This window comes from Arthrobacter sp. P1_C12_2, assembly GCF_056406415.1.
In genome coordinates, this window is the sequence record NZ_JBFUAF010000002.1 from 226,289 (window position 1) to 439,751 (window position 213,463).

The following is a 213,463-nucleotide window of genomic DNA, read 5'->3' on the forward strand; positions in this document are numbered from 1 at the left end:
TACAGTGCTGGCTGCCTGTGCGACTTCAAATAGAGCAAGGGCTGCCGTCTGCACGGGAACGGGGCCGCTAGTGGTGTGGCAGTAGCTGCGCCAGATCGACGTTCTTTCTGACGGCAATGCATCCGAGCGCGGAGGACGCGCCGACTGTAGCCCACAGACCCAGGGTCCCAACGGTCCAGCCGAATCACAGCAGGCCTCCAAGAACCCAGCACACCGGCGTCGGTGCAGCGAAGAACCGGCGACGCGGAAGCCGGCTACTGGCGACGCCGGCGTACCTCGATCTGGCCCTCGTTGACCCGGGCCTCGTAGGCAGGCTGTGGGTGCGATGCGGGTCCCCGGACAATGTTCCCGTCCTCGAGCCGGAAGGTGCTGCCGTGCCAGGGGCACGTGACGCAGCCATCGGCGATTTCTCCTTGGTCAAGGGGGCCGCCCATGTGGCTGCACACGCTGTCCACGGCGTAGAGCATCGCACCAGAGCGGTGCAGCAGCAGGGACACGTTCCCAACCTCAACCTTGCGGCGCTCGCCGTCGGGCAACTCGCCCTCGCCTAGCACCGGCTGCCATTCCGAAGGACCGTTCCGGTCCGCCGTTTTGTTGACGTTCACGGCGTTGGTATAGGTGAGGTGTCCGCCCAAAAAGCCCCCGAACATCAGGAAGCCAAGGCCCGTCTTCCCCAAGGCCTTCCCGAGGCCGCGATGTCCAGTAGCACGGGCCACGGCCGACGCGGTGTGGAGACAGAGGGCTGTGGCGTTGGCTGCGCCGTGAACGAGACCCGTTCTTCTTGACTTCCCCTGGGTGTCGGACCAGTCGTTCAGCCCGGCAGCGGCAGTGGGGACCGCCGTGGCGATACCAACGCACACCAGCATGTCGGCGGCCCGCTCTGACTCCGTGCCTCCGAAAGTGTCCAGAAGTGCAGCCATGCTCCAGGCCCCAATAGGCAGATCGGTGAGCACCGGGTGAAGCGGATGGCCGATGTAGGTGCCGCTCAGGAAATTTCGGATCGGGCGCGCCTGAACCGCTTGTCCTACGATCCTGGACAGAGACGAGGCCACTCCGTCCAGCCGGTCGAAGCGTTCTATGGCGTTGACTACGGAATTCTGCAAGTTCACAGCTCCTCCTAGAACTGGTCAAGGTGCTTATCCGGACGGTTCAGGAGTCAGCGACGTGGGTTGTCATGGAGAACCTCCGTGGTGCCGGGCCGCCCCGCACCGGGCCGCTTCCTCGGCTCACTGTAGGCCGACGACGCCCGATCAAAAAGGCCCAATTCTGTGACCTAATATCACCCGCAGCCGACAGCATTTATCCCCTGTTATCAACGGATAGCAGCGTGGCACTATCCGGCAGTGCCCGACTGTGCGGCGTAGGCGGTGGCCCGGTCGCGTACGTGGGCAACGTAGGTATCCGACTGGTTGTAGGAGTAGATCGCGTCGGCCCAGCCCGCGGCGGTGGTGAGGTCACCACCGTGGGCGCACAGGTACGAGGCGGCACTTAGCGCGGCGTCGTCGATGTTGAACGGGTCGGCTTTTCCGTCCCCGTTCCCGTCCCGGCCTGCGAGTTRCCAGGTGGAGGGAATGAACTGCATGGGTCCGACGGCGTGGTCCCACCGGGCGTCGCCGTCCAGGGCGCCGGCGTCCGAATCAGGGATCGCGGCGAAACCGTCGCCGTTGAGGCTTGGACCGACAATTGGCCCGCTCGCCTGGCCGGTGGTGGTCAGGCTTCCGCCGCCGTAGGTTCCATGGCCGGATTCGACGAAGCCGACCCCGGCCACCGTATTCCAGCCGATCCCGCACGCCGGAGCGGATTCGTTGGCCGCGCCGGCCGCAGCCACGTAGGCCTGGAGCGCACGGGCGGGGATGCCGGTCTGCGCGGCGGCATGGCTGAGCCACTCAGCATCCGTGCTCCGGGTGATGTTCACGGCGGAGGTGATGCCGGCGGACAGCGATTCGAGTTTCGCGTCCGCCCGGGGCGGCGCGGGTAGGGCTACGCGGGTCTCCGCGCCGGAAGCCCGGAGGGCCCAAAACAAGAACCCGGTGATGACGCAAAATACGAACAGGCCGAGCACGGCAAGGCGTTTCAGACGGAGCATGGACTATTCGGGCCGGCCGTGGACGGTGCTGGCCCGCCTATCCGGCGCGGCGCGGAAAACCGCGCCGACGCCGGACACGCGGGAGGCCATTGCCCTAGCCTTCACATTCGACGCAGTAAGCGTGGCCGTTCTTTTCGCGTGCAACCTGGGACCGGTGCCGGACCAGGAAACAGGAGTAGCAGGTGAATTCGTCCTGCGCCTGCGGGATGACCTGCACGACGAGTTCCTCGGCGACAATCTCCCCACCCGGGCTGATCGCATCGTCAAAAGCGTCAGCTTCATCCAGCTCGCGGACAACGCTGCGGGCATCCGGGGCGTTGGCGGATTGCAGCGCCTGCAGGGAATTATCCTGCGACTCCTTGACGTCGGATCGGACTTCGTCGTAATCGGTTGCCACGGGGGTGACTCTCATTCCTATGTTTAGTTCTGACGGGAAGCCAACGTACACCATTGCGCGCTTCCCTGCGTCATGTGAACTAAGTCCTTCACGCCTAGCGGAGTCGCGGGACCGCTTCGACGGGCGCCGGCGCCGGGTTCGAGTCCGCCGGGCCGGAGCGGGCAGCCGCGGCGAAGGTGTTGACCGGCCGGGGCAGCCCGTAGTGTTCGCGGAGGGTCCGTCCCGTGTATTCGCGCCGGAAGAGTCCGCGGTCCCGCAGGATCGGGATGACGTGGTCCACGAAGACGTCCAGGCCGGACGGGAGCACGGGCGGCATGATGTTGAAGCCGTCGGCTGCCCCGGCCACGAACCATTCCTGGATCGCGTCGGCCACCTGCTCGGGGGTGCCGGAGAAGGTGCGGTGTCCCCGGCCGCCGCCGAGCCTGCCGATGAGCTGGCGCACGGTCAGGCGTTCGCGCCGGGCGAGGTCCACGATCAACGTGTATCTGCTCTTGGCGCCCTCGATTTCGTCCTCGGAGGGCAGGTCTGCCGGCAGCTCGGCGTCCAGGGCCAGGGATTCCGGGAAGACCCGCAGCACCCCGGGGAGCTGCCTTCGGGCGTGCTCGGGGTGGATGAGCTCGTCGAGTTCCTTCTCCAGCCGCCGCGCCTCGGCCTCGGTGGAGCCGATGACAGGAACGATGCCCGGGAGCACCTTGATCGTGTCCGGGTCCCGGCCGGCGGCGGCGGTTCGCCGCTTCAAGTCGGCATAGAAGCGCTGTGCGTCGGGCAAGGTCTGCTGGGCGGTGAATACTGCTTCGGCGTAGCGGGCGGCGAAGTCCTTGCCATCCTCCGAGGAGCCGGCCTGGACAATCACTGGGTGGCCCTGGGCGGAGCGTGGCACATCCAGGGGGCCCTGGACGCTGAAGTACGTGCCGGCGTGGTTGACCGGGTGGACGCGGGTGTTGTCTCCCCAGGTTCCGGCTTCCTTGTCGCCGAGAGGAGCGTCGTCCTCCCAGCTGTCCCAGAGCCTGCGGGCCACGTCGAGGAATTCCGCGGCCCGCTCGTACCGCAGCGCGTGGGCCGGCTGGTCCCGCAGCGAGAAGTTCCGCGCGGCGGCGTCCCCGGCGGTGGTGACAACGTTCCATCCGGTCCTGCCCCCGCTGATGTGGTCCACGGAGGCGAACCGGCGGGCCAGGTTGTAGGGGTCGTTGTAGGTGGTGGACGCCGTCGCGATCAGCCCGATCCGTTCCGTAACCGCGGCGATGGCGGCGAGCAGGACGGTCGGCTCAAGCGTGCCGTAAGGACGCTGGCCGACGTCGCCGTGCAGCACCGGTGAGTCCGCGAAGAAGATCGAATCGAAGGTTCCGCGTTCCGCCGTCTGGGCCAGCCGCTGGAAATGGGTGACGTCCGTCCCGGCGAAGCTGTCGCTTTCCGGCAGCCGCCACGAGGCTTCGTGGTGTCCGGTGCTCATGAGGAACGCGTTCAGGTGCAGCTGCCGCGCCCCGCTCACAGCGGTGCTCCGGAGACATCTGCGCGAAGTTCCACCGTCTCGGAATAGACGGAGGAATCGCCCTGGATGGACGTGCTGCGGCGTCCGTCGATGCCACGGGGAACGTCGCCGGCGACCGTGACCCGGTTCAGCTGGCGGGGCTGGCCGTCGTAGTTGTCCGGGGCGTAGTGCTGGGTGATGCGGTTGTCGAAGAGCACCAGCTGGTCCGGTTCCCAGTTGACGCGGACCACGTTCTCCGGGCGGGTGACGTAGGCCTGCAGCAGCCGCAGGATGTCCTTGGATTCGGTGTTGGACAGTCCCACGATGCGCAGCCTTTGGGCGAAGCCGCCGATGAAGAGGCCGCGCTCCCCGGTCAGGGGGTGGACCCGGACCACGGGGTGGGCGGTCTCGAAATGGATCCGGGTGAATTCCTTCCGCCGCTCATCGGCGTTGGCGTGCTCGAGGTTTTTCGGCACGGAGTAGTCGTAGTCATTGGTGTGGACGGCCCACAGGGTGTCGGCGAAGTTCCGCAGTTCCTCGGGCAGGTCCTGGTAGGCACCTGCCGAGGAGGCGATCAGGGTCTCCCCGCCGTAGGCCGGCAGGGTGATGCTGCGCAGGGTGGAGGCCTGCGGCGGGTTCACGACGAAGGTGACGTCGGTGTGCCAGTTGTTCGCGCTGCCGTTTTCGCTGTCCACCGGCAGGACCGCCGGTTTGCCCTCGACGGAGGCCACGGTGGGGTGTGCCTGGGTGAGCGGGCCGAAGCGGGCGGCGAAGCGGACCTGGGCTTCGTCGTCGTGGACGTTGGCGTCCCGGAAGACCAGGGCCTTGTGGGTGTTCAGGGCCGCACGGATCTGGGCGATGGTGGCGTCGCTGAGGTCGCTGCTGAGGTCCAGGCCGCGGATCTCAGCGCCGATGCGGGCGCTGAGTTTCCGGAATTCGAGCCGGGTTTCGGTGGTTGTCGACATGGTGGTTTTGTCCTTTGGTCTGTGGGGTTAGTTCGACTGGGATCCGACGGCGGTCCGCCACCGGGAGAAGTGCCGTTCGACGGCGACCAGCAGGTAGTTGACCAGCAGGCCGAGCAGCGAGACGGTGAGGATCCCGGCGTACATGTCCGGGATCAGGAAACTGGACTGTGCGTTGACGATCAGGTACCCGAGTCCGGCCTTGGCGCCGACCATTTCCGCGGCGATGAGCACCAGGATCGAGGACGTTCCCGCCATCCGGATGCCGGTGAAAATGGTGGGCACCGCCGAGGGAAGGATGACCTTCTGGAACAGCCGGAAGTTCGAGAGCCCCAGGGAGCGGGCGGCACGGATGAGCAGCGGATCAACGGTCCTGACGCCGGCGATGGTGTTCAACAGCACAGGGAAGAACGCGGCATAGGCCACGATGCTGATCTTGGACGTCTCCCCGATCCCGAGCAGGAGGGTGAAGACCGGGAGCAGGGCCAGCGCCGCCGTGTTCCGGAAGACCTCCAGCAACGGGTTGAGGAACCGGTCCAGGGACCGGTACCAGGCGACCAGCAGGCCAAGGGCGACGGCGGCCACGACGGCGATGCCGAAGCCGCTGGCGGAGCGGGTCAGGCTTGCCGCCAAATGGTTCTGCAGTTGCCCCTTAGCGATGAGGGAGCCCAGTGCCCGCAGGACCTCGTGCAGCGGCGGGAGGAATACCCTGGTCGAGGCCGAGGCGAGATAGGTGGGCCCCAGTTCCCAGAGCAGGAGGAACAGCACGATGGCGCCCGAGGCCCAGATCCCGCGCCCCGCCCTGCGGGCTCCGGACCGGACCAGGGCGGGAAGGCGGCTGGGTCCTGCGGGCTGTGAGGGCCGCCCGGCGTCGGCCGTGCCGGGTGCGGGTGCGGCCGCGGCGGCAGGTGCAGCGGCGTCTTTGGTCAGTGTTGGTGCGGTCATCAGGCTGCCCTTCCCTTGCTGAGCTGGACCTTGCTGAGCTGGGGCGCCTCGTCGGGCGCGGACCCATCGGGCCGGATTTTGGCGTGCCCGGCTTCCTGGGCCTTCCGGACCTCGTCGTGCAACAGCGACCAGACCTTGTGGCGGTGTTCGACGAAGACGGCGTCGGACCTAACGTCCCCATCACCGCTCCGCTCCCCCAGGTCTATGTCGACAATTTGTTTGAGCCGGCCGGGGCGGGAACTGAGCACGGCCACGCGCTGGCCCAGGTACACGGCCTCGTCGATGCCGTGGGTGATGAAGATGATGGTCTTGCCCGTGGAGCGCCAGATGCGCAGGAGTTCCTCCTGGAGCTGTTCCCGGGTCTGGGCATCCAGCGCCGCGAACGGTTCATCCATGAGCAGGACGTCGGGTTCGTACGCAAGGCTCCGGGCGATGGCAACGCGCTGCTTCATGCCGCCGGAGAGCTCATGGGGATACCGGTCCTCGAAGCCGGACAGGCCAACGAGCTCCAAGTACTGGCGGGCCTTGTCGGCACGCTCCCTCCGGCTCAGGCGGCGCCCGTCGCTGCCGGTTCCTTCGAGGCCGAAGGCGACGTTGGCGGCCGCGGTGCGCCACGGGAAGAGTGCGTACTGCTGAAAGACGACGGCACGGTCGCGGCCAGGTCCCGTCACCTCCTTGCCATCCACCAGCACCTGGCCGGTGTCCGGCCGGGTGAGCCCGGCAAGGAGGTCCAGGAGGGTGGTCTTGCCGGATCCGCTCGGACCAACCAGAGTGATGAACTCGCCGGCGGCGACGTCCAGGGTGATGCCGTCCAGCGCCGTCAGGGTGGTGCCCTCCGGCTGGTCCTTGCTGGGCCGGACGGTGAACTGTTTCCCGACGTTCCGGAGGCTGATTTTCGGCGTCGGAGCGGTAGCCCGGGTCATGATGCCGCCCCCTTCAGCAGGTCGTTGAAGTCGTTGGTGTAGTACTTGGAGGGGGTGATGTCGCCACTGACGATGCCGGTGTCATTCAGCCACGCTGACCAGCGGGTGAAGTCCTGGTCGCTGATGGCGCCCTTGGACGGGACACCGACGCTCTTCCAGTACTTCAGGGCCGCGGTGCTTTCGGAGCGCTGGCGCTTGTCGATGATGCTCGTAAACCGTGCGATCACCTCGTCGCGGGGCGTACTGCGTTCCCATTCGATGGCCTTGGCCACACCGGTGGTGAAGATCCTCGAGGTTTCCGGGTTTTTCTCGATGAAGTCCTTGCGCAGGACGTACTGGCCGCCGGCGAAGGTGCCAAAGAGTTCGAAGTCGTTGAACAGGGACCGCAGGCCGCCGTTGGCGACAGCGTTATCCTGCAGCACTCCGCCGAGCGCCCCGACGTCGACCTGTCCGCGGCGGATGGCCTCCTCGGTGTCATTGGGCGGAACGACGACGAGCTGTACCTGCTTGATCTCCTCCTGCGACAGACCGTTCTTCTTCAGGTAGCTGTTGATCACCGCGTCCGCATGGGCGCCCAGGGTGTTGACGGCGACTTTCTTGCCAATCAGATCCCGCGGTGTCCGGATCGGGCTGCTCTGGGTGACGTAGAAGCCGTTGAACGTCTTCTCGTCCTCGCCGTAGTAGTTGATCACCGCAGTGACCGGGGCTCCGGCCTCGATGAGCTTGACCACGGCGCCGGAGAAGGCGCCGCCGAAGTCAGTGGCTCCTGTCGCGGCTGATTGGATGCTCGCCGGTCCACTGATGGTGTTGCCCACCCAGTTCAGCTTCACGTCGCCCAGGTAGCCGAGGTCCTCCGCCAATTCGGGCAAGCTCACGTTGTTGGCCGAGCCCTCGTAGCGGAGCTCGGTCACCTCGGGCGTCCCGGGGGTATTGCCGGCCGGGGACTGGGCGCTCGCAGGGCCTCCGCAACCGGAGACCACCAGCGAGACCGCCACGGCGGCTGCAACGCCCAAGGTGGGGAAAAGTCCTGCGGGTAAGAGTCGGTTTTTCATAGCGGATTCTTTCTGGATTCGAGGGCGGACCGGGGTTACCGGACCGTGTCCACCATCAGAACAGAGTTGAATCCGTCGTGGCAGGTGCCTCGACACCCGACGAAACCGTGCGTCATCCGGCGACGAAAACAGCCGTGGAGGCCACTCTCTACCCAGGCGGACGCATCGGGAAGCAGTCCGTAACAGGGCAGACTCACGCGGTCATCTGCGGCCATTCCGGGACATGTCCGCGCCTCACCGGACCGGCTCTGTGAAGTCACTGTGACGTCGTGGTGACGCCCGGCGACAGCGCGTGACGGGGCCAGCGGCGCGCCGCCGTCGGGCAACGTACGAAAGAATTCCTGCGGATGTGGCCGAATGTTGCGTTCCCGGCGCGGTGCTGGTGACCCATGCCCCGGGGCGGCCGGACGGAACAGCCAGGACGCAGAAGGCGTGTCCGCCGCTGCCGTGAAGCAGCGGCGAACACGCCWTGGGCATCGGGTCGAGCCGCTGCTACATTCCGGGGATCTCCTGGGCCTCGTGAACCTCGATTTCGCAGCCGCCGGGCATGTTCAGGTGCGGGTGCTGCTTGGCGAGTTCCACGGCAGCGTCAAGGCTTTCGGCCTCGATGATGCTGTACCCGGCGACTTCGCGCTGGCTCGGTGCCGTGGCTCCGCCAGCAGAAACGCGGACACCGTTGGCCAGGGGCGTTCCGAAGTCGATCAGGCCGTTGCCGACTTTAGCGGCCCACGCGTTCCACTGTTCCATGGCGCCTGCCATGTCCTCCGGTGCGGGCGGCGCGGCCTCGGCGGGGGTCATGGGGGCGTGGTAGATGAAGACGAACTTGGACATATTGTTCCTGCTTTCCTGGGGGTGAGTTTGACGCGTAGTGGCTAGGCAAATGTCAGACGGTGACGGTCCGGCCGGTGAACGCGATCAGGCGCTTCAGGCTGCCCGCGGTTTCCGCGACCGGCTGGGCCGCGGCGAAGCTGCCGCTGGCGCGGACCTGCTCCGAGATGGTCACCAGGGCCAGGGCCTCGACGTGATCCGTGACGACGTCGGAGACGACAAGTTCCTGGCCGGTGGCCTTCGCGAAGTCCCACGCGTGGACGAGCAGTTCGAGGTTGACGATCCCGGCGACGACGGTGGCGGGCAGTTCGGCGAAGCCCATGTCGATGGTGCCTTCGACGCCGCGGCGGCTGAATGCCTCCAGGGTGGCCTGCGCGAGTCCGGCGATGCGCACCTCCGGGCCTGCCCCGGCGTCGTCTGTCACGTCAGCGCCGAGGGCGCCGCCGACATGCTTCAGCGACCCGGCCAGGTGCTCCAGCAATTCGTGGGCCGTGAAGTCTTCGCACGGAGTGGCTTTCTCCCGGTCCTCCGGGGTGAGCTTGCGCAGCACGCCTAGGAGCACGGCGAGGGATGCCTCAGCAGAGCTGATGTGGTCGATCGAGTCCGGGGCCGCTGACCACTCGTCCGGACCGGCGCCGGCCGGGGAGGAGGTTTCGGCGATCAGGCGGTCGAGGTAGTGGTTCCAGCCCTCGGCATGTGCTGCGGCCTGTTCGGCGTTGAGGCCGGCATGGACCAGGCGGAGCGTGGTGCCCTCGGCGTCGGGCTCCAGCGTGATCGTCACCGTTGAAGCGCCCGGCGCCAGATCCATTCCGGACTCCCAGCCCCAGGTGAAGACGATGCGCTTGCCCGGCTCGATCTCCTGGAACGTGCCGGCGGCGTGGTGGCCGGGAGTGACGGTCCAGCGGTATTCGCCGCCAATCCGAAGGTCCACCCGGGCCGCCACCGTTTGCCAGCGGCGAAGCCGTTCCGGCTCGGTGATGAGCGCAAAGGCCTCGTCGGCGCCGACGGGCAGGTGAATGGTTTTATCGAACGTCATGAGAGTGGTCCTTTGTCTTGAGGCGAAGTATCTGAAGTGGTCGTGTGATGTAGCGGCGGGCCGTGACGCTGTGCGGCGAGTGCGGCCGCATCTGATGCCAGCAGATCCAGTTCGTAGGTCCAGAACTGTTCGACCAGTGCACGCAGCCGGCTCATGCCGCCTGGGTCGAGCCTGTAGTACCTGTTCCGGCCCTCTTTGCGGGCAGCCACCAGGCCGGCCTGCTCCAGTAACAGGAGATGCTGGGACACCGCGGAGCGGCTAACCGTGAAATGAGCGGCCAACTCCCCGACCGCCTGTTCGTGGCTGGCGAGAAGATGCAGCAGGCGTCGCCGGTTCGGCTCCGCAGCAATCTCCAAGGCATCCAACACATTTAATACGTTAGTGGTCACTAACGCATTGCGCAAGCGCTCAGCGACCGGAGGGGTTGGGTGATCGGAGTTCGGCACCTTTGCGGGCCGGCGCCTGGGCATGGCGCAGCGCTGTGCTGGGCGGCTTGTTAGGAAGGTGGGGCGTGTGCCGGGTCAGAGGAGCTGGCATCGAAGGCGGGGCAATCCCCCGGTGCAGCGGCTAGAGGCCCCGGTGGTGCTCGATGAGCCATCGCGCCATCTGCTGGGCGCGCTTGGAAGCCAGCGTGTCCCCTTCGGTGGCGGAGATGATGGAGCCTTTCATCAGGATGTGCCAGGACCGGGCAAATTCTTCGGGCCGGTCCAGCCCGGCTTCTTCGGCCAAAGCCTGGATATGCCCCCGGATGCGGCTGAGGTAATCGATGCTCGCCTTCCCCAGAGGGTGCCCGGCTCCCATCTCCAGTAGGACGTTGATGAACGCGCACGCCTCGAAATCCTCGCGCTGGAACCAGTCACCGAACACGTCAAATACGGCAAGCAGCCTTTCCTCGGGGGTGTTGCCCCGCCGGCTGGCCTCGGCCACGATCAGTTCCACGGTCCACACTTGGTCGCGGAGTTCCAGGAAAGCCAGCACCAGGGCGTCCTTGGACGGAAAGTGCCGGTAGAACGTTGCTTTGGAGACCCCTGAACTGCTGATCAGCTCGTTGACCCCAACGCCGCGGATGCCGCGGCGGGAGAACAACTCGTAGGCGGTGGCGAGGATTCGGTCCACCGGCTCATCGCGTCCGGCCATGGCTGTGGCGGGCAGCAGTGTAGGACCCTCGGCGTCGTTGACAGTCATGATGAAAAAATTTTACACCGGCCCGGGGCGTACAGACCGGTCTGCCTCGGAGTGTGCTATTGCGCTCCGATGGATTAACCCGGCGCTTTCGGCCGGTACGACGCCGGCGGGCCGGCCAAAGACCCGCCCGGCGCCCTAGGTACCCCTCGCCCTAGTTACCCCTAAGGATGAAGTACCCGGTCACCATCGCGGCGTTCCGGGAAACGCCCGTCCAGCGCTTGGACGAAGCCGCGGAGGGTGGCGGATTCGTGCGTGCTGTTGGCCAGCCGGACGATTGCCGACGCCGTGTGGGCCAGTTTGATGTTGTGATGCTGACTGTAGGCGGAAAGCCGTTCGAAGGCGGCCTCGGAACCGATGTGAAGAATGCCCATCAGGATGCCCTTGGCCTGTTCGATAAGGCCTCGGGTGCCGATGGCTCCGGCGACGGCCTCGCGGGCGGACCGGTCTGTTTCGAGTTGAACTGTCCTGGTGAGGTCCAGGATGAATCCGTCGACGAACCGCAGGTTCCCGTCGCTGTCCAGCACGCCCTCGCCCGCCGTCAGGACGCGCCGTTCACGCCGGCGTGCGTCGAATAGACGGTGATAGTTGGCAAAAAATCCTCCGCCACGGCACACATCCTCAAAGATTTCCCTGCACCGCTTCCGGTCATCGGGATGCGCGTGCTGCATCAGGACACCCACCGTGGGCACCACCTGGCCCCGGTGATAGCCGTAGATTTGGTAGATCTGCTCGGACCACCGCAGCTCCCCCGACACCAATTCGTAGCGAAAGGTGCCCGCGAGGCAGTCCTCGGCGAGCAGTGCACTGGAGTAGGTCTGCAACGCCTTCAGTTCGGTCATGGCCAGGCCCGCCTGCCCGGCCCGCCGGCAGGTGCCCCGCCGCCGAACAGGATCAGCACGAGCCGAGCCCGACCTGAGCAGTTCGCGCCTCCAGCGCCTGCCGCCAGCGTACGATCAGCTGCTGGTTCCGGGTGACGGCACGTCCGCCCAGGAAGCGGGCCCCGGACGGGATGCGGAGGCGCGGCGGCCTCTCATGGGACCTGGGCACTCCGTCCCGGGCCGGCCTCACCCGTGCACGCGGCCCCTTGGCGTGCGCCTCGCGGTCCCCGCGCGTCTCCACGCCGGGCGGCACGGGAGTGGTCTCCGCCATGGCCTGGAGCGGTGTGTCCTCTTGCGGCGTCGCTTGCGGTGCCGGAATTTCCGTCACCAGCCCCATGCCGGCGTACTCCCGTACTGCGGCAATCCCAGCCACCGCCGCTGGCAGGTCTGGAAAGGGCTTGGAGAGGGCCATGACGGTCCCGTCCGGGGCAGTGAGTCGAAATCGGTAGGAAGTATCGGAATCGGTGAACAGTTCGAACATGCCTGTCATAGAACCCTCCTGGAAGCCGGGACCCGGTTGTTCCCGGCGACGCCTTTGTCACCGGGAACGGCCTGAATCCACCGGAACGATCCCAGTCACTCGAAGCGGCCGGATCGACTTGATGAATTCATGAAAGTCTGAACTATGCCTTCCGTCTGCGCAAGAGGTGGCCCAACATCCGGATGCGGCGGCGACACGGCAGCGGCACGGCGCTACGATAAGTAAGCGGGCTGACCAATTGGGGGCACGGTAAGACAGACTTTTCTGTCTCGCACGTGCTAGTTTTCCTGTCGGCGGGTTCTGCACAGACGCGCGGCTCAGAATATATGAATGTGAAGGAGGGAGGTCCCGATGCCGGATGATCTTCCCGCAAATCTGGTCCTGACCGATGGGAAGGCCGAACTTTTCAAGTCCATGGGGCACCCTGCGCGAATCCAACTGCTGGAAATGCTCGCTGACGGGCCGGTTGCCGTCAGCAGACTCCGCGACAACACGGGCCTGGAACCGTCGAACCTCTCCCAGCACCTGAGCCTGCTTCGCCGCCAGCGCCTGATTGTCCCCTCACGACGCGACGGCAGGCTGTTCTATGAACTGGCCAGCCCCGAGGTGAACGCCCTGCTTGCGGCCGCCCGATCCCTGCTCGGCGCTCTCTTCCACACCACGAGCCTGGCCCTGAGCCCCATGGCTGAAGAGCCGGAAGAGGCAATCCGCTAGGTGCCGGCGCCCGCCGTACAGTGTGGACAACATCGATCGACCGGCCGGGAATCGTCCGGGACCAAGAAACCAGTAGGGGTATACATGGCTCACGCCGAGAACGAGACCACCATCAACCGTTCACCGGAGGATGTCTATGCGTTCCTCGCGGATGGGCTGAACAACCGCGCATGGCGCTCGGGGGTTCAGGACATCGCGCTGAAGAGTGGAACGCCGGGGGACCTCGGTGCCGTGTACAGCCAGACCCTCTCGGGACCCGGCGGCCGGCCGATCGTCGGGGACTACGAAATCACGGCTGCGGACCCCGGAAAGCACCTCGGCTTCCAGGTAGTGGCCGGCCCGGCCCGGCCGGCCGGTGCGTACCGGCTCAGTGAAGCGCCGGGCGGAACGACTGTCCGCTTCACTCTGGACTTGGACCCCAAGGGACTCATGAAGCTCGTGGGCCCGGTGATTGTCCGCACCATGAATGCAGAAGTGGCGCAGTTGACCAATCTCAAGAACGTTCTGGAATCCGCATAGGGAGGCGGCCGGTCCTGGTCCGGGTCGTAAGGCCGGTTCGACGTCGGGAGCTAACGACGACGGCGTCTGCCACCTTGCGAGGTGGCGGGCGCCGTCGTTCGTTGTCTGGTGTAGCTGCCGGGAACGGCAGGGTATTGACCGACCAGCACGCATCGGGGAATCTCGAAACAAGAGCCCTGTTAATTGGGAGCCGGTCGTCCCGTGCCAGCCTGTCCGCAGTTGCCCACACCAACCCGCGTAAGGAGACCCGATGGAATCCGCTAAGTTCACCGAACTGCTGACCCGCCAGGTAGGCAACGAATTCGCTGCCTCCCACCAATACATCGCCGTGGCCGCATGGTTTGACGGGCAGGACCTTCCGCAGCTGGCCAAACACTTCTACCGCCAGTCACTGGAAGAACGCAACCATGCCATGATGATGGTCCGCTACATCCTGGACCGCGGACTGAAAGTCGCCATCCCCGGCATCGATCCGGTCCGCAACGACTTCGGGAACGTTGAGGAACCCCTTGCCCTGGCCCTCGCGCAGGAACAGGAAGTGACCGAGAACATCAAGGCCATCTTCGCAGCGGCCAGGGCTGAGAATGACGCCCTGGGCGAGCAATTCATGCTCTGGTTCCTCAAGGAACAGGTCGAAGAGGTCGCCTCGATGACCACCCTGCTGAACATTGCCCGGCGCGCGGACAACCTCTTCGACATCGAAAACTTCCTGGCCCGCGAACGCGTCGGCGACCAGGGCGGTGGCGGCGGGCACCGGGGAACCGGCGTGCATCACACCGGCCAGGCCGGAGGGAGCCAAGACTCCGGAACGCCGGAAGCCGCGGGCGGATCACTCTGACCAACCCAGCACCGGCCCGTAATCCCCCCGCTGCCCCCGAAGGACGTCGTCGCCCCTCCTGATGTATTTCCCCTACTTTGCAAGCACGGAGGACGGCTTCTCAGCCCATCCCTATCGTGAGCTCCACCTGTCGGCTTAGGCTGGTCGCATTCTATGAACTCAGTTGAGCATCGAACGCTGCCGGCACCCTAGAAGGCCGGCGACGGTTCAGCGGGGCCGGAAGGAGACCGGGGATGGCGCAGGCGGACAGGACGTGGACACCCGAGGATCAGGGCTGGCTCCGGGAAAACCTGCGGGAGGCCATCGACCATCTGGTGGAGATGGGGTACACGGTGCGCGGGGGTCAAGGCGAGGATCCGGAACTGATCCACCCCGGCGGTTCGGCCGTGCAGACGTGGCGGGAGGACTACCCCTACGACGAGCGGATGTCCCGTGAGGAGTACGAGCTGGAGAAATACCAACTGCAGGTTGAACTGTTGAAGTTCCAGTACTGGGGCCAGGACCAGGATCTCAGGCACGTGATCGTTTTCGAGGGCCGGGATGCGGCCGGCAAGGGCGGAACGATCAAGCGCTTCACCGAGCACCTGAATCCCCGCTCGGCCCGTGCTGTGGCATTGAGTAAACCCTCCGACCGTGAACTGGGCCAGTGGTATTTCCAGCGCTACATCCAGCACCTGCCCACGGCCGGGGAGATCGTGATGTTCGACCGCTCCTGGTACAACCGGGCGAATGTGGAGCGGGTCATGGGATTCTGCACGCAGCAGGAGTTCGACACTTTTATGGTTCAGGCGCCGGTCTTCGAGAGAATGCTGGTGGACTCCGGGATCCACCTGACCAAGTTCTGGTTCTCGGTGACCCGCCACGAGCAGCGCACCCGCTTTGCGATCCGGCAGATAGACCCCGTGCGGCGCTGGAAGCTCTCCCCCATAGATCTCGCCTCTCTGGACCGGTGGGAGGAGTACACGGCAGCCAAGGAGGAGACGTTCCTGCGGACCGACACGGACCATGCGCCGTGGATCACCATCAAGTTCAACGACAAGAAGCGGGGGCGGATCAACGCTATGCGCTTCTTCCTCAACCAGTTCGACTACGAGGACAAGGACACATCAGTGGTCCATGGCCCCGACCGGCTGATCGTGCGGCGCGGCCGCGACGCCGCCGGCGACTAGCGGACCGCCACGCGGCACGGCCGCCCGGGGACGTCGTCTGGACGACGGCGACTGTCTGCAAGATCGGGCGACTTACAACGCTGGAGTCCAGCGGTCGCCGTGCGAGGCGCGGTGCCACGCCTGCCGCTGGCCATCCGATTCGCGCGCGACATCTGTGAGCCAGATCGTGCTGTCTGGGGCCCATCCGGCGATAACCGTTGCCGTTTCGGCGTCGACCGTTAGGGAGCGCGTCGCGCCGGTAAGGTAACCCAGGACGGAGAGGTGCACCGCGTCCCACTCACCTGCCACTTGTTCCCAATCCGGGATGACCCATCGCCCATGGCGTCCGGTCACGCGGAACCAGTCGTGCCGCCGGGATGCAGTGACCTCCAGTGGGAAGCTGCGGCACAGCGATATCCAGTCATCTGCTGTGCCGATCTCAAGACTCCGGCCCGCTCCCCGCACCGGAACCGTAGTCGCCTGCTCCCACCCCAAGGGGTCTTCCACGAGACTCAGCGCGGCCGGGACCTGCCCAACGGTGTGCAGCAGCCCGTGCGGGATCGACCACCAAGATCCGGAGACGTTAGCGCGAGGGTCCCGTGGGCGTTCGCGCGCAGCCCGTACTTCCCCCGCGCGTTCCTCTCGGCCCCACTCGGTCAGTGTTTGTCGCGGATTCTTCGGCAGCGGTGCCGGACCGTTTGACGATCGCCAGTCAATGGCCCACTGCTCAGCCCGGCGAGGCTGCCAGAACCACTGGATGTCGGGTAGCGCCAAGACCTGTTCCGCGACGGGCAACAAAGCCGTAGTCACGATCGGGAGATCCGCGAGCACGTCCTCTCCATCGGGCTCCTGCCAGTACCTTGCAGCGTCCACTGACCGAGCGAGGGCCGCCCGCACCAATTCACTGTCAAGGTCAATGAAGTCCAGGGAAGCGAGCCTGGCCGCCAGCTGCTCTGGTGACGCAGCAAAAGGCGGAGTCGCGGTCCCACCGGAGGCAACAGCGTTCAGCTGGACCGTCAAGGTCCCAGATCCACTATCAAGTTCGTAACCCAGCCAGAAGGCCGCGGTTTTGACCTCCTGATCCAGCTGCATCGCCAGCTCAAGACACAAACGACGCCCTCGGGGTCCCAACAGAAATACGTCCGCAGTCGGCATCATCCGATCATCCTTGCACCATCGAACACAGGACGGCCGGTGCCATGTCGTGTCCGAAGCCGCCGGCACCGATGTCAGAAATCTGCTGCACGGCCTTATGGGCGCGGTCCTGTGTGCCGTCGATGATCGCGGGACTTCTTGGTATCACCAGAGCAGTTCGAGGTGGTGTACGTCGATTCCGGGCCGGCTGCCCTGCCATCTGTCGGATCCGGCAAGTCCACGGCCTCAGTCGTCGACTACCTTTTGTGTTACTTCTCGGCGGAGCCGGGTCCGGGCGCAGTTTTCAACCAGCGTCGGGACTGATCCGACCGGCTGCCAGAGAGTGGTACTCCTCCCCGACAATGCGTTCTATATGGTGCCGCGGCGCTGACGGGAAGCGGTCCGCTAGCCGATCCGCGACCCTATCGATCGTCGGTTCCTTCTCCGCATCGCTCATCGCTTCATTGTGAGTGCGCCGGATTCCGGCGTCAATGAAATCGGAGTCACACAGAAGCCTGGGCCCGTCCGCTCGCCATCCTCGATGAGAACCCCCAGGACGGCACCGCCGGAGTATCAGGGCCGGGCCAAAGCCGCCGAGGCGTTGATGTGGCCTTGGTCGCGACGCGTTCTACCATATGGAGATGGAGTCCACCGTTAGCGGAGTGCCTGTGCATTACGCCGAAAACGGCAGCGGGACGCCGGTTCTGGCTCTTCACGGGGCCGGTGTGGATCATCGCGAGATCGCCGCCGCCCTGGAACCGATATTCGCCAACGTGCCTGGCTATCGGCGCCTGTATCCGGACCTGCCGGGGATGGGACGCACCCCGGCGCCCGAGACGATCACGAGCAACGATGACGTCCTGGACATACTGTTCGGACTTATCGACAGCACCATTGGAAACGAACCGTTTCTTGTCATGGGTCACTCTTACGGTGGGTACCTGGCCGGTGCGATTGCCAATGGCAGACCGGATCAGACCGTCGGGCTGGCACTAATCTGCCCGGTTGGCGCGCAGACGCGCGATGTGCCCAAGCACGAGGTCCTTGTTTCGTCGGCCGGTGTGACCGGCGAACTCGACTCGGATCTCGAGGCTACCTACCGGGACTACTTCGTTGTGCAGACGGCCGAAACGCTGCGCCGGTTCCAGGAGTATGTGGCTCCCGCAACGTCACTCGCTGACGAGTCGAGCCTGATGCGAATCTTTTCTCACTGGGAGCTGCGGGATCGCCCGGAAGCCGCGAAAGCCTATCCCCATCCAGTGTTGGTCCTTGCCGGGCGACAGGATGCCACCTCCGGGCACACAGGCCCGCGGGACTTGATCGGGCACTACCCCCGCGCGACCTTTGCCGTGCTCGATCGCGCCGGCCACGCGCTGCTACACGAGCAGCCCAGCCTCGTCCAAGCCCTTGTCGCCGAATGGCTCACGCGCGTGCGTGAGTCATTCGGCGGCAATACTTAGTGGGCCGCAGGGCACGAATACCGGCGGAAGGATCCCTGCGTCATGGCTCCATCGAACACAGACCAGGTGACCCCGGGCGGCACGTCCGCCGCAAATGAACCGGATGCTAACCCCGGGCGCTTCGCGCCGCTAGGGTCCATTGATCAGGCAGTGCCTCGACGCCTTCGGCTCGATTCAGCACAGCATCTGGTGGACACCGCAGGCCCCCGGCGTCCCGCTGACGTCATATACGAACACGGACAGCAGCAAACCATCGCCACGGATTGCAGTCGGGCAGCCAGCGCCCGGACAATGGTGCCCATGACCGCCGTAACCCTGCTGGCCTTTGCCGGGCTGTGCCTGCTGCTTTCCGTCACCCCCGGCCCGGATACCTTCCTGGTGCTGCGGATCTCGCTGCAGAATGCCGGGGCCGGCCTGGCCGCGGCGCTGGGCTCGGCACTGGCATCCCTGGTTTGGGCCGCGCTGGTGGGCGTGGGGCTTGCCGCGGTGCTGGAGGACTCCGCGGAAGTGTTCCGCTGGCTAAAGATCGCAGGCGGCTTGTACCTGCTGTATCTGGGAATCTCGTCGCTGATCCGGGCCCGCCGCACAACAACCTCCGCAACGGCCGGGCACGCTCCCCGCCGGAGCTACAGCCGAAGGACAGGGTTCGGCGCCGGCGCGCTCTCCACACTGCTCAACCCCAAGGTCGGCCTGTTCTACCTCGCCGTAGTGCCGCAATTCATTCCGCACGGCGGCAACACGCTGGACACCGCCATGGTGCTGGGTGCCATCGAAAGCGCCATCGGATTCCTCTATCTGGCGGCTGTAGCCGTCGCGGCAGCGAAGGCCATGGCCTGGCTGCAGCGCCCCCGGGTGAGCAGCTGGCTCGAACGCGGCAGCAGCGGCATCATCGCCGCACTCGGCCTGGGCGTCCTGGCATCTACCACCAGCTCCTAGCCCGCGCCGGACACGCGCGGTGCCTTTTCGCGCCGGAAGGCCGTTCCTGATGCGGAAGACCGATCAGGATCAGAGAAGCGAGAGGCGAGGCCCCAGCATAAACTCAACAGCACGACCTGCCCACCCCACCGAAGGACGTGCCATGACCTCCATCGAATCAGTCACTCTCGAAGTACCTGACCCCGCAGCAGCCACCGTCTTCTACACCGCAGCCTTCGGACTGGGCACACGGGTGCGCGTGCGAGCCGCCGATGCGCCGACGGACGGGTTCCGCGGGTTTACGCTGTCGCTCATCGTGTCTCAGCCCTCCACCGTCAGCAGCCTGATCGACACCGCCGTGGAGGCCGGCGCCACGACGCTGAAGCCGGTCCAGAAGTCCTTGTGGGGCTACGGCGGCGTCCTACAAGCTCCGGACGGAGCGATATGGAAGGTAGCGACGTCGGCGAGGAAGGACACCGGTCCGGCCAGCCGCCAGGTCGACCAGATCGTGCTCCTGGTGGCGGCCGCCGACGTCGCTGCGAGCAAACGCTTCTACGTCGACCGCGGCCTCACGGTCGGAAAGAGTTTCGGGAAATACACCGAGTTCGCCATGCCGTCGAGTCCAATCAAGCTCGGGCTCTACGGTCGCCGCGCCCTGGCCAAGGACGCCGGTGTCTCCCCCGACGGCGGCGGCTCGCACCGACTCGCGATCGCCAGCGACGCCGGCCCGTTCACCGACCCGGACGGGTTCACATGGGAAGCAGCATCAGCGTGAGCGGAGCGGCCGCAGCCATCTAGCCGGTCGTGGACCAGGAGGCGCGGCTGAGGAGCTTCGCCGACGACGACAAGGAGCAGGCATATGTCCTCATCAGTGCTGTACATGTCGATGTCCCTCGACGGGTACATCGCGGGCCCGAACGACGGACCCGCCAACCCCGGCGGCGACGGCTTCGCCCGGTTGCACGAGTGGATCGCAACCCCGGACGGAGACTTCGGCCGTCCGTCGGGGCCGCCTGGACAATTATGGGACGAATGGAACCTGACCGGTGCCGTGCTGGCGGGTCGGCGTACCGTGGAGCAGGTCGACCACTGGCAAGGTGATCATCACGGAGTGCCTATCGTGGTGCCCAGCCATCGGCCGCCCGATCCCTCGGTGGCGAACTATCCGCTGGTGACCTATGTGGCTGACGGGATCGAGAGCGCGATGGCGCAGGCGAAGGCCGCGGCCGGGGGCAAAAATGTGATGGTGCATGGTGCGTACACGGCGCAGCGTGTGCTCGAGGCGGAAGTGCTGGACGAGCTGCAGATCCATCAGGTCCCGGTGCTGTTCGGCCGGGGTCGGCGATTGTTCGACGTCTTGCCGTCGCAGATCGAGCTAGAGATCGTCCGGGTGATCGACACGCCCGAGGCCACCCACATCCGCTACCGCGTCCGTCACTGAGCCGTTCGATATCACTCGTCGTGCAGATCCTCGGGCACGAGTGGAGATGAGGTGAAGTGGCCCGCAGGCCGTCCAGTCAGGGTGCATGAAAGCGGCGGCCGGTCCTGAGTGGGACCGGCCGCCGCCGAATGGACATCAGGTTGAGCGTCAGGCCTTGGCCTTACGCTTCATCCAGCCCCAAACAGCCGTAGCCACCAGCAGCACCAGGCCGATGATGGCCAACCAGAGCAGGCCCTTCACGGCGAAGCCAAGGATCGAAAGAATAAGCCAAATGATAAGTAGTGTGATTATTAGTCCCATACCGAAAGCCTATGCCACCCAAGTGCCCGGGGTGACGCAACGACGCCCCGACTCGCGCCCCGCGCGAGGACCAGAGCTGAGAAACTCCTAGCACGTCCGGGCGGTCCGGTGGAAGCTGGACGACGCGGCACCAAGGGACCCCTACGTCTTTACGGCAGCCGCCGCGGAAATGGCTTTGCCGACGCTCCCCCGGCCGCAGCACGCCTGATCGCAGTGCTAGCGTGTCTGGGCTTCGGCAATCATTGCGAGTGAGACATCCCAGAGCCGCAAGGCCGCCACGGGGTCCAGCGCCCACTCGCGGACACCGGCGCCAACCGTCAGGGCGCCGGGTTCGGCGTCGTTGGCGATGACCCGCGCTTCGTTGGCATCTTCGAGGTAGCGCCCGCCGATCCCTTCGAATTCGGGGGCAACGGCCGCCACCAGCGTGGTGGAAGCGCCCTGTTGCGGGGTCTTCATCCCAGGCAGCGTCTTCCACTGCTCGATTTGCTCCGGCGAGGCGTGTCGCCCCAGGTTTGTCTCGATGCCGCCCGGCATGACCGAGTTGGCGAAGATGCCATCGCCGGACCAGCGCCGGGTTGCCTCCACGGCAAACAGCGCATTCGCGGTCTTCGACTGCCCGTAGGCTGCCCAGGGATCGTAGGCACGACGCTCGAAGTGGATGTCATCGAAGACGACCGGGGAGGCCAGGTGGCCGCTGGAGCTCAGCGCAACGATTCGAGCTTTCCCGGACGAAGCCAGCGCATCGTGCAGTCCGAGGGAGAGCGCGAAATGCCCAAGGTGATTGGTCGCGAACTGCTCCTCCCAGCCGTTGGACGTGCGCCGCAGCACGGGGATCGCCATGACTCCGGCGTTGTTGATCAGGAGGTCCAGCGGGACCTGCAAGGAATCGGTGAAGGCGTTCTCGCTGCCCAGATCGAGCAGGTCGAGCGCTGCCACATGGACGGCCGGGTTCCCGGTGGATTCCATGATCTCCTTGGCCACCGCCGTCCCCGCTTCGAGGTTCCTGACGGCGATGGTCACGTCCGCGCCGGCACGGGCGAGCGAACGGGCCGTCTCGACACCAATTCCGGAGGCCCCGCCGGTGACAATGGCGCGCTTCCCGGAGAGATCCACACCGGCGACGACTTCGTCGGCCGTGGTGGTGGCAGTGAACTTCGTGGTGATTCTGGTCATGAGGGAGCCCTCTTCAGTACGGTTCCCCGGGGCAAATATTTCCCTGGGAGAGGGACACAAACCTCCGGTGACCCCAGTTCAAGGCTACGCGCGGCAAGGACGAGAAGGGGGCCTCGCCCTTACCCGTACGGGCACTACGTGAACCTGCGAGAGCCATGGGATGGCCACGGGCGCCGCGCAGGCACCGCGTCCGCACAATTCCGCAGCTCTATCGGCCAGGTCTGAAAATACGGTAGCTCCGAGTACTTTGCGATGGGGCTTTCTGTCTTGCCCGGCCTGCCGGCCGCTTGCGCGGGTTCTGGATACCGACGGCGGAAACTATGCCCCCGAGGATGAGCAGCACCGCCGTCACGGTCACCACCCGATGAAATCCGTCGAGATCAAGTTGGCCGCCCATGACGAGGCCCACCAGCGCGATGCCGATCAGACCGGCAACCCTGCTGACGGCGTTATTTGCTGCCGAGCCGATTCCGGCCTGCTGTTCCGAGACCGAGCCGAGTATGGCGGCGGTGAGCGGTGCGACTGTCGCCGAGAGCCCGACTGCGAACAGGAGGATCCCGGGCATCAGCTGGGTCCAATAGTTGACCGGGATTTCAGCCGCGAGCATCAGGAGGTAGCCAACTCCGGCGAGGGCAGGTCCTAAGGCCATGAACCACCGCGGGCCAAACCGCCCGGCCAGTGAGCCAAACCATGACGCCAGGAGGATGTTGACGAGGCTGACGGGAAGCAGCGCCAGAGCGGCCGACGTCGCCGGAAAACCGGCAACCTGCTGCAGGAACAGCACGATGATGAATCCGCCGATCGACAGCGCGGCGTAGACGAAGGCCGTAGCCACGTTGCCGACGGCAAAGTTTCGGACGGAGAAGAGGCTGAGCGGCAGGAGCGGCTGCTTCGCGGTCTTTTCCCGCCAAATGAATCCGGCGAGGCAAAGGATGCCGAGGGCGAAGGGCATCAGAATGAGCGGGCTCCCCCAGCCGTAGTTGCCTTGTTCGATCAGCGCGTAGACCGGCCCCGCCAACCCGAGCACACAGAGCACGGCACCCGGGTAGTCGATGCGCACGCCCTCCTCGCGAACATCCTTGGCCCGCAGCCCGGTTAGCAGGTACAAGGTCAAAGCAATGGGCAGGACGTTGATTCCGAATACCCAACGCCAGCCCACCGAATCGACGAGGACTCCGCCGAGCAGGGGTCCCGCGATGAAAGCCACGGTTGTACCAGCTGTCCACTGGCCGATTGCCTTCGCCCGGGGGGCCTCGTCGAAGTTTGACGTGATCAGGGCCAGGGAACTGGGCACCAGCAAGGCGCCCGCGACGCCTTGAAGCGCCCTGGCCAAGACCAGCAACTCCGCTGTGGGTGCCAGCGCACACATGACTGATGTCGCGCCGAACCCGATCAGGCCTGCCCGGAGAACCACAACGCGGCCCAGCAAATCAGAGAGCGAACCGGCGACCAGGATCAGTGAACCCAAGGTGATCAGGTAGGCGTCGACAACCCATTGCTGCGTGGTAAGTCCGCCGCCCAGTTCACGGGAAATGGCCGGCAGCGCGACGTTGATGACGCTGCTGTCCAGAAACGACACGAAGGACGCGAGAATCGCGATCCAAAGTACGAGCCTCTGCGTACGCGCCGACGGTAGGGAACTCACCCCTCAAGTTAACACCCACACCCGAGGTTGCCGGACTCTCACACGATGGCCGTACCAAGCAACCGTCCCGTCATCAGTGCAGGTGTCGCTGCCAGTCCCTGGGGACGCGCGAGGCTGGGCCGGGGACGGTCTGATCAAGAGGGTGGTGGGCTGGCGGTTCAAGGTCCGGTCCGTCGATAAAGGAGGAGCTTGGATAGTGGAAGAACCAGTTTTCACCCGGTTCGAAGCTGCAGATGACCGGGTGGCCGGTGGCCTGCGCATGCGCTGTGGCGTGCTGGGCCGGCGAAGTGTCGCAGCACCCGATGTGGCCGCACTGGGCGCAACGGCGAAGATGCAGCCACCACCCTCCGCCGGCCAGGCACTCAACGCAACCGGTCCCGCTGGGTGGAATCGAAACCTCAATTCCAGGTATGGCGTTCATTTGGCTTCCCCTCGGATCCGAGTGCCCGTCCAGCGGTCCCGGTCCACCTCAAGGCCCGAGCGGTCCCAGTGTCCCGTCTCCGCGGCCGCTTCATAAGTTGACTGGAGGAACCTCGACACCAGGCCGTCGGGGTCCGGCGCGGAACGGACGTTTTCATACGGAAGAACGTACAGCCTGCCGCTTTGAAGATATGCGGCTCCGTCGGCTTCGCCCACATACCCGGCGTAGCCAGCCGGTTCGGGGTAGGCGTAGGCATAGAAGGCCCCCTCCTCCCCCACACCAGGCCAGAACCCGCAGCTGCTCAGCTCGTGGGAGTAGCCCTCCACCATCACCCAGTCGGCGCAGTTCGGGACCCCGCCAGGGTGGGTTGGCGCCACGCGTCCAGAGAAGCGTGCATACGCCAGGTCCATGCCTCCCCAGAAGAAGTGGACGGGGCTGGCCTTGCCTCTGAAGTGGGACCTGAACTCGTTCAGGACCCGGTCCGCCTGGATTAGCTGCCGCCAGAACAGCCACACGGCCCGCGGGTCGTAGGAGTCGTGCCCATGGTCTTCAGCGAAGGGTATGGCCGGTTCCACCTCGTTCGGGACCGCACGGATGGAAGCCTCAATGCCGAGCCTGCCGAGGGTGTCGAACACCTCCGCATGGAATTCGGCCACCGACTTGGGTTCGAGGACGATGCTCCCGGCCGTTCCGTCGCTGGAGCGGACGTGCAGCCGATGGTGACAGAAATCGAATTCGATGTCGAAGGCCCCCCGCCCATAGGGGATTTTCGACGTCGTCAGCCCGCGCGGCGTGACATACAGCGTCACGTGCCACCAGTGGTTCAGCATCGGAGTGTGCGCCATGCGGATCTTGCCGACAATCTGCGTCCACATGTGCACCGTGTCCCGGGTTTGAATCCAATCCTCGACCCGGAGTTGGGGCCATCCGCTACTGGCGCCGGGAACTTCAACTGCGTCCATCGCAGGTCCTTCCGTACTGCACACCGCCTCTTCGATCTCGGTCCGCCCGCGCCCGCTGGTGCCATCCCTGGGGAGGGCGCCCTTGGGGGTTTCAGTGGCCAGCGCCCGACTGGGACCGCCGCTTCTGCGGGCGAGCCTACGCCGACGCCGGAGGGCCAGCAAGGGTGCCCGGAGTGGACGGGAATTTGTCCTTGACTTTCGCCCCGGAGCGGACAAACGTGGGGTTCCGAGGGCAGCGTCCCCGGCCGCGGATCGGCCGGGGGGCGACCAGGAGAGCTTGTGGCGACCCCCTCAACGTGACCCCTCAGCGACGGAAATCCGCCGGTGTTAGGCCTCGGTCCCGGGTCCATTCCCCTGCCGCCGCCCTGCTCTGGCGCGCCCGACTCAGGGGAAAGCCGAGATGAACAGTGTCGATATGAACAGCACCAGCGCCATCGCGAGCCCGCCGGTAAAGCCCGGCGAATTCAGGCTCGAAGTCATCGTCATGCCAGTCTCTGATGTCGACCGGGCCAAGCGTTTCTACGAGTCGCTGGGCTGGCGGCTCGACGCCGAAGTCGCCGTCGAGGCCGGCTACCGGCTGATGCAGCTGACCCCGCCTGGTTCCGGCTGTTCGATAATCTTTGGCGAGGGCGTCACCTTGGCGCCGCCGGGTTCTGTTCAGGGCCTGCACCTCGCGGTGTATGACATCGACACGGCCCGAGCCGACCTCGTCTCGCGCGGGGTCGAGGTCAGCGAGATATTCCACGATGCCACGGGCGTCTTCCATCATGCCGGGACCCAGGGACGCCTTGACGGCCCGGCGCCCGCACACAGGGACTACGGCTCGTTCGCCTCCTTCAGCGACCCGGACGGCAACGGCTGGATCCTCCAGGAGATCAAGACCCGGCTTCCGGGCCGGTGAAGCGCTCAACGCTGAAAGGAGAAAATGATGGCCACAACGTACGAGTCCGTGGGCGACCTTGCGGAAGCCCTCAGACGGGCCGCGAAAGCACACGGCAGGCACGAGGAACTCACGGGCCAGGAGGATCCGGATTGGCCCGACTGGTACGCGCTCTACATGGTGCGCGAACATGCCGGGGAGGAGTTGCCGACATGAGCGACTACAACGTGATCGTGATCGGCGCCGGCTCGCCGGGCGAACACTGCGCGGGCGCGCTCGCCGAGGGCGGCCTGCGCGTGGCCGTCGTGGAACGTGAACTGGTCGGCGGCGAGTGCTCATACTGGGCGTGCATCCCGTCCAAGACGCTGTTGCGGCCCGGTGAGGCGGTCCATGCGGCACGAGGGGCGGCCGCCACTGCCGAAGTCGACGTCGAGGCGGCGCTGGCGTGGCGCGACTTCATGGTCTCGGACTACTCCGATGCCGGGCAGGAACGCTGGCTGGCCGATCACGGCATCGACCTGCTGCGCGGCACCGGCCGCCTGGCAGGTCCGGGCGTGGTCGAGGTCGACGGCGTGCGACACACCGCCGACCATGTGGTCCTCGCCAACGGCGCCGATCCGGTCGTCCCCCCGATCCCAGGGTTGCGCGGGCTGGAGGGTGTCTGGACGAGCCGCGAGGTGACCTCCATGAAGGCCATTCCACGCCGCCTGCTCATCCTCGGCGGCGGCCCGGTCGGCGTCGAGATGGCCCAGGCGGTGCGCCGGCTCGGCGGCGAGGTGGCATTGGCGGATATGTCCGCGCACGTCCTCGGCCGGGAGCCGGCGCCGTTGGGTGAGGCCCTCGTCGAGGTCTTGAGCCGGGAGGGCGTCGAGCTCGTCCTGTCCGCGCGCGCGTCCGCTGCGCGGCGCGAGGGTGAGGACTTCGTGGTGGAGTTCGACGACGGGCGCGAGCTGCGCGGTGATCGGCTGCTCGTCGCCACCGGGCGGCGCCCACGGGTCAGCGGGATCGGCCTGGAGACCGTTGGCGTCGAGCCGGACGCCCATGGAGTACCTGTCGATGCGCGCCTGCGCGCCGCGGATGGGCTGTGGGCGATCGGCGATGTCACCGGCATCTGGCCGCTGACCCACGTGGGGAAGTATCAGGGCGATGTCGTCGCCGCGAACATCCTCGGGGAGGCGCGGGAGGCAAACTATGAGGCCGTACCGCGGGTCACCTATACGGACCCGCAGGCTGCGGCGGTGGGCGCCGCCGACGGTCGCTTCAGCGCGACGGTGCCGGTCTCCCAGGTGTCAAAGACTGCAACCTACACTCGCGCCTACGCCGAGAGCAACGGCTTCCTGACCCTCCTCAGCGACGGCGACCGGCTGACGGGTGCATACGCTCTTGGCCCGGAGGCGGGTGAATGGCTGCAGCAGGCAACGCTGGCAATCCGGGCGCACATCCCCGTCGACGTCCTGAGCGACACCATCCAACCATTCCCGACGTTCTCGGAGATTTACATCGCCGCGTTCAAAGCCCTCCGGGGCGAGATAGCGGCCGGCCGCAAGCTCATAGGCGCGGGACCACAAACATTTGGCAGGAAAGAAGAAGGAAGCCCGAAATGGAGTTCCTGACCCACCTCGTTACCAATGTTCCCGACGGAACACCGGACGCGACCGTGGACGAGACCAGGTCGCGGGAAGCGATCAGGGCGGCAGAACTAGCAGCCGAAGGCCATCTTCTCCGGCTGTGGAAGCCCCCGGCAGCACCGGGTGAGTGGCGAAGTCTTGGCCTTTGGAGTGCGGAAAATGAGAGCGAGCTGATGGGCGTCCTCTCAAGCTTGCCTTTGCACGTATGGATGACGGTCGAAATCATCCCCCTGCAGCCGCACCCGAACGACCCCGCAAGCAAGAAGGCCTAAGGGGCGGTCTGGTCTCGGTCCCGCCGTTGCCATATCGTTGGGGCACCGATTACATTCGACCGGCGAAGCTCGGCATCGGAGGTACAAGATGGGAATCATCTCGTCTGGTTTTCATGGAAAACGGCGCACCGGCAGTCCAGCGTTACCACCCGGCCAATACGAGACAGCAAGTTTTCCCGTGCTGACGGCGGGCCCTGCGCCCTATATCGCCCCGGCTGACTGGGAATTCTTCATTACAACAGAGACGGGGCAGCGCCGCGCGTGGTCTTGGAATGAGTTCCAGGCGCTGCCGCAGGTTGATATCCGGACCGATATTCACTGCGTGACCAGCTGGTCCAAGCTGGGCACGTCGTGGCGCGGGGTGTCCCTGGACACCTTGTTCGAGGACGTGGAAACAACGTCCGAGTTCACTACGGCTCACTCCTACGGCGGCTATACGACCAATGTCCCTTTGCAGGACCTACTGGACGGCCAGGCCTGGGTGGCCTGGGAATTCGACGGGGAGCCACTGGAACGGGCCCACGGCGGCCCTGCCCGCCTGCTGGTACCCCACCTGTACTTTTGGAAGAGCGCGAAATGGATCAATGGCATCGAGCTGATGCCGCAGGATGTTCCGGGCTTCTGGGAATCTAACGGGTACCACATCTACGGCGACCCGTGGCGCGAGGAGCGCTACTCATGAGGCAGGACAGATGAGCGCCCTGTGGCGCGTCGCCGAGGTGGTCAGCGGCGTTCCCGAAACGGAATCGTCCAGAACCATCGGGTTGCGCGTGGACGGTCTCAACGGCAACCTTGCCGGCCAGCACATCGATATCCGGCTCACGGCGGACGACGGCTATACGGCAGTGAGGTCCTACTCCGTGGCCACAGCAGGCATGGACGAAATCCTGGAGATCACGGTCGACGAATTGGCCAACGGGGAGGTCTCCCCCTATTTGGTCAGAGACCTGATGGTCGGAGACCAGTTGGAAATCCGGGGCCCCGTCGGCGGCTGGTTCGTATGGCGTCCGACGGACCCGAATCCGGTTCAGCTGATCGCCGGAGGATCCGGCATCGTCCCGCTCATGTCCATGATCCGCGCCCATGAGGCATCCGAGAATCCTTCACAGTTCCGGTTGCTGTACTCGCTCAAATCGCCCGAGACAAGGTTCTACCGGGAGGAGCTGCTCACCTTGAGCCAGGATTCTCCCAAGCTCGCCGTCGACTACGTCTACACACGCCAAGTGCCCGACGGCTGGCCACGCGCCCCGAAACGGCTCACCGCAGAAACGCTGCTCGCAAACATCTTGCCAGCGGACGCTGCCCCCGACATTTTCATCTGCGGTCAGACGATGTTTGTCGAAACGGTCACAGAATGGCTGGTGCAGGCGGGCTATCCGGTCGCCTCGATCAAAACCGAACGCTTCGGCGGAACGGGAGGAATACGGTGACTGGCCACAACGGCTCCGCCTCGCCTGGCGCTGAGGACCCGCGCCTCGAGGACCAGGACATCGCCGGAACCGCAGGCAATCCAATACCTCATCTTGACGGTAACGCGGCGGCAGGACCGCTGTGGGAACTGTTCCGCATTGATATCATCGCAGCGATCGGTCGGTGCAAGAACTGTGGCGCCGTCAGGGTCGTCGGGGAAGCAGCGGTCTATGCCGATGCCCCGGGAATAGTTGTGCGCTGCAGTTCCTGCGGCGGCGTCCTGCTGCGTCTCGTAGAGACTCCAACCAAATTCTGGCTCGATATCAGTGGACTCAGCTACCTTCAGATCGACCGGGAGAGCTAAGGCACGGCGCTGGTACCCACACCCCGCCCGTGCTCAAGCCCGCGGGACGCGAGCTGTGAGGAAGATTGATGCAGTGGTACTCCTCACCCTCGATCCGGAGTCGCGCATGTCGCGGCTGCGGGCGAGGGAGAGAGTCAGGCTGCTCGAATTGGCCAGGACCGGCGGGACCGACGAGGCAGCCCATGAGGAGTTCCTGTCCTGGGCGCGAGGATATGACGACCCAGATTTCGCGGGCAGGAACCTTCGTCGACACGAACAGTGGCTGGCGATGCTCTCCTGCCCCGTCGTTCGACTGGACAGCTCCAGGGCGGTGGACGACCTCGTTCACGCAGTCACCTCACGAATCATTACCGGTCCGTCGCCAATAATTCCCGGGGGCCGCGGTTAGGCTTGCAGCCATGGCGATCATCCACGAAGCAGAACTGCAGCCGACAAAACTTGAACTTCTGGAAGCGTGGCTGCCCCACCAGCCATGGTTCACTGAGCCGGGCACGGCAGCGCTCCACAAAGTAGGCTCCTACCGGTTCGACGACCCTGCCGGCGAGGTCGGCATAGAAACGATCATCGTCGCTGCGGGCAGCTCCACATTTCAAATTCCGCTGACGTACAGAGCCCAGCCCCTGGCCGGTGCGGAAACTTGGCTGGTCGGAACGATGCAGCACTCGGTTTTGGGCCCGAGGCGGGTTTACGATGCCTGCGCCGATCCCATCTACGTGACCGCACTGGCGGCGAGCATCATGCTGGGCCGGCCGCAGGCAGAGCAATACCTCCAAAAAGGGGAAAATCTGGAACTCCTGGCCCAGTCGGTCCTCGTGCAAAGCACCGGACCGAAACGCGATGCAGTTCCTGACGTCCCTTCAGCCACACCACGCACCACCGGAGCCGGCACGGCCATCGAGACTGCCAACCTCCACTTGCTCGTTATCCGGCGACTGGACCTGAATGAACAATCAGTTGGCCCACTTGTTTTGACCGGCACCTGGGAGAACCAAAAGAACAACGTCAAACTCGCCGCCATCAGTGAAGCCTGACATTTCCGCGGGCTAGGGGCGCTCCACTGGATCCGTGTCCCGGGGCTGGTTGTTGGCTTCCTGCGGTTCAGGCTGGTTCCCGTGCTGTTCCCGCAGTTCACGCCCGCGGCGAATGTCATCTTCTTCGCGGGCCTGGAGCTTGTCGCTCTGTTTCGTGTCCCGTGGCGGCAATTGGATGGTCTCTTCGGCCTCAATGCCGGCCTGGAGCTGCCGACCACGCTCCATCTCGGCGTCGAACTCGGCACCGAAGAGCAGCGACATGTTCAGGATCCACAGCCACAGCAGCGAGACGATGACGCCGCCGATCGCACCATAAGTCTTCTCGTAGCTGTTGAAGTTGGCCACATAGAAGGCGAAGGCCAGGGACGCCAGCAGGAAGATCACCAAGGCGATAGCGGACCCCAGGCTCATCCAGCGGAACTTCGGCTGCTTCACGTTCGGAGTGGCGTAGTACAGGATGGCGATCGCAAGAATCACGAGCAACAGGATCACCGGCCACTTGAGAATGTTCCACGCCGTCAGGACGGCCGTGCCCAGGCCGATCGCCTTGCCGACGGACTCAGCCACCGGCCCGCTCAGGACGAGCATGGCCGAAAGCACGAGCACGATCAGCACGGTGGCAATAGTGACGGCAAGCATCGTGCCCCGAAGTTTGATAAACGGCCGGCCCTCGTCGATTTCGTAGATCCGGTTCATGGCCCGGCCAAAGGCACCGACATAGCCGGAGGCGGACCAGAGGGCGGTGAGGATGCCGATCACCAGGGTAAGTCCGGCGGCAGAGGAATTGCTGAGCTGTTCGACCGGCCGGCGGATGGCCTCCACGGTTTCACCAGGCGCGAAACCCTGGACAATCTCCAGGAGCGCCGACGTGGTCTTTTCGGCCTGCCCGAAAATCCCGAGCAAAGACACAATGGCCAACAGCGCCGGGAAAATGGAGAGGACCGAGTAGTAGGTCAGGGCCGCGGCGAGATCCGGGCACTGATCCTTCGTGAATTCACGCAGGGTCTTCTTCGCGATGTACTTCCACGAGGGCTTGGTGACGTCGGCGGGGCTGTCCGGTTTGCGGGAGTCGTCCGGGGCGGGCGCCGTGCGGGCTTTGGCGGTGCTGCTCTCGTCCGTTTCGGCGTCGGTCATGGGATCATATTCTGCCTTGGCAGGGTTCTTGGCCATCGGAAATCCTTCTTGGGGTTAAGCGAAGTGGCCGGCCGCCCAGCGCGTCAGCGAGGGCAGCCGGCCGTATTCAGATGCGGCCTTAGGCCTGCTGAACGTTGTCCTTGGCTTCGGCAGTCCGGTCCTTGACGTCCGCCACAGCGGTTTGGCCGTCCGCCTTGACACGATCGGTGGCGTCCGCGGCCGTGGCCTTGACGTTCTCCACGGCTTCCTGGGCGGGCTGCTTGAGTCCTTCGGCCACGTGCTTCGCTGCGTCCGTCAGTTCCGTGGTGAGCGGCTCGGCTGCAGACTTGAGGGCATCAGCGGCTTCACGCTCCTTCTGGCTGGCCGGGATCAGGGAGGACACCAGGAGGCCGGCGCCGAAGGCGATCAGCCCTGCAGCCAGCGGGTTTCCCTGGGTCTTTGTCTTCAGCTGTGCCGGAGCGCCGGCAACTGCGGAACCGGCGTCACTCATGTGCGCGCCGGCGCTTCCGGTGGCCGAGTGGACGTGGTCGGTGGTGTGGTCCGCGGCTCCCATGACTTTCTCCTTCACTCCGAAGACGGCGTCTTTGACCTTGTCCGTTTGCCGCTGGACGATGTGCGACGGCGTGACCTTGTCAGCGACGGCGTCCACGTTTGTCCCCAGGCGGGCGCGGGTTGCTTCAATATCTGCTCGGATGACTTCCGGGTTTTCACTCATCGTGTTTCCTCGCTGGATCTAAGAGTTGGGTTTAAGTGTGGGCGGGATTTCCTGCAGGGTCTCGGCGGTCTTCGGCATGCCCTTGATCGCGTTGAGTTCCTTGCGGCCCCTGGTTGCCAGGACGGCGGCGACGATTGCCCAGATGACGGCGACAACAACTCCGGACCAGCCCAGGCCCATCACGGTCCCCAGCGCCCACCAGAGCGCCAAAGACAGGAAAAGGAGCACGAAGTGGCCCGCGACGCCGGCGCCAGCCAGCATGCCGGTGCCTTTGCCGGCCCGTGTGGCTGACTGCTTGAGTTCGACCTTGGCCAGTTCCACTTCCTGCCGCATCAGGGTGGACATGTCCCGGGTGACCTCACCCAGAAGGTCACCCAGCGAAGTGGATTCCGCCTTTGCCTGGGCGGCGGTGGGAGGCATTTCGCTGCTCATCGACGGCCGCCGTTGAAGGGGTCATCGCCCAGCTGGTCGGCCGGCCGGAAGGGCTCACCGACCACGGACTCTGAGGCCCGGCGGCCCGGTCCGGCGTCGCGGAGCGGATCAACGGTGCCCAACTCGGAGTCCAGCGGATTCGGAGGGTACGTGTCCGCGAAGCCCGCCGTCGTGGTTTGCGGAGCGGGCATCTGCACCGGCGGCGGCGGAACCGCTACCCCGGTATCGGGGATCCGGCCGGCGGCGGACGTTCCGGTGGCGGTGGTGCCCGTCGTTTCGGGGGCCCCGGCGCTCAGGCTGCGGCTGAGACGTCCGGCCAGTACACCGGCTCCGGCAGCGAGCAGGAGGAACGTGCCCGGGCGCTGGCGGGCAAAGGTTTTGACCTCGGTCAGGAGCGAACCCGGGTCCCGGCCATCGAGCCAGGACGCAACAGCGGAGGACCGCTCGGCGGCTTGGCGGACGAGGTCGGTGGCCACGCCGGGCTGGTCGGATGCGGCGGCCATGGAATGCAGTTCGCCGGCAACGGATCTCAGGCCTTCGGCGACCTTCTGCTGCTGGGTTCCTGCCTGCTCGGTGAGATCAGACTTGGCCTGGTGCAGCAGGTCCCGGGCATTGGTCTTGACCTCGGCGGCGACGTTGACTGCCTCCGTCTTGGCCGTCTCGGCGACGTTCTGGGCAGCATCTGCCGCGTGCCGCGTTACGTCCGCCGCTTCATCCTTGGCTGCCTCCTGTTTGGAGCCAGCGCCTTCCGCACCTTGAGGGGGCACCACGCCCACGCCGGCGTACCGGTCCGTGGAAGCTTGGGGTGTTGCCTGGGCCCATGGGTTCTCTGTCATCGTTGCTCTCTTTCAGGAATGGTCCGCTTGGGATCGTGGCTGACGGTACCGGATGAAATTAGTAAGCACGGTTACTAACTAGATAGTAAGCACACTTGCTATCGACAACGCAAGCCCTTTGCGAAAAGTCGGATGGGGACTCATCGCGAACAGTATGCGGAGCGGGCTTGGTGACAGAAAATAATAAGCATGCTTGCCAAATGGATGCGCGGCATGCTTACTGTGGAGGTGGACGTCGGCCCATTTGGCGCCGTCCCTGACAACGTGATTTCGTTGCCACCCCAATCAGGAAGGCTCTCGTAGTGATCCTCGCCCCTGAGCCCCACGCCCGGGACGGATACCGGCTTCTGACTACAGCGGCCCGCCTGGTCCAACGCCTCCACGACGACGCCCTGGCGCCGCTGGGATTGACGCGTGCCGCCGTCATCGCCTTGGAAGCCGTAGCACCCCGTCCCCTGTACCAGGAACAGCTCGCCGCAAAGGTTCATGTTCAAAGCCAGACGCTCGGTCGCGTCCTCGCACGGCTCGAGGACGGAGGGCTGGTCACGAGGACACGAAACCCCGCCGACCGGCGCCAATTTCAGGTCCAAATTACCGACTCCGGAAACGCCGCACTGCAAGCGGCCTCTCAGGCTGAGCGTGCGGCCGTACCTGCCGACTTCGACGGGTGGGAGACCCTGTCAGAACAACTCGCCCGGTTTGTGGATTTCTTCCAGACTCCACAACCGGGACGACCTAACCTCAGCGCCCGTCCGGGGCCCAACCCTGGCCCCGCAGCTTCAATGAACTAGCCTCCCGCGGCTGGATCCCGCCCGACCTCCTTCCCCGACACGCGCGGCCAGCGGCAGGTTCCATTGCAGGCAAGACCGGCGAAGGGACAGCCCCAACAGCAGGCCGCGAAACCGGGTATTGCACGACACTACGCATGCTGATTAAATCGCCGTTACGGCCGCATTCCACGACCGGTCTACCGAAAGGAAGTACAGCAATGGGAATTCTCGCATTCCTCATTCTCGGCCTTATCGCAGGAGCTCTCGCCAAGGCGATCCTTCCCGGCCGTCAGGGAGGCGGCTGGTTGATCACACTCGTTGTTGGCGTCGTGGGCGCCATCCTCGGAGGCTGGATAGGTTCGCTGATCTTTGGCGGAGGCCTCGCTGACTTCTTTGACCTGCGAACCTGGCTCCTCTCCATCCTCGGGGCCGTTATTGTGCTCCTGATTTATGGCGCCCTTGCCGGTCGCCGAAGCAGGGCATAGCGCCTCGGTCCTTCGGATGCAGGGCTTCCCGGGCGGGCGTCCTGCGACTTCTGCTAGGCGGCTGCGGGCCGGTTCTGGAACACCCGGGAAGGTCCCGGAGTTTCTCGGCCCGCACCCGCCGAATCCAATCTCATGACCGGCCCTCTGCCCCGCAACCCTTCGTTGAGCACAGACTCTGGATGTCCATCCGACACCACGGGACCAGCGATGCAAAACAGCAAGGAGATAGACATGGACAACCTGTTCCGCCGCACGGGCATCGACATGCCCGAACCAGTCCGGCGCTTCCTGCAGGGCGAGACAGATGCCTGGCTCAGAGTCGAGGAATACCGGGACGGAAACACTCTGGTGGTCAGAACCGATATCCCCGGCATCGACCCCGACAGCGACATCGATATCACCGTCACCGACGGCAACTTGAACATTGTTGCCCGACGCGCGGAACCTTCGCACAAGGATCAGCCGGGTTACCGAAGCGAAGTGCGGTACGGCGAATATTCGCGCAGCGTCCCGCTCCCCCGCGGCGCGAACCCTGACACCGTCGAGGCCAGCTACATCGACGGCGTCCTCGAAATCCGCGCCCAGCTGCCGGAGCAGTCCGGAACGTCCCCCACGAAAGTCCACGTCTCCCGCGGTGGAAACCAGTCACCGGAAGCACCTGAGAACTTCGTGAACTGACCGGCACTTCCGGCGGGGCGGAGGTCACGTCTCATCCAGGCTCGGCGGCGCCACCACAGCCCGGCCGTAGCCCTCGGCCCGCGGCCTCAGCGAGGTCCCGGCAGGCCCCGTGCCGCTATAGCCTCCGGCCTGCCGCAGTGCCAGTATGTTGGGAGCCGGGCCCAACAAAGGGGCCCGGCTCCGGCGGAAAGGACTCGCGGTCATGACCTACATCAATAACCTCGGCGATGTGGGGCAAGGCGACGTCGCCCTGGCCGGCGGTAAGGGCGTCGGACTGGGCGGCCTCATCCGGGCCGGGCTGCCTGTCCCCCCGGGGTTCGTACTGAACACCGCCGCTTACGCGGATTTTGTGGCGGCCAACCACCTCGAGTCCAGCATCCGTGAGCTGGCGGCCGTGTCGCCGCAGGCGGCGCCCCAGGACTACGAGGATGCCTCGAAGCGGATCCGCGCCCTGTTCACCGGGGGCACCATGCCGGCCGCGATCGCAGCGGAACTCGGTACGGCCTACAGGCGTCTCGGCAACGGGGACACGGCCGTGGCAGTGCGCTCCTCCGCCACGGCGGAGGACCTCGCCTCGGCCAGCTTCGCCGGGCAACAGGAAACCTACCTTAATGTCCGCGGGACGGAGTCTGTGGCCGCGGCCGTGACCGATTGCTGGGCTTCTCTGTGGACGGCGCGTGCCATGGCCTACCGGGCCCGGGAAGGAATCGGTCCGGACGAGGTACGGCTCGCGGTGGTGGTCCAGCAGATGGTCGAGGCCGAGGCAGCCGGGGTCATGTTCACGGCCAATCCGACCAACGGCCGCCGCGACCAGACCGTGATCAGTGCCGCATGGGGCCTGGGCGAGTCTGTGGTCAGCGGGTCGGTGACCACGGATGATGTCGTCGTCGAAGCGGGGACGGGGCAGGTACTGTCCCGGCGCACAGCCGACAAAGACGTCATGACTGTCTATGCGGAGCGCGGCACGCAGGAGCAGCCGGTGCCGGCCGCGCGCCGTCGTCAGCCCGTACTGGATAACCAGGCGGCGGCCGCGCTGGCCAGCTACGGGACACGGATCGCCGATCATTTCGGGGCACCGCAGGACATCGAATGGGCACGGGCCGGCCGCGGGTTCTTCATCCTGCAATCCCGGCCCATCACCGCGCTGCCAGAACCGGCGGCCGACACCCCGGACGTCTGGACGGTGCCCTACCCGAAGGGGATGTACTTCCGGGCCAGCATCGTGGAACAGTTGCCCGACCCGCTCTCTCCGCTGTTCGCCGACCTCATTGACGGCTCGGTGGCCCGTTCGCTGCGGGCCCTGATGGCCGAGGCCGTCGGCAAGAACGTCATCCGCGAGGACGACGTGGGACTGCCGACCATTAACGGCTACGCCTACTACTACTACCGCACCTCAGGAATGTGGCGGGTGATGGGCAAGTCGCTGACCGCGGTCCGGGCGCTGGTCCGCGGCCAGGCGCACATGGGGGTGGCCGGCTGGCGGGAATTTTCGCATCCCCGCTACGAGCAGGCAATCAAGGACTGGTCGGCCAGGCCTCTCCGGGAGCTCTCCGGCGAGGAACTGTTCGAAGGGGTGCAGGCGTTGCTCGACGCCGGCACCGTGTACTACACGGCCGTGCAGTCAATCATTCCGATCGCCGCGACAAGCGAAATCTCCTTCGGGGCCTACTACGACAGGGTCGTTCGGCGCCACGGAGATCCGCCCGCCCAGACCTTCCTCCTCGGCTACGACAGCGAACCCATCAGGGCCGAGAAGTCGCTGTACGACCTCGCAGCCTGGGCCCGGGAAGTTCCAGGGCTGGCATCGGCAATCCTCGACGCACCCACGCCGGCACTGGTCGAGGCGCAGCGCACCGGGATACCCCCTGCCGGAGTGGACCAAACCCTCTGGCAGCAATGGCAGTCCCGCTTCCAGGACCACCTCGGCCGCTTCGGCCACGCGGTCTACAACCTGGACTTCGTCAGCCCGGTGCCGGCCGACGATCCCTCGACCCTGCTGGAGACGGTGAAGTTCTACCTGCGCGGACACGGCAATGACCCGCACGAGCGCCAGAGAGTGTCGGCCGCCCGCCGGGAAGACCAAACCAACCAAGCGATCAACCGGCTCGGGCCGAAGCGCAGGGCCGCGTTCCTCCGGCTACTCAGGTGGGCTCAGCGCGCCGCCCCGATCCGCGAGGACGCCCTGGCCGACGTCGGCCTGGCCTGGCCGCTGCTGCGGCGGATGCTGCTCGAACTCGGACAACGGCTGGTTGACTCCGCTGTCATCGCCGAGCCCGCCGACGTGTTCTGGCTGCGCCGCCAGGAGCTGCAAAGCGCCGTCGAGTTCGGCCTCGCCGCGCCGGACACACCGGCGGCAGCGGCAATCACCGGCGCGGACCGGCCCGTCCGTGCTGATGCCGTCGAGGCGCGCAAGATGCTGTGGCGAGGCCAGGCGAAGGCCGCTGCCCCGCAACTGCTCCCGGAAAGCCGGTGGATGGAACGGGCCTTCGGAAAAATGATGCCCGCCGGCTCACAGGACCAGCTCGGCGACATCATCAAAGGCGTCGGCGCCAGCGCGGGCCGGGTCACCGCTCCGGCCCGCGTCCTGAGGGGGCCTCAGGATTTCGCCCTGATGGAGCCGGGCGACGTCCTGGTGGCCCGCATCACCACCCCGGCCTGGACCTCGCTGTTCGCGATGGCCTCCGCCGTGGTCACCGACGTCGGCGGACCGTTGAGCCACAGTTCGATCGTCGCCCGCGAGTATGGCATCCCGGCCGTGCTCGGCACCGGGGTGGCCACCCAGCGGCTCGCCAGCGGCCAGCGGATCCGCGTGGACGGCGACGCCGGCACCGTCACAATCCAGGATCCGGCCGATACGCAGGGGCCATAGACCGGCGGCCCTCCGTGGATGTACAACCAGTGCGCGCGGAAGCCTTGGTGCTACTGGCGGTCGAATCACGGAATCAGGACAGCGGCCCGAGTTCCGCCCACCTCGGTGGATTCGCGCCCTTCCGGGAACAGGTGATGGCCGCCGCGCGGTTCGCGTACGAGGCGAGTGCGTGCAGCTGACCCAGGGTCAGGGCCTGCAGTTGTTGTCTTCCCTGCGCCCCGAGCGCTTCAAGCTGGGCGAGTCCGGATATAAGCCCCGCCATGAAGGAATCGCCGGCGCCCACGGTATCCGCCACCCTAATGGGTTCGGCTGCCATTTCCACCCGCCCCCTGCCGGAGAGGATGACGGGGCCGGAGGCTCCGCGCGTTAAGGCCACGACCGCCGGCCCCAGCTCCAGCCAGGCCTTCAGGGATTCTTCCGGGGTGCGGTCCGGGTAAAGCCAGCGCAGGTCTTCGTCGCTGGCTTTGACCACATCACTGGCCGCCACAAACACTTCCGCCTGCCGGCGTGCCGCAGCCGCATTGGGGCTGATTGCGGGCCGGCAGTTGGGGTCGTAGCTGATTGTCGCGTTCTCCCGGGCGGCCTGTACCAAGACAAGAGTGGCCCGCTCCCCTGGCACGAGCACCGTGGCGATTGACCCCGTGTGGACGTGGGTGGAACTTTTGGCGGCGGCGAGGGCTGGCAGGGACGTCCCATTGAGTGCCCACGTGATCGAGAAGGCGTATTCGGCGGCACCGTCGGAACCCAGAGTGGCGAGGGCCGATGATGTCGGTGTGGTTCCGCCGTTGATCACACGGACGCCGTTCGCCTGCAGATGCTCTTCGAGCATGAGTCCGTGGGGGTCAACGCCATAGTGGGTCACTAGGTTCGTCTGGAGGTCGAGGCGCGCAGCCCCTACCGCCACGTTGAGGGGGCTGCCGCCGGGATGGGTCCGGATGCCAGCGGCCCCGCGGGGGTCGCTGACGATGTCGACGAGTGATTCGCCGATGACCGTCAGGATGCTCTCCCCCGCGGCGGGGCCCGGTGCGGGCGTAGCGTCGGTGACGTGCATCAGCGGCCCGGGTAGACGACGGCTTTGAGCTGACCGGCCTGCTTGCCCGCTTTGAGTGCTTCTTCGGAGTCGGCCAGTGCAAACTTGCCGGTGACCAAAATGTCCAGGTCCACCTTCCCGTCCGCGATCAGCTGGATGGCCAGCGGCCAGGTGTTGGTGTAGCGGAAGACGCCGGAAAGCCAGATTTCGCGGTTCTGGATGAAGGAGACGGGGAGTTCGACGTCGTCGGCCCCGAGTCCCACCAGGATGACCCGGCCGGCCGGTCCAACGGCTTTGATCCCGGAGCGGACGGCCTGCGGGGCGCCGGAGGCGTCTATGAACGCATCGACGTTGAGCCCTTCTACACTGTCCGTTCGGGCGTTCAGGGCGTGGGTTGCGCCGTGTCCGAGGGCGAACGCCAACCGGTCTTCGGCGATGTCGCTGATGTAGATTTCGGTCGCGCCGTAGGCGCGGGCTGCCTGGGCGGCGATGATGCCGATGGGGCCGGCTCCGGCAATCAGGACCCGGCTGCCGGGCTTGATCTGGGCGCGTTCGCAGGCCCAGAGGCCGACGGAGAGCGGTTCGATGAGGGCTGCCGCCTCGTCGCTGACGCTGTCCGGGATGTCGTAGGCGAAGTCGCTCTGGATGGTGACGTATTCGGCAAAGGCCCCGTCGATCGGCGGGGTGGCGTAGAACTCGATGTCGGGGCAGAGGTTGTACCGGCCAGCCTTGCACTGCTTGCATTTGCGGCAGGGCCGCTGGGGTTCGACGGCGACCCGCTGGCCGATGCGGGCGGGGTCCACGGCGTTTCCGACGGCGGCGATCCGGCCGGAGAGCTCGTGGCCCAGGATCAGCGGGTGGTCCACGACGTAGTCGCCGATCCTTCCGTGTTCGTAGTAGTGGACGTCGCTGCCGCAGACGCCGACGGCGGCGACCTGGACCAGGACCTGGTCCGGGTCCAGCTGCGGGACCGGCAGGGTCTCCATGGCCATGTCGCCTTGGCGTTTGAGGACGGCGGCGCGCATGGTGGCGGGTACTTCGGGACGTCCGGAGGTGCGGGACTGTGCGGTTGATGTTGTCATCGAAGTTTTCCTTTGAGAATCGGGGGGCAGAGGGCCGCTACTTGACGGCGCCGAGAGAGAGGCCCTGGACCAGCTTGTCCTGGGCGGCGAAGCCGGCGAACAGCACCGGCAGGGACACCACCACGGCGGCCGCGCAGACCTTGGCGAGGAACAGTCCCTGGCTGGAGACGAGGCCGGTGAGGAAGACCGGGGCGGTGCCGGCGACCACCCCGGTGAGCACCCGGGCCAGGAGAAGTTCGTTCCAGCTGAAGATGAAGCAGATCAGCGCGGTGGCGGCGATGCCCGGCATCGCCACGGGGGCGACCACTTTCCGGAGCGTCAGCAGCAGGCCTGCGCCGTCGATCTGCGCGGCCTCCAGCATTTCGACCGGCACTTCGTCGAGGAAGGAGCGCATCATCCATACGGCGATGGGCAGGTTCATCGAGGTGTACATCAGGCCCAGGAACCAGATGTTATCCAGGGCCCCGGCGGTTTTGGCGAAGAGGTAGAGCGGCAGGACGGCGGCGACCACGGGCATCATCTTGGTGGAGAGGAAGAAGAACATGACGTCGGTCCACTTCTTCACCGGCCGGATTGACAGCGCGTAGGCTGCCGGAATGGCCAGCAGCAGGACCAGCACGGTGGAGAAGATCGAGGCGGTGGCGGAGTTGATCAGCGACGGCCACGGGCTGACACCGGACGTCGCTCCGAAGAACTCCTTGTAGGCGTCCAGGTTTAGGTCGGCGGCGATGGAGGGAGGGTTGGTCGCCGCGTCAACTTCCGAGTGGAACGAGGTCAGGATCATCCACAGGACCGGCACCGCGAATAGCAGGGCCAGCAGCCATGCGGCGATGCCGGCAGCCGTGTTGTTGCGCGTGGGGTCCATGCGCGACTTGCCGCGGCGTCGGGAACCCAGATTCGGTGCGAGCGGGACGGGGACTGATGACCTGGGCTCGGCCGGGGTGAGGGTGCTCATCGTGCTGCCTCCTTCTTGAATAGCGAGAATACGGTGCGGAGTGCGAAGGTCGCCACGATGATGGTGCCGATGACCACCACGACGCCGGCGGCGGAGGCCAGGCCATATTCGTTGGCATAGTAGAACGTCTCGTAGATGGCGTAGGGCAGGTTGGCCGTGCCCAAGCCGCCGGAAGTGATGACGAAGGTAGCGTCGAAATTCTGCACGATGTAGATGGCGCCGAGCAGTCCGCCCAGTTCCAGGTATTGGCGCAGGTGCGGCAGCGTGAGGTGGCGGAAAATATCCCAGGGACTTGCGCCGTCCATCTGGGCGGCTTCAACCGTGTCCATCGGACGGGACTGCAGACCGGCGAGCAGGATTAGCATCATGAACGGGGTCCACTGCCAGACCAGCGAGATGATGATGGCCATCAGGGGCGCCGAGGACAGCAGGTCCGGCTGGGGCGGGGTGTCGCTGCCGAAGAGCGCCCAAACCCAGGTAAGCGAGCCGTTGATCAGGCCGTAGACGGGGTTGAGAATGGCATGCTTCCAGATGAGCGCCGCGGCTACCGGAACGATGAGAAACGGTGCGATCAGCATGGTTCTGGCCAGTCCGCGGCCGATGAATTTCTTGTCCAGGAGCAGAGCCAGGCCAAGGCCGAGGACCAGACTGACCAGGACCACGGAGACCGTCTCGATGATGGTGGTGACGATCGCCTGTTGCATGTAGGGGTCGGTGAGGACCTGGACGTAGTTCTCAACGCCAGCGAATCCGGTCTTGTCCGGGCTCAGGCTGTTCCAGTTCAGGAACGAAATGATCAGGGTCACCACGAACGGAAGCTGGGTGACGACGATGAGGAAGATCAGGGCCGGCAGCAGCGGTGCGCGCCGTGCCCAGGCCACGGCCCGTTCGCGCGCCCTGGCGTTCTTGGAAGGTTTCGCTGTGCTGCTCCCGTGCCGGGAGACGCGCGCCGTTGCGGTAGTCATGATGTTCTCCTGCGGTTCGGTGGTGATTACTTGTACTTGTCGCCGACTTTTTGGGCGGCTTCCTGGCCCTTGGCCAGTGCGTCTGCGACAGTTCCCTGGCCGACTATGGCGGAGCTGACACCCTGGGAAACCCTGGTGCCGAGGGCCGCGAACTCGGGAATTCCGACAAACTGGATGCCGACAGCCGGCCGAGGCTGGACTCCGGGGTTCTTCGGATCGGCGTTCTCAATGGCAAAGCGTTCGGCCTTGAAGAATGGCGCGGCCTTCTGAAAGTCGGCGTTCTCGTAGGTGGAGATGCGCTTGCCGGACGGGACCTTGGACCAGCCGAGCTTGGATGCGACCAGTTCCTCATACTTCTTCGAACTGGCCCAGGCGATGAACTTACCGGCGGCGTCCCGCTTCTTGGAGGCCGCCTGCATAGCCCAGGACCAGGTCCACAGCCAGCCCGAAGACTTGGTCTCCTTCACCGGGGCCTGGGCATAGCCGATCTTTCCCTTCACCGGGGAGTCCTCGGCTTCCAAAGCACCGGCCGCGGAGGTGGCGTCATACCACATGGCGACCTTGCTCTGGCTCATGTTGGTCAGGCACTCGGTGAACCCGGCCTGGGCGGCCCCCGCTTCACCGTGGTCGCGCACCAGTTTGGTGTAGAAATCAACAGCCGCGGTGAATTCGGGTGCGTCGACCTTCGCGTTCCAGTCCTTGTCGAACCAGGTTCCGCCGAAGGTGTTCACCACCGTGGTCAGCGGCGCGAAGACCTGGCCCCAGCCGGGCTGGCCGCGCAGGCAGATACCCTTCATGCCGGGGACTGCGCCGTCAACCTTGGCGGCAAGATCGGCGACTTGATCCCAGGTGGGCTTCTCCGGCATCGTCAGGCCCTTGGCATCGAAAATGTCCTTCCGGTACATCAGGAAGGACGATTCCCCGTAAAACGGTTCGCCGTACAGCTTGCCGTCCTTGCCCGTCAGCGACGCCGTGTAGGCCGGCAGGATGTCCGCCTGGTTGAACTCGGCATCCTTGGCCACACTGTCCAGAGGCGCCAGCCACCCGTTGGCGGAATAGAACGGAATCTCATAATTGGACAGCGACGCAACGTCGTACAGGCCGGCCTGGCTCGAAAACTCCTGGCTGATCTTGGCGCGGACGTCGTTTTCCGGCAGGACGGTGTAGTTGACCCTGATACCGGTTTCCTTGGTGAAGTTATCAGCGGTGAGCCGCTGCAGGTCCTCCATCTGGGGGTTGTTAACCATCAGGACATTGATGGCGTTCGGGTCGCCAGCGGAATTGCCGCCACCGGCGCCTGCACAGGCCGAGGCGCTGAGTGCCACGCACAGGGCACCTGCCGCCAACGAGGCGACGCGTATTTTTGCGCGCATTAAGGACTCCTTTGTTCTTCAGGGGGTGCGATGCTGCCCAATCCGACTGCTGCGTCGGGTGCGGGGCGGTGAGCGGGACGAGGGGCTCGATGCCGGGTGCCTCGCTGATCTTCCTCAAGATTAGGCTTGTGGCATCGGGCACAACTAGCGTCGTGGTTGCTGGATTCTGATACTAATTTTCCGGGGCGGGCCCCGGCCGGGCGCTACTCTGGGAGGAGGCGACCACGGTGAGGTCCATATTTCATGATCAGAACGCATGGGAGAACCACGATGAGCACGGCGGACCCGACCGACGGCACAGTCCCCATTGATGGCGCAGCGGCCAGACTCGCCGAAAGACTGCTGGGGATGCGGGCCAACCGGGAGGTCATTCCGGAGGACCCCAACCACTCCGTCCGGTGGCACGAGCACGACTACCCCAGCCCGGTGGCCCGCTGGAACTACCATCCCGAATATGAGCTGCACCTGATCCGAAAAGGCACCGGAAAGTTCATCGTGGGAGACCACATCGGCACGTTTGAGGCCGGACACCTGGCGCTGGTGGGTTCAGGGCTGCCGCACGACTGGGTCAGCGACCTGAAGCCCGGAGAAGTCCTCCAAGGCAGGGACGCCCTCATCCAGTTCGACGGAAAATGGGTTGAGCAGGCTGCCTCTATTCTGCCGGAAATGGCCGAGGTCAAACCGCTGCTGGAGCAGTCCTCGCGCGGGATCGAGTTCCTGGGACGATCAGCCAGGGCCGGCGCCGTTTCACTCGAGGCTATGGGAACCTGCACTGGGCTTCAGCGGCTGCATCACCTTTTTGAGCTCCTTACGATTCTTGCGCGCGCACCGCAGGAGGAACGGCGCTACCTCGCCGACGAATGGTTCCGGCCACAGCTGGACGGCCAGGGCGCGGCGGTGGTGGACATAGTCCTCGAGTACGTGTTCAGCAATCACGCCGGCAGCGTCAGGATGTCCGAGGCCGCGGCGCTGGTGGGCATGTCGGAGCCGACATTTTCGAAGTATTTCAAGCGCGCAACCGGCCAGAATTTCAGCGATCTGGTGCGTAAACTTCGTCTGGCCCATGCCCGCCGACTGCTGGAGCGGAGCGACAAATCCATCTCCGACATCTGCTACGAAGTGGGTTTCACCAACCTGTCCAATTTCAACCGGCATTTCCGCAACGACGCCGGCGAGACTCCCCGGGACTATCGTCAGCGGGTTCAGAATTGACCCTGAGGCTGGACTCCATGGCCCGGCGATGGGCATCGGCGGTAGATTGTGGGCATGGGACAGACTTCCTCGGTCCGCCGGGATTTACTCACTGATCGGATCTTGGGCGTGGCGGAGTTCAGCCATGCGCACTGGTTCTTCGGCAATCTCTATGAGGCCCTCGTCAAAGTCCCTCACCGCGTCGCGGCCGCGGAAGCAAGCCGCGAACTCCCCCGCTCGCCCTTTGGAGCGGGCAGCCCCGGCCGCTACTACGCCCCGATCGCCCCGGTCAACGCGCCGGCGGCCATCGCTGCCCTCGTGGCAGGCTGGAATCATGCCGACAGCAGGCCATGGCTGATAGTCGCTGCCGCCGGCTCGACAACCGGTGCGGCCGCCACCGCGTATCTGCTCCGGTCCATCAACCCCGACCTGTTCTTCAGCCCAGAACCGCTCAGCGAGGCGGACCGCAAACCCCTGCTGAAGCGGTGGTACAGGGTCCACGCCCTCAGACTCACAGCCAGCGCTGTTGCCCTGGCTGCCATCCACGAGGCACGAACACTCCGGCTCCGAAGCCGCGGATAACAGCCAAGCGCCACCGACCTGAAGGAGATCTTCATGGGCAAGCTCACTGTCACCGCCTTTACCACCCTGGACAACGTCGCCGAGGAGCCCCAGCTCTGGACGGGCCCGTTCTTCACCGACGCCACCGCGGCCTTCAACGAACAAGTGCTGGCCGCGGCGGACTCGATGCTGCTCGGCCGGGTCACCTATGACGGCTTCGCCGCCTCCTGGCCGTCGCGGTCGGGCGACTTCACCGCCGACAAGTTCAACGCCATGCCGAAGTATGTCGTGTCAACCACCATGGACCACGCGGACTGGAACAACAGCACGATCATCGCCGGCGACGTACCCGGCCGGGTCCGCGCGCTTCGCGAACGGGAGAACGTAATCGTTTGGGGAAGCCCGACGCTCGTCAAGACGCTCATGGCCGAGAATCTGGTCGACGAGTACGTTCTACTCGTCTCCCCCATCGTGCTCGGGAGTGGCAAGAAGATGCTGCCGGAGGACGGAACCCGGCACACGCTGCACATCGTCGAACTTGAACTCCTCGAAGGCGGGATGCTGGCACTCCGGATGGCACCTGAGGCGTGAGCCCGTCAGCTGGTAGGCCTAGTCTTTCAGTTTGGGTGCTGCGCGGACGTGGACGCGCTGACCCTGTTTCCCGATGAGGCTGAGGAATTCGACGGGACCGGCGCTCGTGGCGCCGAACCAGTGCGGGGTTCGGGTATCGAACTCAGCGGCTTCGCCGGGCTTGAGGATGAAGTCGTGTTCACCGAGCACCAGGCGCAACGTGCCGTTGAGGACATAGGCCCAGTCGTAGCCGTCGTGAGTACGCAGCTGGGGTTCCTGCCCATCCTCACCCTTGGGGAGGATGAACTTGTAGGCCTGGATACCCCCCGGCCGGCGCGTGAGAGGCAGGATCGTCGACCCGTCTGCACCGGCGACAGATCGCAAATTCAATCGAGGGTCGCCGGTCGGTGGCGCGTCGACGAGTTCGTCGAGGGTGACCCCATGTACGCGGGCCAGTGGAAGCAACTGCTCGAGGGTGGGCCGCCGCAGGCCTGATTCGAGCCTGGAGAGTGTGCTGGCTGAGATGCCTGTCTGCTCGGCCAGGTCCGCGAGTGTGATGTCCCGGCGGAGCCGGAGGCGCTTGAGGCGAGGCCCTACGGCGTCGAGAGTGTGGTCGAGATCTTGGCTCATGGAGACATTTTGCCATTTGGCAATACGGCTTGCACATCTGCCGGCTGGTGGGGACCATCGAATCTGAAGCGCAAATCAGATCGGAAGGGGTTCGACATGGCCGGGACGGCAGAGACGTCATCAGGGGACTCTGGCGCACGCGACGGTGACGCGATGACGCACAGCTTCGACAAGGACTATTGGGAACAGCACTGGGAACAGGCCCAGCGTGCTGCGCAGGCAGACTCGGGATGGAGTGCCCCGAACCCGCATCTCATCCGTGAAACCAGCGGACTCGCAACGGGTACAGCGCTGGATGCCGGGTGCGGGACAGGGGCAGAAGCAACATGGCTGGCCGCGCACGGCTGGCAGGTCACCGGCGCCGACATCTCCGGTGCTGCTCTCGCTCAAGCAGCCGAGCGTGCCGAACGGCAGTCCGTGTCCGGCAGGGTGACCTGGGTCGAGGCGGACCTGACGTCCTGGGCGCCGGGAGGTCGGTTCGACCTTGTGACCACCAACTACGCGCACCCCGCGATGCCGCAGCTGGCTTTCTACGAACGCATCTCGGAATGGGTAGCCCCAGGCGGCACACTGTTGATCATCGGGCACCTCCACCGCCTCGCCTCCCCGGGCCACGGGCATCACCCTCCCCCCGCGGCGACTGTCACCCTCGCGGACGTCACCGGGAGCCTCGACACTGCCGCATGGAGCATCACGAGTGCCGAGGAGACCACGCGGACAGTCCTCGGACCCGGTGACCGGACCTTCCCGCTGCACGACGTCGTCGTACGGGCCACCCGACGCAGCTGACCTAACCTCCTCCCGCGCGCTACTCCCCCGATCCCGCCCTGTCCGGCAGGCTGGCATCGACCGGGAAGGTCATGAACGCCGGCGTCTCATATGGATGCACGGACAGCGCTGCGTCGACGACGGCGTTTCGCCGGGAACACGGAAAGATTGCCTCAATCCGGGTTTCCGGCACCTCCTCAGGGGAATCGACGGCGCCGACGGCCGGGCTCGCGCCCGGCAGCGGGGTAAAGCGCCCGGTGCCGTCGAGGCTGAACGAGCAGTGCGAGTAGTTGCCCAGCCTGCCCGCCCCGGCGTCGCCAATGGCCTGCCGGACCGCGGGCGCAGCGTCAGTGGGGACGTAGATGACCAGACACTCCATTGGCTCCATGGCAGAAGTCTGCCACGGAGCACAGACGAGTATTGGGGCCAGGCGCCGGCGGCGGTAGAAGGGAATGGAGGCGGCACATTCCCCCTCACTTTTAATCTATAGGGCACCGGGGGGCTTGCCGCAAGCCCCGGGTCGGGCCGCAGAATTGGGAGCCAAGGCCGGAAGTTTCGGGACGGGACTAGCGACACGTGGATGTCGCCGTCGAGCGGCCCACCGGGACCGCCGTGCCCGCCGCGCGAGGCGCTCTCCGGCTCCCCGCCGCATCGCCAGAAAGGAATTGATGACGTGCCCCTGACAACCAGCGCGTTCAACCTTCCCGACCACCTCACGCCCAAGGCCAACCCGACGCTGATCGCCCACGACGAGCAGCACTTCGTGGCCATCGCGGAGAGCCTCGAGCAGTCGATCGCCGACCTCTCCGACCGTCTCGATGCCGTGCGCCGGGCCCCCGTCCGCTTAGGCCAGGAGGCGCTGGAGAAGGACGTGGAGATCCGCCGGCTGACCGCCCGCCTGCGCGCCCTGCGCCGCTTCGGTTTGGACCTGTGCCTCGGGCACATCGTCAGCGCCGACAACGCCGAACCCATATACATCGGACGGCTTGGCCTCACGGACAGCGCGGGACGCCGGCTGCTCATCGACTGGCGCTCCGCCGCCGCTGAGCCGTTCTTCGGAGCTACCCACGCCAACCCGATGGGTCTGGCAAGGCGCCGCAGGTACCGCTGGGCCCGCGGTCGGATCACCGACTACTGGGACGAGGTCTTCACCCCGGACGGCTCTGTTGGGGACGACGCCCTCGAGGACCTGTCCGCCTTCATCGCCAGCCTGGGCAGCAGCCGGTCTGCCCGGATGCGGGACGTGCTCGCCACCATCCAGGCCGACCAGGACGCCATCATCCGCGCGTCCTCACGTGGTGCTCTCGTCGTCGACGGCGGTCCGGGGACGGGGAAAACCGTCGTCGCCCTGCACCGCTCGGCCTACCTCCTGTACTCCGACCCCCGCCTTGGTCACCGTGGTGCGCACAGCACAAGCAGCGTGCTGTTCATCGGTCCGCACCGGCCCTACCTGGCCTACGTCGCCGACGTCCTGCCCAGTCTCGGCGAGGAGGGCGTGCTGACCTGCACCCTGCGGGACCTCGTCCCGGAGGGAGCCACAGCGGCGACCGAGACCGAACCGACGGTGGCAGCCCTGAAGTCGTCCGCGGACATGGTGAAGGCGATCGAGCCAGCCGTCAGGTTTTACGAGGAGCCGCCCTCCAAGGGGCTGGAGGTCGGGACGCCGTACGCCGACATCTGGCTCAGCGCCGACGAGTGGGCCCGGGCGTTCGAGTCACCGGCCCCAGGCACGCCGCACAACGAGGCCCGGTACGAAGTCTGGGAGGAGCTGCTCACTATCCTCGTGGACAAGCACGACGGCGATCATGTCCCCGACGGCTTGCTCCGCCGGGCGTTGGCGCAGAACGCTGAGTTGGTCGATGCGTTCAGCAGGGCGTGGCCGCTGCTCGACTACACCGACCTGGTCAGCGACCTCTGGACGGTGTCCGCCTACCTGCGCCTGTGCGCCCCCTGGCTCAGCCCGACGAGGTCGCGAAACTGCAGCGCCGGGACCCCAAAGCCTGGACCGCGTCCGACCTGCCGCTCCTCGACGCGGCCCGGCAGCGACTCGGCGACCCCGACGTGTCACGGCGTAAGCGCCGGCACGAGTCCGCCGCGGCCGCCGAGCGGGAGCTCATGGACCGGGTGGTCGAGGACCTGATCGCGGGCGACGACTCCGAACTGATGGTGATGTCGATGCTGCGCGGGCAGGACATGCAGGACAAGCTGGTCGACGACGGAGCCGTGCCGAGCGCCGACCCGGACCAGCTCGCCGGCCCGTTCGCACACGTCGTCGTGGACGAGGCACAGGAACTGACCGACGCCGAGTGGCAGATGCTGCTGCTCCGCTGCCCGTCCCGCAGCTTCACCGTCGTCGGGGACCGCTCCCAGGCCAGGCACGGGTTCGCGGAGTCCTGGCTGGAACGCCTCGAGCGGGTCGGCCTGGCCAACGTAAAGCTGGCGGGCCTCAGCATCAACTACCGGACGCCGGAGGAGGTCATGGCGGAAGCCGAACCGGTGATCAGGGCCGTGCTCCCGGATGCCAACGTGCCGACGTCGATCCGCGGCAGCGGCCTCCCCGTCGTCCACGGATCCACGTCGGAGCTGGGCTCGATTCTGGAGACCTGGCTCGCCGCGCATGCCGACGGGACCGCCTGCGTCATTGGCACGACCGACGTCGACAACGGCCCGCTCCAGGCGACGCCCCGCGTCAGGTCGCTGGCCCCGGAGCTGTCGAAGGGTCTCGAGTTCGACCTGGTGGTCCTCGTCGACCCTGACGCGTTCGGCACGGGCATCGAWGGGGCGGTCGACCGGTATGTCGCGATGACCCGGGCGACCCAGCAACTCGTCATCCTCACCCCTGACGTCGGCCCAAAATGACCAGCGAACGCGAACTTACTGAGGCGCCAACGGGAAACGTTGCGCTAGTGACCGGTGCGAGCCGGGGCGTCGGCCGGGGCATCGCCCTTGGCCTCCTGGCCGGGGGGTTCCGGGTTTACGGCTCGGGCCGCTCGATCGATCAGGCGGACCTGCCGCGGGAGATACGACGACTGCGCTGCGACCATCTCAAAGACGAAGAGACGGCGCGCGTCTTTGAAACGATCCGGTCCGAGTGCGGCGGCCTCGACCTGCTCGTCAATTGCGCCTGGGGCGGCTACGAGAACATGGTCGAAGGTGGCGCGTTCACGTGGCCCGCGCCGTTTTGGGAACAGCCGCCGCATCGCTGGACCGGCATGATGGACGCAGGCGTGCGCGCGGCCTTTGTGTGCTCGGCGCACGCGGCACGCATGATGACCCCGCGGCACCACGGCGTCATCGTCAACATCAGCTTCTGGTCGGCGCAGCGCCACCTCGGCAACACGATATACGGCATCGCCAAAGCGGCGACAGACAAGATGACGTCCGATATGGCCGTCGAGCTGAAACCGTTCGCCATTCCGGTAATCTCGCTCTACCCCGGGCTGGTTCGAACCGAGGCGGTCCTGGCCGCGGCGAAAAGTGGCGCGTTCGATCTCTCGACCAGCGAGAGCCCCGAGTTCATCGGCCGCGTGATCAACGCGCTATTCCACGATCCGAACCCGATGGCGCGGACCGGTCAGGTGCTTGTCGCCGCCGCGGTTGCGAAGGAGCTCGGCGTATTGGACATCGACGGAACTTCGCCGCCCGCGGTTACCCTTGCCGACATCGGTTTGGAGGGGTACGCCCCGGAGGCAGGGACACCCCGGGGCCCGCTCCACGTGCGGCAGGCAGGCGATCAGCGCAGCGAGGTGCCGTCGCGAGACGAACCGGAACCCGGCCTGATACCGCCGTCGCTCACTGTCCTGCGCGCAGCGGCCAGGGACTCCACGCGCCCGCTACATCCCGTAGACGGATCTCAGCGTCGTGGAGTCGGGCGGCGCTGACGGGGCCGGGTTCGCCTTGTCCGCTTTCAGATCCGAAGCCGTCGAACGCGGTCACTGCGTATTCGCTCCACCGCCGCCTACCAACCGGGTAGCGTTCGCTGTATCCTCCGGCCGCGACCGCGAGCACCAGCAACTCCAATCGTTCCGCCGCACTCTCCGCCGTTTCGTCGCAGGCATCGCAGCCGCATACCGGAAACGGGAAGTCATGGAGCACACCGGCGTGCACAATGAGTCCCGGGTACCCGGTCAGCACAAACGTCAGGGGCGCCGTTCCGGACCGCCACGGGGTGACCTTAACGGCTTGCAGCACGTCTTGAGCCTCCATCACCAGTTCCCCGGCATGCAGCGGATCCTCATGGACGTCGACGTCGTAAACGGCCGTGAGATGATCGATGAGAGCCCGGGCGACGATGTGAAGCCCGGCGAAACGCTCCGGATGGCTGTCTACGCTGTAGGAATCTGCGTCGGGACCGTCTTCGCCCCATTGTCGGCCATATGGAATGGGCTCCCCCTCCCGGGAATAGTAGGTGGTAGGCGGCAGGTGGGGCCGGACATAGCGGGGCTGTCCGGCAGCCCGGGCTACCGGAAGGGGCTGCATTGCCGCGGACTCGTCCGGCTCTTCCCGGGCCCAGTCCGACAGCATAGAAGCGAGCCCGTGCACCGATTCGTCGTCCGCGCTGCGGACAGCGTCGAGTAGGCCATCAATCTCGAACTGCCTCTCCCGGTTCCCCACCGTGGGAGAGGCTCCTTGGTATGCGTACCACTGTGCATCCGGCCTCAGTCGGGCGATAGTATTCCCGGCGAATGCGGCCGCCGCGGCCCTGAGAGTGCTGCTGCTTTCAATCTGGGAGCCGAACATGCGCAGGAACCAAATGAGCCGCCCGGAGTCCGAGGCCAGTTCTTCGGCCCGCACTCCCTGTCCGGCACAGAATTCAACGAACGGTCCATAGCCCCCGATGTGCTGGACGACCGCCGCAGGGCCGTCGTCTTGCTGGTATAGCGCTCTGCCGCGTGCCACGGGCGCCGGTAATGCGCTCGGCTTCCCTTCGAACATTTCCCCTGTTGTCCCCATAGCGCGATCCTAATCCGAGGAGCCGCTAATCGCTTTCGTACGTTTCCTGCGCCCTCTGCTGAGAATGGGGGCCAAATCGCAGCCGGCTGACATATTTTGGCGAACAGATAGCGCGGTGCCGACCTGGTGACCCGTCCCGCTCCCGACGTACGCGGTGGTCATGAAGAAAACGGCAGGGCCATGCAACACTGGTCCGATGTCGGCGTTTAGCATCTTCACTTCCAGCGAGTTTTCCGATGACGAAGTTCTGGCGTTGTACGAATCTGTGGGGTGGGCCGCCTATACCCGGGATCCAGAACTGCTCACAAGGGCGATCCGAAGTTCCTCGTTTGTCGTGACGGCCCGGGCTGAGGATGGTGAGCTTGTTGGCCTCGCGCGGGTCGTGTCCGATGATGCGACCATCTGCTACCTACAGGACATCCTCGTACGGCCGTCCTTCCAAGGCGCCGGAGTAGGGCGGGCTATGGTTGAGCACGTCACGGCGAGATACGCGCATGTCCGGCAAACAGTGCTCATCACTGACAATGAACCAGGGCAACGCGCCTTCTACGAGGCCATGGGTTTTACCGAGGGGTTGAACTTCGCTCCGGAACCCGTGCGCGTCTTCGCACTATTCCGGTAACCCGGGAGTTTCAGAGCGGAGTGACCGCTATTTCGCAGGGCATTTCGCTGACCAGATACAGCAGGGGGTCCGTACTACCTGCATTCCTACGGCCGCTTCGGCAACAGCCCCGGCGGTCTGACCGTCCCTCTGCTGTTGACCTTCGTCTGGTCTCTCGCGGGCACAGCCCTTCTGATAGCCCGACGCCGCGGAGGTTTCACCCTCATGGTGTCGTTCCTGGTGATCGAGACGCTTTTCTACCTCGTGCACAACCTCTCCGGCGCCGCGGAGCGGGATCTTCCCGGCGACGACTTCGTCCTCCTCGTCGCATCTCTTCTGGGCTACCTCAATGCTCTGGGAGCGGTCCTGTTCCTTGCATGGCTACTGCCGATCCGCCGAAGGACCCGGAGGCGGGGCCGCCGAACCGCCAAGAGACCCTGAATCGACGCACCTGGCCGATCAGGGGCACTTCTCCCCCGTCAAGACAGCCCATGGGTCCGGGCAAGGTGTTGTTCGCGGAGCTCCCGCGGGGCAGGATGTTGCCCATGCTTGCTGAGGAGCGTTTCGCGACGCTGATCGACGAATTCACCGCCAGCCCGGGGGTCACCGTGCCGGGCGAATCTGGACGGCGCGGATTCGGTTCCTCCGCGTTGAAAGTCAACGGCTCGATCTTCGCGATGATCTCCGGCGGCACACTGGTCGTGAAACTGCCCCGCGATCGGGTCGAACGACTGATCGAGGCCGGAGCCGGCACACCGTTCGACGCCGGCAAGGGCCGCCCGATGAAAGAGTGGCTATGCGTCCCGCCCGAGGACGAGGAGTCGTGGCTCGCCCTGGCGCGTGAGGCCTTTGCCTTCGTGGGCTCCGCCCACCATTAACCACCAGGTCAGGCCGCCGAAGGCGAGGCCGCCCACAGGATCTGTACGAACGGCCCGCGGCCCCCGCCCCACACGACCGAGCTCCGCGGCATCGCCCACGCATCGTCCCGCGCGGCTGGGGCGGCGCCCTTCGCTGCCATAATCCACGAAGGATTTCGAGGACGCTGCTAGTCGTAGATGACCGCGAGGCCCCGGCGTTTTAGGTCGGCGAGGCCCTCTCGCATGGCCTGCAACTGGTCGGGCGAGTGTCCTATCCAATCCACGAGTTCACCGACGACCTCCACCGGCTCTCGGGTGCGGTAAGACCAGGTCGGGTTGCCGGGGAACTTCTTATCCGTCACGTTGGGCTCGTCTTCGAGGGTGCCCGTCGGTTCCACGATGTAGATCCGTCCACGGCCTTCCCCTGCGGCGAGTTCAGCCCCCCACGTTGCGGCATCCAAGGTTGCCGTCACGTAGACGTGATTCGCTGTCCTGCCTTCTTCAAAGTTCGAGCCGTGTCCGGGCAACAACAGGTCCCCCACCGCCAGATCCGCCTTGGTCCCGTGAAACAGGGCCCCTGACTCGTGGACTTCGAACGGTTTGGGCTCCTTCGTCATGCGCACCCCCTAAGAGTTCGATTCGGAATTTTAGGCCAGGCGACCCTTTGCGGTGTGAGCCGCAGACTTATCTGGCTCGTTTTCGCAGCATTATTTGGCATGGCCCGCCGATCCCCGCGCGTCCGGTGAGCGGGTGGGCTTGCGGTCAGCATTTCGCTCGGACGACGCCTCAGGAGCAAGTTCTAAGGAAGCTCGTGGCACCAGGCCGTTCGTGGAAGGTCACGGTGTGGCCGTTGTCGTCATGGAAGACCGCCTGTGAGCCTGCCACGGTGATGGTGCCCGACTGGTAGGGGTTGCCCCAGCCTGCAGGCGGATTGCCGTGCCCGTCGTCCAGCGGCTGGTCGGCGGCGAAGAAGGTGTCCTGCACCTGTGCCTCGTAGATGCCACAGTGCGTGAGGAGAGCGAACGGGACACCCGAGACGGCGGTGGCTGTCGGGCTTGTCGGGACGTTGCCCTGCGGCGCTGCCGGCGCCGCGCATCCGCTCAACACCGCCAAGGCGGTAGCCGCAGCCGCGATGCCTCGAACGTATCGAGTTGTCATGCGCCAAGCATCCCTGCCGACAACTGCGCGGTCAAGAACCTGGGATCCAGACAAAGATAGTATGGCCGACCACCTGCAGAGCGAAAAGAACAACTCCATGGCGGCGTTATCGGCACGTGCCGACCCGTCCCGTCGATCCGGTGAGCCCGTTGCCCTTCAACGTCCGCACGAAGGCGTTGGAGCGGAATTGGGAGCCGCTGTCACTATGGATCACGGTTGCTTCCGGCTCCCGAAGGGCTATCGCGTTGTGCAGGGCCGAAACGGCCAGTGTCGCTTTCATCCGGTAGCCGATGGAGTGTAGCCACGATCCGGTTGGAATAGACGCCTCCCGCAAGAACGCCTACAACTCCGTCGACCACGCATGCCGACACTGACACCGGAACCATCATCCAAACCGGCTCCGAGTAACCGCCTTTACCCAAAGCCTCAGCAAGCTCATCGGCCCAGAAGCGGAACAAGTTCGCCCCAATCAGCTGCGTCGAGGTCAAGAACGGCGGTGGTCCATGGGAGCGTGTACTCATGAATCGACGCGCAATAGGGCTAGGGATCATTTTCTTCGTGCTCTATTTTGTAATCGGACTCTTCGTGGGCGGATTTGCCCTGCTGTGGGGCACCGACTACCAGTGGTGGGCTTTCGTCCTGCTGATCCTGGTCCCGGCGCTCGTGTCTTGGGCCACTCTCACCCTGCTGGAAGGCCGACGGCGTAAGACCCCGCCTGCGTAGCCGGAGCACGAACGACTTCTCCTTCATGGACAAGGTGCGCGAATATGACGCAGCGGAGATCGATGCCAAATCAAGCCTTGACCCATACGGATACCATTGGCTGCGATCCATCGTTCATCCACCTCAGATGGCAGTTACTCCGATCAACCGCAACGAGGCGTCCGAGCCAAAGATCCGTCCCAGGGGAGTGGCGTCACCACCTCCAAGTGCCGAAAAGACCACCCGAAAAATGGTCGCTATTGATGTTCTCGGCAGCACCTCTTCACAACCAGGGGACCTAGGCCCAAACGTTGCTTTCACTACATAGACCGCGGAAATGAGTCACGAGGCACCGTTGACCGGGCAACCGACAGCCTCCTTGGAGTCCCATAGACGGTCATTTGTGAATCGCCGGTCAGATGCCTTCAGCTCCCGATCATCGGGCAACGTGCGGGCGGCGCGAACGGGCAGCCCGCCGGCGCTAAGTCATGGCCCTAGGGCTGCAGTGTGGGTGCGCCCCTCAAGCTGACCGGCTTACGGGCGCCTGAAGTGCAATTCTGATTGATGGCGACGGAGCTTGCGTATCAGCTGATATCCAGGGATGTAGAGTCGCAGCGTGGACGGAGCATGAAAGTCACGGGGCCTCTTGATGACAATGAGATACCGGAGTATCTGCACGCGTTGGGTGTGCCGGGTTTGGCGGATATACATGTCCATTTCCTCCCGGAACCGATGATGCGCAAGGTCTGGGCGTACTTTGACCGTGCAGAGGAAAACTATGGGCGGCCGTGGCCGATCCAATACCGCACTGATGAGCAGTCTCGGGTGGCACGCTTGCGCGACTTCGGGCTGAAAGCGATCCCGGCGTTGTCTTATGCGCATAAGCCTGGCATGGCCCGGTGGCTTAATGAATGGAGTCTGGACTTCGCGCGGCGCGTTCCGGACGCGTTGCACTGTGCCACCTTCTATCCCGAGCCCGGTGTGGGCCAGTATGTACGCGAGGCCTTGGCCAGCGGCGCCCGACTGTTCAAGGTCCACGTCAAAGTCGGTGGGTTCGCTCCCGAGAGTCCGCTCCTTGACGAGGCTTGGGAAGCGCTCGAGGCGTCGGCCGTCCCGGTCGTGATCCATGCCGGTTCGGCTCCACTGGCTGGGGCCTTCACCGGACCTGAACACGTTGGTCGCCTGCTGGCCAAGTTTCCTGGATTGGTGCTGGTTATCGCGCACATGGGCATGCCGGAGTACGACGCCTTCGCAGACCTTGCCGTGGACTATCCCAGGGTCTTTCTCGACACCACCATGGTGGGCACGGATTTCACTAACAGATTCGCCCCCATGCCTGAGAGCTATCTGGACCGTCTTTCCGGGCTGCAGGACCGCATCATCCTCGGTTCCGATTTCCCGAACATCCCCTACGCCTACGCCCACCAGCTCGAGGCCCTGGACCGGCTGGGTCTCGGCGATGACTGGCTGCGCGCCGTCCTCTGGGAAAACGGCGCCCGCCTCCTTGACCTGCCGGGGCTCCGCCTCTGATCAGGGTGGGTTCCGTGCATCCTTCGCGTGATCTGTGCTCAGATGGAACCGATCATGATCCACATCGAAGAGGGAGTTAGAGGGTTGCCCGCAGAATTTGTCTGTCAGACCAGGGACGGCTTTGACCTGGCAGCCCAGGTGGGCGGTGCTGCCGGTTCGCCTGCCCTTTTGCTGCTGCAGGGACAAGCGAATTCCCATACCTGGTGGAATGGCCTTCGAAGCGCCTTTGAGTCGGAGTTCCAGACCATCACGATGGATTACCGAGGAACCGGTTCGAGCCGCGGCCCCGTCACTCCGTGGACGACGGAGAGTTTCGCGGCCGATGCTGTGGAAATTCTCGATAGCGCCGGCATCTCCACTGCCTACGTGTATGGAACCTCAATGGGCGGGCGGGTCGCCCAAATGATCGCGGCACATTACCCGGACCGGGTGACTGCCATGGTCCTGGCATGCACGACACCCGGCGGGGCGAACGCTGTCGGCCGTGCCCAGGAGGTCACTGCACAACTCGCCCGGGCCTCTGAAGCTGAGCGGCTCAGCGTTTTGCATGACCTGTTCTACACCGCGGCCTGGCCTCATCCGCCCGAGGACAGTTCCCTGCTCGGTGATGCTTCGATGACTTCGCAGGAGCAGGCAGCACCGCAAAGCGAGCAGGCACCACGATGCCGGGGCCCTGCTGCCCTCGATCACTGCCCCGACGCTGGTCCTGCATGGGGAGGACGATCTGATGACGCCGGCGCAGAACGCCCGTCTGCTCTCTGACCGGATTCCCGGAGCTCGCCTGCAGGTCTATCCCGGAAGCAGGCATGGATTCTTTGAGGAGTTCGCACAGCAGGTCACCCCAACCGTGATCGACTTTTTTGTGGCAACACCCGCCAACTGAACTCTTACGATCCCGCCGGCCAACTGGCCCAGTCCCGCGAAAGCTCCGTTGCCTGGTTTAGCGGGATGAGCGGGGAGAAATCTGTTGAGTGCCGTGGTCCAGGTGACGGCGGACGGCGTCCTCCCCGTCGGCCTGGATCTGCCGCAGGTAGTCCCTGTGGTCGTTGGCTACTTCTTCGGCCGAATAGGTCGGGCGCAGGTTGACCAGCAGCGGCAGCATCTCTGAATCAAGGCGTGCATAAGCTTCCTGGAGCCGGGGGCTGTCCGCAGTGGCCACAATGGCCCGGTGGACCAGGCTCCAAGCCGGTGCACCGCCCCAGGCCGGCCGAGTCCCCCCGTTGCGTGCCGGCAGAGAAGTGCTTCACCGCCGACGGCGGCTGCCGCCGTCACGTTTGAACTTGAACAAACCTCCGCATATCGTTGTGGGAGGCGCCCCGATGCATCCCCCAATAGCATCGGGGCGCCCCCATGTGCCGAGGCTTGGAGCGCGTCGATCGTTTCTTAGTAAGAATCGGTCAGCAAGGATCTAGTTTCATATGCTGCGGGTTTGGTCGATGCCGCCCGCGGAGGCTTCCCCTATGCCATTGACCGGTGCCAGAACAGCGCCACTTAGGATGAGACTCACAGCTCAGAGGGAAAGTTTGAAGCCCAGGTGCGACGCTTCGAAGCCAAGCCGCTCATAGAACCGGTGCGCTGCGGCCCTGGACTCGTCTGACGTGAGCTGAACCAGTTTTGCGCCACGTCGGCGCCCTTCTGCGATCGCCCACGTGATCATCGCCCCTCCAAGGCCGTTGCTCCGAAGGTTGGACCGGACGCGCACTGCTTCGATCTGCAGTCGTGTAGCTCCGCCTCGTGCGAGTCCGGGAATGAATGACAGTTGCATGGTCGCAACCACCTCATTTTCGGTCGAAACAACAGCGACAAGAAGCTGGGCTGGGTCGGCATCGATTGCCTGAAAAGCAAGATCGTAGGGATGCCGGTGCTCGATTGCAATCGAGTCGACAGAGGCTCTGAGCTGGTCGGCAGCCAGAAGCCCAACGATCGAAGCCACATCGGATGATTCGGCTTTCCTTATGGTGAATTGGCCACTGGGCAGTTCCAGTTCAGCGAGAGTCATTTCCCCAGTATTCCAGCCATCGCGAATCGGACAGGGCAATCCATCAGCATCAGTATTGCTGTCCCGGGAGCAGGTCCCCCCGCTACACGCTCGCGCGACTCCCCCGCCGCGACCGGGCGGAACCAGACCGTTCGGCCGGCCTCGGTCACCGCTCGAAACTACATGGTGAACTGTTGAATTGCGCCCGGAATAAACGACAGCCTGGTGAATAGTGCCAGGGTGGCTATGGCGTACCCGATAGCCAAGGCAGCAATTGCCAGCCCACGGCCCCTTTCACCCCTCAGTTTGATCTGATTCAGTGAAACGTGTCCCGCACCCACGGCGAATACGGCAAGGACCGCCACCCCGAACACCAAAAGTCCCGCCGCAGCTATGGCCGCAAAGACTATGGCTGCAACAGCAAGTTTGTTCAGTCGACCGGTTTTCGTGCGAGCTGGCACCGAAGGTGTAGACATTTGGTTCCCCCAACCTTGTCAATATGGATTGAGTCTAGCTCCGGCCTGCTGCCGAGAGAATGCCGATAATGGGGCGATGCATACCGTTTACTGGGACACATGGGCCGGTCCGAAGGGCGGACTCGGCGTCTCGGTTCCTCGGAAGTGGAAACCCAGGATTGGTCCCTCTCGTGTTGCCGGGTTGCCCACCGCCCGGGGCGAAGTCAGCCGGCCTGGCCGCGCCTCCGGCACGTTGGAGGATCCCCCACCGGCACGTCGGGTCGTCAAGCTGCCCCGATCCGGGCCCCATCTGGTTCGATGAGTGAATGGATCATTCGCAGCTGAACTTGTCCGCGCCGAAGCTCAATCCGGGCGATCGGGTCGCGGTTCTCTCCCCGTCGTTCGCCGCGCCCGGGTTCGCCCCGGCCGTCCATGAGCAGGCGATGCGGCGGCTCACTGCGGCCACGGGTTTGATCCCTGTGGAATTCCCGACGACTCGCAAACTCGGATCCAGTCCCGAGGAACGGGCGGCGGACATCAATGCGGCGTTCGCCGATCCCAGCATCCAGGCGATTCTGGCCACCATCGGCGGCGACGACCAGATCACGGTCGTACCGCATCTCGACGAGGCTGCGGTCGTAGCGAATCCCAAAATCTTCATCGGATACAGCGACAACACCAACCTTCTCAACTGGCTGTGGTCACTCGGGATACCCGCCTATTACGGCGGTTCGACTCAAGTCCACCTCGGCGCCGGGCCGGGTGCGGACGACGTCCACCTCGCTTCCCTTCGGGCTGCGTTGCTCACTGGAGGCGAGCTCGAGGTCACCGATCCCGGGGAATCAGAGGACTTCGGGCCGGATTGGCTCGACCCGCGGGCACTCGTCGAATACGGCGACCGCGAACCCACCGAACCCTGGGCGTGGACAGGTTCCGAACGCATGGTCGCCGGTTACACGTGGKGTGGCTGCATCGAAGTCCTCGACCAGCTCGCCATCGCCGACAGGCTGCCCTCCGTCGACGCGCTCCGCGGCGCAATCTTGATCCTCGAAACCAGCGAACTGCTGGCTCCCGCAGATTGGGTCAAGCGATGGGTTCGAGCGCTCGGCGAACGTGGTGTCCTCGGGGCGGTCGACGGCGTGATGGTCGCCAGGCCTCCCGTCAGCAGCCACGGGCAGGTTCCGCCCGCCGCGGAACGGGCTCGGCTACGCGCAGCACAGCGAGATGTGGTCAGCACCGAAATTGCACGATACAACCCGGACGCCGTCGTTTGCATCGGGGTCCCCTTCGGGCACACGCGACCGCAGTGGATCCTCCCCTACGGCGGTCGAATCCAACTCGACGGAGAAGCGAAGAGGATCACCGCCAGCTATTCCTGATCGTGGCTGGCAGTGTCCCGGTTGGGGATCCTATAGGGACATTTCCGCAAGGGTGGCGCCGCAACGCATAGCATCGCTTCATGACACAGGTAGCTATGCCCATTGCTGCCCGCGACCGACTTCTCGACCGATTCGGCCCCGCGGCTGCGGCCTGGATCGACGACTTCGGAACGATCGTTGGAGAGCTCTGTCAAAAGTGGGGACTGGAGCCTCGCCATGTCCGCGCGGGGGGAACGGGCGCCGTTGTGGAGTGCGTGTCGACCGCGGATGGAACCCGCTACGCTCTGAAACTCTCGCCCGACCGTGCGATCGCAGAGCAGGAGGCAGCCGCGCTGACATACTGGGCAGCCGCTTCCACCGTCGTCGATCTGGTGGATGCGGAGGCCACCCGTGGCGCGATCTTGCTCGAGTGGCTCCCCGACGCCACGGAGCTGACCGCCAAGACATGGGGAATCGGGGGGGTCACGGGTCTCATAAGGGACCTTTTCTCACCGCGCAGGACACCGCCACCGAATGTTCCCCCCGCCCGTGAGCGTGTGGAGCTCGTGTTCGAGTTGTGGGACCGCCGACGGCGCGCTCTCCCGGACGCACCAATCGACGCTTCAGTCTGGCGTCGATGCCACGCGGCTGCGATGGATCTGGCAGATGGCGGGGATTCACTTCTTCACGGCGATCTTCACTCCGGCAACATTCTGCGGGTCGGCGATGCGCGCAGGATTGTCGCCATCGACCCACGACCGTGCATTGGCGATCCAGCGATGGACCTCACCGACCTGGCGATGACTGGCGCGACCAGCGAAGCGGCCATCCGCAGCCGGTGCCGTCGGCTCGCCGATATTGCTGATCCAGTCGACGCAGACCGGTTATGGCTCTGGTGCTGCAGCTTTGCCCCGATCATGGCAGTTTCACTCGCCCGCCGCGCTGCGGGGACCGAGGACATCATTTTGATGCGGAACCTCGCCAATGCCCACTGAGTGGCTATGTGATCGGGCGAACGTTCTGATTTGATCGGAAGAGGTTAATGGGGTCGTACGCGGTTTTGACCGTGGCCAGCCGATCGTAGTTGGCGCCGTAGGCTGCCCTCACCCGCTCCTCCCCTTCCTGACCCAGATCGTTGACGTACACGCCGCTCGCGGCAAAGGGCTGCATCGCTTCGAAGAAGGTGCGGGCCCAGCCGACGTTGCGCTCCGTCTCTGCCGGATCGGACCACTGGGCCAGGATAAGGAGTTCGCTCTGGGACCGGCGATGGGGAAACGCCGTGGCTGCTGGGGCGACCCGGGCGGCCACACCGTGCAGTTGTTGCATTCCGATGGCACTCGCCGCTGAAGGCATCTCGTTTGCAAACTGAAGCAGGACATCGATGGCGTCGGCGGTGAAGTCAGTGAAGAAGCTCGATTTCCAATAGTGGTTCTGGCCCAACGGAAAGCCCCCGTCGTGTGCGCTCTGCAGGGCGACGTAGTCGGTTGGCACGACTACGTCCACGTCTGGGCCGAGATCGCGCAGGGGTCGGAGCGCCAGCTCCGCCTCATCATGCTCGCCGCTCCAGCAGACGCTGACGCCGAAAACAGGGCGCCCCGAGGCGTCACACCCCAGACTGGCCGACATCGAGAGTTCGTCGGGGCAAGCAGCGGCGAACTCGGGATAAAACCCCAGGACCTCCCTCGTGCGTTCGGCCGGGAATGAGAGCGCTCCGGCAAGGACCTGCCCGACGGGATGCAACCGATAGGTGAAAGACGTGACAACGCCGAAGTTGCCGCCGCCTCCTCGGATGGCCCAGTAGAGGTCTGCGTGTTGGTCGGGGCTCACCGTCAGCAGCCTGCCATCCGAAGTCACGATGTCGGCGGCCAGTACGTTGTCGCAAGCGAGCCCGTGTTTGCCGTTGAGCCAGCCGATGCCACCTCCGAGAGTCAAGCCGGCGATGCCGGTAACCGACACGACTCCGAGCGGCGTGGCCAGGCCGTATGCCTGAGTGGCGACGTCAACGTCGGCCAGGAGCGCGCCCGCTCCAGCCACGGCAACACGCCGTTCGGCATCGACCTGAACGTTCTTCATGCCAGAGCAATCCAGCATGAGCCCATGGGCGCCAACGGCGTTCCCTGCCACGTTGTGGCCGCCGCCCTTGATGGAAACGGGGAGATCGTTTTCCCTGGCGAAGGTCGCTGCACGGCGGATATCTTCGGCGTCAGCCGGGCGGACAATCACGTCCGGACGGCGATCAATCATCGCGTTGAAGACCTTCCGGGCGTCGTCGTAGCCGAATTCTCCAGGACGGAACAGCCGGCCCCGGAGAGCCGAACTCAAGTCATCAACGACGGATGGGTCAAGCGACGGTGAGGGGGTCCGGATAGCCAAGCCGCGGCACCTTTCTCGATCGAGACCGTCAAGAATGCGTCCCAGCCCGCGGCGTTGCTCACTTGACGGTCAGTGAACCGTGCATGTTGGGGTGGTACGTGCAGTGAAACGGGTAAGTGCCAGGCTCAGAAGGTGCCTTAAATGTGGCCGTACCGCCGTTTTCCTTGACCTCGACATCAAAGAGCGTCGCATCCTGGTCTGCGGTCACCGTGTGCTCGGCAGTGTCCATGTTGATGACCTTCACCTCCGCACCGGGAGCCACCGAGCCCGGGATCTCGTAGGCGAAGTTGCTGATCGTAATCGTCGCGGCGGCCGCGTTTGCCGCCCCGCTTCCCTGCCCTGAAGCGGTTGAGCCCGCAGGGGCAGACGGCTCCGTCGACATACTGGAAGAAGCCCCGGCCGTCGTGGCGGGGGCAGACGTCGGTGCTCCGCCGCCTCCGGCACAGCCGCTCAGCCCAATCAAAACCGTGGCCAACACAAGTGCAGTCCGTGTCCTATTGCTCGTCATGATGTGCCGTCCTCGATGCTGGAGGGGGCTGAGGAATCAGCCCAGCTTCCTTCCATTCTGCATCCGCCACCATCAAAAAGCACCGCTAAAAAGCACCGTCAGAGGGCACGGGCGGTCAGGGCTGCGTCCGCGCCTTTTCCAGGTAGGCCAGGAGCCCGGCCAACTCCTCTGAGGACCACGGCAGATCGGCGCTGAGGGCGGCCCTGTTGTCCTGCCACATGGAACGGGCGGCGGCTTTGGTCTCCTCACCTGCATGGAACATGGATCCGATTTCGTCCCATGCCGCGGCCCACTCCCGGATGGACGGATCAGATACCGCCGTCCCGTTCTCGACGTGCTTGAGACCCTCCTCGACCAAAGCGGCCCATCGGACCTTGGCGGCCTCGATGCGGCCGCCGCCAAGTTCGGCTCTGCGGTCGGCCAGTTCCTGGCGCTGTTCCGGTGTGAAGTGGTTTTCGAGCATGGTGATCATCTCCAAAGCTGACATGAACTGTTCCGGCGCCGGCACGGCGGCCCCGTCGATGCGTGAAAGCAAGTCGCGTATCCGGTCCTGGACTGCTTGGACCTGCTCTGCGTGCCGGCGCAGGTGCAGCAATTGTCTTTCCAAAAGAGTGCGCAGCGAGCCCATGTCGTCGGCTGGGTTTCCCAGCGCGGCGCCGATATCGGCCAGCGGGAGGCCGAACATCTGCAGCGCCCGGATCCGGTAGAGCCGCCGCACGTCTTCCTCGGTGTAGCGGCGGTGGCCCGAAGCCGTCCGCTGGCCTGCCGACAGCAACCCAATCGCGTCGTAGTGATGGAGCGCCCGGACCGTGACGCCACTCGCTTTGGCAAGTTCGCCGATGCTCCACTGACCTGCCGCACCGCTCGTCTGTGTCATGTGACCAACCGTAGATCCTCACCCCGCGTGAGGATCAAGACCCTCCGGCCCGCCTGGGGACCGGCCGCCGACGCCGGCTCCGTCGTCGCCCGGTCAGCCAGCCTTCCCAGCCTCGGCCAGCCGGTTGTTGAGCCGGTCCACCTCGTCGAGGACTTCGGTCGCCGCCCAGGCGCGGCTGCGCTTGGACTGGGTGACCGGGGTGATAACTCCGGCATTGGAGAGCCGCTGCAGCGCGGCGTAGACGGAGCTTTCGGCGACGCCGGCAATATGGGCAGCGCTGTGGGCCTCGAACACGGGCCGCTCCAGCAGCCACGGAATGATCTTCTCGTCCGCGGATCCTCTGCGTGGCCTGGCCAGCTCCAGCCACATCGCCGGCAGCGCATCGAGGGCGGCGACGGATTCCCGGGCGGCGTCCGAGGCGCGGACCGCGGAACGGGCCAAGTACAGCACGAACGGATCGGCGTCGCCGGAGCGGTAGTTGTTGACGAGGCTGAAATACGTGTCGACGTCGGCGACCATCGCCGACGCGATCGGGGTGACGGTGTTCTTGGTGAGCCCGCGACGCCGGGAAATCGCACCGATCAGGGCCCGGCCGATCCGGCCGTTGCCGTCGGTGAACGGGTGGATGGACTCGAAGTGGGCGTGCGCGATCGCCGCCTGGGCCATGATGGGTACGTCGCGGCGGTTGCAGAAGTCCATCAGGTCTTCCATCAGGTCCGGCACGAGCTCCGGCGGGGGCGGGACATGGATGGCGCCGCGCGGTGAATGGTCGCTGCCGCCGATCCAGTTCTGAACGTCCCTGAGCCGGCCGGCGTGCGGGCCGTCCATCGGGTCATCCTTCATGAGCGTGTGATGGGCGGCCAGCATTGCCTCCAGCCGGATCTCCCCGGTTCGTCCGGCGTCGTCGATCATTCCTTGTACGGCGTCGGCTGCCGCCACCATGGAGCGGGCGTCGTCACTGGCCTTGAGCCCGATCATGGCCCGGGCGTAGTCGTCACGGTTGGCGTTGACGTGCTCGATTTTGGAGGACGAGACGGCCTCACTGCGGAGCAGGAACCCGCTAATGGCGGCCATCCGGGTGCCCGCCGTGACGTCCAGGGACGCTATGGCAACGGCGGCCTCCTCCAGGGCGACAATGGTCTCGCGCCCCGGATCGAACCAGCAACCGGCGATCATGGGTGGCAACGAGGCCACAACCTCGGTGAATTCCCGGTCTTCGCGCGGCGGCCGTCCGGAGGACTTCCACTGCATCGTCTTGCTGCCGTGTGCGGGCCAGCAGGTCATGGGTCCTCCAGAAGTCTAAATAGTCACCCTACTATTTAGATTTTAGGGCCTAAACATGAATAACGCGACGCGTGTTTGGGAAAACTGACCTGCCCAGCGGGCACGGAAGATCGGCACGGATGCTGGTGTCGATCATTGTGCGTCGGACAGCGTCAGTGCCTAAGGCTGAAAGGCTTCCCTCACGTCCGGCGGCGTAGCTTCCTGGATGACCCAGCGGTTGCCGTCCGGGTCACTGAAGTAGGCGAAGGAGATTCCACCGATGTCTTGGACTTCGCTGATCTCTGCTCCCCGCCGGAGGAGCTCAGCCCGCGTGGAGTCCATGTCGGGAACCACCAATTGCAGGCCTTCAAGGCTGCCCGGCGGCATGCTGGTCATTCCCGTGCCGATGACTATGGAGGCGGCGGAGCCGGGTGGCGTGAGTTGCACGACCCTGATTCCGGGTATGTACTCCACGTCGTGATCCAAGGCGAACCCGAGTCGGTCTGTGTAGAACGACTTGGCCTTGTCCACATCAGCGACCGGCACTTGTACGACCTCGAGGCGCATCTCCATGCGCCTCACAATACCCCGGCTTACTCCGCACGAGGATGAAACCGGAGTGAATTAGGTCTTCGCTGGGATGGAGGGTGCAACCTGCGACGTATAAGAACGCCCCGAATGAGCGATCGCGTAGTACCCGAGTAGCAGTAGTACCCCTTGGGGAATGTCCCGTCGGCCGATGTACGTGTAACAGCCAATCCGTAGCGTGAAAGAGCAACGCAGGGCGCACACACGGTGATAGCCCCGCACGTCCACACGGAATCGAGACCCGCTCATGGCTTCCCGCTCAGTATGTCTTTTTCACACCGCCCTCGCGGTGGGATTGTCCCTGCTCGTTGTGGCTGCGCTGGCTTTCGCCGGCGCTCAGGTGGCGGATGCAGAAAGTCACGTCCGCCCGTCCGCTCAAGAACTGAAGCACCTGCCCACGAATCGGCCATACTCCTCCTCCGGCGCGATGGTTGTCGCCGTTGTCCTGGATTCGTCGGGCACCGTGGGGAGCGACGTTCTGGCTCCCTACGAAGTATTTGCCAGCTCCCCGAATTTCTCCGTCTACACCATCGCGGCGCAGTCCACCCCTGCGCCAATCGACGGCGGCCCGGCGATAGTGCCCACCTACACCTTCGAGGACGTCCGATCGGACAGAGCCCCGCAGCCGGACGTCGTCGTCGTCCCCGCCGTCGGCGCCCCGGAGGGGCCAGAGGAAACCGCAACGCGCGAGTGGATCGTGGAACAATCAGGTCGCGGCGCCCGCATCCTGGGCGTCTGCAACGGATCGAGCGTCCTGGCCGGGACCGGCCTCTTAAGCGGGCGCACGGCGACCAGCCATTGGTCACGTCTGGGTGCCCTGAAGCAGAGCCATCCCGAGGTCCAATGGACGGGAGGTCTCCGATACGTTCAGGACGGCATGATCACCACCACAGCAGGTGTTACCTCCGGCATCCCTGGCGCCCTGAAAGTCATGGAGGACCTGGCAGGCGCTGGCGAAGCCGACCGAGGCGGCCGGCTGATGAACTACCCGGGCTGGTCGGTCGCGGCGGAGGCATCGATACCCGTCCAGTCTTTCGCTGCTTCGGACATTCCCATCGGACTCAACGCCATCATCCCGTGGCTCCGGCCGACGATCGGCGTCGGGCTCGTCAACGGGGTGGGCGAAATCGACGTTGCCAGCGCATTCGAGGTCTACAACATGTCCTTCGCGGCCCGGGCGGTGGCGGTAGGCGCCACGGACACAGTGACCACCAAGCACGGGTTGGTTCTCCTGACCGTCCCGGAACGGCAGGCACCTCCGGTGGACAGCGTCGTCGCCCCCGGCGCGGCCCGGGACCAGGATATTGACCCGCAGTTGAGGGACTGGGCCGAGTCCCGCAGGGTCCCCGTGGACGCCTTTGCTGGCGCCGGCGGTGTGCTCGAATTCGATGGCGCCCTTGAGTATCTGGCGCAGCATACCGACCGTGGCACGGCTCTATCGGCAGCCAAGATGATCGACTATCCCACGGCGCATCTGAACATTCCGGCGGGAGGAACCTCTGCCCGGGTTCCCGGACTGATCGCGTTCGGCCTGCTGCTCGCCATTTTGGCGGGTTCTCTCCCGGCGATCATTCTCAGCGCCATCCGGCGTCGGACGGCGTGGCGCTGATGGCCGTTGCCATGTTCTCCGGTTTCACGAATATGCTCTCCACAGCCGCCACGACAGGGCTCGAAGCGCAAAGCGCAGTGCTGGGAGGAACCGGATCAGCGAAGGCCGGTGAAACTGCTGATCGAGATCGCGGCACATGAGACACACGTGGTTGCCCAGGACAGGACAAGAGGATGGAATTAAATGGGATTAGATCAGCTTTTCGCAATACTCGCCTGCGCACTTCTGGCTGGCCTGGCCATCTTTCAGGGGGCGCTTATCGCTGGAGCTCCGCTGGGCAGAATGGCGTGGGGCGGACAACACCGCGTCCTCCCTGCCAAACTGAGGATCGGGAGCGCGGTATCCATAGGCGTGTATGCCCTCTTCGCCTATGCAGCGCTGGCCAAGGCCGGCCTTGTCCCGGCCTTGGTCAGCGAATCCTTTACTGCGGTCACCATGTGGGTGATGACGGCATACTTCGTGCTCGGCGTCATCATGAACGGGATCTCCCGCAGCAAACCCGAACGCCTGATCATGACCCCCACCACAGCTGCCCTCGCAGCCCTCTACCTGGTCCTTGCGCTCCACTGAACGCCCCAACCAGACGGCCTAAGGACCCCTTCATGCACTCCACACAGATAGAGTCCGGAGCATGACCGGGACGGAGGACACTGCACGCGTGGCGGCGTTGCCGGAAGTGGCTTTGACGGCGCCGGTTTCGCCGGACGAACCGCTGCGGCGAGACGTATGGCGTCCCCGTGCACGGCTTACAGACGTCCTGGTCGCCGCCCTGTATACAGTGCCCGCCATGGCAGTGGCCGTTATCGTTCGCGAGGCCGAAGACCCAGGGTTCGTTCTCCCACTACTCGGCGTGGTGGTCTCCGGTATTGCACTGTTGTTCCGCCGGCGGGCTCCGACGGCGTCGTTGGCTGCCACGGCCGGCATTATGCTCATCACGTTCTCGGTTCCGGCGAGCTTTGCAGCGGTGGCCACAGCCATGGCACTGTACGCCGTCGCCGTTTACAGGTCCGCCCGCCATGCCATTTATGCCCTGCTGGGCACCAGTGCAATCCTTCTTCTCGCCGCGGTCCTCCTACCCGGGTCGATGGTCGACCTTGGCCAAGCCGGCCAGGCAATTGTCGTACTAGTGATCGCGGCGTTGGCCGGCCTGAACGTACGCACACGCTGCAGCTACGTGGCCGCCCTCGTGGACCGCACAGACCGGCTGATGCGCGAACGGGAGCATCTGGCCAGCATTGCCGCTGCCGCTGAGCGCAACGCGATCGCACGGGAGATGCACGACGTCGTCGCGCACGGATTAGCGGTGATGATTTCCCTGGCCCATGGTTCAGCGGAAATCGCCCCGACTGATCCTGCCCGCGCCGTCGACGCCATGCGCCAGGTCGCCGAGACAGGGCGCGTTGCGGTGGCGGACATGCGCCGAATGCTCGGAGTTTTGAACGAGGACAACACCGCAGAGTTGGCCGGAGCGGTAGCACCTTCGCCCGGGGTGGGGGATGTTCCCGCGCTGGTGGAGCTGTTCCGTTCTACGGGCCTTCCGGTGGTTCTGCATTCTGCCGGTGTTCCTCCGGCCGACCCCGGGATCCAACTGGCTGTATATCGGGTCATCCAGGAAGGGCTCACCAACGCGCTTAAATACGCAAGGGCCGCAACAGCAGTCACGGTTCGCTCGCAGTTTACCGGTCAGGAGATCATGGTCTCGGTAACCGACGACGGGCAACCAGTGGACGTCCCTGCCGACCATACTGGGCACGGCTTCGCGGGAATGCGTCAGCGCGTCGCACTCTACGGCGGCACGCTGCAGGCGGGACCTCTGACCAACGGTGGATGGTCCGTGACCGCCCGGTTCCCGCCGCTGGAAGGAGCCGCATGGACGCGGTAGCTGCCCCGCCCCCGCGCCCGATCAGGGTGCTGCTCGTTGATGACCAGACACTCGTCCGAATGGGATTCCGCATGGTCCTGGATGCCCAGGAGGGGGTCGAAGTCGCTGGCGAAGCCGCCGACGGCGCGACTGGCATCGACATGTGTCGTACCCTGGCGCCCGACGTGGTGCTGATGGATGTGCGGATGCCGGGCATGGACGGAATCGCCGCGACCGAGCTAATCGCCGAGGAGTGCCCGCAGTCACGGGTCATTGTCCTCACGACGTTCGATCTCGACGAGTATGCCTTCGCGGCGCTCCGGGCCGGTGCCAGTGGTTTCCTGCTCAAGGATGTCGGACCAGCTGAGTTGCTCGCCTCCATAAGGGCCGTCGCCGGAGGAGACGCCGCCATTTCCTCCAGGGTCAGCCGCCGGATGCTGGATCTCTTCAGCCAAAGGCTTCCCTCCGGTTCCCCCGCCGGGGGCGACGAAGCCGTGGCGCCCCTGACGCCGAGGGAACTGGAAATCCTCTGGGCCATCGCCGGCGGACTTACAAACACCGAGATCGGGGAACAATTGCTGGTGGCGGAATCAACGGTAAAAACCCACGTGGGCCGCGTACTTATGAAACTCGGGCTGCGCGACCGCGTGCACGCCGATATTTTCGCCTACGAACATGGCTTGGACAGCCACCGCCGGTCGAACTGACGGCTGCGTTTTCCGCTGATGAGGCGGCCGACTTGAAGACGGCGGAAGTTATGGCTGGCTCAACGCCTTCGCCTTTACGGCTTCGAATTCGGCCTGGGTCAGCGTGCCGGCGTCGAGGAGTTCCTTGGCCTTTGCAATTTCCTGGGTGGGGGACGCCGAGGCCACGGAGCGGATGTATTCCGTTGTTGCGGCTTCTGCCCGCTGGGCACTGCGGGCCTGGCGCTCGGCCATGCTGCGGCCCCGCGCGATCAGGTATACGAGAACCGTGAGGAACGRCACGAAGACCAGGAAAATAATCCACACAGCCTTGAGCCAACCGCTGAGTTCGTTGTCCCGGAAAACGTCGGTGATAACTGCAAACAGCGCGAAAAGATATGCGACGAACGCGAAACCCCAAAAGAACAGCCAAATGACGTGCCAGAATTGCTCCACGGGAGCCATCCTTTCGTTCTAAGGAAACCCTGCTGGCATCCCTTACGCGCCAAATTAGCCCGCGGGGCTGCCCGCCGTTAGGACCAAAGGGCCTGAATTCACCGAGGTGAAGCCCATATGCCGCTCGCCAGCGGGCCCGTCAACGGGCTGTGGGAGCCGGACCGGGATGGCGGGCCCATAAGCGGCGCCCTAGAAGAAGTGCAGCTCACTGGCTGCATCCGGAGAGGGGTGCACCACGGGAGCCTGGCCGAGTTCGAGCAGGATGTCGTTGATGCTCAGCTGGCCGTCCAGCTGAGGATCCAGCTGCACCGGGACAACAGCCTCCGGAACGGCGTCGCTACTCATGCCTCGATCATATGTGCGGACCGTCCCTGAGTCTGGGGGCCACGCCGACCGTGGTCGGGGACGGGCGCGGCGGGCCAGGCGCCGGGGGCGTCATGCGCCGTCGTAGGCCTCCTGAAGGGCGGCGATGTCCAGCTTGCGCATAGCAAGCATCGCCTGCATGGCGCGCTGGGCGCCGTCGGGGTCGGGGCCACCGATCAGTTGTCCCAGCACGGACGGCACAACCTGCCACGAGAGCCCGAACCGGTCCTTGAGCCAACCGCACTGGCTTTCCTGGCCGCCGTCGGTCAAGGCCGACCAGTACCGGTCCACTTCTTCCTGCGAGGCGCAGTCGATCACAAAGGACACCGCCTCAGTGAAAGTGAAGGCCGGTCCCCCGTTCAGTGCCGTGAAGGTGCGCCCGTCAAGCAGGAAGCGGACGGTGATGGCCTGGCCGGCCGGCCCGGGACCGCCATCGCCGTACCGCGCGACATCGAGGATTTTGCCTCCGTCGAAGATGGAGACGTAGTACTCGGCGGCTTCCTCGGCCTGGCTGTCGAACCACAGGCAGGTGGTGACTTTTTCGCTCACAGCGCTCCCATTGCGTTGGCCGGTGCCACCGGGTGGCTCCGGCGGCCATCAGTGGCATGGGACCGAGCCTAGCCCCGGGTGATTTCGCACACAACGGCTTCCGCTTGGCCCCATCCGGGCCCCCTCCGGACGGGACTAGGCTTGGATGTATGCCTTCTCCAACCCCGAAACTCCCCCGCCCGTCCGCCCAGGACGCTTCAAGTACCGGCCTCCGGCCCGCGCAGACAGCAGCCCTGGCCGCATGCGCGGATGCACTCCTGATCCTGCTCTTCGCGGCGATTGGACGCGACGCGCACCAGCGCGGGGAAATTATCACCGGCGTCTTTGCGACGGCGTGGCCGTTCCTGGCAGGCGCGGCACTGGCATGGCTGGTCCTCCGGCTGTGGCATGACCCCCTGCGGGTGTGGCCCGCCGGCGTCGCCGTCTGGCTCGGAACCGTCGGCGTCGGCATGATCCTGCGGGCCCTCACCGGGCAGACGGTGGTGCTGCCCTTCATCATCGTGGCCTTGCTGAGCCTGGCCGTTTTCCTCCTTGGCTACCGCCTTGTGGCCGCGGGCGTGCGGCGGTTGCGTTCACGCCGCCGCCAGGGCTAATGCACTAGGCTTGCAGAAGATGGCGGAGCCCGTGCAAGGGCCGCCGACAGGCCCGCAAACGGCGCAACCGATCCGGAAAGGCTCACACGTGGTCACCGCATTCGTCCTGATCAAGACAAACGCTTCGCGCATCCCGGAGACCGCCGAGGAAATCTCGGCCATCCCGGGGATCAGCGAGGTCTATTCCGTAACGGGCGAGTGGGACCTGATCGCCATCGCCCGGGTCGCCAAGCACGACGATCTGGCGGACGTCATCGCGGACAAGCTCTCGAAAGTTCCGGGCGTTTCGCACACCACCACGCAGATCGCCTTCCGCGCGTACTCCCAGCACGACCTCGATGCGGCCTTTGCCCTCGGATTCGAGCAGTAGCGAACAACCGACATACCAGCAGCATGAAGGACGGGCCCGGCAGATTTCTGCCGGGCCCGTCCTTGTTGATTTGCACCGTGTGTCCGTGCCTGGGGCGCGCCGGTCGGGTGCGCCTACGCAGCGCGCCTAGGCGGTCTGCGAGAGGGCGACCCACCTGTCCAGCACTGCGGCCGCGGCACCGGATTCAATGGACTGCTCGGCGCGGTTGAACGCGGCGGCCATGCGCTCCGCCAGCGGACCCACAGCGTCGAGGTCGAACGCCACCAGCCCGGCCGCTGCGTTGAGCAGCGCCGCATCGCGGGCCGGCCCCGGCGCACCGCCAAGGACGGCCCGGACGACGGCGGCGTTCGCCACTGCGTCACCGCCGCGCAGCTCCTCCAGGGTGGCCGTCCGGATGCCGAGATCGCGCGGATCAAACATCTCGTCCGTGACCTCACCGTCGCGGATCTCCCACACCCGCGACGGGCCGGTGGTGGTGAGCTCATCCAGGCCGTCGTTCCCGCGGAATACGAGGCCGCGGCTGCCGCGCTTGGCCAGGACGCCGGCCACCAAGGGAGCCATCTGCTCATTGGCGACACCCACGGCCGAGGCCTGGACATGCGCCGGGTTGATCATGGGGCCCAGGAAGTTGAACGCCGTCGGAACGCCGAGTTCGCGGCGGGCGACGGCGGCGTGCCGCATCGAGGGGTGGAACACCTGGGCGAAACAAAACGTGATCCCCGCCTCCTCGGCGTTGAGCGCCACGCGGGAAATGGGAAGATCCAGCCGGACGCCGAGGGCCTCCAGGACATCGGCGGATCCGGAAGAGGAAGACGACGCACGGTTGCCGTGCTTGACCACCCTGGCACCCGCGCCGGCAGCGATAAGGGCGGCCATCGTGGAGATGTTGACCGTGTTCTGCTGGTCGCCACCCGTGCCGACGATGTCGAGCTTCTCCCCCGCGATGTCAATGGGATTGGCGTTGGCGATCATCGCCTCCACCAGGCCTGCCAGCTCATCCACGGTCTCGCCCTTGGAGCGCAGCGCCACCAGGAATCCCGCCACCTGGGCCGGCGTCGCCTCGCCGGACATGATGGAGTTCATGGCCCACTCAGTGCTCCCGGCAGTGAGGTCGGCACCGTTGATGAGTGCGTTGATGAGCCGCGGCCAGGTGTTGCCTGCCGCCTGTGCAGATGCCTGTGAAGTCACCTCCCGATGCTATCGAGGTCGGCGCCGCAAAGACCAATGTGAACCCCTCCGGGAACTTTTCCGCGCGAATTCGCGTCTTTGTAGAAAAAGTCCTCCGAAAACGCGGTTTGCGTTGGGCAGGACGGACTTTTATAGACATAATGTCTATGTGACATCTGCGACCCATGCCCCCAGTACCCCGGCGCACCCGACGCTGAACCGCCCGAACATGGTTTCTGTTGGAACCGTTGTGTGGCTGTCCAGTGAGTTGATGTTCTTCGCCGGTCTCTTCGCCATGTACTTCACACTCCGTTCGACTTCCGGACTGATGTGGGCCGAAGAGACAGCCAAGCTCAACTTCCCGTTTGCGCTCGTTAACACGATCGTCCTTGTGGCAAGTTCGTTTACTTGCCAGATGGGCGTCTTCGCTGCCGAGCGGCTCCAGCCGCGCCGGACCGGCGGACGCTTCAGCTTCACCCAGTGGGGGATGAACGGATGGTTCATCCTGACGTTCCTCATGGGTTCCTTCTTCGTCGCCGGCCAGACGACCGAGTACGCCATGCTCGTTTCCGAGCACATCACGCTGTCCTCCAACGCCTACGGTTCAGCCTTCTACATAACGACGGGCTTCCACGGCCTGCACGTCATCGGCGGTCTGATTGCCTTCCTGCTCATCATGGGCCGCTCCTTCGCCGCGAAGAAGTTCGGACACTTTGAGGCAACTTCGGCGATCGTCACCTCGTACTACTGGCACTTCGTGGACGTCGTCTGGATTGGCCTCTTCCTGGTCATCTACGTCCTCAAGTAGTCTGACTTGACTCTTTTTCTACAAGAGGCAGAATTTCAAGAAGCGGCTCCCGGAGCCACCGCAGGATCGAAAAAAGGAACCACCACGTGAAGGCACTCTCGCAGAAGCGACGTCACCCACTAGCAGCAATTGCGCTGCTGCTGATGGGCCTCCTGGTCACGGGTGGGCTGTACGCCGTTGCCACCACCGTCAACCAGGCCAAGGCCGACACCACCACCTACAGCGCGAGCGACGTAGAGCAAGGCGGCAAGCTGTTCGCCGCAAACTGCGCCACCTGCCACGGCATGGGCGCCAGCGGCTCCCAGTCCGGGCCCTCGCTCGTGGGCGTCGGTGCTGCCGCTGTTGACTTCCAGGTAGCCACCGGCCGCATGCCCATGCAGATGAACGGCCCGCAGGCCCAACAGAAGCCCGCCCAGTTCAACGAGGAACAGACCAAGCAGCTGGCAGCTTACGTTGCCTCGCTCGGCCCTGGCCCGGCCATTCCCGAAGCCGGCGTCCTCGACGAGAAGGGCGACGCAGCCAAGGGTGGAGAGCTCTTCCGCACCAACTGCGCCATGTGCCACAACGCTGCCGCTGCCGGCGGTGCCCTCACCCGAGGCAAGTTCGCCCCGGCTCTCGCGGGCGTCTCCGGCCAGCACATCTACGAAGCCATGGTTACCGGCCCCCAGAACATGCCGGTCTTTAGTGACGCGAACATCTCCCCCGAGGGAAAACGCGACATCATCACCTTCCTGAAGCAGATCGAGTCCAACGGTTCACCCGGCGGTGCCGATCTTGGAGCTTTGGGACCGGTTTCCGAAGGTCTCTTTGTCTGGATTGCCGGCTTGGGCGTCATCATTGCGTTCACGATCTGGCTCACATCCCGCACGTCCTAAGCGGACCTTGCACCTGTAAGAATTTTCTGCTGACCCGTCAGCAGTTTGAATTGAAACCTAACTCGGCACATGCCGAGACGAGAGAAGGATGAGGCGAATTATGGGCAACCATAGTGACGGCAGTCCGAGCCACTCGGGCACCGTAGCTACGGCTGGTCAGAATGAGGTGGAGAAGTTCCAGGATCCTGGAATTCCCCCGCACCGTTTGCGCCTGGCTGACACGGACCCGAGGGCCGCAAAGAAAGCAGAACGGCAGGTAGCCCTTCTGTTCGGTATCTCGGTCGTTGGCACCCTGATATTCCTGGTGTCGTACTTCGCGATCGATCTGGGGAATGATTCCTCGATCGCCACGATCCGCCTCCAGAACGCATTGCTCGGCACCGGCACCGCGTTTGCGATGCTCGGCATCGGCACCGGCATCGTCCACTGGGCCAAGGCCCTCATGCCGGACCACGAGGTCTCGGAAGAGCGCCACGCAATCCGCACCGAGGACGACCGCCAGGCTGCCGTCCGGATCGTCGACGACATTGTGGAAGAAACCGGCATCAAGCGCCGGCCGCTGATTCGCAACACCCTGCTCGGCGCCGTCGCCCTCGCGCCGCTGCCGGCCCTGGCCATCTTCGGTGACCTCGGTCCCCGGCCGGACAACACGCTGGCCCACACCATGTGGGCGCCGGGCCCGGACGGAAAGCTGAAGCGCCTTGCCCGCGACCCCGATGGCACCCCCATCAAGGCCGCGGACGTCACCATCGGTTCTGCTTTCCACGTCATCCCGGAAGGGCTGAACGAGTTGCACGAGGGCAAGCTGAACGAGAAGGCAAAGTCTGTTGTCCTGCTCATGCGCCTGAACCCGGAGGAGCTCCACCCCTCCCCCGAACGCGCGGACTGGGCCTACAACGGAATCGTTGCCTACTCCAAAATCTGCACCCACGTTGGTTGCCCTGTTGCCCTCTACGAGCAGCAGACCCACCACCTGCTGTGCCCGTGCCACCAGTCAACCTTCGACCTGACCCAGCAATGCAAGGTTATCTTCGGACCGGCCAGCCGTCCTCTCCCCCAGCTGCCCATCGCAGTGGACTCCGAGGGCTACCTGGTCGCCACGAGCGACTTCCATGAACCCGTTGGACCGACTTACTGGGAGCGTGAGCAGCATGTCCTCATCCCTAACTCCTGATGCCCCCGTCTTCGTCGCAAAGACCTCTGGCGGGCGTATCACGGACTTCGTCGACCAGCGCGTCGGCGGCTCGGGAATTCTCCGCGAATTCGGCCGGAAGGTTTTCCCGGACCACTGGTCATTCATGTTCGGCGAAGTGGCCCTCTACTCCTTCGTCATCCTGCTGCTCTCGGGCACGTTCCTGACATTCTTCTTCGATCCGTCCATGGCGGAGACGCACTACGCGGGCTCATACGCGCCGTTGAAGAACGTTGAAATGTCTGTGGCGTACAGCTCCTCGCTGAACATCTCCTTCGATGTCCGCGGCGGTATGTTCATGCGCCAGGTGCACCACTGGTCGGCCCTGCTGTTCGTCGCCTCTGTCTCCGTGCACATGCTCCGCGTGTTCTTCACCGGCGCGTTCCGCAAGCCCCGCGAGCTGAACTGGGTGGTGGGCAGCGTCCTGCTCATCCTCTCCATGGCCGCGGGCTTCACTGGCTACTCGCTCCCGGATGACCTGCTCTCCGGCAACGGCCTGCGCATCATCGACGGTGTCATCAAGTCCATCCCGGTCATCGGCACCTACACCTCGTTCTTCCTCTTCGGTGGCGAGTTCCCGGGCACCATGATCATCAGCCGTCTGTACATGCTCCACATCCTGCTGGTTCCCGCGCTCATCCTGCTGATGATCGTGATGCACCTCTTTATGGTGGTTGTGCACAAGCACACGCAGTACCCCGGCCCCGGCCGCAATGACGGCAACGTCGTTGGTTACCCCCTGGGACCGGTTTATGCGGCGAAGGCCGGCGGCTTCTTCTTCATCGTGTTCGGTGTCGTTGCCATCATGGCGGCGTTCTTCACTATCAACCCGATCTGGAACTACGGCCCGTACGACCCCTCCCCGGTTTCTGCCGGCACTCAGCCTGACTGGTACATCGGCTTCGTTGACGGCGCCCTGCGCCTGATGCCGGGCACGATCGGTGACTGGAAGGTCGAGCAGGTGTGGTTCGGCTACATGTTCACGTTCAACGTGCTGCTGCCGGCACTTGTCCCGGCGGGAATCCTCTTCACGGTTATGTTCACCTACCCGTGGATTGAACGCTGGATCACCAAGGACAACCGCGAGCACCACGTCCTGGACCGTCCCCGCAATGCTCCTACCCGTACGGCAATCGGCATGGCCGGCTTCGTTTGGTACTGCGTCATGTGGGCAGCCGCTGGCTCTGACCTCATCGCCACCCACTTCCACGTGGCCCTGAACGATGTGACTTACTGGTTGCGCGCGCTGTTCTTCATCGGCCCGGTTATCGCGTTCATCGTCACGAAACGGGTCGCCCTGGCGCTCCAGCGCAAGGACCGCGAGATTGCCCTGCATGGCCGCGAAACCGGCCGCATCGTGCGCCTGCCGCACGGAGAGTTCATCGAGGTCCACGCCCCGCTGGATGAATACAAGCGCTACAAGCTGGTCGGCTTCGAGTCACCGGTCCCGCTGCCCGCGGTGCCGAACGAGCACGGCGTCGTTGACCGCAAGGAAAAGCGCCGCGCAAAGCTGTCCCGCTGGTTCTTCGAAGACCGGGTTGCCCCGGCCACTCCCGCGGAGCTGGAGGCCGCTCACGGCCACCACGGCGCCCACGAAGCGATCGAAACCGCTGAGTCGAAGTCGCTGAGCCACTAAGCGGCACCAAGCAATACAAAGGAAGGCCCGGTCCCTTGGGACCGGGCCTTCCTGCGTCCCCTCAAAGCTGCAGAAACAAGTGGCAACGGGGTGCTACGGGCGGTACCCCGAGGAGTAGTTGCGGGTGGGCCGGACGCCGGGGCGCTGCAGCGGAACCCAGAGCTTGTAGCGGTCAGCCCGGTAGTAGGACACGGAGTAGTCCACCATGGCGCGGGCCACGAAGGCGTGACGCTGGATCTTCAGCAGCGGAGTTCCGACCTCCACGTTCAGGAGCCTTGCCGTGGACGGCGACGCGGCTGTCGCCTCGATCATGTCCTCGCCCCATTCCATCACCAGCCCGTAGCGTTCGCTCAGCACGTTGTAGAGGGAGGTGGGCGGTTCGCCGTCCAGCAGGCCGGGGACCCGGTGGGCCGGGATGAAGTTCTCGTCCACGCTCATCGGCTCGCTGTCTGCCAGCAGGAGGCGCCGGAACCGGACCAGGGGTGTCCCCTCCTCCAACTGCAGCTCTCGGGCCAGGAACGCGCTCGCGCCAATCTGCTCGAAGCTCAGGACCTTGGCGGCCGGGACCATGCCGCGCCGCTGCATCTCTTCGCTGTAGGAGGTCAGCTTTACCTGGAGATCCAGTTTGGGTTTGCGCACAAACGTGCCCAGGCCCACGACGCGCTCAATCACTTCCTCGCCCACCAGGGCGTCGATGGCCTGGCGCACCGTCATCCGGGCCAGGCCGAAGCGCTGGGCGAGGTCACGCTCGGAGGGCAGCGCAGATCCGGGCGGACAGGCGGCAGCGATGTGCGCCCGCAGGATTTCCCGCAACTGCACGTAGATCGGCACCCCGCTCTGACGGTCGATCTCGCCAATCATTCTGGACGCGTTAGAGGACGCCATGGTTCAGCCTCCGGTGGGGGCCCGGCGCGGGAAATACACTCATATCTCAAGGGTAAGCCCGGGGCCCGGCAGGTCTAGACCACGGCACCGACTCAAGTCGTGCAGGCCCCTCCCCCGCGGCTACCCTTGAAGGGAAAGACCGGAGCCGGGGCAATGGCGCCCGCCCAGTCTGACGGAAGGCCAGTCCGACGGAACCTCTTTCAGAGGGATCGCCGCTCGCATGGTCAACCCGCCCACCAGCACCACCTACAGACCCGACACCAGCATGAGGGAGTCCCGTTGCCAGTTTGCAAGGCAATCGTCACGGCCGCCATCGGCCTCCACGCCCGGCCGGCGGCAGTATTTGTCAGGGCGGTCACGGCGACCGGGCTCCCGGTGACCATCAGTAAGGACGGCAGGCCCGGCGTCGACGCCCGCTCGCTGCTGGAGGTCATGACCGAGGACTTCGAGTGCGGCTGTGAAGTGGAGTTGGCCGTCGCTGCGGAGGCCCTGCCGGCCGCCCGCAGCCTCGCAGAGGCCGAGGGTGCACTGGAAGAACTCCGGGTCCTCCTGGAGTCCGCAGCGGCCGCCTGAGGGCCTCAGGCCCAGGCACCAAACCCAGCCGGGCAAAACTGAAGCAACCCGTAAACGACGGCGGGCCCCACCATTGGTGGGGCCCGCCGTCGTGCGTTATGAACTTTTAGTCCGGGTGGACGCTAGTGCGCGTGGTCACCGCGGCTGTATTCGTAGACCCAGCCGACCAGTGCGACCACGGCCATTCCGCCGGCGATGAAGACGATCCACCAGCCCACGGCCAGGCCGAGGAATCCTGCGGCGCAGGACATGCCGAGCATCAGCGGCCACCAGCTCCAGGGGCTGAAGTGTCCCTGCTCGCCGGCGCCTTCGTGGATCTCGGCGTCGTTGCGGTCCTCGGGGCGCATGCCCACGCGGCGGCCGGTGAAGCCGAGGTAGGCGCCGATCATGCCGGCGAGGCCACCGACCAGCAGGATGGCCAGCGCGCCCACCCATTCGGTCCAGTTAGTCAGGTAGCCGTAGATGAACGCCACCGGCACGAAGAAGAAGACCCCGAAGCCAAAGATCCTTGATTCGATTTTCACTTGGCGGTGTCCTTCTGGTCGGCGTTACCGAGAGCCGCTGCTGCCGGAGCAGGCGAATCCGCGGTGTAGGACTGGGAGAGCTCCGGGTGGTGCAGGTCCAGGGCGGGACGCTCGGAGCGGATGCGGGGCAGGGACGTGAAGTTGTGGCGCGGCGGCGGGCAGGACGTGGCCCACTCGAGCGAGGCACCGAAGCCCCACGGGTCGTCAACTTCCACACGCTCGTTGCTGCGCCAGGTGATGTAGACGTTCCAGAAGAACGGGATCAGCGAGGCGCCGAGGACGAACGAGGCGATGGTGGAGAACTGGTTCATCCACGTGAAGTTATCCTGCGGCATGTAGTCGGCGTAGCGGCGGGGCATGCCCTCGACACCCAGCCAGTGCTGGATCAGGAACGTGCCGTGGAAGCCCAGGAAGAGCATCCAGAAGTGGATCTTGCCGAGGCGCTCGTTGAGCATCTTGCCGGTCCACTTGGGCCACCAGAAGTAGAAGCCGGCAAACATGGCGAACACGACCGTACCGAAGACCACGTAGTGGAAGTGCGCCACCACGAAGTAGGAGTCCGAGACGTGGAAGTCCAGCGGCGGCGAGGCCAGGATGATGCCGGTCAGGCCACCGAAGAGGAACGTCGCCAGGAAGCCGATGCTCCACAGCATGGGGGTCTCAAAGGTGATGGAACCGCGCCACATGGTGCCGATCCAGTTGAAGAACTTCACGCCCGTCGGGACGGCGATCAGCATCGTCATAAAGGAGAAGAACGGCAGCAGGACCGAGCCGGTGACGTACATGTGGTGGGCCCACACGGTCACGGAAAGGGCGGCGATGGAGATGGTCGCGTAAACCAGGCCCTTGTAGCCGAAGATCGGCTTGCGGCTGAAGACCGGGAAAATCTCGGAGACGATGCCGAAGAACGGCAGGGCGATGATGTAGACCTCAGGGTGGCCGAAGAACCAGAACAGGTGCTGCCAGAGGACGGCACCGCCGTTCTCAGGATCGAAGATGTGCGCGCCGAAGCGGCGGTCGGCGCCGAGCGCGAACAGCGCGGCGGCCAGCGGCGGGAAGGCCATCAGGACCAGGATGGAGGTCACGAGGGCGTTCCAGGTGAAGATCGGCATGCGCCACATGGTCATGCCCGGGGCGCGCATGCAGATGATCGTGGTGATGAAGTTGACGGCGCCGAGGATGGTGCCGAAGCCGGAGAGCGCCAGGCCGAAGACCCAGAGGTCACCGCCCACGCCGGGGCTGAACGTGGTGTTGGACAGCGGCGCGTAAGCGAACCAGCCGAATGAGGCGGCACCCTGCGGGGTGATGAAGCCGGAGACGGCGATCGTGGAGCCGAAGAGGAAGAACCAGAAGGCCAGCGCGTTCAGTCGCGGGAAGGCGACGTCGGGGGCACCGATCTGCAGGGGCATGATGACGTTGGTGAAGCCGGCGAACAGCGGCGTCGCGAACATCAGGAGCATCACGGTGCCGTGCATGGTGAAGAGCTGGTTGTACTGCTCTTTGGTCTGCAGGATCTGCATGCCCGGCTCGAAGAGCTCGGCACGGATCAGCAGCGCCATGATGCCGCCGAAGCAGAAGAAGATGAACGACGCGATCAGGTACATGTACCCGATCGTTTTGTGGTCGGTCGAGGTGATCCAGTTGACGACGATGCGTCCCTTGGACTTCGGTACAACGGGAGTCTCGAGGATCCCGGCGGATTGAGTGTAAGTTGCCACGTCGCTCCCCTTACTTGGTTTCGGCCGGGGCCGGGTTGCGGTCGTACTCTTCACCGAGCAGGCCGGTGTTCCCGTCCTCGCGCAGCTTGTTCATGTGCGCCTGGAACTCCGACTCGGAGACAACCTTCACGCGGAACAGCATTTCGGAGTGGTACTCACCACAGAGTTCGGCGCACTTACCGTCGTAGGTGCCCTCCCTGGTGGGGGTCAACCGGATGTAGTTGGTCTTGCCGGGAATCATGTCCCGCTTCTGCAGGAAGGCAGGCACCCAGAATGAGTGGATGACGTCGCGTGCGTTGAGCTCGAGGTCTACCGACTTGTTGACCGGCAGGTACAGGGTGGGCAGCTTGTTCTTGTCCACGTCGTTGCCGGTCAGGTGCGCCTGGACGCCTGCTTCGTGGACGTCCTCGGTGACGACGGCGCCCTTCAAGTAGTTGAAGTCCCATGCCCACTGCTTGCCGCGGACGTCGACGACGACGTCGGCCGGCTTGGAGCGGTCATCGATCGACGCCGTGTCGCGGTCGGTGAAGTAGAAGAACACCAGGACCATGAACAGCGGGATCGTCAGGTAGAACACTTCAAGCGGAAGGTTGAAGCTGTTCTGGCGGGGGAAGCCCACAGTGCCCTTGCGGCGGCGGTAAGCGACGACGCACCAGATCATCAGGCCCCAGGTGATGATGCCGACGACCAGCGCGGCAATCCATGAGTTGACCCAGAGGTCCATGATGAGGTCAACGTGATTGGTGGTGCCACGCTCGGTGGGCAACCAGCCCTTCTGTACCTCTGGTGAACATCCAGTCAAAGCCAACGCGCCGGCTAGTGCCAAGCCAGTGATCGTAGTGATCTGTTTGCGTCGGCTGCCGGTTCGGTTCTGCGAACTCACAGACGGCCCTTCCTACTTGTTGCTGTTGCCCCGCAAATTATGGGCAGGGCAAACGAAAAGTTTTACTACTCGGTGTAGAGCTTACCGCTCCCTGGGAGTTTTCGCCCACATGTCCGCACCGTGCGTCGGGAGCTTTTTATAGGCGCCACTCGTTGAGGATCGTGCGGCACTAAGGCCGGGCAAAATGCCCGGCCTTAGTGGAAGTAACTAGTGGAAAGAATCTCCGCAGGCGCAGGACCCGCCGGCATTGGGGTTGTCGATCGTGAAGCCCTGCTTGGCGATGGTGTCCTCGAAATCGATGCTGGCACCGCTGAGGTAAGGAACACTCATCTTGTCGACCACGACTTCAACGCCGTCGTAGTCGCGCACAGCGTCTCCGTCGAGCAGCCGCTCGTCGAAGTAGAGCTGGTAAATCAGGCCGGAGCAACCGCCGGGCTGCACGGCAACGCGGAGGCGCAGATCAGTGCGGCCTTCCTGCTCCAGCAGGCTGCGGACCTTCCCGGCCGCGACGTCGGTCAGCTTGACCTCGTGCGTGGCCAGCTCGCCGGCCTCGGCGGCAGTGTTGCCGGCGCTGTTTTCATTGGTTGTAGTGCTCATGGCCTACCTTCTTGCAACGGTGGTGGCGGCCCCGCTAGCACGGTGCCCGCCCCTACTTAAACGGTATGGGCTATAGCTACATGCTACTTCGCGCAGCCTTGTAGCTCTAACTTCTAACGTAACCGTGGGAGACGGCTGGATGTTCCCCCCGGGCCCGACAGGTCCGGCGGCTAGAGCGCGCCTTCGTTGTTCAGGCGCGCGAGCAGCAGGGCCTCGGCGACGATCGCGTTCCGGAAGTCGCCCAGGTGCAGCGATTCGTTGGCGCTGTGGGCGCGGGAATCGGGATCCTCGACGCCGGTGACCAGGATCTGCACGTCCGGGTAGAGCTCCGTCAGGTCCGCGATGAACGGAATCGATCCGCCGATCCCCATTTCAACGGCGGGCACGCCCCAGGCCTCGCCCAGGGCCCACATGGCCACGGACGCGGCCTTCGAGCTCGTGTCGGTCAGGAAGGAGTTGCCGCTCTCCCCCGGGGTGAACACCACCTGCGCGCCGAACGGGGCGTGGCCTTCGACGTGCTTGCGGACAGCCTCCATGGCGGCCGCCGGATCCTGCCCGGGGGCCAGGCGCAGGCTGAACTTGGCCCGTGCCCGCGGCAGCAGGGTGTTGGAGGCTACGTCCACGGCCGGGGCGTCGAAACCGATGATGGACAGGGCGGGCTTGGTCCACATACGCGAGGCAATGCTTCCGGTCCCGGCAAGCTTCACGCCGTCGAGCACGGAGGCGTCGGCGCGGTACTCCTCCTCCGTGAGGTCGACAACCACGTCATCGCGGCTCACGAGGCCCTTGATCGCCACGCTGCCCTCGTCGTCGTGGAGCGTCGCGATGAGGCGGGCCAGCAGGGTCGGGGCGTCGAGCACCGGGCCGCCGAACATGCCCGAATGCACCGCGTGGTCCAGGACCTTGACCTCGATGGTGCCGTCAACCAGGCCGCGCAGGCTGGTGGTGAGGGCCGGAATGCCGACCTTCCAGTTGCTGGAGTCGGCCACGACGATCACGTCCGCGCGCAGCAGCTCCCGGTGAGTTTCCAGGAACGACCGGAACGTTGGCGAGCCGGCCTCCTCTTCGCCCTCGAAGAAGAACGTCACGCCGAGGCCCAGTTCGTCCCCGAGCACGCGCGTCACCGCCGAGTAGGCGGCGATGTGGGCGAGGATGCCGGCCTTGTCATCCGCGGCACCGCGGCCGAAGAGCCGGCCGTCGCGCTCGACGGCGGTGAAGGGGTCGGTTTCCCAGAGCGCCAGGTCGCCGGTGGGCTGGACGTCGTGGTGGGCGTATAGCAGAACTGTCGGTTTGCCTTCTGCGGCCGGGCGGCGGGCGACGACGGCGGGCCCGCCGGGCGTCCCGTCTTCCTTGTCGCAGCGCAGGATGCGGACGTCGTCGAAACCGCTGGCCCGCACGAGGGCGGCGACGGCGTCGGCGCTGCGGTTCAACGGGGCAGGATCAAAGCTGGGCCAGGCGATGCCCGGAATGGCGACAAGGTCCGTCAGTTGGCCGATCGTCTCGTCGAACGATTCGGCAACGGCCTGGCGGAGGGCCTCGGCATCGATAGTGCCGTCGTGGTCCATGGTGGTCTGCGGGTTCCCCGCGGTAGATGAAGTCATGGCCAAAACACTACCCGTGCTCTGAATCACTACAAACAGCGTCACCGCCGGGCCGGCGCCGTGTGGGCTGGGTCTCGGACCTGTGTCTGCGGGGTATTCTTTAGGGGTGTTTGGACGTAAAAAGGAAGCGCCATCGGCGCAGGACGTAGTTGACCAGCAGGCAGCCGAGGCAGCAGCCCGTGGCGCCGTGACCGGCAAGGGCGCACCCACGCCCAAGCGCAGCGCCCAGGAGGCGGCCCGCAAACGGCCCCTCGTGCCGGAGGACCGCAAGGCTTCCAAGGCGGCGGATCGCGCCGCCGTCACGGAGCAGCGGCTCAAGATGCGGCAGGCCATGGACACCGGTGACGAGAAGTTCCTGCCGCTGCGGGACAAGGGCCCGCAGAAGCGTTTCGCCCGTGACTACGTCGATGCCCGCTTCAGCCTGGGCGAGTTCCTCATGTTCGGTGCCCTGCTGTTCGTCATCATTTCGTTGCTCGTGCCGGCCTCCAGCGCGCAGATGATCTACGTTCTGGGCGCCTTCTGGGTCATGTTCGCCGCGGTCTTCGTGGATGTCTTCATCCTCTCCCGCAAGCTCAAGAAGCGGCTCGGCGAAAAGTTCGGCGACGTCGAGCGCGGCACCGTATGGTACGGCTCCATGCGTTCCCTTCAGTTCCGCCGCCTGCGCCTGCCCAAGCCCCAGGTCAGGCGCGGCGAGTTCCCCGCCTGATATTCCCTGCACGATTCTTCAACCGAGAAGCCCCCGGCAGTCGTCTGCCGGGGGCTTCTCGGTGGCGGCGGTCGGTCCGGGGACTGATCGAACCGAAAGGCCTAGCGCCGGCTCGGGTGGGTGGCCAGCAGCCGGTTGATGCGGGCGGCCCAGAAGGGTCCCTCGTAAAGGAACGCCGTGTAGCCCTGGACGAGGGTGGCGCCGGCGTCCAGCCGTGCCTGCACATCCTGCGCTGTTTCGACGCCGCCCACCGAGACCAGGGTCAGTGCCCCGCCGGTGACGGACTTGAGCCGGGCCAGGACCTCCAGGGACCGCTCCTTCAGGGGCGCCCCGGATAGACCTCCGGCCCCGCACGCTTCGACCTTGTCGGGGCTGGAAGCAAGGCCGGTGCGGGCGATCGTGGTGTTGGTGGCGATGATGCCGTCCAGCTTCAGGTCGAGCGCCAGGCGCGCGACGTCGTCGATGTCCTCATCGCTGAGGTCGGGCGCGATCTTGACCAGGAGGGGAACGTGGCGGCCGGCGGCCTTGTCCGCCTCCTCCCCCACGGCAGTCAGCAGCGGGCGCAGGGCTTCCACGTCCTGCAGCAGCCGAAGCCCGGGGGTGTTGGGCGAGCTGACGTTCACCACGAGGTAATCGGCTGCCGGGGCCAGGCTGCGCGCGCTGATCAGGTAATCGGACACCGCGTCCTCGAGCCCAACCACCTTGCTCTTGCCGATGTTCACCCCGATCACGGGCCGCACGCCGGGATGCTGGCGCTGCAGGGCGGCGCGGGCGGACTTGAGGCGCGGGGCCACCGCCGCGGCGCCGTCGTTATTGAACCCCATGCGGTTGATGACGGCCTTGTCCTCCACGAGGCGGAACAGCCGCGGCGCCGGGTTCCCGGGCTGGGCCTGGCCGGTGATGGTGCCGACCTCCACATGGCCGAAGCCGAGCTCGGCCAGGGCCTCGATGCCGTGGCCTTCCTTGTCGAAGCCGGCCGCCAGTCCGAACGGGGACGGGAAGGTCAGGCCGAACGCCTGGGTCTGCAGGGACGGCGCAGGGGCGGTGAACTTCTGCAGCAACCGCCCGGCACCGCAGCTGTGGGCAAGACGGATGGCCTTGAAGCCGATCTTATGGGCGCGTTCGGCGTCCATCCATGAGAAGGCCAGCCGGAAGAATGTGGGATATACGCGCATGCCTCTAGTTTTCCGGTTCGGGCCGCGCAGACCAAACCAGTACACTCCCCCGCGTCCGTTGTGACCGCGGTTGTGACTGCGGCGCCCCACGCCCCGGGCCGGGCGGCAGAAGAGCGCTGGGGCGAGTTAGCATGAAGCCATGAGCAGCAATGAGGGTGCCGGAACGGGCGGCCGCGGGGCGGCGGGCCGCGGGATCGAGGCCGACGTCGTGGTGGTCGGCGCGGGCCTGGCCGGGCTCGTGGCCGCGGCCCAGGCCTATGCCGCCGGCCGCCGGGTGGCGGTGCTCGATCAGGAACCCGAGGCCTCCGTCGGGGGCCAGGCGCACTGGTCCTTCGGCGGCCTGTTCCTGGTCAACACCCCGGAACAGCGGCGGCTCGGGGTACGGGACAGCGAGGAGCTGGCCCTGGCCGACTGGCATGCGTCCGCGGGATTCGACCGGCCGGAGGACGCGCTGGCGAAGGAGTGGGCGGCGGCGTACGTGAACTTCGCCGCCGGGGAGAAGCGTGCGTGGCTCGCTTCCCTGGGCGTCGGGCTGTTCCCCTTGGTGCAGTGGGCCGAGCGCGGCGGCTACGGCCTGGACGGCCACGGCAACACCGTCCCGCGCTTCCATGTCGCGTGGGGCACCGGACCTGCGCTGGTGGCTCCCTTCCTTGCCAAACTGCGCGAAGGCGAAGCCGCCGGGCGCGTGTCCTTCCATTTCCGCCACCGCGCCACTGAGCTTGTGAAAACCGCGGGCCGTGTGAGCGGCGTGCGCGGCGAGGTGCTCGAGGCCAGCAGTGCGGGCCGGGGCGAAAGCTCGTCACGGCGCCCGGCCGGAAGTTTCGAGGCTGCGGCCGCGGCCGTGGTGGTGACGAGCGGCGGCATCGGCGGCAACCACGATGTGGTCCGCCGCCAGTGGCCGGGCGGCGCGGCGCCGGAGCGGATGTTGAGCGGTGTGCCGGCATCCGTGGACGGCGACTTCCTCCCGGCCGTGGGCCGCGCCGGCGGACGCCTCGTCAACGGGGACCGGATGTGGCATTACCCGGAGGGCATCCACAACCATGCCCCGGTCTGGCCGCGGCACGGCATCCGGATCCTGCCCGGACCGTCGGCCCTGTGGCTGGACGCGACGGGGCGGATGCTCCCGCCTCCCCTGTTTCCCGGCTTCGACTCCCTCGGCGCCCTCCGCCACATCCTGGCCACCGGACATGCCCATTCATGGTTCGTCCTGAACCGGACCATCGCCCTGAAGGAGTTTGCGCTGTCCGGATCGGAGCAGAACCCGGATCTCACGGGCAAGGATGTCCGGCTGCTGGCCGCCAGGCTGAAGCCACGCACCGACACGCCGCTGCAACGGTTCCTGGACCGCGGAGTCGACTTCCTGCAGGCAGGAGACCCCGCCGGGCTGGCCGGCCAAATGAACGACCTGACGGGCGGGCAGCTCATTGACCCCGCGGCCCTGGACAGGCTGATCCGGGCCCGGGACCGGCAGTTTTCCAGCGGGCTGGGCAAGGACCCGCAGCTGGCGGCGATCCGGGCCGCACGCCGCTTCGCCACCGACAAGATCATGCGGGTGGCCCCGCCGCACCGGCTGCTGGATCCGCGGCACGGCCCGCTGCTGGCCGTCCGGCTCTCGGTCCTGACACGCAAGAGCCTCGGCGGCCTGCACACGGATCTGCAGTCGCGGGTCCTGGATGCCGCCGGGCAGCCCGTCCCCGGGCTGTTCGCCGCCGGTGAAGCCGCAGGGTTCGGCGGCGGCGGAATCCACGGCTACCGGGCACTCGAGGGGACGTTCCTGGGCGGGTGCCTCTACTCCGGACGTTCGGCGGGCCGCGCCGCGGCCTCCGCGGCATAGTCAGCAGGGCACTCAGCAGCGCAGGAGGAAAGTCGATGCAGTGGCGGACCGACATACTGGGGGATGATTTCCAGGCGTGCGCCTTCGAGGCCGCCGGCCCTGACGGTGTGCTGCGAACTGCCACCCTGGTCCGCCATACGCCGCTCCCGCCGGCACCATCGGCGCTGCCGGCCCGGGCCGTGCTGTTCCTGCACGGCTGGAGCGACTACTTCTTCAACGAGGAACTCGCGGAATTCTGGGCGGGGCAGGGATTTGAGTTTTTCGCCCTCGACATGCACAACCACGGCCGCAGCCTGCGCCCGGGCACCCACGGCGGCTACGTCGCTGACCTGGACAACTACGACGCCGAAATCACCGCGGCGCTCGGCATCATCGGCTCGCTCCGGCCGGACGGCGCGGCGCCGCAGCTGATACTCATGGGCCACTCCACCGGCGGCCTGATCGCGGCGCTGTGGGCCGACCGGCATCCGGGGGTGGTGTCACAGCTGGTCCTGGACAGCCCGTGGCTGGAAGTCCACGGCAGCCCCGCCCTGCGCCGGGCCGCGCGGACCATGGTGGAGCCGTTCGCCCGGTTCTGGCCGGAGTCGGTGATCCGGCTGCCCGAGCGTGCCTTCTACTGGCGCAGCATCAGCAGCGCCGCGGAGGGCGAATGGGCCCTGGACGATGCCTACCGTCCGCCGCATGCCTTCCCGGTCCGCGCCGGCTGGCTCAGCGCCGTGCTGAGCGGGCAGTCCAAGGTGGCCCGCGGCCTGAACATCGATGTGCCCATCCTGGTGCTCATCTCGGGCGCCAGCGCCAACGGAATGTTCTGGAAGGAGTCCATGCGCCGCACGGACGCGGTCCTGGACGTGAACACGATCGCCCTCCGCGCGCTCAGCCTGGGCCGGACCGTCACGCTGGAGCGGATTGACGGCGCCCTGCATGACGTCTTCCTCTCCGCGCCGCGGGTCCGTGCGGACGCCTATTCCCGGCTGTCCCGGTGGCTCAGGGCGTATGTGTTCGACTAACGCGAACCACGACGGCGGCAGCGCCCCGCCTCCGGAAGGCAGGGGTCCGGCAGGCCGGTCAGGTGCCCTGGCTGCCTGCGGCGGGAGCGGCGTCGACCGCTCCTCCGTAACGGCGGTCCCGCCGGGCATAGATCTCGACGGCGTCCCACAGCGTCCGGCGGTCCACGTCCGGCCACAGGGTGTCCATGAACACGAACTCGGCGTAGGCCGACTGCCACAGCATGAAATTGGAGAGCCGCTGCTCGCCGGAGCTGCGCAGGAACAGGTCAACGTCTGGCAGGTCGGGCTCGTCCAGGAACTTTTGGATGGTCCGCTCGGTGATGGCGCCCGGCTTGAGCCGGCCCTGCGCCACTTCCTCCGCGATCGCCGCGACGGCGTCGGCGATCTCGGCCCGTCCGCCATAGTTGACGCACATGTTCAGGGTGCACGTGCTGTTGCCGCGGGTGTAGTCCTCGGCCTCTTCGAGTTCGCGGATCACCGAGCCCCACAGTTTCGGACGCCTCCCGGACCAGCGGATGCGAACCCCCCACTCATCGAGCTGGTTCCGCTGCCGGCGCAGCACGTCCTTGTTGAAGCCCATCAGGAAGCGCACTTCCTCGGGGGACCGCCGCCAGTTCTCGGTGGAGAAGGCGTAGACGCTGACGTGCTCGATCCCCAGCTCGATCGCACCGGCCATGACGTCCAGCAGGGCAGGCTCCCCCGCCTTGTGGCCCTCGATCCTCGGCAGGCCGCGCTGGTTCGCCCAGCGCCCGTTGCCGTCCATGACGATCGCTACATGCCTCGGGATGAACTCCGCCGGAATCGCGGGCGGAACAGCGCCGGACGTGTGCGGATAGGGAGCCACCACCGGGGTGGTCCGCCGCCGGACCCTGGCCTGTTTCGCCGGGCTCTTCTCCAGGTTCTTTCCCAAGCTTCTTCCCAATGCCACTTTTACGTTCGCTCCACATGTTTGAGGGATTTCAGGACTCGTTCCAGGTGCCACTGGAGGTAGCTGGCCACCAGGCCGGCCGCTTCCCGGCGGTGGACCGACGCGGAGGCGTCCGCCGTCGTCCAGTTCCCGGTGAGCAGGGCACCCATCAGGAGCACGGTCTCCGGGGCCGGCGCGGGCGATCCCGGCGGCCGGCACTCATGGCAGACCATGCCGCCGAGCGGCGCGGAAAAGGCGGTGTGCGGCCCGGGCGCACCGCACCTGGCGCAGTCGGTAAAACTGGGCGCCCAGCCGCCGGTCGCGAGGGCGCGGAGCAGGTAGGAATCCAGGATGAGTTCGGAGGCGTGGTCGCCGCGGCTCAGGGACGCCAGTGCGCCCACCAGAAGGTTGTACTGGGCGGTTCCGGCTTCGCCGTCGACGTCCGTCAGCTTCTCCGCCGTCTCGGTCATGGCGGCGGCAACCGTGTACCGGCCATAGTCCGCGGCGATGTTTCCGCCGTAGGCGCCCTTGGCCACGGCCTGCGTGACGACGTCCAGGGTGCGCCCGGAAATCAGCTGGAGATCGGCCACCATGAACGGTTCCAGCCTGGCGCCGAACCGGCTGCTCGTGCGCCGGACACCCTTCGCCACCGCACGCACCTGGCCGTGGTGCTTGGTCAGCAGGGTGATGATCCGGTCGGCCTCGCCCAGCTTATGGGTGCGCAGTACGACGGCGTCATCACGGTAGGCGCGCGCTGCGAAGGATTGTTGGACCACAGTTAATCTTCGCACTGTCTTTGCGGAATCACGGCATGGGCAACGCCCTGCTGAGGCAAAACACTGCGCCGCCGGAGTGTTCCGGCGGCGCAGTATGCGTTTGTTCAGCTGTGTCTGCCGCGGCTGTGTCTGCCGTGCCGGCGGACGCCGTGCCCGCGGACGAATCAGGCGCGGGCGTCCCGAATGGCGCGGTTCACGGCCGAGATGACGGCCTTGAGGGCGGACGTGCTCGTGTTGGCGTCGATCCCCACGCCCCAGAGCACGCGCTCGCCCACGGCGCATTCGACATACGCGGCGGCCAGGGCGCTGCCGCCCTCGGAGAGTGCGTGTTCGCTGTAGTCCAGGACCCGGACGTCCACGCCGTCCTCGCGCAGGATGCTCAGCAGGGCCGCGATGGGGCCGTTGCCGGTCCCGGTCCGCCGGACCTGGGTCCCGTCGATCTTCAGGGCGGCGGTCAGCGTCATGTCGCCGTCCTCGTCCGTCTCGGTGCTGATCGAGCCGAGGGCGTAGCGACCCCACTGCGTGTCGGCCGAGCCCGAGGGCAGGTATTCATCCTGGAAGACCTGCCACAGCTGGGGTCCGCTGACTTCTCCGCCGACAGTGTCGGTCCGTTTCTGGATGACGCCGGAGAACTCGATCTGGGCGCGGCGCGGCAGGTCCAGGCTGTGCTCGTTCTTGAGCAGGTAGGCGACGCCGCCCTTGCCGGACTGCGAGTTGACCCGGATGACCGCCTCGTAGCTGCGGCCGAGGTCCTTCGGGTCCACCGGCAGGTACGGGACCTGCCAGGTGTAGTCGGCCACGTCTTTGCCCGCCGCGGCCGCGTCCTTTTCGAGGGCCTCCAGGCCCTTCTTGATCGCGTCCTGGTGCGAGCCGGAGAACGCGGTGAAGACGAGGTCTCCGCCGTACGGGGACCGCTCGGCCACCGGCAGCTGGTTGCAGTACTCCACCGTGCGGCGGATTTCGTCGATGTCGGAGAAATCGATCATGGGATCGATGCCCTGGACGAACATGTTCAGGCCCAGGGTCACCAGGTCCACGTTGCCGGTCCGCTCGCCGTTGCCGAACAAGCAGCCCTCGATCCGGTCTGCGCCGGCCAGGTAGCCGAGTTCGGCGGCGGCCACGCCGGTGCCGCGGTCGTTGTGCGGGTGCAGGGAGAGGATGATGCCTTCGCGCGGGTGCAGGTTCCGGCTCATCCACTCGATGGAGTCGGCGTAGACATTGGGGGTGGCCATTTCCACCGTGGCGGGCAGGTTGATGATGACCTGTCGGTCCGCCGAGGCCTCGAAGACGTCGGCGATCGCGTTGCAGACCCGGATGGCGTACTCCAGCTCGGTTCCGGTGAAGGACTCGGGCGAGTATTCGTAGGTGATGTGCGTATCGGCGAGGGTTTCCTCGTACTTCTTGCACAGCCTTGCGCCTTGGAGGGCGATGTCCAGGATGCCGTCCTCGTCCTGATTGAAGACCACGCGGCGCTGCAGGACGGACGTGGAGTTGTAGAGGTGCACGATTGCCTGCTTCGCGCCGACCAAGGACTCATAGGTCCGCTCGATCAGGTGCTCGCGGGCCTGGGTCAGCACCTGGATCGTGACGTCGTCGGGGATGTGGTTGCCCTCGATCAGCTGCCGGACGAAGTCGAAGTCCGTCTGCGATGCCGAGGGGAAACCGACCTCGATCTCCTTGTAGCCCATCCGGACCAGCAGTTCGAACATCTTCAGCTTGCGGGCCGGGCTCATGGGATCGATGAGCGCCTGGTTGCCGTCGCGCAGGTCCACGGCGCACCAGCGCGGGGCCTTGGTGATGATCTTGTCCGGCCAGGTGCGGTCCGGCAGTTCAACGGTGATCTGGTCCTGGAACGGGATGTAACGGTGGACCGGCATTCCTGAGGGCTTCTGTGCGTTTCGCATTACAATCGGGGCCTTTTCTGTGATTCTTGGTGAAAGGGTGGCCGGGCAACACAAACTCCGCAGCGAGGGTGGGCCTTGCGCTAGATCGCGTCTGAGGCCTCGCTGCGGCAGCTAAGAAGGAGCAGTTCTGCGCGCACATTTTCACAGTAACACGGGTGCGTAAGATGAAGGAGCCAGACCACCGTAACGTCCACCATGCAGACCGTGCGCCGACAAACGCTCCGGTGCCGGACTGCCTCTCAGAGGAGAATCCGTGCCACTTTCGGGGATCGACCTGTCCACCATCGACGCCAGCGTCCGTCCGCAGGATGACCTGTACCAGCACGTGAATGGCGGCTGGCTCAACAGCACGGTCATTCCGGACGACCGGCCGCTGGAGGGCACGTTTACTGCGCTGCGCGACGCGTCGGAGCTCGCGGTGAAGGAGATTATCGAGCGGGCCGCCGCCCGTGGTGCTGAGGCTACCGGCATCGAGCGGAAGATCGGGGACCTGTACAACAGCTTCATGGACGAGGCGGCGGTGGAAGCCAAGGGCCTGGACCCGCTCCGGGCGCGGCTGGCGGAGGTGTTTGCCACGACGTCGGTGCCGGCACTCGTGGCGCTGGCCGGACGGCTGTTCCGCGCCGACGTGTCCGGGCTTTTCTACATCTACCCCGCCCCGGACGCCGGAAACCCGGACCGGGTGCTGCTATACACCGGCCAGGGCGGCCTCGGCCTGCCGGATGAGTCCTATTACCGGGAAGAGAAGTTCGCCCCGATGGTCCAGGCCTACCGGGAGCACGTTCAGGCCATGCTGGGCCTCGCGGACGTGGCCGACCCCGAGGGCGCGGCCGGGCGCGTGGTGGCGCTGGAAACTGCGCTGGCCTCGCACCACTGGGACAACGTGACCTTGCGGAATCCGCAAAAGACGTACAACCTGAAGTCGGCCGGGGAGGCCGCGGAGCTGTTCCCGCTGCTGGCCGACTGGTTCGACGCGGCCGGCATCGAGCCGGAGAAGCGCACTGAGCTCGTGATGAGCACCCCCGATTTCTTCTCCGGCGCGGCCTCCCTGCTGGACACCGAACCGCTGGCCACCTGGCAGGAATGGCTCGCCATGCGCGTCGTCAGCGCAGCCGCCCCGTACCTGTCCTCTGTGTTCGTGGACGCGAACTTCGCGTTCTATGGCACCACCCTGAGCGGTACGCCGCGGATCAAGGACCGCTGGAAGCGCGGTGTCGCGGTGGTCGAGGCGGGCCTCGGTGAGGCCGTCGGCCAGATCTACGTGGCCGAACACTTCCCGGAAGGCAACAAGGCGCGCATGCAGACCCTGGTCGCCAACCTGATCGAGGCGTACCGGGAGTCCATCACCGGACTGGCCTGGATGGGTGAGGCAACGAAGCTCGAGGCCCTGAAGAAGCTGGACTCGTTCCGCGCCAAGATCGGTTACCCGGACAAGTGGATCGACTACTCTGCGGTCCGGGTCGATCCCACCGATCTGCTCGGGAACGTGGAGCGCGCGCACAGCGCCGACGTCGACCGCCACCTCGACGAGGTCGGCAAGCCCGTGGACCGGGAGAAATGGCTCATGACCCCGCAGACGGTCAATGCCTACTACCATCCGCTCCTGAACGAGATCGTGTTCCCCGCCGCGATCCTGCAGCCTCCGTTCTTCACCGCCGACGCCGACGACGCCGTCAACTACGGCGGCATCGGCGCCGTGATCGGCCACGAAATCGGCCACGGCTTCGATGACCAGGGCTCGCAGTACGACGGCAACGGCCTGCTGCGCAACTGGTGGACCGAGGATGACCGCACGGCCTTCGAGGCCCTGACCTCCAGGCTCGTGGCGCAGTTCGACGCCCTCTCCCCCACGGCCGCCCCGGGCCACAACGTCAACGGCAAGCTCACCCTAGGCGAGAACATCGGCGACCTCGGCGGCCTCGCCATCGCCTACAAGGCCTACCTGATCAGCCTCGACGGGCAGGAACCCCCCGTGCTGGACGGGATGACCGGGGTGCAGCGTTTCTTCGCGTCCTGGGCCGCAGGGTGGCGGCAGGTCGTCCGGACTGAAGAGGCCATCCGCCGGCTGGCGACTGATCCGCACTCCCCGAACGAGTTCCRCACGAACGCGATCGCCAAGAACCTCGACGCCTTCCATGCAGCATTCGGCGTCATGGATCAGGACGGCATGTGGATGGCACCGCAGGAGCGCGTCAGCATCTGGTGACCCCGGGGCTCCGGGCGGTCGGCCATCCGCCCGGAGCCGCTGCTCTTAATGACCGTCGTCCGTGACCCATGACCAGAAGAAGGCCCCCGTTCCGAGGAATCTGAACGGGGGCCTTCGCGCGGGTGGGGTCAGCGTGTGATCAGTGCCGGGTTGGCCTGCTGGCAGACGGTGTCGCCGGCCGTCTGGTTGACGATGTCTTTGGGCAGCTCCGGGGCGGCGGCCGCGGCGGTCGGCGTCCCGTTGGCGAAGTCCCCGCCCAGGTAGACCTGGACCCCGGCAACCCCGGCGGCCGGGAGCACGCGGTCCGGCGCCACACCGAGCAGGGCCGCGACGTCCGCGGCCACGTCGGCATAGTCCGCACCGTAGTAGACAGCCGTCTTCGCGACGGGCGGAGCCGTCAACTGTCCCACCTGGGTGAAGCCGGCGCCCTTGATGGCCTGCATGATCTCCTGGGTCCGGGCCGGCACGCCCGAGCCGTTGGCCACGGTGACGGGTTGCAGCGCCTTGTCATAGGCCGGTTCCGTGGGAGTCGGCGTCGGCGTGGGGCTGGCACTCGGGGAAGCGCTCGGCGTCGCGGTCGGATCCGTCAGGTCCACGTCGTTGCGCATGGCGGCGAACAGCTGCGACGCCGCGGGTTCGGCCAGCTGCAGCCGGTTGATGTCCGCTTCGGCCGGGACGGTCGGCGTGGCCACGAAGGCCACCTTGCCGACGTCGATGTTCTTGAGCCGGTTGCCCACGGTCAGCAGCGTCGGCACCGAGGCCAGGCCGTCGTCGATGGTCAGGTTCTTGGTGATCGCGTCCGCGATGCCGAGCATCCGGGCCGGGTTGGTCAGGGTGCCGTCGTCCTTGATTTTCCGGGTCAGGGCGGACAGGAAGCCCTGCTGGGCCTTGATCCGGCCGAGGTCGCCGCCGTCGCCGAAGGCGTGCCGGGTGCGGACAAACGACAGTGCCTGCTCGCCCTGGACGGTGGAGGTGCCCTTGGGCAGCCGCAGTTTCGAGTCGGGGTCGTACACGGCGTCGCTGACACACACTGATACGCCGCCGACGGCGTTGGAGAGTTCCTTGACGGCGTTGAAGTCGGCCATCATGAAGTGGTCGATCTCCAGGCCGGTGAGCTTGTTGACGGTGTCGACGGCGCAGCCGATGCCGGCCTCGGACATCGCCGAGTTGATCATGACGCCGGTCTGGGCCGGGTACTCCTTGTTGGTCTTCGGATCCTTGCACTTGGGGATGTCGACCAGGAGGTCGCGGGGGAAGCTGACGACGTTGACCCGCTTGTTGTCCGCTGAGATGTCCATCAGCATCATCACATCCGAGTGCCCGTAGCCGGTTGCGTCATCGCTGGTGCCGTACTGCGAGTTCTTCCCGTCGCGGGTGTCCGAGCCGAGGATCAGGATCTGCATCCGGTCCGTCGAATCGTTCACGGCGTTCTCGGACTTGATACTGCCGGCGCTCAGCGGGGCCTTGGTGAGATTGCCCTGGAGCCGGATGGCCCAGTAGGCGCCGAAAGCGATCACGCCGACCAAGAGCACAGCCACCACGCCCGTGAAGACCTTCAGCCAGGTGGGGGTCCGCCGGGCGGCGCCAAGGTGGCGGGCCGGGCCAACGGCGGGATCGGCCGTGTGCCGGGCAGCGGCGGTTGACCGTGCCGGCGGGGCGGATCCGTCGGCACGGTTGTCACGGGGTCGAACCACTTGTTGAGCCTTCCTAAACGAACGGGGAGTCAGCCCATTTTAGAGTCCGAATCTGAGAAAACGCCGATGGCCCGCTCTTGGGAGCGGCGGGACCGGCCAGCGGCCTACTTGGGGCCCAATTGGGGGCGCTGCTCAGAAGCCCAGTTTGACGAGCTGCTTCGGGTCGCGCTGCCAGTCCTTGGCGACCTTGACGTGCAGGTCAAGGTAGATCCGGGCACCGAGCAACGCCTCGATCGCCTTGCGCGCGTTGGTCCCGACCTCGCGGAGCCGGGCGCCGCCCTTGCCGATGATGATGGCCTTCTGGGAGGGCCGCTCAACGTACAGGTTGACGCGGACGTCCAGGAACGGCCGGTCTTCGGGCCGGCCTTCCCGCGGAACGATCTCATCGACGACGACGGCCAGGGAGTGCGGCAATTCGTCGCGGACGCCTTCGAGGGCTGCTTCCCTGATGAGTTCGGCGATCATCACCGCTTCCGGTTCGTCCGTCAGGTGCCCGTCCGGGTACAGCGGCGGCGACGCCGGCATGTGACCGATCAGCACGTCCGCAAGGGTGTCCACCTGGAAGCCGTCCGTGGCGGAGACCGGGACGATGTCCTTCCAGCCGTCCTCGCCGAGGACCTCGCGGCCCAGGGCGGCGACGGCGAGCAGCTGCTCGGTAAGGGCCTGGCGGTCCACCGTGTCGGCCTTGGTCACGATCGCGATGATTGGCTTGTTGGGGATGGCGGCGAGCTGGGCGGCGATGAACTTATCTCCCGGGCCGATCTTCTCGTTGGCCGGCAGGCAGAAGCCGATCGCGTCGACCTCGGCAAGGGTGTCGGCGACGAGCTCGTTCAGCCGCTTCCCCAGCAGCGTGCGCGGGCGGTGCAGGCCCGGGGTGTCGACGAGGATCAGCTGGGCGTCGTCCCGGTGCACGATGCCACGGATCGTGTGGCGCGTGGTCTGGGGCTTGGCCGAGGTGATCGCGACTTTTTGGCCGACCAGGGCGTTGGTGAGGGTGGACTTGCCCGCATTGGGCCGCCCGACCAGCACCGAGAAACCGGCGCGGTAGCCGCCGTACGCTGCTTCGCCGTCGGACTTATTCTGCTTGCTCACGTGAGACTCCCTGTTGGATTGGTGCGGCCTCGTCGAGGAGGTCTTCAAGGTCAGTTTGTTCTTTTGCTACGGCGGCCGCAATGATGTGGCTGACGCGGTTCCGCCGGCCCTCCAGCCTGTCGGCGCGAAGGGACAGCCCGTGGACCTGGACGGTGCTGCCGACAATCGGCACCCGCCCGAGGGCCTTGGCGAGCAGGCCGCCCACGGTGTCGACTTCGTCGTCGTCGAGCTCAAGGTCGAAGAGCTCGCCGAGGTCATCGATGCTCATGCGGGCGCTGACCCGGTAGCTTCCATCCCCCAGGGCCACGGCCTCGGCGCTTTCGGTGTCGTATTCGTCCACGATCTCGCCGACGATCTCCTCGATGAGGTCCTCGAGCGTCACCAGACCTGCCGTTCCGCCGTATTCGTCGATCACGATCGCAACGTGCGTGGATTCCTTCTGGAGTTCGCGCAGCAGGTCACTGACCAGCTTCGAGTCCGGCACGTAGCGGACCTCGCGGGCCACGTCGTCCACGACCGGGGGTTCCTCGTCCGGGCCGAGGTTGTGGAGCGAAGCGGCAACGTCCTTCAGGTACACAATGCCCAGGATCTGGTCTGTGTTTTCGCCGATGACCGGGATCCGCGAGTACCCGGAGCGCAGGAACAGCGACATCGCACGGCGCAGGCTGGACCCGGAGTCGATCGTGAGGATGTCGGTCCGAGGCACCATGACGGAGCGGACCAGGGTGTCCCCGAAGTCGAAGACCGACTGGATCAGCTCGGCCTCGTTGTCCTCGATCACGTCGGACTCGGTGGCCCGGTCCACGAGTTCGCGGAATTCCTCCTCGCTGAAGAACGCCTCGCTGTCGGCCGGCGCACCGGGCGCCACGACGCTGCCAAGCCGCACCAGCCAGCCCGGGATCGGGCCCAGCACGGCGTAGAGCGACCGGACCAGCGGGGCGCTGAACCGGACCAGGGCGGTGGAGTGGACCCGGCCGAGCTGCCGCGGGGAGACCCCGACAATCACGAAACCGAGCAGCGCCATGATCCCGGTGGCCGCCAGCCCGGCAAGCCAGACGTTGTCCAGCACGCTGTAGAGGAGGACGGTCACGGCGACGGCGGCGGCCATCTCGAACCAGACCCGCCAGAACCGCAGGGCGCGCATGTGTCCCACGGGCTGGGCCAGGATGCGTTTGAGCGACGTGCCCCTGCTGTTCAGGACCGCCTGTTCGGCGTCGTGCCGGGGCAGGAAGTTGAAGGCGGACTCGGCAGCGGTGAGCACTGCGGCAAAGCTAAGGAACACCAGCGCCATGCCGGCGAGGATCAGTGGGGTCACTGAACCGTCTCGGACGGGGCCGCTTTGCCGGTGAAGGCGGTCAGCAGTTCGCGCTGCAGCCCGAACATCTCTTCCTTCTCTTCCGGCTCGGCGTGGTCATAACCCAGCAGGTGCAGGATGCCGTGCGTGGTCAGCAGCAGCATCTCGTCCTGGGTGGAGTGGCCGGCGTTGCGGGCCTGGACCTCGGCCACCTGGGGGYAGATGGCGATGTCGCCGAGCATGCCCTGCGGCGTCGGCTTGTCCGGCGTGCCCGGGGTCAGCTCGTCCATGGGCACGGAGAGGACATCGGTGGAGCCGGGCTCGTCCATCAGTTCCAGGTGCAGCTTCTCCATGGCCGGTTCGTCCACCAGCAGGATGGACAGTTCCGCCTGCGGGTGAATGTAGAGGCGTTCGAAGATGAAACGCGACAGCGCCACGAGCCCGGACTCGTCCACGACGACGCCGGATTCGTTGTTGACCTCAATGCTCATGCGTGTTCTCCCCGCGTTTCCCGGGCAACGGAGTGCTTGACCCGGTTCCTTTGGACTTCGTCCCAGATGCTGTAGGCGTTGACGATATCCCCGACCAGGCGATGCCGGACGACGTCGGAGGCATCCAGGATCGAGAAGTTGACGTCCTCGATCCCCTGCAGGATTTCCTCGACGATCCTGAGCCCCGAGCGCGTGCCGAAGGGAAGGTCCACCTGGGTGATGTCGCCGGTGACCACCATCTTGGAGCCGAAGCCCAGACGGGTCAGGAACATCTTCATCTGTTCCGGGGTGGTGTTTTGGGCCTCATCGAGGATGATGAAGGCGTCGTTGAGCGTGCGGCCGCGCATGTAGGCCAGCGGGGCGACCTCGATGGTGCCGGCGGCCATGAGGCGCGGAATGGATTCGGGGTCCATCATGTCGTGCAGGGCGTCGTACAGGGGCCGCAGGTAGGGGTCGATCTTGTCGCTCAGCGTGCCCGGCAGGAATCCGAGCCGCTCCCCCGCCTCGACCGCGGGACGGGTCAGGATGATGCGGCTGACTTCCTTCTGCTGCAGCGCCTGGACGGCCTTGGCCATCGCCAGGTAGGTCTTGCCCGTACCGGCCGGCCCGATCCCGAAGATCACGGTGTTGGCGTCGATCGCGTCCACATAGTTCTTCTGGTTCAGCGTCTTGGGCCGGATGGTCTTCCCGCGGGTGGAGAGGATGTTGGTGGTCAGCACTTCCACAGGGTTCTGCAGTGACTGGCTGCGGAGCAGGGAGACGAGCTGCTGCAGCACGGCCGGGGTGATGACGGTGCCCCTGGCCACCAGCCCGCGGACCTCGTTAAGCAGGCGCATGATGCGCGGCACGTCGGCGGCAGGACCGCTGATGGCGAGCTCGTTCCCCCGGACATGGAAATCGACGGCAGGGAACATGTTTTCGATGAACCGCAAGGCTTCGTCATGGCTGCCCAACGACTGGACCATCTGTTCTGAGTCGTCGAACACGACCACCTCCGTCCGCAGCCCTGGTAGGGAGTGGGGGAATTCCCCTGCGGTGCGTTCTCGGGCGCTGAACCGGGCCTTGCCGTTCGCTGCTTCAGTCATGGTGTTGGCCCGCGGGCCTCTGGTCCCCTCCAGTATGAATATGGTCGGTCGCCGTGATCCGTACCGACGGCGGTTCGCACCGCCCGCGGCCGGGGTCAACGGGTCCTCCCATCTTACGCCAGCGCCGCGCTGCCGACGCCGGAAGGGATCCAGCGTCGGGCGTTACAGGTACGTGTTACCGAAGACGACCCACCCGTCCAGCCAGTGGGCGCCTGTTGCCGGGAATGGCTGCTCCGCGTTCCCCGGCTCCTGTTCCGGCTCCGGCTCCCGTTCTGGCTCCGGCTCGGTCATGCCACGCTCTCCAGCGCATCGGCGCGGGACCGGACGCCCACATAGTTTCCCTTATAGAAGAGCAGGGGCTCAGCGTCGGGACGGGCGCCCAGCGCACGGACGGCGCCGACGACGATCGTGTGGTCGCCGCCGTCGTACTCCTGGTGGAGCTCGCAATCCACCCAGGCCAGCGCCTGGTCCAGGACCGGGTTGCCCAGGGGCGAGGGAGAGTGGCCAACGCCGGCGAACTTGTCCGTTCCCGAGCGCGCGAACTGCCCCGCCAGATGCTGGTGCTCTGCGGGCAGGATGTTGACGGTAAACCGGCCCGCCTCACGCAGCAGCGGCCAGGTGCTGGACGTCCGTGCAGGGCTGAAAGTGACCAGGGCCGGTTCCAGGGACAGGGAGGAAAACGACTGGCACGTGAAGCCGGCCGGCCCGTGCTTGGTCGCTGCGGTGATCACCGTTAGGCCGGTGGCGAAGTGTCCGAGTATGTGGCGGAGTGTCTTCGGGCTGAGATCAGATTGGTCCGTCATGGCGAGTCCTTTCGACGCTGGAAACCCCAATCAACCACCGCGGACACGGGTTCCCAAGCCCGGCTGCAACGCACGGTCGCGCAGCGACACGGCGCGTCACGGACCCGTTGCATGACGTAAAAATCCGGCGCCGCCCGGGGCCACCGGGGACCTGGAACCCGGGCTGACGGCGGCACCCGGGCAACTGGGGTTCGCCGGCCACGGCCGCTAGGCTCTTTCGATGGCAAACTCCGAGAACCTGATGGACGTCAGATCCGCGTATGACACAGTTGCCGAGACTTATTCAACGGTGATCCCGGATACAGGCTTCGAGGCCCCTTTGGACATGGCCATGGTGGACCACTTCATCGCCCACCTGCGTGCCGCGGCGGACCGGACGGTGGTCGACGCCGGATGCGGCGCCGGACGAATGACCAGCTACCTGAGCCACGCCGGGCTGAACGTCAGCGGTGTCGACCTGTCGCCCGAAATGGTCCGGGTCGCGCAACGGCTGCATCCGGAGCTGCTGTTCGAAGTCGGAGAGCTGACCGACCTGCCGGTGGCCGACGCAGCTGCAGACGGCGTCCTCGCCTGGTATTCGATCATCCATTCGCCCCCGACGGCCCTGCCGGCGATCGCGGGCGAGTTTTGGCGGGCGCTCCGCCCAGGCGGCTCGGCGCTCATCGCCTTCCACGCCGGCAGCGGTCACCGCACTATTGACCGGGCGTACGGGCACGACGTCCAGCTCCGTGCGGAACTGCACGCCCCCGACGACGTGGCGCTCCGGTTTACCGAGCAGGGCTTCATGATGCGCGCCCAGCTGGTGCGTTCGCCGAGAACCATGGAGAAACATCCGCAGGCCGCCATCCTCGTCGGCAAACCGTTAGGCCCCTCTTAGGGGACGTTGGCGTCTCCGCTGGCTGTAACCGCCGATGAGCTGCTCTTCTCGGGCGTAGTCGAGGTAGGGCTCGAAAGTCAGATCATCTGTTCCCGGCACGGCGCCGGCCGCTGCCGCCTTCACCAGCCAGTCCACCTGATGCGGGATGGTCTGAGCGTATGTCCCGACAGGTTCGTAGCCGAGGTCTAGGGAGGCCTCGGTGCTAAGCACCAACGGGGGTCGAAAATCCCACGGGTGGTCGCCCAGGCCCGCGGGGGCGGTGTCATCCAGCAGCACCTCTTCCCATTGGTGGCCGAGGTACCGGGCGATTGTTGCCGCGATCTGCCGGGCGTTCGGCGCATCCGGATCAGCGCTGTTGAGGATCCGTGCCCCGGGCGCGGCAGCAACCCGTTCCACCAGGGCTGCCGTGTTCACCGCCGCCGTCGTGTGGTCCGCGCCCTGCCCCGCATGCGCCAGGAACACGGCCGGGCGCCGGTCGAGCACCCGTTTGACGAACATCCATTCCCGGGGCCTAGCCGCGCCCGCCCCGTGTACCTTCGAGGCCCGGATCACCGTCACCGGATGACCGCTGTCCAGGAGGGCGTTCTCAGCGGCCACCTTGTTCGCGCCGTAGCCTTCCCGGGAGGTGTAGTCCCCGGCTGCCGGCCGCATGGTCGGATTGCACTCGAGGATGGGCGCATCAAAACGGGGCGGAACATCGGAATTTACGTGGTTGCCGGCCGGGTCAACGTACACGGCCTTGCTTGAGAGCATAACGGCCGAAGTCACGGCGAACAGGTGTGGCATCAGTTGCCGGGCGTCGGCCTCCGTGTAGCACACGGCGTCGACGAGCAGATCTGCACCAACCCCGACCACACCCGCGAGGGCTGCATCGTCACGACGGTCGGCAGCGATAAATCGCGCCCCGGCAGCGGCCAGGTCAGCCGGCATCTTCGACCGGTCCCGGCCCGTCACGTCCACGGCCCAGCCGGCACTCGTTAGCCGCCAAGCAATGGCGCGGCCGAGGACACCAGTACCGCCAAGGATCACCGCACGTTTCATCGCTCGACTCTAACGGACGGGAACTTTGGGCTGAAGTGATGCCCAACCGACATCGGGTACCTTCCCTGAAACTCACGTCGTGGGTTCCCGGCTCTATTCCGTCCGCGAGATGTCGGCAACCACCTGCTCGATTTGGTACCTCGAAACCCGGGCCAGCGGCGGGTTGGTGTGGACATAGTAGGGATAGGCGATGATGCCAATCGACAAGGCCCAGGCGCGGCCGCGTTCCCACGTCGCCTGGTCAACGCCGACGGCGTCGCGAAATGCGGCGCGGCCCTCGTCCTCGAGCAGGTTCCAGGCGACGATGAGGTCGACTGCCGGATCGCCAATGGCGAGGCCTCCCCAGTCGAGAACCCCGGCGAGCCGCGCGTGGGCCGTCAGAAGGTTTCCGGGTTGCAGGTCCGTATGAATCCAGACCGGCTTCCCCTCCCCCTCGCTCACTTGCCGGGCCTTGTCCCACGCCGCTGCCAGGAGCCGGACGTCCAGGAGGCCCTCGCAGCTGGCGATCGCGGAACGGGTCGGCGCGTCCCTGGCAGCGAGCGGGCCGCCCCGGTAGGACCGCAGCGGCCCGGCGGGCGCCTCGTTCCCGACGTCGGCAGCATGCAGCGCGCGGGTGAAGTCTGCAAGATCTATGGCGAATTCGGTTCCATAGGCGTGGCCCGGGGAAGGGTTCTCGCCTGCCAGCCAGCCAGACACCGTCCACGGCCACGCATAGCCCCGGCCGGGTGCGCCCTGGGCAAGCGGAATTGGTACCGGGGCGGGCAATTGGGGAGCGAGCATGCGCGGGTATTTCCACTCCTTGGAGAGCGAGGGAACCGCGGCGACCGTGCGGGGAAGTCGAACGACGAGCCGGTCACCAAGGGTGAGCATGACGTTGTCCGTCCCGCTTGATGCCACCGGCTCCAGCGGCAGCCCGGCCCACGCCGGAAACTGATCCGCGACCATGAGACTGACCTGGCTGGTGTCGATGTCAGGCTCCGCGTCGTGCAGCTTGGTGATCAACATATGTTCAACCTAATCGACTCTGGACGCGCCCTCGAAGGCGCCCTTCGGACCTTCGGTGGGATGCAGACGCACCGCCAAAGTAGGGTACTTCCATGTTCATCCTTCGCGAAGGGCGCCCGGACGATGTGCCCGGCCTTGCGACGCTAAGGGCCACTTGGGCGGCGGAACAGGACCCCGCGCTCATGGACGATCCGGCCTTCGACGCCGTCTTTAGAGAGTGGATGGATGCCAGTCCTCGACGGTTCTTTGTGGCCGACTACGGTGGCGAACTGGTCGGGATGCTCAACCTGATGATTTTCGAGCGGATGCCCAAACCAGGGACGGAATCGTCCCGGTGGGTCTATCTGGGCAACGCCTACGTGCTTCCGGAGTTCCGGAACGCCGGAATCGGCGGCCGACTCGTCGACGCATCGATCCAGTTCTCGCAAAGCATCAATGCCGTACGGATGGTGCTATCCCCCTCCGCCGAATCGCGCGACTTTTACGCACGGCTTGGTTTCGAGCCGGCCGCGGAATTGAACATTCTCAAGTTTTAACGGCTCTTCACAGTTGAGGGTGTAATCGCTGGCTGGATGTTGGCTGGCGCGTCGGTCCCGGGGCAGCGATGCGCAACCGCAGCCGGAGGCCCGATCTTGTGTCACCGTTCGCAGTGGGCTTCTTCGCGTACCCGCTCAGATCGTTCAACGGCGCACCCGATAGCGCAGGTGAAGCACCCGGTTGCCCTCAATCACCACGTCGGGGTCCTCCAACAGATGCTGTGCGTCGACCGACCCGAAGTAGCGCTTGCCGGACCCGAACACGACGGGTACGACGTCCATGCGCACCTCGTCGACCAGGCCCGCGGCAAGCACCTGGCCACCGACGTCGCCGGCGGCGACCTCGACGATGCGGTCACCCGCAAGCTCCTGCGCCCTGGCCACGGCTGCCTCGACGCCGTCGACGAAGTGAAACGGCGCCTCGGGGTCCCAGCCCTCGGGCTCCGGCCGGTGCGTCACGACGACCACGTGGTCGACCCCGCCCGGAGGCTTCCCGCCCCAGCCGTCCGTCATGTCGAAGACGTGGCGGCCGACGACAGTCGCCCCGATCTGGTCCCAGTACGGCCGGGTGTAGTCGTAGGACGTTTGTGACACCTTCAACTCGCCGCTCTCGTCCAACGGCACGTCACCGCTGAGCAACCAGTCGAACAGCGGTCCGGGCTGGTCGTTCTCGTCCGCGATGAAGCCGTCTACTGACACCGAGCTGTACATGACCACCTTGCCCACGGGGCTCTCCTTTGCTCTGGGGTGGCCCCCACATTAGCAAGTCGTGAGTTGTCGCTCTTGTAAGAAATCAATCGGCCGGCAGCGGCCAGCCGTCCAGCGCGTAGCCGGGATGTTCGCGCAGGAACCGCCGTCTGACTTCGACGTACCGGGTCGGCGTGAGCCCGGTGAAGGCCCGGACCTCGTGGCCGAAGTGGGCCTGGTCGAAGTAGCCTGCGCCACCGGCGAGGTCACCCCAGTCGATCGGTCCGGAGGGGTTGATCGAGAACACGGTGGCGGCGAAGCGGTAGGTGCGGGCCAGCCGCTTCGGCGTGACGCCGATGAGCTCCTTGAGCCGCTGTGCCAGATGAGTGCTGATGACACCGGCTGCCACGCTCAGGTTGCCGATCTCCTCGACTCCGACAAAGCGATCGTCGACGCCGTGGAGCGCATCGCCGCCGAACGGGGCATCGCCATGGCAACCGTCGCGCTGGCCTGGGTGTTGAAGAACGCCGTCGTCGATACCCCGATCATCGGGGCGACGAAGGAGAAGCACCTCGCAAATGCGGCCGCAGCCCTCGAGGTGACGCTCAGCGAGGAGGAAGTATCCGCACTGGAGGCTTCCTACACGCCGCGCGAACCGACGTTCTTCTAATCCGATAACGATCAGCACCGCGTCCCGCCGTCGAACCAAACAAGTTCGGCGGCGGGATTGCCGCACTCAGCCCACCACGGCGCATTGCTATGGAACGAGTCTGACCTCGACACCTGGCTCGGCCTTGTATCCGCCGCGATGCGCGGACCCTACGGAGAGGTGCTGCGCACCTCGACCGCGATCAGTGCGACCGAACCCCCGCACGGCGCGTAACTCGCAGAGGCATTCGGCCGCCCCGCGCGGTTCTACGATCTGGCATCTTGGGATGAGCGCGCAGGCAGAGAGTTAGGGCACTTTCTTGTAGAGGACAGAAACGCGAGGCGCTCGTGCGATCGACATGGGCCGCGTTGCTGCGGCCGTTCTGAGAGGATCAGTTGATGAGTAGGTATCGGAAGATTGTCTGCCTGGGTAGCTCGTTCGCGGCTGGTCCTGGGATCGAGCCTGTCGAAGACGCGAACGCGATGCGCTCGTCCCGCAACTATGCCCACCTGTTGGCACATCGCCTCGGCGCGGACCTGGTTGACCTGTCCGTCTCCGGCGCGACGACTGCCACCATCCTCGACACACCACAGCTGACCATGGCCGGAGTCGAGTTCCCGCCGCAGATCGACGGGGTACAAGCCGACACCGACCTCGTCACCGTGACCGCCGGCGGAAACGACCTTCAGTTCGCAGGATCCATGCTCTACGCCGCTTGGTCACGATTCCAGCCGGACAGCCCGATGGTCACCATGCTTTCCCAGGGCTTCTCAAACGACATTCCCGAGCCGACCGAACAGAGCATTGACGCGGTAGCGCACGGACTCGTCAAGATCGTGAATGAAGTCCGTGCCCGTGCAAATCATGCTCGCGTTGTCCTGGTGGACTACCTGACCGTGATTGACGGTCAGGACCAGCCCGGGCGTTGGCCTTTCTCCCCCGCCGAGACGGCACTCTTCTTGCGCATTCAGGAAGCCCTGGTCCGCGGCTACGAAATCGCAGCCGAGCGATCCGGCGCCGAGTTGCTGCAAGCCTCGGAGCTGAGCGTGGACCACGGCCTCGGATCGGCAGAGCCCTGGATATTCGGCTTCCAGCCCTCGTTCGAGAAGACCGGCTCCTCGTTTCACCCCAACGGCGCGGGAATGTCAGCGATCGCCGACGCCCTGGCGCAACGCTTAGCCCATGAAACGTCTTCCTAGGGTTGAGTCCGCCATGAGCCGAGTGTTGCGCATCTGCGATGGACAGGCCAATGCACTGATACGCCTGGTGCTGCGACCCCTCGCCAGAACTCTGACAGACCCACAGGCCAATCAGATCCGAGACGACGTTTACCTGGCCCTACACGAGGGGCCAGTCAAGGAGCTCATCGCGGGATTGTGACTGCTGTGCCCGTACACCATCGGGCTGCTGGCACAGCAGGCCTGAGCAAACCGCCGGACCACGTCCGCCCGAGGGCCACCCGCGGGACCCAATTAGGTATCAACTTTGTATCGGCCTCATATCGTTCCCGTTGCATTTCCGGCGCCGTGGCCCAAACCTGGCTGCCGCGCCGCGCCCGTGTGCCATGCTGGAATCCGGTTGTTCCGGGATCGCCGGCCGGTCTCCGGCCGATGAGGGATGGGGCTGCCACCAGGAGTCTACGACTGCTGCAAACAGATCATCGCCGCGGAAAGCGGGACGTAACACGAAGGGACAGCGGCATCAGGAAGCGTGGAGTTCAGCAGCCATCGGTGGGGCGCGTCCGCCGCGTCGCGCTGGCGCTGGCGCTGCCTGCCGCCCTCCTCCTGTCCGGCTGCGTAGCGACGCCGCAGAGCGGCATTACGAACTCCAGCAGCCCGTCAGAGCTCATTCCCATCCCGGCGTCGGGCGTCCCGACCACGAGCGCTCCGCTCGAGACGGCCCAGACGTCGAACAAGGCTCCGGTGTATTGGATCGGCCGGGGCAATGACAACGCGTTTCTCTACCGCGAGTTCCGTGACGTTCCGGATCAGGACAATCCCGTCACCCGCGCCCTGCGGGTAATGATGTCGCAGAAGCCGCTGGACCCGGATTTCTTCACGCCCTGGCAAAACCCGAAGAAGCTGGCGACGTCGATTTCCGGCAAGAACGTCATCACGGTGGATGTCTCCGCTGATGCCTTCAACAGCAACGTGGATGCAGCCATGGCCGAGCGCGCCATCCAGCAGCTCGTCTACACGGCGACAGCTGCCGCGGCCAGCGCCGGCCTCATCGATGCCGGACAGCAGGTCCAGGTGGTTGTGCTGGTTGACGGTCACACGGACTACGTCGCCTTCAACCATGTCCGGTTGGGCGAACCGACATCCCGCAGCGCCGGGATGGTGGCACCGGTGTGGATCATCGATCCGCAGGAAGGTACGTCTGTGGCCGACGGTTCGGTCAAAATCAGTGGCCGCAGCACCGTCCAGGGCGGGAAACTGCGCTGGGCGATCCTCAAGGTAGACGGCGACGGCGACAACGCCAAGACCGCGTATCTCAACGGCAACGCCACGGCCTCGGCCGACTCCGCCCATTCAGGGTTGTTCACCTTGTCCGCGAACCTCGGCCCGGGCACTTACGAGGTCCGGGTGTCCCAGGTGGACCCGTCCGACAGCGCCAAGGAAGTATTCCAGGACACCCGCGGCTTCACGGTCAAATAGGCTTCCCGGTCAAATAGGCTCCGCAGTCAAATAGCCGTCACGGTCGAATAACCGTCATGTCACTGGCGACGACGGCTGCCGCCGGTCACCAGCGGCCGAGGATGTCGCTGGCCAGCACGGTAGCGGCGGGCCCCGCAGTGGACGAGCGCAGCACGTGGTGCCCCAGGAGGGCAGTGACTGCCCCCGCGTCGCACAGCCGGGTCACTTCCCGCGGGCTGATGCCGCCTTCGGGACCCACGATCAGCAGCACTTCACGGGATCCGGCGTCACCGGGCTGCGCGGATTCCAGCCAGGTTTCCAGGACGAGCCGCAGCGGGCGGACGGCGTCTTCGTGCAGGATGACCGCGAGGTCCGCGGCCGCCACGGCCGCTTGCAGCCCGGCGCCGTCGACTGCCGCCCGGACCTCCGGGATCCAGGCCCGGCGCGCCTGCTTGGCAGCTGCCGTCACCACAGACTGCCACTTGGCGTGCGCCTTCGCGGCCCGTTCCGCCTTCCACCGCACAATGGACCGTTCCGCCTGCCAGGGAATGACAGCGTCGATGCCCAGCTCGGTGGCCGTCTCGGCTGCCAGTTCGTCGCGGTCGCCCTTGGCGAGGGCTTGGACCAGGACCAGCCGGGTCCCGGGCCGAGGCTCGGCAGCAACGTCGAGGCACTCGACGGTCAGTTCCCCGGGCAGGGCGGCGGTCACCGTGCCGGTCAGCCGCTTGCCGGCGCCGTCGGCGATGTCCACGGCCTCGCCGACCGCGATCCGCTTGACGGTGACGGCGTGGCGGGCCTCGGCGCCCTCCAGGACGAAGGCGGAGCCGGGGACCTGCTGGTCCAGGGTGCCTGGGGCGGTGAAGAAGACCGGGTTACTCACCGCTACAGGTTACCGAACCGGTCCCGGAGCTTAGCGAAGACACCGCCGCTGGCCGCGAGCTTTCCGGCCGTGAAGTGCTCGCCGCGCAGCTTGGCCAGTTGGCGGAGCAGGTCCTCCTGGGCGGCATCGAGCTTGCCCGGCGTTTCAACCTGCAGGTGCACCTTCAGATCACCGCGCCCGTGCCCGCGCAGATGGGTGACACCGAGGCCGCGCAGGGTGATGATCTCGCCCGACTGGGTGCCGGCCCTGACGTCGATCTCCTGCTGCCCGTCGAAGGTGTCGAGGGAAATTTCGGTGCCGAGCGCGGCGGCCGTCATGGGGATGTTGAGGCTCGCGTGCAGATCGTCGCCGTCGCGGACGTACGTGGCGTCGTTGTTGACCCGGATTTCCACGTACAGGTCCCCGGCCGGTCCGCCGGCGGGTCCCGCCTCGCCCTGGCCGGACAACTGGATGCGGGTGCCGGTGGCAACGCCGGCCGGTACCTTGACGGTCAGCGAGCGGCGGCTGCGGATCCGGCCCTGGCCGCTGCACTCGTTGCAGGGGTCCTTGATGACGGTGCCGAAGCCCTCGCAGGATCCGCAGGGGGCCGAGGTCATGACCTGGCCCAGGATGGAGCGCACAGCGCGCTGGACCTGGCCGCTGCCGCCACAGATGTCGCAGCGCACCGGGTGGGTGCCCTCGCGGCAGCAGGAGCCCTCGCACGTCGGGCAGACCACAGCCGTGTCGACCTCCAGCTTCTTGTTCACGCCGAACACCGCGTCGCGGAGGTCAATCCGCACGCTGATCAGCGCGTCCTGGCCGCGGCGGACACGGGACGCGGGGCCGCCCTGGCCGCCGCCTGCCCCGAAGAACGTCTCGAAAATGTCCTGGAAGGCGAAGCCCTGGCCCGAGTAGCTGCCGCCGCCGAAGCCGTTGTCGGTGCCGTTCTCGTTGCCCGTGGTGTCATAGACCCGGCGCTTCTGCGGATCGGAGAGGACCTCGTAGGCGTGCGTGACGGCCTTGAACCGGTCTGAGGCGTCTTCTCCCGGGTTCACGTCCGGGTGCAGGGTCCGGGCCAGTTTCCGGTAAGCCTTCTTGATCTCCTCCCCCGTTGCGTCGCGGGAGACTCCAAGAACGTCATAGTGGCTGCTCAAAGTGTGTATCTCTTCCTTGTTGTACTGCCTGTGGGGCAAGAAGTCGCGTTAGGTCCCGGCCTGTCAAGGCCCCAGGATCCTCGAAAGGTAACGGGCCACCGCGCGGACGGCGGCCATGGTGGTGGGATAGTCCATCCGGGTGGGTCCCAGGACGCCGACCTTGGCCGTGGCGTCCGGCCCATAGGCGGTGGCCACGACTGAGGCCTCGGCGAGGCCGTCGTAGGGGTTTTCCCGGCCGATGCTCACGGTCACGCCGCGCGGGTCTTCGGCCATTTCGCTGAGCAGGCGGAGCATGACCACCTGTTCCTCGAGCGCCTCCAGCACGGGGCCGATGCTAAGCGGGAAGTCCACATTGGAGCGTGCCAGATTCGCCGTGCCGGCCATAACCATGCGCTCTTCGCGGCTGCTCGTGGCCAGGGCTTCCAGGCCGCGGGCCAGCGCCTGCGCCGCGCCACGGCGCGCCGGCGCGCCGGCGGCGACGACGGCGGGCAGCAGCTGGGGCAGCAGGCTCAGCGGGGTTCCGGACAGGCTCGACAGGAAACGGGTACGCAGCTCCGCCAGGGCGTCGTCGGGTATATCCTGCCCGACGTCGATGACGCGCTGCTCCACTTTGCCGGTGTCCGCGATGAGGACGATCAGCACCTTCCGGGGGGCCAGCAGCACGAACTCTATGTGCCGCACCCGGGCGCGGCTGAGCAGCGGATACTGCACGACGGCGACCTGGTTGGTCAGGTGCGAGAGGAGCCTCACGGTCCGGTCAAGGATGTCGTCGAGGTCCTCGGATCCTTCCAGCAGGGCCTGGATGGCCCGGCGCTCGGCGGGGGACAACGGCTTCACCGCTGAGATCTGGTCGACGAAGAGCCGGTAGCCCTTGTCAGTGGGGATCCGGCCCGCACTCGTATGCGGTGCCGTGATCAGACCCTCGTCTTCCAGCGCCGCCATGTCATTTCGGATCGTGGCACTGGAGACGCCGAGATGGTGCCGCTCGACGAGCGCTTTGGAACCAACGGGCTCACGCGAATGGACGTAGTCCTCCACGATGGCGCGCAGCACTTCGAGTTTGCGCGGTTCGCTCACGCTCCACCTCCAATCGACTGTCCCGCAGCCGGTGCCGCCCCGCCTTGTCCGGTTCACGTCCACCCGTGGTGCACGGACGGCCCGAAACAGGACAAGGGTTAGCACTCGACATGCCTAAGTGCTAACCAGTCTAATATGAGTCGCCGCGTTGTTAGCATTGGATTCGCTCCAGGCGTGGCCCACGGGAACGCGATTCCTGTCACGCCGGCGCCGGGACCGTGGCAGCCGCCGCCGTTGCGCGCCGTCGCGGTCCGGGTTCCGGCCCCGGAGAGTTCCACCGACCGCCGTACATTCCGAGTGCAAAGTAAGCGTGTAGAGATGTCGTACCAGAACTGGGGACCCCAGGACCTGTCCGCCCCCGCCAAGACCCAGTTGCCGGAAGTCCCGGTGGAACGCGGGATGGTCCTCGAGGAGGTCCAGTCCGGGTGGGTGGGTGCCGTGACCCGAGTGGAGAAGTCCGGCGGCATGCACGTCGTGGCGCTGGAGGACCGGCGGGGCAAGTCGCGGTCCTTCCGCCTCGGCTTTGGCTTCCTTTTGGAGGGCCAGCCCATCCGACTGATGCCTCCGGCCCCAAAGAAGGCGGCACCGGCCGCCGGTGCCGGCCGCACGGCGTCCGGCTCGGTCCGGGTGGCGGGGCAGCGCGCACAGGTGGCCAAAGCCAGCCGCATCTGGGTTGAAGGCAAGCACGACGCCGAGCTGGTGGAGAAGGTCTGGGGCGATGACCTCCGGGTGGAGGGCATCGTCGTCGAACCCCTGCACGGCATTGACGACCTCGCGGCCGCCGTGGCGGAGTTCGGACCGGGCCCGGGCCGGCGCCTCGGCGTGCTCGTAGACCACCTGGTGGCCGACTCCAAGGAGTCGCGGATCGCCGACGCCGTCATGGCCTCACCGGGCGCCGCCGGCAACGTCCTGATCGTGGGCCACCCGTACGTGGACGTGTGGCAGGCCATCCGGCCCGCGGTCCTGGGGATTGAGCAGTGGCCCGTGATCCCCCGCGGCGTGGACTGGAAGACCGGCATCCTGATGGCCTTCGGGTGGCCCCACTCCACGAAGGAGGACGTCGGCCTCGGCTGGCAGAAACTCCTGGGGGCTGTCCGCAGCTACGCGGATCTGGAGGCGTCCCTGCTTGGCCGCGTGGAAGAGGTCATTGACTTCCTCACCGTGCCCTAGCCCGCCGCGGCCGCCCCGTGATCTCCATTTCCGGGCCCGAGCAAGTATTCTTGTATCTGCGGCCGCCCTCCCAGTGCGGTCCCGGCTATTCCAGGCATCACCCAGGCAGCAACGCATCATCGCAATCTGAAGGGCTACACCGTGGCAGATAACGCACGCGAACACACGGGCAACCAGGCCGGCCATGGTCAGGCCCCGTACCATGGCGTTCCGGCAAACGCGCTGCCGCTGACGGCCGGCGAGGACCGGCAGTGGGCCACGCTGGCGCACTTTGGCGGCATCCTGGGTTGCGTACCGTCGCTGCTGATCTACCTCATCTTCAAGGACCGCGGCCCGTTCACGGCGCAGGAATCCAAGGAAGCCCTCAATTTCACGCTGCCGCCGACCATCGCCGCAGTGCTCTGCAATCTGCTGGTCTTCATTCCCGTGGTGGGCAACCTCTTCGCCGTGCTCGCCACGGTGATCTGGATCGCCGTGACGTGCTTCTCGGTGGCGGCAGGCATCCACGTCAACCGCGGCCAGCCGCACCGCTACGAGTTCAACCTGCGCTGGATCAAATAGCCCCGCCCGGACCCAAGAAAGAGAGCCGGCCGCCGCCCGTAAGGGCAGCGGCCGGCTCTCTCGTTTGTGCGGCAGGCTGTTGGTGGCCGCTGTGTGGCCGGCGGCCTAGTCCGGCAGGATCCTGCGGACCACGGCGTCGGCCAGCAGCCGGCCTTTGAGCGTGAGGATGAGCCGGCCCTTGAAAGCGGCCGCGGGGTCCACCAGGCCGTCGGCAATCAGCCCCGCGATGGCGTGCCTGCCGGTGTCCCCCAGGCCGCCGAGGCTCGGGATGTCGAGTCCGGAGTTGAGCCGGGCCTCGAGCATGACCCGTTCCACGTTCCGGGTTTCGGTGTCCAGCGTTTCGCGTCCGGCGGCGGGTGAGACGCCGGCGCCGAGGCGGTTGGCGTAGGCGGTGGGGTGCTTGACGTTCCACCAGCGGACGCCGCCGACGTGGGAGTGAGCCCCGGGCCCGATGCCCCACCAGTCGTCCCCCCGCCAGTAGGCGAGGTTGTGCCGGCAGGCCTGTTCCGGGGTGCGGGACCAGTTGCTGACCTCGTACCAGGCGAGCCCGGCCGCGGAAATCAGTTCGTCGGCGAGTTCGTATTTGGCGGCGTGGTCGTCGTCGTCGATTTCCGGCACTTCGCCGCGGCGGATCTGCGCCGCAAGCTTCGTGCCGTCTTCAACAATCAGGGCATAGGCGCTGATGTGGTCTGGGGCGTAGGACAATGCCGTCTCGAGCGAGTAGCGCCAGTCCTCCAGCGACTCCCCCGGCGTCCCGTAGATGAGGTCCAGGCTGACCGCGAGCCCGGCATCGCGCGCCCACTGCACCACCTCCGGCACCCGGCTGGGCGTGTGGGTGCGGTCCAGGACCTTCAGGACGTGCGGCACGGCCGACTGCATGCCGAACGAGACGCGGGTGAACCCGGCGTCGGCGAGCAGCTGCAAGGATGCGGGGGTGACGGAATCGGGGTTCGCCTCGGTGGTCACCTCGGCGCCGGGCTGCAGGCCCCAGGCGCCGATCGCGGCCGTGAGTATGCGCGCCAGGTCCTCCGCCGGCAGCAGCGTGGGTGTGCCGCCGCCGAAGAAGACCGTGCTGAGGGGACGGCCGGGCAGGCCGGATTCCTTCAGAGCTCCGGCGGCGAATTCCACTTCCGCGATCGCGGTGGCGGCGTAGGCGTCCTGGGAGGCCCCGCCGCCCAGCTCGGTGGCGGTATAGGTGTTGAAGTCGCAGTACCCGCAGCGGACCGCGCAGAACGGGATGTGCACATACAGCCCGAACGCGCGCTGCCCGGCGCCCTGGCGCGCCTGGGCAGGGAGGAGCCCGTCCGGCGGCGCCGGGTCGCCGAGTGGAAGGACGCTAGGCACGGGCCCGGCCTGCCGATACTGCAGCAACCGTCATTACCTGCACCGTTACTTCTTGGCCTTGTCCTTGGACTCGTCCGTTGTCAGCGCTGCGATGAACGCCTCCTGCGGCACCTCGACGCGGCCCACCATCTTCATGCGCTTCTTGCCTTCCTTCTGCTTCTCCAGCAGCTTGCGCTTTCGGGTGATGTCACCGCCGTAGCACTTGGCAAGGACGTCCTTGCGGATGGCGCGGATGCTTTCGCGGGCGATGATCCTGGAGCCGATGGCGGCCTGGATGGGCACCTCGAACTGCTGGCGCGGGATGAGTTCGCGCAGCTTGCCGGTCATCATCACGCCGTAGGCGTAGGCCTTGTCACGGTGGGTGATGGCGGAGAAGGCGTCAACCTGCTCGCCCTGGAGCATGATGTCCACCTTGACGAGGTCGGCCACCTGCTCGCCGTCGGCCTTCCAGTCCAGCGACCCGTAGCCGCGGGTCTTTGACTTGAGGATGTCGAAGAAATCGAAGACGATTTCGGCCAGCGGCAGGCGGTAACGGATTTCCACCCGGTCCTCGGAGAGGTAGTCCATGCCGCCCATGACGCCGCGCCGGCTCTGGCACAGCTCCATGATCGCGCCGACGAACTCGTTCGGCGCAAGGATGGTGGCGGACACCATCGGCTCGCGGACTTCGGCGATCTTTCCGGTGGGGTATTCGCTGGGGTTCGTGACGTGGACGATTCTCTTGTCCTCCAGCGTCACCTCGTATTCCACGTTGGGGGCGGTGGAAATGAGGTCCAGGTTGTATTCGCGTTCGAGCCGCTCGCGGGTGATTTCCAGGTGCAGCAGGCCCAGGAATCCCACCCGGAAGCCGAATCCCAGCGCCGCGGAGGTTTCGGGCTCGTACACCAGCGCGGCGTCGTTGAGCATCAGCTTCTCCAGCGCATCGCGGAGTACCGGATAGTCCGTGCCATCCAGCGGATACAGGCCGGAGAAGACCATCGGCTTGGCGTCCGCATAGCCGGGGAGGGACTCGGTGGCCGGCTTGGCCAGGTTGGTGACGGTGTCGCCCACCTTGGACAGGCGGACGTCCTTCACGCCGGTGATGAGGTAGCCCACCTCGCCGACGCCGAGGCCCTTGGAGGGCGTGGGTTCCGGGGAACTTACACCGATCTCAAGGAGTTCGTGCGTGGCACGGGTGGACATCATCTGGATGCGTTCACGCGGGTGCAGCATGCCGTCGACCACGCGGACGTAGGTGACCACGCCGCGGTAGGTGTCGTAGACCGAGTCGAAGATCATGGCCCGGGCGGGGGCGTTCGGGTCACCCACCGGGGCCGGCAGGTCGCGGACGATCTTGTCCAGCAGGACCTCGACGCCCATGCCGGTCTTGCCGGAGACTCGGAGCACGTCGTCGGGGTCGCCGCCGATCAGGTTGGCGAGTTCCGCCGCGTACTTCTCGGGCTGTGCTGCCGGGAGGTCGATCTTGTTCAGGACCGGGATGATCGTGAGGTTGTTTTCCATCGCCAGGTACAGGTTGGCGAGGGTCTGGGCCTCGATGCCCTGGGCCGCGTCCACCAGCAGGATCGCACCTTCGCAGGCCGCGAGCGAACGGGAGACCTCGTAAGTGAAGTCGACGTGCCCGGGGGTGTCGATCATGTTCAGCGCGTAGCTGGTGCCGTCGAGTTCCCAGGGCATGCGGACGGCCTGGGATTTGATGGTGATGCCGCGTTCGCGCTCAATGTCCATGCGGTCCAGGTACTGGGCCTTCATGTCACGGGACTGGACAACACCGGTGAACTGGAGCATCCGGTCGGCCAGTGTGGATTTGCCGTGGTCAATGTGCGCAATGATGCAGAAGTTCCGGATGATGGCCGGATCTGTTGCGGCGGGCACCGGGGCGGTGCGGGCCATGGGAGACACGCAGGGTCCTTACTGTTGGCATTACTGTTGGCTTTTCCACGGATCGGTGCGGATGCTCGTATGCCATCCCGCGACGTGGCGCATTTCTGTCCCTATAGTCTCCCACGTCCGGGCCGGTGGCAGTGCATCCCTGCGTTGCGTTGCGCACTCGGCCTGATCCGATGGATTCTCAGCGCGATTCCTCCGCGGCCCTGCCCTCGGATCTTCGCGGTTCTGCCTGCGGTTCTGTTCGCGGTTCTGGTCGCGGTTCTTTTCGCGCAGCGTGATCACGGGAACCGCCACCGCCAGGCCGCCCCCGGGCCGCGCTCTCCCCCGCTCCCCTCGGGACGTTGCCGGTATGGTTTCCCCATGGCTTGGAACTTACGATCGATCAGCAACGCGGTCCGCGACGCCCTGCGCTTCCTGGACAAATTCGGCGGCTCCGCACCGGGCCCCACCCGCGGGCCGGCGGCAAAACCTGCTGGGAAGCCTGCAGCGAAGCGGCGGCCGGGCCAGGCACGGCCCGGCGCCCCGACCCGTGCCGCGGGCGGCACCGCGGCCGTCGGGCTGACCGGGACATATCCCGGCGACTTCCGGGGGCGGGCCGCCGTCCGCTATGCCCCTGCACCCAATGGCCTGCCCGAGCCCGGCGAAATCGTCTGGACCTGGGTGCCTTATGAAGAGGACTATTCCCAGGGCAAGGACCGTCCGGTGCTGCTGGTGGGCACCAGCGGCCGGTATTTGCTGGGCCTGATGCTGACCAGCAAGGACCACGACGGAGACTCCCGCCGGTCGGATGACTACGTGGACATCGGCACGGGCCCTTGGGACCGCCAGTGGCGGCCCAGTGAAGCGAAGCTGGACCGGGTCCTGCAGATCAACGCGAAGGACATCCGGCGCGAAGGAGCGATCCTGGACGTAGGCCGCTTCAACCTCATCGCAGAGGCCCTGCGGGAGCGCCGCGGCTGGAACTGACCTGCCTGGGCCCGGGTGCGGCGGCGAATCGCCACCCGCACTCGTGCCGGCACGTTCATCTCTGCTATTATTGACAGCTGTGTGTCCGTGCAGGTCGACGGCCACAGATGGTTGGTCGCCATAGGTATCCCCACGCCGCTCAGTCAATGGCCAATCTGAAAGCCCTCTAGACCATTTTCCGCATTGAAAAAGAGAGTTCACACGTGGCTAATATCAAGTCCCAGAAGAAGCGCATCCTGACCAACGAAAAGGCTCGCCTGCGCAACAACGCAGTCAAGTCCGAGCTGAAGACGGCCATCCGCGCCGTCAACACCGCCGTTGAGTCCACCGACAAGGATGCTGCGGCTGTTGCACTGCTTTCTGCCAGCCGCAAGCTGGACAAGGCTGTCAGCAAGGGTGTTCTCCACAAGAACAACGCTGCAAACCGCAAGTCGGCCATCTCCAAGAAGGTCAACGCGCTCTAAGGTTTCCAGTTCACTCGAACTGATGATTGTGGCCGGCACCCCGTGGGTGCCGGCCACATCCAGTTAAAACAGGTTGCGTCATGAGCCGGGTCCGCGCCATTCCGGCACGCCGCCAACGGGCCATACCGAGTCCGCGCCGGACCCGCAGGCCCTGCCGGTTCGAACGCGGGTGTCAGGAACTCCGGACCGAGGTGGCAATCACCGTTACCGCGTGTTCCACGGCATAGACAGGATCCCGGGAGAGGCCCTTGACCTGGGCATCGGCCTCGGCGGTGACCTGAATGGAGCGGACCAGCCCCTCGGGCGTCCAGCGACGGACTTCCCGCTGGGCCTGTTCGACGAGCCAGGGCTGCATTCCCAGCTGCTTGGCGATCTGCGAGGACGATCCCTGCGCGCCGGCCACCTTGGCCAGGGAACGCAACTTCGACGCCAGGGCCGCCACGATCGGAACGGGGTCCGCGCCGGTGGCCAGGGCGTGGCGAAGTGTGGACAGGGCCAGCGGGCCGTTGCCCGCCATCGCGGCGTCGGCGACCTTGAAGGCTGTTGCCTCGACCCGGCCGCCGTAGTACTTGTCCACCATGGCCGCGTCCACGCCGGTAGTGGCGTCAGCGATCAGCTGGCTGCAGGCGGCGGCGAGTTCCGCGAGCTGTGCGCCGACCGCATTGACGAGGGCGTGCACGGCGTCGGGGTCGATCCGACGGGAGGCCGCCCGGAACTCGGCCGTGACGAAGGCGATTTTCTCGGCGTCTTTCTTGAGCGGCTGGCAGTCGACAACGGGCCAGCCCGCGGCCTTGACGGCGTCCAGCAGCTTCTTGCCGCGGACTCCCCCGCCGTGGCGGAGCACCAGGAAGGCGTCGGGTTCCGGCTGTGCCACATATTTCAGGGCATCGGCGAGAAAGGCATCGTTCATCGCCTCGAGCCCGTCGACCTCGATGAGCTTTTGTTCGCCGAACAGTGAAGGGCTGACGTTCATGGCCAGGGATCCGGCCGTGTAGCTGCCGGCATTGAGCCGGGTAATTTCGACGTCGGGCGCCACCTCGCGGACTTGCGCGCGGATACGGTCCATGGCCCGGGCGCCTATGTAGTCTTCCGGCCCGCCCACCAGGACGACGGCAGCCGGTGTCACGTCGCGCCAGGTGGCGGTGTTCGACGCCGAGGTCCTGGGCCGTTGGGTCTGGGCAGCAGCCACTCGTGATTCCTCCCGGAAGTTGGTTTGCGGACTCTAAGCGTCCCACGCCCGGACCGGTGCTCCAAGCCGCGGCTGAAGGGCCGTCGGGCGGCTGACCGTGCCGCCGCATGCGATCGTCCTTCGAGGATGGCGACCACCCGTGCGTGTGCTGCCAGGACGCCCCGCACAACCGCGGCCGGGTGCAGGGCAAGCCATGCCGCCGCCAGCACAGTCGCGGAAAAGATGCCCATGGTGACTGCGCCGAACGCCCCTTCCGGCCATGGCAGCGCGGCGCCCGGGAGTGCCGCGAAGAACCGGGCGACCCCGGCTACTGCGCCTGCGAAGGCGGCAGCTGCGGCCATGAGCAGCCCCGCTGCGGCAGGGACACCAGGCAGGAGCGCCACGGCGGCCGTGCCGAGGAGTGTAACTGGTGCCACGAGCGCCGCAGCGGCCACATTGGCGGGCAGGACGTAGGGGCCGAACTGCGGCTGCAACAGCACGATCACCGGAGCACAGAACAGCTGGGCGGACAGGGGTACGGCGACGCCGGCTGCCGCCCAGCGCGGCACCGAAGGTGGCAGCCAGTCCATGATGCGGTGTCCGGTGACCACAATTCCCAGCGTGGCCAGGACAGAGAGCAGGAATCCGAAGCTGGTCGCCAGGACCGGCTGCGCCAGCAGCAGGCCGATGACGGCAACGCAGAGCAGGCTGAGTCCGCGCCCGGCCCGGCCAAAGGCTACCGAGGCGAGGCCGATGCTGCCCATCAGCGCGGCCCGCAGCACGCTGGGATCCGGTCCCACCATGAGGACGAACAGCGCGAGTCCCGCGAGACTGGCCGCGGCGGCTGCCGTGCGCGGAAGTCGGAGCGTGCGGGCGGCGAGCAGCAGCGTCCCCAGGATCAGGCTGCAGTTTGCACCGCTGACGGCAGTCAAGTGCGTCATCCCGACGGTCTTCATGGCAGCTTCCAACTCGGCGTCCAGGGCGCTGGTGTCGCCGGTGACCATGCCGGGCAGCAGCCCGCCGGCGTCGCCCCCGAACCGTGCCGCCGCGGCGGTGAAGGCACGGCGGAGCTCCCCGGGACCCCGCTGCCAGGGTCCGGGTCCCCGCAACACCGTTGGCGCGGACGTCGCTGTTAGGAGTCCCGCTTCCGGCTCCCCTGGCGCGGCCGGCCGGAGCTTGCCCGTGGCGCGCAGGCGCTGGCCCGGAACGGCGTGTCCCCACGTGGCCCCACCCATGACGACGAGCCGTGCGTCTCCGGCAACCCGGTGGCCGCCGCAGGTCATCGCCGTCACCATCACGGGAACTGCCCAGCGGTCCTCCAGGCCGCCGGCCCCAGGAATTCTCAGCCGCCGCGGGGCGCCTGCAATTTCCAGTTCCGCGACGACGGCCGCGCGGGCGGCCACAGCTTCGGCGATTGCGCCGTCATGCCGCCGGGACGCCTCGACGGCGGCGTGCGCGCCCGCCGCGAGGGACAGCAACAGCGCCACTGCCACCGTGGCGCGAATGGTGCGCGGGGCCGCCGGCCCGGGGCTGGGGCCAGGCCCGGCGCGACCCCGCCCAACCTTGGCGCCCCGCCCCCTCGCACGGCCGGTCCCAGAACGACCAACATTGGCGCGACCAGCCAAGAAGAGCATGATTCCGGCCGCCGCCGCCAGCGCCCCGCAGAGACCGGCCAGTCCTGCAGGGGGCAACCAGTTGCCGGCAACGGCGGTCCCCCAGACGAGGAGTGCCGGGAGCACCAGCCGAAGGTCCGTCCGCCGTGTCCGTTCCGTCGGGCGCTGAGGCACGGCAGTGTCGCGTGCGGGTTTGCGCGATCCGCGGCTCGGGCCGCTGGCCACCGGCCCGTCGTGCTCCGCGTGCGCCGGGGAATGGAGGGCCGAGTCGACGTAGCGCTGCCACCGGCTCCGCGGGGACGCCGCGGCACCCAGCCGGCTGGTCCGATCCACATCAGGCTGTGCCACGTCAGATACCCACCAACGGGAGCAGGGCCTCGAGCAACTTCGGACCGATCCCGTCAACGGCGTCGAGCTCCTGCACGGTCTTGAACCGCCCGTGCTGCTGGCGCCAGTCCACGATCCGCTGCGCCAGCACCGGCCCGACGCGCGGGAGGGTCCCCAGTTCCTCGAGGCTGGCAGTGTTGAGGTTGACCTTCCCGCCACCGCTGACTGGTCCCGTGCCGCCCGTGGCGGAACCGGGCGCGGGTGAGCCGCCCGTGGGCGCATCCGGCTCATCGGGTTCGCCGCGGATCGGCACCAGGACCTTCTGGCCGTCCTCCAGCACGGCTGCCAGGTTGAGCCGGTCCGGATCTGCGAGAGCCGTGGCCCCGCCGGCGGCCGCAATCGCTTCGTGAAGCCGGCTTCCCGCCGGCAGCCGAACCACCCCGGGTCTGGCCACGGCACCGGCAACATGGACCTCGATGCTTTCCGGCCCCGCGCTGGGATCTTCTCCCGGAGGTGCGATGGTCTCGCCGGCCGCCGGACCGGGTTCTTCCATGGCCGCGGGGGCGGAGTCGCTGAGAGCCACCACCTGGGCGCCTCCGCTGGTGGCCTGCCACCAGAAGCAGCCGCCCAGCACCGCGGCGAGGACGCCCACCAGTGCCGCAGCCTTCACTCCAGTCCTGGACCGCAACCGCAAAGCTAGCGTCGGTCTTCCTGCCCGGCGGTGCCCGTTGGTTGCATCCGAATGGCTTGAAGGCTCTCCCGCGGCGCGCCGTCCAGCAGCGCGGACGGAATCAGCCGCCCGGGGCGGGACGGGGATTGCGGGCGCCGGAACCTCCATCTCCAGCAGCCCCGTCGAGTGGCCAAGTTCCCAGCTGGGATCCGGGGAGTCGCCCTGATACGCAGCATCTCCGGCATCCCGAGCATCTCCACGCGTCGCCGCCAGGCGTTCACGGGCAACCCTAACTCCGGTTACGGATTCAGCTCCCGGGTTGCGGCGTGACATGGAAACGACTCTAGGCAGCCCTCGCCCCTACTGACATCAGGTACCAGGCGTATGTGGAAATACCTGAGTAATACGCGTATTTCCGCGGCACCGGGCAAGTATTCCCTACGCTGGTGCCCGCCCGGGCCCGGTGGTAACGTCTGCATCCTCAATCGAGAAGACTTTTGCCGGCTGGGGGCAACCCTTATCGTCTGGATGTGACCATCAGGCGTCGAAAGCTGGTGTGCAATGAAGTGGTTGTTCGGGCCCGCGGCGGTCCTGGCGCTTGGTGGCACCATGCTGCCGGCCCCGCCTGTCGTGGCAGACACAACGCAAGCCACCTCAACCCAAGTCGTCAACTTTTCTCTGGAAGGCAGTTTCTGCCCCCAGCACGGCCTCTACGGCATAGCGCATGTTTCGGTCGACGGCACGGCGGGAATGACTGCCGACCAGAATTTCATCTGGACCACCCAAACAGCCGCCACATCCATTCATGCGGTTCCGTCGGCGGGCGCCGTCGCCAATGTCACGATTGTCTACCATTGCAACGTCCAGGTGCTCTGGTGGCTGGAGCCCGGCAGCGCCCACAGGGTGAAAGCGGCCGTTTGGGTCAACGGTTCGGGCCAGCAGCCCAGCTACACTATCGGGCCGAATCAGCCGCCGCCCGGGCCAACGCCCCCGCCCACGACCCCGCCTCCGACGGCCGTGCCGGCAGCCACCCAGCTGCCGACTCCGCCTCCAACGGCCGTGTCAACAACCGTGCCGACGACGCTGCCAACGACCGGGACGACGATCCCGGCAACGCTAGCGCCGAAGCCCGCGCCAACCACTCCGCCAACGACCATACCGACCGCCGTGCCGAAGCCGGCGCCAACCACCGTGCCGAAGCCCGCGCCAACGGCCCCGCCAACGACCGTGCCGGCTGCCCCACCGTCGGCCCCGCCGACGATCCCGCCAACGACCGTGCCGACCACCCCGCCAACCACCGTGCCAACGAACCCGCCAACGGCCCCGACGACGTCCGTGCCCCCGCCGACTGTCCCGCCAACGTCCGTGCCACCGACGACTTCCGGGCCAGCGGCATCGCCAACGTCCGCGCCGACGACCCCAACAACGCCCGCGACATCACCCGTACCTACCCCGTGAGACGCAGCTACAGTCTGTGGTTCACTGCTGATAGGTGATGTAGGCCTCGTACTGCACCCGCCATTTATCCGCGGCCTTGGGATCCGGCACGGTGGTGGTGAGGAATTGAACGCTGGTCACTTGGCCCTTGAGGTATTTCAGCCATTTGGTCACCTCTTCGGCAACGTCACGATCGAACTGGGCTACGTGGTGCACCTGCATTGCCATGGCGGCCTCCGGATTCGCTGGTTCGCTGGGTTCGGTGGGCTGACTTTACCGCCGGCGCCCGTTCACGGCCAGAGTCCAGCGTCCGCGCGGAAGGACCCGCCGCGCTAGGCCCCAGCTTCGCCCGCCGCGCCGACAGGCCCCGCTTCGCCGCCAGCCCCCGCTTCGCCGCCAGCCGGGCTAGCGGAGTCCCTGTGGGTGGCACCCGGGCCCGCTTCAGTAGGGGTGCTGCCCTCCCCCACGATCACCGCCAGCACACCGAGCCCCGCGTGGGCCGCCAGGACGGCCGGGAGTGCGCTGATCTGGGCCGGCGGACATGCCGGCAATGCCACTGCCAGGCGCCGGGCAAGGTCTTCTGCCTCGGCCTGGTTGCCGAAGTGGTGCACAGCCAGCCGCGCCTGCCCCGCAGGGCGGGTGGAGGCGTCCTCGGCCACGATTTCTTCCAGCCGCGCGATGGCCTTGGCCGCTGACCGGACCTTTTCCAGCGGGATGATCCGGCCGTCGTCGACCGCCAGAATGGGTTTGATGGAGAACATGGTCCCCCAGAGCGAGGCCGCAGCCCCGATCCGGCCACCGCGGCGCAACTGTTCCAGGCTCGGCACATAGAAGTACACTTTGGTGCGGTCCAGCCGGTCCTGCGCGAAAGCCAACACGTCGGCCGCGCTTCTGCCGTCGGCGGCCGCGACCACCGCGCCCTGCACGCCCATCCCCTGCGCCATTCCAACCGTCCGGGAGTCGAGGACCTCTACCGGTATGCCGACCCGTTGGGCTGCCAGGCGGGCGGCGTCGGCAGTCCCGGACAGCCCCGCTGAAATGTGAATTGAGACCACGGACTGGAAGCCACGCTCGCTGGCCTCCCGGTAGGCGTGTTCAAACTGCCCCGGTGACGGACGCGAGGTCTTGACGGGCTTGCCGCTGGCCAGGGCCACGGCGATTGTCTCCGCAATGTCGTCCTCACCTTCGCCGTAGATTTCGGCGCCGACCATTACGGGCATTGGGACTACGGTCAGCCCGCCGTCAGCAGCGAAAGCCCGGATCCAGTCCGCGGGCAGCGCGGCGGCAGAATCCGTGACCACGGCAACCTGCACGACGGCGGCGGGAGCCGCTTCGGGGACGCTGCCCCGGGAGCCCTGGCGAAGGCGAATAAGCCGCTCGCGCAGCCATGGCCAGCCTGACGGCTCGCGGTCTGGCACGAAGGACCTCCTGCTGTCGGGACGCATGGACTTTTTTCGCCGGCGAGGGCACCCGTGCCAGCCACGTTCCCTGCACTGGCCGCCGGGATCAGCCGGCGGCCAGTGACAGGCTGGTACGTCCGGCTAGGCCGGGACGATGTTGACCAGTTTAGGCGCCCGTACGATCACCGTGCGAAGGGCACGGCCGTCGAGGGCGCGCTGGACATTTTCCGATGCCAGCGCCAGTTCGCGCAGGTCCCCCTCGGAGATGTCCGGGGAAACCTCCAGGCGGTCCCGCACCTTGCCCTGCACCTGGACGACGGCGGTGACCGTGTCCTCCACGAGCAAGGCGTCGTCGTGCGTGGGCCAGCCGGCGTTGGCGACCGAGGCCGGGTGTCCCAGGACGTTCCACAGGTCCTCGGCGGTGTACGGCGCAAACAGGCTCAGGATGACGGCAACTGCCTCCACGGCTTCGCGGACTGCGGGGTCCGCGCCGCCAGCGCCGCTGTCGATGGTTTTGCGGGTCGCGTTGACCAGTTCCATCAGCTTTGCCACAACCACGTTGAACTTGTTGTGGTCCAACAGGGCCTGAGCATCTGCGATCGTGCGGTGGGTGACGGTGCGCAGGGCGCGGTCACCGGTGGCGACGTCGGCGCCGGGTGCGCTTGTTACGTCCTGGCCGAGGCGCCAGGCGCGGGCCAGGAACTTCGCGGAGCCCGACGGCGATACGTCCGCCCAATCGACGTCGTCCTCCGGCGGGGAAGCAAAGATCATGGTCAGGCGGACGGCGTCCACGCCGAACTTGTCCAGCTGCTCGCCGAGGTCGACGCCGTTGCCCAGGGACTTGCTCATGGCCTTGCCGCCGTTGAGCACCTGGCCCTGGTTCAGCAGCGCACTGAACGGCTCGTCCGCCTCGATCATGCCGAGGTCGTGGATGACCTTGGTGAAGAACCGCGCATAGAGCAGGTGCAGGATGGCGTGCTCCACGCCTCCCACATACTGGCCCACCGGCATCCAGTCGTTGATCTTCTCCGGATCGAACGGGCCGCCGGTGTACTGCGGGGAGACGAAGCGCAGGAAGTACCAGGAGGAATCCACGAAGGTGTCCATCGTGTCCGTGTCCCGCTTGGCCGGGCCGTGGCAGCTGGGGCACTCGACGTTGACCCAGCTTTCGACAGCGGCGAGCGGCGACGTGCCCTTCGGGGACAGGTCCTCGCCGCGCAGGTCCGCCGGCAGGGTCACGGGCAGCTGATCGTCCGGGACCGGGACCTCGCCGCAGTCCGGGCAGTGGATGATGGGGATCGGGGTGCCCCAGAACCGCTGCCGGCTGAGCAGCCAGTCACGCAGCCGGAAGTTCACGAACTTCTCGCCGGTGCCCAGCTCGCGCAGGATTTCGATGGCCGCAGGGATGGCCTCTGCCTTCGGCAGCCCGTCGAGCCCGCCGGAGTTGATCAGGGTCCCCTCACCGGTGGTGGCGATGCCCGTGGCTGCGGGGTCTTCCTCGCCGGTGTCCAGCACTGCCCGGACGGGCAGGTCAAAGGTCTTGGCGAAGTCGAGGTCGCGCTGGTCATGAGCCGGGACGGCCATGATGGCGCCCGTGCCGTAGTCGGCCAGGACATAGTCGGCGGCCCAGACAGGCAGCATTTCGCCATTGAGCGGGTTAGTCGCGTAGCGGCCGGTGAACACGCCGGTCTTTTCGCGCTCGGTGGACTGGCGCTCGATCTCGGACAGCGCCTTGACCTGTTCGCGGTAGGCGTCCAGGGCGGCGGCGTGCTCGTCGGTGACCAGTTCGACGGCGAGCGGCGCGTCGGCAGCGACGACGAAGAACGTTGCGCCGTAGAGGGTGTCCGGACGCGTCGTGAAGACGGTGACATCCTTGGCGGCCTTGCCGCCGTCGGCCTCGATCACAAAGTTGACGTGGGCGCCCTCGGAACGGCCGATCCAGTTCTTCTGCATGGCGAGGACGCGTTCGGGCCAGTGCCCGCGCAGTTCGTCCATGTCATCGAGCAGGCGGTCGGCGTAGTCGGTGATCTTGAAGTACCACTGGTTCAGGGACTTCTTGGTCACGGGAGTGCCACACCGCTCGCAGGCGCCGTTGACCACCTGTTCGTTGGCCAGCACGGTCTGGTCCTTGGGGCACCAGTTGACCGGCGAATTCTTGCGGTAGGCCAGTCCACGCTCGTAGAACCGCGTGAACAGCCACTGGGTCCAGCGGTAGTACTCCGGATCGGAGGTGTGCAGCCGGCGGGACCAGTCCGCGGAGATTGCGTAGCGCTTGAACGACGCCGCCTGGGTGTCGATGTTGGCGTAGGTCCACTCACTGGGGTGCGCGTTGCGTTTGATCGCCGCGTTTTCCGCCGGCAGGCCGAAGGAGTCCCAGCCGATCGGGTGCAGCACGTCGTAGCCCTGCTGGCGCAGGTAGCGCGCCACAACGTCGCCCATCGCGAACGCCTCGGCGTGGCCCATGTGAAGGTCACCGGACGGGTACGGGAACATGTCCAGCACGTAGCGGCGTTCCTTTGAGCCGTCGTCGAGCGGCGTGAAGACCTTCAGGTCTTCCCAGACCTGCGGCCATTTGGCTTCCATAGCCGCGAAGCTGTAGGCACCTTCCTCGGGCCCCTCCGCCGCGGCTGCTGGTGATCCGGTCTGTGTTTCCGGCTGAACGCTCACTGCTGGCCTCTTCTGTTCTATGCGGCCTGTTATCTCAAGCCTGTCTACCGTCAGGCCTGCCTGCCGCCAGGCCTGTTCACCATCAAGTCTGCACTGTCACGGCCGGCTGCCCGGCCCTGACCCCATGCTGTCCGTACTATCTGCTCCTGCTGTGACTTCGTTCCTTGCGGCCCGGAATGTACCCGGACACACAAAAGCCCCTCGACATGGAGGGGCCGCCGCTCGGCAATCCGAGGACTCTTCGGAATCGAGGTCTCGTCGGGATACCGGGCGGCTAGCTAAGCAGGAGCACGGCGCGCATAGGACCACTTTAGCCCCTCGGGCTGGTTCGCGCTGAACCGACAGGCCCCGGGGCCCCCGGTAGTCGCAGTCGACTAGCGTTCCGGCGCCCTTCGCGGGCCGTTATGTCCAAAATTGTTACAAATGCAATACCTATGGAATAGCGGTACTTACTGCCAATTGCTGGATGCATTGGATGAGTAGCCAATACAGAAATTCAGGTAGCGCGGAGCGGAAAACAGGTAGAAAGACGAGCAATACTCGGGTGGCTTTCTGCGTGCGTTTGGGCTGTTCCACGAAGTTTGCCTCGAAAGCGCATTATGCGGCTCCAGGCTGGGAGAACGCCGTGAAAACCCGGGGACGAGACTCAAAATTTTCATCTTGCCAAACGATTCAAATGGGAACACTATTCGATAAAGGTCAGCAAATGTGATCTCTTGGGGGGATTCGCAAATGGTCTCGGGTTGAGGAGCCTGTCATGTATCACTTGCGCATTTATTCCGTGCAACTGCCGAAAACCCCCGCCGGCCGCACACGCGACGCCGGCTCCCTGGAACAGAGCTAGCCATGTTCGGCTGGATCACCCGTTTCAGTATGCAGTTCCGCATCCTGGTTCTCGCCATGGCCGCCGGACTCATTGCCTTCGGGGTAGTGAACGTCCCAAACGTCCCCATCGACAGCATGCCCGAGTTCGCCCCGGCCCACGTCGAGATCCAGACCGAGGCCTTGGGCCTCTCAGCTGCCGAAGTCGAACAGCTCATCACCTCTCCGATGGAAGCCGACCTCCTTAACGGGGTGGCGTGGCTCGATGAAATCCGGTCCAAATCCGTTCCCGGCCTGTCCTCAATCGAGCTCGTGTTCGAGCCGGGTACCGACCTTCTACGCGCGCGCCAGCTCGTTGCCGAACGCATGACCCAGGCCCACGCGCTGCCGAACGTCTCGGCGCCGCCACTGATCATGCAGCCGCTGTCGTCAACCAGCCGTGTCCTCATGGTCCGGATGAGCTCCAAGGAGCTCTCCGGCATCGAAATGTCGGTCCTGGCCCGGTGGAAGATCAAGCCGCGGCTGATCGGCATTCCCGGTGTCGCCAACGTTTCCATTTGGGGACAGCGCGAGCAGCAGCTCCAGGTGGAGGTGACCCCCACGCAGCTGCGCGACAAGGGCATCACGCTCGAACAGGTCATCAAGACCACAGGCAACGCAGTCTGGGTGTCGCCGCTGAGCTTCCTTGAGGCGTCAACCCCCGGCACGGGCGGGTTCGTGGAGTCGCCGAGCCAACGCCTGGGCATCCAGCACGTCCTGCCCATCCGGACGCCGGCCGACCTGGCCAAGGTCAGTGTCGAAGACGCCGGCTCTCCCATGCTCCTGGGTGACATTGCCCAGGTCAAGGAAGACCACCAGCCGCTGATCGGGGACGCCGTCGTCGGCCAGGATGCAGGCCTGCTCCTGGTGGTGGAGAAGTTCCCCGGAGCCAGCACGCTGCAGGTCACCAAGGACCTCGAGGCTGCCCTGAACGACATGCAGCCCGGGCTTTCCGGAATCCAGATGGATACGTCCGTCTTCCGGCCTGCCTCGTTCCTGCAGGATGCCGTGGACGGACTCGGCGTGGCGCTGCTCGTGAGTCTCCTGATCGCCGTCCTGCTCTTCTGGGCCCTGTTCCGTTCCTGGCGTGTCGCCGTGATCGCCCTCGTGGCGATCACCACCACAGTCATGGCGGCGGGAGTGGTGCTCTACTTGCTCGACGCCACCCTGAATATATCGACCCTCGCCGGCATCATGCTGGGCGTGTCCGTGATTGTGGGGGACATCGTCGAGGATGTGCAGGCGCATCGGCGCCGGCCGTTGCGGGCCACAGAGACCGAGACCGATGCCACCATCAGGTTCCGCATGGTCCAGCTTGTGCGCAGCGTGCGCACACCGCTGTTCCATGGGTCCCTCATCATGGCCCTCGCGCTCGTTCCGACGCTGTTCGTTACGGGAGTCGGCGGTGCGTTCTTCCAGCCCCTCTTCTGGTCCCTGGCGCTGGCGCTTGCCGTGGCAATGCTGGTGGGTTTGTCCGTGACACCGGTCCTGGCGTATTTCCTGCTTCCCGCTGAGAAAGCACGGCGGGCGGACTCGCACGGTGTCGTCCGGGCCAGGTCCACCTACGACCGGGCCCTTGAGGGCGCACGTTCCCGCCGCACCCTCGGCATCGTCGCCGTCGCCGTCGTTGGTCTGCTGGGACTCGCCGCCGCATCGCAGCTGGTCGCAAACCGGGCTGTCGTGCCGACGATTCCGGACCGGACGCTCCTGGTGCAGTGGGACTCGATGGCAGGCACGTCCAACGACGAGGTCCGCCGGGTGGCGTCCAAGGCGTCCGACGAACTGCGGACCCTGCCGGGTGTCTCGGGAGTCGGCGGGCACATCGGCCGCGCCATTTCCTCCGACCAGGTTGTCGGGAATAGTTCCGCGGAACTCTGGGTGTCCATCACACCGGATGCCAACTTCAGCGAGACGGAGCAGGCGGTCCGTGACGTTGTCCAGGGCTACCCGGGCATTGCCCACAACGTGGCGAACTACTCCCAGCAGCAGATCGGTGAACAGCGCAGCAGCACGGATTCCGGATTCGCCGTCCGCGTTTACGGAACCGATTTGCCGGTCCTGCGCGAGAAGGCCGAAGAGGTCCGCAAGGCCATCGAAAAGGTCGACGGCGTGAAGAACCCGACCATCAACGCCAGCGCCATGACGCCCATCGTGGAAGTCGAGGTCAACCTCGAGGCGGCGCAAAAGGTCGGGATCAAGCCCGGCGACGCACGGCGCGCCGCTGCCGCCCTGATGCAAGGCATCGTCGTCGGCAACCTTTTCGAACAGCAGAAGGTCTTTGAAGTCGTGGTGCGCGGCGCGGTGGATGTCAGGGATGACCTGACCAGCATCCGTGAACTCCTGCTCGACACGCCAAGCGGCGGCCAGGTCCAGCTGGGCCAGATCGCCGATGTCCGGCTGGTTCCCAATGAAGTCGTGATCCTGCACGATGACACTTCGCGCCGGATCGATGTGGTGGCCGAGGTCAGCGGACGTCCGCTTGCGGACATCCAGCGCGACATCAACGTGGCGATCGAGCAGGTCCAGTTCCCGCTGGAATACCACGCCGAAATCCCCACGAAGTACAGTGATCAGCTCGCCGGCGATGCCATGGTTCTGTGGATCGGCGCGGCTGCCCTCCTGGGAATCCTGCTCCTTCTCCAGACAGCCGTGCGGAGCTGGAAGCTGGCGCTTGCCGTCTTCCTGTCCCTGCCTGCCGCACTGGCCGGGGCCGCCGTGGCAGCGTGGATCGCTGGAGGCGCCATCACTGTGCTGGCGCTGACGGCCTTTGCCGCGGTGCTGGCCGTCGCTGCCCGCAACGCGGCGCTGCTATCAGCCCGGACGGATGAGCTGTGGCGGGCCGCCCCGCACGAGTCCCCTGACAAGGTCATCATGATGGCGGCCCGGGACCGGGTATCGCCCATCCTGAAGGCCGCCCTGATCACGGTGGCGATCCTGATCCCGCCGGGACTCTTCGGCGGCGCCGTCGGCGGGTCTCTTCTGGGCCCGATGGCCCTGATCATCGTCGGCGGACTCATCACGACAACTCTCATCGGGATCTTCGTACTCCCCCTGCTCGCACTCTGGTTCGGACCCAAGTCCGCCCCCGAAGAGTGGGCCGAAGTGTACGAGGCCGAAGTTCCCGTCCAGCCCGTTACGCAGGAAAAGGTGGAAGCAAAATGACCAGCCAACAGCCCCTGCGGCGCCTGCCCCTGGCGGCCGCTGTATGTGCAGCACTTCTGTTCGCGTTGCCCGCATGTGCCCAGACGACGGCGGCGGCCCCTGCCGCCGTATCGGCCAACGAGCCCGCCAAGGTGGAGAAGAACGCCGCAACAGGCATCGCGAAACTGACCTTGACGGAAAAGGGAATCGAACGCCTCGACCTGAAGACCGATATCGTCAAGGCCGGGAAGGGAACGGACATCGTCGTGCCCTACTCAGCCCTGCTCTACGACTCCAGCGGAAAAACCTGGGTTTACACCAACCCGGCCCCGCGGGTCTACCAGCGGCAGGCGGTCACGGTAGCCAAGGTGGAAGACGGAGTGGTCACGGCCTCGGCCGGCCCCGCGGTCGGCACCGCAATCGTGACCGTCGGCGCGGCCGAACTCTTCGGCGCTGAATTCGATACGGCGCACTGACATGCGCCGGATTGTCGCTGCAAGTCTGAGGTTCCGGTCGATCATCATTGCGATGGCGGCTGCCCTCATGATCGTGGGCGGCGCGCAACTCAGCAGTGCTTCGGTCGATGTTTTCCCGGAGTTTGCACCGCCCCGCGTCGAGGTCCAGACGGCATGTCTGGGACTCACTGCCTCCGAAGTTGAGGAACTAGTAACGGTTCCGATGGAGCAGGCCTTCAACGGCATGGACGGCCTGGACCAGATGCGGTCGAAGTCTGTGTCGCAGCTGTCCGCCATTGTGATGGAGTTCAAGCCCGGGACCGATCTGCTGACTGCCAGGCAACTGGTGTCGGAGCGGATGGCAACGGTCATACCGACCCTGCCTACCTGGGCCGCGCCGCCGGTGATGCTCCAGCCGCTGTCCTCCACCAGCCGTGTCATGAAGATCGGGCTGTCCTCCGAGACCCGCTCCCTGATCGAGATGTCCATGGTTTCCTACTGGAACATCCGCGCGCACCTGCTGCGGGTGCCGGGCGTCGCGAACGTGGCGATCTGGGGCGAACGCCTTCAAATGCTGCAGGTCCAGGTTGATCCGGCCAAGCTGGCAGCCAACAACGTGACGCTGGAGAACGTCATGAACTCCACGTCCGACGCCTTGGACGCCGGCCTGCTCAAGTACTCACCCGGCGCCTTGATCGGCACCGGAGGGGCGCTGGAAACGCCCAGCCAGAGCCTGACCATCAGGCACGTGCAACCCATCACGTCTCCGGCGGACCTTGCCCAGGTGCCACTGGAGGAACGTGAGGGGCTGCCTCCCCTGAAACTCGCGGACGTGGCAAACGTCGTCGAGGACCACCAGCAGCTGATCGGTGACGCGGTCATCAACGGCGGCCCCGGACTCATGCTGATTGTCGAAAAGCTGCCGTGGGGCAACACCCTCGAAGTCACCCGCGGGGTTGAGGAAGCGCTCAAGGAACTGCAGCCCGGCCTGACCGGGATCGCCGTCGACACCACCCTGTTCCGGCCCGCCTCGTTCATCGAGGAGTCCCTCGGCAACCTGAGCCTCGCGCTGCTGCTGGGCTGCTTCCTGGTGGTCCTGGTGCTGAGCGTCTTCCTGTTCCAATGGCGGACTGCACTGGTCAGCGTGACAGCGATCCCGTTGTCGCTGATGGCAGCGGCCCTGGTGCTCTATTGGACCGGGGGCACGATTAATACGATGGTGCTTGCGGGGCTGGTGATTGCCGTCGGGGTGGTGGTGGACGATGCCATCATCGACGTCGAGAACATCGTCAGACGGCTCCGGCACCACCGCGCCAGCGGCGGGGCCGAAAGTACGGCCCGCGTGGTCGTCAATGCCTCCCTGGAAGTTCGCGGCCCCATCGTCTACGCCACCCTGATTATCGTTGCCGCCACGGTGCCGATCTTCTTCCTGGACGGACTGACGGGCGCCTTCTTCCGCCCTCTGGCCACCGCCTACACCCTGGCCGTAATGGCGTCGATGCTGGTGGCCCTCACGGTCACGCCGGCCATGGCGTACATCTTCCTGCGCAATGCCAAGCTGGAAGACCGGGATCCGCCGGTGGTCCGGGTTCTCAAGCGCTGGTACGGCGCCGCCCTGCGGCCCATTGTGAAGCGGCCGCTCCCCGGCTACCTCGCGGTGGCGGCGCTCGGCGTCGTCGGAATCATAGCGGCCCCGCTCCTGGGGCAGTCGCTGTTGCCCTCGTTCAAGGAACGCGACTTCCTCATGCACTGGGTCACGCAACCGGGCACCTCCAACGCCGAGGAAGTGCGCGTGAGCCAACTGGCCTGCAGGGAGCTGATGACCATTCCAGGCGTCAACAACTGCGGGTCCCACATCGGTCAGGCCTTCGCCGCCGATGAGGTGGTGGGCGTCAACTTTGGCGAGAACTGGATCAGCGTTGACCCCTCGGTCGACTACGACAAGACCCTTGCCTCCATCCAGCAGGTCGTGGACGGGTATCCCGGCATCCACCGGGATGTCCAGACCTACCTCAAGGAACGTGTCCGCGAGGTGCTCACCGGCACGGGCTACTCGATCGTGGTCCGCGTGTACGGCGATGACCTGGACACCCTGAAGAAGCAGGCGGACAAGGTCAAGACTGCCCTTGCCGGCATCGAGGGGGCCATCGGAGCCAAGGTCGCCCTGCAGGTCAATGTTCCGCAGGTGGACGTCGAGGTGAACCTGGACGCCGCCAACCGCTACGGCTTGAAGCCCGGTGACGTCCGCCGTGCCGCGGCCACCCTGGTCTCCGGTGAGGAGGTCGGCGACGTGTACCGGGACGGTAAAGCCTACGACGTCCAGGTCTGGAGTCCACCCGCGATCCGGACCAGCGTCACAAGCATCGAGAACCTCCCCCTGGACACTCCCAGCGGACAGGTGATCCGGGTGGCCGATGTCGCCAAGATCACGGTCAAGCCCACTCCCAATGTCATTGAGCGTTCGGAAGGGTCCCGCCGACTCGATGTCAGCGCCAACGTCAAGGAAGGCGATCTCGCAAAAGTCGTCGAGAAACTCGAATCCGATCTCAAGTCGGTGGAGTTCCCCACCGGCTACAGCGCGGAGATCCTGGGCGAATACGCGGAGCGGCAGGCCGCCTCACAACGCCTTCTCCTCTTCGCGATGGGTGCCCTGGTTGTGGTGTTCCTCCTGCTCCAGGCGGCATTCCGGAGCTGGCGGCTCGCCGTGCTTGGCATCCTGACGCTGCCGGTGGCACTGGTCGGCGGGGTGATCGCCGCGCACATGAGTGGCGGAATCCTGTCCCTCGGGTCGCTGGTCGGGTTCCTGACAGTGATGGGCATCGCCGCCCGTAACGGCATCCTGCTCATCAACCACTGCCAGCATCTGGAGCAGTTCGAGGGCGTGCCGTTCGGCCGGGACCTGGTCCTGCGCGGCGCCGCCGAGCGCTTGTCACCAATCCTGATGACCACGCTCGCCACTGCACTCGCGCTGGTGCCGCTCGTGGTGATGGGCAACCGGCCCGGCCATGAGATTGAGAACCCCATGGCAGTGGTGATCCTGGGCGGGCTGGTGACTTCGACGCTGGTCAACCTGTTTATCGTTCCATCGCTCTACCTTCGGTTCGCCAAGAAAGGCCCGGCCCGTGAGCGCGGGCCCCGCGAGCCGGAACCCGTACCAGCCGCCTAGCATCAACCACCCAACTGAGAGGCCAGTCAGATGACTCCACGAACTAAGAGATTAACCGCCTACGGCTCCGCGCTGTTGCTGGTGGTGGCGTCGCTGACAGCGGCAACCGCAACAGCGGCGACGGCGGCGACCGCGCCGGCGGCCATCAGTTCCCAGGAACTGTGCGGCCCCGGCTCGGCGATCCACTTCAACCGGGCGGAGTTCCCGGCGAATCCCGTGATCGACAACAAGTGGAACCCGCTCAAGCCCGGCATGCAGTTCACCACCACGGGCGAGGTGAAGTCCGCGGACGGCAGCGTCAGCGCCCATTCGGTCGTTCACACCGTGACCGGGCTGACCAAGGTGATCAACGGCGTGAAGACCCTGGTTCTGTGGGACCGGGACTATTCAGACGGCGTTCTGGCCGAGTCTGAACTCGCCTTCTTCGCCCAGTCGAAGACGACGGGCAGCGTCTGGCTCTTCGGGGAATACCCGGAGGAGTACGAGAACGGCAAGTTGGCGGGCGCACCGAGCACCTTTATCAGCGGAATCGATAAGGCGCAGGCAGGGACCGCCATCCAGGGCAGCCCCCACCGTAACACCCCGGCTTATGTCCAGGCCTACGCACCCAGCGTGGACTTCCTGGACTGCGGCCGCGTGCTGTACAAAAACTTGCGGGTCTGCGTAAAGACGGGCTGCTACAACGATGTCATGGTGATCGATGAGTTCAACCCGCTGGAGCCGCCGAGCGCGGGCCACCAGCGCAAGTTCTACTCAGCCGGGACCGGGCTCATCAAAGTGACAGCCGTCGGCGGCGAAGACCAGGAGTTCATGGACCTCGTGAAAATCAAGAAGCTCAGCAGTGCCGAGCTCGCCAGCGTCAATGCGCAGGCCCTGAAGCAGGACAAGCGTGGTTACACGGTCAGTCCGGACGTCTACGCCAAGACGCCGCGCGCCGTCGTCGCCAACACGGGTCCCGTGTCCTGAGGACAAAGCGGAGGCGGGACAATGAAGAGCTCCGGCCAGGTTTCCCTGGCCGGAGCTCTTCATTGTCCGCCGAAACCGGTCCCGGTCAGCGGGTCAGTGTGTGCGCCTACTTGACGTCGTCGTCAACCCAGTCCATGGACTTGGTGACGGCCTTCTTCCAGAGACGCATCTGGCGTTCCCGCTCGGCCTGGTCCATCTGCGGCTCCCACCGCTTGTCCTCGGCCCAGTTGGCCGAGCACTCGCCCAGGTCCTTCCAGAATCCGACCGCCAGGCCGGCCGCGTAGGCTGCGCCCAGGGCCGTCGTCTCGACCACCTTCGGACGGATGACCGGCACGCCGAGGATGTCCGCCTGGAACTGCATGAGAGCGTCGTTGGCGACCATGCCGCCGTCGACCTTCAGCTCCGTCAGCGGCACGCCGGAATCGGCGTTGACGGCGTCCAGCACCTCACGGGTCTGGAAGGCGGTGGCCTCCAGTGCCGCGCGGGCGATGTGGGCCTTGTTCACATAGCGGGTCAGGCCCACAATGGCGCCGCGGGCGTCGGAACGCCAGTACGGCGCGAAGAGGCCGGAGAACGCCGGCACAATGTACACGCCGCCGTTGTCCTCCACCGAGGCCGCGAGGGTCTCGACCTCCGGGGCGCTGCTGATCAGGCCGAGGTTGTCCCGCAGCCACTGGATCAACGAACCGGTGACGGCGATGGAGCCCTCCAGCGCATAGTGCGGCGCCGCGTCGCCGAGCTTGTAGCCAACGGTGGTCAGCAGCCCGTTCTTGGAGTGGATAATTTCCTCGGCCGTGTTGAAGATGAGGAAGCAGCCCGTGCCGTAGGTGTTCTTGGCTTCCCCGGCATCGAACGCCGCCTGGCCGAACGTGGCCGCCTGCTGGTCACCCAGGATGCCGGCCACAGGAACCTCGCGCAGCAACTGTGAGGTGTGCACCGTGCCGTAGACCTCGGAAGAGGACTTGATGGTTGGCATCATGGAGGCCGGGACGCCGAACGCGTCCAGGATCTCCTGGTCCCAGGACAGCGTCTCAAGGTCCATGAACATGGTCCGCGAGGCGTTGGTCACGTCGGTGACGTGCACTCCGCCGTCGACCCCGCCAGTCAGGTTCCAGAGCACCCAGCAGTCGGTGTTGCCGAAGACCAGGTCACCGGCCTCCGCCTTGGCCCGGGCACCCTCGACGTTGTCCAGGATCCACTTGATCTTGGTGCCCGAGAAGTAGGTCGCCAGCGGCAGGCCCACCTTCTGCTTGAAGCGCTCCGGTCCCCCGTCCTTCGCGAGCTCGTCCACGATCGGCTGGGTGCGGGTGTCCTGCCACACGATGGCGTTGTAGATCGCCTCGCCCGTGGTCTTGTCCCACACGACCGCCGTTTCGCGCTGGTTGGTGATGCCAACGGCGGCGATGTCGTGCCGGGTCAGGTTCGCCTTGGACAGGGCCGAGCCGATCACTTCGCGGGTGTTGTTCCAGATTTCAGCAGGGTTGTGCTCCACCCAGCCAGCCTGGGGGAAGATCTGCTCGTGCTCCATCTGGCCGGAGGAGACGATGCTACCGCTGTGGTCGAACACGATGGCGCGGGTGCTGGTGGTGCCCTGGTCGATGGCAACTACGTACTGGTTCATATTGACGTCCTTGTCTGTTTAGCGTGGCAGTTGAACTGGCAGTTGGTGACTGTTAGTGAGGGATTACGGGGATGATGATCGGCACGATTGCGGCCACGAGGCCGCCGAGGCCGCCGCCAATGAGGGGGCCGACAACCGGGATCCAGGAGTAGCTCCAGTCGGAGGACCCCTTGCCCTTGATGGGGAGCAGGGCGTGCGCGATGCGCGGGCCCAGGTCACGGGCCGGGTTGATGGCGTAGCCGGTGGGACCACCGAGGGAAACACCGATGCCGACAACCAGCAGGGCGACCGCCAGCGGGCCGAGTCCGGAAGGTGTCCCGCCGAAGGTCAGGATCACGAAGACGAGGACAAAGGTGCCGATGATCTCGGTTGCCAGGTTCCACGGGTTGGAGCGGATCGCCGGGCCGGTGGAGAAGACGGCCAGCTGGCTGGCGGGCTCGTTTTCGGCGACGTCAAAGTGCTGCCGGTAGGCCAGCCACATGATGACGGCGCCCAGGAAGGCACCGGTCAGTTCACCGCCGAAGTAGGTCAGGGTCGAGGCGAAGTCGACCGGAACGCCGGGAGCGTACAACTTCTTGCCGTTGACCAACAGGCCAAAAGTCACGGCCGGGTTCAGGTGCGCACCTGAGATGGCGGCCACATAGACACCGCAGAAGACGGCAATGCCCCATCCCCAGGTCACCATCAGGAACCCGCCGTTGTTGCCCTTGGTGCTTTTGAGCGCAACGTTGGCCACCACGCCGCAACCCAGCAGGGTCAGCATGGCGGTACCGAATAATTCGGATAGGAAAACTATTCCAAGAGACATCTTTGACTCCTCTATTTTCTGTTGTCGGCCTCCGCGAGTTTGGAAGCCGTTGGGCCGGCAGCATGTTCGTGCTGCCGGCCAGCCACTGCGCCGGCCGCCGGGGCGGACCGCGCAGTGCTTGCACCCGGGCTTCCCTGCCCGGGCACGCAAGCCGTATCAGGCGACCAGGCTGTGGACCCGGACACCGTGGAACCGCTGAAGCACCTCCTGTGCGTTGCTGATTTCTGTGGCCCGGCGTGCCGCGTCCCAGCCGAGCGGGCCGGAAAGGATGTCCGCAACTTCATTCAGCAGTTCCCCGGTCACGAGGCCGCGAAAGGCCAGGGACGTGCGGCGGATGAGGACGTCCACGAGGTGCCCGATCTGCTCATGGGCGGCCATGAACTCCAGTTCGCGGGTGCTGAGCTCGCGGGTGGAATGCAGCGGCCTGTCAGGTGTTCCGGCCTGGGCCGCATCCAGGAAGCGGATGACTTCTTCGGCGCGGGTCCCGTAGCGGGTCAGCAGCCCGGTGACGCGGGCGGCGTCGCGGCCGGCGGACATGTGGGCCTTGATCCAGCGCTGGACGCCGTCCTCGCTGTCCGGGAACCCGGCGCCGCCGCCGATGGCGAGCTTCGCCGTCGAGACCTTCCGTTCTATGCCGAGTTCGGCCAGGACGTCGTTGCTCAGGTGCTCGGCCAGGGCCCGGAACGTGGTCCATTTGCCGCCGACGAGGCTGAGGACGGCCCCGCCCGCCGCCGCACGGCGTTCGATCCGGTAGTCCCGGCTGACGAATCCGGGCTGGGTGGCGTCATGTTTCGGAAGCGGGCGCACACCGGAGAACGAGTAGACGATCTGTTCCCGGTCTACCGGGATATCCGGGAACACGTGGCCGATGAGCTCAAAGAAGTAGTCGATTTCCGCCTCCGTGCAGACGGCGTCCTGGGCCATGTCGGCGTCGACGTCGGTGGTGCCGACCAGTACGCGGTCCCCCATCGGATAGATCAGCACGATCCGGCCGTCGGTGTGCTCGAAGAAGATTTCACGGCCGTTGCACGCCGCGAGCAGTTCCGGATGGTCCAGCACGATATGCGAACCTTTGGTGCCGCCCATGAACGACGACGCCGCGCCCATGGCCTCGTTGGTCAGGTCGACCCAGGCGCCGGTGGTGTTCACGATCACGTCGGCGGTGAAGTCGAACACTTCGCGGCTCAACTCGTCGCGCAGCTGGACCGTCGTGCCGGTGCCGCTGGTGCCGGTTCCGGTGGTGTCGGAGCCACCCAGCGAGGCGAGCGAGACGTAGTTGCTGGCACGGGCGTGGCTGTCCGCGCCGCCGGCTTTCTCGCCGTCCTGGAGCACATCGAGGGTGAGGCGCTCGGGGTTGTGGACGGAGGCGTCGAAGTAGGTGGCCGCGTATTTGATCCCGGGGTGCAGGCGCGGCAGCTCGGCCAGGGCGCGCTTGCGCCCGCGGAACTGGTGGCGCGGAACCGTGCCGCCGTCGCGGGAGAAGAAGTCATACAGGCTCAGGCCGAGCTTGATCAGGAACGCCCCGCGCTCGGTGTGCTTGCCCTGCTTGTGGGTCAGGAAGCGCATGGGGGCGGCCAGGACGCCGGAGAAGGTGCTGAAGATCGGGATCGTGGTCTGCAGCGGCTTGACGTAGTGCGGTGCGATCCGCAGGAGCCTGTTGCGTTCGGTCACGGACTCCTGGACGAGGCGGAACTCGCCGTTTTCGAGGTACCGGATGCCGCCGTGGATCATGTGGGAGGAGGCGCCGCTGGCGCCCTGGCAGTAGTCGCCGCGCTCAACGAGCGCCACGTCCACGCCCTGCAGCGCCAAGTCACGGAACGTGCCGACCCCGTTGATTCCGCCTCCGATGATCAGAACCTGCGCGTGCCGCCGCGTCCGCAGCTTCTGCACCGAGGCGCGATCGTTCGCCGGTGTGCCGACTGAGTACTTCTGTCCCAAAACTGCTCCCATGGGTTTGCATCTGTGCGGCACGCCCGTGGCGCGGCGCCGTTCAACACTATTCTTTGGACTAATGGAAAATGGAGTCAAGCACTATGCACAAACGTGCAGACGGGAAATTTCATGATGCATTCACGCCAGTCCGACGCCCTCCGCGCGGCCCAGCTGTATTACCTTCAGGACCTGACCATGGATGCCATTGCCCGGGAGCTCCGGACGTCCCGGTCCACGGTTTCGCGGCTGTTGTCCGCGGCGCGCGATTCGGGTCTGGTGCAGATCCAGATCCGCAGCCCGCTGGACACCGGGCCCGAACTCGAGGGCATGATCCGCGCCGAGTACAAGGTGGATGTCCACGTTGTTCCGGTGGTGGACACCCTCAATGAGGCGGAAACACTGGACCGTGTGGCCATGCAGGCCGCCCGGACTATCGGACCGCTGGTGGACTCCAACGCCATCATCGGCGTCGCATGGGGCTCCACCCTGAGCGCCGTGAGCCGGCACCTGACGCGCAAGATCACCCACGACAGCGTGATCGTCCAGCTCAACGGCGCCGGAAACATGCAGACCACCGGCATCACCTATGCCTCCGACATCATGCGGCGGTTCGGCAGCGCCTACGGAGCACGGGTGGAACAGTTTCCCGTGCCGGCCTTCTTCGACCACGCAGCGACAAAGAAGGCCATGTGGAATGAGCGCAGTGTTCAGCGGATCCTGGAACTGCAGGCCCGGATGAGCATCGCGATCTTTGGGGTCGGATCGGTCGACGCCGACTACCCCAGTCACGTCTACGCCGGCGGCTACCTCGATGAAGACGACTTGAACGTCCTGGCGAACTCCGACGTGGTGGGTGATGTTGCCACGGTGTTCTTCCGCGCTGACGGGTCCTCGGACGGCATCACGCTCAACGCGCGGTCCACCGGCCCGGACCTGGCCCAGCTCCGCCAGGTCCGGCGCCGGATCTGCGTCGTGTCCGGTGCCTCCAAAATCAACGGGCTCAGGGGAGCGCTGGCGGCAGGACTGGCCACCGACCTGATCCTGGATGAGGCCAGCGCCCGCAGGCTGGTCCGGTTCGACGGACTGGGCTGAGCGGCTGCGGCGCCGGAGCGTCCGGCGGCATCGGCGGTCCGGCGGTCCGACGCTCGCCAGCGCCAGTGGGTAAAGTCTTTGTCATGAGACTCTCCCCCCGGCTGACCCTGAACAACGGCGTATTGATCGACCGGCTGGGGTTCGGGCTGTACAAGGTTCCCCCGGCCGACGCCGCCAGCCTGGTGACCATGGCGGTCGAGACCGGGTACCGGCACTTCGACACCGCCGCCATGTATGGCAACGAGACCGGCGTTGGCAAGGGAATCGGTGCCCTGTCCGGATTTGAGGGCACGGGCGGTGGCCCCGGGGAAACCGCACCCTACGTTTCCCGTGAGGACCTATTTGTCACCACCAAGGTCTGGAATGACGACCACGGCTACGACGCCACCATGCGTGCGTTCGACGCTTCCATCTCCAACCTCGGCCTGGAATACATCGACCTCTACCTGATCCATTGGCCGTGTGCGCGCCGTGGCCTGTTCCCGGAAACGTACCGGGCCATGGAGACGCTGTACCGAGAGGGCAAGGTCYGCGCAATCGGCGTCTCCAACTTCCAGCCGCAGCACCTGGACCGGCTCCTGGAAACCGCGGAGGTGGTGCCGGCCGTGAACCAGATCGAGCTTCATCCCTGGCTGCAGCAGGATGAACTGCGGGAAAAGCACGAGGTCCTTGGCATCCGCACGGAGGCGTGGAGTCCTCTGGGCCGCGGCCAGGTCCTCAAGGACCCGGTGATCCTGGCCCTCGCGGCCGAGCACGACCGCACGCCGGCGCAGATCATCCTGCGCTGGCACCTGCAGCTGGGCAATATCGCCATCCCCAAGGCCAGCTCATCCGGGCGGATCCGTGAAAACTTCGAGGTCTTCGACTTTGAGCTGTCCCCGCTGGATATGACGGAGGTCGGCGGCCTCGAACGCGGCTTCCGGACCGGCTCCCACCCCGACAACGTCGCATAGGATTCGAACTAATGGAACAAGTGGATACCGGGTCCTCACGCGTGCCCCTGTTCAGCGGCGGACTCGACGCCCGTACCCGGGCCGCCACCGTTGAGGTTGACGGCGCCCAGGTCGCGTACTGGGTCTACGAACCCGCTGAGGTCACCCCCGAAACGCGCACCATCCTGGTGGTGCACGGGTTCCGCGGCGACCACCACGGCCTGCTCCGGGTAGCCGACCGGCTGACGGACATGCGCCTGATTATGCCGGACCTGCCGGGCTTCGGCAGCTCGGCCGCTTTCGTGGGAACCGAGCACAGCGTTCCCGCCTACGGCAGTTTCCTTGGCGGCTTCATGGCCGCGCTGGGCCTGGGCCCGGACACGGTCCTGCTGGGACATTCGTTCGGTTCGATCATCGCCAGCCATTTCGTGGCGGCCAACCCTGGTGCCGTGGCCGAACTGATCCTGGTCAATCCCATCGCCGCGCCCGCCCTCGAGGGACCCAAAGGCCTGATGACGAAGCTTGCGGTGCTCTACTACGAGGCCGCCGCGCGCCTTCCCCAGCGGCTGGGGCTGGCCCTTCTGCGCAGCCAGGCGGTTGTGCGGGTGATGAGCGTGACCATGGCCAAGACCCGGGACAAGGACATCCGGCGGTTCGTGCACGCCCAGCACAGCGCCTATTTTTCCTCCTTCGCGGACCGGGACAGCCTGCTTCAGGCCTTCAAGGCCTCGGTCGGCAGCAACGTCACCGAGGTGGCCAGCGGACTGGCGCTGCCCGTGATGCTGATCGCGGGCGAGAAGGACGAGATCGCCATGCTGGCCGACCAGCACAAACTCGCGGCGCGTCTGCCGGACGGGAGGCTGGAAGTCATTCCCGGCGTCGGGCACCTGATCCACTACGAAACCCCCGAACCCGCCGCCCGCTACATCCGAAGCTTCCTAAAGGACCACGCCGCGTGAAGATTCTCATTGATGCCCGCTTCACCCGGCTGGACCAGCACGACGGCATCAGCCGCTACGGCGCCAGCCTGATCGCGGCGACCGCCAAGATCGCCGACGTTTCGATGCTGATCAGCGACCCCCGCCAGCTCGCGCTCCTGCCCGACGTTCCGTACACCGTGATCAACAGCCCGCTGTCCCCGGCCGAGCTTTTCGTGGCGGCGAAGGTCAACAAGCTGGGCGCCGACGTCGTGGTGTGCCCCATGCAGACCATGGGCAGCTGGGGCCGGAAGTACGCCCTGGTGCTGACCCTGCACGACCTCATCTACTACGAGCACCCCACCCCGCCCGGATTCCTGCCGGCCCCCGTCCGGGTCCTGTGGCGCCTGTACCACAAGGCCTTCTGGCCGCAGCGGCTCCTGCTGAACCGGGCAGACATCGTGGCGACCATCAGCTCCACCACGGCAGCCCTGATATCGAAGTACCGGCTCACCCGGCGTCCCGTCAGAATTGTCGGCAACGCCCCCCAGCACGGCCACACCCCGCGCGACCCCGGGTCGGGGGCCGACAAGACGCTGCTCTACATGGGCTCCTTCATGCCCTACAAGAACGTGGAAACCATGGTCCGCGGCATGGCGGAGCTGCCGGACATGACCCTGCATCTGCTCAGCCGCATCACGCCGGAGCGGCGGGCCGAGCTGGAGGCCCTGGTCCCGGAGGGCGCAAACATCGTCTTCCACAACGGCGTGACCGACGCCGAGTACGAGGCCCTCCTGGCGCGCACCACCGCCCTGATCAGCCTGTCCCGGGCCGAGGGCTACGGGCTGCCGCTCGTCGAGGCAATGTCGCACGGCACTCCGGTGATCGCCAGCGACATCCCGATCTTCCGGGAAGTTGGCGATGACGCCGTCAGCTACGTGCATCCCGACTCGCCGTCGGAGTTTGCCGAGGCGGTGCGCACGCTCGAGGACCCCGCCTTGTGGAAGGCCCGTTCCCTGCGTTCCGTGGAGCGGGCCGCCGACTTCAGCTGGGACGAGTCGGCGGCCCGGCTCGTGGCCGTCGCCGAAGAGGCCGTCGCGCTCCGGAGCCGGCCTCGCAACCAGAAATAGCCGGAACGGCTGTAAGTGGCCGGCGCGGAGAACCACTCCGCACCGCACCCGCTGCGAGGCCGGGATGCCGCCGGGGCCACGAGTCTCCGAGCACCCACTTGCCACAGAGGGTCGCAATAGGAGCCTCATTCCGGCCATCTGTGGCGAATGGCCGCCAGCATGCGGGCCCGTTGTAGGGGCAGACCGCAGTGTCGGGTGGGGCCGCTCCGGCTGCCTCGGCTGCCGGCTGCCGGCTAGAGGACGTCGACGCCGTCCAGGCGCAGCTGCACCGGGTCGTCGCTGCGCCTGGCCGCGGCCGCCGCCTTGACGGCCCGCATGACGGCCGTGGCGTCCGCCGCCTGGGCGTAGGGGATGAACAGCAGGGTCCGGACTTCCTCGCCGGAATCCCGCGGCGCAGAATCCCGTGGCCCTGGGCGGCCGGCCCCCGCGGCCGACGGCAGTATGACGGGCGCGGGCCCGGCCGTCCGGAGGACTGTTCCCTGCGCCGCCAGCCGCTGCTGGATGGCATCCGTGAAATGTCCGACGGCGGTCCTGCCGCCGGTGACGGAGGCTACCCGCACGGCGGGCGGCAGCTGCAGCTCCTGCCGCAGGGCCAGTTCCCGGCTGGCGTACCCGGCGGGATCCCAGCGCAGCAGGGCGCCCACCCCGGCGGCGTCGTCAGCGGTAATGACCACCAGGCCGCCCTCGGATGCCGGCCGCACCAAGGCCGCGGCGTTGAACCAGCGGCGGACTGCGTCCTCCCCCGCCCTGAGGTTTTCACGGCGCAGCAGCGAGTCGCCGTCGAGCAGCAGGGCTGCGGCGTACCCGCCGTCGGCCACCGGTTCGGCACCGACGGTGGCCACCACCAGGGCCGCGGTCTCCGCAACGGTGGCCTTGATCTGGTCCCCGGAGGAGGTGATGACCGGTTTTCCCGGAAACGCCCGGCCCAGCTCCTCCGCCGTGCGGAGGGCTCCCGTGGCGCCGCGCCGGAGCCTGACGCCGTTACACGTACCGCAGCGCCACGCCGGGGCCGGGGACGAGCACCAGCGGCATTGCGGCACGGCGCTGCTCCCGCCCGGGCCGGCGATCGCCAGGGGCCCGCTGCAGGCGGTGCAGCGCGCAGGTTCCCGGCAGGTTTCGCACGCCAGCGAGGGGGCGTAGCCGGCACGGGCCACCTGGACCAGGACCGGACCCCGTTCCAGGGCCTCCTTGGCGGCCCGCCAGGCCGCGCCGGGGAGCCGGGCGATGCGGGCGAGCGGGTCATGTTCGAGTTCGTAGCTGTCGGCCGTGTTCAGGACGCGCGGTACCGTCCGCCGCACTACCGTCCGCTCCGCTTCCACGGCCTGCGCCCAGCCGGAAGCGACCAGCCGCTCCGTTTCGGTGCTGCGTGAATGGGCCGCGAGCAGGCACGCGGCTCCTTCCTGGCCTGCCCGGAGCAGGAGGACTTCGCGGGAGTGCGCGTACGGGGACCGTTGCTCGATATGGAGGTCGTCGCCGTCGTCCCAGCAGACCACGAGCCCGAGGTTCGGCACCGGCGCGTAGGCCGCGGACCGGGTGCCCACCGCTACCCCGGCCGCGCCGCTGAGCACCCGCAGGAAGCTGCGGTAGCGCGGCGTCTGGCCGTCGTCCGCGGTGAGCCGGGCGACGTCACCGGCAGGAAGCAGTTCCAGCAGGGCAGACTCCACGCGGTCGAGGTCCCGGTAGTCGGGCACCACCACGACGGCGCCGCGGCCGGAGATCCGGACCGCGGCCACGGCTTCAGCGATCATCCGCGGCCAGCCGGCAGCCCCGTAGCCCTGCAGGGCGGTCAGCACGGCCCGGGGCGACTCCCCCGCGGCGAGGTGGGCAAGGAACGCCGGACCGTTGTGGTACCGGGTCCAGACGCTGCCCGCGGCCGGTGACGGAAGCGACACGTCGGTCGCCAGACCGAACATCTCAGTACCGAACAGCTCGGGGTCGAGCCGGCCGTCGGGGGCGAATTCCTTTTCGAGTTTGGCCATGCGTGGCGGCACGGCCACGCGCAGGACATCGCTGACCGTTCCGGCATAGCGCGACGCGATCCGGCCGGCGAGCTCGGCCACCGCGGGGGTCAGGACCGGGACCGCAGAGAGCACCTTGTGCAGCGGTACGAGGGGGTGGCCGGCGTCGGATCCGGCCGTGCGCTCCAGCAGGTATCCGGCCAGTTCCTGCCCGTTGAACTTGACCTTGACCCGGACTCCGGGCAGGGCTTCGGCGTCGAGGGCGGCAGGAACGCTGTAGTCGAAAGGCCGGTCCAGGTGGGGCAGCGAGGATTCGATCAGCACCCGCGCCACCGGCAGGTGCGCAGCAAGGGCGGGCCCGGACGCTTCCGCGGCGGAGGCGGGAAAACCCTGGAGCAGGGACAGCTGCTGGGGTTCGCCGGGCGCGCCGCCGGCAGGACTGGGACTCACGGCTCGCACCTCCCCTTGGATCGTTCGACAACGGCTCACCGATTAAACTAGAACACCTGTTAAATGGCGTGTAATGCAATGTTTCCTAAATGCAATGTAGCCAGGCCACCGGAGGGTGGCCTGGCTACAGCACATCACACAGGACTGACAAAAACGCACCGCCGGGACGGCTTAGGGCGGTGTGGCCCGGCCTCAGGCGTTGAAGAACGCTTTCAGCTCGTCCACCCGGTCCAGGCGTTCCCAGGTGAAGTCCGGGTCTTCGCGGCCGAAGTGTCCGTGGGCGGCGGTCTTGGCGTAGATCGGGCGCTTGAGATCGAGGGCGTCGATAATGGCCCGCGGGCGCAGGTCGAAGATCTCGGCGATCGCGGCGCTGATGCGGGCCGGGTCCACGGTTTCGGTTCCGAACGTCTCAACGTAGGTTCCCACCGGGCGGGCCTGCCCGATTGCGTACGCAATCTGGATTTCGGCGCGCTTGGCCAGGCCCGCGGCCACCACATTCTTGGCGACCCAGCGCATGGCGTACGCGGCCGAGCGGTCCACTTTCGACGGATCCTTGCCGGAGAACGCGCCGCCGCCATGGCGGGCCATGCCGCCGTAGGTGTCGACGATGATCTTGCGGCCGGTGAGGCCGGCGTCGCCCACCGGACCACCAATGACGAAGGCGCCTGCGGGGTTGAGGATGTTGCGGGTCCGTGAGATGTCCAGGTTGGACAGCGCCATGACCGGGCCCACCACATGCTCGGCGAGGTCGGCACGGAGCTGGTCGAGGCCGGTGCCTTCGGCGTGCTGGCTGGAGATGACGACGGTCTCGACCGAGACCGGACGGTCACCGTCGTAGCCCACTGTGACCTGGGTCTTGCCGTCCGGTCGCAGGTAGGCGAGTTCGCCGTTCTTGCGGACCTCGGTCAGGCGTTCGGAGAGCCGGTGCGCGAGCCAGATCGGCACGGGCATGTAGGACGGTGTCTCGTCGCTGGCGTAGCCGAACATGAGTCCCTGGTCGCCGGCGCCCTGGAGGTCGTAGTCGTCCTCCTGGCGGCCTTCACGGGCTTCGAGCGAGTTGAACACACCGCCGGCGATGTCGTTGGACTGCTGGCCGATGGATACCGAGACGCCGCACCGGGCGCCGTCGAAGCCGTTGGCCGAGGAATCGTATCCGATGCCCAGGATGGTCTCCCGGACAATCTGGGGGATCTCGACGTAGGCGTCGGTGGTGACCTCGCCGGCGACGTGGACCAGCCCGGTGGTGGCCAGCGTCTCCACGGCAACCCGGGACTCGGGGTCTTTGGCGAGCAGGGCGTCGAGGATCGCATCGCTGATCTGGTCACAGATCTTGTCGGGGTGGCCCTCCGTCACCGACTCGGACGTGAAGAGCCGGAGCGCGGCGGGCGTGGACCCGTGAAAGGCGGGGATGTGCAGCGGTAAAGTCACTCAACTACCTTACTGGTTGGAAAACGGACGTCCGGCGGCGTGTGTCCCCGTGCTAAGGAGATGTTGGTTACGCCGGGCTACGCCGGCGGTACAGCCCGGCTCAGCTCGGCGCTGATCCGGTCGATCACGGCAGCCGCGACGTCGGATTTGGAACCCGACGCCTCTTGGGGTTCGGAGCCGTCGCGGGAAAGGATGACTACTGAGTTCGTGTCCTCGCCAAAGACCTTGTCGCGGCCCACCTGGTTGACCACCAGCAGGTCGCAGGCTTTCCGGTGCAGCTTGGCCCGGGCATACTCCAGGACGTCTCCCCCGGCGTCGCCTGTTTCTGCGGCGAAGCCGACGATCAGCTGATTCCGGGACGCGGCGTCGCGGACCTCGACGAGTTCCCGCAGGATGTCGGGGTTGCGCACCAGGTTGATCACGGGGTCGGCGACGTCGTCGCGCTTCTTGATCTTGGTCCCGGAGACGTCCGCCGGGCGGAAGTCCGCGACGGCGGCAGCCATGATGACGACGTCGGAGCCGGCGGCCGCGTGCAGCGCCGCCTCCCGCAGTTCCAGGGCGGTTTCGACCTGGACGAGTTCGACGCCGGCGGGCGCCGGGACCTCCATGTGGGCGGCCAGCAGGCGGACGCGGGCGCCGGCGTCGCGGGCGGCTGCGGCCAGGGCCACGCCCTGCTTGCCGGAGGAGCGGTTGCCGAGGAACCGCACGGGGTCCAGCGGTTCCCGGGTGCCGCCGGCGCTGATGGTCACAGTGAGCCCGGCCAACGGCGGGACCGCCGGCTGTGCCGCTGACGGCCCGGCGGCCAGGGCCGCGTTCACGTCCAGCTCTACGGCCGGCATCCCCGCGGAAGCTGCGGAAGCATCGGCTGAGGCCGCTGCGGCGCCGGCGAGGGCCAGGGCGGCGGTGAAGATCGCCTCGGGCTCGGGCAGGCGGCCGGGACCGGAGTCGGCGCCGGTCAGCCGGCCGGACGCGGGTTCCAGCACGGTGACGCCGCGGCTGCGCAGGGTTTCGACGTTGGCCTGCGTGGCGGAATGCTGCCACATTTCGGTGTGCATGGCCGGGGCCATAAGCACCGGGCAGTCGCCGGCCATCAGCAGGGTGTTGGTCAGGAGGTCGTTGGCCTGGCCGGTGGTCGCACGGGCCAGGAGATCGGCCGTGGCCGGGGCCACGACGATCAGGTCGGCCTCGTGGCCGAGCCGGACATGGTTGACCGTGTGGACGGCGTCGAACACGCTGTTGCTCACCGGGTGCCCGGAAAGGGCCTCCCAGGTGGCGACGCCGACGAAGCGGGTGGCCGCCTCGGTGGGGATGACCGTGACGTCATGCCCGGCTTCAGTAAAAAGCCGGAGGAGCGATGCCACCTTGTAGGCGGCAATCCCTCCCCCGACTCCGAGGACTATGCGCACGTGATCTCCGTCAGCAGACAGTCTGTTTACTTGGCTCTTCCCGCGGAGGGAATTACTCCGCGGCTTCGATCGGCGTGGAGACGAGCTTGCCTTCGTTGATCTCGCGCAGGGCGATCGACAGGGACTTCTCGTTCAGCTTGGTGTCGACCAACGGGCCAACGTACTCAAACAGGCCCTCGTGCAGCTGGGCGTAGTACGCGTTGATCTGGCGTGCGCGCTTGGCACCAAAAATCACCAGTCCGTACTTCGAGTCGGCGGCCTTCAGCAGCTCGTCGATCGGCGGGTTGATGATGCCTTCAAGGTTCGTGGACACGAATTCTCCAAATTCTAACGGGCCGGTACGTCCCGGCGCCTAGCGCGGGTTCGGGGTCAGCCCCATGAGTGAAACAAGCTCGTCCGCTGCCCGACGAACGTCATCATTGATGACGGTGTGGTCGAACTCCGGTTCAGCGGCAAGTTCTAGTTTAGCGGTTTCCAGCCTCTGCTGCTGTTCTTCGGTGCTTTCCGTGCCGCGGCCGACCAGCCGGCGGACCATTTCGTCCCAGCTCGGGGGCGCCAGGAACACAAACTGGGCATCCGGGACGGCCTGCTTGACCTGCCGGGCGCCCTGCAGGTCGATCTCCAGCAGCACCGATCGGCCCTCGGCAATGGCGGCGTCAACCGTGCTGCGCAGCGTGCCGTAGCGGTTCCGGCCGTGGACGACGGCCCACTCGAGCAATTCACCGTTTTCGACCAAGGAATCGAATTCCTCGGCCGATTTGAAGAAGTAGTGGATCCCGTCCTGCTCCCCCGGCCGCGGTGGGCGCGTGGTGGCCGATACGGACAGCCAGACGCCGGGGTAGTTGTCCCGGATGTAGGTGGACACGGTGCCTTTGCCAACAGCCGTCGGGCCGGCGAGGACTGTCAGTCCCGGTTTCTTGCTCACATATTCCTTTGGGCGGTGGTGGGCAGCTCGGCGGACCGAGCTATTTGTCGTCAATAAAATCTACCAGCGCCCGGCGCTGGTGGATTCCCAGGCCCCGGACCCGTCTGGATTGTGCGATGCCGAGCTGGTCCATGATGGCCGCCGCCCGGACCCGGCCGATCCCGGGCAGGGCTTCGAGGAGCTCCACGATTCTCATCCGGGCAATGGCGTCGTCTGATTCGGCGGCACTGATGACTTTGGCGATGGTCAGCTCTCCCGTTTTGAGGCGCTCCTTTGCCTCGGCCCTGGTGGCCCTTGCGGCAGCGGCCTTGCGAAGGGCGTCGGAACGCTCCTGAGGAGTGAGTGGTCTCAAACTCACGGACGGCCTCCCTGCATGGCGGGACGGGGCACTCATGCCCTTGCCCCGAACCTACCGTCAGGCGGCGGCAGAAATCAATGCAAATCTGCGGGACGCCGACCGGCCCGGGCCGGAAAGCCCGCGGCCCTGGTCCGAAAGCCAGCCGACCCGGGTCCGGCGGCTCCGGTCCCGGGCCGGCTTGGCGGCTGCGGCTAGGCCGCGAGGAGTTCGTCGAGGGTGCGCCGTGCGGCATCCCGGAGGGACTGCAGTTGCGGTCCGGCGGCGAGGATGTCCCGGCTCGAGGTGCCCAGGACCTGGGGATAGGCCGCACCGAAAGTGCGGCGCAGGTCCGCGGCGGTGGCGCCCTGCGCACCCAGCCCTGGGGCCAGGATGGGCCCGCGGACCGCCGCCAGATCGAGATCCAGTGCGGTGAGGGCGGAGCCCACCGTGGCGCCGACCACCAGGCCCACGGAACCGAGGGGACCGTCATAGCGGCGGTTCTCTACCGCGGCCGCTTCCGTGATCCGCCGCGCGACGGAGTCCGCCCCGCCGACGTGCTGGACCGAGGCACCTTCCGGGTTCGAGGTCAGCGCGAGGACGAACACCCCGCGCCCGCTCTCGGCCGCCAGGTCCAGGGCGGGCCGGAGCGACTCGAAGCCCAGGTAGGGGCTCAACGTGACCGAATCGGCGGCAAGGGCCGAGCCGTCCCGCAGCCAGGCGTCGGCGTAGGCGGCCATGGTGGAGCCGATGTCGCCGCGTTTGGCGTCCGCGATGGTCAGCACGGAGGCTTCCGCCGCCGCGGCCAGGGTGCGTTCGAGCACGGCGATTCCCGCCGAGCCGTGACGCTCGTAGAGGGCCACCTGCGGTTTCACCGCGGCAGCGAGGGAGCCCACGGCCTCCAGCACGGTCAGCGAGAAACGTTCCAGCCCGGCGGCGTCGTCGGTCAGCCCCCAGCGCTGCAGCAGCGCCGGGTGCGGGTCGATGCCGACGCACAGCGGGCCGCGGTCCGCCATGGCCCGCCCCAGCCGGGAGCCGAAGGACTCCCGGCCGGCTGCTTCGGCGGCGGATGCCTCAGGCATCCTGGAGCGCCTTCAGGTTCGCGGCGTGCTCCTGCAGGCTCGTGACGGACCATTCGTAGGTGCGCAGGGCCTCGATGGCCTGGACGGCGGCGTTGAACTCGGCCACGGTGGTGATGCACGGGATCCCGATCGACGTCGCGGCGGCACGGAGTTCGTAGCCGTCGCTGCGGGCTTCGCCACCGGAGGGGGTGTTGAAGACCATGTCGATCTCGCCGGCGATGATGAGGTCGGCGATGGTGCCCTCGCCTTCGGCGCTGGAGCCTTCGGCGACCTTCCGGACCGGGGTGGCCTGGATGCCGTTGCGGCGCAGCACGTCGGCCGTGCCGCCGGTGGAGACGATCTCGAAGCCGAGGTCCGAGAGCCGCTTGACGCCCATGATGACCGAGCGCTTGTCCCGGTTGGCCACCGAGACGAAGATCTTGCCCTCGGTGGGCAGCGCGTTGTTGGCGGCCGCCTGGCTCTTGGCGAAGGCCGTGTCGAAGTGCTTGTCGATGCCCATGACCTCGCCCGTGGAGCGCATTTCCGGGCCGAGCAGGGAGTCGACCACCTTGCCCTCGGGGGTGCGGAATCGGCTGAATGGCAGCACGGCTTCCTTGACCGAGACCGGCGCGTCCAGCGGCAGGGTGGAGCCGTCGCCGCTCTCCGGCAGCATTTTGTAGGCGCTGCGGAGCTGGTTGATGGTGACGCCGGTGCCGATCAGGGCCGCGGCCTTCGCCATCTGGACACCGGTGGCCTTGGACACGAACGGCACGGTGCGGGAGGCGCGCGGGTTGGCTTCGAGGACGTAGAGCACGTCGGAGGCCAGGGCGAACTGGATGTTGATCAGGCCGCGGACGCCGACGCCCTCGGCGATGGCCAGGGTGGCGGTGCGGACCCGTTCCAGCACGTTGCCGCCCAGGGTGATGGGCGGCAGCACGCAGGCCGAGTCGCCGGAGTGGATGCCGGCCTCCTCGATGTGTTCCATGATGCCGCCGAGGTACATCTCCGTGCCGTCGTAGAGGGCGTCGACGTCGATCTCGACGGCGTCCTCGAGGAAACGGTCGATCAGAACCGGGTGGTCCGGGGTGATTTCGGTGGCGTTGGCGATGTAGCGGGAGAGGTTGGGCTCGTCGTAGACGATCTCCATGCCGCGTCCGCCGAGGACGTAGGACGGGCGGACCAGGACCGGGTAGCCGATCTCGTCGGCGATCTTCTTGGCGTCCTCGAAGGACACGGCGGTGCCGTTCTTCGGCGAGACGAGCCCGGCCTTGTCGAGCACGCGGGAGAAGGCGCCGCGGTGTTCGGCGAGGTCGATGGCCTCCGGCGAGGTGCCGAGGATCGGCACGCCGGCGTCGGCGAGCTGCTGGGCGAGCTTGAGCGGGGTCTGGCCGCCGAGCTGGACGAAGACGCCCATGACACCGCCGGTGCGCTCCTCGGCCGCGATGACCTCGAGGACGTCCTCCAGGGTCAGCGGCTCGAAGTAGAGCCGGGTGGAGACGTCGTAGTCCGTGGAGACGGTTTCCGGGTTGCAGTTGACCATCACGGTCTCGTAGCCGGCCTTGCGCAGCGCCATCGAGGCGTGCACGCAGGAGTAGTCGAACTCGATGCCCTGGCCGATCCGGTTGGGGCCGGAACCGAGGATGATGATGGACGGTTTGGCGTGCAGCGCGACCTCGTCCTCCTCGTCATAGGAGGAGTAGTGGTACGGGGTGTAGGCGGCGAACTCGGCCGCGCAGGTGTCCACGGTCTTGTAGACGGGACGGATGCCCAGGGCCTGCCGGACGCCGCGGACGACGTCCTCGGAGTTGTGGGTCAGGGCACCGATCTGCTCGTCGGAGAAGCCGTGGCGCTTGGCGCGCGTCAGCATCTCCGGAGTCAGCGCCGCGGCCTGCCGGATTTCGAGGGAGATCTCGTTCAGCAGCTGGAGCTGGTCCAGGTACCAGGGGTCGATCTTGGTCGCCTCGAAGAGCTGTTCCACGGTGGCGCCGCCGAGCAGGGCGCGCTGGACCTGGTGCAGTCGCTCGGTGGTGGGACGCTTGGCCTTCTCGATCAGCTCCGCGACTTCCCATTCCGGGACGTGGCTGAAGTCCAGCTGGGAGCCCTTCTGTTCGAGGGAGCGCAGGGCCTTCTGCAGGGCCTCGGTGAAGTTCCGGCCCATGGCCATGGCCTCCCCCACCGACTTCATGGTGGTGGTCAGGGTGGGGTCCGCGGCCGGGAACTTCTCGAAGGCGAAGCGCGGGACCTTCACCACCACGTAGTCCAGGGTCGGTTCGAAGGACGCCGGGGTCTTCTGGGTGATGTCGTTCGGGATCTCGTCCAGGGTGTAGCCGAGGGACAGCTTGGTGGCGATCTTGGCGATCGCGAAGCCGGTGGCCTTGGACGCGAGGGCGGAGGAACGGGAGACGCGCGGGTTCATTTCGATCACGACGACGCGGCCGGTGTCCGGCTCGACGGCGAACTGGATGTTGCAGCCGCCGGTGTCGACGCCGACCTCGCGGATGACGGCGATGGAGATGTCGCGCAGCCGCTGGTACTCGCGGTCGGTCAGGGTCAGCGCCGGGGCGACGGTGATCGAGTCGCCGGTGTGCACGCCGACCGGGTCGAAGTTCTCGATGGAGCAGACCACCACGACGTTGTCGTTTTTGTCCCGCATCATCTCGAGCTCGTATTCCTTCCAGCCGAGGATGCTCTCTTCGAGCAGCACCTCGGACGTGGGGCTGTACTGCAGGCCTTGGCCGACAATCCGGCGCAGGTCGCCCTCGTCGTAGGCCAGCCCGGAGCCGAGGCCGCCCATGGTGAAGGAGGGCCGGACGACCATCGGGTAGCCGAGGTCCCCGGCCGCGGCGAGTGCCTCGTCCATGGTGTGGATGATGTGGCTGCGGGCCGACTCGGCGCCGCAGCGCTCCACGACGCCCTTGAACTTCTCGCGGTCCTCGCCAAGCTCGATCGCGGCGATGTTGGCGCCGATCAGCTCGACGTTGTACTTCTCCAGGACGCCGTTCTTATCCAGCGCGATGGCCGTGTTGAGGGCCGTCTGGCCGCCCAGGGTCGGCAGGAGCGCGTCGGGGCGCTCCTTGGCGATGATCTTCTCCACCACTTCGGGGGTGATCGGTTCGATGTAGGTGGCGTCCGCGAACTCGGGGTCCGTCATGATGGTGGCCGGGTTGGAGTTGACGAGGATGACCCGCAGGCCCTCCTCCTTGAGGACGCGCAGTGCCTGGGTGCCGGAGTAGTCGAATTCGGCCGCCTGGCCGATCACGATCGGGCCGGACCCGATGACCATGACGCTCTTGAGGTCAGTTCTCTTGGGCATTACTTCTTGTCCTCAGTCTTGGATTCGGCGGCAGTCTTGGTGTCTGTCTCTGTCTTTGAAGAAGCGTCCGCCATCAGTTCGATGAAGCGGTCGAAGAGGTAGGCGGCGTCGTGCGGGCCGGCGGCCGCTTCGGGGTGGTACTGCACGGAGAAAGCCGGGATGTCGAGGCAGGCGAGCCCTTCGACGACGTCGTCGTTGAGGCTCACATGGCTGACCTCGACGCGGCCGAAGCGTTCCTCGGGGGCCTGCGTGGCGCCGTTGAGCGGGGCGTCGACGGCGAACCCGTGGTTCTGCGAGGTGATTTCGACCTTGCCGGTGCGGCGGTCCATCACGGGCTGGTTGAGGCCGCGGTGGCCGTAGCGCAGCTTGTAGGTGCCGAACCCGAGGGCGCGGCCCAGGATCTGGTTGCCGAAGCAGATGCCGAAGTACGGGATCTTCTGATCGAGCACCGAGCGCAGCAGCGCCACCTGGTTGTCCGCGGTCGCGGGGTCGCCGGGGCCGTTGGACATGAAGAAGCCGTCGGGGTTGACGGCCTCGACGTCGGCGAGGGTTGCCGTGGCGGGCAGCACGTGCACCCGGACACCGCGCTCGGCGAACCGGACCGGGGTCATGCGCTTGATGCCCAAGTCGATCGCGGCGATGCTGAACCGCGGCTCGCCGTCCCAGCCGTGGTCCTTGGGCTCCACCGTGTACGCGGCGTCCACGCTGACTTCCTCGGCGAGCCGTGAGCCTTCCATCGGCGCGCTGGCCAGGACGGCGTCGGTCAGTTCCTTGTCCGTGCCGCGGGCGGCGTCGCCGGAGAAGATGCCGGCGCGCATGGTCTTGTGTTCGCGCAGGTGGCGGGTGATGGCGCGGGTGTCGACGCCCTGGATGCCGACGATCCCCTGCTCGACGAGCTCGTCGTCCAGGGAGCGTTCGGAACGCCAGTTGGAGGGCCGGCGTGCGGCGTCGCGGACGATGTAGCCGGCCACCCAGATGCGGCGGGACTCGGCGTCGTCGGTGTTGACGCCGGTGTTGCCAATGTGCGGCGCGGTCTGGACCACGAGCTGGCGTGCGTAGGAGGGGTCGGTGATGGTCTCCTGGTAGCCGGTCATGCCGGTCGCGAAGACCGCCTCGCCGAGGGCCGTGCCGGTGGCGCCGTAGCTGGTGCCGCGGAAAATACGGCCGTCCTCGAGCACGAGGACTGCGGGGGTGGATGCTGCAGCGGGTGCAGTGGGGTTTGCTGTCACTGTTTTTTCTGACACGTTGGCTTCCGTCACGTCGTTACTTTCCACTATCGGCTTCTGCCTGAGGGGCTGCGGAGATCAAATCTTGGAGGGTGGTGAGGAGCACGGCCTTGTCCTCGGCGCGGCGCGTCCGGTAGCCGGTGTCGAGTTCGTGGGAGCCGAGCATCCAGCTGAGCACCAGCAGGCCGTCCTTTTCCACGAACTTTCCGGCCATGCCGCTTTCCTGCCGCACACCGGTGAGGCGTCCGGCCGGGATGAACACCGGGCCGGCGCCCGCGCGCTCGAACAGCACGCCTTCGGTGTGCACGGAGAGCCTGGCGTTGGTACGGATACCCAGGTTGTGCACGGCGATCCGGTCCAGCCAGTCGCCCGCGGTGGTGGACGCGACGTACTGGCCGTCGGCTGCGGCCAGTGGGGCGCCGAGCCCGGCGGGGACCTCGGGGAGGGGCTCGACGTCGGACTGGCGGCGCAGGCGGTTACGCCAGCCGACGGCGATGAGGGTAACCGCGACGCCAATCAGGACGAGCGTGAAGAGCAGGGACAGGTCCTTGGCACTCACGGGCGGCGGCCCGCCGGTCCGGCGTCGAGCGCGTCGGCCGGCCACCGGTACGGGGTGTTGAGTTTTCCGTCGAGAACGGTCGGGTGGCCCTTGAAAAACGTCGCCACTACCTTCCCGGGCAGTTCCCGGCCGGCAAACGGAGAGTTACGGCCCATGGTTGCCATCTTAGAAGGGTCCACGGTCCAGCGCGCAGCCGGGTCCACGAGTATGACGTTGGCAGGCTCGCCGGCCTCGAGCGGGCGGCCCTGGTCCTGGAGACGGCCGATGGCGGCCGGCGCGGCGGAGGTCACGCGGGCAAAGTCCTCCCAGCCCATCAGGCCGGTTTCGATCATGGTGTGCTGCACCACCGAGAGCGCGGTTTCCAGCCCGGTCATGCCCATGGCCGCCTGCGCCCACTCGCATTCCTTGTGTTCGCTCGGGTGCGGGGCGTGGTCAGTGCCGACGACGTCGATCGTGCCGTCGGCCAGGGCGGCGCGGAGGGCCTGGACATCGGCGTCGGTGCGCAGCGGCGGGTTGACCTTGTAGACGGGGTCGTAGCTGCGGGCGAGCTCATCCGTGAGCCAGAGGTGGTGCGGGGTGACCTCGGCCGTGACGTTGACGCCGCGGGACTTGGCCCAGCGGATGATCTCCACGGACCCTGCCGTAGAGACGTGGCAAACGTGCAGCCGGGAGCCGACATGCTTGGCCAGCAGCACATCGCGGGCGATGATGCTTTCTTCGGCGACGGCCGGCCAGCCGGCCAGGCCGAGGACGGCGGAGACCTCGCCCTCGTTCATCTGGGCGCCGGCGGTGAGGCGGGGTTCCTGCGCGTGCTGGGCCACGACGCCGTCGAACGCCTTGACGTATTCGAGCGCGCGGCGCATCAGCACCGGATCGTGCACGCAGATGCCGTCGTCGGAGAACACCCGGACGTGGGCGCGGGAGTCGGCCATGGCGCCGAGTTCGGCGAGCTGCTCCCCCGCGAGGCCCACGGTGACGGCGCCGACCGGGCGGACGTCCACCCAGCCGGCGGTCCGGCCAAGGGTGAGGACCTGTTCGACGACGCCGGCGGTGTCCGCCACCGGGGTGCTGTTGGCCATCGCGTGGACGGCCGTGTAGCCGCCGAGGGCGGCGGCGCGGGTGCCGGTTTCGACGGTTTCGGCGTCTTCGCGGCCGGGTTCGCGCAGGTGGGTGTGGATGTCCACCATGCCCGGGAGCGCAATGAGGCCTGTGGCGTCAATTACTGTTGCGTCCCTCACCCCGGCGCCGTCGGCGTCCAGCTGCCGGCCGCGGGCGGTGATCATGCCGTCCCGGATCAGGAGGTCCTCAGGGGCTCCGCCGAGGATGGCGGCGCCGCGGATGAGGTAGGCGCCGCTGTTGTCTGCGTTCTGTTGCTGATCGGCCATCAGTGGCTCTCCTGGTGGGAATAAGTGGTGTTCGGATTGGCGGCCAGGGACGCGGCCGCGGATATAGCTACAGGTGCGGCGGCCGGTTGGCGGTTCTCGCCGGAAAGCAGCAGGTACAGGGCCGCCATCCGGACCGACACACCGTTGCGGACCTGCGCCAGCACGGTGGAGCGGGGCGAGTCGGCCGCGGCAGCGGAGATTTCCAGGCCGCGGTTCATGGGCCCGGGGTGCATGATGATGGTGTCCTTGAGCCCCAGGCTGTCGAGGGCACGGAGCCGGTTGTCGTCGAAGCCCCAGCGGCGCGAATACTCGCGGGTGGTCGGGAAGAAGGAGGCGTTCATCCGTTCGCCCTGGACGCGGAGCATCATCATGGCGTCCACGCCCTGCGCGAGGGTCTCGTCGAGGTCGAAGCTGACCGCGCACGGCCATTTTTCGACGCCGACGGGCAGCAGCGTGGGCGGCGCGACGAGCGTGACCTCTGCGCCGAGGGTGCGCAGCAGCCAGAGGTTGGAGCGGGCCACGCGGGAGTGCAGGACGTCACCGGCGATGGCGACGCGCATGCCTTTGAGGTCGGCCCCGGCCGACGGCGTGCCGGCCAGCTTCGACCAGTGCCGGCGCATGGTGAACGCGTCCAGCAACGCCTGGGTGGGGTGTTCGTGGGTGCCGTCGCCGGCGTTGATGACGGCGGCGTCGATCCAGTCGGTCGCGGCCAGACGGTGCGGCGCCCCGGAGGCCCAGTGCCGGATGACCACTGCGTCGGCGCCCATCGCGGCGAGCGTCTGGGCGGTGTCCTTGAGCGACTCACCCTTGGAAACGGAGGAGCCCTTCGCGGCGAAGTTGATGACGTCGGCGGAGAGCCTCTTGGCGGCAGCTTCGAAGGAGATCCGGGTGCGGGTGGAGTCCTCGAAGAAGAGGTTAACCACGGTGCGCCCGCGCAGGGCGGGGAGCTTTTTGACCTCGCGCTCCCCCACGGCCGCCATTTCCTCCGCGGTGTCCAGGATGCGGATGGCGTTGTGCAGGCTCAGGTCTTCGGTGGAGAGCAGGTGCCTCATGCGGTGGCCTCGATGACCACTTCATTGACGGGGACGCCGTCCACAGAGTCGGTTTCCTCGAGGCGGACCCGGACCTTCTCCGATGAGGAGGTGGGCAGGTTCTTGCCGACGTGGTCCGCGCGGATGGGCAGTTCCCGGTGGCCACGGTCGATCAGCACGGCGAGCCGGACAATCCGGGGGCGGCCGAGGTCAATGATGGCATCCAGGGCTGCCCGGATGGTGCGTCCGGAGTAGAGGACGTCGTCGATCAGCACAACAACTTTGTTGTCGATCCCGGTGCGCGGCAGCTGGGTGGGGTACGGCGGCCTGGTGGGCTGGTGCGAGAGGTCGTCGCGGAACATTGTGACGTCGAGCTGGCCGACGATCGCGGCGGCGTCAACGGTGGGATCCGCGGCGGCGATCTTGGCGGCGAGGCGGACGGCGAGGGGATAGCCCCGGCGCGGGATGCCCAGCAGGACGAGGTCCTGGGAGCCCTTGTTGGCCTCGAGAATTTCATGGGCGATACGAGTGAGAGCGCGGTCGATGTCAGCCTGGTTGAGGACAACCCGGGTGAGTACCACCTTCGCCGGACCCGGTGCTGAAGGCACAGAAGTCAAAGCTCGTCTCCCCTTTCCCCGCCTCACGGGACGGAATTAAAAAAGGATTATTTGCTCTTTCAAATTACCACAACGGCACTGGCGCCCCGTCGCCGCGGGAATGCGTTTAACCTCACACGGACATAGGCTCGGTTCCATGACGACGAACGAGCCGCGGCCGGGGCGTGAGCACCCCGGCGGCCCCGGGCAGCGGCCGCTGCCCCTGCCCCAGCAGGCCAACCCGACGTGGCTGGGGCAGGTCCGGCCGGCCTACTATCAGCAGGCACCGGCCAACTACCGCGGCCAGTTCCAGCCGGCCCTGCCTCCCGCGGGGCCGGCGGTAGGCAGCCCGGGCTGGAAGAAGGGCCGCAGTTCGGCCGGCGTCGCCGGCCTCGTAATGGCCGGCGGATTCCTGGCGTTCCTCTGCCTTTTCCTGGTCCTGCCCTTCCTGCTGGACCGGACCGGAATCGCCGGCTTCGTTATTGGCTTCATCGCCTCGCTGATTCCCCTGGGGACCGTGTTGCTGACGGTGCGCTTCATCGACCGGTGGGAACCGGAGCCCAAGCCCCTGCTGCTTTTCGCGTTTGCCTGGGGAGCCGTCGTCTCGATCGCGGTGACGATGCTGATCCAGCCCTACTTCTCGCTGGTGGCCGGGCCTGCCTCAGGACTGGACTATACGACGTTCGCCGTGACGGTCCAGGCACCGGTGGTAGAGGAATTCGCGAAGTCCCTGGGGTTGCTGGTGCTCGTGCTCTTCGCCCCGAAACACTTCAACGGACCGGTCGACGGTGTGGTGTTCGCCTTCACGATCGCGGCGGGCTTCGCGTTCACCGAGAACATCCTCTACTTCGGCCGCGCCATCGCCGAATCCAGCGACCCCGGCACGGACCTCGCGGTGGTGTTCTTTCTCCGCGGAGTCCTGTCCCCCTTCGCCCACGCCATTTTCACGGGTACCACCGGCCTGGTGATGGGGTTCGCCGCCCGCCGCGGGCACACCGGGCTGTCCGTGCTGGCATTCTTCGTCGGCCTCGTCCCCGCGATGTTGTTGCACAGCGCCTGGAACAGCATGGGCGGGGACTTCCTGGGCCAGTACGTGATGGTGCAGGTGCCGATCTTCCTGCTGGCGGTGCTGGTGATCGTGCTGCTGCGGGTGGCGGAGCGCAGGCTCACCCGCCAGCGGCTCAGGGAATACGCGGCCGCGGGCTGGTTCACCGCCGCCGAGGTCGAAATGCTGGCCACCGTCGGCGGCCGCCGTTCCGCGCTGCGCTGGGCCAAGTCCACCGGGCGGGGGCCGCAGATGAAGGCCCTGCTCCAGGCCGCAACCCAGCTTGCCCTCACGCGGCAACGGATCCTCAGCGGCCGGGACGTGCCGGCACACCAACGCGATGAACAGCGCCAGCTCGCCGAGATCGCCGCACTCCGTGCCGCCGTCGTCGGCTAGGGAACTGGAGAACTGGAGAACTGGAGAACTAGGGAAACGAGGGGAATTGAAAGAACCCCGGCCAGGATGTCCTGGCCGGGGTTCTTCGTGTGCGGGAGCTTACGCCAGCAGCGAGGGCTTCAGCTGCTGCAACCGGCCCAGCAGGCCGTTGATGAACGACGGCGACTCGTCGGTGGAGAGCGTCTTGGCCAGGGCCACAGCTTCGCTGACCGCCACGCCGTCCGGGACGTCGTCGTTGTAGAGCAGTTCCCAGGTGCCGATCCGCAGGATGATGCGGTCCACGGAGGGCATGCGCTCCAGGGTCCAGCCCTGCGAATAGGTCTCCAGGAATTCGTCGATGGCCACCTGGTGCGAGACCACGCCTTCGACGATTTCGAGGGTGTAAGGGTTGACGATCTGATCCGTCTGCTCGCGGCGGGACTTCAGCACGTCGAACGCCGAGGCTGAGCGCTGCTCGGCCTCAAAGAGCACATCGAGGGCCCGGTTCCGGGCCTTACCGCGCGCACTCACTAGTCGTTGACCCGGCCGAGGTAGCTGCCGTCGCGGGTGTCGACCTTGACCTTGGTGTTGTTCTCGACGAACAGCGGCACCTGGATCTCGTACCCGGTTTCGAGGGTGGCGGGCTTGGTGCCGGCCGAGGAGYGGTCGCCCTGCAGGCCCGGCTCGGTGTAGGTGATCTCGAGGACGACGCTCGGGGGCAGCTCGATGTAGAGCGGGTTGCCCTCGTGGATGGCGATGTTGACCATCTGGTTTTCGAGCATGAAGTTGGTGGCGTCGCCGACGGTGGCGGCGGAGACGGTGAGCTGGTCGAAGTCCGAGGTGTCCATGAAGACGAAGTCGGCGCCGTCCTGGTACAGGTACTGGTAGTCGCGGCGGTCCACCGTGGCGGTCTCAATCTTCAGTCCGGCGTTGAAGGTCTTGTCGACGACCTTGCCGGACATCACGTTGCGCATCTTGGTGCGCACGAACGCGCCACCCTTGCCGGGCTTGACGTGCTGGAACTCGATGATGTTCCAAAGCTGGCCCTCAAGCTTAAGGACGGTTCCGTTCTTGATGTCGTTAGTGGTTGCCACAGTATCCTCTTAGTCTCTATCTGGTTCGTTTCGGCCGGTGCTATCGGCCGGACGTTCTATGCCGGGCCGGCATGCCAAGCGGCCCGCCAGCGCGTATTTGTCAAAAATCCAAGATCTATTCTACCGGTTCCGGCGGACAGCTGGCTGACGCAGGCTCAGGACTGCTGTTCCAGTTCGTCCCGCGCGCGCTGCAGCGCCACGGTGGAGGCGTAGATGAGGGCCGCGTCGGCGGACCCGGCGACGCGCAAATCCAGCGCCTTGGCGAAGGATTCGACGGCGGCGCCAATGTTCCCGCCGGCGAAGTAGGACCGGCCGAGGTGCTGGCGGACGGCCGCCTCCTCCAGGGTGCCCTGGGTCTCGGCGAGGAGCTGGCGGAACACCTCCACGGCCCGGTCGAACCGGTTCGAAACCCGGAGCACGTCCGCCTCGAAGATCCGCAGCCGGAGCGAGCCGGGGTCCTTGTAGCGGGCCTCGGCCAGGAGCTCGGCGGCTTCGGCCGCGTGACCTTCGACGAGCCGGACCAGGATCAGGTCCCCGGGGTCCGTAGAGGCCGCCAGCGCCTCGGCCAGGACCTCGTCATTGACGATCTGGGGCATCAGAGACTGCGGGTTGATCCGGATCCCGGGAACTCCCGCGTCCGGCCACTCGCTCGTGCCGCCCTTGACCTCCTGCATCAGGAGGCAATCTCCTGGTAGGCGGCAAACAGCAGGGACGTGTCCGGGACGTCGAGGATGCCGGGCCGGCCCACGCCGTCGAGCACCACGAACCGCAGCAGGTCACCGCGGGATTTCTTGTCCCGGCGCATGCCGTCCAGGAGAGCCTGCCAGCGGTCGCGGCGGTACGTGATGGGAAGCCCAAGGCTTTCGAGGATGCTGCGGTGCCTGTCGGCGTCGGCGTCGCTGAGCCGGCCGACGCTGCGGGCGAGCTCGGCGGCGAACATCATGCCCACGGACACGGCGGCACCGTGCCGCCAGGAGTAGCGCTCGACGAGTTCGATCGCGTGGCCCAGGGTGTGGCCGTAGTTCAGGATCTCGCGCTGGCCGGTTTCCTTGAGGTCCTCTGAGACGACCCGGGCCTTGACGGTGATAGCGCGTTCGATCAGTTCCCGCAGGATGTCCGAGCGGGGATCGGAGACCGCTGACGGGTCCTTTTCGATCAGGTCCAGGATGGCCGGGTCGGCAATGAAGCCGCACTTGATGACCTCAGCCATGCCGGAAATGATCTCGTTCTTCGGCAGCGTCTCCAGCGTGTCGAGGTCCGCGAGGACGCCGGCGGGCGGGTGGAAGGCGCCGACGAGGTTCTTGCCCTCGGCGGTGTTGATCCCGGTCTTGCCCCCGACGGAGGCGTCCACCATGCCCAGCAGGCTCGTGGGCATGTGGATGACCTTCACACCGCGCAGCCAGGTCGCGGCGACAAAGCCGGCCAGGTCCGTGACGGCGCCGCCGCCGACGGCGACGATGGCGTCGGAGCGGGTGAAGTCGTTCTGCCCCAGCACCTGCCAGCAGAAGGAGGCGACTTCGATGTGCTTGCCCTCTTCGGCGTCGGGGATTTCTGCGGTCAGCGCGGTGAAGCCGGCGGCGGCCAGCTCTTCCCGGACGGTGTCCCCGGTCAGCCGCAGCGCGCGGGGGTGGATGACCAGGACGCGCTTGACGCGCTCGCCCAGCAGGCCCGGCAGGCTTGCCAGGAGGCCGCGGCCCACTACGACGTCGTAGTTCTCACCCGGCGTTAGTCCGGTGACTTTGATGACGGTTGATTCGGTACTCACTATTTAACTTCCTTTGTCGACGCCGGAGTGGGCACCGCCGCGGCCTTAGCCGCGGCGAGCTCCCCCAGCGCATCTTCCAGCCGGTGGGCCAGCTCGGGAACGCTGCCGCTCCGGACATCGAGGACGAGGTCGGCGAGCCGTTCGTAGACCGGCTGCCGGGTGGCGAACAAGGTCCGCCACCGGCCCATGGCGTCGCCGGCCAAGAGCGGCCGGCCCGAATTTCTGGCGATGCGTTCCGCCACAGTGTCGGCGTCGCATTCGAGATAGACAACGGTACAGCGGCCCAGGAGCTGCTGCGTACCGGAGTCGAGGACAGCCCCGCCGCCGAGCGAAATGACGTTCGTGCCGCCCTGCGCCTCGTCGATGGCCTGTGCAACGGCCCGGGCCTCCATCTCACGGAAGGCGTGCTCGCCCCGGCTGGCGAAGATCTCGGCGATCGTCCCGTGCTGGGCCACCACGAGGGCGTCGGTGTCCACGAACGCGCACCCCAGGTGCTGCGCGAGCTGTTGTCCGATCGCCGATTTGCCCACGGCCATCGGTCCGATCAGGACCACCGGGCCAAGGTGCCTTGCCGCGGCGGAGGGCCCGCCGGTGTTCCCGGCCGGCACTAGTGGCCGATCGAGTCCAGGGACGCCGGAATGCTGTCCAGGTAACCCTTGATGTTGCGGGCGGTCTCCTGCACGGAGTCACCGCCGAATTTTTCGGTGACCGCTTCGGCGATCACAAGGGCCACCATGGCCTCGGCCACGACGCCGGCGGCCGGGACGGCACAGACGTCGGAGCGCTGGTGGTGTGCCTTGGCGGCCTCCCCAGTGCTGACGTCGACCGTCCTGAGGGCCCGGGGCACGGTGGCGATCGGCTTCATGGCGGCACGGACGCGCAGGACATCGCCAATGCTCATGCCGCCCTCGATCCCGCCTGCGCGGTTGGAAGTGCGGATGATCTTGCCGTCCGCGTCCTTGACGATCTCGTCGTGGGCGGCCGAGCCGCGGCGCGCCGCGGTCAGGAAGCCGTCGCCGACCTCAACGCCCTTTATGGCCTGGATGCCCATCAGGGCCGCCGCCAGCCGCGAGTCGAGGCGCCGGTCCCAGTGGACGTAGCTGCCCAGTCCCGGCGGGAGGCCGTAGGCGAGCACTTCCACGACCCCGCCGAGGGTTTCGCCTTCCTTGTGCGCGACGTCGACCTCGGCCACCATGGCGTCCGAGGTTTCGCGGTCGAAGCAGCGCAGCGGGTCGGCGTCCAGGGCGATCACGTTGCGCGGTACCGGCAGCGGCCGGCCTTCCGGCACGGCAACGCTGGCGATGGACACGGTGTGGGAGACGAGTTCGATCCCGAGCTGCTTGAGGAACGCCGCGGCGACCGTGCCGAGCGCCACCCGCGTGGCCGTCTCGCGGGCGCTGGCGCGCTCCAGGACCGGGCGGGCCTCGTCGAAACCGTATTTCTGCATGCCGGTGAAGTCGGCGTGGCCGGGCCGCGGCCGCGTCAGCGGGGCGTTCCGGGCCTGGTCGGCCAGGATTTCGGGCTCCACGGGATCAGAGGACATGATCTGTTCCCACTTGGGCCATTCGGTGTTGCCGACCTGGATGGCGACGGGACCGCCCTGGGTCAGGCCGTGGCGGACTCCGCCGAGGATCGTGACCACGTCCTGCTCGAATTTCATCCGGGCGCCGCGGCCATAGCCGAGCCGGCGGCGGGCCAGGGCCTCGCTGATGTGGGCGCTGGTGAGTTCCACACCGGCGGGCACGCCTTCAATTATTCCGACCAGTGCCGGGCCATGGGATTCTCCGGCAGTCAACCAACGCAACATACATTCCATCCTGCCATGTCGGGCGGTTAGAACACCCGTCGGGGCGCTCCGACTGCGTCACACATCACATCTGTGACTCCGGCGGGGAGGGCCTCGCCCAGTCCGGTGAAGTGCCGCACCTGCTCCACCGCCTGGTAGATGAGCATTTCCAGCCCGGGGACCACCGTGCCGCCGGCTTCCTGCCAGACCGCGGCGATCCGGCTGGGCCACGGATCGTAGGCGACGTCCAGGAGGACGCCCGGGCTGCCCGGGGGTGTTGTCCGCCGCCGTCCGCCAGCATCGGCTTGAGGCAAGGATCCTGCCGGCGTGGCTGGCAGCTCCCCTGTCAGTTCCGCGGCAAGCGCGTCTGCCAGCTCTTCGGCAAGTGCGTCTGCCGCGCGGGGCGGCAGCGTGGAGATGACGACGTCGGCCGCTGCAACGGCGGCGGCCGCACCGGCGAGGGGAAGCACCCGGACGGGGACCCCCACGGCGGCCGAGGCAGCGCGGGCCTCCGCCGCGCGGCTGACATCGCGGACGAACACTTCGGCGGACACCGCCCCCAGTTCCTTGAGGGCGGCGATGGCTGCTGCCGCGGTCCCGCCCCCGCCGAGGATCACGGCGGTGGGCGCGGAGGCTGCCCCCGCGTGCCGGAGCGCGTTGACGATCCCGGCGACGTCGGTGTTGTAGGCAACCAATCGTGTGTGGCCAGCACTGCCGCCGTCGGATTCGAACGCCACGGTGTTGACGACGCCGAGTGCGCGCCCCACCCCCCGGACCTCGTCCACTTCCGCCACCATGGCCGACTTGAGCGGCATGGTGACCGAGAGCCCGCGCCAGGAACCGTCAGCGCGCACCTCCTCCCTGACCTGCCGCATGAAATCCGGCAGGTCAGCCTCGGTCACGTCAATGGCGGAGTAGGCGATGTCCACGCCCAGGTGGGCGTAGGCGGCCCGGTGCAGCGCCGGCGATTTCGAATGGCTGATGGGATGCCCGAGGACGGCCGCCCGCAGCGTCATACGCAGCGTCCCGGGTTGGCCTCGCACCACGCGTTGTACTGCGCCACGTAGCCGTTGTGTTCCGCCAGGGTCTTGGAGAACTTGGTCTCCTTGGTGTCCAGGTTGATGGTGACCCAGTAGAGGAAACTGTTGGACTTGGGCCTGGCGGCGGCGTCAATGGCCGTCTTGCCGGGAGAGCCGATGGGGCCGGCGGGCAGTCCCTGGTTGGCGTAGGTGTTGTACGGATTCGACTTGTCAGCCTTCTGGGCCTCGTCGATGTGGAAGCTGTGGATGCCCAGGCCGTAGGTAACCGTGGCATCGGACTGGATGAGCCCGTTGGTCTCGGTGTTGTTGGGCTTGAGGCGGTTGTAAATGGCGCCGGCGACGTCACCGTATTCGGCCTGGCCGCCTTCCGCCTGGACGATGCTTGCCACCGTCACGACGTCGTACTGCTTCGCGGGATCGGTGACGCCCTGGGCCTTGAGTTCATCCTGGGTGCTGCCGACGAGCTTCTGCAGAATTTCCTTGGCGGAGGAGCCCAGCGGGAAGCGGTACTCCCCCGGAGCCAGGTAGCCCTCGAGGTTCTTGGCTTTGGCGGGGACGCCGAACTGCGCCGGCGCATCGCTGAGCGCTTTCAGCTCCGGACCCGGAATCCCGGTGCCCTCGGAAATCGCCTGCAGGGATTCGCTGATCCGCAACCCGGCGCTGAGCGCAAAGTACATGACCTTGCCCTGGCCCTTGTTCAGCAGGACATCCACGGCATCAGAGTTCTTCATTTCCTGGCGCATCGAGAACGTGCCGGGGTTCAGGGCACCGCCGGAAGCGGTGAACTCCTTCAAGAAGGTGTCCGCGTTCGCCACGACCTTTTTCGACTCCATCTCGGTGGCCACGGACCGCGGCCCGGCGCCGGGTTCGACCGTGATGGTGACCTCACCGGTCCCGGGGCCGGGGTAGTCGGCCATTTTGTCCCCGCCCAGGAGGGGCTTGAGGAACTGCGCGCCGACGGCGATTGCGACGACGAAGACCGTCAGGGAAAGCACCAGGGCCAGGAAACGGCGCCGGCGGCGGACCTTCTTGGACGGACCCTTGTCGTAGCCGGCCGCTCCGGCCATCAGCTCCTCGCCCGGGTCGCCGTGGTACTCGGCGTCCGGGTGCGGCTGGGCCCGGGGGTCGCCGGAGGTGTCGTAGACATGGTGAGCCTCGTCGTGAGGGTGTTGAGCATAGCCATCGTGGACGCCCGCGTCATGGGCAGCCGCATCGTGGCGGGTCCCGTAGCCGAGCTGGCCTGCCGCCGCATAAATGGCGTCGTCGTGGCCAACGTCCTCGCGGACGGGCTCTTCGCGGACAGGCTCTTGGCGGACAGGGATCAGCTGCGTGAAATCTTCTTGCACGGGCTCGTCACGAACGGCGTCTTCGCGCACAGGCTCTTCGTACCCGGATTCTTCGTGCACTGGCTCTTCAGGGACGGCTTCCGCGTGCACGGGCTCTTCACGAACGGGCTCGTCACGAACAGTTTCCTCGTGCACGGTCGGTGCTGCGTCGGGGAGTTCCGGGGCGGCCTGCGGCAGTTCGCCGTCCTGTGCCCGTGCCGGTGCCGGTCTCGGAACATCCGGTCCCGTCTCAAAAGCCTGCGGCGGGATCACGTTCTGACCCTGGGTCGCCAAGAGCTTTTCCTGGGCCCGGACTTCTTTGCGCGTCAGCGGTCGGCCGGCGCCACCAAGGGCGTCACCGGAGGAGTCATCACTGTTGACCGGGCTCACTGTAGCCTTCCATCTTCTGAAGAGTGCGTCTGTACTGCCGGGCCGGTCTGTGCGCCGCCCCCGGTCGGCCACGGCGCAGACTCCGCGTAGACGCGGTTTCCGACCTCCGTTCCCCTGGCCTTTTGCATATCAATCGCATGTTGCAGAATACCTGCCGCCGCAACCTGATCAACAACTGTACGGTGATTCCTGCTGCTCATGCCAGCTTCGTGCAGGTTGCGGTGGGCGGTCACGGTGCTGAGCCGCTCGTCAATCAGGCGCACGGGCACCTCGGATCCGGCGCCCTGCAGGGCCCTGGCCAGCAGCTGCGCGTACTCGGTGGCCATCCTGGCCGAAGCGTGCTCTTCGCCCTTCATGGTGCGCGGCAGTCCCACGAAAATCTCCACGGCGTCCAGCTCCGTGGCCAGGGCGGCCAGGATTCGCACGTCGGTGTTCTTTTTCGTGTTCCGCTGCAGTGTGCGCAGCGGAGTCGCCAGGATTCCGTCGCGGTCGCAGACGGCCACCCCCACGCGGACGGTGCCGACGTCCACCCCGAGCTTCACGCCCCGGGGATAGACGCCGGCCACAGCAGCTTCAGACACGTGGGATCCGCTATCGCCGGGTAATGGCGTCCACGACGGCGCCGAGGGCAGCGCCGACCTTGGCGGCGTCGGTGCCGCCGCCCTGGGCGACGTCGTCCTTGCCGCCACCGCCGCCACCGAGGATGCCTGCGGCGAGGCGCACCAGGGCACCGGCCTTGACTCCGGCTGCCCGGGCGGCTTCATTGGTGGCGATCAGGATAACGGGACGGTCGTTACTGACACCGGCCACGGCGACGGCGGCGGGCTCGGAACCGAGACGCGTCCGCAGGTCCAGGGCCAGGCCGCGCAGGTCATCCGCGCCGCTGACCTGGCCGGCGTCGTGCGCAATGACCTTGACGCCGGCGGCGTCCTGGGCGGTGCCAACCAGCTGGGCAGCGGCGGCCGTCAGCTGCTCCTTGCGCAGCCGCTCGAGTTCCTTTTCGGCCGTCTTGAGCTTGGTCAGGGTGCTGGAAATCCGGTCCGCGAGCAGCCCGGAGGGAACCTTCAGCATTTCCGTGAGCTCGGTGACCAGGGCCCGCTCCGCGGCCAGGTGCCGGAAGGCGTCCATACCCACGAAGGCTTCCACACGGCGGTTTCCTGAGCCGACCGACTGTTCGCCGAGCAGGGACAGGCTGCCGATCCGCGAGGTGTTCTCGACGTGGGTGCCACCGCAGAGTTCGCGGGACCAGGCGCCGTCGATTTCCACGACCCGGACCTCGTTGCCGTAGTTCTCGCCGAACAGCGCCATGGCGCCGAGCGCCTTGGCCTCGGCAAGCCCCATGATCTTGGTTTCCACCCGGAAGTTGTTGCGGATGGCGATGTTGGAGACTTCCTCGATCTCGGACCGGGTGGCGGCGCTCAGGCCCTCGCCCCAGGCGAAGTCGAAGCGCAGGTAGCCGGCCTTGTTGAAGGAGCCGCGCTGCAGGGCCTCCGGGCCGAGGATCTGGTGCAGGGCCGCGTGCACAATGTGGGTGCCGGTGTGGGCCTGCTCCGCGGCGTGGCGGCGTTCCCGGTCCACGGCGGCCTGAACCAGCGAGTCGGCACCGATTTCGCCTTCGCGGACGATTGCCTTGTGGACGCTGAGGCCCTTGACGGGGCGCTGGACGTCCAGGACCTCGACGACGAAACCGTCCCCGGTGATCAGCCCGGTGTCGGCGGCCTGGCCGCCGGCCTCGGCGTAGAACGGCGTCTCGGCCAGGACCAGTTCGATTTCATCGCCGGTGGAGGCCTGGGCGACCTTCCGGCCGCCGGACAGGATGCCGCGGACCTTGGACTCGCCCTGGAGCTCGGTGTAGCCGGTGAAGACGGTCTCGCCGGCGGACAGCAGCTCCTGGAACGCGCTGAGGTCCGCGTGCGAACCCTTCTTGCCCTTGGCATCGGCCTGGGCGCGCTGGCGCTGTTCGAGCATGAGCTTGCGGAACTCGGGCTCGTCGACTTTCAGCCCGGCCTCTTCGGCCATTTCCAGGGTGAGGTCGATCGGGAAGCCGTAGGTGTCATGCAGGGCAAAGGCGTCGGCGCCGGAGAGCGGCTGGTTGGCGGCCTTGGACTCCTTGACGGCGTCCTCAAGGCGGGCGGTGCCGGAGGCGATGGTGCGCAGGAACGCCTTTTCTTCGGCATAGGCAATCCGGCTGATGCGCTCGAAGTCGGTCTCGACGATCGGGTAGACGCCCTTCATGGCGTCCCGCGAGGCCGGCAGCAGCTCGGGCAGGCAGGCCTTTTCGACACCGAGCAGGCGCATGGAGCGGACGGCCCGGCGGATCAGGCGGCGCAGCACGTAGCCGCGGCCCTCGTTGGAGGGGGTCACGCCGTCGGCGATCAGCATGAGGGCCGAGCGGATGTGGTCGGCAACGACGCGCATGCGGACGTCATCGGTGTGGTGCGGGTCCTCGGCGGACTCCGCGGAGGTGTACTCCCGGCCGGAGAGGGCCGCGGCCCGGTCGATCACGGGGCGGACCTGGTCGGTCTCGTACATGTTCTCGACGTCCTGGAGGATCATCGCGAGGCGCTCCATGCCGAGGCCCGTGTCGATGTTCTTCTTGGGCAGCTCGCCGGTGATGTCGAAATCCACCTTGGAGCGCACGTTGTCGATCTGGTACTGCATGAACACGAGGTTCCAGATCTCGACGTAACGGTTCTCGTCGGCGACGGGGCCGCCCTCGACGCCGTAGGACGGTCCGCGGTCGTAGTAGATCTCCGAGCAGGGACCGGCCGGGCCGGGCTGGCCGGTGGACCAGTAGTTGTCGGCCTTGCCCATCCGCTGGATACGCTCGGCCGGCATGCCGGTGTTCTTCAGCCAAAGCTGCTCGGCCTCGTCGTCCTCTTCGTAGACGGTGACCCAGAGCCGCTCCGGCGGCAGTCCGTACCCGCCGTCGTCCACGCTGGTGGTCAGGAGCTCCCACGCGAACTTGATGGCGTCTTCCTTGAAGTAGTCGCCAAAGGAGAAGTTGCCGCACATCTGGAAGAACGTGCCGTGGCGGGCGGTCTTGCCCACCTCCTCGATGTCACCGGTGCGGATGCACTTCTGCACACTGGTGGCCCGCTGGTAGGGGGCCTCCTCGCGGGCCGTCAGGTACGGGATGAACGGGACCATGCCGGCCACGGTGAACAGCAGGGACGGGTCGCTGGAGACCAGGGAGGCGGAGGGCACGGCGGTGTGCCCCTTGCTGACAAAAAAGTCGATCCAGCGCTTGGTGATCTCCTGCGACTTCATGAGCTGATTTCTTACCCTTCAATATTCACTGCGTTATGTGGCCCGCGTCTGTGCTGCGCGGGACAAGCTGAGGACCGGCACTGATCCGGGCCCCGTCAATCCGGTGCCCCTTCAGGTGGTGCCGACGCGGGCCCTTAACGGGCACCGTACTTACTAATTCTCTCCCGGCTAGCGCCGGACCGCATCCCGGCGGGCAACGGCGCCGCCGGCGGCAATATCCGTTGCCGTTGCGATGCCAAGGGCGGAGCGGAGTTCGGCCTCCCGCTCGCCCATACCTTCGCGGACGGCGTCGGCGAAGTCGAACAGGCCGTCCGCCAGCCGTCCCACGGCCCGGTTGAGGCCCTCGGGGCCGAGGGCGGACTGGGCTTCGGTGACCTTGCGGAAGGCGATGACGCCGATCGCGACGCCGATTCCCATCCAGATGATTCTGTTCATGTCAGGTTCTCCCGGAGGGTTAGCGGCTGCGGCGGCCGGTGGCGGGCTTTTTGGGGGTGCTGAAGGCGGAGCGCACGCCGTAACTGAAGGCTGCCACCTTGATCAGCGGCGAACCGACAGTGGCCGCCATCAGCGAGGACAGCGCCGAGATGTTGGCCGAGGCGTCCGAGACGTTGGAGGAGATGCCGTCAACCTTCTTCAGCTGCTCGTTGGTGGTGGTCACCGTGGCGGTGACCTCGTCCATGAGCGGGGTGGCGCCGTCGCTGAGCGAGCGGATCGTGGTCCGCAATTCGTCGAACACTCCGCCGAGCTTCAGGATGGGCACGGCGAGCAGCAGGACCAGCAGTGCAAACACCCCAGCCGCGATCAGGCCGGCAATATCGCCACCAGACATAGACACTCATCTCCTTGAACTGCAGGGGATACCTGCTCGTTGCGTCGGGTTCCGACGGTTTCAACCGTTGGGCAGAACCGGCTCCCGGGGAACTCCCCCAAGTACCTTACATACAAAGAAGCCCGCGGCGCTTGCCACGGGCTTCTTTGTAGGTGATGCCTTTTGAATTAGCGTGCGTAGAATTCCACGACGAGCTGCTCTTCGCAGGTCACGGGGATCTCGGAACGCTTGGGGCGGCGCACCAGGCGGGCCTGCAGGGCGTCAAGCTTGACGTCCAGGTAGGCCGGAACGATCGGCAGGACGTCGCGGTGAGCGCCGGCTGCTGCAACCTGGAACGGAGGCATGGTCTCGCTGCGGCTGTGGACGTGAACCAGCTGGCCCTCGCCGACGCGGAAAGACGGGCGGTCAACGCGGATGCCGTCAACGAGGATGTGGCGGTGCACAACCAGCTGGCGGGCCTGGGCGATGGTGCGGGCGAAGCCGGCACGCAGCACGAGGGCGTCGAGACGCATTTCGAGCAGTTCGATCAGGTTTTCACCGGTCAGGCCCTTGGTGCGGCGTGCTTCTTCGAAGGCACGGGTCATCTGGGCTTCGCGGATGCCGTACTGGGCGCGCAGACGCTGCTTTTCGCGCAGACGTACGGCGTAGTCGGAGTCCTGCTTCTTGCGGGCACGGCCATGCTCACCGGGGCCGTACGGGCGGCGCTCCATGTACTTGGCGGCCTTGGGGGTCAGAGCGATGCCGAGTGCACGCGAAAGGCGTGCGGTACGGCGAGCACGAGTGTTGTTAGCCACTTGTGTCCTTCCAATATCTGCGGTGTGTCAGTGTTACTGGCCTCCACGATGGAGAGCATCGGCCAACCGCTGCCTTTTGCTACTGGGCACAGGGCAACCCTCATCGAACCGAAGTTTCCATGGATTGTGCGTCCGTGCCTTGCCAGACAACGATCCAGCCTACCAGATCCGGCCGGCGGACCGAAGTCAGATTCTGGCGTGCGCTCCCCGGACACCGCTGCGCCCGAAGGACGCCGCACCCAGGAATTCCACGGCCACGAACGGTTTCGGGCCCACCACCCATTCGTCGTGACCGGGCGGAATCGCGTAGGTGTCATTGGCGTGGATCGTGGACCGCAGCCCTTCTGCCGTTTCGACTTCCATTTCACCGGAAATGCAGAATCCGAGATGGTGGTGCAGGCAGACGTCGGTCCGCTCGTAGGGTCTGGTGTTCTCCGACCACCGCCAGCCCGGGCCCAGAATCAGCCGGGCCACTGAGTAGTCGTTCACTGTGCAGAGGTCGAATTCGGCCTTGTCCGGGCACCGTTTCTTATCCGGCACATCGAAGGACTTCACTGCCATGGCTGTAACGAAGTTGATACTCATGGGACACCTGCCGGGGACGGGACGGGAACGCTCGCGCTGGATGAGCTGGGATAGAGCGAAGCCAGCTGCCGTTCCGGGGTCCGGAAAGAGGGAGCCAGCGATGTGACCGCGCTGTCCCCTGCGCCGCACGGACGGTCAGCAGATCCATGCCGCCGTAATTCCACGTTAGACCTCTTGGCCCCTATGTCAACGGCGGATTCCGGCACTGCAAGCCGCTGCGGACCAGCCGCTGGTCACGGGCCCTTCACGTGCCTTGTCACGTGCCGCGGATGATCTTCCGAAGCCGCTCGAGCCGGGTGGCGATGTCGCGTTCGGCCCCGTTGCCGGTGGGCTCGTAGTAGTTGCGTCCGACGAGGTCATCGGGCGGGTACTGCTGGGTGGCCACGGCATGCGGGGCGTCGTGGGCGTATTTGTAGCCCTTGCCGTGGCCGAGCTGTTTTGAGCCCGGGTAGTGGGCATCGCGCAGGTGCGCGGGGATGCCGTTCCCGAGCCCGGCGCGGACGTCGGCGATCGCCTGGTTGATTCCCATGTACGCGGCGTTGGACTTCGGTGCGGTGGCCAGATGCACCACGGCCTCGGCGAGGATGATGCGGCCTTCCGGCATGCCGATCAGCTGCACGGCCTGGGCCGCCGCGACGGCGGTCTGCAGCGCCGTCGGGTCAGCCATGCCGACGTCCTCGGCCGCGGAGATCACGATCCGGCGGGCCACGAACCGGGGGTCTTCACCTGCCTCGAGCATCCGGGCGAGATAGTGCAGCGCGGCGTCGACGTCGGAGCCCCGGATCGACTTGATGAAGGCGCTGGCGACGTCGTAGTGCTGGTCCCCGGCCCGGTCGTAGCGAACGGAGGCGACATCCAGGGCGCGCTCCGTGTGCCGCAACTGGATCGTGACGGGCACCGCCGGTCCTGCGCCGGCTGTGTCAGTACCGACTGCGTCGGGATCGGCTGTGCTGGTATCGGCTCCGTCGACGTCGTCCGCGTCCCCGAAGGCGACGCCGGCCGCGGCCTCGAGGGCTGTCAGGGCCCGGCGGGCGTCGCCGCCGGAGAGCCGGACAAGGTGCGCCAGCGCGTCAGCGCTGAGTTCGGCCTTGCCATTCAGTCCGCGGACATCCGAAACGGCCCGCTGCAGCAGAGACTCGACGTCGGCGTCGGTGAGGGGTTTCAGGGTCAGCAGCAGCGAGCGGGACAGCAGCGGCGAGACGACGGAGAACGACGGGTTTTCGGTGGTGGCCGCCACCAGCACCACCCAGCGGTTCTCGACGCCGGGGAGCAGCGCATCCTGCTGTGCCTTGTTGAAGCGATGGATCTCATCGAGGAAGAGGACAGTGGTGGTCTTGAAGAGGTCGCGCGCGGTCAGGGCTTCATCCATCACGCGGCGGACGTCCTTGACGCCGGCGGTGATGGCGGAGAGCTCGACGAATTTCCTGCCGGGCCCCTTGGCAATCACATGGGCAAGGGTGGTCTTGCCGGTGCCGGGAGGACCCCAGAGGATCACCGAGCTCGGTCCGGCAGGGCCGGTCGCGTCGGAGCCGGCGGCCAGCTGGCGCAGCGGAGAGCCCTGGCCGAGCAGGTGCTGCTGGCCTACGACGTCATCGAGGGTGCGCGGCCGCATCCGGACGGCGAGGGGGCTCCGCGGCGAGGCAGACCCGGCAGCGGACCGGGCGCGGCTCCGGGCCTGGCCGGAATCGTCGGCTGAGCCGTCGGCGGCGCCGAAGTCGTCGCTTCCGTCGGCATTGTCCCGCCCTGCACCAAAGAGATCATCCACATAGATAGGCTACTTCTAGTTCCTGCCGCCCCCTCACCCTCACCCCCGCAACGGAGAACCTGCCATGTCCAGCCCCGAGACCCGTGTGGCCTTCGTCTCCGGCGACCGGCTGCCGGGCTGGGTGGACCGCTTCGCCGCGAGCCACGGCGCACTGGAGGAGGAGGAGCTCGACGCCGGCCTGCAGCTGCGCGCCGCCGACGGCGCCGTGGCCGCCCTCCGGGCGCCTTGGCCCGTGGACGGCCGGCCCGGGAGCGGCCACGACGCCCTCTCGCGGCTGGCCTCCCTGGCCGGGCAGCCCCGGAGCATCGGCACCATACTGGTCCGCCGCGGCGGATATTCGGTGGCTGTGGTCAGCGCCGGCGCCGTGTTGGCGTCCAAGACCGGCACGCGCCACGTTCAGTCGCGGACGGCTGCCGGCGGCTGGTCCCAGCAGCGTTTTGCCCGGCGGCGCGCCAACCAGGCCGATGCCCTCGTGGAGGCGGTCGCCGAGCACGCCGGGAGGATCTTCGCAGAGCACCGGGTCGAATACCTGGCGCCGGGCGGCGACCGGACGCTGGCCGACCAGGTGCTCGCCGAGCCCGCGCTGAAGCGCTACGCCCACCTGACGCGGCTCGCGTTCCTGGATGTCCCGGATCCGCGCGCCGCGGTCCTGAAGAAGGCCGCCGCGGAGCTGTGCTCGGTGCGGATCCTGGTGACCGACCCGCAGTAGTTCCTGCCCTACAGGCTCCCGCCGGGTAGGTGCCGGCGCCGGATCCGAATCTTTTTTGTGTCTTGGTGCCTTCCTGCCGTTTCAAGGCCCGGCCGGCGCCGGCAGCGCACGGGAGCGCCCAAGGTCCGCTGACCTTGGCTTCCACCCGATGACCAAGTAGTTCGGCGGGGTCCGCGGCCACCACCTGAGTACACGCCGCCGCCCGGCACGGTGCGAAGTCGGGTAATTCTTACTCGTTCCCCCCGCATTTTTTCGCCCATAGACTCAAACGCATCCTTTGTCACTGAAATCCATCGCTAATGGGGAATTCAATGTGTAACATTGACCATCCGATTCCCAGAATGACAAACACGGAATCATCTCCCACCGCAATCAACATTTACAACGGCGGAATACGCAACGCACAGGATGCGGCGGGCCGTGAATAATCTGCAACGCCCCCGGCGCCTAATAGCGCTCTTCCTGGCGTTCCTTATTCCCCTGAACTTTATCGTGGGCGCCGTTGCCGTGGCGGCCGACGCCGTCAATCTCGTGAGGAACTCGTCTCTTGAGGAGGGTACCGTGGACGCCACATGCTTCAAGCGGGCCGGCTGGGGAACCGAAGGCAACTGGAACTTCGTCGGGGGACGGCTCGGCGGCCGGGCGGTCTCGGTCACGCTCCAGGGCCACACGGCCGGCGACCGCAAGCTCGTCCAGGAGGAGAGCACCCAATGTGCACCGGCCGTGGTCCCGGGCCGCGGCTACACCATTCAAGTCTGGTACAAGTCCACGGCGCCGGTGTCGCTCACCCTGTTCCGCCATTCCGCGCAGGGCTGGAGCTACTGGGGCGACGTCCAGCAGCAGGCACCGGCCGCGGACTGGACCCTCGCCACCGCCCCTACACCCGCGATCCCCGAGGGAACGGATTCCATAAGCTTTGGACTTTCGCTTGGAATTGACGGGACGCTGGCGACCGACGACTATTCCTTGACTGAAATCCCGGCGCCTGCGCAAAACTCCAGCGAATTGATAATAAACGGAGCCCTCGCAGACGGGACTCCTACGCCGGCATGCTTTATGCTCGCGGGCTGGGGAAACCGGCAAATAGCGACTTCACTCTCAAATGACGTCCCGGCGAATTCACCCGCCGGCGCGCGGTCCTTCGCCATAAATGTCAGCGGATATCAATCCGGAGACGCAAAACTCATTCAATCGGACGCACCAGGCTGCGCACCTGCCGTCATGCCGGGGGAACAATACGACCTTAAGGTCGATTACAAGTCCACTGCTGCGGGCCCGTCCGGCCTGACCGTCTTCAGCCATACCGCCAACGGCTGGCAGTACTGGACCGACCTCAAGGAATTGCCGCCCGTTCCCGGCTGGACGACTGGCCAGGCACGAACGCCGGCGATCCCCAACGGCGTCGATCGGATTGCCCTCGGCGTTTCCATCGCCAGCAACGGCACCTTGTCCACCACCAACTACTCGCTGACCAAATACGACGCGGCGGGACCGGCACCGGTGGGCGGGCCGGACGCCGTCGGATCCTGGGAAACCCTTCCCTCACAAATGCCCGTGCGGGCGCTGCATTCAACGCTGCTCCACGATGGACGCCTGCTGCTGATCGCCGGTTCGGGCAACGACGAGACGAATTTCAATGCCGGGTCCTTCCGGGCGGTGGTCTGGTCACCGGCCACCAACGTCTTCAAGAACATCCCCGTCCCATACGACATGTTTTGCGCAGGACACGTGACCCTGCCCGACGGGAAAGTGCTCCTCGCCGGCGGCACCCAGGCGTTCCCCACCGCCAACGTGGGGCCCACAACCTTCCAGGGATCCAAGAAGAGCTATTACTTCGACCCCGCGGACGACACCTTCCATCAACTCTCCGACATGGCCGGGGCCCACTGGTACCCGTCGCTGACGAAACTGGGCAACGGCGATATCTGGTCCGCCGGCGGGCTCGACGAAAAGGCCCAGGGCACCGTGCTGACGGAGATGTTCGACACCTCGGCCATGAGGTGGCTGCCGCAGAACCAGGTGCCGCAGACCTGGAGCTTCTGGGGCACCTACCCCCACATGTTTCTCCTCGAAAACGGCCGGATGTTCTACTCCGGGGGCCACACCTTCGGCAACGGGCTGCCGGGGACAGGCTCGTCGATCTACGACTGGACAACCGCGCAGATCTGGGACGTCCCCGGGCTGCGGCAAAAGGACCTCAGGGACCAGGCCGGCTCCGTTTTCATCGGCCCGGCCCAGGACCAGAAACTCATGATCGTTGGCGGCGGCAACGCCGACGGCAACACGCCCGGCATCAACCTCGTCGACATCATCGACCTTAAACAGCCGAGCCCGCACTACGCGCCCGGACCAGATCTTCCAGGACCCGGCAAGATGTACGTCAACGTCCTGAACCTTCCGGACCGTTCGGTGCTCGCCGCGAACGGCGCCCAGTTGAACCGATCGGGAAACATCCAGACGGCTGCCATCTACACTCCGTTGACCAACTCCTGGAAGACTGTGGCGGCAGACCCTGTGGGCCGCAACTACCACTCGACGTCGATTCTCCTGCCGGACGGCCGCGTGGCGGTCATGGGCTCCAACCCGCTGGATAATTCCTTCGAGGCCAGGATCTCGGTCTACAGTCCGCCGTACCTGTTCAAGGGGCCCCGGCCGGCCATCACATCGGCTCCCGGCCAGGCCGGCTACGGGCAGAATGTGCAGATCGGCGTGACGGGCGATGTCACGGCGGCCTCCCTCATCCCGCCGATGTCCCAGACCCACCAGACAGACACCAACGCTCGCGTCGTCGACCTGCCGCTGGCGGGCACGGGCGCGGCCCGCACCGCACAAATCCCCAGCAACCCGAACCTCCTGCCGCCCGGGCCGTACATGCTCACCGTGTTGTCCGCTGACGGAATCCCCAGTGTTGCCCGTTGGGTGTGGGTTTCATGAAGCCCCGCACGGAAACGGCAGCGCGCGGGGCGCGCGGGGGACGCGTCGTCGTCGCCCTGACGACGGCGGCCCTGGCAGCCGCGGCGGCCATGGTGTGGGGCGGAATGTCCGCCGTCGCCACCGTCAGTGCCGTCAATGCCGGTCCGCGCGCGAGCCAAGTTCCACCGGCAGCCACCCCGGCCGAAGCGCCCACAGGCGCCCGGCCGGGGCCGTCCGCCACCACGGACGCCACCACGGACGCCACCGGCTCGGCGCAACCGAAACTTGGTCCCATTCCCCCGGTTTCCGCGGGGCCAGAGGCGTCCACGTCAGCAGGCGACGCACCGGAAGTGTCCCTGGCTGAGGCGGCCCGGACGGAGGCCGGTGCGGCCGCYTCCTTGCCAGAGGGCGGCAATTCCATGGGCCTCAAGCAGCGGGGCCCCGTTGACCCTGCGGCGGTGCTGTCCGGCAAGAGCCTGTCTCTGGGCGGTTGTCTGCCCCAGTACGGCTCCGACGGCCAGTGCCTTCCCGCCATTCCGCCCAGCATGAGCCGGCATCTGAAGGAGATGAAGGATGCGGGCCTTGATCCCGGGTCCATGCCGCATTCATGGACCTGCACCGAGGTCCGAACGTACTTCAAGGGCGGACTCGCGGTGCGCAAAGCGCATGTCGATCCGCAAAAGCTCGACGCCAACCACGACGGCGTCGCCTGCGGTGCGGCCGACTAGCCGCCCCGTCTGTTCCCGGGGCCGCCTGCGGTCCTGCTGACCGTCCACCCGACTGACGATCCCGCCCGTATTCGAGATCCCCTGCGTCCACCCACCTCATTGGAGCTCCGTCATGTCCGCTACCTTCCTGGCCAGCGCCCTCGTCGTCATCATCGCTCTGGCGCTCTTTGCCATCGCCGTGTCCACTCTTTACCTGAACACCTACGCATGGTGGGACCCCAAGACGCAGGTGCGGACCTCCTACTCCGGTCTTCAGGGGACGGAGGGACATTCCTTTTCGCTGATCATGCCGTGCCGGAACGAACGCGAAGAGGTTATGCGCGCCACCTTGGCCGCGCTCCTGGCACAGACCCATTCGCGCAAGGAGATCATCATCTCCGTCGGACATGACGACACCGCGACGGTGGAGGTCGCACACCGGCTCGCCCGGGAGTTTCCGGAGTTCGTCCGGGTCAGCGTCGACGTCAGCGAACGGAAGAACAAGCCGCGGCAGCTGAACAAAGCGCTGTCAATGTGCCGCAACAGCGTGGTCGGGGTTTTCGACGCCGAGTCGATCGCCGCTGAAGAACTGCTGGCCCATATCGACAGCGTCTTCACCACCAAGAACGCCGACGTCGTCCAGGGCGCCGTGCAGCTGATCAACTACAAGGACACGTGGTATTCGCTGCGGAACTGCCTCGAATACTTCACGTGGTTCCGGTCCAGGCTGCACGCCCATTCCCGGCAAGGATTCATTCCCCTCGGTGGCAACACCGTGTTCATCAAGCGTGAGCTGCTGACGGCGGTGGGCGGATGGGACGGCTCCTGCCTCGCCGAGGACTGCGATCTCGGCGTGCGCCTGTCGACGCTGCGCCGGAAGATCGTGGTGGCCTACTCGCCGCAGTTGGTCACACGCGAGGAAACCCCCGACAGTCTGTCCGGGCTGATCCGGCAGCGCACCCGCTGGTCCCTCGGCTTCATGCAGGTCTTCGCCAAGGGCGACTGGAAGGCCCTGCCGTCCCGGCGGATGCGGACCATCGCCTGGTGGACACTGATGCAGCAGCATTTCATGGCACTGGCCGGAGTCTGCATTCCCATCGCCATCGCCGCGGCGATCTGGGGCAACTTCCCGCTGGTGGTAACGCTGATCACCTTCCTGCCGCTGATACCCACGCTGGTGACTGTCGCCTTCGATGTCTGCATGCTCCACGAGTTCGGCCGCGACCATAAGTTCGCCATCAGCTGGTACGACTACTTCCGCCTCGTTGCCGGCACTCCCCTGTACCAGATGGTCCTGGCCTTCGCGGCCCTGAGGGCTTTGTTCAAGTTCGGGCGCCGCGATTTTGCCTGGGAAAAGACCGACCATTCCGGATCCCATCTGTCCTACCTCATCCCCGGCGCAGCCGCACCGGCACGGCAATAGCACCCCACGGACATTGCAACGTCCCCTTAGGAGGCAGTCATGGCAGCCACGGAACTAAAACCCGATGCACCAGCGGCGCCGGCCGGCGCCCCGGGTGCAAAGGCCGAAAGCGCGCCGAAACACCGCGGCACAGCGCACGGCACCACGTTCAACCTCGGGTGCCTCCCGCGGTGGGACAGGATTGCCCTCGCTGCGCTGGCCGTCGCGGCGGCCGTGCTCAGCCTGTGGAATCTCGACGGAGCGCCCAGCTACCAGGACGACGAAGGCACCTACACCTCCCAGGCCTTCGCCGTGCACTCAGGAACCCTGGCGCCCTACACCTACTGGTACGACCACCCGCCTCTGGGATGGATCCAGATAGCGGCACTGAACTGGCTGCCGAACCTGCTCGGGCTCGGCGATGGCACCACCATCGGCGCCACCCGGTACGTGATTTCGGTGTACTTCGTGGCCAGCGCACTGCTGCTCTACATGGTGGCCCGGCGGCTGAGTATGCGTATTCCCTTCGCGGCCCTGACCACTGTGCTCTTCATCCTGTCCCCGCTCTCCCTGGTGCTCGGGCGGCAGATCTACCTCGACAACATCGGTGTGCCTTGGCTCCTGCTGGCCTTCTACCTGGCGCTGTCCTCGCGGGACGCGCTGTGGCACCACGTGGGCGCCGGGATCTGTTTCGCGATCGCCGTGCTCTCCAAGGAAACCCTGTCCATCTTCGGCCCCGCCCTGCTGTTCGCCCTGATGTACCGGCCCAAATGGAGCAACCGGCTATTTTCGGTGGTTGGCTTCCTCACCGCCGGCGGACTGCTGCTGGCCTTCTACCCGCTGTCGGCACTGCTGCGCAACGAGCTCCTCTCCGGACCCGATCATGTGTCGCTCCAGGACGCCCTCGCCTATCAGCTGCTGAACCGTTCCGGCTCCGGCACCATCTTCGAGGCCGGCTCCAGCCGCGAGGAGTTGCTCTCAGGCTGGCTCTACTTTGACAAGTACCTCATCGCGGCCGGGCTGGTGGCCGCCGCCGTCTGCCTGCTGCGCCCGCGGTCCCGGATACTCTTCATCGCCATTGCCTCCTTCGCCACGCCAATCGTGCTGGGCCAGGGCTATCTCCCCGCGATGTACATCATCGGGGTGATCCCGTTCCTGGCGCTGGCATGCGGCTCGGCCGTAGACATCGCCTGGAGCGGCGTGGAAAGACTTGCCCGCCGCGCGCCGGGCATGATCCGGCCGCTGCAGGCGGCGTTCGTCGCCATGCTGTCGGCATCGTTGCTCCTGATGTCGGTGCCGCAGTGGTTTGAACAGGACAGAACCCTCCTCACCGCCCAGACCAACTCCAACTGGCGCAGCGCCATGACCTGGGTCCAGGACAACGTCTCACGGAGCGACGTCGTCCTCGCGCCCTACTCCATGTGGCACGACCTGAATTCAAGCGGATGGAACAACGCCTGGACCATGATCGCCACGGAGAAACCGGACCTCGACAAGCAATTCGACGTCGAACGGCCCGGCGGGTGGCGGGAGATCCGCTGGATCATCGTCGGCCCGTCCGTCACTGCCAACATCGATTCCCTGGGTCTGAGCCGGGTGAAGACGGCCCTGCAGAACTCCGAGGAAGTCCAGACCTTCGGCGAATGGAGCGTACACCGCGTCATCAATCCCCCGTCCACGTAGGACGCAGACCAACAGGACGGCAGTCATGAAACTTTCAGTCATCGTCCCCACCCGCAATGAGGCACCGAACGTCCAACAATTGATCGGCCGGGCTGCCGAGGCCTGCCGTCACATCGACGCAGAACTCGTGTTCGTTGACGACTCGACGGACAACACCCGGGACGTCATTGCGGCCGCCGCCGCGACGGAGCCAATGCGCATCAGGGTGATCCACCGGGAGGCGCCCGACGGCGGCCTGAGCGGCGCCGTGGTGGATGGCGTGCGGTCCAGCGGCGCCGAGTTCTGTCTGGTGATGAGCGGCGATCTCCAACATCCGCCGGAGCTCATCCCCGCCCTGCTCGCGGAGCTCGAAGACAACGACGCCGACGTCGTGGTCGCCTCCCGCTATGGTGCCGGCCGCCGCGGCACTGGCAGCGGCGGCGGCAGCGGGCGCTTCGGCGGCGGCCCGGCCACCTGGTCACGCCGTGTCCTCTCGGCCGGGGCCACGCGCGTCACGCTGGCACTGTTTCCATTGCGGCTGCGGGGCTGTTCTGATCCCATGACGGGGTTCTTTGGCGTGCGGCGCTCCGCCATTGAGTGCAGCACGCTGCGGCCCAGCGGGTTCAAGATCCTGCTCGAAATCCTGGCCCGGCACCAACTCACCGTGTCCGAAGTTCCGTTCACCCTCCGACCGCGGACCGCCGGCAGGTCCAAGGCTGGCGTGGGCCAGGGGCTGCGCTTCCTCCGGCAGCTCGGCGAGCTGCGCGCGGGAACGGCGGCGCTGTTCGCCGCCGTGGGCGCTGTCGGGACCGTGCTGAATCTGATGATCATGGCGTTCCTGATCTCCACCGGAACGCACTTCGTCGCGGCCGCCGTCGTCGCAGCGGAGCTGACGATTGTCTCGAACTTCCTCATGCAGGAACACATTGTTTTCGGCACACTGCCGCACAAGGCCAATGGCTTGCGGACCCGGTTTGCGCAGTCGTTCTGTTTCAACAATCTGGAGGCCCTGGCACGGCTGCCGGTGCTGATGCTGGCCGTGAACGTCCTCGCCGTCGACGCCGTCCCGGCGCAGGCCGCGACGCTCCTGGCGGCGTTCGTAGTGCGGTATTTGTACCATTCGAGGATCGTGTACTCGGCCAAACCCGCGCGCACGCCCGGCGCCGGCCGGCCGGCGAACCGCGGCGGGTTCGCCCGCGCTCGTGGACGCCTCCGCCAGCTGAGCCGCGGCCCCGGGGCGCACAGCCCCGGGACGCGCGGCCTCGGAGCTGGGCACGCCGGAGAGGGAACCTGACGCCTGCCGGACGGCCCGGTTAGCAGCCGGTCAGGTGCCGCTTGGGCCTGTCCTGCCGGTACAGGTACCGGCCGGCTTCGCGGAAGCCGGCCCGGGCGTACAGCTCACGGGCACCGGTGTTGGACGCCATTACCAGCAGCCAGTACCCTGCCACCAAGCCGCGGGCCCCGCTCTCGCGCAGCAGCGCCCGGACTACCCGGCCGCCATAACCCCGGCGCCGCGCGTCCGGACGCGTGGCCATGCAGTAAAGGCCGCCCCATCCGGGCCCGGTTGGCCCTGCGGGTCCGGTTCCGGGCAAGGCGAGCCGCGCGACGGCGGCCGGCGCGCCGCCGTCGTCCCGGACGAGGGCGTACAGGGCCGGGCATCCGGCCAGGATCCGGCGGGCCACGGCGAGCTCGTCCGCTCCCCCGCGGCCGTCGACACTCCACCACACCTCCAGCCACTCCGCCGACGGCTCAGCCGAGATTTCCACAGCGGGATCCGGGCCGCCGGAATCCGGGCCGGGCTCCGCTCCAGGTTGGCGGACCAGTACCAGGGTTTCGGACTGCCGGGTGAAACCTTCGTCATCGAGCATCGCGTGCAGCGCGGCATGGGGCGGGCCGTCAAAGACCTGGAAGATCAGCGGAAGCCGGCGGTGCCGGTACCAAAGCCGCGCTTCCCGGAGTGCGGCCAGCTGCCGGTGCGGGTCATCGTCGACGGGATCCCGCGCCCAGACCGAGTTTGCCCGTTGCGTCACGCCGGAGGCCGCCCGCAGCACCCAATTGCCGGACTCCTGCCGTTCGGCGGCCGGCCACGCGGCATCCATGAGCGCCTCCAGTCCGGCGATGGCTTCGGCGTTCGATTCGGGGTTCGGGTTCAAGTCCATCGAGGTTCTCTCCGTCCGGAACGAATGCGGCTGATTATGACAGCAGCAGGGGCTCTCCGGTTGCCCGGGGAGCCCCTGCTGCTCATGCTGATGCTTCCAGCTTAGTTCTTGCCGTCCGCGGGCTTCTTGGCCTCCGGCGTGAAATCGACGCCCGCTTCCTTGCGCTGCTGCGCCGTGATGGGAGCGGGAGCCTGGGTCAGGGGGTCGAAACCGCCACCGGACTTCGGGAACGCGATGACGTCGCGGATGGACTCCACGCCGGCCAGCAGGGCAACCACCCGGTCCCAGCCGAACGCGATGCCGCCGTGCGGCGGGGCACCGAACTTGAAGCCCTCCAGCAGGAAGCCGAACTTGGTCTGCGCGTCTGCCTTGTCCAGGCCCATGAGTTCGAAGACCCGTTCCTGGACGTCGCGCTCGTGGATACGGATCGAGCCGCCGCCGATTTCGTTGCCGTTGCAGACGATGTCGTAGGCGTAGGACAGCGCCGACTCGGGATCCCTGTCGAAGGAGTCCATGAAGTCGGGCTTGGGCGAGGTAAACGCGTGGTGCACGGCGGTCCACTGGCCGGCGCCGACAGCGACGTCACCGGAGGCGACTGCGGCGGCGGCCGGCTCGAACATCGGCGCGTCCACGACCCAGCAGAAGGCCCAGTCAGCGGGGTTGATGAGGCCGGTGCGGTGGCCGATCTCCACGCGGGCAGCACCGAGGAGCGCCCGGGAGGGGGTCTTCTCTCCGGCTGCGAAGAAGATGCAGTCACCGGGCTTGGCGCCGACGGCGTCGGCGAGACCCGCACGCTCGGTGTCGGTGAGGTTCTTGGCGACGGGACCGGCGAGTTCGCCGTCTTCCTTGTACAGGACGTACGCCAGGCCCTTGGCGCCGCGCTGCTTGGCCCATTCCTGCCAGGCGTCGAGGGCGCGGCGGGCCTGTGAGGCGCCGCCGGGCATGACGACGGCACCGACGTAGGGTGCCTTGAAGACGCCGAAGTTGGTGTCCTTGAAGAATTCAGTCAGCTCGGTGAGCTCCTGGCCGAAGCGCAGATCCGGCTTGTCCGAGCCGTAGCGGGCCATGGCGTCGTGGTAGGTGATGCGCTGGATCGGCGTCGGGATCTCGACGTCGATCAGCTTCCACAGGGCTTTGACGATGTTCTCGCCCAGGCGGATGATGTCGTCCTGTTCCACGAAGCTGGCCTCGATGTCCAGCTGCGTGAATTCCGGCTGGCGGTCCGCGCGGAAGTCTTCATCGCGGTAGCAGCGGGCGATCTGGTAGTACTTTTCGAAGCCGCCCACCTGCAGGAGCTGCTTGAACAGCTGCGGGGACTGCGGCAGCGCGTACCAGGAACCCGGCGCCAGGCGTGCGGGGACCACAAAGTCGCGGGCGCCTTCCGGCGTCGAACGGGTCAGCGTGGGGGTTTCAATCTCCACATAGCCGTCCTGGTGGAGCAGTTCGCGGGCCACGCGGTTGGCTTCCGAACGCAGGCGCAGGTTGCGGGCGGGGCCGGGGCGGCGCAGGTCCAGGTAGCGGTGCTTCAGGCGTGCTTCCTCGCCGACTTCAACGTGCTCGTCGATCTGGAACGGCAGCGGGTCCGAGGTGTTGAGGATGGTGACCTTCTCGGCCATGACCTCGATCTCGCCGGTGGGAAGCGCCGGGTTCTCGTTGCCTTCGGGGCGCTGGGACACCGTGCCGACGATCTGCAGCACATACTCGTTGCGCAGGCCGTGGAAGACCTCTTCCTCGCGGACCACAACCTGGGCGACGCCGGACGCGTCGCGCAGGTCAACGAATGCGACACCACCGTGGTCACGACGCCGGCCGACCCAGCCGGCGAGGGTTACGGTTTGTCCAATGTGCTCGGAGCGAAGCGATCCGAGGTCATGTGTGCGCAGCACAGCACGCCTTTCTGAAGAAGACAGAGGGAAAATCAAAAGCGATATTAAGACAATGACGTTCTAATAGGATCGCTACGGGAACGATCCCGTTCGAGTTTACCCGTTTGGAAGGCCCGTCCCGCCATGGCAACCCGGCACAACGAAACCCAGCCCGGTGACCACGCCGGCCAGCAGCGGCTGCGGCGCCGGCTTGGCGTGTTCGATTCCACCGCAATCGGCCTGGGTTCCATGCTGGGCGCCGGCGTGTTCGTCGTGTTCGCCCCCGCCTCAGCCCTGGCCGGGCCGTTGCTGACACTCGCCGTGGCCGTGGCCGGCGCCATCGCCTACTGCAACGCCGTCGCGTCGGCGCAGCTGGCGGCCAAATACCCCGACAGCGGGGGCACGTATGTATATGGGCGCCGGCAGYTCGGCGAGTGGCCCGGCTTCATTGCCGGCTGGGGTTTCGTGACGGGCAAGACGGCGTCCTGCGCGGCGATGGCCCTGACGTTCGGGCACTATGTGGCGCCGGCCTATGCCACGCCGCTGGCGGTCGCCGCCGTCGTGGTGCTCACGGGGGTTAACCTGCTCGGCATTACGCGGACCGCGCTGCTGACCCGGGTCCTGCTGGCGGTGGTGCTGGCCACGGTCGTCTTTGTCGCGGTGGCGTCGCTGCTGGGCCCGCACCCGGAGGGCGCCCCCGCGGTGTCGGCGGCGCCGGCCTACCCTGCGCCGCCCTCCGGCGGCTGGGGCGTCCTTCCCGCGGCGGGGCTGATGTTCTTCGCCTTCGCGGGCTATGCGCGGATCGCCACCCTGGGCGAGGAGGTCAAGGACCCCGCGCGCACCATCCCGCGGGCCATCCTGGCCGCCCTGGCCGGCGCCTTCGTGATCTACCTTGGCCTGGCCGCGCTGCTGCAGTGGCACCTGCCGCCGCAGCAGCTGGCGGCTTCGACGGCGCCGTTGCTGGACGCGGTGGCGGTCTCGCGGCTCAGCGCCGGCGTTCCTTTCGTCCAGGCCGGGGCGGCGGCCGCCTGCCTTGGCGCGCTGCTGGCCCTGATCACCGGAATCGGCAGGACCACGCTGGCGATGGCGCGGGAACGGGACCTGCCCGCCCCGCTGGCCAGGGTGGGCCGCGCCCACACCGTCCCGTTCTTAGCGGAACTGGCCGTTGCCGCCGTCGTCATCATTCTGCTGCTGAGCAGTGACGTGATGACTGTGGTCGGATTTTCCAGCTTCGGCGTGCTGGTCTATTACGCCGTGACCAACGCCTCGGCCTTCACGCTGGCCGGCCGGCCCTGGCATGCGCCGCGCTGGTTGAATGTGCTGGGCTTCCTCGGCTGCCTGGTCCTGGCCGTCACCCTGCCGCCGGCCTCCGTGCTGTTCATGGCGGCGGTGCTGGCGGCAGGGGTGGCCGGGCGGTTCCTCGTCTTGCGGGTGCGCAGGACGCGGGGCAAAAACGCGACTGCCCGGAAGAACTAGCCCGCGGCGGTTACGCGCACGTGTAGGTCCTCCGCGGAGGGCGTCCACGCGTCCGGGTCGGCGTCGTACTGCTCGCCCGTGCGGATGTCCTTGACCTGGTGCTTGCCGTCGTCGTCAGTGAACCAGACAAACGGAATGCCGCGCCGGTCGGCGAACTTGATCTGCTTGCCGAACTTCTCGGCTTTCGCGGCGACCTCCGTGGCGATGCCCCGGCTGCGCAGCTGCGCAGCAACGTCCTGCGCCGCGGCCCAGCTGTCGTCGTTGTTGAGCGTCACCAGCACGGCGGTCGGCACGGAGCGGGTGGCCTTGGCGAGGTCCTGGCTCAGGATCCGCGACACCAGGCGGGTCACGCCGATCGAAAGGCCGACGCCGGGAAACTTGCGGTTGCCCTTGCTGGCCAGGGCGTCGTAGCGGCCGCCGGAGCAGATTGAGCCCAGCTGTTCGTGCCCCACCAGGACGGTTTCCACCACGGTACCCGTGTAGTAGTCAAGGCCGCGGGCGATGCTGAGATCCGCAACGACCCGTCCCGGCGCGTGGTGGACGGCGGCCGCAATGACCTGTTCCAGTTCGTTCAGGCCTTCCTCCAGAAGCTCGTTGGTGACGCCCAGCGCCCGGACCTGCTCTACGAAGGACGTGTCTGTGGTGCGGATGCCGGCGAGCTTCAGGGCAGCCTGTGCCTGATCGTCGGTGGCACCGAGTTCTTCCTTGAGCAACTCGGCCACCTTCGCCGGCCCGACCTTCTCGAGTTTGTCGATGCTGCGCAGGACGCCCGCGGTGTCCGTGAGCCCGATCCCGGTGTAGAAGCCTTCGGCCAGCTTGCGGTTGTTGATCCGCAGCAGGAAGTCGGGGATGGGCAGCGCGTTGAGCGCCTCGGCGATCACCAGCGCGATTTCGACGTCGTAGCGGAACGGCAGCTCGCCGTCGCCGACAACATCGATGTCCGCCTGGGTGAACTCGCGGGCCCGGCCCTCCTGGGGACGCTCGCCGCGCCAGACCTTCTGGATCTGGTACCGGCGGAACGGGAAGGCGAGGTAGCCGGCGTTCTCCACGACGTACCGGGCGAAGGGCACGGTGAGGTCGAAGTGCAGGGCGAGGGCGTGCGGGTCGGCCTTGGCCGCCGCGTCCGCCTCCTCATCCTGGAGCCGGCTCAGCCCGTAGACCTCTTTGTCGATTTCCCCCTTGCGCAGCAACTGGCCCACCGTTTCCACGGCGCGGGTCTCGATCGAGGAGAAGCCATGGAGTTCGAACGTCCGGCGCAGGGTGTCCAGCACATGGAGTTCCACCAGCCGCTCCTCGGGAAGCCACTCGGGGAATCCTGACAGGGAGGCTGTGCGTGCCATGGTGAAATTTTCTCCTCTGGTTACCACTGCGGTATCGCGTTGCTACTGCAGTATCTTCGGGCGCGGGCGTCAGGCGGCATTCTCTCTGTCGAAACGTAACGAAGATAAGCGGCAGACCGGCCAGTCGTGCATAAACTGTGTGCGGCAGTCAGTTTATGCGTTCGGCGCCCGCTTCTTCCAACGGAGCCGGCCCCGACGGGGCTGCCGGCAGCTTGCTGCTGTTGCCGCGACGGCGCCTACGGTCCGTCATGGCAGCGGCCATACAACCAGGAGGACCATTGGCGGCCAGTTCACGCAGCGCACGCGAGGCGAAGCGGCGCGTCCAGCAGATGGAGGCCAGGCGCGGCTTGCGCCGGGACCAGGACAAGCGCCGCAAGCGCGACAACGTCTTCGCCATCAGCGCCGGCACCGCGGCCATCGGTCTGGCCCTGGTGCTGCAGCTGACCGTCTTCGCGTCAAACCCGACCGAAGAGGAGTTCGCGGCCGCGCAGGAGGGTCTGAAGAGCCCGTCCGCATCGGCCACGCCCACGGCTGCCCCCACGAATGCCGGGAACATCCCCAAGCCGGAAACCGCCGCGGGCAAGACGTTCACGGGCGAACTCAAGCTGAACCGCGGCGCGCTCGGCGTCGAGCTCGACGGTACGAAGGCCCCACAGGCCGCGGCGGTCTTCAAATCCCTTGCCGACCAAAAGTTCTACGACGGCGTCAGTTGCCACCGGCTGACCACGGCCGAGAACTTCGGCGTACTGCAGTGCGGTTCCAAGGCCGGCGACGGCAGCAGCGACCCGAGCTACACCTGGGGCCCGCTGGAAAACACCCCGCCGGACAACAAGTACCCCGCCGGAACCATCGCCGTGGCCCGGACCGGCGGAAACGCCAACGGCAACGGCACGCAGTTCTTCATTGTGTACAAGGACACCGTCATTCCGGCGGATGCCGCCGGCGGCTATACGGTGGTGGGCAAGGTGACCTCGGGGCTCGACGTCGTCAGCGGGATTGCCGCCGCCGGACTGAAGCCCGGCGACAGCGCCACCGACGGCGCACCTGTGGAACCAGTCACGATAGACTCGTTCTCACTGAAGTAACCAGCCGCGGCCCTGAAGGCCGTGGACCCGGTATTTCCCTCCAAGCGAAAGACTTCTAGCGGTGACAGACAGTCAGAAATCCGACGAAACATTGGCAACAGCAGCTGCCAACGAAACCGAAGCCGAGGCAACCCCAGCCGAGAGTGCAGGCGCTGAAGTAGACGCCGCCGGCGAGAGTGCAGCACCCGCGGCCCCGGCCGCGGCAGGCGAGGAGCCCTCCGAGGCTTCAGAGGCACCGGAGGCTGCACAGGCACCCGAGGCTGCAGAGCCCGCCGAGGCACCGTCCGCGGAGACCTCAACCGAGCCCGCCGAGGCACCGTCCGCGGAGACCTCAACCGAGCCCGCCGAGGCACCGTCCGCGGAGACCTCAACCGAGCCCGCCGAGGCACCGGAGACGGCAAGCGAGCCCGCCGAGGCACCGTCCGCGGAGACGGCAACCGAGCCTGTTGCTGAAGCCGGGGCCACTACTGCTCCGACGCCCGCCGCCGCGCCGGCCGCACGTCCCGCGCCGAGCCCGGCAGCGTTTGCCGCCCGGCCGAAGGCCAAGCCGTCTGCGGCCGCACCGGCTCCGGCCCCGGTGGCCGTGTCCTCCGCAGCCTCCCTGGCCGAAGCGGCCCGCTGGGGCCGTGTTGAAGGCGACGGCCACGTCTTCCTGACCGTTGACGGCACGGAATACCCCGTAGGCCAGTACCCGGGCGTCAGCGCCGACGAGGCGCTGGGCTACTTCGCCCGGAAGTTCGACGACGTCGTGGCCCAGATCGTCCTGCTTGAACAGCGTGTGAGCTCCAAGGCGCCCACCGCGGACATGCAGAAAACCGTCACGCATCTGCGCGAGCAGCTCGCCGAGCGGAACATGGTGGGCGACTTCCGCTCCGCCGAGGCCCGCCTGGACGCACTGGTGACGCAGATCAGCGAGCTCGAAAAGGCCGAGAAGGCCGAGCACGACGCCGTCCGCGCCGCTGAGCTTGCCGCCCGCGAGGCCATCGTTGCCGAGGCCGAGGAAATCGCCGGCCACGATCCCGCGCAGATCCAGTGGAAGACCTCCAGCGCCCGGATGAACGAACTCTTCGAGAGCTGGAAGACCGCGCAGAAGAGCGGCGTCCGGCTCGGCCGCAGCAACGAGGACGCGCTGTGGAAGCGGTTCCGCGCCGCCCGAACGGTGTTTGACCGGCACCGCCGCGCATACTTCTCCCAGCTGGACAGCAACAACTCGGCGGCCAAGGCCGCGAAAGAGAAGCTGATCACCGAGGCCGAGGCCCTTTCCTCCTCGACCGACTGGGGTTTTGCCGCCGGCGAGTACCGCCGCCTGATGGACGAGTGGAAGGCCTCACCCCGCGCCAGCCGCAAGGACGACGACGCCCTGTGGGCCCGCTTCCGCGCCGCCCAGGACGTCTTCTTCACCAACCGGCAGGCAGCCAACGACGAGATCGACCAGGAATATGGTGCGAACCTGGTGGTGAAGGAAGCCCTTCTGGTGGAAGCCAACGAGCTCCTGCCGATCAAGGACCTCGCGGCAGCCAAAAAGGCCCTGCAGTCCATTCGGGACCGCTGGGAAGAAGCCGGCAAGGTTCCGCGCGCCGACATGGGCCGCGTCGAGGCCGGCCTGCGGAAGGTGGAGGACGCTGTCCGCCATGCCGAGGACGAAAACTGGAAGCGCTCCAACCCGGAGACGAAGGCGCGCACCAATAGCGCCCTGACCCAGCTCGAAGCCGCCATTGCCGGCCTCAAGGAAGACCTGGCCAAGGCGGAGAAGGCCGGCGACGAGCGCAAGATCAAGGCAGCCCGGGAGGCCCTTGAGGCCCGCCAGGCCTGGCTGGAACAGCTCGAGCGCTCAGCGAGCGAACTCTCCTAGGCACGCGGCACTCCAGGAAGTCAGTACAGGCCCCGTTTCGGTTATCCACATGACCGGAACGGGGCCTGTTCTATGTCCGGCGAACCCGGAACGATGGGGGAATGGTACTCATGCCCCGCGCTCCCGCCGCCCTTCCGGGCCAGCGCATTCCGGGGCATTCGACTCCGGGCCAGCACGGTCCGGGGCAGGGGCCGGAGCACTGCGAGCTTTACTCCCCCGGCGCGCTGTTCTCCTGGCCGGAGCTGCAGGCCATGGCAGCCGATGGCGTGCTGACGCAGCTCTATCAGCGCGGCTACCTGCCACCCGGGGCCCATGCCAGTCCGCAGCTTCGCGCGCGGGCCGCGTCCCTGGCGGTGGCGCCGGCGATCCGGCAGCGGGTCGTGGCGGGCCGGATGACCGCGGCATGGATCTATGGGTGCGCCACAGAGCCGGACCGTCTGGCGCTGCTGGTTGACGCCAACCGGCGGATTTCCAGCCTGCGCTCCGTGCGCGGCTGCACCTTCCACGAAGTTCGGCTGGGGCCGTTCGACGTCGTGAGCATGGGAGGCCTGATGGTGTCCAGTCCGCTGCGCACGGCCATGGACGTGGCATTGCACGTGGACGCGGAACGGGCCGTCCCGGCCCTGAGGGCGCTGTTGGCCCGGCCCGAGCTGGGTGTGCGTCTCCGGCCGCTCAGGCTTGCCATCGATGCCAGCCCGCGCGTCCCACATAAACGGGCGGCCCTGGCGAAGCTCGCCGCCCTCGGGTCAGCGCCGGCGCCAGCCGATGCAGCCGGCTAGACCGGGTTACCGCCGTGGCGCGAGCCGGGTCGGCTCAGCTGCGGCGGCGGTTTCCGGTGGTGCGATACACGTCGAAGACGCCGTCGATCCTGCGCACTGCGCTGAGCACGTGGCTGAGGTACTTGGGATCGCCCATCTCGAACGCGAACTTGGAGATCGCCACGCGGTCCGTGGACGTGTGGACGCTCGCCGCCAGGATGTTGACGTGGTTTTCCGAGAGCACCCGGGTGACGTCGGAGAGCAGCGATTTGCGGTCCAGCGCCTCGACCTGGATCTCCACGAGGAACACGCTGGACTGTGTGGGGGCCCAGTCCACCTCCACGATCCTGTCCGGCTGGTCCATCAGGCCGCTCACGTTCGTGCAGTCGGTCCGGTGTACAGAGACGCCCGAGCCGCGCGTAACGAAGCCCAGGATCGGGTCCGGCGGGACCGGGGTGCAGCACCGGGCCAGTTTCACCCAGACGTCGTCCACGCCGCGGACAACAACACCGGAATCGGAGAAGCGGGCCTTGCTGACCTGGGTGGGGATGGAGACCTCGGTGAGGGCGTCGTCCGGGTGCTCATTTCCGCCGAGGCTCTCCACCAGACGTTCCATCACGGACTGTGCGGAGGTGTGGCCGTCGCCCACGCCGGCGTAGAGCCCGGAGATGTCGGCGTACTTGAAGTCCTCAGCGATCGCCGCGAGGGCGTCGTGGGTCATCAGCCGCTGCAGCGGGAGGTTCTGCTTCCGCATCGCCTTGGTGAGCAGGTCCTTGCCGCGGTCGATGGCTTCCTCGCGGCGTTCCTTGCTGAACCACTGCCTGATCTTGTTCCGGGCCCGGGCGCTCTTGACGAAGTGCTGCCAGTCCTGGCTGGGGCCGGCGCCTTCGGCCTTGGAGGTGAAGATCTCGACCCAGTCGCCGTGGTTCAGTTCGCTGTTGAGCGGAACGAGCTTGCCGTTGACGCGTGCGCCGATGGTCCGGTGGCCCACCTCGGTGTGCACGGCGTACGCGAAGTCGACGGGCGTGGACCCGGCGGGGAGGGCCATGACCTCGCCCTTGGGGGTGAAGACGAACACTTCGCGGGCGTTGATCTCAAAGCGCAGGGAGTCCAGGAATTCGCCGGGGTCCGAGGTTTCCTGCTGCCAGTCCACGAGGGAGCGCAGCCAGCCCATGTCGCCGTCGCGCGGGCTGCCGGGGCCGGCGGCCGTCCGGTTCGGCTGGTCCTTGTACTTCCAGTGCGCGGCGACGCCGTACTCGGCCCGGCGGTGCATTTCGTGGGTGCGGATCTGGATTTCCACCGGCTTGCCGCCGGGACCGATCACCGTGGTGTGCAGCGACTGGTACATGTTGAACTTGGGCATCGCGATGTAGTCCTTGAACCGCCCGGGCAGGGGGTTCCAGCGTGAGTGCATCGCGCCCAGGGCCGCGTAGCAGTCCCGGACTGAATCGACCAGGACACGGACGCCCATGAGGTCGTTGATGTCATCGAAGTCTTTGTCGCGGACAATCATCTTCTGGTAGATCGAGTAGTAATGCTTGGGCCGTCCCGTGATCGTGGCCTTGATCTTTGCTGCCCGGAGGTCCTCGGTGATCTGGTTGCGGATGACCGCCAGGTTCTTTTCCCGCTCCGGGGTCCGGTCCCCCACCATGCGCACGATTTCCTCGTACACCTTGGGGTAGAGGGCAGCGAAAGACAGATCCTCCAGCTCCCACTTGATGGTGTTCATGCCGAGCCGGTGGGCCAGCGGCGCGAAGATTTCCAGGGTTTCGCGCGCCTTACGGGCCGAGGACTCAGCCGAGACGAACCGCCATGTGCGGGCGTTGTGGAGCCGGTCGGCGAGTTTGATCATCAGGACGCGGATGTCCTTGGCCATGGCGACGACCATCTTGCGCACGGTCTCGGACTGGGCTGCCTCACCGAAGCTGACCTTGTCCAGCTTGGTGACGCCGTCCACCAGCATGGCCACTTCCGGGCCGAACTCAGTCTTGAGGTCGGCGAGGGTGTAGGACGTGTCTTCGACGGTGTCGTGCAGCAAGGCCGCGGCCAGCGTGGTGCCGCTCAGGCCGAGTTCGGCGAGGATGGTGGCCACCGCGACCGGGTGGGTGATGTACGGGTCGCCGCTCTTGCGCTTCTGGCCCCGGTGGCAGCGCTCGGCCACCACGAAGGCGCGCTGGATGAGGTCGAAATCCTCTTTGGGGTTGTTGGCACGGACCGTGCGCAGCAACGGCTCCAGGATCGGGGAGTATGCGGGGGCACCTCGTCCTGTCAGCCGGGCAAGGCGGGACCTCGTGCGCTCGCGCCGGCCAGGGAACGTCGGCCGGGCGCCCGAATTGTCAACGGGCACGGGAACATCGGGACGTCCGGGAACCACCAGGTCAGTCTGAGAACCCTGGCCTTGGCCCTTGTCCGCAGGTGCCTCAGGCACCGGCGTCGAACGTTCTTCCAATGGAGCACCTCTCGCAACCGGTTAATTATTCAAGTCTATTCCCGCAGCAGGATACTTCGATAACCGGCCCGGAAATGGCGACGGGCCGGAGGCCGTCGAAATGGACGGTCTCCGGCCCGAATGCTGGCCGTCTAAGCCGGTTCAGGCGTTGCTGGCCGGTGTGTTCAGGCCGTAGCGGGCGACGCCGGCGCTGCGGTCTTGGCTGCCGCTTCGGCGCGCCTCTGTTCCACCCGCTTGGCCTGCTTGACCAGGTCAGGTTCGCCCTGCCGCAGCGCGGCGTACAGCGGAGCCGCGATAAAGATCGTGGCGGCAGTGCCCACCAGGATGCCCACGAATAGCGCCAGGGACAGGTCCCGCAGCGTTCCGGCACCGAGGAGCCCGGCGCCGATGAAGAGGATAGCCCCGACCGGCAGGATGGCCACCACCATGGTGTTGATGGACCGGACCAGGGTCTGGTTGATGGCGAGGTTGACCTCTTCGGCGAAGGTCCGCCGGGTGGAGGCCTGCATGTCCGAGGTGTTTTCCCGGATCTTGTCGAACACCACCACGGTGTCATACAGCGAATAGCTGAGCACCGTGAGGAAGCCGATGATGGCCGACGGCGTCACCTCGAAGTCACTGAGGCCGTAAACGCCGGCGGTCATGAACAACGTGACGGCCATGCCGACAAGTGCCGAGAGCGACATTTTCCAGGTCCGGAAGTAGAGCGCCATCAGGACGGCGGCCAGGCCCACGAAGATCGCCAGGCCCATCAGCGCCTGCTTCGTGACGTCCGCACCCCAGGTGGGGCCGACGAACGTTGAGGTGACTTCGTTATCCGTCACGCCATAGGCCTTGGTGAGGCCCTCCTTGATCTGCAGCGTCTCGTCGTCGGAGAGCTTGTCAGTCTGGATCCGCATGGTCGTGCCGGCGACGTTCGCCACGCGCGGCACGGACCCCGCCACGACGTCCTTGATGGCTTTCTCGCCGAGGGAGGACTCGGTGGTCTTGACGTTGGAAACCGTGAACTCGGAGCCGCCGCGGAACTCGATGCCGAGGTTGAAACCACCCTTGGCGATCGGGATCAGGATGGAGAGGGCGACCGCGATCCCGGCGATCAGGAACCAGATCTTCCTGTAACCGACGAAGTCGTACGAGCGCTTGCCCGTGTACAGCTCATTGCCGAATGTTGAGAAGTTGACCATTTACTTGCCCTCCTTGGACGCGCTCTTGGAGGTACCGGCGAGCTGTGCCTGTTGTGCCTGATCCTGCTTTTCGGCGAGACGGCGTTCTGCAATGGTCATCCGGCGTTCTGCCTCGGCGGCGGCGCCAGTGTTCTTCGCGCGCACTACTGCCACGGGCTTGTCCTCCGGGGTACGGACCCGGCCGGCACCGCGGTACAGCGGAACGGCGCCGAGGCGCTTCGGGTCCAGACCCGAGAACCGGTGGCCTTCGCCGAAGAACTTGGTCCGCGCCAGCAGCTGCAGGGTGGGGTGAGTGAACATGAAGACGACGATGAGGTCGGCGATTGCGGTGAGGCCGAGCGTGAACGCGAAGCCGCGGACGTTGCCTACCGCCACGAAGAACAGCACCACGGCTGCGAGGAGGTTCACGGCCTTGGAGGCGAGGATGGTGCGCTTGGCGCGTTTCCAGCCGTTTTCCACGGCCGAGACCAGGCCGCGGCCTTCGCGGAGCTCATCGCGGATGCGTTCGAAGTAGACGATGAACGAGTCGGCCGTTTGGCCGATGGCCACGATCAGGCCGGCGACGCCGGCGAGGGAAAGCCGGTAGTTTTCGGTCCAGCCGAGGATGGCGATGGCCAGGAACGTCAGCACCCCGGCGATCACGAGGGATGCCACGGTCACGAGGCCAAGGGCCCGGTACTGGAACAGCGAGTAGATAAACACCAGCAGGAGGCCGATCACGCCGGCGAGCATACCCATGCGGAGTTGCTCCCCGCCGAGGGTTGCCGAGATCTGCTGTTCGCTCTGGATTTCGAAGCTGATCGGCAGGGCCCCGAAACGGAGCTGGTCGGAGAGGGCTTTGGCCGACTCCTCGGTGAACCCGCCGGTGATCTGCGGCCGGCCGTCGGTGATGACGGCGAGGGAGCGCGGGGCGGAGATGACCTGGTCGTCCAGGACGATAGCGAACTGGGACTTCGGATCCGAGCCGGTCTGGCCGCCGCCGGCGGCGTAGAACTGGTACAGGCGCTCGGTGATTTCCTTGAACTTGGTGGTGCCTGCATCATCGAACTGGATGTTGACGGCCCATTCGTTGGTCACGGCACCCTGGGCGCCGCGCTGCAGCTGGAACGAGGAGGACTTGATGTTCGAGCCCTTCACCTCCACCGGGCCGAGGATGTACTTGATGGCCGGCGATTTGGCCGACGCCGGCTCACAGGTCACCAGCGGCTTGGTCGGGTCGGACCGCTGCTGCTTGTCCTGGGAGGGGTTGTCGCAGTCGAGCGCCTCGAACTGCTTGTAGACCTCGGGGGTAATCCAGTTCTCATCGCTGCTGTTGGCGGGGGCGGCCGTCGGCTTCGGCAGCTGGGCCTCTGGCGTCCGGGACGCGGCGGGGACCGCTGCGCCGGGGCCCGTCTGGATGACCGGGCGGAAGTTCATGTCGGCGGAGGCCTGGATCAGCGCACGGGTTTCCTTGGCAGGCGTTCCCGGGAGGCTGACGACGACGTTGCGGCCGGACTGCGTGCTGATTTCCGCTTCCGCGACGCCCGAGCCGTCGACGCGCTGTCGAATGATCGCCACGGCCTGGTTGAGCTGGTCTTCGGTTATACCCGAACCGCCCTCAACCTTGGGCGCCAGGATCATCTGGGTGCCACCTTCAAGGTCCAGTGCGAGCTTTGGAGCCCAGCCCGCCTGGCCTGCCATCGTGCCGCCCGCCAGGACAGCCGTCATGGCGGCGATGAGTACGCCAAGCCAGACCAGCATCCTGATGGCTGAGTTTTTGGGGCCAGTTCGTGCCATTGTCGATCTTTCTATTATTTGCGGCGGATCCGCCGGCGCGGGCTCTGGGGCCCCGCCGACGGATGCCCGCAACCGTTGCTTCGCGGGATAGCTCAGGTAGGCAGACTAGCTGTCTTTTTTGCCTTCGTCGTTGAGGCGGCGCAGGGTTTCCTCGGGCGTTTCGGTGTGCGGCGCGTCGTGGACGGGGGCGTTGGCGTCCGTCCCCTCAGCACCCAGCTTCTCGGTGGTCAGCGAGGACGCGTCGTCGGGAACGACCGTCGGCTCCTCGGCCGCGACGACCGGCTCCACAATTTTGGTGACGGCCTGGCGGTGCACGGTGGCGGTGTTCCCCGGGGAGAGCTCCAGCGTGACCTTGTTCTCGGCTTCATCGATGTTGACGATCCGGCCGAACAGCCCGAAGCTGGTCATGACCTCTACACCGGGCTCGAACTTGGACTGAAGCTGGGCCTGCTGCTGCTGGGTCTTCTTGTTGCGGCGGAACATCATGAAGACGAAAAGTCCAAGGATGACGAACAGGAGAATCGTCATGATGTCGATGCCGCCGCCGGCCTGCGGCTGGGTCTGGGCAGAAATAAGTCCGAACACAGGGATTGTTCCGTTCTGTACTTGCATAGCTGTTTTTCAGCAACGTCCGTTTGCTCCGGGCGGCGCGGGCAGGGGTCTACGCAGCAAGCTGGCAGAGAGACCATCCCCAAACCACCGGCGGCTACCTGCTCTCCGCCCACGGAAACAAAACCCGAACGTGCCGAGCGTCATACCAGTCTAAAGGGAAAAGCTGACAGTACGGTGCTAGCGGCTGTTTCTGATCCACTGAGGATCGGTTTCTTCACCGAGATCCCCGCCGGACCCGCCCTGCGGGCTCTCGCCGAGCTCGTCGGCCAGCTCATCGGCCTGGAACAGCTCCAGCGGGTCCTGGCTGAAGACGCCGGCAGGTACGGCGAAGCCCAGGTGCGTCCATGCCGGCGCCAGGGCGATCCGGCCGCGCGGCGTCCGGCCCAGCAGTCCCTCCCGCACCAGGTAGGGCTCCGCGACCGTTTCCACGGTCTCCGTTTCCTCGCCGACGGCGATCGCGAGGGTGGACAGGCCCACCGGCCCGCCGCCGAACTTGGTAATGAGGGCCTCGAGAACGGCACGGTCCAGCCGGTCCAGGCCGCGCTTGTCGACCTCGTACATGTCCAGGGCCGCGGACGCCGCCCGGGCATCGATCTGCTCGATGCCGTGCACGAGTGCCCAGTCGCGGACCCGGCGCAGTAGCCGGTTGGCGATGCGCGGCGTGCCGCGGGACCGGCCGGCGATCTCGCTGAAGCCCGCAGAGTTGACCTTCAGGTCCAGCAGGCCGGCGGAACGGCGCAGGACGAGTTCCAGCTCCTCGACGGAGTAAAACTCAAGGTGGCCGGTGAATCCGAAGCGGTCCCGAAGCGGACCGGGAAGCAGACCGGCCCGCGTGGTGGCGCCGACCAGGGTGAAGGGCGGAAGTTCCAGCGGAATGGCTGTGGCGCCGGCGCCCTTGCCGACGACGATATCGACGCGGAAATCCTCCATCGCCATGTACAGCATTTCCTCGGCCGGCCGGGACATGCGGTGGATTTCGTCCAGGAACAGGACCTCGCCCTCAGAGAGCGAGGACAGGATGGCCGCGAGGTCGCCCGCGTGCTGGATAGCCGGGCCGCTGCTGATCCGCAGCGGGACGTTCATTTCGGCGGCGATGATCATGGACAGGGTGGTTTTGCCCAGGCCGGGAGGGCCGGAGAGCAGCACGTGGTCGGCGCTGCGGCCGCGCATGCGCGAGGCCTCCAGGACGAGGGACAGCTGCTTGCGGACCCGGTGCTGGCCAACGAAGTCGTGCAGGTTCTTGGGCCGCAGGGCGGCTTCGATGACCCGCTCCTCCGGTTCCTCTCCCCCGGTGACGATCGACGGCTCAGCCACGCGCGCCTACCCGGTTTCCGGCGCGGGCGCCGTCCTGCCCCAGCCAGCGCAGGGTCGCGCGGAGGATCTCCGCCACATTGCCGTTTGCGGCCAGGTCCGGGGAGTCGGCGAGGGATTTGTCGATGCTGGCCGTGGCATCCTTTTCGGACCAGCCAAGGCTTGTCATCGCGGCGACGACCTGCGGCTTCCAGACGGATTCCGCGGACGGTGCCGCGACGGGCGCGCCGGCGGTACCGTGCGGCACGAGCTTGCCGGCGAGTTCGAGCACGATCCGGCCGGCAACCTTCGGTCCGATTCCAGGGACCTTCGTGAAGGCCTTGCCGTCGCCGGAGTGGGCGGCCACCCGGATGGCTTCCGGCTCGTGGACGGCCAGTACGGCCAGGGCGAGCCGGGGACCGACGCCACTGACGCTGAGCAGCACGTCAAACACTTCCCGCTCGTCAGCGCTGGTGAAGCCGAACAGGGTCAGCGAGTCCTCGCGCACGATCAGGGACGTGAAAAGCTTTCCCTCCTCGCCCACCCGGAGGCCGCTGAGGGTTTGCGGTGTGGCGTTGACGCTCATGCCGGCGCCGTTGAGGTCGATCACGGCGGAGGACAGGCCAACATGCGCAACGGTTCCGCGAAGAAAACTGATCAAGGCCGGGCTCCTGGGTCTACAGCTGGGTATAAAAGAAAGTACAGCCGGGCAACCCGGCTATCCGAACATATCTACGAATACCCTACCAAGCTCTGCGGCGGCACAGCCGGACATTCAGCGCGCACGGCGCGCTTTTGCCTCCGCGTCCGCCCACGCCCGCTGCGCCGGAGTGAGGGACTGGCTGCCCGGTCCCGTCGTGGCGACGGCCGCGCCGCTGCCGGCACGCCAGGCGTGGGTGATGGCCAGTGCAAGGGCGTCGGCGGCGTCGGCCGGGCGCGGGGGCTCGTCGAGCCGGAGGATCTTGGTGACCAGCTTCGTGACGGCATCCTTGTTCGAGGTCCCGCTTCCCGTCACGGCGGCCTTGACCTCGGACGGGGTGTGAAGCGCCACCGGGATGCCGCGGCGCGCGGCGGCCGCAATGACCACGCCGGAGGCCTGCGCCACCCCCATGACCGTGCTGACGTTGAGCTGGGAAAAGACCCGCTCCACGGCGAGGACCTGCGGCTCGTACTTGTCCAGCCATTCGTCGATGGACGTGGCGATGACCAGCAGCCGCTGGTCCAGGCTCTCCTCCGGGGAGGTGCCCACCACGCCGAAGGCCACCAGGGTGGCCCGCCGGTTCCGCTCGACGTCGACGACGCCGATCCCGCAACGGGTGAGGCCCGGGTCAACCCCCAACACGCGCAGCGTCAAGGTTGGACCGTCAAGACCGGGCCTCAAAGTCACGCCTGGGAGTGCGTGTCACTCGGCTTCCAGTGCGGCCTGCACTTCGTCGCTGAGGTCGGCGTTGCTGTAGACGTTCTGGACGTCGTCGAGTTCTTCCAGGGCGTCCACGAGCTTCATGAACTTCTTGGCGGCGTCGAGGTCCAGCGGCACCTGCATGGACGGCACAAACTCGGCCTCGTCGGTGTCGTACTCGATGCCGGCTTCCTTCAGGGCATCGCGGATGGCCTGGAGGTCGGTCGGCTCGGAGTGGATTTCGAAGGTGTCGCCGTTGTCCTTGACTTCCTCGGCTCCGGCGTCGAGGACCGCCATCAGCACGTCGTCCTCGCTGAGGCCGTTCTTCGGCAGCGAGACGACGCCCTTGCGGCTGAAGAGGTAGCTGACCGAACCGGGATCGGCGATCGTGCCCCCGTTGCGGGAGATGGCGAGCCGGACCTCGGAGGCGGCACGGTTCTTGTTGTCCGTGAGGCACTCGATCAGCAGCGCGGAACCCTGCGGGCCGCGGCACTCGTACATGATTTCGGTGTAGTCGACGACCTCGCCGGTAAGTCCGGCGCCGCGCTTGATGGCGCGGTCGATATTGTCAGCGGGCACCGACGTCTTCTTGGCCTTGGTGACGGCCAGTTCCAGGCCCGGGTTGCCGGACAGGTCAGGGCCGCCCATGCGCGCGGCGACTTCGATGTTCTTGATCAGCTTGGCGAACGACTTGGCCCGGCGGCTATCGAGGATGGCCTTCTTATGCTTGGTCGTCGCCCATTTGGAGTGGCCTGACATGCTTTACGCTTCTCCTCTGATCATTCGAATAAACAGTTCATGCACGCGCTTTTCCCCCGTCACTTCCGGGTGGAAGGAGGTGGCCAGCAGCTTGCCGGAGCGCACTGCAACAATTCTAGCCGTCCCGTCCAGGGATTCGGGGTGGCCCGCTTTGGACGGTTCCACCTGGGCAAGGACCTCGACGCCGTCGCCGACGCGCTCCACCCACGGCCCGCGGATGAAGACGGCGTGGACCGGGGCCACTGCCCCGCCGGCGGCGCTGAACTCGAGCCCCCTGAAGTCCAGGTCCGTCTCGAAGGACTCGCGCTGCCGGCCGAAGGCGTTGCGGCGCACAGTGATGTCGAGTCCGCCGAACGTCTGCTGCGGGTTTCCGGCAAGGTCCTTCGCCGGGTCCGCGATCTCGTCCGCCAGCAGGATCATTCCGGCGCACGAGCCGTAGACGGGCAGGCCGGCCAGGATGCGTTCGCGCAGCGGATCACGGAGCCCGAAGATCCTGGAGAGCTTGTCTATCGTGGTCGATTCGCCGCCGGGGATGATGAGCCCGTCCAGGCCGTCAAGTTCGGCCGGACGCCGGATCCCGACGCCGGCGGCACCGGCGGCTTCCACGGCATGCAGATGCTCCCGGAAGTCGCCCTGGAGCGCCAGGACGCCGATCCGGAGGCCCGAACCCGCGCGGGATTCAGGGGAAAAAGAGGGGGTGGTCATCCCCACAGCATAATGCGCTGCGCCTGCGCGGTCCGCATGGAGATCGCAGGCAACGGCCACGGGTGTCCGGGGTCCATGCCGCTGCTGGGATATATTACAGAGCATGCTTTACTTCAGCGTTCCGCTCGGCAAGTTCGTCCGCCGGGTCTCCCGGCTCAGGGGCGGAGGCTCGGCCCTTCCCGGGCTTGTGGTCGAAAAGATCGACCCCGATTTCATGCGGCGGACGCTGTCCACGCTGCCGTTGGGGGTCGCCGTCGTCAGTGGCACGAACGGGAAGACCACCACCACCAAGATGGTGGTGGAACTGCTCGAGAGCCAGGGACTGAAGGTCTTCACGAACCGCACCGGCAGCAACTTCACCCGCGGCGTGGCCGCGGCGCTCCTGGGCGAGGTGGACTGGCGGGGCCGGCTCGATGCCGACGTCGCGGTCCTGGAACTGGATGAGGCGCATGCCGTGCACTTCGTCAACAAGGTCCCGCCGCGGTACAGCCTCCTGCTCAATGTCCTCCGCGACCAGCTGGACCGGTTCGGCGAGATCGACAAGACCGCAGAGCTGCTCCAGCACATCGCGTCCAAGACCACCGGGACCGTGGTCCTGAACCGGGAAGACCCCCGCGTCGCCCGGATCGCCCAGACCCTGGACGGGCCGGAGGTGCTCTACTTCGGGCTGGACGATTCCCTGCTGAGCACCTTCCCGAACGATGACGAAATGCGCGCCGCCCCGGGCAGTCCGGTGCCGGCCGCCCCCGCCCGGCCCGCCGCCGACGTCGTGTTGCGCCGCGTGGGGGCCGACGACGCCGATTTCGAGTACGACGGCGCGACTGTGACCACGGGGATGAAACTGCGCGGCGTCTACAACATCTTCAATGCCGCCGCCGCGCTGACCCTGGCCCGCGGTGTCTCGGGCGCCCGCGGCACCGGGACCGACCAGGCCGGCCTGCTCACGGCGCTGTCCAAGGTGGCGCCGGCGTTCGGCCGCGGCGAAAGCCTCGTGGTTGACGGCCTGCCGCTGGAGCTGGTCCTGGTCAAGAACCCCAGCGGGTTCCGACTCGGCCTGAAATCGTTCCCGGCCGCCGGGTACGCCACGATGATCGCGATCAACGACAACTACGCAGACGGTCGGGACATGTCCTGGCTGTGGGACGTCGAATTCGACACGCTCCGCGACGGCGGCGTGGACCAGCTCACGGGCTCCCGCGCGTACGACATGGCGCTGCGGCTGCAATACGACGACGTCGCCATCGGCGCCGTCGACCCGGAAATCGCGCCGGCACTGGCATCGTTCATCCGCGGCGGCCAGGGCAAGCCGAAGCGGATCTTCTGCACCTACACGGCCATGCTGGCCATCCGCCGCGAGCTGTCCAAAATCACCACAGTGGAGGTGGTCTCATGACCCCCCGGTCCCCCGAAACCCCGCACGAGCTCTCCTTTGGGCACGAACTTCCGCCCGAAGATTCCGCGGCCCCCAGCAAGGGAACCATCCGGGTCCTGCAGCTCTACCCGCGGGACATGAACATCTACGGCGACTGGGGCAACGCCCTGGTCCTCGCGCAGCGCCTGCGCTGGCACGGCTACACGCCGGAACTGCTTGAATACAACGTCGGTGACCCGTTCCCGGCGGACGTGGACCTGATTGTCGGTGGAGGCGGGCAGGACAGCGGACAGCTCGTCATCCAGGACGACCTCCTCTCACGCGAATCCACCCTGAAGCAACTGGCCGACGACGGCACCCCGATGCTCGTGATCTGCGGGCTGTACCAGCTGTTCGGGAAATTCTTCAAGACCCGGCTCGGCACGGTCCTGCCGGGCATCGGCATCCTGGACGTGGAGACCCACGGCACCGACGAACGCCTGATCGGGAACGTCACGGTCTCCTCCCCCGAGTTCGGCAGCATCCTGGGCTACGAGAACCACAGCGGCCAGACCACACTGGGACCGGGCGTCGAACCGCTCGGCACCACCGCCAAGGGCACCGGCAACAACAGCACCGACGGCCAGGAAGGCGCCCGCTACCGCAACATCGTGGCGAGCTACCTGCACGGCTCGCTGCTGCCCAAGAACCCGGCCCTCGCGGATTTCCTGATCCGGACCGCCGTCGAACGCAAATGCGGCAGCTTCACTCCGGGCACCCCGGACGACTCCTACGCGGTGCTGGCGCGTGAACACGCCGCCCGCCGGCCCCGCTGACTCCTGTGGCCGGCACTCCCGGCGGCACCATGCTGATCGGGCGTGACACCCCGGAGCGGGACGACGTCCTGCAGCTCCTGGGCGAGCACCTCGCCGACATGTACGCGACCTCCCCGCCCGAAAGCGTCCACGCCCTGGATCCCGCCGCGCTGGCCGGACCCGGCATCAGCTTCTGGACCGCCCGGCAGGACTCCCTGCTGTTGGGCTGCGCGGCGCTGAAACACCTGGCTCCCGGCGACGCCGAGATCAAGTCGATGCGCACCGCGGCGGCGGCGCGCGGGCGCGGAGTTGCCTCGGCGCTGCTGCGCCATCTCCTGGCGGAGGCCCGGCGCAGCGGCTACCGGCGGATGTTCCTGGAGACGGGAAGCCAGGAGTTTTTCGCCCCGGCGCGGCGGCTGTACCAGCGGCACGGCTTCACGGACTGCCCACCCTTTGCCGGCTACGAAGCCGACCCCAACAGCGTCTTCATGAACCTGCTCCTCGACGCCGGGTAGCAGCCCGGTAGCCGGCCCAGTCTGCCGTTACCGGCTCCCGACGAAGGCCAGCACGTCCCGCGGCACGCGCCTGCTCGATCCCGCCCGGAGGTGGCCCCACCGCTCATACAGAATCAGGGTGCAGTCTGGAATCAATCGCGCGGTCTCCTCCGCAACCGCCCTCGGGAAGAACGTGTCCCGCCCGCCACACAGCAGCAGCACGGGCGGACGAATGAGCGGCAGCACCGCCCGCGCGTCGAACGCCAACTCGGCCCGCGCCTCCGTAAGGACGTCCGCGGCGGGGCACCCGGAGGGGTCCAGCACCCGCCTGCCGACAACAGGGCCCAGCAGTTCCCGCAGCCAGCGGGTCCGCGGGCCCGGTAGGAGGTACTCGGCCAGGACCGTCCCCGCGCGGCCCGGGTCTCCGGCGGCGACGGCGGCGGCCATCCGCTCGTCCACGTCCTTGCCCCACGCGCTCAGCTCGGCCGCAGTGACCACCATGGCAATGTGCCCAAAGGACTGCGGATGGCGGGCAGCCAGGTACTGCCCAATCATCCCGCCGAATGACTCGGCCACCACCAGGTCGACCCGGCCGTCGAACTCCTCGGCGATCAGCTGAGCGTAGTCATCCGCCATGTCTGCGCTGGTGTGCGGTGCCGGCATGTTCCGCCGGCGGGTGACAACCCAGATGGCGTACCCGGCCTCCTGATAGGCGGCAAACTCCCGCCGGAGCAGTCCGCGTAGCACCCCCTGGGGCACAAAACTCCCCGGTCCGCCCTGGACGAAGAGCAGGGTCTTCGCGCCCCGGCCCCACGTCAGGTACTCCATCCCGTTCCGGAACGTCCCGCTCCGCGGTGCCGGATCCCGCCGGTCCGCCCGCACCATGACGACGCCGGCCTACGGCGTTGTCTGTGGCGTTGTCTGCGGCTGCCGCAGCAGCTCCGCGAACTCCGCAGGCCGGGATGCCGGCCACCAGTGGCCGCTGTCCACGTGGATCACCGTGAGGTCATCCACCCACGATTCCAGTCCCTCCACGAGGCCCGGTGACAGGAAGGAATCCTTCAGCGGCACCACCACCTGGACAGGCATGGTCACGCGGCCGCCTGCCGGCCAGTTTACGGACGAGAAAAAATTGGCGCGGTAGAGGGCCAGCCCGCGGACGGGATCATCGCCGACGTCGCGCTTCGCCGTCTGCCCGTAGCGTTTGGTGAGGAACAGGCGCCAGGCGGCCTCCGGCAGCTTCGGCACAAGGAACGCGGGGATGTACCAGCTGCGGGCCAGTTGCCCGGCCAGCTGCGGCCACGCCCGTGGACGTGCATACCGGCTTCGCACCCAGCGGGCGAAGTGCCGCAGGTCCGGGCCCGAGATGGACGTGTACCGGCCGATCAGGCCCGCGGCCCTGGGGTCCTGGACGGAGGCCCAGCCCTGGATCGATCCCCAGTCATGGCCCACGAGATGGACGTCCGTGGCTCCGACGGCGGCCAGCACGGCGAACATGTCATCCACGAGCGCCTTTAGGGTGAAGTCCCCGGGGCGGCCGATGACGGCGGACGCGCCCGCGTTCCGGGTGTCGTAGGCGACCACGTGGTGGCTTCGGGCCAGATCACGGATGCCCGGCAGGTATACCTGATGGTCGTCCGGATAGCCGTGTACCAGCAGCAGCGTCGGCACCCCCGGTCCCGGCTCCCTGCCATACTCAAACACGGCAAGCTCGGCCCCGTCCGACGCGACGGTGCGCCGCCTTTCGTTGATCATCTCCATGCCGCCCAAGCTTAGGGCTTCCGGGAAAGAATCAGCTCATGGGCGCCCGCCGCGGCGGCGCCCATCGACTCCAGCACTGCCGTGGTGCGCCGGCGCGTCGCGGCGTCCGCGGCCGTACCGGCGCAACGGCCCTGCGGCGCGTCGGCCGCCACCGAGCACCAGCGGTAGGGTCCGCGGACCATCACCGACGGCGCCCAGGCCAGATCCGAGGCGGTCCAGGCCCCGGCCGCGTCCTGGCTGAACTGCACCCGGACCAACAGGCCCTCGTTGTTGACCACGAACGACGGCGAGAGCTCGGTGATGCCGTTGCCGAGCCCGTACACAATCCAGGTTCCCTTGTACTTCTCGATCGGTAGCACCGAATGGCTGTGGTGACCATAGATCATGCTGAACTGGCCGCTGTCCACGAGCGCATGGGCGACGTCGCGCTGCTGGGCGTTGGGCCCGGTTGAGTACTCCTCGCCGGCGTGCATGACCCCCAGCACGATGTCCGCGCCCAAAGCCCTGGCCTTGCGTGCCTTGGAAATCATGGCACCGGGATCGAGCAGGTCGACCTGCCAGGGTTGCTCGGCGCGCAGCCCGTTGAGGCCAAACGTGGCATCAACGACAGCGATCCTGGCCGCGGCGGTCTGCAGGATCAGTATTCCCTGCGACTCCGCCTCGGTCCGGTACGAGCCCGTGTGCCGGAGCCCCGCGGCGTCGAGGGTATCCAGGGTGCGGATAAGTCCCCGGGTGCCGCGGTCAACGGTGTGGTTGCTGGCCGTCGTGCAGGCCTGATAGCCCACGCCCCGCACGGCGGTGATGATCTGCGGCGGGACGTTGAAAGAGGGATACCCGGAGAATGGCCCGTCCGGGCCGGCCACCGGCGTTTCCAGATGGCAGATCGCCACGTCGCTCTGCTCGATGTAGCGCCGCTGGCCCTCCAGCAACGGCCCGAAGTCCAGCCCCGCCGCGTCGGCGGTGCGGGCGTCCTCGCGGGCCTGTTGCCAGAGCTGGGGGTGGACCAGCATGTCCCCGGTGACAAGGACGGAGGTGCACCGGGCGGCCGCACAGCCGGGACCCATCCCCGGCGTCGGCGTCGGGGTCGGGGTCGGGGTCGGCATCGGGGTGCCCGACGGCGGTTGGGCAACGGCGGCCGCTCCCCCGGTACCGCCGGTTCCCGCCGTGGGACTCGGGGCGTGGTCGGGCCCGGCGAGGAGGCCGCAGGATGCCAGCAACGGCGCGAGAACAACGGCCGCGGCGGCGGCCAGCATCCGGCCACGCAGACCTGCTCTGATGTTCCCCATGCCGGCCATCCTACGGTGAGCGGAATCACAACACACGGAGGCAATCGTTGAGAAGCCGTCGCCTGCATGAAAGAGTCACTTCATGACCAATCCCCTCCTGAGCCCCAGCACCCTGCCCTATGGACTGCCGCCGTTCGCGGATATCGAAGACGCACATTACGCCGAGGCCATCGAGGCGGGCCTGGCCGAGCACCTTGCCGAAATCGAGGCAATCGTGAACGAGCCGGCCGCCCCGACCTTCGAAAACACGGCTCTGGCCATGGAACGCTCCGGCAGGCTCCTGGAACGCGCCGCCGCGTCCTTTTTCACCCTGGTTTCCGCGGACGCCTCGGACGCCATCCGGGACCTCGAGACCCGCCTGTCCCCGCTCTTTGCCGCCCACCAGGACGCCGTCTACCTCAACCGCGGGCTCTATGAACGCTTCGCGGCGCTGGACGCAGCCGTCCTGGACGCGGAGTCCGCCCGGCTCGTGGAGGAATACCTCAAGGAGTTCCGGGCCTCCGGCATCCAGCTTGACGATGCGGGCCAGGAGCGCCTCAGGGACGTCAACGCCGAGCTTTCCCGGCTCGGCACCGAGTTCGGGCAGCGCGTCAAGGAGGGCATGAAGTCCGCTGCCCTGCTCCTTGACGACGCCGCAGACCTCACCGGACTGCCCGCCGACGACGTCGCCAGCGCCGCCGAGGCCGCCCGGACCGCCGGGCACGAGGGAAAGTTCCTGCTGACCCTGATCCAGCCAAGCAACCAGCCCGCCATGGCCGCGCTGGCGAACCGGGACGTCCGACGCCGTCTCTACGAGGCCTCCATCGGCCGCGGGAGCGACGGCGGCAGCTTCGATGTGCTCGATCTGGTCAAGGACATGGTCCGGCTCCGCGCCGAGAAGGCAAGCCTTTTGGGCTTCGCGAACTTCGCCGAACTCAGCGTGGACCGGCAGACGGCACCGGACTTCCAGGCCGTTCAGGCGATGATGAGCCGGCTGGCCCCGGCCGCGATCCGCAACGCCGACGCGGAGTCTGAGGCGCTGGCCGAGGCTGCCGGCCACCCCCTCGAGGCCTGGGACTGGGCGTATTACTCGGCCAAGGTCAAGCGGGAGCGGTATGCCGTGGACGAGCAGGCCCTGCGCCCCTATTTCGAACTGGACCGGGTTCTGAATGACGGTGTGTTCTTCGCGGCGAACGCCCTGTACGGCGTCACCTTCCACGAACGCGCCGACCTCGCCGGCTACCACCCGGACGTGCGTGTCTGGGAGGTGAAGAATTCCGACGGCACGGACCTGGGCCTGTTCCTGGGCGACTACTACACCCGTGACACGAAGCGCGGGGGCGCCTGGATGAATTCCCTCGTGGAGCAGTCCGGGCTGTTGAACACCCGTCCTGTGGTGATCAACAACCTCAACATCTCCAAGCCGCCGGCCGGCGAGCCCACCCTGCTGACGCTGGACGAGCTCCGCACCACGTTCCACGAGTTCGGCCATGCCCTGCACGGCTTGTTTTCCGCCGTCACGTATCCGCGGTTCTCGGGTACGAACGTGCCGCGGGACTTCGTGGAATACCCTTCGCAGGTCAACGAAATGTGGATCATGTGGCCCGAGGTCCTGGCCAACTATGCCCGCCACCATGCGACCGGCGAGCCCCTGCCGCAGGAGACCGTGGACAAGCTCGACGCCGCGCAGCTTTGGGGCGAAGGCTTCGGCACCACGGAATACCTCGGCGCGGCCCTGCTGGATCTGGCGTGGCATGTCCTTGACGGTTCCGAGATCCCGGACGACGCCGTCGAGTTCGAGGCAAAGGCACTGGCCGCGGCCGGGGTGGCGCACAGCCTGATCCCGCCGCGCTACCGGACCGGTTATTTCCAGCACATCTTCGCGGGAGGCTGGTACGCGGCCGGCTACTACTCCTACATCTGGAGCGAGGTCCTGGATGCGGACACCGTGGAATGGTTCAAGGAAAACGGCGGCCTCAGCCGGGCCAACGGCAATTTCTTCCGGGCCGAGCTGCTTTCCCGCGGCAACAGCCGTGACCCGCTGGAGTCGTTCCGCGCCTTCCGCG

At 66.5% G+C, this 213,463-nt stretch carries 206 protein-coding genes and 2 pseudogenes; 83 read left to right on the plus strand and 125 right to left on the minus strand.

The genetic code is table 11. The features are described 5' to 3' along the window. Positions 1-254: 254 nt before the first annotated feature. From AC1DZQ_RS03680 to AC1DZQ_RS03745, 14 genes are all read right to left on the minus strand, one after another. Positions 255-1,109, minus strand: coding sequence for a Rieske (2Fe-2S) protein (locus AC1DZQ_RS03680; protein ID WP_476962213.1), 855 nt, complete (start codon positions 1,107-1,109; stop codon positions 255-257). Between the two features lie 224 nt (positions 1,110-1,333). Beyond that, entirely contained in the window at positions 1,334-2,086 is a 753-nt protein-coding gene (locus AC1DZQ_RS03685) for a lytic transglycosylase domain-containing protein (RefSeq protein ID WP_476962214.1), read from the minus strand. Positions 2,087-2,180: 94 nt separating this feature from the next. Then, positions 2,181-2,483: a DUF4193 domain-containing protein gene (locus tag AC1DZQ_RS03690; protein ID WP_018772836.1), complete on the minus strand. Its 303-nt coding sequence runs from the start codon at positions 2,481-2,483 to the stop codon at positions 2,181-2,183. Positions 2,484-2,577: 94 nt separating this feature from the next. Further along, complete coding sequence (locus AC1DZQ_RS03695; protein ID WP_476962215.1) at positions 2,578-3,972, minus strand: LLM class flavin-dependent oxidoreductase; 1,395 nt, start codon at positions 3,970-3,972, stop codon at positions 2,578-2,580. Further along, entirely contained in the window at positions 3,969-4,916 is a 948-nt protein-coding gene (locus AC1DZQ_RS03700; RefSeq protein ID WP_476962216.1) for a TauD/TfdA dioxygenase family protein, read from the minus strand. Before AC1DZQ_RS03700 ends, AC1DZQ_RS03695 begins: the two co-directional genes overlap by 4 nt. A gap of 27 nt (positions 4,917-4,943) precedes the next feature. Continuing rightward, entirely contained in the window at positions 4,944-5,858 is a 915-nt protein-coding gene (locus AC1DZQ_RS03705; protein WP_476962217.1) for an ABC transporter permease, read from the minus strand. Next, complete coding sequence (locus tag AC1DZQ_RS03710; protein WP_476962218.1) at positions 5,858-6,781, minus strand: ABC transporter ATP-binding protein; 924 nt, start codon at positions 6,779-6,781, stop codon at positions 5,858-5,860. Before AC1DZQ_RS03710 ends, AC1DZQ_RS03705 begins: the two co-directional genes overlap by 1 nt. Then, a complete protein-coding gene (locus tag AC1DZQ_RS03715) occupies positions 6,778-7,833 on the minus strand; it encodes an ABC transporter substrate-binding protein (protein ID WP_476962219.1) in 1,056 nt (351 codons plus the stop codon). The genes AC1DZQ_RS03710 and AC1DZQ_RS03715 overlap by 4 nt, the downstream gene beginning before the upstream one ends. A gap of 492 nt (positions 7,834-8,325) precedes the next feature. Beyond that, positions 8,326-8,664: a YciI family protein gene (locus AC1DZQ_RS03720; protein WP_476962220.1), complete on the minus strand. Its 339-nt coding sequence runs from the start codon at positions 8,662-8,664 to the stop codon at positions 8,326-8,328. A gap of 52 nt (positions 8,665-8,716) precedes the next feature. Beyond that, entirely contained in the window at positions 8,717-9,697 is a 981-nt protein-coding gene (locus tag AC1DZQ_RS03725) for a TIGR03086 family metal-binding protein (protein WP_476962221.1), read from the minus strand. Beyond that, positions 9,694-10,086 (minus strand): ArsR/SmtB family transcription factor, encoded by a 393-nt coding sequence (locus tag AC1DZQ_RS03730; protein WP_476962222.1) that lies wholly within the window; start codon positions 10,084-10,086, stop codon positions 9,694-9,696. The genes AC1DZQ_RS03725 and AC1DZQ_RS03730 overlap by 4 nt, the downstream gene beginning before the upstream one ends. A 178-nt stretch (positions 10,087-10,264) precedes the next feature. Beyond that, positions 10,265-10,882 carry a TetR/AcrR family transcriptional regulator gene (locus AC1DZQ_RS03735; protein ID WP_476962223.1) on the minus strand — a complete coding sequence of 206 codons (618 nt, stop codon included), beginning with the start codon at positions 10,880-10,882 and terminating at the stop codon, positions 10,265-10,267. A gap of 161 nt (positions 10,883-11,043) precedes the next feature. Continuing rightward, positions 11,044-11,721, minus strand: coding sequence for a PAS and ANTAR domain-containing protein (locus AC1DZQ_RS03740; protein ID WP_476962224.1), 678 nt, complete (start codon positions 11,719-11,721; stop codon positions 11,044-11,046). Between the two features lie 52 nt (positions 11,722-11,773). After that, positions 11,774-12,250: a YegP family protein gene (locus tag AC1DZQ_RS03745; RefSeq protein ID WP_476962225.1), complete on the minus strand. Its 477-nt coding sequence runs from the start codon at positions 12,248-12,250 to the stop codon at positions 11,774-11,776. 342 nt (positions 12,251-12,592) lie between these two features. Here AC1DZQ_RS03745 and AC1DZQ_RS03750 point away from each other — a divergent pair, with 342 nt between their 5' ends. The 4 genes from AC1DZQ_RS03750 (at position 12,593) to ppk2 (ending at position 15,481) form a co-directional block, all read left to right on the plus strand. Further along, the gene (locus AC1DZQ_RS03750; RefSeq protein ID WP_476962226.1) at positions 12,593-12,955 is read left to right on the plus strand and encodes an ArsR/SmtB family transcription factor; all 363 of its coding nucleotides are present in this window, start codon (positions 12,593-12,595) and stop codon (positions 12,953-12,955) included. An 84-nt stretch (positions 12,956-13,039) separates the two neighbouring features. Then, positions 13,040-13,474 carry an SRPBCC family protein gene (locus AC1DZQ_RS03755; RefSeq protein ID WP_476962227.1) on the plus strand — a complete coding sequence of 145 codons (435 nt, stop codon included), beginning with the start codon at positions 13,040-13,042 and terminating at the stop codon, positions 13,472-13,474. A 250-nt stretch (positions 13,475-13,724) separates the two neighbouring features. After that, positions 13,725-14,312, plus strand: coding sequence for a ferritin (locus AC1DZQ_RS03760; protein WP_476962228.1), 588 nt, complete (start codon positions 13,725-13,727; stop codon positions 14,310-14,312). Positions 14,313-14,545: 233 nt separating this feature from the next. Next, positions 14,546-15,481 carry a polyphosphate kinase 2 gene (gene ppk2 / locus AC1DZQ_RS03765; RefSeq protein ID WP_476962229.1) on the plus strand — a complete coding sequence of 312 codons (936 nt, stop codon included), beginning with the start codon at positions 14,546-14,548 and terminating at the stop codon, positions 15,479-15,481. A gap of 72 nt (positions 15,482-15,553) precedes the next feature. Here ppk2 and AC1DZQ_RS03770 read toward each other — a convergent pair whose 3' ends face one another. Both AC1DZQ_RS03770 and AC1DZQ_RS03775 read right to left on the minus strand, forming a co-directional pair. Next, positions 15,554-16,618: a hypothetical protein gene (locus tag AC1DZQ_RS03770; RefSeq protein WP_476962230.1), complete on the minus strand. Its 1,065-nt coding sequence runs from the start codon at positions 16,616-16,618 to the stop codon at positions 15,554-15,556. 280 nt (positions 16,619-16,898) lie between these two features. Next, the gene (locus AC1DZQ_RS03775; protein WP_476962231.1) at positions 16,899-17,051 is read right to left on the minus strand and encodes a three-helix bundle dimerization domain-containing protein; all 153 of its coding nucleotides are present in this window, start codon (positions 17,049-17,051) and stop codon (positions 16,899-16,901) included. A 184-nt stretch (positions 17,052-17,235) separates the two neighbouring features. On the opposite strand from AC1DZQ_RS03775, the gene AC1DZQ_RS03780 reads away from it, so the two are divergent. The 4 genes from AC1DZQ_RS03780 (at position 17,236) to AC1DZQ_RS03795 (ending at position 20,410) form a co-directional block, all read left to right on the plus strand. Further along, a complete protein-coding gene (locus AC1DZQ_RS03780) occupies positions 17,236-18,054 on the plus strand; it encodes an alpha/beta fold hydrolase (protein ID WP_476962232.1) in 819 nt (272 codons plus the stop codon). 300 nt (positions 18,055-18,354) lie between these two features. After that, a complete protein-coding gene (locus AC1DZQ_RS03785; protein WP_476962233.1) occupies positions 18,355-18,990 on the plus strand; it encodes a LysE family translocator in 636 nt (211 codons plus the stop codon). Positions 18,991-19,132: 142 nt separating this feature from the next. After that, positions 19,133-19,744, plus strand: coding sequence for a glyoxalase (locus tag AC1DZQ_RS03790; protein ID WP_476962234.1), 612 nt, complete (start codon positions 19,133-19,135; stop codon positions 19,742-19,744). An 84-nt stretch (positions 19,745-19,828) separates the two neighbouring features. Then, positions 19,829-20,410 carry a dihydrofolate reductase family protein gene (locus AC1DZQ_RS03795; protein ID WP_476962235.1) on the plus strand — a complete coding sequence of 194 codons (582 nt, stop codon included), beginning with the start codon at positions 19,829-19,831 and terminating at the stop codon, positions 20,408-20,410. Between the two features lie 147 nt (positions 20,411-20,557). Here the strand turns inward: AC1DZQ_RS03795 and AC1DZQ_RS03800 are convergent, their stop codons facing one another. From AC1DZQ_RS03800 to AC1DZQ_RS03820, 5 genes are all read right to left on the minus strand, one after another. Further along, entirely contained in the window at positions 20,558-20,710 is a 153-nt protein-coding gene (locus tag AC1DZQ_RS03800; protein ID WP_476962236.1) for an LPXTG cell wall anchor domain-containing protein, read from the minus strand. 216 nt (positions 20,711-20,926) lie between these two features. Further along, the gene (locus AC1DZQ_RS03805; RefSeq protein WP_476962237.1) at positions 20,927-21,883 is read right to left on the minus strand and encodes an SDR family NAD(P)-dependent oxidoreductase; all 957 of its coding nucleotides are present in this window, start codon (positions 21,881-21,883) and stop codon (positions 20,927-20,929) included. A 208-nt stretch (positions 21,884-22,091) separates the two neighbouring features. After that, on the minus strand, positions 22,092-23,528 hold the full coding sequence (locus AC1DZQ_RS03810) for an MFS transporter (protein WP_476962238.1): 1,437 nt from the start codon (positions 23,526-23,528) through the stop codon (positions 22,092-22,094). Between the two features lie 73 nt (positions 23,529-23,601). Beyond that, entirely contained in the window at positions 23,602-23,949 is a 348-nt protein-coding gene (locus AC1DZQ_RS03815) for a UBP-type zinc finger domain-containing protein (protein WP_476962239.1), read from the minus strand. Next, positions 23,946-24,911 (minus strand): DUF5996 family protein, encoded by a 966-nt coding sequence (locus AC1DZQ_RS03820; RefSeq protein WP_476962240.1) that lies wholly within the window; start codon positions 24,909-24,911, stop codon positions 23,946-23,948. The genes AC1DZQ_RS03815 and AC1DZQ_RS03820 overlap by 4 nt, the downstream gene beginning before the upstream one ends. A gap of 415 nt (positions 24,912-25,326) precedes the next feature. On the opposite strand from AC1DZQ_RS03820, the gene AC1DZQ_RS03825 reads away from it, so the two are divergent. The 8 genes from AC1DZQ_RS03825 (at position 25,327) to AC1DZQ_RS03860 (ending at position 30,496) form a co-directional block, all read left to right on the plus strand. Then, a complete protein-coding gene (locus AC1DZQ_RS03825) occupies positions 25,327-25,812 on the plus strand; it encodes a VOC family protein (protein WP_476962241.1) in 486 nt (161 codons plus the stop codon). Positions 25,813-25,839: 27 nt separating this feature from the next. Next, complete coding sequence (locus AC1DZQ_RS03830) at positions 25,840-26,007, plus strand: hypothetical protein (protein WP_476962242.1); 168 nt, start codon at positions 25,840-25,842, stop codon at positions 26,005-26,007. Then, complete coding sequence (locus AC1DZQ_RS03835; RefSeq protein ID WP_476962243.1) at positions 26,004-27,404, plus strand: dihydrolipoyl dehydrogenase family protein; 1,401 nt, start codon at positions 26,004-26,006, stop codon at positions 27,402-27,404. Before AC1DZQ_RS03830 ends, AC1DZQ_RS03835 begins: the two co-directional genes overlap by 4 nt. After that, a complete protein-coding gene (locus tag AC1DZQ_RS03840) occupies positions 27,392-27,691 on the plus strand; it encodes a muconolactone Delta-isomerase family protein (protein ID WP_476962244.1) in 300 nt (99 codons plus the stop codon). Before AC1DZQ_RS03835 ends, AC1DZQ_RS03840 begins: the two co-directional genes overlap by 13 nt. Before the next feature lie 88 nt (positions 27,692-27,779). Next, the gene (locus AC1DZQ_RS03845) at positions 27,780-28,373 is read left to right on the plus strand and encodes a sulfite oxidase-like oxidoreductase (RefSeq protein WP_476962245.1); all 594 of its coding nucleotides are present in this window, start codon (positions 27,780-27,782) and stop codon (positions 28,371-28,373) included. A 10-nt stretch (positions 28,374-28,383) separates the two neighbouring features. Then, a complete protein-coding gene (locus tag AC1DZQ_RS03850) occupies positions 28,384-29,121 on the plus strand; it encodes an FAD-binding oxidoreductase (protein WP_476962246.1) in 738 nt (245 codons plus the stop codon). Next, on the plus strand, positions 29,118-29,465 hold the full coding sequence (locus AC1DZQ_RS03855; RefSeq protein WP_476962247.1) for a DUF6510 family protein: 348 nt from the start codon (positions 29,118-29,120) through the stop codon (positions 29,463-29,465). Before AC1DZQ_RS03850 ends, AC1DZQ_RS03855 begins: the two co-directional genes overlap by 4 nt. A 398-nt stretch (positions 29,466-29,863) precedes the next feature. Continuing rightward, positions 29,864-30,496 carry a CG0192-related protein gene (locus AC1DZQ_RS03860; protein ID WP_476962248.1) on the plus strand — a complete coding sequence of 211 codons (633 nt, stop codon included), beginning with the start codon at positions 29,864-29,866 and terminating at the stop codon, positions 30,494-30,496. A gap of 12 nt (positions 30,497-30,508) precedes the next feature. Here the strand turns inward: AC1DZQ_RS03860 and AC1DZQ_RS03865 are convergent, their stop codons facing one another. The 4 genes from AC1DZQ_RS03865 to AC1DZQ_RS03880 form a co-directional block, all read right to left on the minus strand. Next, positions 30,509-31,666, minus strand: a complete 1,158-nt coding sequence (locus AC1DZQ_RS03865; RefSeq protein WP_476962249.1) for a YihY/virulence factor BrkB family protein — start codon at positions 31,664-31,666, stop codon at positions 30,509-30,511. Between the two features lie 82 nt (positions 31,667-31,748). Further along, positions 31,749-32,345, minus strand: a complete 597-nt coding sequence (locus AC1DZQ_RS03870; protein ID WP_476962250.1) for a DUF3618 domain-containing protein — start codon at positions 32,343-32,345, stop codon at positions 31,749-31,751. A gap of 18 nt (positions 32,346-32,363) precedes the next feature. Further along, on the minus strand, positions 32,364-32,777 hold the full coding sequence (locus AC1DZQ_RS03875) for a phage holin family protein (RefSeq protein WP_476962251.1): 414 nt from the start codon (positions 32,775-32,777) through the stop codon (positions 32,364-32,366). Continuing rightward, on the minus strand, positions 32,774-33,613 hold the full coding sequence (locus AC1DZQ_RS03880; RefSeq protein WP_476962252.1) for a hypothetical protein: 840 nt from the start codon (positions 33,611-33,613) through the stop codon (positions 32,774-32,776). The genes AC1DZQ_RS03875 and AC1DZQ_RS03880 overlap by 4 nt, the downstream gene beginning before the upstream one ends. A gap of 302 nt (positions 33,614-33,915) precedes the next feature. Here AC1DZQ_RS03880 and AC1DZQ_RS03885 point away from each other — a divergent pair, with 302 nt between their 5' ends. The 4 genes from AC1DZQ_RS03885 to AC1DZQ_RS03900 all read left to right on the plus strand — a co-directional run bounded on the left by AC1DZQ_RS03885 (position 33,916) and on the right by AC1DZQ_RS03900 (position 38,415). Then, complete coding sequence (locus AC1DZQ_RS03885; protein ID WP_476962253.1) at positions 33,916-34,404, plus strand: MarR family winged helix-turn-helix transcriptional regulator; 489 nt, start codon at positions 33,916-33,918, stop codon at positions 34,402-34,404. 197 nt (positions 34,405-34,601) lie between these two features. Beyond that, a complete protein-coding gene (locus AC1DZQ_RS03890; RefSeq protein WP_476962254.1) occupies positions 34,602-34,868 on the plus strand; it encodes a GlsB/YeaQ/YmgE family stress response membrane protein in 267 nt (88 codons plus the stop codon). Between the two features lie 231 nt (positions 34,869-35,099). After that, the gene (locus AC1DZQ_RS03895; protein WP_476962255.1) at positions 35,100-35,546 is read left to right on the plus strand and encodes an Hsp20/alpha crystallin family protein; all 447 of its coding nucleotides are present in this window, start codon (positions 35,100-35,102) and stop codon (positions 35,544-35,546) included. A 202-nt stretch (positions 35,547-35,748) separates the two neighbouring features. Next, positions 35,749-38,415, plus strand: coding sequence for a PEP/pyruvate-binding domain-containing protein (locus tag AC1DZQ_RS03900; protein WP_476962256.1), 2,667 nt, complete (start codon positions 35,749-35,751; stop codon positions 38,413-38,415). 73 nt (positions 38,416-38,488) lie between these two features. On the opposite strand, the gene AC1DZQ_RS03905 is transcribed toward AC1DZQ_RS03900, so the two are convergent. The 5 genes from AC1DZQ_RS03905 to AC1DZQ_RS03925 are packed head-to-tail and all read right to left on the minus strand — an operon-like array spanning position 38,489 to position 43,820. Beyond that, complete coding sequence (locus tag AC1DZQ_RS03905) at positions 38,489-39,466, minus strand: carbohydrate kinase family protein (RefSeq protein ID WP_476962257.1); 978 nt, start codon at positions 39,464-39,466, stop codon at positions 38,489-38,491. After that, positions 39,466-40,527, minus strand: a complete 1,062-nt coding sequence (locus tag AC1DZQ_RS03910) for an NAD(P)-dependent alcohol dehydrogenase (protein WP_476962258.1) — start codon at positions 40,525-40,527, stop codon at positions 39,466-39,468. The genes AC1DZQ_RS03905 and AC1DZQ_RS03910 overlap by 1 nt, the downstream gene beginning before the upstream one ends. Positions 40,528-40,564: 37 nt before the next feature. Beyond that, a complete protein-coding gene (locus AC1DZQ_RS03915; RefSeq protein ID WP_476962259.1) occupies positions 40,565-41,482 on the minus strand; it encodes a carbohydrate ABC transporter permease in 918 nt (305 codons plus the stop codon). Then, positions 41,479-42,447 (minus strand): carbohydrate ABC transporter permease, encoded by a 969-nt coding sequence (locus AC1DZQ_RS03920; RefSeq protein WP_476962260.1) that lies wholly within the window; start codon positions 42,445-42,447, stop codon positions 41,479-41,481. The genes AC1DZQ_RS03915 and AC1DZQ_RS03920 overlap by 4 nt, the downstream gene beginning before the upstream one ends. 26 nt (positions 42,448-42,473) lie before the next feature. Then, complete coding sequence (locus tag AC1DZQ_RS03925) at positions 42,474-43,820, minus strand: ABC transporter substrate-binding protein (protein WP_476962261.1); 1,347 nt, start codon at positions 43,818-43,820, stop codon at positions 42,474-42,476. A gap of 270 nt (positions 43,821-44,090) precedes the next feature. On the opposite strand from AC1DZQ_RS03925, the gene AC1DZQ_RS03930 reads away from it, so the two are divergent. Genes AC1DZQ_RS03930 through AC1DZQ_RS03940 form a run of 3 tightly spaced genes read left to right on the plus strand, consistent with a single transcriptional unit; the run spans position 44,091 to position 46,163 of the window. After that, positions 44,091-45,032: an AraC family transcriptional regulator gene (locus tag AC1DZQ_RS03930; RefSeq protein WP_476962262.1), complete on the plus strand. Its 942-nt coding sequence runs from the start codon at positions 44,091-44,093 to the stop codon at positions 45,030-45,032. 54 nt (positions 45,033-45,086) lie between these two features. After that, positions 45,087-45,593 (plus strand): hypothetical protein, encoded by a 507-nt coding sequence (locus AC1DZQ_RS03935; protein WP_476962263.1) that lies wholly within the window; start codon positions 45,087-45,089, stop codon positions 45,591-45,593. A 33-nt stretch (positions 45,594-45,626) separates the two neighbouring features. Further along, on the plus strand, positions 45,627-46,163 hold the full coding sequence (locus tag AC1DZQ_RS03940) for a dihydrofolate reductase family protein (protein ID WP_476962264.1): 537 nt from the start codon (positions 45,627-45,629) through the stop codon (positions 46,161-46,163). 18 nt (positions 46,164-46,181) lie between these two features. Here AC1DZQ_RS03940 and AC1DZQ_RS03945 read toward each other — a convergent pair whose 3' ends face one another. Continuing rightward, positions 46,182-46,772, minus strand: a complete 591-nt coding sequence (locus tag AC1DZQ_RS03945; RefSeq protein ID WP_476962265.1) for a helix-turn-helix domain-containing protein — start codon at positions 46,770-46,772, stop codon at positions 46,182-46,184. Between the two features lie 96 nt (positions 46,773-46,868). Here AC1DZQ_RS03945 and AC1DZQ_RS03950 point away from each other — a divergent pair, with 96 nt between their 5' ends. Then, positions 46,869-47,561 (plus strand): class I SAM-dependent methyltransferase, encoded by a 693-nt coding sequence (locus AC1DZQ_RS03950; RefSeq protein ID WP_476962266.1) that lies wholly within the window; start codon positions 46,869-46,871, stop codon positions 47,559-47,561. A 19-nt stretch (positions 47,562-47,580) separates the two neighbouring features. Here the strand turns inward: AC1DZQ_RS03950 and AC1DZQ_RS03955 are convergent, their stop codons facing one another. Beyond that, positions 47,581-47,928: a hypothetical protein gene (locus AC1DZQ_RS03955; RefSeq protein ID WP_476962267.1), complete on the minus strand. Its 348-nt coding sequence runs from the start codon at positions 47,926-47,928 to the stop codon at positions 47,581-47,583. A 285-nt stretch (positions 47,929-48,213) separates the two neighbouring features. Between AC1DZQ_RS03955 and helR the strand changes: the two are divergent. Together helR and AC1DZQ_RS03965 are read left to right on the plus strand one after the other, a co-directional pair. Next, positions 48,214-50,399 (plus strand): annotated as a pseudogene (gene helR / locus AC1DZQ_RS03960) (RNA polymerase recycling motor ATPase HelR). Positions 50,400-50,446: 47 nt separating this feature from the next. Next, complete coding sequence (locus tag AC1DZQ_RS03965; protein ID WP_476962268.1) at positions 50,447-51,421, plus strand: SDR family NAD(P)-dependent oxidoreductase; 975 nt, start codon at positions 50,447-50,449, stop codon at positions 51,419-51,421. Here the strand turns inward: AC1DZQ_RS03965 and AC1DZQ_RS03970 are convergent. Next, the gene (locus tag AC1DZQ_RS03970; RefSeq protein WP_476962269.1) at positions 51,333-52,154 is read right to left on the minus strand and encodes a DUF6226 family protein; all 822 of its coding nucleotides are present in this window, start codon (positions 52,152-52,154) and stop codon (positions 51,333-51,335) included. The genes AC1DZQ_RS03965 and AC1DZQ_RS03970 overlap by 89 nt on opposite strands. A 535-nt stretch (positions 52,155-52,689) precedes the next feature. Between AC1DZQ_RS03970 and AC1DZQ_RS03975 the strand changes: the two genes are divergently transcribed. From AC1DZQ_RS03975 to AC1DZQ_RS03985, 3 genes are all read left to right on the plus strand, one after another. Continuing rightward, positions 52,690-53,115 carry a GNAT family N-acetyltransferase gene (locus AC1DZQ_RS03975; RefSeq protein ID WP_476962270.1) on the plus strand — a complete coding sequence of 142 codons (426 nt, stop codon included), beginning with the start codon at positions 52,690-52,692 and terminating at the stop codon, positions 53,113-53,115. 204 nt (positions 53,116-53,319) lie between these two features. Beyond that, a complete protein-coding gene (locus AC1DZQ_RS03980; protein WP_476962271.1) occupies positions 53,320-53,535 on the plus strand; it encodes a hypothetical protein in 216 nt (71 codons plus the stop codon). A 104-nt stretch (positions 53,536-53,639) separates the two neighbouring features. Next, positions 53,640-53,972 (plus strand): TfoX/Sxy family protein, encoded by a 333-nt coding sequence (locus AC1DZQ_RS03985; RefSeq protein ID WP_476962272.1) that lies wholly within the window; start codon positions 53,640-53,642, stop codon positions 53,970-53,972. Between the two features lie 167 nt (positions 53,973-54,139). Here AC1DZQ_RS03985 and arr read toward each other — a convergent pair whose 3' ends face one another. From arr to AC1DZQ_RS04000, 3 genes and pseudogenes are all read right to left on the minus strand, one after another. After that, complete coding sequence (gene arr / locus AC1DZQ_RS03990) at positions 54,140-54,568, minus strand: NAD(+)--rifampin ADP-ribosyltransferase (protein WP_476962273.1); 429 nt, start codon at positions 54,566-54,568, stop codon at positions 54,140-54,142. A 169-nt stretch (positions 54,569-54,737) separates the two neighbouring features. Continuing rightward, positions 54,738-55,109: a hypothetical protein gene (locus tag AC1DZQ_RS03995; protein WP_476962417.1), complete on the minus strand. Its 372-nt coding sequence runs from the start codon at positions 55,107-55,109 to the stop codon at positions 54,738-54,740. Positions 55,110-55,187: 78 nt separating this feature from the next. Then, positions 55,188-55,432, minus strand: a pseudogene (locus tag AC1DZQ_RS04000) (DDE-type integrase/transposase/recombinase); the annotation flags it as partial. Between the two features lie 235 nt (positions 55,433-55,667). Here AC1DZQ_RS04000 and AC1DZQ_RS04005 point away from each other — a divergent pair. From AC1DZQ_RS04005 to AC1DZQ_RS04020, 4 genes are all read left to right on the plus strand, one after another. Next, positions 55,668-55,832, plus strand: a complete 165-nt coding sequence (locus tag AC1DZQ_RS04005) for a hypothetical protein (protein ID WP_476962274.1) — start codon at positions 55,668-55,670, stop codon at positions 55,830-55,832. Positions 55,833-56,438: 606 nt separating this feature from the next. Further along, the gene (locus tag AC1DZQ_RS04010) at positions 56,439-57,341 is read left to right on the plus strand and encodes an amidohydrolase family protein (RefSeq protein ID WP_476962275.1); all 903 of its coding nucleotides are present in this window, start codon (positions 56,439-56,441) and stop codon (positions 57,339-57,341) included. A gap of 54 nt (positions 57,342-57,395) precedes the next feature. After that, positions 57,396-58,103 (plus strand): alpha/beta fold hydrolase, encoded by a 708-nt coding sequence (locus tag AC1DZQ_RS04015; protein ID WP_476962276.1) that lies wholly within the window; start codon positions 57,396-57,398, stop codon positions 58,101-58,103. Continuing rightward, complete coding sequence (locus AC1DZQ_RS04020) at positions 58,042-58,224, plus strand: alpha/beta fold hydrolase (protein WP_476962414.1); 183 nt, start codon at positions 58,042-58,044, stop codon at positions 58,222-58,224. Before AC1DZQ_RS04015 ends, AC1DZQ_RS04020 begins: the two co-directional genes overlap by 62 nt. Positions 58,225-58,281: 57 nt before the next feature. On the opposite strand, the gene AC1DZQ_RS04025 is transcribed toward AC1DZQ_RS04020, so the two are convergent. The 3 genes from AC1DZQ_RS04025 to AC1DZQ_RS04035 form a co-directional block, all read right to left on the minus strand. Continuing rightward, the gene (locus AC1DZQ_RS04025) at positions 58,282-58,500 is read right to left on the minus strand and encodes a hypothetical protein (RefSeq protein WP_476962277.1); all 219 of its coding nucleotides are present in this window, start codon (positions 58,498-58,500) and stop codon (positions 58,282-58,284) included. Between the two features lie 351 nt (positions 58,501-58,851). Then, positions 58,852-59,340, minus strand: coding sequence for a GNAT family N-acetyltransferase (locus AC1DZQ_RS04030; RefSeq protein WP_476962278.1), 489 nt, complete (start codon positions 59,338-59,340; stop codon positions 58,852-58,854). 158 nt (positions 59,341-59,498) lie between these two features. Beyond that, entirely contained in the window at positions 59,499-59,795 is a 297-nt protein-coding gene (locus AC1DZQ_RS04035; protein ID WP_476962279.1) for a DUF4190 domain-containing protein, read from the minus strand. A 305-nt stretch (positions 59,796-60,100) separates the two neighbouring features. Between AC1DZQ_RS04035 and AC1DZQ_RS04040 the strand changes: the two genes are divergently transcribed. Further along, positions 60,101-61,153 (plus strand): S66 family peptidase, encoded by a 1,053-nt coding sequence (locus AC1DZQ_RS04040; protein WP_476962280.1) that lies wholly within the window; start codon positions 60,101-60,103, stop codon positions 61,151-61,153. Between the two features lie 80 nt (positions 61,154-61,233). Beyond that, a complete protein-coding gene (locus AC1DZQ_RS04045) occupies positions 61,234-62,127 on the plus strand; it encodes an aminoglycoside phosphotransferase family protein (RefSeq protein ID WP_476962281.1) in 894 nt (297 codons plus the stop codon). A 4-nt stretch (positions 62,128-62,131) separates the two neighbouring features. Here AC1DZQ_RS04045 and AC1DZQ_RS04050 read toward each other — a convergent pair whose 3' ends face one another. From AC1DZQ_RS04050 to AC1DZQ_RS04070, 5 genes are all read right to left on the minus strand, one after another. Beyond that, positions 62,132-63,505, minus strand: coding sequence for an FAD-binding oxidoreductase (locus AC1DZQ_RS04050; RefSeq protein ID WP_476962282.1), 1,374 nt, complete (start codon positions 63,503-63,505; stop codon positions 62,132-62,134). Positions 63,506-63,563: 58 nt separating this feature from the next. Further along, complete coding sequence (locus tag AC1DZQ_RS04055; protein WP_476962283.1) at positions 63,564-63,887, minus strand: cupredoxin domain-containing protein; 324 nt, start codon at positions 63,885-63,887, stop codon at positions 63,564-63,566. Between the two features lie 241 nt (positions 63,888-64,128). Further along, a complete protein-coding gene (locus AC1DZQ_RS04060) occupies positions 64,129-64,890 on the minus strand; it encodes a MerR family transcriptional regulator (RefSeq protein ID WP_476962284.1) in 762 nt (253 codons plus the stop codon). A 93-nt stretch (positions 64,891-64,983) separates the two neighbouring features. Then, positions 64,984-66,174 (minus strand): Fic family protein, encoded by a 1,191-nt coding sequence (locus AC1DZQ_RS04065; protein WP_476962285.1) that lies wholly within the window; start codon positions 66,172-66,174, stop codon positions 64,984-64,986. 159 nt (positions 66,175-66,333) lie between these two features. Then, complete coding sequence (locus AC1DZQ_RS04070) at positions 66,334-66,726, minus strand: VOC family protein (protein ID WP_476962286.1); 393 nt, start codon at positions 66,724-66,726, stop codon at positions 66,334-66,336. A gap of 262 nt (positions 66,727-66,988) precedes the next feature. Between AC1DZQ_RS04070 and AC1DZQ_RS04075 the strand changes: the two genes are divergently transcribed. From AC1DZQ_RS04075 to AC1DZQ_RS04090, 4 genes are all read left to right on the plus strand, one after another. Continuing rightward, positions 66,989-68,350: a DJ-1/PfpI family protein gene (locus tag AC1DZQ_RS04075; protein WP_476962287.1), complete on the plus strand. Its 1,362-nt coding sequence runs from the start codon at positions 66,989-66,991 to the stop codon at positions 68,348-68,350. Between the two features lie 183 nt (positions 68,351-68,533). Then, a complete protein-coding gene (locus tag AC1DZQ_RS04080; RefSeq protein ID WP_476962288.1) occupies positions 68,534-68,920 on the plus strand; it encodes a hypothetical protein in 387 nt (128 codons plus the stop codon). Positions 68,921-68,981: 61 nt separating this feature from the next. After that, positions 68,982-70,232, plus strand: a complete 1,251-nt coding sequence (locus AC1DZQ_RS04085) for a sensor histidine kinase (protein ID WP_476962289.1) — start codon at positions 68,982-68,984, stop codon at positions 70,230-70,232. Next, positions 70,220-70,918: a response regulator gene (locus AC1DZQ_RS04090; protein ID WP_476962290.1), complete on the plus strand. Its 699-nt coding sequence runs from the start codon at positions 70,220-70,222 to the stop codon at positions 70,916-70,918. Before AC1DZQ_RS04085 ends, AC1DZQ_RS04090 begins: the two co-directional genes overlap by 13 nt. A 48-nt stretch (positions 70,919-70,966) precedes the next feature. Here the strand turns inward: AC1DZQ_RS04090 and AC1DZQ_RS04095 are convergent, their stop codons facing one another. The 3 genes from AC1DZQ_RS04095 to AC1DZQ_RS04105 all read right to left on the minus strand — a co-directional run bounded on the left by AC1DZQ_RS04095 (position 70,967) and on the right by AC1DZQ_RS04105 (position 72,262). After that, positions 70,967-71,350: an SHOCT domain-containing protein gene (locus AC1DZQ_RS04095; protein ID WP_476962291.1), complete on the minus strand. Its 384-nt coding sequence runs from the start codon at positions 71,348-71,350 to the stop codon at positions 70,967-70,969. A 189-nt stretch (positions 71,351-71,539) separates the two neighbouring features. Next, positions 71,540-71,695 carry a hypothetical protein gene (locus AC1DZQ_RS04100; protein ID WP_018773067.1) on the minus strand — a complete coding sequence of 52 codons (156 nt, stop codon included), beginning with the start codon at positions 71,693-71,695 and terminating at the stop codon, positions 71,540-71,542. A gap of 90 nt (positions 71,696-71,785) precedes the next feature. Then, the gene (locus tag AC1DZQ_RS04105) at positions 71,786-72,262 is read right to left on the minus strand and encodes a VOC family protein (protein WP_476962292.1); all 477 of its coding nucleotides are present in this window, start codon (positions 72,260-72,262) and stop codon (positions 71,786-71,788) included. A 149-nt stretch (positions 72,263-72,411) separates the two neighbouring features. Here AC1DZQ_RS04105 and AC1DZQ_RS04110 point away from each other — a divergent pair, with 149 nt between their 5' ends. Next, positions 72,412-72,855: a DUF3054 domain-containing protein gene (locus AC1DZQ_RS04110; protein ID WP_476962293.1), complete on the plus strand. Its 444-nt coding sequence runs from the start codon at positions 72,412-72,414 to the stop codon at positions 72,853-72,855. A gap of 88 nt (positions 72,856-72,943) precedes the next feature. Beyond that, a complete protein-coding gene (locus tag AC1DZQ_RS04115) occupies positions 72,944-73,225 on the plus strand; it encodes an Lrp/AsnC family transcriptional regulator (RefSeq protein ID WP_476962294.1) in 282 nt (93 codons plus the stop codon). Between the two features lie 126 nt (positions 73,226-73,351). Here the strand turns inward: AC1DZQ_RS04115 and trpD are convergent, their stop codons facing one another. Next, on the minus strand, positions 73,352-74,413 hold the full coding sequence (gene trpD, locus AC1DZQ_RS04120; RefSeq protein ID WP_476962295.1) for an anthranilate phosphoribosyltransferase: 1,062 nt from the start codon (positions 74,411-74,413) through the stop codon (positions 73,352-73,354). A gap of 148 nt (positions 74,414-74,561) precedes the next feature. Between trpD and ctaE the strand changes: the two genes are divergently transcribed. The 4 genes from ctaE (at position 74,562) to qcrB (ending at position 78,903) form a co-directional block, all read left to right on the plus strand. Continuing rightward, positions 74,562-75,200 carry an aa3-type cytochrome oxidase subunit III gene (ctaE, locus tag AC1DZQ_RS04125; RefSeq protein ID WP_476962296.1) on the plus strand — a complete coding sequence of 213 codons (639 nt, stop codon included), beginning with the start codon at positions 74,562-74,564 and terminating at the stop codon, positions 75,198-75,200. 86 nt (positions 75,201-75,286) lie between these two features. Further along, the gene (gene qcrC / locus AC1DZQ_RS04130; RefSeq protein ID WP_476962297.1) at positions 75,287-76,075 is read left to right on the plus strand and encodes a cytochrome bc1 complex diheme cytochrome c subunit; all 789 of its coding nucleotides are present in this window, start codon (positions 75,287-75,289) and stop codon (positions 76,073-76,075) included. Positions 76,076-76,175: 100 nt separating this feature from the next. Further along, complete coding sequence (qcrA, locus tag AC1DZQ_RS04135) at positions 76,176-77,249, plus strand: cytochrome bc1 complex Rieske iron-sulfur subunit (RefSeq protein WP_476962298.1); 1,074 nt, start codon at positions 76,176-76,178, stop codon at positions 77,247-77,249. Next, positions 77,227-78,903, plus strand: coding sequence for a cytochrome bc1 complex cytochrome b subunit (gene qcrB, locus AC1DZQ_RS04140; protein ID WP_476962299.1), 1,677 nt, complete (start codon positions 77,227-77,229; stop codon positions 78,901-78,903). Before qcrA ends, qcrB begins: the two co-directional genes overlap by 23 nt. 93 nt (positions 78,904-78,996) lie before the next feature. Here qcrB and AC1DZQ_RS04145 read toward each other — a convergent pair whose 3' ends face one another. After that, positions 78,997-79,788 (minus strand): GntR family transcriptional regulator, encoded by a 792-nt coding sequence (locus AC1DZQ_RS04145; protein WP_476962300.1) that lies wholly within the window; start codon positions 79,786-79,788, stop codon positions 78,997-78,999. 279 nt (positions 79,789-80,067) lie between these two features. Between AC1DZQ_RS04145 and AC1DZQ_RS04150 the strand changes: the two genes are divergently transcribed. Further along, on the plus strand, positions 80,068-80,361 hold the full coding sequence (locus AC1DZQ_RS04150) for an HPr family phosphocarrier protein (protein WP_476962301.1): 294 nt from the start codon (positions 80,068-80,070) through the stop codon (positions 80,359-80,361). A gap of 122 nt (positions 80,362-80,483) precedes the next feature. Here the strand turns inward: AC1DZQ_RS04150 and AC1DZQ_RS04155 are convergent, their stop codons facing one another. From AC1DZQ_RS04155 to AC1DZQ_RS04175, 5 genes are all read right to left on the minus strand, one after another. Then, positions 80,484-80,885: a cytochrome c oxidase subunit 4 gene (locus AC1DZQ_RS04155; RefSeq protein WP_476962302.1), complete on the minus strand. Its 402-nt coding sequence runs from the start codon at positions 80,883-80,885 to the stop codon at positions 80,484-80,486. Next, entirely contained in the window at positions 80,882-82,603 is a 1,722-nt protein-coding gene (ctaD, locus tag AC1DZQ_RS04160; protein ID WP_476962303.1) for an aa3-type cytochrome oxidase subunit I, read from the minus strand. The genes AC1DZQ_RS04155 and ctaD overlap by 4 nt, the downstream gene beginning before the upstream one ends. 10 nt (positions 82,604-82,613) lie before the next feature. Further along, positions 82,614-83,486: an aa3-type cytochrome oxidase subunit II gene (gene ctaC / locus AC1DZQ_RS04165; RefSeq protein WP_476962304.1), complete on the minus strand. Its 873-nt coding sequence runs from the start codon at positions 83,484-83,486 to the stop codon at positions 82,614-82,616. A 207-nt stretch (positions 83,487-83,693) separates the two neighbouring features. Then, positions 83,694-84,083: a HesB/IscA family protein gene (locus tag AC1DZQ_RS04170; RefSeq protein WP_476962305.1), complete on the minus strand. Its 390-nt coding sequence runs from the start codon at positions 84,081-84,083 to the stop codon at positions 83,694-83,696. 170 nt (positions 84,084-84,253) lie between these two features. Then, complete coding sequence (locus AC1DZQ_RS04175) at positions 84,254-85,684, minus strand: M20/M25/M40 family metallo-hydrolase (RefSeq protein WP_476962306.1); 1,431 nt, start codon at positions 85,682-85,684, stop codon at positions 84,254-84,256. A gap of 106 nt (positions 85,685-85,790) precedes the next feature. Between AC1DZQ_RS04175 and AC1DZQ_RS04180 the strand changes: the two genes are divergently transcribed. Beyond that, the gene (locus tag AC1DZQ_RS04180) at positions 85,791-86,390 is read left to right on the plus strand and encodes a DUF3043 domain-containing protein (protein WP_476962307.1); all 600 of its coding nucleotides are present in this window, start codon (positions 85,791-85,793) and stop codon (positions 86,388-86,390) included. Between the two features lie 101 nt (positions 86,391-86,491). Here the strand turns inward: AC1DZQ_RS04180 and AC1DZQ_RS04185 are convergent, their stop codons facing one another. Further along, the gene (locus AC1DZQ_RS04185) at positions 86,492-87,565 is read right to left on the minus strand and encodes a quinone-dependent dihydroorotate dehydrogenase (RefSeq protein ID WP_476962308.1); all 1,074 of its coding nucleotides are present in this window, start codon (positions 87,563-87,565) and stop codon (positions 86,492-86,494) included. A 139-nt stretch (positions 87,566-87,704) separates the two neighbouring features. On the opposite strand from AC1DZQ_RS04185, the gene AC1DZQ_RS04190 reads away from it, so the two are divergent. Continuing rightward, positions 87,705-89,399 (plus strand): FAD-binding dehydrogenase, encoded by a 1,695-nt coding sequence (locus AC1DZQ_RS04190; protein WP_476962309.1) that lies wholly within the window; start codon positions 87,705-87,707, stop codon positions 89,397-89,399. Between the two features lie 35 nt (positions 89,400-89,434). Continuing rightward, complete coding sequence (locus AC1DZQ_RS04195) at positions 89,435-90,406, plus strand: alpha/beta hydrolase (RefSeq protein ID WP_476962310.1); 972 nt, start codon at positions 89,435-89,437, stop codon at positions 90,404-90,406. A gap of 58 nt (positions 90,407-90,464) precedes the next feature. Here AC1DZQ_RS04195 and AC1DZQ_RS04200 read toward each other — a convergent pair whose 3' ends face one another. The 3 genes from AC1DZQ_RS04200 to leuA all read right to left on the minus strand — a co-directional run bounded on the left by AC1DZQ_RS04200 (position 90,465) and on the right by leuA (position 93,993). Beyond that, a complete protein-coding gene (locus AC1DZQ_RS04200; protein ID WP_476962311.1) occupies positions 90,465-91,316 on the minus strand; it encodes an isoprenyl transferase in 852 nt (283 codons plus the stop codon). A gap of 20 nt (positions 91,317-91,336) precedes the next feature. After that, a complete protein-coding gene (recO, locus tag AC1DZQ_RS04205; protein ID WP_476962312.1) occupies positions 91,337-92,089 on the minus strand; it encodes a DNA repair protein RecO in 753 nt (250 codons plus the stop codon). 164 nt (positions 92,090-92,253) lie between these two features. Continuing rightward, positions 92,254-93,993: a 2-isopropylmalate synthase gene (leuA, locus tag AC1DZQ_RS04210; protein ID WP_476962313.1), complete on the minus strand. Its 1,740-nt coding sequence runs from the start codon at positions 93,991-93,993 to the stop codon at positions 92,254-92,256. A gap of 253 nt (positions 93,994-94,246) precedes the next feature. Here leuA and AC1DZQ_RS04215 point away from each other — a divergent pair, with 253 nt between their 5' ends. Continuing rightward, positions 94,247-96,199 carry a M13 family metallopeptidase gene (locus AC1DZQ_RS04215; protein ID WP_476962314.1) on the plus strand — a complete coding sequence of 651 codons (1,953 nt, stop codon included), beginning with the start codon at positions 94,247-94,249 and terminating at the stop codon, positions 96,197-96,199. Positions 96,200-96,327: 128 nt separating this feature from the next. Here the strand turns inward: AC1DZQ_RS04215 and AC1DZQ_RS04220 are convergent, their stop codons facing one another. The 6 genes from AC1DZQ_RS04220 to AC1DZQ_RS04245 form a co-directional block, all read right to left on the minus strand. Then, positions 96,328-97,893, minus strand: a complete 1,566-nt coding sequence (locus AC1DZQ_RS04220; protein WP_476962315.1) for an LCP family protein — start codon at positions 97,891-97,893, stop codon at positions 96,328-96,330. A 132-nt stretch (positions 97,894-98,025) separates the two neighbouring features. Then, on the minus strand, positions 98,026-98,985 hold the full coding sequence (gene era / locus AC1DZQ_RS04225; protein WP_476939388.1) for a GTPase Era: 960 nt from the start codon (positions 98,983-98,985) through the stop codon (positions 98,026-98,028). Further along, a complete protein-coding gene (locus AC1DZQ_RS04230; protein ID WP_476962316.1) occupies positions 98,969-100,300 on the minus strand; it encodes a hemolysin family protein in 1,332 nt (443 codons plus the stop codon). The genes era and AC1DZQ_RS04230 overlap by 17 nt, the downstream gene beginning before the upstream one ends. Then, positions 100,297-100,770 carry an rRNA maturation RNase YbeY gene (ybeY, locus tag AC1DZQ_RS04235; RefSeq protein WP_476962317.1) on the minus strand — a complete coding sequence of 158 codons (474 nt, stop codon included), beginning with the start codon at positions 100,768-100,770 and terminating at the stop codon, positions 100,297-100,299. Before ybeY ends, AC1DZQ_RS04230 begins: the two co-directional genes overlap by 4 nt. Then, entirely contained in the window at positions 100,767-101,855 is a 1,089-nt protein-coding gene (locus tag AC1DZQ_RS04240) for a PhoH family protein (protein WP_476962318.1), read from the minus strand. The genes ybeY and AC1DZQ_RS04240 overlap by 4 nt, the downstream gene beginning before the upstream one ends. A gap of 287 nt (positions 101,856-102,142) precedes the next feature. Next, entirely contained in the window at positions 102,143-102,658 is a 516-nt protein-coding gene (locus AC1DZQ_RS04245; RefSeq protein ID WP_476962319.1) for a flavin reductase family protein, read from the minus strand. 220 nt (positions 102,659-102,878) lie between these two features. Between AC1DZQ_RS04245 and AC1DZQ_RS04250 the strand changes: the two genes are divergently transcribed. Beyond that, entirely contained in the window at positions 102,879-103,535 is a 657-nt protein-coding gene (locus tag AC1DZQ_RS04250; RefSeq protein ID WP_476962320.1) for a class I SAM-dependent DNA methyltransferase, read from the plus strand. Here AC1DZQ_RS04250 and AC1DZQ_RS04255 read toward each other — a convergent pair. Together AC1DZQ_RS04255 and AC1DZQ_RS04260 are read right to left on the minus strand one after the other, a co-directional pair. Continuing rightward, complete coding sequence (locus AC1DZQ_RS04255; protein WP_476962321.1) at positions 103,521-104,576, minus strand: NAD-dependent epimerase/dehydratase family protein; 1,056 nt, start codon at positions 104,574-104,576, stop codon at positions 103,521-103,523. The two genes, AC1DZQ_RS04250 and AC1DZQ_RS04255, sit on opposite strands and share 15 nt — an antisense overlap. 93 nt (positions 104,577-104,669) lie before the next feature. Further along, positions 104,670-105,581, minus strand: a complete 912-nt coding sequence (locus tag AC1DZQ_RS04260) for an aminoglycoside phosphotransferase family protein (protein WP_476962322.1) — start codon at positions 105,579-105,581, stop codon at positions 104,670-104,672. Between the two features lie 92 nt (positions 105,582-105,673). On the opposite strand from AC1DZQ_RS04260, the gene AC1DZQ_RS04265 reads away from it, so the two are divergent. Further along, positions 105,674-106,117, plus strand: coding sequence for a GNAT family N-acetyltransferase (locus AC1DZQ_RS04265; protein WP_476962323.1), 444 nt, complete (start codon positions 105,674-105,676; stop codon positions 106,115-106,117). Positions 106,118-106,261: 144 nt separating this feature from the next. On the opposite strand, the gene AC1DZQ_RS04270 is transcribed toward AC1DZQ_RS04265, so the two are convergent. Then, complete coding sequence (locus AC1DZQ_RS04270; protein WP_476962324.1) at positions 106,262-106,843, minus strand: dihydrofolate reductase family protein; 582 nt, start codon at positions 106,841-106,843, stop codon at positions 106,262-106,264. A 67-nt stretch (positions 106,844-106,910) separates the two neighbouring features. After that, positions 106,911-107,213 carry a helix-turn-helix domain-containing protein gene (locus AC1DZQ_RS04275; RefSeq protein WP_476962325.1) on the minus strand — a complete coding sequence of 101 codons (303 nt, stop codon included), beginning with the start codon at positions 107,211-107,213 and terminating at the stop codon, positions 106,911-106,913. On the opposite strand from AC1DZQ_RS04275, the gene AC1DZQ_RS04280 reads away from it, so the two are divergent. The 3 genes from AC1DZQ_RS04280 (at position 107,187) to AC1DZQ_RS04290 (ending at position 110,110) form a co-directional block, all read left to right on the plus strand. After that, entirely contained in the window at positions 107,187-107,474 is a 288-nt protein-coding gene (locus tag AC1DZQ_RS04280) for an aldo/keto reductase (protein ID WP_476962326.1), read from the plus strand. The genes AC1DZQ_RS04275 and AC1DZQ_RS04280 overlap by 27 nt on opposite strands. A gap of 377 nt (positions 107,475-107,851) precedes the next feature. After that, on the plus strand, positions 107,852-108,652 hold the full coding sequence (locus tag AC1DZQ_RS04285; RefSeq protein WP_476962327.1) for an SGNH/GDSL hydrolase family protein: 801 nt from the start codon (positions 107,852-107,854) through the stop codon (positions 108,650-108,652). A gap of 531 nt (positions 108,653-109,183) precedes the next feature. Next, the gene (locus tag AC1DZQ_RS04290) at positions 109,184-110,110 is read left to right on the plus strand and encodes a GerMN domain-containing protein (protein WP_476962328.1); all 927 of its coding nucleotides are present in this window, start codon (positions 109,184-109,186) and stop codon (positions 110,108-110,110) included. 85 nt (positions 110,111-110,195) lie between these two features. On the opposite strand, the gene AC1DZQ_RS04295 is transcribed toward AC1DZQ_RS04290, so the two are convergent. From AC1DZQ_RS04295 to hrcA, 3 genes are all read right to left on the minus strand, one after another. After that, positions 110,196-110,969, minus strand: a complete 774-nt coding sequence (locus tag AC1DZQ_RS04295) for a 16S rRNA (uracil(1498)-N(3))-methyltransferase (protein WP_476962329.1) — start codon at positions 110,967-110,969, stop codon at positions 110,196-110,198. Positions 110,970-110,971: 2 nt separating this feature from the next. Further along, positions 110,972-112,102 (minus strand): molecular chaperone DnaJ, encoded by a 1,131-nt coding sequence (gene dnaJ, locus AC1DZQ_RS04300; protein WP_476962330.1) that lies wholly within the window; start codon positions 112,100-112,102, stop codon positions 110,972-110,974. Between the two features lie 63 nt (positions 112,103-112,165). Next, entirely contained in the window at positions 112,166-113,179 is a 1,014-nt protein-coding gene (gene hrcA, locus AC1DZQ_RS04305; RefSeq protein ID WP_476962331.1) for a heat-inducible transcriptional repressor HrcA, read from the minus strand. Positions 113,180-113,497: 318 nt separating this feature from the next. Here hrcA and AC1DZQ_RS04310 point away from each other — a divergent pair, with 318 nt between their 5' ends. Together AC1DZQ_RS04310 and AC1DZQ_RS04315 are read left to right on the plus strand one after the other, a co-directional pair. Continuing rightward, positions 113,498-114,349 carry a DUF3097 domain-containing protein gene (locus tag AC1DZQ_RS04310; RefSeq protein ID WP_476962332.1) on the plus strand — a complete coding sequence of 284 codons (852 nt, stop codon included), beginning with the start codon at positions 113,498-113,500 and terminating at the stop codon, positions 114,347-114,349. A 141-nt stretch (positions 114,350-114,490) separates the two neighbouring features. Next, positions 114,491-114,910, plus strand: coding sequence for a DUF4870 domain-containing protein (locus AC1DZQ_RS04315; RefSeq protein WP_476962333.1), 420 nt, complete (start codon positions 114,491-114,493; stop codon positions 114,908-114,910). A 105-nt stretch (positions 114,911-115,015) separates the two neighbouring features. Here AC1DZQ_RS04315 and hemW read toward each other — a convergent pair whose 3' ends face one another. Both hemW and lepA read right to left on the minus strand, forming a co-directional pair. Next, a complete protein-coding gene (hemW, locus tag AC1DZQ_RS04320) occupies positions 115,016-116,254 on the minus strand; it encodes a radical SAM family heme chaperone HemW (protein WP_476962334.1) in 1,239 nt (412 codons plus the stop codon). 45 nt (positions 116,255-116,299) lie between these two features. Beyond that, the gene (gene lepA, locus AC1DZQ_RS04325) at positions 116,300-118,153 is read right to left on the minus strand and encodes a translation elongation factor 4 (RefSeq protein WP_277525897.1); all 1,854 of its coding nucleotides are present in this window, start codon (positions 118,151-118,153) and stop codon (positions 116,300-116,302) included. Between the two features lie 348 nt (positions 118,154-118,501). On the opposite strand from lepA, the gene AC1DZQ_RS04330 reads away from it, so the two are divergent. After that, the gene (locus AC1DZQ_RS04330; RefSeq protein WP_476962335.1) at positions 118,502-119,107 is read left to right on the plus strand and encodes a type II toxin-antitoxin system PemK/MazF family toxin; all 606 of its coding nucleotides are present in this window, start codon (positions 118,502-118,504) and stop codon (positions 119,105-119,107) included. Between the two features lie 203 nt (positions 119,108-119,310). Beyond that, positions 119,311-119,571, plus strand: coding sequence for a 30S ribosomal protein S20 (gene rpsT / locus AC1DZQ_RS04335; protein ID WP_018773112.1), 261 nt, complete (start codon positions 119,311-119,313; stop codon positions 119,569-119,571). Positions 119,572-119,743: 172 nt separating this feature from the next. On the opposite strand, the gene holA is transcribed toward rpsT, so the two are convergent. Genes holA through AC1DZQ_RS04350 form a run of 3 tightly spaced genes read right to left on the minus strand, consistent with a single transcriptional unit; the run spans position 119,744 to position 123,349 of the window. Next, the gene (gene holA / locus AC1DZQ_RS04340; RefSeq protein ID WP_476962336.1) at positions 119,744-120,760 is read right to left on the minus strand and encodes a DNA polymerase III subunit delta; all 1,017 of its coding nucleotides are present in this window, start codon (positions 120,758-120,760) and stop codon (positions 119,744-119,746) included. Then, positions 120,694-122,700 (minus strand): ComEC/Rec2 family competence protein, encoded by a 2,007-nt coding sequence (locus tag AC1DZQ_RS04345; protein WP_476962337.1) that lies wholly within the window; start codon positions 122,698-122,700, stop codon positions 120,694-120,696. The genes holA and AC1DZQ_RS04345 overlap by 67 nt, the downstream gene beginning before the upstream one ends. Position 122,701: 1 nt before the next feature. After that, positions 122,702-123,349: a ComEA family DNA-binding protein gene (locus AC1DZQ_RS04350; protein WP_476962338.1), complete on the minus strand. Its 648-nt coding sequence runs from the start codon at positions 123,347-123,349 to the stop codon at positions 122,702-122,704. A gap of 917 nt (positions 123,350-124,266) precedes the next feature. Between AC1DZQ_RS04350 and AC1DZQ_RS04355 the strand changes: the two genes are divergently transcribed. Next, complete coding sequence (locus tag AC1DZQ_RS04355; protein WP_476962339.1) at positions 124,267-124,845, plus strand: hypothetical protein; 579 nt, start codon at positions 124,267-124,269, stop codon at positions 124,843-124,845. Here AC1DZQ_RS04355 and AC1DZQ_RS04360 read toward each other — a convergent pair. The 3 genes from AC1DZQ_RS04360 to leuS all read right to left on the minus strand — a co-directional run bounded on the left by AC1DZQ_RS04360 (position 124,829) and on the right by leuS (position 128,853). Beyond that, complete coding sequence (locus AC1DZQ_RS04360; protein ID WP_090581036.1) at positions 124,829-125,014, minus strand: hypothetical protein; 186 nt, start codon at positions 125,012-125,014, stop codon at positions 124,829-124,831. The genes AC1DZQ_RS04355 and AC1DZQ_RS04360 overlap by 17 nt on opposite strands. Before the next feature lie 104 nt (positions 125,015-125,118). Further along, positions 125,119-126,204 (minus strand): DegV family protein, encoded by a 1,086-nt coding sequence (locus tag AC1DZQ_RS04365; protein ID WP_476962340.1) that lies wholly within the window; start codon positions 126,202-126,204, stop codon positions 125,119-125,121. Between the two features lie 123 nt (positions 126,205-126,327). Then, positions 126,328-128,853 (minus strand): leucine--tRNA ligase, encoded by a 2,526-nt coding sequence (gene leuS / locus AC1DZQ_RS04370; protein ID WP_476962341.1) that lies wholly within the window; start codon positions 128,851-128,853, stop codon positions 126,328-126,330. An 873-nt stretch (positions 128,854-129,726) separates the two neighbouring features. Between leuS and AC1DZQ_RS04375 the strand changes: the two genes are divergently transcribed. From AC1DZQ_RS04375 to AC1DZQ_RS04390, 4 genes are read left to right on the plus strand one after another with little or no spacing between them, the layout of a single operon-like run. Then, the gene (locus AC1DZQ_RS04375; RefSeq protein ID WP_476962342.1) at positions 129,727-132,876 is read left to right on the plus strand and encodes an efflux RND transporter permease subunit; all 3,150 of its coding nucleotides are present in this window, start codon (positions 129,727-129,729) and stop codon (positions 132,874-132,876) included. After that, complete coding sequence (locus tag AC1DZQ_RS04380; RefSeq protein ID WP_476962343.1) at positions 132,873-133,331, plus strand: hypothetical protein; 459 nt, start codon at positions 132,873-132,875, stop codon at positions 133,329-133,331. Before AC1DZQ_RS04375 ends, AC1DZQ_RS04380 begins: the two co-directional genes overlap by 4 nt. Before the next feature lie 52 nt (positions 133,332-133,383). Beyond that, the gene (locus tag AC1DZQ_RS04385; RefSeq protein WP_476962344.1) at positions 133,384-136,476 is read left to right on the plus strand and encodes an efflux RND transporter permease subunit; all 3,093 of its coding nucleotides are present in this window, start codon (positions 133,384-133,386) and stop codon (positions 136,474-136,476) included. 30 nt (positions 136,477-136,506) lie between these two features. Further along, positions 136,507-137,442 (plus strand): hypothetical protein, encoded by a 936-nt coding sequence (locus tag AC1DZQ_RS04390; protein WP_476962345.1) that lies wholly within the window; start codon positions 136,507-136,509, stop codon positions 137,440-137,442. Between the two features lie 106 nt (positions 137,443-137,548). On the opposite strand, the gene glpK is transcribed toward AC1DZQ_RS04390, so the two are convergent. The 3 genes from glpK to AC1DZQ_RS04405 form a co-directional block, all read right to left on the minus strand. After that, complete coding sequence (glpK, locus tag AC1DZQ_RS04395) at positions 137,549-139,063, minus strand: glycerol kinase GlpK (RefSeq protein WP_476962346.1); 1,515 nt, start codon at positions 139,061-139,063, stop codon at positions 137,549-137,551. A 52-nt stretch (positions 139,064-139,115) separates the two neighbouring features. Next, on the minus strand, positions 139,116-139,871 hold the full coding sequence (locus AC1DZQ_RS04400; protein ID WP_476962347.1) for an MIP/aquaporin family protein: 756 nt from the start codon (positions 139,869-139,871) through the stop codon (positions 139,116-139,118). A gap of 156 nt (positions 139,872-140,027) precedes the next feature. Continuing rightward, entirely contained in the window at positions 140,028-141,821 is a 1,794-nt protein-coding gene (locus AC1DZQ_RS04405; protein ID WP_476962348.1) for a glycerol-3-phosphate dehydrogenase/oxidase, read from the minus strand. A gap of 111 nt (positions 141,822-141,932) precedes the next feature. Between AC1DZQ_RS04405 and AC1DZQ_RS04410 the strand changes: the two genes are divergently transcribed. The 4 genes from AC1DZQ_RS04410 to AC1DZQ_RS04425 all read left to right on the plus strand — a co-directional run bounded on the left by AC1DZQ_RS04410 (position 141,933) and on the right by AC1DZQ_RS04425 (position 145,874). Further along, positions 141,933-142,895 (plus strand): sugar-binding transcriptional regulator, encoded by a 963-nt coding sequence (locus tag AC1DZQ_RS04410; RefSeq protein ID WP_476962349.1) that lies wholly within the window; start codon positions 141,933-141,935, stop codon positions 142,893-142,895. 83 nt (positions 142,896-142,978) lie between these two features. Then, positions 142,979-143,848 carry an aldo/keto reductase gene (locus AC1DZQ_RS04415; RefSeq protein ID WP_476962350.1) on the plus strand — a complete coding sequence of 290 codons (870 nt, stop codon included), beginning with the start codon at positions 142,979-142,981 and terminating at the stop codon, positions 143,846-143,848. A gap of 11 nt (positions 143,849-143,859) precedes the next feature. Further along, entirely contained in the window at positions 143,860-144,786 is a 927-nt protein-coding gene (locus AC1DZQ_RS04420; protein WP_476962351.1) for an alpha/beta fold hydrolase, read from the plus strand. Continuing rightward, positions 144,783-145,874, plus strand: a complete 1,092-nt coding sequence (locus AC1DZQ_RS04425) for a glycosyltransferase family 4 protein (RefSeq protein ID WP_476962352.1) — start codon at positions 144,783-144,785, stop codon at positions 145,872-145,874. Before AC1DZQ_RS04420 ends, AC1DZQ_RS04425 begins: the two co-directional genes overlap by 4 nt. A gap of 233 nt (positions 145,875-146,107) precedes the next feature. On the opposite strand, the gene AC1DZQ_RS04430 is transcribed toward AC1DZQ_RS04425, so the two are convergent. The 13 genes from AC1DZQ_RS04430 to pyrR form a co-directional block, all read right to left on the minus strand. Next, positions 146,108-148,282 carry a primosomal protein N' gene (locus AC1DZQ_RS04430; RefSeq protein ID WP_476962353.1) on the minus strand — a complete coding sequence of 725 codons (2,175 nt, stop codon included), beginning with the start codon at positions 148,280-148,282 and terminating at the stop codon, positions 146,108-146,110. Between the two features lie 192 nt (positions 148,283-148,474). Next, the gene (gene metK / locus AC1DZQ_RS04435) at positions 148,475-149,710 is read right to left on the minus strand and encodes a methionine adenosyltransferase (RefSeq protein WP_476962354.1); all 1,236 of its coding nucleotides are present in this window, start codon (positions 149,708-149,710) and stop codon (positions 148,475-148,477) included. 77 nt (positions 149,711-149,787) lie between these two features. Next, positions 149,788-151,116, minus strand: a complete 1,329-nt coding sequence (locus tag AC1DZQ_RS04440; RefSeq protein ID WP_476962355.1) for a bifunctional phosphopantothenoylcysteine decarboxylase/phosphopantothenate synthase — start codon at positions 151,114-151,116, stop codon at positions 149,788-149,790. 52 nt (positions 151,117-151,168) lie between these two features. Further along, on the minus strand, positions 151,169-151,429 hold the full coding sequence (gene rpoZ, locus AC1DZQ_RS04445) for a DNA-directed RNA polymerase subunit omega (RefSeq protein ID WP_090581074.1): 261 nt from the start codon (positions 151,427-151,429) through the stop codon (positions 151,169-151,171). Between the two features lie 39 nt (positions 151,430-151,468). Then, complete coding sequence (gene gmk / locus AC1DZQ_RS04450) at positions 151,469-152,041, minus strand: guanylate kinase (RefSeq protein WP_018773135.1); 573 nt, start codon at positions 152,039-152,041, stop codon at positions 151,469-151,471. 40 nt (positions 152,042-152,081) lie between these two features. Next, positions 152,082-152,399, minus strand: a complete 318-nt coding sequence (mihF, locus tag AC1DZQ_RS04455; RefSeq protein WP_018773136.1) for an integration host factor, actinobacterial type — start codon at positions 152,397-152,399, stop codon at positions 152,082-152,084. A 191-nt stretch (positions 152,400-152,590) separates the two neighbouring features. Then, positions 152,591-153,457: an orotidine-5'-phosphate decarboxylase gene (gene pyrF, locus AC1DZQ_RS04460; protein WP_476962356.1), complete on the minus strand. Its 867-nt coding sequence runs from the start codon at positions 153,455-153,457 to the stop codon at positions 152,591-152,593. Continuing rightward, positions 153,450-156,749, minus strand: a complete 3,300-nt coding sequence (gene carB / locus AC1DZQ_RS04465) for a carbamoyl-phosphate synthase large subunit (protein WP_476962357.1) — start codon at positions 156,747-156,749, stop codon at positions 153,450-153,452. Before carB ends, pyrF begins: the two co-directional genes overlap by 8 nt. Then, entirely contained in the window at positions 156,749-157,993 is a 1,245-nt protein-coding gene (gene carA / locus AC1DZQ_RS04470; protein WP_476962358.1) for a glutamine-hydrolyzing carbamoyl-phosphate synthase small subunit, read from the minus strand. The genes carB and carA overlap by 1 nt, the downstream gene beginning before the upstream one ends. Positions 157,994-158,012: 19 nt before the next feature. Further along, the gene (locus AC1DZQ_RS04475) at positions 158,013-158,534 is read right to left on the minus strand and encodes a PH-like domain-containing protein (RefSeq protein ID WP_476962359.1); all 522 of its coding nucleotides are present in this window, start codon (positions 158,532-158,534) and stop codon (positions 158,013-158,015) included. Beyond that, complete coding sequence (locus AC1DZQ_RS04480; protein ID WP_476962360.1) at positions 158,531-159,919, minus strand: dihydroorotase; 1,389 nt, start codon at positions 159,917-159,919, stop codon at positions 158,531-158,533. The genes AC1DZQ_RS04475 and AC1DZQ_RS04480 overlap by 4 nt, the downstream gene beginning before the upstream one ends. Further along, on the minus strand, positions 159,919-160,971 hold the full coding sequence (locus AC1DZQ_RS04485) for an aspartate carbamoyltransferase catalytic subunit (protein WP_476962361.1): 1,053 nt from the start codon (positions 160,969-160,971) through the stop codon (positions 159,919-159,921). The genes AC1DZQ_RS04480 and AC1DZQ_RS04485 overlap by 1 nt, the downstream gene beginning before the upstream one ends. Further along, positions 160,968-161,567 carry a bifunctional pyr operon transcriptional regulator/uracil phosphoribosyltransferase PyrR gene (gene pyrR, locus AC1DZQ_RS04490; RefSeq protein ID WP_476962362.1) on the minus strand — a complete coding sequence of 200 codons (600 nt, stop codon included), beginning with the start codon at positions 161,565-161,567 and terminating at the stop codon, positions 160,968-160,970. The genes AC1DZQ_RS04485 and pyrR overlap by 4 nt, the downstream gene beginning before the upstream one ends. 136 nt (positions 161,568-161,703) lie before the next feature. Between pyrR and AC1DZQ_RS04495 the strand changes: the two genes are divergently transcribed. Further along, positions 161,704-162,987: a PrsW family intramembrane metalloprotease gene (locus tag AC1DZQ_RS04495; RefSeq protein WP_476962363.1), complete on the plus strand. Its 1,284-nt coding sequence runs from the start codon at positions 161,704-161,706 to the stop codon at positions 162,985-162,987. Positions 162,988-163,086: 99 nt separating this feature from the next. Here the strand turns inward: AC1DZQ_RS04495 and nusB are convergent, their stop codons facing one another. The 15 genes from nusB to AC1DZQ_RS04570 all read right to left on the minus strand — a co-directional run bounded on the left by nusB (position 163,087) and on the right by AC1DZQ_RS04570 (position 177,609). Next, entirely contained in the window at positions 163,087-163,497 is a 411-nt protein-coding gene (nusB, locus tag AC1DZQ_RS04500; RefSeq protein WP_018773145.1) for a transcription antitermination factor NusB, read from the minus strand. After that, positions 163,497-164,060 (minus strand): elongation factor P, encoded by a 564-nt coding sequence (gene efp / locus AC1DZQ_RS04505; RefSeq protein WP_476962364.1) that lies wholly within the window; start codon positions 164,058-164,060, stop codon positions 163,497-163,499. The genes nusB and efp overlap by 1 nt, the downstream gene beginning before the upstream one ends. 155 nt (positions 164,061-164,215) lie before the next feature. After that, entirely contained in the window at positions 164,216-164,734 is a 519-nt protein-coding gene (locus AC1DZQ_RS04510; protein WP_476962365.1) for a tetratricopeptide repeat protein, read from the minus strand. Beyond that, positions 164,734-165,825, minus strand: a complete 1,092-nt coding sequence (gene aroB / locus AC1DZQ_RS04515; protein WP_476962366.1) for a 3-dehydroquinate synthase — start codon at positions 165,823-165,825, stop codon at positions 164,734-164,736. The genes AC1DZQ_RS04510 and aroB overlap by 1 nt, the downstream gene beginning before the upstream one ends. Continuing rightward, positions 165,825-166,433, minus strand: a complete 609-nt coding sequence (locus AC1DZQ_RS04520) for a shikimate kinase (protein ID WP_476962367.1) — start codon at positions 166,431-166,433, stop codon at positions 165,825-165,827. The genes aroB and AC1DZQ_RS04520 overlap by 1 nt, the downstream gene beginning before the upstream one ends. Beyond that, on the minus strand, positions 166,433-167,632 hold the full coding sequence (aroC, locus tag AC1DZQ_RS04525; RefSeq protein ID WP_476962368.1) for a chorismate synthase: 1,200 nt from the start codon (positions 167,630-167,632) through the stop codon (positions 166,433-166,435). Before aroC ends, AC1DZQ_RS04520 begins: the two co-directional genes overlap by 1 nt. A gap of 26 nt (positions 167,633-167,658) precedes the next feature. Then, positions 167,659-168,627, minus strand: coding sequence for a shikimate dehydrogenase family protein (locus tag AC1DZQ_RS04530; RefSeq protein WP_476962369.1), 969 nt, complete (start codon positions 168,625-168,627; stop codon positions 167,659-167,661). Next, positions 168,624-170,366, minus strand: a complete 1,743-nt coding sequence (gene mltG / locus AC1DZQ_RS04535; RefSeq protein WP_476962370.1) for an endolytic transglycosylase MltG — start codon at positions 170,364-170,366, stop codon at positions 168,624-168,626. The genes AC1DZQ_RS04530 and mltG overlap by 4 nt, the downstream gene beginning before the upstream one ends. Next, a complete protein-coding gene (ruvX, locus tag AC1DZQ_RS04540) occupies positions 170,363-170,947 on the minus strand; it encodes a Holliday junction resolvase RuvX (RefSeq protein ID WP_476962371.1) in 585 nt (194 codons plus the stop codon). The genes mltG and ruvX overlap by 4 nt, the downstream gene beginning before the upstream one ends. Positions 170,948-170,957: 10 nt before the next feature. Then, complete coding sequence (gene alaS, locus AC1DZQ_RS04545) at positions 170,958-173,636, minus strand: alanine--tRNA ligase (protein ID WP_476962372.1); 2,679 nt, start codon at positions 173,634-173,636, stop codon at positions 170,958-170,960. Between the two features lie 168 nt (positions 173,637-173,804). Beyond that, entirely contained in the window at positions 173,805-174,071 is a 267-nt protein-coding gene (locus tag AC1DZQ_RS04550) for a DUF6167 family protein (RefSeq protein WP_476962373.1), read from the minus strand. Between the two features lie 19 nt (positions 174,072-174,090). Next, positions 174,091-174,465, minus strand: a complete 375-nt coding sequence (locus tag AC1DZQ_RS04555) for a DUF948 domain-containing protein (protein WP_476962374.1) — start codon at positions 174,463-174,465, stop codon at positions 174,091-174,093. 167 nt (positions 174,466-174,632) lie between these two features. Then, complete coding sequence (gene rpsD / locus AC1DZQ_RS04560) at positions 174,633-175,259, minus strand: 30S ribosomal protein S4 (RefSeq protein ID WP_018773157.1); 627 nt, start codon at positions 175,257-175,259, stop codon at positions 174,633-174,635. Between the two features lie 186 nt (positions 175,260-175,445). Next, positions 175,446-175,844 (minus strand): cupin domain-containing protein, encoded by a 399-nt coding sequence (locus tag AC1DZQ_RS04565; protein ID WP_028276474.1) that lies wholly within the window; start codon positions 175,842-175,844, stop codon positions 175,446-175,448. A 256-nt stretch (positions 175,845-176,100) separates the two neighbouring features. Next, positions 176,101-177,609, minus strand: coding sequence for a replication-associated recombination protein A (locus tag AC1DZQ_RS04570; protein ID WP_476962375.1), 1,509 nt, complete (start codon positions 177,607-177,609; stop codon positions 176,101-176,103). 64 nt (positions 177,610-177,673) lie between these two features. On the opposite strand from AC1DZQ_RS04570, the gene AC1DZQ_RS04575 reads away from it, so the two are divergent. The 6 genes from AC1DZQ_RS04575 to AC1DZQ_RS04600 all read left to right on the plus strand — a co-directional run bounded on the left by AC1DZQ_RS04575 (position 177,674) and on the right by AC1DZQ_RS04600 (position 186,296). After that, positions 177,674-178,318, plus strand: a complete 645-nt coding sequence (locus tag AC1DZQ_RS04575; protein ID WP_476962376.1) for an acVLRF1 family peptidyl-tRNA hydrolase — start codon at positions 177,674-177,676, stop codon at positions 178,316-178,318. Between the two features lie 420 nt (positions 178,319-178,738). After that, a complete protein-coding gene (locus AC1DZQ_RS04580; RefSeq protein WP_476962377.1) occupies positions 178,739-181,252 on the plus strand; it encodes a galactose oxidase-like domain-containing protein in 2,514 nt (837 codons plus the stop codon). Beyond that, positions 181,249-181,959, plus strand: a complete 711-nt coding sequence (locus AC1DZQ_RS04585; RefSeq protein WP_476962378.1) for a hypothetical protein — start codon at positions 181,249-181,251, stop codon at positions 181,957-181,959. The genes AC1DZQ_RS04580 and AC1DZQ_RS04585 overlap by 4 nt, the downstream gene beginning before the upstream one ends. Positions 181,960-182,071: 112 nt before the next feature. Beyond that, positions 182,072-183,361 carry a glycosyltransferase family 2 protein gene (locus AC1DZQ_RS04590; RefSeq protein WP_476962379.1) on the plus strand — a complete coding sequence of 430 codons (1,290 nt, stop codon included), beginning with the start codon at positions 182,072-182,074 and terminating at the stop codon, positions 183,359-183,361. Between the two features lie 39 nt (positions 183,362-183,400). After that, complete coding sequence (locus AC1DZQ_RS04595) at positions 183,401-185,023, plus strand: ArnT family glycosyltransferase (RefSeq protein WP_476962380.1); 1,623 nt, start codon at positions 183,401-183,403, stop codon at positions 185,021-185,023. A gap of 25 nt (positions 185,024-185,048) precedes the next feature. After that, the gene (locus AC1DZQ_RS04600; protein WP_476962381.1) at positions 185,049-186,296 is read left to right on the plus strand and encodes a glycosyltransferase; all 1,248 of its coding nucleotides are present in this window, start codon (positions 185,049-185,051) and stop codon (positions 186,294-186,296) included. A 19-nt stretch (positions 186,297-186,315) separates the two neighbouring features. On the opposite strand, the gene AC1DZQ_RS04605 is transcribed toward AC1DZQ_RS04600, so the two are convergent. After that, positions 186,316-187,161, minus strand: coding sequence for a GNAT family N-acetyltransferase (locus AC1DZQ_RS04605; RefSeq protein WP_476962382.1), 846 nt, complete (start codon positions 187,159-187,161; stop codon positions 186,316-186,318). Between the two features lie 101 nt (positions 187,162-187,262). Beyond that, positions 187,263-189,047 (minus strand): aspartate--tRNA ligase, encoded by a 1,785-nt coding sequence (gene aspS / locus AC1DZQ_RS04610; protein WP_476962383.1) that lies wholly within the window; start codon positions 189,045-189,047, stop codon positions 187,263-187,265. 123 nt (positions 189,048-189,170) lie between these two features. Here aspS and AC1DZQ_RS04615 point away from each other — a divergent pair, with 123 nt between their 5' ends. After that, the gene (locus tag AC1DZQ_RS04615; protein WP_476962384.1) at positions 189,171-190,502 is read left to right on the plus strand and encodes an APC family permease; all 1,332 of its coding nucleotides are present in this window, start codon (positions 189,171-189,173) and stop codon (positions 190,500-190,502) included. Here AC1DZQ_RS04615 and hisS read toward each other — a convergent pair. Beyond that, positions 190,499-191,842, minus strand: coding sequence for a histidine--tRNA ligase (hisS, locus tag AC1DZQ_RS04620; RefSeq protein ID WP_476962385.1), 1,344 nt, complete (start codon positions 191,840-191,842; stop codon positions 190,499-190,501). The two genes, AC1DZQ_RS04615 and hisS, sit on opposite strands and share 4 nt — an antisense overlap. Positions 191,843-192,120: 278 nt before the next feature. Between hisS and AC1DZQ_RS04625 the strand changes: the two genes are divergently transcribed. The 3 genes from AC1DZQ_RS04625 (at position 192,121) to AC1DZQ_RS04635 (ending at position 195,558) form a co-directional block, all read left to right on the plus strand. Next, a complete protein-coding gene (locus tag AC1DZQ_RS04625; RefSeq protein ID WP_476962386.1) occupies positions 192,121-192,927 on the plus strand; it encodes a peptidylprolyl isomerase in 807 nt (268 codons plus the stop codon). Positions 192,928-192,988: 61 nt separating this feature from the next. Next, positions 192,989-194,779 (plus strand): DUF349 domain-containing protein, encoded by a 1,791-nt coding sequence (locus AC1DZQ_RS04630; RefSeq protein ID WP_476962387.1) that lies wholly within the window; start codon positions 192,989-192,991, stop codon positions 194,777-194,779. A gap of 101 nt (positions 194,780-194,880) precedes the next feature. Continuing rightward, positions 194,881-195,558, plus strand: coding sequence for a hypothetical protein (locus AC1DZQ_RS04635; RefSeq protein ID WP_476962388.1), 678 nt, complete (start codon positions 194,881-194,883; stop codon positions 195,556-195,558). A gap of 34 nt (positions 195,559-195,592) precedes the next feature. On the opposite strand, the gene AC1DZQ_RS04640 is transcribed toward AC1DZQ_RS04635, so the two are convergent. The 9 genes from AC1DZQ_RS04640 to pdxT form a co-directional block, all read right to left on the minus strand. Next, positions 195,593-197,911, minus strand: coding sequence for a RelA/SpoT family protein (locus tag AC1DZQ_RS04640; RefSeq protein WP_372702891.1), 2,319 nt, complete (start codon positions 197,909-197,911; stop codon positions 195,593-195,595). A gap of 239 nt (positions 197,912-198,150) precedes the next feature. After that, positions 198,151-199,170: a protein translocase subunit SecF gene (gene secF / locus AC1DZQ_RS04645; protein ID WP_476962389.1), complete on the minus strand. Its 1,020-nt coding sequence runs from the start codon at positions 199,168-199,170 to the stop codon at positions 198,151-198,153. Then, positions 199,171-200,946 (minus strand): protein translocase subunit SecD, encoded by a 1,776-nt coding sequence (secD, locus tag AC1DZQ_RS04650; RefSeq protein ID WP_476962390.1) that lies wholly within the window; start codon positions 200,944-200,946, stop codon positions 199,171-199,173. Between the two features lie 105 nt (positions 200,947-201,051). After that, positions 201,052-201,474: a preprotein translocase subunit YajC gene (gene yajC, locus AC1DZQ_RS04655; protein ID WP_476962415.1), complete on the minus strand. Its 423-nt coding sequence runs from the start codon at positions 201,472-201,474 to the stop codon at positions 201,052-201,054. 261 nt (positions 201,475-201,735) lie between these two features. Then, positions 201,736-202,872, minus strand: a complete 1,137-nt coding sequence (ruvB, locus tag AC1DZQ_RS04660; protein WP_476962391.1) for a Holliday junction branch migration DNA helicase RuvB — start codon at positions 202,870-202,872, stop codon at positions 201,736-201,738. Further along, positions 202,865-203,509 (minus strand): Holliday junction branch migration protein RuvA, encoded by a 645-nt coding sequence (gene ruvA / locus AC1DZQ_RS04665; RefSeq protein WP_476962392.1) that lies wholly within the window; start codon positions 203,507-203,509, stop codon positions 202,865-202,867. The genes ruvB and ruvA overlap by 8 nt, the downstream gene beginning before the upstream one ends. A 114-nt stretch (positions 203,510-203,623) precedes the next feature. Further along, positions 203,624-204,202, minus strand: coding sequence for a crossover junction endodeoxyribonuclease RuvC (gene ruvC / locus AC1DZQ_RS04670; RefSeq protein ID WP_476962393.1), 579 nt, complete (start codon positions 204,200-204,202; stop codon positions 203,624-203,626). Between the two features lie 48 nt (positions 204,203-204,250). Then, positions 204,251-205,006 carry a YebC/PmpR family DNA-binding transcriptional regulator gene (locus AC1DZQ_RS04675; protein ID WP_476962394.1) on the minus strand — a complete coding sequence of 252 codons (756 nt, stop codon included), beginning with the start codon at positions 205,004-205,006 and terminating at the stop codon, positions 204,251-204,253. Between the two features lie 3 nt (positions 205,007-205,009). Beyond that, positions 205,010-205,711: a pyridoxal 5'-phosphate synthase glutaminase subunit PdxT gene (gene pdxT, locus AC1DZQ_RS04680; protein WP_476962395.1), complete on the minus strand. Its 702-nt coding sequence runs from the start codon at positions 205,709-205,711 to the stop codon at positions 205,010-205,012. A gap of 103 nt (positions 205,712-205,814) precedes the next feature. Between pdxT and AC1DZQ_RS04685 the strand changes: the two genes are divergently transcribed. From AC1DZQ_RS04685 to AC1DZQ_RS04695, 3 genes are read left to right on the plus strand one after another with little or no spacing between them, the layout of a single operon-like run. Beyond that, a complete protein-coding gene (locus tag AC1DZQ_RS04685; RefSeq protein ID WP_476962396.1) occupies positions 205,815-207,104 on the plus strand; it encodes a MurT ligase domain-containing protein in 1,290 nt (429 codons plus the stop codon). After that, positions 207,101-207,898, plus strand: a complete 798-nt coding sequence (locus AC1DZQ_RS04690; protein ID WP_476962397.1) for a type 1 glutamine amidotransferase — start codon at positions 207,101-207,103, stop codon at positions 207,896-207,898. The genes AC1DZQ_RS04685 and AC1DZQ_RS04690 overlap by 4 nt, the downstream gene beginning before the upstream one ends. 29 nt (positions 207,899-207,927) lie before the next feature. Continuing rightward, positions 207,928-208,392: a GNAT family N-acetyltransferase gene (locus AC1DZQ_RS04695; protein WP_476962416.1), complete on the plus strand. Its 465-nt coding sequence runs from the start codon at positions 207,928-207,930 to the stop codon at positions 208,390-208,392. A gap of 27 nt (positions 208,393-208,419) precedes the next feature. On the opposite strand, the gene AC1DZQ_RS04700 is transcribed toward AC1DZQ_RS04695, so the two are convergent. The 3 genes from AC1DZQ_RS04700 to AC1DZQ_RS04710 form a co-directional block, all read right to left on the minus strand. After that, a complete protein-coding gene (locus AC1DZQ_RS04700; RefSeq protein ID WP_476962398.1) occupies positions 208,420-209,199 on the minus strand; it encodes an alpha/beta fold hydrolase in 780 nt (259 codons plus the stop codon). A 69-nt stretch (positions 209,200-209,268) separates the two neighbouring features. Beyond that, positions 209,269-210,132, minus strand: coding sequence for an alpha/beta fold hydrolase (locus tag AC1DZQ_RS04705; protein WP_476962399.1), 864 nt, complete (start codon positions 210,130-210,132; stop codon positions 209,269-209,271). 11 nt (positions 210,133-210,143) lie between these two features. Next, positions 210,144-211,418, minus strand: coding sequence for a CapA family protein (locus AC1DZQ_RS04710; RefSeq protein WP_476962400.1), 1,275 nt, complete (start codon positions 211,416-211,418; stop codon positions 210,144-210,146). Positions 211,419-211,500: 82 nt separating this feature from the next. Between AC1DZQ_RS04710 and AC1DZQ_RS04715 the strand changes: the two genes are divergently transcribed. Then, a partial coding sequence (locus AC1DZQ_RS04715; protein WP_476962401.1) for a M3 family metallopeptidase occupies positions 211,501-213,463 on the plus strand: 1,963 nt, incomplete at its 3' end.

Bases quoted from the DNA above. Each gene is read 5' to 3' on its own strand.
- AC1DZQ_RS03700 (WP_476962216.1), bottom strand. From the start codon at position 4,916: ATGTCGACAACCACCGAAACCCGGCTCGAATTCCGGAAACTCAGCGCC.
- AC1DZQ_RS03705 (WP_476962217.1), bottom strand. From the start codon at position 5,858: ATGACCGCACCAACACTGACCAAAGACGCCGCTGCACCTGCCGCCGCG.
- AC1DZQ_RS03710 (WP_476962218.1), bottom strand. From the start codon at position 6,781: ATGACCCGGGCTACCGCTCCGACGCCGAAAATCAGCCTCCGGAACGTC.
- AC1DZQ_RS03715 (WP_476962219.1), bottom strand. From the start codon at position 7,833: ATGAAAAACCGACTCTTACCCGCAGGACTTTTCCCCACCTTGGGCGTT.
- AC1DZQ_RS03720 (WP_476962220.1), bottom strand. From the start codon at position 8,664: ATGTCCAAGTTCGTCTTCATCTACCACGCCCCCATGACCCCCGCCGAG.
- AC1DZQ_RS03725 (WP_476962221.1), bottom strand. From the start codon at position 9,697: ATGACGTTCGATAAAACCATTCACCTGCCCGTCGGCGCCGACGAGGCC.
- AC1DZQ_RS03735 (WP_476962223.1), bottom strand. From the start codon at position 10,882: ATGACTGTCAACGACGCCGAGGGTCCTACACTGCTGCCCGCCACAGCC.
- AC1DZQ_RS03740 (WP_476962224.1), bottom strand. From the start codon at position 11,721: ATGACCGAACTGAAGGCGTTGCAGACCTACTCCAGTGCACTGCTCGCC.
- AC1DZQ_RS03745 (WP_476962225.1), bottom strand. From the start codon at position 12,250: ATGACAGGCATGTTCGAACTGTTCACCGATTCCGATACTTCCTACCGA.
- AC1DZQ_RS03750 (WP_476962226.1), top strand. From the start codon at position 12,593: ATGCCGGATGATCTTCCCGCAAATCTGGTCCTGACCGATGGGAAGGCC.
- AC1DZQ_RS03755 (WP_476962227.1), top strand. From the start codon at position 13,040: ATGGCTCACGCCGAGAACGAGACCACCATCAACCGTTCACCGGAGGAT.
- AC1DZQ_RS03760 (WP_476962228.1), top strand. From the start codon at position 13,725: ATGGAATCCGCTAAGTTCACCGAACTGCTGACCCGCCAGGTAGGCAAC.
- ppk2 (WP_476962229.1), top strand. From the start codon at position 14,546: ATGGCGCAGGCGGACAGGACGTGGACACCCGAGGATCAGGGCTGGCTC.
- AC1DZQ_RS03770 (WP_476962230.1), bottom strand. From the start codon at position 16,618: ATGATGCCGACTGCGGACGTATTTCTGTTGGGACCCCGAGGGCGTCGT.
- AC1DZQ_RS03775 (WP_476962231.1), bottom strand. From the start codon at position 17,051: ATGAGCGATGCGGAGAAGGAACCGACGATCGATAGGGTCGCGGATCGG.
- AC1DZQ_RS03780 (WP_476962232.1), top strand. From the start codon at position 17,236: ATGGAGTCCACCGTTAGCGGAGTGCCTGTGCATTACGCCGAAAACGGC.
- AC1DZQ_RS03785 (WP_476962233.1), top strand. From the start codon at position 18,355: ATGACCGCCGTAACCCTGCTGGCCTTTGCCGGGCTGTGCCTGCTGCTT.
- AC1DZQ_RS03790 (WP_476962234.1), top strand. From the start codon at position 19,133: ATGACCTCCATCGAATCAGTCACTCTCGAAGTACCTGACCCCGCAGCA.
- AC1DZQ_RS03795 (WP_476962235.1), top strand. From the start codon at position 19,829: ATGTCCTCATCAGTGCTGTACATGTCGATGTCCCTCGACGGGTACATC.
- AC1DZQ_RS03800 (WP_476962236.1), bottom strand. From the start codon at position 20,710: ATGGGACTAATAATCACACTACTTATCATTTGGCTTATTCTTTCGATC.
- AC1DZQ_RS03805 (WP_476962237.1), bottom strand. From the start codon at position 21,883: ATGACCAGAATCACCACGAAGTTCACTGCCACCACCACGGCCGACGAA.
- AC1DZQ_RS03815 (WP_476962239.1), bottom strand. From the start codon at position 23,949: ATGAACGCCATACCTGGAATTGAGGTTTCGATTCCACCCAGCGGGACC.
- AC1DZQ_RS03820 (WP_476962240.1), bottom strand. From the start codon at position 24,911: ATGGACGCAGTTGAAGTTCCCGGCGCCAGTAGCGGATGGCCCCAACTC.
- AC1DZQ_RS03825 (WP_476962241.1), top strand. From the start codon at position 25,327: ATGAACAGCACCAGCGCCATCGCGAGCCCGCCGGTAAAGCCCGGCGAA.
- AC1DZQ_RS03830 (WP_476962242.1), top strand. From the start codon at position 25,840: ATGGCCACAACGTACGAGTCCGTGGGCGACCTTGCGGAAGCCCTCAGA.
- AC1DZQ_RS03835 (WP_476962243.1), top strand. From the start codon at position 26,004: ATGAGCGACTACAACGTGATCGTGATCGGCGCCGGCTCGCCGGGCGAA.
- AC1DZQ_RS03840 (WP_476962244.1), top strand. From the start codon at position 27,392: ATGGAGTTCCTGACCCACCTCGTTACCAATGTTCCCGACGGAACACCG.
- AC1DZQ_RS03845 (WP_476962245.1), top strand. From the start codon at position 27,780: ATGGGAATCATCTCGTCTGGTTTTCATGGAAAACGGCGCACCGGCAGT.
- AC1DZQ_RS03850 (WP_476962246.1), top strand. From the start codon at position 28,384: ATGAGCGCCCTGTGGCGCGTCGCCGAGGTGGTCAGCGGCGTTCCCGAA.
- AC1DZQ_RS03860 (WP_476962248.1), top strand. From the start codon at position 29,864: ATGGCGATCATCCACGAAGCAGAACTGCAGCCGACAAAACTTGAACTT.
- AC1DZQ_RS03865 (WP_476962249.1), bottom strand. From the start codon at position 31,666: ATGGCCAAGAACCCTGCCAAGGCAGAATATGATCCCATGACCGACGCC.
- AC1DZQ_RS03870 (WP_476962250.1), bottom strand. From the start codon at position 32,345: ATGAGTGAAAACCCGGAAGTCATCCGAGCAGATATTGAAGCAACCCGC.
- AC1DZQ_RS03875 (WP_476962251.1), bottom strand. From the start codon at position 32,777: ATGAGCAGCGAAATGCCTCCCACCGCCGCCCAGGCAAAGGCGGAATCC.
- AC1DZQ_RS03880 (WP_476962252.1), bottom strand. From the start codon at position 33,613: ATGACAGAGAACCCATGGGCCCAGGCAACACCCCAAGCTTCCACGGAC.
- AC1DZQ_RS03890 (WP_476962254.1), top strand. From the start codon at position 34,602: ATGGGAATTCTCGCATTCCTCATTCTCGGCCTTATCGCAGGAGCTCTC.
- AC1DZQ_RS03895 (WP_476962255.1), top strand. From the start codon at position 35,100: ATGGACAACCTGTTCCGCCGCACGGGCATCGACATGCCCGAACCAGTC.
- AC1DZQ_RS03900 (WP_476962256.1), top strand. From the start codon at position 35,749: ATGACCTACATCAATAACCTCGGCGATGTGGGGCAAGGCGACGTCGCC.
- AC1DZQ_RS03905 (WP_476962257.1), bottom strand. From the start codon at position 39,466: ATGCACGTCACCGACGCTACGCCCGCACCGGGCCCCGCCGCGGGGGAG.
- AC1DZQ_RS03910 (WP_476962258.1), bottom strand. From the start codon at position 40,527: ATGACAACATCAACCGCACAGTCCCGCACCTCCGGACGTCCCGAAGTA.
- AC1DZQ_RS03915 (WP_476962259.1), bottom strand. From the start codon at position 41,482: ATGAGCACCCTCACCCCGGCCGAGCCCAGGTCATCAGTCCCCGTCCCG.
- AC1DZQ_RS03920 (WP_476962260.1), bottom strand. From the start codon at position 42,447: ATGACTACCGCAACGGCGCGCGTCTCCCGGCACGGGAGCAGCACAGCG.
- AC1DZQ_RS03925 (WP_476962261.1), bottom strand. From the start codon at position 43,820: ATGCGCGCAAAAATACGCGTCGCCTCGTTGGCGGCAGGTGCCCTGTGC.
- AC1DZQ_RS03930 (WP_476962262.1), top strand. From the start codon at position 44,091: ATGAGCACGGCGGACCCGACCGACGGCACAGTCCCCATTGATGGCGCA.
- AC1DZQ_RS03935 (WP_476962263.1), top strand. From the start codon at position 45,087: ATGGGACAGACTTCCTCGGTCCGCCGGGATTTACTCACTGATCGGATC.
- AC1DZQ_RS03940 (WP_476962264.1), top strand. From the start codon at position 45,627: ATGGGCAAGCTCACTGTCACCGCCTTTACCACCCTGGACAACGTCGCC.
- AC1DZQ_RS03945 (WP_476962265.1), bottom strand. From the start codon at position 46,772: ATGAGCCAAGATCTCGACCACACTCTCGACGCCGTAGGGCCTCGCCTC.
- AC1DZQ_RS03950 (WP_476962266.1), top strand. From the start codon at position 46,869: ATGGCCGGGACGGCAGAGACGTCATCAGGGGACTCTGGCGCACGCGAC.
- AC1DZQ_RS03955 (WP_476962267.1), bottom strand. From the start codon at position 47,928: ATGGAGCCAATGGAGTGTCTGGTCATCTACGTCCCCACTGACGCTGCG.
- AC1DZQ_RS03975 (WP_476962270.1), top strand. From the start codon at position 52,690: ATGTCGGCGTTTAGCATCTTCACTTCCAGCGAGTTTTCCGATGACGAA.
- AC1DZQ_RS03980 (WP_476962271.1), top strand. From the start codon at position 53,320: ATGGTGTCGTTCCTGGTGATCGAGACGCTTTTCTACCTCGTGCACAAC.
- AC1DZQ_RS03985 (WP_476962272.1), top strand. From the start codon at position 53,640: ATGCTTGCTGAGGAGCGTTTCGCGACGCTGATCGACGAATTCACCGCC.
- arr (WP_476962273.1), bottom strand. From the start codon at position 54,568: ATGACGAAGGAGCCCAAACCGTTCGAAGTCCACGAGTCAGGGGCCCTG.
- AC1DZQ_RS03995 (WP_476962417.1), bottom strand. From the start codon at position 55,109: ATGACAACTCGATACGTTCGAGGCATCGCGGCTGCGGCTACCGCCTTG.
- AC1DZQ_RS04010 (WP_476962275.1), top strand. From the start codon at position 56,439: ATGAAAGTCACGGGGCCTCTTGATGACAATGAGATACCGGAGTATCTG.
- AC1DZQ_RS04015 (WP_476962276.1), top strand. From the start codon at position 57,396: ATGATCCACATCGAAGAGGGAGTTAGAGGGTTGCCCGCAGAATTTGTC.
- AC1DZQ_RS04030 (WP_476962278.1), bottom strand. From the start codon at position 59,340: ATGACTCTCGCTGAACTGGAACTGCCCAGTGGCCAATTCACCATAAGG.
- AC1DZQ_RS04035 (WP_476962279.1), bottom strand. From the start codon at position 59,795: ATGTCTACACCTTCGGTGCCAGCTCGCACGAAAACCGGTCGACTGAAC.
- AC1DZQ_RS04045 (WP_476962281.1), top strand. From the start codon at position 61,234: ATGACACAGGTAGCTATGCCCATTGCTGCCCGCGACCGACTTCTCGAC.
- AC1DZQ_RS04055 (WP_476962283.1), bottom strand. From the start codon at position 63,887: ATGTCGACGGAGCCGTCTGCCCCTGCGGGCTCAACCGCTTCAGGGCAG.
- AC1DZQ_RS04060 (WP_476962284.1), bottom strand. From the start codon at position 64,890: ATGACACAGACGAGCGGTGCGGCAGGTCAGTGGAGCATCGGCGAACTT.
- AC1DZQ_RS04065 (WP_476962285.1), bottom strand. From the start codon at position 66,174: ATGACCTGCTGGCCCGCACACGGCAGCAAGACGATGCAGTGGAAGTCC.
- AC1DZQ_RS04070 (WP_476962286.1), bottom strand. From the start codon at position 66,726: ATGGAGATGCGCCTCGAGGTCGTACAAGTGCCGGTCGCTGATGTGGAC.
- AC1DZQ_RS04075 (WP_476962287.1), top strand. From the start codon at position 66,989: ATGGCTTCCCGCTCAGTATGTCTTTTTCACACCGCCCTCGCGGTGGGA.
- AC1DZQ_RS04080 (WP_476962288.1), top strand. From the start codon at position 68,534: ATGGGATTAGATCAGCTTTTCGCAATACTCGCCTGCGCACTTCTGGCT.
- AC1DZQ_RS04085 (WP_476962289.1), top strand. From the start codon at position 68,982: ATGACCGGGACGGAGGACACTGCACGCGTGGCGGCGTTGCCGGAAGTG.
- AC1DZQ_RS04090 (WP_476962290.1), top strand. From the start codon at position 70,220: ATGGACGCGGTAGCTGCCCCGCCCCCGCGCCCGATCAGGGTGCTGCTC.
- AC1DZQ_RS04100 (WP_018773067.1), bottom strand. From the start codon at position 71,695: ATGAGTAGCGACGCCGTTCCGGAGGCTGTTGTCCCGGTGCAGCTGGAT.
- AC1DZQ_RS04110 (WP_476962293.1), top strand. From the start codon at position 72,412: ATGCCTTCTCCAACCCCGAAACTCCCCCGCCCGTCCGCCCAGGACGCT.
- qcrA (WP_476962298.1), top strand. From the start codon at position 76,176: ATGGGCAACCATAGTGACGGCAGTCCGAGCCACTCGGGCACCGTAGCT.
- qcrB (WP_476962299.1), top strand. From the start codon at position 77,227: ATGTCCTCATCCCTAACTCCTGATGCCCCCGTCTTCGTCGCAAAGACC.
- AC1DZQ_RS04145 (WP_476962300.1), bottom strand. From the start codon at position 79,788: ATGGCGTCCTCTAACGCGTCCAGAATGATTGGCGAGATCGACCGTCAG.
- AC1DZQ_RS04170 (WP_476962305.1), bottom strand. From the start codon at position 84,083: ATGAGCACTACAACCAATGAAAACAGCGCCGGCAACACTGCCGCCGAG.
- AC1DZQ_RS04175 (WP_476962306.1), bottom strand. From the start codon at position 85,684: ATGACTTCATCTACCGCGGGGAACCCGCAGACCACCATGGACCACGAC.
- AC1DZQ_RS04185 (WP_476962308.1), bottom strand. From the start codon at position 87,565: ATGCGCGTATATCCCACATTCTTCCGGCTGGCCTTCTCATGGATGGAC.
- AC1DZQ_RS04190 (WP_476962309.1), top strand. From the start codon at position 87,705: ATGAGCAGCAATGAGGGTGCCGGAACGGGCGGCCGCGGGGCGGCGGGC.
- AC1DZQ_RS04195 (WP_476962310.1), top strand. From the start codon at position 89,435: ATGCAGTGGCGGACCGACATACTGGGGGATGATTTCCAGGCGTGCGCC.
- leuA (WP_476962313.1), bottom strand. From the start codon at position 93,993: ATGCGAAACGCACAGAAGCCCTCAGGAATGCCGGTCCACCGTTACATC.
- AC1DZQ_RS04240 (WP_476962318.1), bottom strand. From the start codon at position 101,855: ATGACTGAAGCAGCGAACGGCAAGGCCCGGTTCAGCGCCCGAGAACGC.
- AC1DZQ_RS04245 (WP_476962319.1), bottom strand. From the start codon at position 102,658: ATGACGGACCAATCTGATCTCAGCCCGAAGACACTCCGCCACATACTC.
- AC1DZQ_RS04250 (WP_476962320.1), top strand. From the start codon at position 102,879: ATGGCAAACTCCGAGAACCTGATGGACGTCAGATCCGCGTATGACACA.
- AC1DZQ_RS04255 (WP_476962321.1), bottom strand. From the start codon at position 104,576: ATGAAACGTGCGGTGATCCTTGGCGGTACTGGTGTCCTCGGCCGCGCC.
- AC1DZQ_RS04260 (WP_476962322.1), bottom strand. From the start codon at position 105,581: ATGTTGATCACCAAGCTGCACGACGCGGAGCCTGACATCGACACCAGC.
- AC1DZQ_RS04265 (WP_476962323.1), top strand. From the start codon at position 105,674: ATGTTCATCCTTCGCGAAGGGCGCCCGGACGATGTGCCCGGCCTTGCG.
- AC1DZQ_RS04280 (WP_476962326.1), top strand. From the start codon at position 107,187: ATGAGTGCTGATGACACCGGCTGCCACGCTCAGGTTGCCGATCTCCTC.
- AC1DZQ_RS04285 (WP_476962327.1), top strand. From the start codon at position 107,852: ATGAGTAGGTATCGGAAGATTGTCTGCCTGGGTAGCTCGTTCGCGGCT.
- AC1DZQ_RS04310 (WP_476962332.1), top strand. From the start codon at position 113,498: ATGTCGTACCAGAACTGGGGACCCCAGGACCTGTCCGCCCCCGCCAAG.
- AC1DZQ_RS04330 (WP_476962335.1), top strand. From the start codon at position 118,502: ATGGCTTGGAACTTACGATCGATCAGCAACGCGGTCCGCGACGCCCTG.
- AC1DZQ_RS04360 (WP_090581036.1), bottom strand. From the start codon at position 125,014: ATGGCAATGCAGGTGCACCACGTAGCCCAGTTCGATCGTGACGTTGCC.
- AC1DZQ_RS04375 (WP_476962342.1), top strand. From the start codon at position 129,727: ATGCAGTTCCGCATCCTGGTTCTCGCCATGGCCGCCGGACTCATTGCC.
- AC1DZQ_RS04380 (WP_476962343.1), top strand. From the start codon at position 132,873: ATGACCAGCCAACAGCCCCTGCGGCGCCTGCCCCTGGCGGCCGCTGTA.
- AC1DZQ_RS04385 (WP_476962344.1), top strand. From the start codon at position 133,384: ATGGCGGCTGCCCTCATGATCGTGGGCGGCGCGCAACTCAGCAGTGCT.
- AC1DZQ_RS04390 (WP_476962345.1), top strand. From the start codon at position 136,507: ATGACTCCACGAACTAAGAGATTAACCGCCTACGGCTCCGCGCTGTTG.
- glpK (WP_476962346.1), bottom strand. From the start codon at position 139,063: ATGAACCAGTACGTAGTTGCCATCGACCAGGGCACCACCAGCACCCGC.
- AC1DZQ_RS04400 (WP_476962347.1), bottom strand. From the start codon at position 139,871: ATGTCTCTTGGAATAGTTTTCCTATCCGAATTATTCGGTACCGCCATG.
- AC1DZQ_RS04405 (WP_476962348.1), bottom strand. From the start codon at position 141,821: ATGGGAGCAGTTTTGGGACAGAAGTACTCAGTCGGCACACCGGCGAAC.
- AC1DZQ_RS04410 (WP_476962349.1), top strand. From the start codon at position 141,933: ATGATGCATTCACGCCAGTCCGACGCCCTCCGCGCGGCCCAGCTGTAT.
- AC1DZQ_RS04420 (WP_476962351.1), top strand. From the start codon at position 143,860: ATGGAACAAGTGGATACCGGGTCCTCACGCGTGCCCCTGTTCAGCGGC.
- pyrF (WP_476962356.1), bottom strand. From the start codon at position 153,457: ATGCCTGAGGCATCCGCCGCCGAAGCAGCCGGCCGGGAGTCCTTCGGC.
- carB (WP_476962357.1), bottom strand. From the start codon at position 156,749: ATGCCCAAGAGAACTGACCTCAAGAGCGTCATGGTCATCGGGTCCGGC.
- AC1DZQ_RS04480 (WP_476962360.1), bottom strand. From the start codon at position 159,919: ATGGCCGATCAGCAACAGAACGCAGACAACAGCGGCGCCTACCTCATC.
- AC1DZQ_RS04485 (WP_476962361.1), bottom strand. From the start codon at position 160,971: ATGAGGCACCTGCTCTCCACCGAAGACCTGAGCCTGCACAACGCCATC.
- AC1DZQ_RS04495 (WP_476962363.1), top strand. From the start codon at position 161,704: ATGACGACGAACGAGCCGCGGCCGGGGCGTGAGCACCCCGGCGGCCCC.
- AC1DZQ_RS04510 (WP_476962365.1), bottom strand. From the start codon at position 164,734: ATGCAGGAGGTCAAGGGCGGCACGAGCGAGTGGCCGGACGCGGGAGTT.
- aroC (WP_476962368.1), bottom strand. From the start codon at position 167,632: ATGTTGCGTTGGTTGACTGCCGGAGAATCCCATGGCCCGGCACTGGTC.
- AC1DZQ_RS04530 (WP_476962369.1), bottom strand. From the start codon at position 168,627: ATGACGCTGCGGGCGGCCGTCCTCGGGCATCCCATCAGCCATTCGAAA.
- alaS (WP_476962372.1), bottom strand. From the start codon at position 173,636: ATGAAGTCGCAGGAGATCACCAAGCGCTGGATCGACTTTTTTGTCAGC.
- AC1DZQ_RS04550 (WP_476962373.1), bottom strand. From the start codon at position 174,071: ATGAACAGAATCATCTGGATGGGAATCGGCGTCGCGATCGGCGTCATC.
- AC1DZQ_RS04555 (WP_476962374.1), bottom strand. From the start codon at position 174,465: ATGTCTGGTGGCGATATTGCCGGCCTGATCGCGGCTGGGGTGTTTGCA.
- AC1DZQ_RS04565 (WP_028276474.1), bottom strand. From the start codon at position 175,844: ATGAGTATCAACTTCGTTACAGCCATGGCAGTGAAGTCCTTCGATGTG.
- AC1DZQ_RS04575 (WP_476962376.1), top strand. From the start codon at position 177,674: ATGTCCAGCCCCGAGACCCGTGTGGCCTTCGTCTCCGGCGACCGGCTG.
- AC1DZQ_RS04590 (WP_476962379.1), top strand. From the start codon at position 182,072: ATGTCCGCTACCTTCCTGGCCAGCGCCCTCGTCGTCATCATCGCTCTG.
- AC1DZQ_RS04595 (WP_476962380.1), top strand. From the start codon at position 183,401: ATGGCAGCCACGGAACTAAAACCCGATGCACCAGCGGCGCCGGCCGGC.
- AC1DZQ_RS04600 (WP_476962381.1), top strand. From the start codon at position 185,049: ATGAAACTTTCAGTCATCGTCCCCACCCGCAATGAGGCACCGAACGTC.
- AC1DZQ_RS04605 (WP_476962382.1), bottom strand. From the start codon at position 187,161: ATGGACTTGAACCCGAACCCCGAATCGAACGCCGAAGCCATCGCCGGA.
- hisS (WP_476962385.1), bottom strand. From the start codon at position 191,842: ATGGCACGCACAGCCTCCCTGTCAGGATTCCCCGAGTGGCTTCCCGAG.
- AC1DZQ_RS04635 (WP_476962388.1), top strand. From the start codon at position 194,881: ATGGTACTCATGCCCCGCGCTCCCGCCGCCCTTCCGGGCCAGCGCATT.
- secF (WP_476962389.1), bottom strand. From the start codon at position 199,170: ATGGTCAACTTCTCAACATTCGGCAATGAGCTGTACACGGGCAAGCGC.
- secD (WP_476962390.1), bottom strand. From the start codon at position 200,946: ATGGCACGAACTGGCCCCAAAAACTCAGCCATCAGGATGCTGGTCTGG.
- yajC (WP_476962415.1), bottom strand. From the start codon at position 201,474: ATGACGATTCTCCTGTTCGTCATCCTTGGACTTTTCGTCTTCATGATG.
- AC1DZQ_RS04675 (WP_476962394.1), bottom strand. From the start codon at position 205,006: ATGTCAGGCCACTCCAAATGGGCGACGACCAAGCATAAGAAGGCCATC.
- pdxT (WP_476962395.1), bottom strand. From the start codon at position 205,711: ATGACCACCCCCTCTTTTTCCCCTGAATCCCGCGCGGGTTCGGGCCTC.
- AC1DZQ_RS04685 (WP_476962396.1), top strand. From the start codon at position 205,815: ATGCTTTACTTCAGCGTTCCGCTCGGCAAGTTCGTCCGCCGGGTCTCC.
- AC1DZQ_RS04690 (WP_476962397.1), top strand. From the start codon at position 207,101: ATGACCCCCCGGTCCCCCGAAACCCCGCACGAGCTCTCCTTTGGGCAC.
- AC1DZQ_RS04695 (WP_476962416.1), top strand. From the start codon at position 207,928: ATGCTGATCGGGCGTGACACCCCGGAGCGGGACGACGTCCTGCAGCTC.
- AC1DZQ_RS04700 (WP_476962398.1), bottom strand. From the start codon at position 209,199: ATGGAGTACCTGACGTGGGGCCGGGGCGCGAAGACCCTGCTCTTCGTC.
- AC1DZQ_RS04705 (WP_476962399.1), bottom strand. From the start codon at position 210,132: ATGGAGATGATCAACGAAAGGCGGCGCACCGTCGCGTCGGACGGGGCC.
- AC1DZQ_RS04710 (WP_476962400.1), bottom strand. From the start codon at position 211,418: ATGGGGAACATCAGAGCAGGTCTGCGTGGCCGGATGCTGGCCGCCGCC.